This is a genomic window from Oscillospiraceae bacterium MB24-C1, assembly GCA_030913685.1.
Lineage (GTDB): Bacteria > Bacillota > Clostridia > Oscillospirales > Ruminococcaceae > Yanshouia.
In genome coordinates, this window is the sequence record CP133187.1 from 1,651,092 (window position 1) to 1,881,777 (window position 230,686).

Annotated in this window: 219 protein-coding genes, 5 tRNA genes, 1 riboswitch and 3 other annotated features (2 of these 228 only partly in view); of the genes, 80 read left to right on the forward strand and 144 right to left on the reverse strand. The window is 48.4% G+C overall.

Annotated features, from left to right (window positions below):
- From RBH76_07890 to RBH76_07910, 5 genes are all read right to left on the reverse strand, one after another.
- A protein-coding gene (locus RBH76_07890) for a transketolase (protein WMJ82661.1) crosses the window boundary here: on the reverse strand, window positions 1-153 show its start. The gene continues 690 nt to the left of window position 1, outside the view; 153 of the gene's 843 nt are visible here — the first part of the coding sequence; its start codon is at window positions 151-153; its stop codon lies beyond the left edge, outside the window.
- A gap of 129 nt (window positions 154-282) precedes the next feature.
- Window positions 283-420: a hypothetical protein gene (locus tag RBH76_07895; protein WMJ82662.1), complete on the reverse strand. Its 138-nt coding sequence runs from the start codon at window positions 418-420 to the stop codon at window positions 283-285.
- 16 nt (window positions 421-436) lie between these two features.
- On the reverse strand, window positions 437-1,936 hold the full coding sequence (locus RBH76_07900; GenBank protein WMJ82663.1) for a phosphomannomutase/phosphoglucomutase: 1,500 nt from the start codon (window positions 1,934-1,936) through the stop codon (window positions 437-439).
- 206 nt (window positions 1,937-2,142) lie between these two features.
- Window positions 2,143-3,315, reverse strand: coding sequence for an NADP-dependent malic enzyme (locus RBH76_07905; GenBank protein WMJ82664.1), 1,173 nt, complete (start codon window positions 3,313-3,315; stop codon window positions 2,143-2,145).
- Between the two features lie 146 nt (window positions 3,316-3,461).
- Window positions 3,462-4,979: a 4Fe-4S dicluster domain-containing protein gene (locus tag RBH76_07910; protein WMJ82665.1), complete on the reverse strand. Its 1,518-nt coding sequence runs from the start codon at window positions 4,977-4,979 to the stop codon at window positions 3,462-3,464.
- 787 nt (window positions 4,980-5,766) lie between these two features.
- On the opposite strand from RBH76_07910, the gene lepA reads away from it, so the two are divergent.
- From lepA to RBH76_07950, 8 genes are all read left to right on the forward strand, one after another.
- A complete protein-coding gene (gene lepA, locus RBH76_07915; GenBank protein WMJ82666.1) occupies window positions 5,767-7,575 on the forward strand; it encodes a translation elongation factor 4 in 1,809 nt (602 codons plus the stop codon).
- Window positions 7,572-8,654 (forward strand): radical SAM family heme chaperone HemW, encoded by a 1,083-nt coding sequence (gene hemW / locus RBH76_07920; protein ID WMJ82667.1) that lies wholly within the window; start codon window positions 7,572-7,574, stop codon window positions 8,652-8,654. Before lepA ends, hemW begins: the two co-directional genes overlap by 4 nt.
- A 32-nt stretch (window positions 8,655-8,686) precedes the next feature.
- Window positions 8,687-9,214: a hypothetical protein gene (locus RBH76_07925; GenBank protein WMJ82668.1), complete on the forward strand. Its 528-nt coding sequence runs from the start codon at window positions 8,687-8,689 to the stop codon at window positions 9,212-9,214.
- A gap of 11 nt (window positions 9,215-9,225) precedes the next feature.
- Window positions 9,226-9,564: a cupin domain-containing protein gene (locus tag RBH76_07930; GenBank protein ID WMJ82669.1), complete on the forward strand. Its 339-nt coding sequence runs from the start codon at window positions 9,226-9,228 to the stop codon at window positions 9,562-9,564.
- Window positions 9,561-10,448 carry a methylenetetrahydrofolate reductase [NAD(P)H] gene (metF, locus tag RBH76_07935; protein ID WMJ82670.1) on the forward strand — a complete coding sequence of 296 codons (888 nt, stop codon included), beginning with the start codon at window positions 9,561-9,563 and terminating at the stop codon, window positions 10,446-10,448. The genes RBH76_07930 and metF overlap by 4 nt, the downstream gene beginning before the upstream one ends.
- On the forward strand, window positions 10,445-11,140 hold the full coding sequence (locus tag RBH76_07940) for a hypothetical protein (protein ID WMJ82671.1): 696 nt from the start codon (window positions 10,445-10,447) through the stop codon (window positions 11,138-11,140). Before metF ends, RBH76_07940 begins: the two co-directional genes overlap by 4 nt.
- A 4-nt stretch (window positions 11,141-11,144) precedes the next feature.
- Window positions 11,145-13,511 carry a homocysteine S-methyltransferase family protein gene (locus RBH76_07945; GenBank protein ID WMJ82672.1) on the forward strand — a complete coding sequence of 789 codons (2,367 nt, stop codon included), beginning with the start codon at window positions 11,145-11,147 and terminating at the stop codon, window positions 13,509-13,511.
- 162 nt (window positions 13,512-13,673) lie between these two features.
- Window positions 13,674-13,762 (forward strand) — tRNA-Ser (locus RBH76_07950).
- Window positions 13,763-13,977: 215 nt separating this feature from the next.
- On the opposite strand, the gene RBH76_07955 is transcribed toward RBH76_07950, so the two are convergent.
- The 14 genes from RBH76_07955 to RBH76_08020 form a co-directional block, all read right to left on the reverse strand.
- Window positions 13,978-16,605 carry a M56 family metallopeptidase gene (locus RBH76_07955; protein ID WMJ85218.1) on the reverse strand — a complete coding sequence of 876 codons (2,628 nt, stop codon included), beginning with the start codon at window positions 16,603-16,605 and terminating at the stop codon, window positions 13,978-13,980.
- A gap of 35 nt (window positions 16,606-16,640) precedes the next feature.
- Entirely contained in the window at window positions 16,641-17,003 is a 363-nt protein-coding gene (locus tag RBH76_07960; GenBank protein WMJ82673.1) for a BlaI/MecI/CopY family transcriptional regulator, read from the reverse strand.
- A 91-nt stretch (window positions 17,004-17,094) separates the two neighbouring features.
- A complete protein-coding gene (locus RBH76_07965; GenBank protein ID WMJ82674.1) occupies window positions 17,095-18,480 on the reverse strand; it encodes an MATE family efflux transporter in 1,386 nt (461 codons plus the stop codon).
- On the reverse strand, window positions 18,458-19,327 hold the full coding sequence (locus tag RBH76_07970) for a GNAT family N-acetyltransferase (GenBank protein WMJ82675.1): 870 nt from the start codon (window positions 19,325-19,327) through the stop codon (window positions 18,458-18,460). Before RBH76_07970 ends, RBH76_07965 begins: the two co-directional genes overlap by 23 nt.
- 322 nt (window positions 19,328-19,649) lie before the next feature.
- Complete coding sequence (locus RBH76_07975) at window positions 19,650-20,600, reverse strand: membrane dipeptidase (GenBank protein ID WMJ82676.1); 951 nt, start codon at window positions 20,598-20,600, stop codon at window positions 19,650-19,652.
- A gap of 56 nt (window positions 20,601-20,656) precedes the next feature.
- Complete coding sequence (locus RBH76_07980) at window positions 20,657-22,036, reverse strand: transglutaminase-like domain-containing protein (GenBank protein WMJ82677.1); 1,380 nt, start codon at window positions 22,034-22,036, stop codon at window positions 20,657-20,659.
- Between the two features lie 39 nt (window positions 22,037-22,075).
- The gene (locus RBH76_07985) at window positions 22,076-23,233 is read right to left on the reverse strand and encodes a DUF819 family protein (protein ID WMJ82678.1); all 1,158 of its coding nucleotides are present in this window, start codon (window positions 23,231-23,233) and stop codon (window positions 22,076-22,078) included.
- A gap of 108 nt (window positions 23,234-23,341) precedes the next feature.
- Window positions 23,342-24,457, reverse strand: a complete 1,116-nt coding sequence (gene ald / locus RBH76_07990; GenBank protein ID WMJ82679.1) for an alanine dehydrogenase — start codon at window positions 24,455-24,457, stop codon at window positions 23,342-23,344.
- 326 nt (window positions 24,458-24,783) lie between these two features.
- Complete coding sequence (locus tag RBH76_07995) at window positions 24,784-25,110, reverse strand: DUF3870 domain-containing protein (GenBank protein WMJ82680.1); 327 nt, start codon at window positions 25,108-25,110, stop codon at window positions 24,784-24,786.
- 332 nt (window positions 25,111-25,442) lie between these two features.
- The gene (locus RBH76_08000) at window positions 25,443-26,135 is read right to left on the reverse strand and encodes a response regulator transcription factor (protein ID WMJ82681.1); all 693 of its coding nucleotides are present in this window, start codon (window positions 26,133-26,135) and stop codon (window positions 25,443-25,445) included.
- The gene (locus RBH76_08005; GenBank protein WMJ82682.1) at window positions 26,104-27,444 is read right to left on the reverse strand and encodes an ATP-binding protein; all 1,341 of its coding nucleotides are present in this window, start codon (window positions 27,442-27,444) and stop codon (window positions 26,104-26,106) included. Before RBH76_08005 ends, RBH76_08000 begins: the two co-directional genes overlap by 32 nt.
- 54 nt (window positions 27,445-27,498) lie before the next feature.
- The gene (locus RBH76_08010; GenBank protein ID WMJ82683.1) at window positions 27,499-28,149 is read right to left on the reverse strand and encodes a TrkA family potassium uptake protein; all 651 of its coding nucleotides are present in this window, start codon (window positions 28,147-28,149) and stop codon (window positions 27,499-27,501) included.
- A gap of 21 nt (window positions 28,150-28,170) precedes the next feature.
- Entirely contained in the window at window positions 28,171-29,502 is a 1,332-nt protein-coding gene (locus tag RBH76_08015; protein ID WMJ82684.1) for a TrkH family potassium uptake protein, read from the reverse strand.
- Entirely contained in the window at window positions 29,499-29,939 is a 441-nt protein-coding gene (locus RBH76_08020) for an NAD-binding protein (protein WMJ82685.1), read from the reverse strand. Before RBH76_08020 ends, RBH76_08015 begins: the two co-directional genes overlap by 4 nt.
- Window positions 29,940-30,250: 311 nt before the next feature.
- Here RBH76_08020 and RBH76_08025 point away from each other — a divergent pair, with 311 nt between their 5' ends.
- From RBH76_08025 to RBH76_08040, 4 genes are all read left to right on the forward strand, one after another.
- On the forward strand, window positions 30,251-30,997 hold the full coding sequence (locus RBH76_08025; GenBank protein WMJ82686.1) for an AAA family ATPase: 747 nt from the start codon (window positions 30,251-30,253) through the stop codon (window positions 30,995-30,997).
- Between the two features lie 154 nt (window positions 30,998-31,151).
- Window positions 31,152-31,793 (forward strand): GntR family transcriptional regulator, encoded by a 642-nt coding sequence (locus RBH76_08030; protein WMJ82687.1) that lies wholly within the window; start codon window positions 31,152-31,154, stop codon window positions 31,791-31,793.
- Between the two features lie 159 nt (window positions 31,794-31,952).
- Window positions 31,953-33,203 (forward strand): 3-isopropylmalate dehydratase large subunit, encoded by a 1,251-nt coding sequence (locus RBH76_08035; GenBank protein WMJ82688.1) that lies wholly within the window; start codon window positions 31,953-31,955, stop codon window positions 33,201-33,203.
- 17 nt (window positions 33,204-33,220) lie between these two features.
- Window positions 33,221-33,730 carry a 3-isopropylmalate dehydratase small subunit gene (locus RBH76_08040; protein WMJ82689.1) on the forward strand — a complete coding sequence of 170 codons (510 nt, stop codon included), beginning with the start codon at window positions 33,221-33,223 and terminating at the stop codon, window positions 33,728-33,730.
- Window positions 33,731-33,846: 116 nt separating this feature from the next.
- On the opposite strand, the gene RBH76_08045 is transcribed toward RBH76_08040, so the two are convergent.
- The 13 genes from RBH76_08045 to RBH76_08105 form a co-directional block, all read right to left on the reverse strand.
- The gene (locus RBH76_08045) at window positions 33,847-34,329 is read right to left on the reverse strand and encodes an N-acetyltransferase (GenBank protein WMJ82690.1); all 483 of its coding nucleotides are present in this window, start codon (window positions 34,327-34,329) and stop codon (window positions 33,847-33,849) included.
- Window positions 34,326-36,269 (reverse strand): DNA mismatch repair protein MutS, encoded by a 1,944-nt coding sequence (locus RBH76_08050; GenBank protein WMJ82691.1) that lies wholly within the window; start codon window positions 36,267-36,269, stop codon window positions 34,326-34,328. The genes RBH76_08045 and RBH76_08050 overlap by 4 nt, the downstream gene beginning before the upstream one ends.
- A gap of 470 nt (window positions 36,270-36,739) precedes the next feature.
- The gene (locus tag RBH76_08055) at window positions 36,740-37,357 is read right to left on the reverse strand and encodes a lactate utilization protein (protein ID WMJ82692.1); all 618 of its coding nucleotides are present in this window, start codon (window positions 37,355-37,357) and stop codon (window positions 36,740-36,742) included.
- 307 nt (window positions 37,358-37,664) lie between these two features.
- Window positions 37,665-38,519 carry an AraC family transcriptional regulator gene (locus RBH76_08060; protein ID WMJ82693.1) on the reverse strand — a complete coding sequence of 285 codons (855 nt, stop codon included), beginning with the start codon at window positions 38,517-38,519 and terminating at the stop codon, window positions 37,665-37,667.
- A gap of 91 nt (window positions 38,520-38,610) precedes the next feature.
- A complete protein-coding gene (locus RBH76_08065) occupies window positions 38,611-38,802 on the reverse strand; it encodes a YwbE family protein (protein ID WMJ82694.1) in 192 nt (63 codons plus the stop codon).
- Window positions 38,799-39,275 carry a VOC family protein gene (locus tag RBH76_08070; GenBank protein ID WMJ82695.1) on the reverse strand — a complete coding sequence of 159 codons (477 nt, stop codon included), beginning with the start codon at window positions 39,273-39,275 and terminating at the stop codon, window positions 38,799-38,801. Before RBH76_08070 ends, RBH76_08065 begins: the two co-directional genes overlap by 4 nt.
- Window positions 39,276-39,665 (reverse strand): flavodoxin, encoded by a 390-nt coding sequence (locus RBH76_08075; GenBank protein WMJ82696.1) that lies wholly within the window; start codon window positions 39,663-39,665, stop codon window positions 39,276-39,278.
- Between the two features lie 4 nt (window positions 39,666-39,669).
- Window positions 39,670-40,632, reverse strand: a complete 963-nt coding sequence (locus RBH76_08080) for a GNAT family N-acetyltransferase (GenBank protein ID WMJ82697.1) — start codon at window positions 40,630-40,632, stop codon at window positions 39,670-39,672.
- Window positions 40,622-41,161 (reverse strand): RNA 2',3'-cyclic phosphodiesterase, encoded by a 540-nt coding sequence (gene thpR, locus RBH76_08085; GenBank protein ID WMJ82698.1) that lies wholly within the window; start codon window positions 41,159-41,161, stop codon window positions 40,622-40,624. The genes RBH76_08080 and thpR overlap by 11 nt, the downstream gene beginning before the upstream one ends.
- 2 nt (window positions 41,162-41,163) lie before the next feature.
- On the reverse strand, window positions 41,164-41,604 hold the full coding sequence (locus RBH76_08090; GenBank protein WMJ82699.1) for a DUF188 domain-containing protein: 441 nt from the start codon (window positions 41,602-41,604) through the stop codon (window positions 41,164-41,166).
- A complete protein-coding gene (locus tag RBH76_08095) occupies window positions 41,601-41,990 on the reverse strand; it encodes an MmcQ/YjbR family DNA-binding protein (protein WMJ82700.1) in 390 nt (129 codons plus the stop codon). Before RBH76_08095 ends, RBH76_08090 begins: the two co-directional genes overlap by 4 nt.
- Before the next feature lie 158 nt (window positions 41,991-42,148).
- Window positions 42,149-42,622 (reverse strand): YbhB/YbcL family Raf kinase inhibitor-like protein, encoded by a 474-nt coding sequence (locus tag RBH76_08100; protein WMJ82701.1) that lies wholly within the window; start codon window positions 42,620-42,622, stop codon window positions 42,149-42,151.
- A gap of 103 nt (window positions 42,623-42,725) precedes the next feature.
- A tRNA-Arg gene (locus tag RBH76_08105) sits at window positions 42,726-42,802 on the reverse strand.
- 216 nt (window positions 42,803-43,018) lie between these two features.
- Here RBH76_08105 and RBH76_08110 point away from each other — a divergent pair.
- Window positions 43,019-43,444, forward strand: coding sequence for an NUDIX domain-containing protein (locus RBH76_08110; GenBank protein WMJ82702.1), 426 nt, complete (start codon window positions 43,019-43,021; stop codon window positions 43,442-43,444).
- Between the two features lie 105 nt (window positions 43,445-43,549).
- On the opposite strand, the gene RBH76_08115 is transcribed toward RBH76_08110, so the two are convergent.
- The gene (locus RBH76_08115; GenBank protein WMJ82703.1) at window positions 43,550-43,741 is read right to left on the reverse strand and encodes a hypothetical protein; all 192 of its coding nucleotides are present in this window, start codon (window positions 43,739-43,741) and stop codon (window positions 43,550-43,552) included.
- Between the two features lie 328 nt (window positions 43,742-44,069).
- Here RBH76_08115 and RBH76_08120 point away from each other — a divergent pair, with 328 nt between their 5' ends.
- Window positions 44,070-44,933 carry a pyridoxamine kinase gene (locus RBH76_08120; GenBank protein WMJ82704.1) on the forward strand — a complete coding sequence of 288 codons (864 nt, stop codon included), beginning with the start codon at window positions 44,070-44,072 and terminating at the stop codon, window positions 44,931-44,933.
- Window positions 44,934-44,981: 48 nt separating this feature from the next.
- Window positions 44,982-45,572, forward strand: coding sequence for an ECF transporter S component (locus RBH76_08125; protein WMJ82705.1), 591 nt, complete (start codon window positions 44,982-44,984; stop codon window positions 45,570-45,572).
- Window positions 45,573-45,782: 210 nt separating this feature from the next.
- Here RBH76_08125 and RBH76_08130 read toward each other — a convergent pair whose 3' ends face one another.
- On the reverse strand, window positions 45,783-48,473 hold the full coding sequence (locus RBH76_08130) for a fibronectin type III domain-containing protein (GenBank protein WMJ82706.1): 2,691 nt from the start codon (window positions 48,471-48,473) through the stop codon (window positions 45,783-45,785).
- A 280-nt stretch (window positions 48,474-48,753) separates the two neighbouring features.
- Here RBH76_08130 and RBH76_08135 point away from each other — a divergent pair, with 280 nt between their 5' ends.
- The 4 genes from RBH76_08135 (at window position 48,754) to RBH76_08150 (ending at window position 52,882) form a co-directional block, all read left to right on the forward strand.
- On the forward strand, window positions 48,754-49,812 hold the full coding sequence (locus tag RBH76_08135; protein ID WMJ82707.1) for a D-alanine--D-alanine ligase family protein: 1,059 nt from the start codon (window positions 48,754-48,756) through the stop codon (window positions 49,810-49,812).
- Window positions 49,813-49,825: 13 nt separating this feature from the next.
- A complete protein-coding gene (locus RBH76_08140) occupies window positions 49,826-50,269 on the forward strand; it encodes a DUF1934 domain-containing protein (GenBank protein ID WMJ82708.1) in 444 nt (147 codons plus the stop codon).
- Window positions 50,270-50,364: 95 nt separating this feature from the next.
- Complete coding sequence (argS, locus tag RBH76_08145) at window positions 50,365-52,116, forward strand: arginine--tRNA ligase (protein WMJ82709.1); 1,752 nt, start codon at window positions 50,365-50,367, stop codon at window positions 52,114-52,116.
- Between the two features lie 232 nt (window positions 52,117-52,348).
- Window positions 52,349-52,882: a QueT transporter family protein gene (locus RBH76_08150; GenBank protein ID WMJ82710.1), complete on the forward strand. Its 534-nt coding sequence runs from the start codon at window positions 52,349-52,351 to the stop codon at window positions 52,880-52,882.
- Window positions 52,883-52,996: 114 nt separating this feature from the next.
- Here RBH76_08150 and RBH76_08155 read toward each other — a convergent pair whose 3' ends face one another.
- From RBH76_08155 to RBH76_08175, 5 genes are all read right to left on the reverse strand, one after another.
- Window positions 52,997-54,058: an NAD(P)H-dependent oxidoreductase gene (locus tag RBH76_08155; GenBank protein ID WMJ82711.1), complete on the reverse strand. Its 1,062-nt coding sequence runs from the start codon at window positions 54,056-54,058 to the stop codon at window positions 52,997-52,999.
- A 12-nt stretch (window positions 54,059-54,070) separates the two neighbouring features.
- Window positions 54,071-55,315 carry a lactate dehydrogenase gene (locus tag RBH76_08160; protein WMJ82712.1) on the reverse strand — a complete coding sequence of 415 codons (1,245 nt, stop codon included), beginning with the start codon at window positions 55,313-55,315 and terminating at the stop codon, window positions 54,071-54,073.
- Between the two features lie 5 nt (window positions 55,316-55,320).
- A complete protein-coding gene (locus RBH76_08165) occupies window positions 55,321-60,144 on the reverse strand; it encodes a cytidyltransferase-related domain protein (protein ID WMJ82713.1) in 4,824 nt (1,607 codons plus the stop codon).
- A 279-nt stretch (window positions 60,145-60,423) separates the two neighbouring features.
- The gene (locus RBH76_08170; GenBank protein WMJ82714.1) at window positions 60,424-61,044 is read right to left on the reverse strand and encodes an ECF transporter S component; all 621 of its coding nucleotides are present in this window, start codon (window positions 61,042-61,044) and stop codon (window positions 60,424-60,426) included.
- A 222-nt stretch (window positions 61,045-61,266) separates the two neighbouring features.
- Complete coding sequence (locus tag RBH76_08175) at window positions 61,267-62,031, reverse strand: type III pantothenate kinase (GenBank protein ID WMJ82715.1); 765 nt, start codon at window positions 62,029-62,031, stop codon at window positions 61,267-61,269.
- A 227-nt stretch (window positions 62,032-62,258) separates the two neighbouring features.
- Between RBH76_08175 and RBH76_08180 the strand changes: the two genes are divergently transcribed.
- The 5 genes from RBH76_08180 to guaB all read left to right on the forward strand — a co-directional run bounded on the left by RBH76_08180 (window position 62,259) and on the right by guaB (window position 67,540).
- Complete coding sequence (locus tag RBH76_08180) at window positions 62,259-63,035, forward strand: AAA family ATPase (GenBank protein WMJ82716.1); 777 nt, start codon at window positions 62,259-62,261, stop codon at window positions 63,033-63,035.
- Window positions 63,036-63,051: 16 nt separating this feature from the next.
- Complete coding sequence (locus RBH76_08185; protein ID WMJ82717.1) at window positions 63,052-63,897, forward strand: ParB/RepB/Spo0J family partition protein; 846 nt, start codon at window positions 63,052-63,054, stop codon at window positions 63,895-63,897.
- Window positions 63,898-63,980: 83 nt separating this feature from the next.
- On the forward strand, window positions 63,981-65,255 hold the full coding sequence (gene serS / locus RBH76_08190) for a serine--tRNA ligase (GenBank protein ID WMJ82718.1): 1,275 nt from the start codon (window positions 63,981-63,983) through the stop codon (window positions 65,253-65,255).
- Window positions 65,255-66,004 carry a thioesterase gene (locus RBH76_08195; protein WMJ82719.1) on the forward strand — a complete coding sequence of 250 codons (750 nt, stop codon included), beginning with the start codon at window positions 65,255-65,257 and terminating at the stop codon, window positions 66,002-66,004. Before serS ends, RBH76_08195 begins: the two co-directional genes overlap by 1 nt.
- Window positions 66,005-66,064: 60 nt before the next feature.
- Window positions 66,065-67,540, forward strand: a complete 1,476-nt coding sequence (gene guaB / locus RBH76_08200; GenBank protein WMJ82720.1) for an IMP dehydrogenase — start codon at window positions 66,065-66,067, stop codon at window positions 67,538-67,540.
- A 48-nt stretch (window positions 67,541-67,588) separates the two neighbouring features.
- Here the strand turns inward: guaB and RBH76_08205 are convergent, their stop codons facing one another.
- The 19 genes from RBH76_08205 to RBH76_08295 form a co-directional block, all read right to left on the reverse strand.
- Entirely contained in the window at window positions 67,589-68,053 is a 465-nt protein-coding gene (locus RBH76_08205; protein ID WMJ82721.1) for a TspO/MBR family protein, read from the reverse strand.
- A gap of 247 nt (window positions 68,054-68,300) precedes the next feature.
- Window positions 68,301-69,113, reverse strand: coding sequence for a GH25 family lysozyme (locus RBH76_08210; protein WMJ82722.1), 813 nt, complete (start codon window positions 69,111-69,113; stop codon window positions 68,301-68,303).
- 2 nt (window positions 69,114-69,115) lie between these two features.
- The gene (locus RBH76_08215) at window positions 69,116-69,451 is read right to left on the reverse strand and encodes a hypothetical protein (protein ID WMJ82723.1); all 336 of its coding nucleotides are present in this window, start codon (window positions 69,449-69,451) and stop codon (window positions 69,116-69,118) included.
- Between the two features lie 2 nt (window positions 69,452-69,453).
- Window positions 69,454-69,867: a phage holin family protein gene (locus RBH76_08220; protein WMJ82724.1), complete on the reverse strand. Its 414-nt coding sequence runs from the start codon at window positions 69,865-69,867 to the stop codon at window positions 69,454-69,456.
- A gap of 76 nt (window positions 69,868-69,943) precedes the next feature.
- Entirely contained in the window at window positions 69,944-70,138 is a 195-nt protein-coding gene (locus RBH76_08225; protein ID WMJ82725.1) for a hypothetical protein, read from the reverse strand.
- Window positions 70,128-70,397, reverse strand: a complete 270-nt coding sequence (locus RBH76_08230; GenBank protein WMJ82726.1) for a hypothetical protein — start codon at window positions 70,395-70,397, stop codon at window positions 70,128-70,130. Before RBH76_08230 ends, RBH76_08225 begins: the two co-directional genes overlap by 11 nt.
- 2 nt (window positions 70,398-70,399) lie before the next feature.
- Window positions 70,400-70,702, reverse strand: a complete 303-nt coding sequence (locus RBH76_08235) for a PF13754 domain-containing protein (protein ID WMJ82727.1) — start codon at window positions 70,700-70,702, stop codon at window positions 70,400-70,402.
- Window positions 70,699-71,613, reverse strand: a complete 915-nt coding sequence (locus tag RBH76_08240; GenBank protein WMJ82728.1) for an Ig-like domain-containing protein — start codon at window positions 71,611-71,613, stop codon at window positions 70,699-70,701. Before RBH76_08240 ends, RBH76_08235 begins: the two co-directional genes overlap by 4 nt.
- A 14-nt stretch (window positions 71,614-71,627) precedes the next feature.
- Window positions 71,628-71,810: a hypothetical protein gene (locus RBH76_08245; GenBank protein WMJ82729.1), complete on the reverse strand. Its 183-nt coding sequence runs from the start codon at window positions 71,808-71,810 to the stop codon at window positions 71,628-71,630.
- Window positions 71,810-72,046, reverse strand: a complete 237-nt coding sequence (locus RBH76_08250; protein WMJ82730.1) for an XkdX family protein — start codon at window positions 72,044-72,046, stop codon at window positions 71,810-71,812. Before RBH76_08250 ends, RBH76_08245 begins: the two co-directional genes overlap by 1 nt.
- Before the next feature lie 12 nt (window positions 72,047-72,058).
- Window positions 72,059-72,412: a hypothetical protein gene (locus RBH76_08255; protein WMJ82731.1), complete on the reverse strand. Its 354-nt coding sequence runs from the start codon at window positions 72,410-72,412 to the stop codon at window positions 72,059-72,061.
- A gap of 12 nt (window positions 72,413-72,424) precedes the next feature.
- On the reverse strand, window positions 72,425-73,513 hold the full coding sequence (locus tag RBH76_08260; GenBank protein ID WMJ82732.1) for a hypothetical protein: 1,089 nt from the start codon (window positions 73,511-73,513) through the stop codon (window positions 72,425-72,427).
- Between the two features lie 11 nt (window positions 73,514-73,524).
- On the reverse strand, window positions 73,525-73,941 hold the full coding sequence (locus tag RBH76_08265; GenBank protein ID WMJ82733.1) for a hypothetical protein: 417 nt from the start codon (window positions 73,939-73,941) through the stop codon (window positions 73,525-73,527).
- Window positions 73,934-74,497 (reverse strand): DUF2313 domain-containing protein, encoded by a 564-nt coding sequence (locus tag RBH76_08270; protein ID WMJ82734.1) that lies wholly within the window; start codon window positions 74,495-74,497, stop codon window positions 73,934-73,936. Before RBH76_08270 ends, RBH76_08265 begins: the two co-directional genes overlap by 8 nt.
- Window positions 74,497-75,573, reverse strand: a complete 1,077-nt coding sequence (locus tag RBH76_08275) for a baseplate J/gp47 family protein (protein ID WMJ82735.1) — start codon at window positions 75,571-75,573, stop codon at window positions 74,497-74,499. Before RBH76_08275 ends, RBH76_08270 begins: the two co-directional genes overlap by 1 nt.
- On the reverse strand, window positions 75,566-75,955 hold the full coding sequence (locus RBH76_08280; protein WMJ82736.1) for a DUF2634 domain-containing protein: 390 nt from the start codon (window positions 75,953-75,955) through the stop codon (window positions 75,566-75,568). The genes RBH76_08275 and RBH76_08280 overlap by 8 nt, the downstream gene beginning before the upstream one ends.
- A 496-nt stretch (window positions 75,956-76,451) precedes the next feature.
- Window positions 76,452-76,527: transfer RNA gene (locus tag RBH76_08285), tRNA-Glu, on the reverse strand.
- A 40-nt stretch (window positions 76,528-76,567) separates the two neighbouring features.
- Window positions 76,568-76,644, reverse strand: a tRNA-Met gene (locus RBH76_08290).
- Window positions 76,645-76,772: 128 nt separating this feature from the next.
- Window positions 76,773-77,324: a DUF1638 domain-containing protein gene (locus tag RBH76_08295; GenBank protein WMJ82737.1), complete on the reverse strand. Its 552-nt coding sequence runs from the start codon at window positions 77,322-77,324 to the stop codon at window positions 76,773-76,775.
- A 241-nt stretch (window positions 77,325-77,565) separates the two neighbouring features.
- Here RBH76_08295 and hflX point away from each other — a divergent pair, with 241 nt between their 5' ends.
- The 4 genes from hflX (at window position 77,566) to RBH76_08315 (ending at window position 81,233) form a co-directional block, all read left to right on the forward strand.
- Entirely contained in the window at window positions 77,566-78,828 is a 1,263-nt protein-coding gene (gene hflX, locus RBH76_08300) for a GTPase HflX (protein ID WMJ82738.1), read from the forward strand.
- A gap of 155 nt (window positions 78,829-78,983) precedes the next feature.
- Window positions 78,984-80,420 carry a pyruvate carboxylase subunit B gene (locus RBH76_08305; GenBank protein WMJ82739.1) on the forward strand — a complete coding sequence of 479 codons (1,437 nt, stop codon included), beginning with the start codon at window positions 78,984-78,986 and terminating at the stop codon, window positions 80,418-80,420.
- 18 nt (window positions 80,421-80,438) lie between these two features.
- Window positions 80,439-80,804 carry a hypothetical protein gene (locus RBH76_08310; protein WMJ82740.1) on the forward strand — a complete coding sequence of 122 codons (366 nt, stop codon included), beginning with the start codon at window positions 80,439-80,441 and terminating at the stop codon, window positions 80,802-80,804.
- An 18-nt stretch (window positions 80,805-80,822) separates the two neighbouring features.
- Window positions 80,823-81,233 (forward strand): biotin/lipoyl-containing protein, encoded by a 411-nt coding sequence (locus tag RBH76_08315; GenBank protein WMJ82741.1) that lies wholly within the window; start codon window positions 80,823-80,825, stop codon window positions 81,231-81,233.
- A gap of 130 nt (window positions 81,234-81,363) precedes the next feature.
- Here RBH76_08315 and aspS read toward each other — a convergent pair whose 3' ends face one another.
- From aspS to rpmG, 19 genes are all read right to left on the reverse strand, one after another.
- Window positions 81,364-83,151: an aspartate--tRNA ligase gene (gene aspS, locus RBH76_08320; GenBank protein WMJ82742.1), complete on the reverse strand. Its 1,788-nt coding sequence runs from the start codon at window positions 83,149-83,151 to the stop codon at window positions 81,364-81,366.
- Window positions 83,152-83,189: 38 nt separating this feature from the next.
- Window positions 83,190-84,503 carry a histidine--tRNA ligase gene (gene hisS, locus RBH76_08325; protein ID WMJ82743.1) on the reverse strand — a complete coding sequence of 438 codons (1,314 nt, stop codon included), beginning with the start codon at window positions 84,501-84,503 and terminating at the stop codon, window positions 83,190-83,192.
- A 372-nt stretch (window positions 84,504-84,875) separates the two neighbouring features.
- On the reverse strand, window positions 84,876-85,280 hold the full coding sequence (mgsA, locus tag RBH76_08330; GenBank protein ID WMJ82744.1) for a methylglyoxal synthase: 405 nt from the start codon (window positions 85,278-85,280) through the stop codon (window positions 84,876-84,878).
- Between the two features lie 28 nt (window positions 85,281-85,308).
- Window positions 85,309-86,043, reverse strand: coding sequence for an AAA family ATPase (locus tag RBH76_08335; GenBank protein ID WMJ82745.1), 735 nt, complete (start codon window positions 86,041-86,043; stop codon window positions 85,309-85,311).
- A gap of 104 nt (window positions 86,044-86,147) precedes the next feature.
- A complete protein-coding gene (locus RBH76_08340; protein ID WMJ82746.1) occupies window positions 86,148-88,286 on the reverse strand; it encodes a penicillin-binding transpeptidase domain-containing protein in 2,139 nt (712 codons plus the stop codon).
- A 35-nt stretch (window positions 88,287-88,321) separates the two neighbouring features.
- Entirely contained in the window at window positions 88,322-88,846 is a 525-nt protein-coding gene (locus tag RBH76_08345; GenBank protein WMJ82747.1) for a hypothetical protein, read from the reverse strand.
- 10 nt (window positions 88,847-88,856) lie between these two features.
- A complete protein-coding gene (gene mreC, locus RBH76_08350) occupies window positions 88,857-89,708 on the reverse strand; it encodes a rod shape-determining protein MreC (protein ID WMJ82748.1) in 852 nt (283 codons plus the stop codon).
- A 120-nt stretch (window positions 89,709-89,828) separates the two neighbouring features.
- On the reverse strand, window positions 89,829-90,851 hold the full coding sequence (locus tag RBH76_08355) for a rod shape-determining protein (GenBank protein WMJ82749.1): 1,023 nt from the start codon (window positions 90,849-90,851) through the stop codon (window positions 89,829-89,831).
- Between the two features lie 56 nt (window positions 90,852-90,907).
- On the reverse strand, window positions 90,908-91,477 hold the full coding sequence (locus RBH76_08360; protein ID WMJ82750.1) for a Maf family protein: 570 nt from the start codon (window positions 91,475-91,477) through the stop codon (window positions 90,908-90,910).
- 21 nt (window positions 91,478-91,498) lie between these two features.
- Window positions 91,499-91,768 carry a DUF4321 domain-containing protein gene (locus RBH76_08365; protein WMJ82751.1) on the reverse strand — a complete coding sequence of 90 codons (270 nt, stop codon included), beginning with the start codon at window positions 91,766-91,768 and terminating at the stop codon, window positions 91,499-91,501.
- Window positions 91,769-91,775: 7 nt separating this feature from the next.
- Complete coding sequence (gene dut, locus RBH76_08370; protein WMJ82752.1) at window positions 91,776-92,213, reverse strand: dUTP diphosphatase; 438 nt, start codon at window positions 92,211-92,213, stop codon at window positions 91,776-91,778.
- Window positions 92,214-92,249: 36 nt separating this feature from the next.
- Window positions 92,250-92,582 (reverse strand): cell division protein ZapA, encoded by a 333-nt coding sequence (locus RBH76_08375; protein ID WMJ82753.1) that lies wholly within the window; start codon window positions 92,580-92,582, stop codon window positions 92,250-92,252.
- Window positions 92,583-92,915: 333 nt separating this feature from the next.
- The gene (rplL, locus tag RBH76_08380) at window positions 92,916-93,290 is read right to left on the reverse strand and encodes a 50S ribosomal protein L7/L12 (GenBank protein ID WMJ82754.1); all 375 of its coding nucleotides are present in this window, start codon (window positions 93,288-93,290) and stop codon (window positions 92,916-92,918) included.
- Between the two features lie 52 nt (window positions 93,291-93,342).
- Entirely contained in the window at window positions 93,343-93,885 is a 543-nt protein-coding gene (rplJ, locus tag RBH76_08385; GenBank protein ID WMJ82755.1) for a 50S ribosomal protein L10, read from the reverse strand.
- Window positions 93,886-93,925: 40 nt separating this feature from the next.
- Window positions 93,926-94,076: a sequence feature (ribosomal protein L10 leader region), on the reverse strand.
- A gap of 148 nt (window positions 94,077-94,224) precedes the next feature.
- Window positions 94,225-94,941: a 50S ribosomal protein L1 gene (gene rplA, locus RBH76_08390; protein ID WMJ82756.1), complete on the reverse strand. Its 717-nt coding sequence runs from the start codon at window positions 94,939-94,941 to the stop codon at window positions 94,225-94,227.
- Between the two features lie 15 nt (window positions 94,942-94,956).
- Window positions 94,957-95,382, reverse strand: coding sequence for a 50S ribosomal protein L11 (rplK, locus tag RBH76_08395; GenBank protein WMJ82757.1), 426 nt, complete (start codon window positions 95,380-95,382; stop codon window positions 94,957-94,959).
- A gap of 116 nt (window positions 95,383-95,498) precedes the next feature.
- Window positions 95,499-96,020, reverse strand: a complete 522-nt coding sequence (nusG, locus tag RBH76_08400; protein WMJ82758.1) for a transcription termination/antitermination protein NusG — start codon at window positions 96,018-96,020, stop codon at window positions 95,499-95,501.
- Window positions 96,021-96,037: 17 nt separating this feature from the next.
- The gene (secE, locus tag RBH76_08405; GenBank protein WMJ82759.1) at window positions 96,038-96,253 is read right to left on the reverse strand and encodes a preprotein translocase subunit SecE; all 216 of its coding nucleotides are present in this window, start codon (window positions 96,251-96,253) and stop codon (window positions 96,038-96,040) included.
- A 22-nt stretch (window positions 96,254-96,275) separates the two neighbouring features.
- Window positions 96,276-96,425, reverse strand: a complete 150-nt coding sequence (gene rpmG / locus RBH76_08410) for a 50S ribosomal protein L33 (protein ID WMJ82760.1) — start codon at window positions 96,423-96,425, stop codon at window positions 96,276-96,278.
- A gap of 483 nt (window positions 96,426-96,908) precedes the next feature.
- Between rpmG and RBH76_08415 the strand changes: the two genes are divergently transcribed.
- Entirely contained in the window at window positions 96,909-98,081 is a 1,173-nt protein-coding gene (locus RBH76_08415) for a DegT/DnrJ/EryC1/StrS family aminotransferase (protein ID WMJ82761.1), read from the forward strand.
- Here the strand turns inward: RBH76_08415 and dusB are convergent.
- A complete protein-coding gene (dusB, locus tag RBH76_08420; GenBank protein WMJ82762.1) occupies window positions 98,059-99,036 on the reverse strand; it encodes a tRNA dihydrouridine synthase DusB in 978 nt (325 codons plus the stop codon). The genes RBH76_08415 and dusB overlap by 23 nt on opposite strands.
- A gap of 277 nt (window positions 99,037-99,313) precedes the next feature.
- Between dusB and polA the strand changes: the two genes are divergently transcribed.
- From polA to RBH76_08460, 8 genes are all read left to right on the forward strand, one after another.
- Window positions 99,314-101,920: a DNA polymerase I gene (gene polA, locus RBH76_08425; protein ID WMJ82763.1), complete on the forward strand. Its 2,607-nt coding sequence runs from the start codon at window positions 99,314-99,316 to the stop codon at window positions 101,918-101,920.
- 3 nt (window positions 101,921-101,923) lie between these two features.
- Complete coding sequence (gene rimI / locus RBH76_08430; GenBank protein WMJ82764.1) at window positions 101,924-102,385, forward strand: ribosomal protein S18-alanine N-acetyltransferase; 462 nt, start codon at window positions 101,924-101,926, stop codon at window positions 102,383-102,385.
- A 54-nt stretch (window positions 102,386-102,439) separates the two neighbouring features.
- Complete coding sequence (gene tsaD / locus RBH76_08435) at window positions 102,440-103,471, forward strand: tRNA (adenosine(37)-N6)-threonylcarbamoyltransferase complex transferase subunit TsaD (GenBank protein WMJ82765.1); 1,032 nt, start codon at window positions 102,440-102,442, stop codon at window positions 103,469-103,471.
- Between the two features lie 135 nt (window positions 103,472-103,606).
- Window positions 103,607-105,367: a phosphoenolpyruvate carboxykinase (GTP) gene (locus RBH76_08440; protein ID WMJ82766.1), complete on the forward strand. Its 1,761-nt coding sequence runs from the start codon at window positions 103,607-103,609 to the stop codon at window positions 105,365-105,367.
- Window positions 105,368-105,861: 494 nt separating this feature from the next.
- Window positions 105,862-107,682: a translational GTPase TypA gene (gene typA / locus RBH76_08445; protein ID WMJ82767.1), complete on the forward strand. Its 1,821-nt coding sequence runs from the start codon at window positions 105,862-105,864 to the stop codon at window positions 107,680-107,682.
- A 115-nt stretch (window positions 107,683-107,797) separates the two neighbouring features.
- Window positions 107,798-108,049, forward strand: a binding site (T-box leader).
- 187 nt (window positions 108,050-108,236) lie between these two features.
- Window positions 108,237-109,232, forward strand: a complete 996-nt coding sequence (locus tag RBH76_08450) for an ABC transporter substrate-binding protein (GenBank protein ID WMJ82768.1) — start codon at window positions 108,237-108,239, stop codon at window positions 109,230-109,232.
- Between the two features lie 75 nt (window positions 109,233-109,307).
- A complete protein-coding gene (locus RBH76_08455; protein ID WMJ82769.1) occupies window positions 109,308-110,234 on the forward strand; it encodes an ABC transporter permease in 927 nt (308 codons plus the stop codon).
- The gene (locus RBH76_08460; GenBank protein WMJ82770.1) at window positions 110,221-111,015 is read left to right on the forward strand and encodes an ATP-binding cassette domain-containing protein; all 795 of its coding nucleotides are present in this window, start codon (window positions 110,221-110,223) and stop codon (window positions 111,013-111,015) included. The genes RBH76_08455 and RBH76_08460 overlap by 14 nt, the downstream gene beginning before the upstream one ends.
- A 222-nt stretch (window positions 111,016-111,237) precedes the next feature.
- On the opposite strand, the gene RBH76_08465 is transcribed toward RBH76_08460, so the two are convergent.
- The 8 genes from RBH76_08465 to RBH76_08500 form a co-directional block, all read right to left on the reverse strand.
- Window positions 111,238-111,885, reverse strand: coding sequence for an NERD domain-containing protein (locus RBH76_08465; GenBank protein ID WMJ82771.1), 648 nt, complete (start codon window positions 111,883-111,885; stop codon window positions 111,238-111,240).
- A 125-nt stretch (window positions 111,886-112,010) separates the two neighbouring features.
- Entirely contained in the window at window positions 112,011-113,150 is a 1,140-nt protein-coding gene (locus tag RBH76_08470) for a M20/M25/M40 family metallo-hydrolase (GenBank protein WMJ82772.1), read from the reverse strand.
- A gap of 109 nt (window positions 113,151-113,259) precedes the next feature.
- Entirely contained in the window at window positions 113,260-114,816 is a 1,557-nt protein-coding gene (locus tag RBH76_08475) for an AbgT family transporter (GenBank protein WMJ82773.1), read from the reverse strand.
- A gap of 93 nt (window positions 114,817-114,909) precedes the next feature.
- Window positions 114,910-116,358 (reverse strand): M20 family metallopeptidase, encoded by a 1,449-nt coding sequence (locus tag RBH76_08480; protein WMJ82774.1) that lies wholly within the window; start codon window positions 116,356-116,358, stop codon window positions 114,910-114,912.
- A 245-nt stretch (window positions 116,359-116,603) separates the two neighbouring features.
- On the reverse strand, window positions 116,604-117,719 hold the full coding sequence (locus tag RBH76_08485; protein WMJ82775.1) for a M20/M25/M40 family metallo-hydrolase: 1,116 nt from the start codon (window positions 117,717-117,719) through the stop codon (window positions 116,604-116,606).
- 218 nt (window positions 117,720-117,937) lie between these two features.
- Entirely contained in the window at window positions 117,938-118,651 is a 714-nt protein-coding gene (locus RBH76_08490) for a tRNA threonylcarbamoyladenosine dehydratase (protein ID WMJ82776.1), read from the reverse strand.
- Window positions 118,648-119,745 carry a tRNA 2-thiouridine(34) synthase MnmA gene (gene mnmA / locus RBH76_08495; GenBank protein WMJ82777.1) on the reverse strand — a complete coding sequence of 366 codons (1,098 nt, stop codon included), beginning with the start codon at window positions 119,743-119,745 and terminating at the stop codon, window positions 118,648-118,650. The genes RBH76_08490 and mnmA overlap by 4 nt, the downstream gene beginning before the upstream one ends.
- Entirely contained in the window at window positions 119,742-120,170 is a 429-nt protein-coding gene (locus RBH76_08500) for an Rrf2 family transcriptional regulator (protein ID WMJ82778.1), read from the reverse strand. Before RBH76_08500 ends, mnmA begins: the two co-directional genes overlap by 4 nt.
- A gap of 268 nt (window positions 120,171-120,438) precedes the next feature.
- Between RBH76_08500 and RBH76_08505 the strand changes: the two genes are divergently transcribed.
- The 4 genes from RBH76_08505 to RBH76_08520 are packed head-to-tail and all read left to right on the forward strand — an operon-like array spanning window position 120,439 to window position 123,682.
- Window positions 120,439-121,491, forward strand: coding sequence for a type II CAAX endopeptidase family protein (locus tag RBH76_08505; protein WMJ82779.1), 1,053 nt, complete (start codon window positions 120,439-120,441; stop codon window positions 121,489-121,491).
- Entirely contained in the window at window positions 121,488-121,946 is a 459-nt protein-coding gene (locus tag RBH76_08510; GenBank protein ID WMJ82780.1) for a nucleoside deaminase, read from the forward strand. Before RBH76_08505 ends, RBH76_08510 begins: the two co-directional genes overlap by 4 nt.
- 28 nt (window positions 121,947-121,974) lie before the next feature.
- Window positions 121,975-122,679, forward strand: coding sequence for a carbon-nitrogen hydrolase family protein (locus RBH76_08515; GenBank protein WMJ82781.1), 705 nt, complete (start codon window positions 121,975-121,977; stop codon window positions 122,677-122,679).
- A complete protein-coding gene (locus tag RBH76_08520) occupies window positions 122,672-123,682 on the forward strand; it encodes a nitrilase-related carbon-nitrogen hydrolase (GenBank protein ID WMJ82782.1) in 1,011 nt (336 codons plus the stop codon). The genes RBH76_08515 and RBH76_08520 overlap by 8 nt, the downstream gene beginning before the upstream one ends.
- Before the next feature lie 42 nt (window positions 123,683-123,724).
- Here the strand turns inward: RBH76_08520 and RBH76_08525 are convergent, their stop codons facing one another.
- From RBH76_08525 to spoVAC, 4 genes are all read right to left on the reverse strand, one after another.
- On the reverse strand, window positions 123,725-124,423 hold the full coding sequence (locus tag RBH76_08525) for a hypothetical protein (protein ID WMJ82783.1): 699 nt from the start codon (window positions 124,421-124,423) through the stop codon (window positions 123,725-123,727).
- A 161-nt stretch (window positions 124,424-124,584) separates the two neighbouring features.
- A complete protein-coding gene (gene spoVAE / locus RBH76_08530; GenBank protein ID WMJ85219.1) occupies window positions 124,585-124,941 on the reverse strand; it encodes a stage V sporulation protein AE in 357 nt (118 codons plus the stop codon).
- Between the two features lie 16 nt (window positions 124,942-124,957).
- Window positions 124,958-125,980, reverse strand: coding sequence for a stage V sporulation protein AD (gene spoVAD, locus RBH76_08535; GenBank protein ID WMJ82784.1), 1,023 nt, complete (start codon window positions 125,978-125,980; stop codon window positions 124,958-124,960).
- A 9-nt stretch (window positions 125,981-125,989) separates the two neighbouring features.
- Window positions 125,990-126,433, reverse strand: coding sequence for a stage V sporulation protein AC (spoVAC, locus tag RBH76_08540; GenBank protein ID WMJ82785.1), 444 nt, complete (start codon window positions 126,431-126,433; stop codon window positions 125,990-125,992).
- A gap of 163 nt (window positions 126,434-126,596) precedes the next feature.
- Here spoVAC and RBH76_08545 point away from each other — a divergent pair.
- Window positions 126,597-126,673 (forward strand) — tRNA-Met (locus RBH76_08545).
- 219 nt (window positions 126,674-126,892) lie between these two features.
- Here the strand turns inward: RBH76_08545 and ggt are convergent.
- The 13 genes from ggt to RBH76_08610 form a co-directional block, all read right to left on the reverse strand.
- Complete coding sequence (ggt, locus tag RBH76_08550) at window positions 126,893-128,614, reverse strand: gamma-glutamyltransferase (protein WMJ82786.1); 1,722 nt, start codon at window positions 128,612-128,614, stop codon at window positions 126,893-126,895.
- An 85-nt stretch (window positions 128,615-128,699) separates the two neighbouring features.
- The gene (locus RBH76_08555; protein ID WMJ82787.1) at window positions 128,700-129,992 is read right to left on the reverse strand and encodes a TRAP transporter large permease; all 1,293 of its coding nucleotides are present in this window, start codon (window positions 129,990-129,992) and stop codon (window positions 128,700-128,702) included.
- Window positions 129,993-129,994: 2 nt separating this feature from the next.
- A complete protein-coding gene (locus RBH76_08560) occupies window positions 129,995-130,477 on the reverse strand; it encodes a TRAP transporter small permease (GenBank protein WMJ82788.1) in 483 nt (160 codons plus the stop codon).
- 41 nt (window positions 130,478-130,518) lie between these two features.
- Window positions 130,519-131,592 (reverse strand): DctP family TRAP transporter solute-binding subunit, encoded by a 1,074-nt coding sequence (locus tag RBH76_08565; protein ID WMJ82789.1) that lies wholly within the window; start codon window positions 131,590-131,592, stop codon window positions 130,519-130,521.
- Between the two features lie 287 nt (window positions 131,593-131,879).
- A complete protein-coding gene (locus tag RBH76_08570; GenBank protein WMJ82790.1) occupies window positions 131,880-132,575 on the reverse strand; it encodes a GntR family transcriptional regulator in 696 nt (231 codons plus the stop codon).
- Window positions 132,576-133,097: 522 nt separating this feature from the next.
- On the reverse strand, window positions 133,098-134,387 hold the full coding sequence (locus RBH76_08575) for an acetyl-CoA hydrolase/transferase C-terminal domain-containing protein (protein ID WMJ82791.1): 1,290 nt from the start codon (window positions 134,385-134,387) through the stop codon (window positions 133,098-133,100).
- 6 nt (window positions 134,388-134,393) lie between these two features.
- On the reverse strand, window positions 134,394-134,651 hold the full coding sequence (locus tag RBH76_08580) for a hypothetical protein (protein ID WMJ82792.1): 258 nt from the start codon (window positions 134,649-134,651) through the stop codon (window positions 134,394-134,396).
- 3 nt (window positions 134,652-134,654) lie between these two features.
- Entirely contained in the window at window positions 134,655-134,948 is a 294-nt protein-coding gene (locus RBH76_08585; protein ID WMJ82793.1) for a NifU family protein, read from the reverse strand.
- A gap of 21 nt (window positions 134,949-134,969) precedes the next feature.
- Window positions 134,970-136,421, reverse strand: a complete 1,452-nt coding sequence (locus RBH76_08590) for a 4-hydroxyphenylacetate 3-hydroxylase family protein (GenBank protein ID WMJ82794.1) — start codon at window positions 136,419-136,421, stop codon at window positions 134,970-134,972.
- Window positions 136,422-136,438: 17 nt separating this feature from the next.
- Window positions 136,439-137,554, reverse strand: a complete 1,116-nt coding sequence (locus tag RBH76_08595; GenBank protein ID WMJ82795.1) for a 4-hydroxybutyrate dehydrogenase — start codon at window positions 137,552-137,554, stop codon at window positions 136,439-136,441.
- Window positions 137,555-137,694: 140 nt separating this feature from the next.
- Entirely contained in the window at window positions 137,695-139,176 is a 1,482-nt protein-coding gene (locus RBH76_08600; protein WMJ82796.1) for a hypothetical protein, read from the reverse strand.
- A 390-nt stretch (window positions 139,177-139,566) separates the two neighbouring features.
- The gene (locus RBH76_08605) at window positions 139,567-141,012 is read right to left on the reverse strand and encodes a sigma 54-interacting transcriptional regulator (protein ID WMJ82797.1); all 1,446 of its coding nucleotides are present in this window, start codon (window positions 141,010-141,012) and stop codon (window positions 139,567-139,569) included.
- Window positions 141,013-141,223: 211 nt separating this feature from the next.
- Window positions 141,224-142,012, reverse strand: a complete 789-nt coding sequence (locus tag RBH76_08610) for a hypothetical protein (protein WMJ82798.1) — start codon at window positions 142,010-142,012, stop codon at window positions 141,224-141,226.
- Between the two features lie 134 nt (window positions 142,013-142,146).
- On the opposite strand from RBH76_08610, the gene RBH76_08615 reads away from it, so the two are divergent.
- Window positions 142,147-142,755 (forward strand): hypothetical protein, encoded by a 609-nt coding sequence (locus tag RBH76_08615; GenBank protein WMJ82799.1) that lies wholly within the window; start codon window positions 142,147-142,149, stop codon window positions 142,753-142,755.
- A 12-nt stretch (window positions 142,756-142,767) separates the two neighbouring features.
- On the opposite strand, the gene RBH76_08620 is transcribed toward RBH76_08615, so the two are convergent.
- Entirely contained in the window at window positions 142,768-143,040 is a 273-nt protein-coding gene (locus tag RBH76_08620; protein WMJ82800.1) for a hypothetical protein, read from the reverse strand.
- 590 nt (window positions 143,041-143,630) lie between these two features.
- On the opposite strand from RBH76_08620, the gene glsA reads away from it, so the two are divergent.
- From glsA to RBH76_08635, 3 genes are all read left to right on the forward strand, one after another.
- Complete coding sequence (glsA, locus tag RBH76_08625; protein WMJ82801.1) at window positions 143,631-144,539, forward strand: glutaminase A; 909 nt, start codon at window positions 143,631-143,633, stop codon at window positions 144,537-144,539.
- A gap of 166 nt (window positions 144,540-144,705) precedes the next feature.
- Window positions 144,706-146,109, forward strand: coding sequence for an alanine/glycine:cation symporter family protein (locus tag RBH76_08630; protein WMJ82802.1), 1,404 nt, complete (start codon window positions 144,706-144,708; stop codon window positions 146,107-146,109).
- A 31-nt stretch (window positions 146,110-146,140) separates the two neighbouring features.
- Window positions 146,141-147,205 (forward strand): alanine/ornithine racemase family PLP-dependent enzyme, encoded by a 1,065-nt coding sequence (locus tag RBH76_08635; GenBank protein ID WMJ82803.1) that lies wholly within the window; start codon window positions 146,141-146,143, stop codon window positions 147,203-147,205.
- A gap of 402 nt (window positions 147,206-147,607) precedes the next feature.
- On the opposite strand, the gene hgdB is transcribed toward RBH76_08635, so the two are convergent.
- The 8 genes from hgdB to RBH76_08675 form a co-directional block, all read right to left on the reverse strand.
- Window positions 147,608-148,756 carry a (R)-2-hydroxyglutaryl-CoA dehydratase subunit beta gene (gene hgdB, locus RBH76_08640; GenBank protein WMJ82804.1) on the reverse strand — a complete coding sequence of 383 codons (1,149 nt, stop codon included), beginning with the start codon at window positions 148,754-148,756 and terminating at the stop codon, window positions 147,608-147,610.
- Window positions 148,756-150,027: a 2-hydroxyacyl-CoA dehydratase gene (locus RBH76_08645; GenBank protein WMJ82805.1), complete on the reverse strand. Its 1,272-nt coding sequence runs from the start codon at window positions 150,025-150,027 to the stop codon at window positions 148,756-148,758. The genes hgdB and RBH76_08645 overlap by 1 nt, the downstream gene beginning before the upstream one ends.
- 85 nt (window positions 150,028-150,112) lie before the next feature.
- A complete protein-coding gene (hgdC, locus tag RBH76_08650; GenBank protein ID WMJ82806.1) occupies window positions 150,113-150,895 on the reverse strand; it encodes a (R)-2-hydroxyglutaryl-CoA dehydratase activase HgdC in 783 nt (260 codons plus the stop codon).
- A 61-nt stretch (window positions 150,896-150,956) separates the two neighbouring features.
- Entirely contained in the window at window positions 150,957-152,720 is a 1,764-nt protein-coding gene (locus RBH76_08655; protein WMJ82807.1) for a carboxyl transferase domain-containing protein, read from the reverse strand.
- A gap of 22 nt (window positions 152,721-152,742) precedes the next feature.
- On the reverse strand, window positions 152,743-153,537 hold the full coding sequence (gene gctB, locus RBH76_08660; GenBank protein ID WMJ82808.1) for a glutaconate CoA-transferase subunit B: 795 nt from the start codon (window positions 153,535-153,537) through the stop codon (window positions 152,743-152,745).
- Between the two features lie 14 nt (window positions 153,538-153,551).
- A complete protein-coding gene (gene gctA, locus RBH76_08665) occupies window positions 153,552-154,508 on the reverse strand; it encodes a glutaconate CoA-transferase subunit A (GenBank protein ID WMJ82809.1) in 957 nt (318 codons plus the stop codon).
- A 97-nt stretch (window positions 154,509-154,605) separates the two neighbouring features.
- Window positions 154,606-155,070, reverse strand: coding sequence for a biotin/lipoyl-containing protein (locus RBH76_08670; GenBank protein WMJ82810.1), 465 nt, complete (start codon window positions 155,068-155,070; stop codon window positions 154,606-154,608).
- A 167-nt stretch (window positions 155,071-155,237) separates the two neighbouring features.
- A complete protein-coding gene (locus RBH76_08675) occupies window positions 155,238-155,411 on the reverse strand; it encodes a hypothetical protein (GenBank protein WMJ82811.1) in 174 nt (57 codons plus the stop codon).
- A gap of 273 nt (window positions 155,412-155,684) precedes the next feature.
- On the opposite strand from RBH76_08675, the gene RBH76_08680 reads away from it, so the two are divergent.
- From RBH76_08680 to RBH76_08695, 4 genes are all read left to right on the forward strand, one after another.
- On the forward strand, window positions 155,685-156,500 hold the full coding sequence (locus tag RBH76_08680; protein ID WMJ82812.1) for an AraC family transcriptional regulator: 816 nt from the start codon (window positions 155,685-155,687) through the stop codon (window positions 156,498-156,500).
- 278 nt (window positions 156,501-156,778) lie between these two features.
- Window positions 156,779-158,386, forward strand: a complete 1,608-nt coding sequence (locus tag RBH76_08685; protein ID WMJ82813.1) for a gamma-glutamyltransferase family protein — start codon at window positions 156,779-156,781, stop codon at window positions 158,384-158,386.
- Window positions 158,387-158,404: 18 nt separating this feature from the next.
- On the forward strand, window positions 158,405-158,578 hold the full coding sequence (locus tag RBH76_08690; protein WMJ82814.1) for a FeoB-associated Cys-rich membrane protein: 174 nt from the start codon (window positions 158,405-158,407) through the stop codon (window positions 158,576-158,578).
- Window positions 158,579-158,591: 13 nt separating this feature from the next.
- The gene (locus RBH76_08695) at window positions 158,592-159,074 is read left to right on the forward strand and encodes a GNAT family N-acetyltransferase (GenBank protein WMJ82815.1); all 483 of its coding nucleotides are present in this window, start codon (window positions 158,592-158,594) and stop codon (window positions 159,072-159,074) included.
- Between the two features lie 113 nt (window positions 159,075-159,187).
- Here the strand turns inward: RBH76_08695 and RBH76_08700 are convergent, their stop codons facing one another.
- Entirely contained in the window at window positions 159,188-159,433 is a 246-nt protein-coding gene (locus RBH76_08700; GenBank protein ID WMJ82816.1) for an AbrB/MazE/SpoVT family DNA-binding domain-containing protein, read from the reverse strand.
- Window positions 159,434-159,659: 226 nt separating this feature from the next.
- On the opposite strand from RBH76_08700, the gene RBH76_08705 reads away from it, so the two are divergent.
- Both RBH76_08705 and RBH76_08710 read left to right on the forward strand, forming a co-directional pair.
- Entirely contained in the window at window positions 159,660-160,244 is a 585-nt protein-coding gene (locus RBH76_08705; protein WMJ82817.1) for a spore maturation protein A, read from the forward strand.
- Window positions 160,241-160,765: a spore maturation protein gene (locus tag RBH76_08710; protein WMJ82818.1), complete on the forward strand. Its 525-nt coding sequence runs from the start codon at window positions 160,241-160,243 to the stop codon at window positions 160,763-160,765. Before RBH76_08705 ends, RBH76_08710 begins: the two co-directional genes overlap by 4 nt.
- Before the next feature lie 228 nt (window positions 160,766-160,993).
- On the opposite strand, the gene RBH76_08715 is transcribed toward RBH76_08710, so the two are convergent.
- Window positions 160,994-162,097 carry an ATP-binding protein gene (locus RBH76_08715; protein WMJ82819.1) on the reverse strand — a complete coding sequence of 368 codons (1,104 nt, stop codon included), beginning with the start codon at window positions 162,095-162,097 and terminating at the stop codon, window positions 160,994-160,996.
- A 298-nt stretch (window positions 162,098-162,395) separates the two neighbouring features.
- On the opposite strand from RBH76_08715, the gene RBH76_08720 reads away from it, so the two are divergent.
- From RBH76_08720 to RBH76_08735, 4 genes are all read left to right on the forward strand, one after another.
- A complete protein-coding gene (locus RBH76_08720) occupies window positions 162,396-163,262 on the forward strand; it encodes an amidohydrolase family protein (protein WMJ82820.1) in 867 nt (288 codons plus the stop codon).
- 132 nt (window positions 163,263-163,394) lie between these two features.
- Window positions 163,395-164,447 (forward strand): hypothetical protein, encoded by a 1,053-nt coding sequence (locus tag RBH76_08725; protein WMJ82821.1) that lies wholly within the window; start codon window positions 163,395-163,397, stop codon window positions 164,445-164,447.
- Window positions 164,448-164,618: 171 nt separating this feature from the next.
- Window positions 164,619-164,785: riboswitch (Lysine riboswitch) on the forward strand.
- Window positions 164,786-164,899: 114 nt separating this feature from the next.
- Entirely contained in the window at window positions 164,900-166,420 is a 1,521-nt protein-coding gene (locus RBH76_08730) for a Na+/H+ antiporter NhaC family protein (protein WMJ82822.1), read from the forward strand.
- Between the two features lie 123 nt (window positions 166,421-166,543).
- A complete protein-coding gene (locus RBH76_08735; GenBank protein WMJ82823.1) occupies window positions 166,544-167,395 on the forward strand; it encodes a VanW family protein in 852 nt (283 codons plus the stop codon).
- 131 nt (window positions 167,396-167,526) lie between these two features.
- Here the strand turns inward: RBH76_08735 and RBH76_08740 are convergent, their stop codons facing one another.
- From RBH76_08740 to leuC, 4 genes are all read right to left on the reverse strand, one after another.
- Window positions 167,527-168,495 carry a D-2-hydroxyacid dehydrogenase gene (locus tag RBH76_08740; protein WMJ82824.1) on the reverse strand — a complete coding sequence of 323 codons (969 nt, stop codon included), beginning with the start codon at window positions 168,493-168,495 and terminating at the stop codon, window positions 167,527-167,529.
- A gap of 93 nt (window positions 168,496-168,588) precedes the next feature.
- Window positions 168,589-169,668 carry a 3-isopropylmalate dehydrogenase gene (leuB, locus tag RBH76_08745; GenBank protein WMJ82825.1) on the reverse strand — a complete coding sequence of 360 codons (1,080 nt, stop codon included), beginning with the start codon at window positions 169,666-169,668 and terminating at the stop codon, window positions 168,589-168,591.
- Window positions 169,669-170,163: a 3-isopropylmalate dehydratase small subunit gene (gene leuD, locus RBH76_08750; GenBank protein ID WMJ82826.1), complete on the reverse strand. Its 495-nt coding sequence runs from the start codon at window positions 170,161-170,163 to the stop codon at window positions 169,669-169,671.
- 14 nt (window positions 170,164-170,177) lie between these two features.
- Window positions 170,178-171,437, reverse strand: a complete 1,260-nt coding sequence (leuC, locus tag RBH76_08755) for a 3-isopropylmalate dehydratase large subunit (GenBank protein ID WMJ82827.1) — start codon at window positions 171,435-171,437, stop codon at window positions 170,178-170,180.
- 740 nt (window positions 171,438-172,177) lie between these two features.
- Between leuC and rpoN the strand changes: the two genes are divergently transcribed.
- Window positions 172,178-173,545, forward strand: coding sequence for an RNA polymerase factor sigma-54 (gene rpoN, locus RBH76_08760; protein WMJ82828.1), 1,368 nt, complete (start codon window positions 172,178-172,180; stop codon window positions 173,543-173,545).
- Window positions 173,546-173,572: 27 nt separating this feature from the next.
- Window positions 173,573-174,442 (forward strand): radical SAM protein, encoded by an 870-nt coding sequence (locus RBH76_08765; GenBank protein WMJ82829.1) that lies wholly within the window; start codon window positions 173,573-173,575, stop codon window positions 174,440-174,442.
- 93 nt (window positions 174,443-174,535) lie between these two features.
- On the opposite strand, the gene RBH76_08770 is transcribed toward RBH76_08765, so the two are convergent.
- The gene (locus RBH76_08770; protein WMJ82830.1) at window positions 174,536-174,688 is read right to left on the reverse strand and encodes a sodium ion-translocating decarboxylase subunit beta; all 153 of its coding nucleotides are present in this window, start codon (window positions 174,686-174,688) and stop codon (window positions 174,536-174,538) included.
- Between the two features lie 113 nt (window positions 174,689-174,801).
- Window positions 174,802-175,611 carry a histidinol-phosphatase HisJ family protein gene (locus RBH76_08775; GenBank protein ID WMJ82831.1) on the reverse strand — a complete coding sequence of 270 codons (810 nt, stop codon included), beginning with the start codon at window positions 175,609-175,611 and terminating at the stop codon, window positions 174,802-174,804.
- A gap of 326 nt (window positions 175,612-175,937) precedes the next feature.
- Between RBH76_08775 and RBH76_08780 the strand changes: the two genes are divergently transcribed.
- The 4 genes from RBH76_08780 (at window position 175,938) to plsY (ending at window position 178,941) form a co-directional block, all read left to right on the forward strand.
- The gene (locus RBH76_08780) at window positions 175,938-176,525 is read left to right on the forward strand and encodes a lactate utilization protein (GenBank protein WMJ82832.1); all 588 of its coding nucleotides are present in this window, start codon (window positions 175,938-175,940) and stop codon (window positions 176,523-176,525) included.
- Between the two features lie 114 nt (window positions 176,526-176,639).
- Window positions 176,640-176,909 carry an ACT domain-containing protein gene (locus tag RBH76_08785; protein ID WMJ82833.1) on the forward strand — a complete coding sequence of 90 codons (270 nt, stop codon included), beginning with the start codon at window positions 176,640-176,642 and terminating at the stop codon, window positions 176,907-176,909.
- 15 nt (window positions 176,910-176,924) lie between these two features.
- Complete coding sequence (locus tag RBH76_08790) at window positions 176,925-178,283, forward strand: PFL family protein (GenBank protein WMJ82834.1); 1,359 nt, start codon at window positions 176,925-176,927, stop codon at window positions 178,281-178,283.
- A 16-nt stretch (window positions 178,284-178,299) separates the two neighbouring features.
- Window positions 178,300-178,941 carry a glycerol-3-phosphate 1-O-acyltransferase PlsY gene (plsY, locus tag RBH76_08795; protein ID WMJ82835.1) on the forward strand — a complete coding sequence of 214 codons (642 nt, stop codon included), beginning with the start codon at window positions 178,300-178,302 and terminating at the stop codon, window positions 178,939-178,941.
- A 356-nt stretch (window positions 178,942-179,297) separates the two neighbouring features.
- Here plsY and RBH76_08800 read toward each other — a convergent pair whose 3' ends face one another.
- The gene (locus RBH76_08800) at window positions 179,298-180,791 is read right to left on the reverse strand and encodes a flagellin (protein WMJ82836.1); all 1,494 of its coding nucleotides are present in this window, start codon (window positions 180,789-180,791) and stop codon (window positions 179,298-179,300) included.
- A gap of 620 nt (window positions 180,792-181,411) precedes the next feature.
- On the opposite strand from RBH76_08800, the gene RBH76_08805 reads away from it, so the two are divergent.
- Genes RBH76_08805 through RBH76_08815 form a run of 3 tightly spaced genes read left to right on the forward strand, consistent with a single transcriptional unit; the run spans window position 181,412 to window position 185,486 of the window.
- Entirely contained in the window at window positions 181,412-181,900 is a 489-nt protein-coding gene (locus RBH76_08805) for an NAD(P)H-dependent oxidoreductase subunit E (GenBank protein WMJ82837.1), read from the forward strand.
- On the forward strand, window positions 181,893-183,773 hold the full coding sequence (locus RBH76_08810; GenBank protein WMJ82838.1) for an NADH-quinone oxidoreductase subunit NuoF: 1,881 nt from the start codon (window positions 181,893-181,895) through the stop codon (window positions 183,771-183,773). The genes RBH76_08805 and RBH76_08810 overlap by 8 nt, the downstream gene beginning before the upstream one ends.
- A gap of 3 nt (window positions 183,774-183,776) precedes the next feature.
- A complete protein-coding gene (locus RBH76_08815; GenBank protein WMJ82839.1) occupies window positions 183,777-185,486 on the forward strand; it encodes a [FeFe] hydrogenase, group A in 1,710 nt (569 codons plus the stop codon).
- Window positions 185,487-185,603: 117 nt separating this feature from the next.
- Here the strand turns inward: RBH76_08815 and RBH76_08820 are convergent, their stop codons facing one another.
- From RBH76_08820 to iorA, 3 genes are all read right to left on the reverse strand, one after another.
- Window positions 185,604-186,191: a rhomboid family intramembrane serine protease gene (locus RBH76_08820; protein WMJ82840.1), complete on the reverse strand. Its 588-nt coding sequence runs from the start codon at window positions 186,189-186,191 to the stop codon at window positions 185,604-185,606.
- 119 nt (window positions 186,192-186,310) lie between these two features.
- Entirely contained in the window at window positions 186,311-186,895 is a 585-nt protein-coding gene (locus tag RBH76_08825) for an indolepyruvate oxidoreductase subunit beta (GenBank protein WMJ82841.1), read from the reverse strand.
- Between the two features lie 3 nt (window positions 186,896-186,898).
- Window positions 186,899-188,674 (reverse strand): indolepyruvate ferredoxin oxidoreductase subunit alpha, encoded by a 1,776-nt coding sequence (gene iorA, locus RBH76_08830; GenBank protein WMJ82842.1) that lies wholly within the window; start codon window positions 188,672-188,674, stop codon window positions 186,899-186,901.
- A gap of 209 nt (window positions 188,675-188,883) precedes the next feature.
- Between iorA and RBH76_08835 the strand changes: the two genes are divergently transcribed.
- The 3 genes from RBH76_08835 (at window position 188,884) to RBH76_08845 (ending at window position 191,979) form a co-directional block, all read left to right on the forward strand.
- On the forward strand, window positions 188,884-189,384 hold the full coding sequence (locus RBH76_08835; protein ID WMJ82843.1) for a tRNA (cytidine(34)-2'-O)-methyltransferase: 501 nt from the start codon (window positions 188,884-188,886) through the stop codon (window positions 189,382-189,384).
- A gap of 1 nt (window position 189,385) precedes the next feature.
- Window positions 189,386-190,258, forward strand: a complete 873-nt coding sequence (locus RBH76_08840) for a DegV family protein (GenBank protein ID WMJ82844.1) — start codon at window positions 189,386-189,388, stop codon at window positions 190,256-190,258.
- A gap of 311 nt (window positions 190,259-190,569) precedes the next feature.
- Window positions 190,570-191,979, forward strand: a complete 1,410-nt coding sequence (locus tag RBH76_08845; protein ID WMJ82845.1) for a Sapep family Mn(2+)-dependent dipeptidase — start codon at window positions 190,570-190,572, stop codon at window positions 191,977-191,979.
- A 199-nt stretch (window positions 191,980-192,178) separates the two neighbouring features.
- On the opposite strand, the gene abc-f is transcribed toward RBH76_08845, so the two are convergent.
- The 13 genes from abc-f to rpmH all read right to left on the reverse strand — a co-directional run bounded on the left by abc-f (window position 192,179) and on the right by rpmH (window position 204,870).
- Window positions 192,179-193,657 carry an ABC-F type ribosomal protection protein gene (gene abc-f, locus RBH76_08850; protein ID WMJ82846.1) on the reverse strand — a complete coding sequence of 493 codons (1,479 nt, stop codon included), beginning with the start codon at window positions 193,655-193,657 and terminating at the stop codon, window positions 192,179-192,181.
- A 395-nt stretch (window positions 193,658-194,052) separates the two neighbouring features.
- A complete protein-coding gene (locus RBH76_08855) occupies window positions 194,053-195,078 on the reverse strand; it encodes a branched-chain amino acid aminotransferase (protein ID WMJ82847.1) in 1,026 nt (341 codons plus the stop codon).
- A gap of 122 nt (window positions 195,079-195,200) precedes the next feature.
- Complete coding sequence (locus RBH76_08860; protein ID WMJ82848.1) at window positions 195,201-195,962, reverse strand: hypothetical protein; 762 nt, start codon at window positions 195,960-195,962, stop codon at window positions 195,201-195,203.
- Between the two features lie 292 nt (window positions 195,963-196,254).
- Entirely contained in the window at window positions 196,255-197,109 is an 855-nt protein-coding gene (locus tag RBH76_08865) for a ParB/RepB/Spo0J family partition protein (GenBank protein WMJ82849.1), read from the reverse strand.
- 298 nt (window positions 197,110-197,407) lie between these two features.
- Window positions 197,408-197,842, reverse strand: a complete 435-nt coding sequence (locus RBH76_08870) for an EamA family transporter (GenBank protein ID WMJ82850.1) — start codon at window positions 197,840-197,842, stop codon at window positions 197,408-197,410.
- A 17-nt stretch (window positions 197,843-197,859) separates the two neighbouring features.
- On the reverse strand, window positions 197,860-198,570 hold the full coding sequence (rsmG, locus tag RBH76_08875) for a 16S rRNA (guanine(527)-N(7))-methyltransferase RsmG (protein WMJ82851.1): 711 nt from the start codon (window positions 198,568-198,570) through the stop codon (window positions 197,860-197,862).
- Window positions 198,554-200,458: a tRNA uridine-5-carboxymethylaminomethyl(34) synthesis enzyme MnmG gene (mnmG, locus tag RBH76_08880; GenBank protein WMJ82852.1), complete on the reverse strand. Its 1,905-nt coding sequence runs from the start codon at window positions 200,456-200,458 to the stop codon at window positions 198,554-198,556. The genes rsmG and mnmG overlap by 17 nt, the downstream gene beginning before the upstream one ends.
- A gap of 58 nt (window positions 200,459-200,516) precedes the next feature.
- On the reverse strand, window positions 200,517-201,869 hold the full coding sequence (gene mnmE / locus RBH76_08885; GenBank protein ID WMJ82853.1) for a tRNA uridine-5-carboxymethylaminomethyl(34) synthesis GTPase MnmE: 1,353 nt from the start codon (window positions 201,867-201,869) through the stop codon (window positions 200,517-200,519).
- 62 nt (window positions 201,870-201,931) lie between these two features.
- Window positions 201,932-202,867 (reverse strand): RNA-binding cell elongation regulator Jag/EloR, encoded by a 936-nt coding sequence (jag, locus tag RBH76_08890; protein ID WMJ82854.1) that lies wholly within the window; start codon window positions 202,865-202,867, stop codon window positions 201,932-201,934.
- Window positions 202,868-202,881: 14 nt separating this feature from the next.
- A complete protein-coding gene (locus tag RBH76_08895; protein ID WMJ82855.1) occupies window positions 202,882-203,976 on the reverse strand; it encodes a YidC/Oxa1 family membrane protein insertase in 1,095 nt (364 codons plus the stop codon).
- Between the two features lie 59 nt (window positions 203,977-204,035).
- On the reverse strand, window positions 204,036-204,314 hold the full coding sequence (gene yidD, locus RBH76_08900) for a membrane protein insertion efficiency factor YidD (protein WMJ82856.1): 279 nt from the start codon (window positions 204,312-204,314) through the stop codon (window positions 204,036-204,038).
- A complete protein-coding gene (rnpA, locus tag RBH76_08905) occupies window positions 204,295-204,669 on the reverse strand; it encodes a ribonuclease P protein component (protein WMJ82857.1) in 375 nt (124 codons plus the stop codon). The genes yidD and rnpA overlap by 20 nt, the downstream gene beginning before the upstream one ends.
- A 66-nt stretch (window positions 204,670-204,735) precedes the next feature.
- Window positions 204,736-204,870, reverse strand: coding sequence for a 50S ribosomal protein L34 (gene rpmH / locus RBH76_08910; protein ID WMJ82858.1), 135 nt, complete (start codon window positions 204,868-204,870; stop codon window positions 204,736-204,738).
- A 319-nt stretch (window positions 204,871-205,189) separates the two neighbouring features.
- Here rpmH and dnaA point away from each other — a divergent pair, with 319 nt between their 5' ends.
- The 8 genes from dnaA (at window position 205,190) to RBH76_08950 (ending at window position 216,460) form a co-directional block, all read left to right on the forward strand.
- Complete coding sequence (gene dnaA / locus RBH76_08915; GenBank protein WMJ82859.1) at window positions 205,190-206,530, forward strand: chromosomal replication initiator protein DnaA; 1,341 nt, start codon at window positions 205,190-205,192, stop codon at window positions 206,528-206,530.
- A 270-nt stretch (window positions 206,531-206,800) separates the two neighbouring features.
- On the forward strand, window positions 206,801-207,910 hold the full coding sequence (gene dnaN, locus RBH76_08920; protein ID WMJ82860.1) for a DNA polymerase III subunit beta: 1,110 nt from the start codon (window positions 206,801-206,803) through the stop codon (window positions 207,908-207,910).
- A gap of 13 nt (window positions 207,911-207,923) precedes the next feature.
- Window positions 207,924-208,157: an RNA-binding S4 domain-containing protein gene (locus tag RBH76_08925; GenBank protein WMJ82861.1), complete on the forward strand. Its 234-nt coding sequence runs from the start codon at window positions 207,924-207,926 to the stop codon at window positions 208,155-208,157.
- Window positions 208,132-209,214 carry a DNA replication/repair protein RecF gene (gene recF / locus RBH76_08930; protein ID WMJ82862.1) on the forward strand — a complete coding sequence of 361 codons (1,083 nt, stop codon included), beginning with the start codon at window positions 208,132-208,134 and terminating at the stop codon, window positions 209,212-209,214. Before RBH76_08925 ends, recF begins: the two co-directional genes overlap by 26 nt.
- A 10-nt stretch (window positions 209,215-209,224) precedes the next feature.
- Window positions 209,225-209,485: a DUF370 domain-containing protein gene (locus tag RBH76_08935; GenBank protein ID WMJ82863.1), complete on the forward strand. Its 261-nt coding sequence runs from the start codon at window positions 209,225-209,227 to the stop codon at window positions 209,483-209,485.
- 47 nt (window positions 209,486-209,532) lie between these two features.
- Window positions 209,533-211,461 carry a DNA topoisomerase (ATP-hydrolyzing) subunit B gene (gene gyrB, locus RBH76_08940; GenBank protein WMJ82864.1) on the forward strand — a complete coding sequence of 643 codons (1,929 nt, stop codon included), beginning with the start codon at window positions 209,533-209,535 and terminating at the stop codon, window positions 211,459-211,461.
- Between the two features lie 81 nt (window positions 211,462-211,542).
- Entirely contained in the window at window positions 211,543-214,071 is a 2,529-nt protein-coding gene (gene gyrA / locus RBH76_08945; GenBank protein WMJ82865.1) for a DNA gyrase subunit A, read from the forward strand.
- A gap of 883 nt (window positions 214,072-214,954) precedes the next feature.
- A complete protein-coding gene (locus tag RBH76_08950; GenBank protein WMJ82866.1) occupies window positions 214,955-216,460 on the forward strand; it encodes a hypothetical protein in 1,506 nt (501 codons plus the stop codon).
- Window positions 216,461-216,562: 102 nt separating this feature from the next.
- On the opposite strand, the gene RBH76_08955 is transcribed toward RBH76_08950, so the two are convergent.
- The gene (locus RBH76_08955; GenBank protein WMJ82867.1) at window positions 216,563-217,291 is read right to left on the reverse strand and encodes an IclR family transcriptional regulator; all 729 of its coding nucleotides are present in this window, start codon (window positions 217,289-217,291) and stop codon (window positions 216,563-216,565) included.
- Between the two features lie 161 nt (window positions 217,292-217,452).
- On the opposite strand from RBH76_08955, the gene RBH76_08960 reads away from it, so the two are divergent.
- Both RBH76_08960 and RBH76_08965 read left to right on the forward strand, forming a co-directional pair.
- Entirely contained in the window at window positions 217,453-218,217 is a 765-nt protein-coding gene (locus RBH76_08960; GenBank protein ID WMJ82868.1) for a TSUP family transporter, read from the forward strand.
- Between the two features lie 10 nt (window positions 218,218-218,227).
- Complete coding sequence (locus tag RBH76_08965) at window positions 218,228-218,695, forward strand: PaaI family thioesterase (protein ID WMJ82869.1); 468 nt, start codon at window positions 218,228-218,230, stop codon at window positions 218,693-218,695.
- A gap of 157 nt (window positions 218,696-218,852) precedes the next feature.
- Here the strand turns inward: RBH76_08965 and RBH76_08970 are convergent, their stop codons facing one another.
- The 5 genes from RBH76_08970 to RBH76_08990 all read right to left on the reverse strand — a co-directional run bounded on the left by RBH76_08970 (window position 218,853) and on the right by RBH76_08990 (window position 224,117).
- Window positions 218,853-220,514, reverse strand: coding sequence for a 2-isopropylmalate synthase (locus tag RBH76_08970; GenBank protein WMJ82870.1), 1,662 nt, complete (start codon window positions 220,512-220,514; stop codon window positions 218,853-218,855).
- A 68-nt stretch (window positions 220,515-220,582) separates the two neighbouring features.
- Window positions 220,583-220,854 (reverse strand) — a binding site (T-box leader).
- Between the two features lie 80 nt (window positions 220,855-220,934).
- Entirely contained in the window at window positions 220,935-221,555 is a 621-nt protein-coding gene (locus tag RBH76_08975) for a hypothetical protein (protein WMJ82871.1), read from the reverse strand.
- Entirely contained in the window at window positions 221,548-222,255 is a 708-nt protein-coding gene (locus RBH76_08980; GenBank protein WMJ82872.1) for a DUF1700 domain-containing protein, read from the reverse strand. Before RBH76_08980 ends, RBH76_08975 begins: the two co-directional genes overlap by 8 nt.
- Complete coding sequence (locus tag RBH76_08985) at window positions 222,242-222,571, reverse strand: PadR family transcriptional regulator (protein ID WMJ82873.1); 330 nt, start codon at window positions 222,569-222,571, stop codon at window positions 222,242-222,244. The genes RBH76_08980 and RBH76_08985 overlap by 14 nt, the downstream gene beginning before the upstream one ends.
- Before the next feature lie 241 nt (window positions 222,572-222,812).
- On the reverse strand, window positions 222,813-224,117 hold the full coding sequence (locus tag RBH76_08990) for a hemolysin family protein (GenBank protein ID WMJ82874.1): 1,305 nt from the start codon (window positions 224,115-224,117) through the stop codon (window positions 222,813-222,815).
- Between the two features lie 502 nt (window positions 224,118-224,619).
- Between RBH76_08990 and nifJ the strand changes: the two genes are divergently transcribed.
- Both nifJ and putP read left to right on the forward strand, forming a co-directional pair.
- Window positions 224,620-228,141 carry a pyruvate:ferredoxin (flavodoxin) oxidoreductase gene (gene nifJ / locus RBH76_08995; protein ID WMJ82875.1) on the forward strand — a complete coding sequence of 1,174 codons (3,522 nt, stop codon included), beginning with the start codon at window positions 224,620-224,622 and terminating at the stop codon, window positions 228,139-228,141.
- Between the two features lie 351 nt (window positions 228,142-228,492).
- Window positions 228,493-229,980 (forward strand): sodium/proline symporter PutP, encoded by a 1,488-nt coding sequence (gene putP / locus RBH76_09000; protein WMJ82876.1) that lies wholly within the window; start codon window positions 228,493-228,495, stop codon window positions 229,978-229,980.
- A gap of 83 nt (window positions 229,981-230,063) precedes the next feature.
- Here the strand turns inward: putP and RBH76_09005 are convergent, their stop codons facing one another.
- Window positions 230,064-230,686 carry the 3' portion of a DegT/DnrJ/EryC1/StrS family aminotransferase gene (locus RBH76_09005; GenBank protein WMJ82877.1) on the reverse strand. The gene runs 511 nt beyond the window's last position, so the window shows 623 of its 1,134 coding nt (coding positions 512-1,134); its start codon lies beyond the right edge, outside the window; its stop codon occupies window positions 230,064-230,066.

Consider the following 230,686-nt stretch of genomic DNA (forward strand, 5'->3'; position numbering starts at 1 on the left):
CTTCATCGTTTCAAAATATAAGACCGTGAGCATATCCATGGCGGAAAGCGACCCGCCGATATGGCCCGAAGCGCAGGTATGCACAGCCTTTAGCGCGGCAAGACGCGCCTTTGTGGCTGTAATCGCCAACTCTCTGATGCGAGATTGTTCCATAACAAAGCTCCCTTTCAATACTTTATTTTAACTGCTCGACAGCGCCGCTGCCGGCTATTTTAACAAATTTTTCAGCACGGCGAATTTTGAAGGCTCAAGACCCGCCCACCAATACCGGAAAACTGTAGTTCACCGCCCAAACTTTTCAATCAATTGCCACATTTGGTCAACTACTTTTTTATTACCCTTTTTATTCTGGTGCGGAATATACTGCATACCTATAATAACGCCAATACCCATACCCAAAAACAAAAAGCCATATTCCATATCTGGCGCCCTCAGACTATTTTTCTAACACTGACAGATCAAGTGCATCAAAGCTCTGCAGCAGCCCGGCCACCCGGCGCAATAAAGTCTGGCAGTCGCCTTCGGCGTTGCCCTCAACGTTCAGCGGCAACAACGGATCATGCAGTGATAGGCGTAACAGCGCCCACCCTTCGGGAAAGGTCAGTCGTATGCCCTCATAAGAATTAGGCGCAACCGTATAACCTGCTTCTCGTGCCCGCTCTTCAAAAACTTTAAGAACCGTTTCACCGGTCTTGGCAAAATCAGCCCCTGCAATCGGGATGCGTACTTCTTTTTCTTCAAAGGCAGCGGGTAGCGTCTCAATCAGAGCGCCCAACCGCTTGCCCTGATTCTTTGCTCGCGCAGCGGCCACTAAAAGCTTGACCGCCATATAGGCACCGTCGTCAAGAAAATAATTTTCCGACAGTGCGCCATGGCCAGAGGTTTCGATCGCCAGCGGACAGACAACGCCTTCCTTGTTCAGGCGAATCGCCTCATTGATCACATTTTTATAACCGCGCTTAAAGCGGTGGTGCCGCATTCCCAGTTCGCTTTCCAAAAATGTTGTGAGCCTGTCCGACGTCACCGAATCGGTGACGACCGTCGCACCGGGATAATCGGGCGCTAAAACCGCTGCCATCATCGCAATAATAGCGTCGCGATTGACCTCTTCGCCATTGGGAAGCACCGCCGACATACGATCGACGTCTGTATCAAAGATAATGCCGAGATCGGCATTGTTTTTAACTGTTGCCGCGCGCACTGACGCCATAGCCGCCTTGTTCTCAGGATTCGGCATATGATTCGGGAAAGTGCCGTCAGGCTCTAAAAACTGGCTACCAGAAATGTCGGCCCCCAGCGGCAACAGCACCTTCTCGGCAAAAAAGCCACCCGCGCCGTTACCGGCATCCAGCACGACGTGCAGTCCGGCGAGCGGATGGTCATAGTCCGCCGCAGCAACGCCGCGTTTAATCTTTTGACAAAGGTCGGCTGAATAAAGTGAAATTAAATCAAGCGGCTGCGCCTGTTTGTCGCTATGTTGTTCGATAATCTGTTCCGCCGCTTTGAGCACCGCCTTAATGTCCGGCTTGTCAAACCCACCGTCGCGGTCAAAAAGCTTCATACCGTTGCGTTCCATCGGCAGGTGACTGGCCGTGATCATCACCGAGCCGTCAAAATCGGTCTCAGAATAAACCGTGGCGCAAAACATGGCCGGGGTTGAGGCCATTGCACAATCAAACGCCTGCGCTCCTGCGGCCAGAATTCCGGAAAGTATCGCTTCCTTTAATGCCGTTGCCGTCACGCGCGAGTCATGCCCCACACCAATTTTAAGGCTTTCACAATTTTTACCCGCCTTTTTAGCCACATATTGCACAAACGCAATGGCAATTCTGTTTGCAATGTCCGCCGTGAGACTGACCGGCGCGCCACCAGGAACGGCCAGCGCCACCCCGCGAATGTCGCTGCCGTTTTGCAGCGCTGAAAGGTTGGTGTTCATCAGTATCTCCCCCCGCTTTTCGTGTTGCTGCTTGCATCGCTCATACAGCATTATTATACACGACTTTGCCTTTAACACAACCTTGCAACATCTTTTTTCTCTTTGTATGACAGAAAGTACACCAAAAAGAGCACCGCTTTTGTAAGGAGTGCAGACGCAAGAAAATGCTGCGGACAGCCAACGCCATCCACAGCATAATAGATCGGTTAAATTCTGGCGACACCGCTCTTGCGTGCAGCCTCTGCCACCGCCTTCGCGACTGCGTCCTTAACGCGCGGGTCAAACGGCGCGGGAATGATATATTCCGCCGACAGCTCGGCCTCCGAGACAAGGCCGGCCAGTGCGTAAGCCGCAGCAATTTTCATCTCGTCATTGATGTCGCTGGCGCGAACGTCAAAGGCGCCACGAAAAATGCCCGGGAACGCCAGAACGTTATTAATCTGGTTAGCAAAGTCGGAACGACCGGTACCCACCACCGCAGCGCCCGCGGCAATGGCCTCATCGGGCATAATTTCGGGGATGGGGTTCGCCATCGGAAACAAAATAGCCTTATCGGCCATGGTGCGCACCATCTCGCCGGTGACAGTGCCGGGTGCCGAAACGCCAATGAATACATCCGCACCGCGCAAAACCTCTGCAAGCGTTCCTTTCTTGCCAAGCTTGTTCGAAATTTTCGACATCTCCTGTTTTTCGGTATTAAGATCGTCACGGCCCTCATAAATGGCACCGTTGCGATCGCACATCACAACGTCCTGAAGCCCCATCGCTTGAAGCAGCTTGATGATGGCAATACCCGCAGCACCCGCACCGCTGGTGACAACGCTGATATCTTTGATGTCTCTTCCGGTGAGCTTCAACGCGTTAATTAAAGCAGCCAGTACCACTACGGCCGTTCCGTGCTGATCGTCATGAAAGATCGGAATATCACAGCGCGCCTTTAATTGGCGCTCAATCTCAAAACAGCGCGGGGCGGCAATATCCTCAAGATTGATACCGCCAAAGCTGCCCGCCAGCAGCGCGACTGTATTGACGATATCCTCCACCTTTTGAGAGCGAATGCAAAGCGGTACGGCGTCTACGTCGCCAAAAGCCTTGAACAGCACGCATTTGCCCTCCATAACCGGCATGCCCGCCTCAGGGCCGATGTCACCAAGCCCCAGTACAGCAGAACCGTCGGTGACAACCGCGACGGTATTCCAGCGGCCGGTCAGCTCGTAGCTTTTGGCCGGATCCTTTTGTATCTCCAGACACGGGGTAGCAACGCCGGGGGTATAGGCAAGCGAAAGCTCATCCTTGCCGGTAACAGCCACCTTGGGAACTGTTTCGAGCTTGCCGCGCAGCGCATAGTGCAGCTTGAGCGATTCCTGTGCGTAATCCATAATGAATCCTCCTAAAATGCCAGATATAAATGTTATAAACTGTATTATATGGGACAACCCCGATTTTTGCAATCACTGGATATCGTTTTATAAAGCACATAAAAAGGAGGGATGCGAACCTTTGCCCGTATCCCTCCTAATATTAATTATTTTTCCAGCTCGTGCAACTGCGCCGCATAGGGCGAGTTCATCGAGTTGTGCTCCGATGCACCACTCTGGTAGCGCGAAACATTTGCCGCACTTTTATAAACTGGCTGAATGGTGCCGGCGCCCGCCACGCAGCCGCCAGGACAACCCATACCTTCGAGCAGGTATCCGTTGCGCTTACCTGCTTTGGCTAACGCCAGCATCTTGCGGCATTCACGCAGGCCGTCGGCATAATCCACCAGCACTTCGCGGTCAGGGTGCATGGTTTTAATGGCGTGTGCCACAGCGCCTGCCACACCGCCCGAAACCGCAAACCCACGACCCGCACCGGTTGATTCACCAAACACCTCTGTTTCAACTGGCTCAATGGTATTAAAATCAATGTTCTTAGCGTCAAACATGCCCTGAAGCTCTTCAAAAGTCAGCACAAAATCCACATCGCTGCGCACAGTTCGGCGCGAAGCTTCCAGCTTTTTCGCGGCGCAAGGGCCGATAAACACTACACGCGCATTAGGCCGCTTCTTTTTGACCATGCGTGCCGTCAGAACCATGGGTGTGAGTGCCATCGAAATATAGGGTTCAAATTCGGGGAATAATTTCTTGGCCATTACGCTCCACGACGGGCAGCAGCTCGTCGCCATAAAAGGCTGCTCAGCAGGCACCTTCTCAAGAAAATCATGCGCCTCTTCTATGGTGCACAGATCTGCACCGACCGAAACGTCAACCATGTCTGCAAAGCCTAGTGCCTTCATCGCCGCCATAAGCTTCTGCGGGGTCACCTTGTCTCCGAACTGGCCGACAAACGCCGGGGCCACCGCCGCAACGACCTCATCGCCCTCTTTGATGGCGTGAATCAACTGAAAAATCTGGCTCTTGTCCGCAATCGCCGAAAAGGGGCAGTTGACAAGACACATGCCACAGCTGACACATTTATCGTAGTTAATCTTGGCACGACCAAACTCATCACTTTCAATTGCGTCCATACCGCAAGCCGCAGCGCAGGGGCGTTCAATTTTTATGATAGCGTTATAGGCGCACTGTTCAATGCATTTGCCACATTTAATACACTTGCTCTGGTCAATCACACTTTTATTGCCCTTGACTGTTTTGATGGCGTCCTTTGGGCAGACCTCTCGACAAGGGTGGGCAATACAGCCCTGACAGGCGTCGGTCACCCGCACCTGCTTTGTAGGACAGGCATTGCACGCAAAAGAAATAATGTTAACCAGCGGCGGGTCATAATACTTTCTAGCAATGGCGCTCTCGATAATACCATCGCTGACCGGAGCGTGCTCCGCTACCGGGCGCAGCGGCAGGCCGATGGCTAAGCGCAAGCGTTCAGCAACAATGGCACGCTCTAAAAAAATATTCTCGCGGTTAGCCGCCACCTCACCCGGAATAATTTTAAAAGGCAGCGCAACAATACGGGAATAGTCACCGCCTTCATACGCCAGGCGGGCAATTTCGGTAAAAACACTTCTCCTGATGTCATTTACAAATGTGTGTACACCTCTCACAAATACTCCTCCTTCAATTTATGTGCATGACGCATAATTTCTAATCAATAATTTTGTTTAATTCCTCGATATTATAGCAAGTTACTCTGTCATTTACAATAGGTAAATGCAAGATTAACTGTCATTTTACACGTATTTAAGTGTAAATATTTTATTTGCCTTAAAATTACATTACTTTTATGCTTTTCGTTGCGTTTTATTTGCTTTTTATTGTATAATAACCCCAATACAGCTATTCTACAAAGAAATTTCCATCGACATTTGAGGGGGTTAAATTTGTCGCTGAGTCTATGCGATTTTAGTATAATAAAAAGCCTCAGATAGTATAGGCTGTCCCAAGACGTTCGGGACAAGCTTTTTTACATTTTTATCAACCACAACCATAGCGTACAGTGGTATAATAATTGCAAAGTATTTGCTATGGTCGGGCGGCTGTCAGCAGCCCGATTTGCAATCTGATTTTTTGCCTTTTTGTAAGCAAATTTGCCATGGCGCGCCTTTCTCTTTATAATAACTATAACGCAGCTATAATAATGCAATGATGCCCATGGCGCGCCGCTTAAAACGGCCCCCCTTTTACTGGGCAATTATGCAACTGCATATCTTGTTCTTGTGATATAATGGTTATAGCGGTTATTAAACCCACGTATCGCCCTTTTAATGGTACCCCCTTAGTTTACGCGCCTTGCTTTCGTTTTTTAGTTAAACCATACAGCATGGCTTTTCCATGAATTAAGAGTTCGTGGTATAATTAGTAAAGATATTATCAGTCGAAGGAGACTAAACCATGACCGAAGCCCAGAAGCTTATCCGAAACTTCTGCATCATCGCACATATCGACCACGGCAAAAGCACATTGGCCGACCGCATCCTGGAGAAAACCAATACGATCGCGCGGCGAGACATGTCCGAACAGCTACTCGACAATATGGATATCGAGCGTGAGCGCGGTATCACCATCAAATCGCGCGCGGTGCGTCTCAACTATAACGCCAAGGACGGTCAGACCTATGCCTTTAATCTGATCGACACACCTGGACACGTCGATTTTAACTACGAGGTGTCCCGCTCACTGGCCGCCTGTGAAGGTGCTCTTCTGGTCGTGGACGCCTCTCAGGGCATTGAGGCACAGACACTGGCCAACACTTATCTCGCCATAGAGCATGACCTTGAGGTCGTACCAATTGTCAATAAAATTGATCTGCCCGCCGCAGACCCCGACCGCGTATGCCAAGAGGTGGAGGACATCATCGGCATCCCCGCATTGGATGCCCCGCGCATATCAGCCAAGCAGGGCATCGGTATTGAAGAGGTGCTTGAGCGCGTGGTCTCAGACATCCCCGCGCCTCAGGGTGACAGCACAGCGCCGCTCAAGGCGTTAATTTTCGATTCCTGCTATGACAGTTACAAGGGTGTCATCGTCTATGTGCGGGTGAAAGAAGGCTGTCTTAAAACTGGCATGAAAATTAAGATGATGGCATCAAATGCGCAGTTCCAGATTGTCGAATGCGGTGTGATGGGTGCCGTCAACCTCGTCCCCACCGGTAGTCTATCGGCGGGTGAAGTGGGTTATTTTACCGCCTCGATCAAAACGGTGCAGGATACACATGTCGGCGACACCGTAACCAGCGTTGAACGCCCTGCCGATATTCCGCTGCCCGGCTACCGCAAAGTCAACCCAATGGTTTTCTGCGGCATCTACCCCGCCGACGGCGCTAAATATCCCGATCTGCGCGACGCGCTGGAAAAACTGAACCTCAACGACGCCTCGCTCTCGTTCGAGCCCGAAACGTCGATGGCTTTAGGGTTCGGTTTCCGCTGCGGTTTTTTGGGTCTCTTACACCTTGAAATCATCCAGGAGCGCCTAGAGCGTGAATATAACCTTGACCTCATCACCACCGCCCCATCGGTTGTCTATTATCTGAATCTGACCGACGGCACGCGGCTGCGTATAGACAACCCCACCAATTACCCCGATCCCTCGTTGATAGAAATGGCCGAGGAACCGTTTATCAAGGCGAGTATCTTCACCCCTGCCGCCTATATCGGCAGTATTATGGAGTTGTGCCAAAGCCGGCGTGGCATCTATCTTGACACTAAATATCTTGACGCTGACCGTGTCGAGCTGCATTACCGTTTACCGCTCAACGAGGTGGTATACGACTTTTTTGATGCGCTGAAATCACGCACAAAGGGCTATGCCTCTTTTGACTATGAGCTGACGGGATATGAGCCCTCGAAGCTTGTCAAGCTCGATATCCTGCTCAACGGAGAGGTAGTCGACGCGCTATCTTTCATCGTTCATGCCGACGGCGCCTACCCTCGTGCGCGGCGCATGTGCGAAAAGCTCAAGGATACCATTCCGCGCCAACTGTTTGAAATCCCTGTGCAGGGCGCGGTTGGCGGCAAGGTCATTGCGCGTGAGACGGTGAGAGCTATGCGTAAGGACGTGCTGGCCAAGTGCTACGGTGGCGACATCAGTCGAAAGAGAAAGCTGTTAGAAAAACAGAAGGAAGGCAAAAAACGCATGCGCCAGGTCGGCTCGGTCGAGGTACCGCAGGAGGCGTTTATGTCGGTCCTTAAACTTGACGAATGACCGGGGGCATCTATCTACACGTCCCATTCTGTACAGCCAAATGCCCTTATTGCGACTTCTATTCGCAACGCGGTACTGCCGAGGATTATGATCGATATCTCACCGCTATTCTCAGAGCGATAGATGGTTTTAATGGCACATTTGAAGCCGACACCATCTATTTTGGCGGCGGTACCCCTGTTTTATTAGGGGCCGAACGTTTGATTTCGCTGTTAAATGCGCTAAAGCACCGTTTCGGCGAAAGTCCGCTTGAAGTGACCATAGAAGCAAACCCCTGTGCTGTGGATGAGTCGTTTTTGCGTCAATTAACCGAAGGTGGATTTAACCGCATCTCGTTTGGCGTACAGTCGATGAATGACGAGACGCTGCATACACTCGGGCGCAGACATTCCGCCGGGCGCGCGGAAGAAATGATTCTGGCGGCTGACCGCGCGGGCTTTGAACACATTTCGGCCGACTTGATGCTGGCGGTGCCGGGGCAGCGTATCGAAGAAGTCGACGCGTCTATCAAGGCGCTGGCCGCGTTGCCGATCGACCATTTGTCGGCTTATCTCTTGAAAATTGAGCAGGGCACTTTTTTCGCCAAACACTACGCTGATCCGGATGAGGATTTTGCCGCCGACTGTTATCTTAAAATGGTGGAGAGCTGTCTACAGCACGGCTTTGCCCAATATGAAATCTCAAACTTTTCAAAGGGCGACAGTGCGCAAAGCTTGCACAATCTTAAATATTGGCGCTGCCAGCCCTATCTGGGCATCGGGCCCGCTGCACATTCTTTTTACAATGGTAGGCGCTTTTATTTCCCGCGGAATTTCGCCGCCTTCACCACCGCAGAAAGCCCATGGGATATCACCGTTTATGACGGTTCGGGCGGTGACGAAAATGAACGTCTGATGCTGGGGTTGCGACTGAGCGAGGGCATCCGCTTCGATTCTTTTTCTACTAATTTTGTTGATCAGATTAAGAAAAAGGCCTCACCGCTTGGTGATGCTGGACTGCTCACATTAGATGATATGGGCATTTCGCTGACTGCACAGGGATTTTTACTTTCTAATGCGGTAATTTCCGCTTTGCTATAGCATCATAAAACAATTTGGGGAGGGGAAACAGCATGCCGTCTGCCAAAACAGAATGGATTGCGCTTGTATATTCAGTTCCCGCCACCCCCACAAAAGCTCGCGTATTTGTCTGGCGTAAACTACGCGCACTGCGCGCGCAGACCTTACGCCCCGGTATGGCCCTTTTGCCCAACAACAAAGAGAGTTTGGCAGCGTTGGATATGTTGCGCAAAAAAATTCAGAGTTTTTCAGGCGACGCGGTGCTTCTTGAGATGAACTTTCTTAGCCCCGCTGAAAACGAGGCTATGCGCCGTCGCTTTATTCAGGCGGATGAGGACGATTTGCGCGCCGCCCTGAAGGAGTGTACCGAGCTGATGGAGCGCATGAAAAAAACTTCCGACCCTGATGTTCGCGCTGCCATCGAAAAAACACTGGACAAAAAGCTAAATATTATCCGAAAATCTTCGACCGATGCGATGAAACGTCAGGCTGATGAGTTTGAACAGGCCGTCGGCACGTTATTTGACACCTTGCGCAACCTTCCTGCGGAATTTGCAGCTATGCTGCACATTGATAAATAGAGGGCATGTTTATGAATCTGTTTTCGATTCCCGAAAGAACCCCGGAGGAATTTTGCCAGCTGCTGGCGTTATCCGATAGTTGTCGGATAGAGCGCACCGTATCACAGGGGCACCATTCTCCCAAGGACTTTTGGTACGACCAGGCCGAAGATGAGTTGGTCTGCCTGATTTCAGGCAGCGCCCTGCTGAGCTTTGAGCGCTGTCAGGTTTTCCTGACCGCTGGAGATATGCTGTTTATTCCCGCACATTTAAGGCACCGCGTTGAAGCCACCAGTCACGCCCCACCCTGCGTGTGGCTTTGCATATTCGGACGCTTTAATCAACCTACACCACAGGAGAACCGACCATGAAAATTTCTGAAATATGCCGCAAAAAACCGCTGACTTTTTCGCTGGAGATTTTTCCGCCCAAGCGCGACCGTCCTGTCGAAAGCCTTTATGCTACGATGGATCGCCTCTCTTCGCTAAAGCCTGATTACATCAGCGTCACCTACGGTGCCGGCGGTTCTCTGGCTCAGCAGAAGGTCACCTGTGCGCTCGTGTCCCACATACAAAACAACTGTGGCATCACCCCGTTAGCCCATTTAACCTGTATCAATTCCACCCGCAGCCAGGTTGATGCTATGTTGGACGCGCTGGAGAAGGAAAAGATAGAAAATATTCTGGCGCTACGCGGCGACAGAGTGGCCGAAGCCGAACCTTCGCCCCATTTTGCGTACGCAACCGATTTAATCGCGCACATCAGTGCGCGCGGCGGGTTTGATATTGCTGCGGCCTGCTACCCGGAGGGCCACCCCGATAGCGACAACGCTCAGCAAGATATCAAATATCTTAAAGAAAAGGTTGCTCTGGGCGCATCGCACCTTGTTTCGCAGCTTTTCTTTGACAATGAAGACTTTTTGCGCATGGCTGAGCTGTGTGATAAAGAAAATATCAAAGTGCCGATTCAGGCCGGTATTATGCCGGTAGTTAACGTCAAGCAAATTGAGCGCATGGTGTCGCTCTGTGGAGCTAAGCTGCCTCAAAAATTCGCTAAAATCATGGCGCGTTACGGGGACAATCCACAGGCGTTGTTTGACGCGGGGCTATGTTACGCGACCGAACAGATTGTCGATCTGATTGCCAGCGGTGTTTCAGGTGTACATCTTTACACCATGAATAATCCGATCATTGCAGAAACTATCCATAAAAGTATTGCGAACATTCTGGCTTCATCCAATGGGGAGACGCCGTGAGGTTACCTCTTTCCCGCCCGCTGGCCATCGACCAAAGCGAGGCGCTCCGATATTTGAGAAGCCGTGAAGACACATCCCTTTCCGATGACCTGACTGCGGCCGCCGATAAAATTCTGACGCTTGCTGCGCCTGCTGCGGCGGCGGTTGTGCTCCCGCTTTGTTGGCAGGAGGAAGAGCAGCCGGTTTGCGGCGGACTTACCCTACCTGGAGCTGCCATCGCGCGACATTTAAAGGGCTGTAACCGATGTATGCTTTTAGCGGTGACGCTCGGCTTTGCAGTGGATCGCCATATCTCAATCGCAGGACAGACCACCCCCTATCAGGCACTGCTGCTGGACGCCTGTGCCACTACTGCCATTGAAGATTTGGCCGACCATGCCACCGAACGCGGGCGAGAACTGTTACTAGCTGAGCCGAACGCTGCGACCTTCCGCTTTTCGCCGGGCTATGGTGATCTGCCCTTGGTGTTACAACCAAAGTTGCTTGAGTTACTTGATGCGCGCCGTCTGCTTGGCCTTACGGTCGGCAGTTCGCTGCTGCTTTCTCCGATAAAATCCGTCACCGCCATCATTGGAATTTCGGATATTTGCACGATCAGAGACACTTTCACCCCTTCTGTCACAAAACCGGGCTGCTCTGCCTGCAACATGGCGGGGCGCTGCTCTTACAGTAAATCCAAAACGAAAGGCTGATTCCATGAACCGTTTTTTAGAGGCGCTTAATAAACAGATTATCTTCATCGACGGTGCCATGGGTACGATGCTGCAGCGTTCAGGGCTCAATCCGGGTGAAAACCCGTCGCTGCTGTGCATAACCAACCCTAAGGTCATTGAAGATATTCATGCCGCTTACTTCAAGGCGGGCAGCCATATCGTTTACACCAACACTTTTTCGGCCAGTTCACCTAAGCTGGAGGGCACCGGCCACAGTGTTGACGACGTGATTTCAGCGGCCGTAGGTTGCGCCCGACGTGCGGCCGCCCCCTTTGACGGCATGGTTGCGCTGGATATCGGCCCATTAGGCGAACTTCTAGAACCGCTGGGCACTATGCCCTTTGAGCGCGCCGTTGAACTCTTTACCCAACAGATTAGGGCAGGCGTGAAAGCCGGCGTGGATCTGATTGCGATTGAGACGATGATGGATGTCTATGAAGCCAAGGCTGCGCTGCTGGCCGCCAAGGAATGTTGCAACCTGCCCGTGATAGTGACTATGACTTTTGAGGCGGGGGGCAGAACCTTTACCGGCTGTGATATTCCCGCTATGGCTCTGACGTTGGAAGGCCACGGCGCCGACGTTATTGGCGTCAATTGTTCGGTGGGTCCGCTACAATTGGGCGAGATCATCACCGAGTTACGCCGTTGGACACGGCTACCCATCGCTGCAAAGCCGAACGCCGGACTTCCCAATGCGGGCGGCGGCTACGATTTATCCGACGAGCAGTTTGCGGATGGCATGCGCACCCTGATTGCCTGTGGTGCGTCGGTTGTTGGCGGCTGCTGTGGCACCACACCGGAATATATCTTTGCGCTTACCCAAACAGCTAACGTCATGACGCCGATTCCCGCGCCAAAAACCGTTCCCTGTGCTGCATGCTCATCCACGGTTTCGGTTCTGCTGGATGCGCCGATCGTCGTTGGGGAGCGGCTGAATCCAACCGGCAAAAAGCTTCTTAAACAAGCACTGGCCGATTCTGACATGGGCTATATTCTGCGTCAGGCTGTCGCCCAACAGGAGGATGGCGCACAGATGCTCGATGTCAACGTCGGTCTACCTGGTATTGACGAGCCCGCCATGATGGCCAAAGTCGTTAAGGCCATTCAGTCGGTCTGCCCACTGCCGCTGCAGATTGATTCTTCCAATCCCGACGCAATTGAGGCCGGTTTAAGGGTTTATAACGGTCGCGCCGTCGTCAACTCGGTCAACGGAAAGGACGAGGTGTTAGATCGGTTGTTGCCGGTCGTAAAAAAATATGGTGCTGCGGTTGTCGGGCTCACGCTGGATCAAAGCGGCATACCGGAAACGGCCGAGGGGCGCGTGGAGATCGCCAAGAAAATTATCACGCGCTGTGAACACGCGGGCATTCCCCGTGAGCATGTTATTATCGACTGCCTGACTATGACAGTCGGCGCCGACCAGCGCAACGCCCAAATCACGCTCGAGGCAGTACGACAGGTGCATGCGTTGGGTGTCAAAACTGCGCTGGGCGTTTCTAATGTGTCTTTCGGCCTGCCCCGACGAGACCTTGTTAACCGAACGTTTTTCACCCTGGCATTGCAAGCGGGACTTAACCTGTCGATTATCAACCCTGCCGACGCCGGCATGATGGAGGCACTTTCTGTTTTTCGCATGCTGTTTGGCTATGATGCAAACGGTGAAGATTATATCCAACGGTTTGCGCAAACCACCGCACAGCCTGTCGCTGTTCCAGAAAAAAGTGCAAAGGGCGATGTCGCGTCGGCTATCCACGCCGGGTTAGAGCAGCAGGCAAAACAATCGGCGCGCAGTCTGTTGGAATCCACTACGCCCGAATCGCTCATTGCCGATATTCTAATTCCAACGCTTGATGATGTGGGCAAACGTTATGAGAAAAATGAAATCTTTTTGCCCCAGCTTATCCGTTCGGCGGGCGCAGCCAAGGCCGCTTTCGATGTGGTGCGCGAAAGAATCGCGGAATCTAAAAGCGAACAGGCCAACCGCGGCACAATCGTGCTGGCAACGGTTCAGGGCGATATTCATGACATCGGCAAAAATATTGTGCGGGCCGTTCTCGAAAATTACGGGTACCGCATTATAGACCTAGGGCGCGACGTGCCACCCACAACAGTTGTTGAAGCTGTCAAGTCAGCCCAAGCTACGCTTTGCGGCCTTTCCGCTCTGATGACCACCACGTTGCCCGCCATGGAGGAAACCATTAGATTGCTTGGCGCACAGTGCCCTGATTGCCGTGTGGTGGTTGGCGGTGCGGTACTCACCGCAGATTATGCCGCAGCCATAGGTGCGCATTATTATGCGAAGGATGCTTCTGCTACGGTTTCGGCTGCAAAAATTGTTTTTGACACATAATTGTTTGGTACTGCCGCCGCTGCTTTGTATGTTTTTGATTGACTTTTCATTTGTATTGAGATATAATGTTTAGGCGTTGATCAAGTATATCAGGGCATGCTTCATTATATTTTTGGTAAAAATGACATAGCAGCGGCGAATATATTTGCATCAATTTAATACGGAGCGGTATCGAAGTGGTCATAACGGGACTGACTCGAAATCAGTTGACGGGCAACCGTCCGTGGGTTCGAATCCCACCCGCTCCGCCAATAAAAACCCCACGTTTGATTTACGTGGGGTTTTCTTATATTCGTGGTACTCTTGCTGATAGTCGCTAAATGAGATGTTCTCATAAAGAATGGTATATCAAAATAGTAAGCCGAGGCAGTATTATCGTCATAAATGCCCACAATCACTTGAAAATGATTGTGGGCACTTTTATATCTATTTTAAGACAAGGTACATGGTGTTAGACGATTGCCTACTATGGGTGTGCTTTAAACACTTCATCAAGTAGTTCTTTGTATGTTTCCCAGCCTCCCTCATAAAGAAACCCAGACACTTCTACCATGTTTCTATCGTATCCAAGTGCAACGAGGTTATCAACGAGCTCGGTGTTTGGAAAAATAAAATCCATTTGCTCCGGCGTTAAAGAGACGATGGAATCATAATCATATCCAAGGCTTTGCAGGATGTATATATCATTTTCTGCAATACCGGAATCCACAAGCTTGTAAAATTCATCTTCACTCATCGTATCTCCCATAAAGGAGGAACCTGGCGCAAGGATTTTGGTGATTTCCCCGTCGGACAGTTGCAGCATTTCTTCAAAATTAAAGCCCGTGTTGGTCAGCGTATGAATCTGCCATTCCCTGAGTCCGCGCTGTGCCAGACGTTGGTACAGCGCTTCCTGATCTGTGGGGAGATTTCGAAAATACACCCTTTCCTCCTGCGTGGCAAATTCCTGCTCTCCACCGCCGGTTCCTATACTTACAATCTCAAAGTTGCTGTTACCTAAAGCCTTTACACATAGCTCGCGGAACAAGCCCTGAAACATTCCTTTGCCGGAGGCTCCGTCGCCGGGGGCAAAGTATTCCTCGGAAGCGGTTGTAATATCGTAATCCACACGCACCACATATTGATACGCCATATCTGACCAGCGTTGCCCTTCGTTGGGGTCTCCCGCAATCACCGTGACCGCATTGATTGTGTAGTCTGCAATCCGCTCTGTTGGGGAAACATTTTCTCCCATATAAGACTTTAGCCAGATGTTAGCCGCGGTTTCCCCGATGACCTGTGCAGGCTCATCAGGCTTGACAAAAAAGGTAATCTCAGTCTGTTGTTCAAGCCCCGCAGAGGATTGTGCTGCTGGTGTGGATTGTTCAGACGCTGCTGTGAAGCGGACGCTTGAAGCAATCTGCTCCGCTTGCTGCTGTGTCACGACATCACGGATAAATTGGATTCCCATATACACCTTCAGGTTTTTGTCATAGGCAAGGACGCCCGGAACTTCCGTCACTGGTACGTCGGGCATGGCGCCGGGATGCTTTTCAACTTCCGTTTCATTCAGGTAGCTGACCGTAGCAACTGCCGCCTCAAAGGTTTCCGTTGTGTTAACAGGGGTATAGGCGTCCCAAGTATACATGCTGCCAAGGCGAAGCACAGAATAGACGGTTTTATAGTAATCCTCCGCGGGGACTTCTCCTTCATAAGGCTCAAACCCGTTAAAACCAATCTGACCCACGAATAAATCATCATGATACAGGTGCATCTCGATAAGAAAATTGGAACTGAAATAGCCAACACCCTGATCGCTATTCGCATTCGGCTGTCTGACTTCCCAGCCATTTGGGAGAAGAAATTTTGCAGCAAACGGCTCGGTTTTACCGGCGAAGGATTCGTTTTCAGAATGTGCGGGAAATGAAACAGCTACCACAGTGCTACGCCATGCAGGAGGAGACTGCGCCTCAAATGCAATGAAAAACCCTTCAAAATCCTCCAGATAAATGATGTCGTCATCGGGACCGCTCTGAAATATGCGGTTTCCCGCATATTTTTCATCCAGCCCCGCGCCTTGAAAATTGTGTTCCGGCATACTGCTGGCGGTGTGCAGAATGCTGCCCAAAACTCCGATTTCGAAGGTGTTTAAGGGGAGCTCGCTGACGGTTTCACCGCTTTTTTCGTATAGAGTATCATTCACCATAATAATTTCTTTGCTGTGAGGATTTGCCATAAGGCCGACAATCAGAACGCCGCATAGTACGATGGCTTCGACTGCAATCCAGAAAGGCAGCTTTTTATAATTCAGCACATTTTGAATGCGGCTTTTTGTATCCCCCTCGCCAAAGGCCAAAGGAATACCGCCGATCATTCGCCGTCCTGTAGCAAGAGAGAGCAGTGAGGATGAGTATTCTTTCTTCACTTCACTGCCCAGTTTTTTGATAACCGTTTCATCGCAGGACATTTCCATATCCCGACCAGAGAGGAAAAACGCCACCCATGCCAATGGGTTGAACCAATGGATACAGAGCACAAGAAAGCTGACAAGCTTGATAAGATGATCAAACCTGCGGATATGCGTCTGCTCGTGAAGCATAATGTAATGCTTTTCCGTTTCGGAAAGCGACAGAGGAAGATAGATTCTGGGCCAGACCGCTCTCATGACAAAGGGGGTGGCCAAGTTGGCAGAAAGGTAGATATTCTCCGTGTCATGCACAGCTCCTTTGAGCTGTTTTTTCAATTTAAGCAGCATAACTACGCTGTATATCAGCAAAGCCGCTATCCCTATGAGCCAAATCAATGTGAAGATATTTTCAAAAAGAGGTTCTTTCGGCGCAGGAGAAACAGAGGATGGAATCATCCCTCCACCGTTAGTGTCCACATGGCTACGGACTGTTCCCAGCGTAACAAATTGCTCGGGAAAAGGCTGAAACTGCTCTGTAGTTCTCCCTCCTATCGATAGCAGGCTAAAAGCACTTTCAAATGACCATGGGCAGATGAGCCGAAATAAGACTACGCTCCACAGCGCGTAGGAAAAGCTCTTGGGCGCTTTTTTGAGCAAAAGCCTTACCAATATAACAGCAAGTATGACATAGCTGGCGGTATAGCTCATATTTAAGACCTTTAAAAAAACTGTATCCAGCACGGCTACCCCTCCTTATGTGTGTCAATCAAGCGTTGTATTTCCAGAATTTCTTTTTCGCTCAATTTATTTCTGCGGGTGAAAGCGGTAAGAAACTGCGGCAGAGATCCGCCAAACGTTTCCGTTAAAAACTGTTCGCCCTGCATGGCTAAAAAATCTTCATGAGGGATTAACGCCGCAACCGTTCCCTTTTGGTTATCAAATATTCCTCTATCACACAGCCGTTTGAGCATGGTGTACGTCGTGGATTTTTTCCAGCCAAACTCCGTATCGCAGAGCTTTACAAGCTCGCCGGAGGAAATCGGCTCGCGCTGCCAAATCAAATCTGCAAACCGCTGTTCCATTTCTCCGAGTTTATAAGTTGCCATATAGTAAACCTCCTGACAAAAAGTCTAATAGCGTTAGACTAATGTAAGTCTAACGCTATTAGACCAAATTGTCAATACATTTTTACTTTACCTATAAGAGTTTTAACCAATCCTGAGACTCCTGCAAATAATAGTATTTCTTCTTATTCTTTATAATAAGGCCGATTGATATAAAAACAGTTATAAATTCAGCGAGCGGAACTGCAATCCAAACGCCCATTACATGAAAGAGTTTTGGAAGTGTTAACAACGCTAAAGTAATAAAAACGAATGTCCGCGAGGTAGAAATGACTGCTGATGCTTTTCCATTTGATAAGGCTGTAAACATAGCCGAAGCAAAAATATTAAAACCACAAAATAAAAAACTTATAGGAAAAATCAAAAATCCCTGCCTTGCTATTTGATATACTGGTGTACCTTCTGGTGAGAAAATGCTCACTAAAGGAGAGCCCAGTAACATCGCAAAAATAAAGACTGCAATTGATACCATACAAATAAAAGTCACGCAAATTCGAAGTATTTTTTTTAAGCGGTCAAAGTCTTCGCTACCATAATTATAACTAATAATAGGAGCAACCCCCATTGAAAAGCCAATATATAAAGTCGTTAGCATAAACTGTGTATATATAATAATGGTTATTGCGGCAACACCGTTTTCGCCAAGTAACCTCATCATTGTAACGTTAAATAAGAATATGGTTACAGCTGTTGCAACTTGGCTTACCATTTCAGAAAAACCGTTTGAACTGGTTTCCCATAAAACTGCGAAATCAAGCACTGGTTTTTGAAATTTTAGAGTTCCTTTTGTATCCATAAAAAACGCAATTCCGATCACGGTTGGCATCAGGTATCCAATTCCCGTACCAAGGGCCGAACCGGCAATTCCCATTTTTAATGGAACTATAAAAATGTAATCAAGTAATACATTGATAGCGCCAGCACCCACTGCCAAGACCATTCCAAAACCAGGTTTTCCTGCCGTAACAATTAAGTTCTGAAATAGCACTTGCATCATACTTGCAGGCGCAAAAAGCAACAAAATAAACAAATAGTCTTTGCAATATGGGAATAAGACCGTACTTGCCCCAAGTCCCAAAATAATTTTATCAATAAAAACACTGCCTAAAAAAGCAATAGCAAGGCCTAGACTGGCACCGGTTAAAACGATGAGCGTAAAATCCTGAGACGCGCGCTTATTATCGCCCGCCCCCATCTTTCTGGCCACAATTGCGCTGCCGCCTGTTGCTAACATTGTACTAAGCCCTACAATAATATTAATTACTGGCGTAATGATGTTTATAGCGGACAATGCATCTGTATTTACAAACCGGGCTGTAATAATGGTATCCCCAATTGTATACAGTCCCATAAAAATCATCATGGCGATGGTAGGGAACGCAAAACGCAGCAATGACCGCATATTATAATTTTCAGCTAATGGATTTTTAAAGTTTTCAGATAGTGTGTCGTTCACCATTATTCACCTCTAAATCTTCTTTTTGCAGGGTGAACTTTTGGGTCGGATATCCAAATTCCACTAGCAATTCTGCTTCTGCAAATCCAAGTTTCTTAAATACATCCCGGTATCCTGGGTCGGCTTTATCGCCCTCACGAAATGTTGTAATGCTTATAGACGTATCTTTTAACAATTCGTTAAATGCTTTTTGAAGGAAAGCTTTTGCTATTCCATTCTTTCTATATTGTGGGTGGACTCCTAGAAAATCAATGCTCCCAGTATCAACATTAAGCACCATTGCGCCAATAACTATATCCTTATCTTTTAATAGCAATGCTTGTTTTTTTAGAATAGCTTTTTTTAACGATTCGATATATTCGTCTTCATTCAAGCATGGAAATCCGTCAATAACAAGATAGACGAAATCCATCCATTGCTGAACATCGTTGATTGTGGCAATAGTAATATCCGTTATCCAGTTGATTTCAGCCTTTATTTTTGTAGGTTCCTCATTCAAAATATACCGTAGCTGCAATGGGTAAAACTCTTCAGCTTCGCGATATTGATTGGGAGATTTTTTATACATTGCTTTGAAAATCGCAGTAAACGCCTGCTGACTTTCATATCCGGCTATAAGTGCAATCTCAATAATTGGTTTGTCCGAGAATACAAGTAGCTTTGCAGCTTCGGTTAATTGGCGGCGTTGTACATAGTCATGTATAGATAAACCAACCGTTTCTGAAAAAATGCGATGTATGTAATATTTCGAGTAATGAACAGCTTTAGAAACCATCTCTAAGTTTAATTTATCGGCAAGGTGTTCTTCAATGTAATTTATGACTTCTGTAACATTCACTATTTTCCGCATTGCAGCGCCCTCCTTTCTACGTAGTATTATAACAAGTGATTTTAAGGGCCTTTTAATTATTCTTGCTGTTTTTCTGGCGATTAGTTTAACAGATAAATTTATCAAGTAATATACATTATACAGGGATTGTCAAACCAAGTGAAAGTCTAAAACGGCGGGGCATTCTAGCCGCTTTTTCATGGTCTATTATGCAAATCCGGGTCACTAACAAGCTGATCACGCAAAAGGGCACGTTACCAAATTATTTGGTAACGTGCCCTTGGCTAGATTATTGGGCAGGTTAAGTCATCAACTAACATGACTTGACCTTCCTGAATGATGGTTATGGCAAGTTCTGCTTAAAGAAATCCCATGCATTTCGGTAGAGAATACCATCAGCAATCTTCTGGCTAAGCCCACGCGAAAGATAATATTCATAAATTCCGGCGGCTTTTGATGGGGTATTGAGACATTCCGGCAGAACGGCGCCGTCGAAATCTGAGCCAAGAGACAAGTTCTTTTCGGCCCCAAGCTCAAGAAAATGCATGGTGTGGCGGTAGATATCATCAAGGCTTTCCACTATTCCGTCTTCTCTCAGGAATTTGACAAAATAGTTTAGCCCGATGAGGCAATCACGACTTACCATCTCACGGATCATATCATCAGTGAGATTTCGCTTATGGCCACAGAGCGCGCGGGCGTTGGAGTGGGTCGCCAAGAACGGCTTTTTCGCTACCTCCAGCAGATCGCAAAATCCGAAGTCATTGAGGTGCGAAATATCGACTAGGATACCGTTCTTCTCAAGCTCAGGAATCACTGCTCGCCCAAAGTCGGAAAGTCCATGATTGGTAGTGTGCCCCGAACCGATCTCGTTTTCGCCATTCCAAACCAGCGTAATGGCTCTGACACCCGCCTCTGCCAGCTCTTTAACACGGCCAAGATCTCCCGCCAGCGCAGAGCCATTCTCAATGGTGAGAAATGCTGCGATTTTGTTCTGGGCAAAAGCCGCTTCCATGTCGGAAAAGGAGCGACAGGGTGCAACCCGGTCAGCGAACTGTTTCATCTGTCGTTCAAAGCTTTGGCGGTTAAATTCAAAGTAATCAATTGCCGCCTGTCCGCGCTCTTCGTCGGGTATAAATACCGCAAAGAACTGCGCCCAGTGTACGTCAGCCGGGATAGATGAAAGTGAAAGCACCCGTTTGGGGTCGTTAATGGTATCAGGATTACCGGTGTTGGTATATTTCCAGTCGGTAAGGGTATCGCAATGAAGATCAATCAGAGCATAAGGATTCATAATGGTGGTCCCTCTTATCATAGCGTGATGCGCCAAAAATTGGTGGCAAAATGGTGTTAAAGTTCCTCGTAGGCTACAACTTCCTTAGAGCGGTCATATTCAAAATAGCGCAAGCCTCGTTGAGAAGTTTCAATTTCACCTAGCTGGTTGTCATATGGGTCGGCACGCCAGTATTGTTTTTCAACGGTGAAATCGGACTGAAAACGGGTGTTTGCCACCATGCGGAAAGCGTCCAGATTTCCAAAATAGAATCCGCGGCGCTCTTGGTTGTGTTCTCTTTCCGCTCCGCACCCAAAAGATGGGTCGGCATAAAGCCAGCCACAGGGTGCCACATAGAACATAGCCCAGTCATGTGCGCCGCAAAAATCCGGACGTGTATAAAGCCCGCTTTGCCATCTGGCGGGAATGCCCGCACAACGGCAGAGTGTTATGAATAGTAGCGCCATCATGCCGCAGTCGCCCATAAGATTTCTTGCACAGGTTTCGGGAATGTTCTCCAGCGTAAAGTAAGAGCGAACAAAGGAATACTTTACATTCTGTGTTATAAAGTCATAGAAAGCTTTGGCCTTATCCAGCGGGTTATCGATACCCTCGGTCAGCGTCCGCGCCAACTCGCGAATATACGGTGTAAACACGATGTGCGGGAACTGCTCATCGGTATCAAAATCAGGCTGGTTTTGGTCGGGGATAACCGTTGAAAGATCGTGGTATCGGGCGGTATGGGTATAGGAATATTCCACCGTAAAGGCGTGATTTTCCGCCATACGCTCTTCCCAGCATACGGTGCGTTGCGGTGCGTTCTCCGGTGAGACAATCCCCCCTGGCGGTTCAATGCGCTCTATTTTAATTGCGCTTTGCTGCTCACAGGCACAAGGAATAGGTAAATGAACGCGAACAAATTCACCTATTTTGAAAGCCTCATCCTTTATCCGAACGCTGGCGCGTATTCGAATGCGATTGGAAAAGCTTCCTTTTTCTCGCATTATTCTAGCAACGCGATCTAGCGGTTCGGCCGCAAGTCCGCCGCCTCCGTCGGACAAGACGTTGGACTGCCCTGCCCGCGTAGCGAAGGCAGTATCCGTCTTGAGCAGTGTTTCAAAAAAGCGGTCGAAATAATGTGGTACCCCGCAAACATAGATCCAGTCGATTCTCCCATCCGCCTCAAGGGTGTCAAACTCCTCTTCGGTAAAGTCAGCAATATGTAACTGCACACGCTTGACTGCCTCTACCTTTGTAAAGGGATAGTTTTCTGGAAGCCTCAGCATGATTTCCCGTTCGGCGATTAGACAGTTGCGAAAAGCCTGCGGAAGATTTTGTGACGTGAGCCTTTTATCGATCAGCCGAATCGCACCATCAAAGTCTCCGTAAATCTTATGGCGAAGAATGTCGTCAGGCAGGCCAATGTTCAAATTTTTAAAATAATGGTTTTGATTCATAATACACTCCTATCGAACAAGCACACGTCTGATAAATATTCAGACAAGCAGTTGCATAATGCTGGCGCACGCCAAGCCCATAATGTTACCGACAGCTGCGCCTAGCACGCCCATGAGAACGCCGATACCGGCATAGGAGCCGTTATAGGCAGAAGCAACGATAGGTGCGGACGCCGAACCGCCGAGGTTTGCCAGAGAGGCCGTGGATACCATGCAGAGGTCCCAATGGAACAGCTTGGAAAGAATGAACATAACGACTACATGAATAATCAGAACCACTAAACCGGCAACCAGCCACAGGGGCGCGTCGAGCAGCTCACCCAAGCCGGCACGGGAAGCAAGCAGAGAAATAACGACATACAGATAGATATTGGACATTTCCTCAACGCCAGACATTTTGCCTAGAGGAGACATTGCAGCAATCAAGCCTATTGCAGTTACCAGAAGTACGGTAGCGGTGCCCTTATCTATCAAGCCGTAAGCGAGAACGCCGCCAAGTTTCTGGCAAACCGCAGAAACTATCAGAGACAAACCAAGCAGCGTAAACAGCGAGGTAAAGTCGACTGCTTCCTTTTTGTTTGTCAATTCCGCGTTTGCGGCGGCTGCAATAGCATCAAGCTTGGAAGTGTCAGCTTTCACCATCTTGTTCCACTTAGAGGCGAACGGAATAACTATGAGAAGCGTTGCAATCCACACGGAATAATAGATTGTATCCACAATCAGCGCAGCGGCGAAATCGGCTTCGGGGACAGCCAACGCGTCTTGAACAGCAGCCATATTGCCAGAGCCACCGATCCACGATGCGGCAAGCGCAGCCATTGCACGCCAGGAGTCTGCACCCAGCGAACCCTTAAAGAGGACAAATGCAACAACAAAGCCAAAAGCGATCGAGATGGCACCGCCCATAAAGATGGCGATCATGCGGCCGCCGAGCTTTGCAAGCTTGCGGAAATCGCAGCGTAGCAGCATGACAAATATCATGGCGTAGAGCAGGTTGTTCTTGGTTGCTGAATAAGCGACGGAGGTGGCCTTCATATCCCAAAGGTTGAAGGTGCAGAAAATCATATTGAACAAGTACACCATAACAATTGGCGGAACATAGTCAAAGATTTTCCACTTGGTTGCTTTTTTGACAGCAACCAACATTGATGAGAAAAATACCAGGAATGCGATGTAGGTGAAGCCGTTTGTAATCATAGTGGTCTCTCCCTTCATTTTTTAGGCAACTGCTTATCAATATGCGGGCTGCTTTGCTCCTCGCATATATCCAAAAAGTAAGGTGTGCTGGTACTACGACAATCTAAATTATTTCAGAAGTGTATCTGCTGCGGTATATTCCAAGCCCAGCGCCTCGGCTACGCCGGCAAAACAGCATTTTCCGTCGTAGCAGTTTAGACCAGACATCAACCCGTGGTCATCCTGACAAGCTTTTTCCACGCCCTTGGCAGCCAGTGCTAAACCATAAGGCAGGGTTGCATTGACCAATGCCTGTGTAGAGGTGCGTGACACCGCACCGGGCATATTGGCTACGCAGTAATGGACGACACCATCTACTGTAAATACGGGGTCATTGTGGGTGGTGGGGTGGCTCGTTTCAACACAACCACCCTGGTCGACCGCTACATCAACAATTACCGCGCCAGGCTTCATACGCTTGAGATCTTCACGAAGCACCAGCTTCGGGGCTGCGCGTCCTGGAAGCAACACGGCCCCAACTACGAGATCCGCATGTTCAAGACAACGGCAGATATTATCGCGACTGCTATACAAAGTGGTGATCTGGCGCGGGAAAATATCATCAAGATAAGCGAGGCGGCGGGCGCTCACGTCAAGAATTGTGACGTTGGCTCCCATGCCAACAGCAATTTTGCAGGCGTTGGTGCCAACATTGCCGCCTCCCAAAATCACAACATTACCGCGCTCCACGCCGGGCACTCCTGCCAACAGAACACCGCGTCCACCAAAGGTTTTTTCAAGATATTTTGCACCCTCCTGCACTGACATGCGTCCCGCGATCTCGCTCATCGGCGCAAGACAGGGCAGTCCACCCTCACGGCCAATAATCGTTTCATAGGCCACAGCCTTCACTTTTGCTTTAAGTAAAGCACTGGTTAAAGGTGCATCAGCTGCCAGGTGCAGATATGTATACAGTACGAGACCTTCGCGGAAGTATTTATACTCCGTCTCAATCGGTTCTTTGACCTTGATGATCATCTCTGAGCTATTCCATACAGACTCGGCTTGATCTTCAATCTGCGCGCCCGCAGCGAGGTACTCCTTGTCGGTAAAGCCGGATCCGAGTCCAGCCCCCTGCTCCACCAATACACGATTACCCGTCTCAACAAAAGCCGCAACCCCACCGGGAGTGAGTCCCACTCGGAACTCATTGTTCTTAATTTCCTTGACAATGCCAATGATCATGCGCACTCTTCCTCTCATTTATATAGAATTCTCAAGCTTTTCCAGTTATTTCAAAATAAAAAACCAACAAGAACAAAAGACATCAAAATAGCCTTTTTGGTCTTGCTGGTTTTCAAAAGCTGTGACATGACTGTGACCCGCAAAACGGAATCATATCTGGCAATCTGAAGCAGCGCATTATTCCAATATCAAAAGATAAGTCATTTCTTGCTGTTAGCATAACCCATACTTTGCAATATCGTCAAGTAGGCAGCCGAAAGTTTATATAAACTAATAACAAATCAAGAACAATTTAGTCATATTTTCATAAATTCGCAGGTATTTTGTCATTGTTGACCGCCGCGCATAGCATGATAACGCTTGACCGCATCACGGTAAGAAACGATAACCGCCTTGCGCGAAGAGCCGCCATAACGACGGTTAAGTTCTTCCTCAAGCCACTGTTCCACGCCGAGAAAGTCTTTTCCGACAAACATTTTGCGCAGAAAGTTTTCGGTTAGCTCAAGCGTGTGAGTACAGCTAAAGGCCAAAATACGCCCTGTCGCATCGTCAACCTCAAAGGCCATGTAAAACGAGTTGTAAATCTTGGTGATGGCGTTATCGGCGTTTGTACGCGACTCGCCAATTATAAAACACGAATTAAGCGGCACCATATAAACCTCCCTGATTATTAAATATTATGAAATAGTTCACAAAATAATAACTTTATATCTTTATTATAAGTACCAAACATTTTTCTTGTCAATATAATAGTCTTTTGAAAATCAAACCGGCATTGTTTATAAAAGGCATGTGAAGCCTTTTGGAGTTAAGAGTTGGTTGGGTTCCCTCGTTTTAATTAGCACTATTTCATATATCTAACGTTAATTATCTGTTGGAACGCACAAATACTAACCCCTTATATTGTTATGTATATTCACAGCGGCATGGAAATCTCCATGCCGCTGTTTGCCTTATTGTTAATTAATTTTTTATAAACATCACATTATTCATCAGCGAAACGATAACCCACACCTACTTCGGTGAGAATAAAACGTGGGTGGGTGGTGTCCTTCTCAAGCTTTCGGCGAAGGTTGGCCATAAAAACCCGCACACTTTTGCTGTCTCCGCCCTCGTAGCCCCAAATCTGCCTGATGATGTAGTTATGCGTTAGCACTTTACCCTTATTTGCAATTAAAAGCAGCAGCGTTTTATATTCTGTAGGGGTCAAATGAATTTCATTCCCCGATACAAAAACCTTGCGCTTCTCATAATCCACCATCAGCCAATCGCAGGAAAATTTTGTATCGCCTGCTTCTGCCTCGGCCTTTTGTAAGGAGCGCTCCACCACGCGGATCCGCGCCTTCAGCTCCCCCATATGGAAAGGCTTTGTAATATAATCGTTGGCGCCAAAATCAAGCGCCGCAATCTTCTCCTTCTCCTGCCCACGCGCCGAGACGATCAGAACCGGCGTATCGGAAAAAGTCCGCAATTCGCGCAAAAGATCAACGCCGTCCCTGTCCGGCAAACCGAGATCCAACAAGACAATATTGGGTCGGTGTGAGGAGAAAAGGAACATGCCTTCGGCGGCTGTTTCCGCTGTCAGAACATTGTAGTTTTCTTTGGATAGAGAGATATCAAGAAAATGTGAAATATACCTGTCATCTTCAATAACAAGTATCGTCCGCTGGTCGTTCATGGCTTTCCTCCATAGGCAGCGAGAAGGTAAATATAGACCCCGTCGGGGCATTATCTGCCACAAATATTTCTCCGCCGTGCGCCTCAACAATGGCCTTGCAGATGGCAAGGCCAAGACCCAAGCCCCGGCGCCCATCAACAATTTCGTCATCCTGTGTGACAAAGCGCTCAAACAGATGACCTCGGATGACCGCCGGAATTCCACCCCCGGTATCAGCAACCGAGACCATTAGCTTATCTTCAGCTTTCACGGTCAGCGTAATCGCGCTTTCCGATGGCGTATGGCGAACTGCATTTTCCAGAAGGTTTACAATCACCTGCGAAATCAGCTTGCCATCCATCGGCGCAGTCACCACCTCTTCGGGCAACTTAACCTGAAAACTTCGGTCGCGGAACAATCTTTCCGTGTGCTTGACGGCTTCGCCAATCACATCATCTATCACTTCATCCTGCTTGTGCAGGACGATTTTTTGCTCACTAATACGGGTCATATTGAGAATATTTTCAACGAGGTCGGTCAACCATACGATTTCCTCGCTAATATCGGAGGCTAGTTTCCTGCGTTCAGAATCCGAGAGCTCCTTGTAATTATCCGCGAGAAGGTTGCCTGCACCAGAAAGCGCTGTGAGCGGACTTCTTAGATCATGTGCCACTGAACGCAAAAGTGTACCGCGCTGCTGCTCACGAACCATCGCCAACCTGATTTTTTCACGGTCCGTAACAAGCGTTTCACGCTCCAACGCAATACCAAGCTGTGTACAGACAGCCTGAACAATCAAAAGCTGCTGCCCTTCCGGCTCCCTGTCAGAAAGCACCAGCTTGCCCAGCGTGCCGGAGCCGCTGTGAATATCAAACCCCTTAGCGGCATCCTGCCCCAAATAAACCGTACAATCCAGACCAGCATATTCTCGGACGAGATCCTCCGCTTTCTTAACCACGCTTTCCTTACCGCTCGCGGAAAGGAACCCGGAAGCAATTCGGTACATGATCTTGGCGGTGCGCTCGTTTTGGCTAGCCAGCTTCATCTCGCTCTGTAAACGGGAAGTAACGGTGCCGGAAACAATTCCTGTTACCAAAAAGAACATGATCAACATCAGGTCGTTTGTCCTGTATATAAAAAAGGAATAACGTGGTTCCGTAAACAAAAAGTTAAAAAGCATGCCGGAAAGAAGCGCTGCACCGATAGCCCAACCACGGCTACTGGTCAGCACCGCCGTAAACAGGACGCTGAGCAAAAACACCATGATGATGCTCTCATTACCCACGCCCAAAAAGCCAATAAGCAGCGCACAGGTTGTCGCTAAGCCCATGACAAAAACTGTTTTTGCCCCTTGCTTAACCGTAGCGAACACCCCACAATCCGATTACTTTTTACTGATCATTTTTAGAATATCCTTTTGCTCCCCCGCAACAATGATATGTTCCTGTTCGCTAAAAACGTGGTCGGCACTGATGAGCGGAAGAATATGTTTGCCAACCCTTACCCCAATAACATTGACACGATGCTTTGTGCGGACATCCAATTCACGGATATTTCGCCCGTTCCAATCGCTGGGGGGTTCTATTTCCATGATGGCATATTCCGGTGACAATTCAATATAATCAAAAGCACCTTTCGCCGAGTAACGCACAGCAGTACGCTGCGCCATATCGCGTTCAGGATATACCACATCATCGGCACCAATCTTTTTAAGCAGATCGGCATGTATTTCGCGGTCGGATTTTGCAACCACATAGGGTGCGCCCAGTTCTTTAAGCAGTGAGGTAATCTCCATCGAAGACTGAAAATTATCGCTTATACATACAAAACATACGTCAAAGTTGCGTACGCCCAATTCTTCTAGCACGTCCCGATCCATACAATCGCCAATCTGCACTCGTGTAACAAATGGCTCCAGCTTGTGTACAGCCTCCTCATCGACATCTACCAACATCACTTCATTATGAAGCTCCGCAAGTTTTACGGAGAGGTTTTTTCCAAAGCGTCCCGCGCCTATAACAAGCATTGATCTCATAATCCGCCCCATCCTTTCAAATTAACCGACAATAACCTTGCCGATGGGATTTCTTAATTTTCCGCCTTTGTTTGATCTTGCTACCGCCAGAAAAACTGTCAGGCTTCCGATACGACCTGCATACATCAGCAACATTATAACAATGCGTGATAAGGTCGGCAACGTCTGGGTAATACCAGTAGAAAGACCCACTGTACCAATGGCAGACAGACATTCAAAGGTAGCATTGGTAAGCAGCTGACCCTGTGCACAAAGCACCAGTATGCCGCAAACCGTCATGGCTAAATAAACCGACACGCCACAGAAAGCACGGCGCAATATTTCAGACTCCAAACGAAAATGCCATATTGAAACATCCTCGCGGTTGCGAAGAGAGGCGAAAACAGCTGAAGCCATGACAACCAGCGTGGTTACCTTAATTCCCCCGCCGGTGCCGCCGGGTGCAGCCCCAATGAACATCAAAAGCATGGTGATAAGCTTGCCTCCGTCTGAAAGCGCGGCTATATCCACGGTGTTAAAGCCGGCTGTCCTTGGCGTAGTCGATTGGAAAAACGCCGACAAAATCCGCTCTTGCGTGCTCATGTTAGCGAATACCCCGTCATTTTCAAGCAGCAAAAAGAGCAACATACCGCTCGCCAAAAGCACGAGGGTAGACACTAGCACCGCGCGGGTATGAAGTCTGAGCTTAAAAAAATAAAACCGACTTTCTACAAGATCGTTCCACACCACAAAGCCAATACCGCCCACAATGATCAACGCGGCGATGGTGAGAACCACCAGCGGATCGTTATAAAAATATGTCAGAGACGAAGACGGCGTACGAACACCCATCAAGTCGAAACCTGCGTTACAAAATGCTGATACCGAATGGAAAACGGAAAACCATAGCCCCCGCCCCAAACCAAATTTGGGAACAAACCGTACCGCTAACAACACCGCGCCCATCCCTTCAAAAATGGCCGTTCCAATCAGCATGCGTTTCACCAGACGGATAACGCCGCCAACCTGTGTGGCGCTGATGGCTTCTGCCAACAAGGAGCGTTCGCGCAGACCAATGCGCCTTCCAACCACCAGAGAAAATAAAATGGCGATGGCCATGAAGCCAAGCCCGCCGATTTGAATAAGCAATAAAATGATAGCCTGACCAAACACCGAAAACTGTGTCCATGTATCATATAAAACTAGCCCTGTGACACAGGTGGCAGACACCGAAGTAAACAGCGCGTTTAAAAATGGAATCGCCTCACCATTGCGACTGGCAATAGGTAAGCTTAAAAATACCCCGCCCGCCAGAATAATAAAGGCGAACCCAACCGCGATAATTCGCGTTGCGCTCCACTGTTTTATATTCATCTGCCTATCCCTCTCATTTCTCCCAGCAACGCATCGACCGATTCGCCTGCGTTAAGCAATCGTTCCGCGCCTGTGTCTTCAAAAATTTTGCACAAATCTGGCGCGTTGCAACGCGCTATAATATAAATACCGGGGTCCGCGCGCTTTGCGGCATGGCATATTGCCAAGTTTTTGCTATCATCACCTGAAAGCGCAAACAGCGCCGAATAAAAGTCATCCTCAGGAAAAGAGGATGTTAAAAGCGCTTTACACTTTATCCCGGATTTCTTCATTTTCTCTACGACGTCGGGCGCTCCGTAAACCAACACACCTTGATTAGCACGCCCTTTCGCACCATCAAGAAAGTTTTCATTTTCAAAAAACAAGTCCAGCCGATACATAATAAAATAGCCGAGTAGAAACGTTCCCAGAGCTGCAAAAACCAGCAGAGCCGTCATATTGTTCCATCCGCCTTTCTGTTGCTATAATAACAGAAAGGTTATAATGCCAGTGTCCTTGTTTGCGCCACCGTATTATTTTTTTATAAAGATGGTCGAATATACCGAGTCTCGTTCTCAGGACCTGGCCATAGCCACCCGTATAAAAATTTTTTAACGTTATACATCCAGCAATATGCCGCTTGTCTTATTTTAGTTTATCCACTATTTTACCATAACACTGTTGCAGGGTAAACCCCATTTGCATCCTTCACACAGATAAGGCTGTTTGCTATAATATAGCTGGTCTATTTAGGAAGGAGGTGGCTTGGATGCAGCGCAATTACATCGGTAGCGTGCGGTTAAAAACGCCGCTGGCAGAGGATTCCTATCTGCACAATATACCGGCGGTGCGCCATTTGGCGCAGCAAAAGGAACTAACCTTCACCCACGCGGTTACCTTTTTGGTGGGCGAAAACGGCACGGGCAAATCGACGCTGCTCGAGGGCATCGCTGTAGCCTATGGCTTCAACGCCGAGGGCGGTACCAGAAATTTCAGCTTTGAAACCAGCGCCACCCATTCAGAACTGCACCGACACCTCACGCTCTTAAAAAGCGCTTATCCCAAGGACGGTTTTTTTCTGCGAGCCGAAAGCTTTTATAACGCCACCAGCTACATCGATGCGGTATACGAAGATAAACTCAGAGCAAAGGTGCCCACCGCATACGGTGCGGGTGCGCTGCATGCGCAATCCCACGGCGAGAGCTTTCTCTCACTAGTGGAAAATCGTTTTAGCGGTAACGGTCTTTATCTGCTCGACGAACCGGAGTCCGCCCTTTCACCCAGTCGCCTTATGGCCTTGATGGTGCATCTCCACGCACTCGTGCAAAAGAATTCCCAGTTCATCATCGCCACCCACTCGCCCATCCTGATAACCTACCCCGGCGCACAGGTGTATGAGCTTTCAGAGGCGGGTGTCTGTTCGGTAGATTACCGCAAGACCGAACATTATCAGCTGACTCGTCGCTTTCTAGAAAGACCTGAGAAAATGCTACACTACCTTTTGGACGCGGAATAACTCTCTATAAATGAATTTTTAAAGAATTTTTGATTGCCACAATATCAGCGAACGAGCATACCTTTTTGTCACGCCAATTGACGGACATATGGCAAAATGATATATTGTATGCAGCATCATCAACAATATACACTATATAGAAACAGGTGGCAATATGGAGCAACTGGAATTGATGCCGGCGCGGATAAAGATTGCAGCCATTGTGCGTAAAGCTATTTTATCCGGCGAATTTACAGCCGGATCGGAATTGTCCTTAACTGAAACGGCAGCAAAAATTGGGGTGTCGCGCACGCCGGTTCGCGAGGCTTTCCAGACACTCGCGGCAGAAGGGCTTATAGAGTTGCGCATGAACAAGGGTGCCGTTGTCAAGTCGATTGACGAAAACTTTATTAAAGACCACTTTAGCATACGAATGCTTTTAGAGGGCGAAGCCGTCGCGCGTGCCATACAAAACGGCATGGATGCCAACGAGCTAATGGCGCTTCAAGCCACCGTATCAGACAATCTTCATTTTGTTGCCGACAACACTTATGAATTATATAATCAAAATTTTCACACTGCAATCTGGGCGGCAACCCAAAGCCAAAAGCTGTATCATTTTTGTGAGACGCTATGGAACGGCCCTTCTTTCAGCCGTGCAGTACCCGACGAAGAGCATAGAAGAAGATCTATTGCCGAGCATAGTCAGATTATCGGCTATATAGCCGAGGGTGATGCTGAGTCAGGCCGCCGGACTATGGCTGCACATATTGAGCGGAGCATGCACAATATTTTAAACGGTTTTAAGATGCGATAATATTATGTGATTTAAATAATAAATGGCGCAGAAAGTATACACCTGCAACAAATATGTGCGCAGTGTATATCTTTAGCGCCATTTTAATTGACTTTGCATATCAAAGCTCGTAATATTGTATACAATATACAATATTCGCAATTTAAAAGGAGTGGCGTTATGCATGCACTAGAAAAAATTCTTGCCAAGGCAAGCGAAAAATCGTCAGTGATGGCGGGGGAGATTGTCACCGCAAAGGTGAGCTTTGCAGAGATTAACGACCTGTATTTGCAAACCGTGTACTCTTTTAAAGAAATGGGCGGAACCAAGGTCTGGGATAAGGATCGGGTGGCTTTTGTATTTGACCATTATGCACCCTGTCCTACGATTGAGGCGGCAAGAAATCACGCTGAGATGCGCGCGTTCGCCCAAGAAAACAACCTGACCTACCACTTTGACGTCAACGCAGGTGTTTGTCATCAGGTCATGCCCGAGCGGGGGGTCGTTTATCCGGGTATGATTGTGGTCGCGACTGATTCGCATACCACTACACACGGCGCATTCGGCGCATTCGGCACCGGCGTCGGCGCAACCGATATGGCCACCATTCTGCTTAGTGGCGAGCTATGGATGCGTGTACCGGAAATTATCGAAATACGCATTGAAGGTACCGCGCCCAAGGGCGTTTATCCAAAGGATGTTATTCTACATATTCTTGGCAAAATAAAGGCGGACGGCGCGGTATATAAAGCGATAGATTTCACCGGCAGCTATGTTGAACAGCTTGACGTTGCCGGGCGAATGGTTCTCTGCAACATGGCCGTGGAGATGGGGGCTAAGACCGCCTATATGCAGCCCAATGATCTGGTGCTCGAATATGCAGGCAAAAGGGCGGTTCGCCCGTTTGTGGTAGAATACACCGACGCTGATTATGTCTATGCAGAAAGTCATGTGTTTGACATCAGCGAATTGACCCCGCAGCTTTCAGCTCCGCACAGCGTTGACAATGTCTACCCGCTGGAAGACGTGGGTAGAGTTAAAATTAATCAGGGTGTCATCGGCACCTGCACCGGCGGACGCGTGACGGATATTGCGGTTGCCGCACAAATTCTTCGCGGCAAAAAAATCCCCGAATATATCCGACTTATTATTGTCCCCGCTTCCGCACAGGTCATGAGAGAATGCATGGATAAAGGTTATATCCAGGATTTAATGGTCGCAGGCGCAACCATTACCTCCCCCGGCTGCGGGCCTTGTCTTGGCGCGCACGAGGGTGTCATTGCTCCCGGCGAAATATGCATCACAGCGTCTAACCGCAACTTCCCTGGGCGGATGGGCAGTACTCAGGCACAGCTGTATCTAGCGTCCCCCGCAACTGTCGCAGCTTCGGCGCTAAACGGCTACATCACCGATCCTAGAACCATTCTGTGAAGAAAGGAAGAGCCAATATGAACAACATTATTGAGAGCGCTGCCGTTGTACTGGGGAGCAACATTGACACCGATCAGATTTATCCCGGGCGGTTTCTCGCCTTGGTTGAACCAGATGAAATCGGCAAACATTGCCTGGAAGGCCTTGACGAACAAATCCGCCAGCTAGCGCCGGGCAGCATTGTGGTGGCAGGCACAAATTTTGGTTGCGGCTCAAGCCGTGAGCATGCGGTCATCACGCTGCAAAATGCGAAGGTTCAGGCGGTGGTGGCAGAATCTTTCGCTCGTATTTTTTTTAGAAACGCTATCAATTTGGGGTTGCCGCTGATTATATGTAAAGGAATCAGCCAAACGGTCAAAACCGGGCATTTGCTGCGCGTGGACTTAACCGCTGGCACGGTAGCGGTGCTGGAGACTGGTGTAGTGCTGCAAGCAGAAAAGCTGGGCGATCATATTTTGGGGATTATCCGTGCAGGCGGGATAAAGCCGCTGTTTAGAGCCAAATATGCAAAGTCTCCACAGGAATAGTGTGTATTGGAAAAAGAGAAGGCAATCTGCTTGACGCAGCTTATGCCTTCTCTTTTTCAGTGCGGTTTTAAAAATGCACCTTTCTATGAAATAAAAAAAGATGAATCCAAATAACATCAGCGAGCCAGCATACTGCCGATAATATCCCTACAGTTTGAGCTGCGTATCTGTAACATGCTTTTCGTGATAAGGAAAGGCTTTTTCAAATGATAATAGGCGGGGTTTCCAAAAATGATAACGGCCGGATATTCGGTTTTTTTGGCAATGGCTAGTGTGTGATGCACCAAAGCAGCGCCCACGCCCTGTCTCTGACAATCGGGCGAAACACTCAATGGGCCAAAGGTCAGCACCGGGTGCGCGCGACCATCGCTGTCGATTACCTGTGCCACCGAATACATGATATTGCCTACAACGCAATCATCCTGTACCGCCACATAATCCAGCTCCGGCAAAAACGCCTTGGAATAGCGCAGATTGTGCGCCAACAGATGTTCGTCACAGCCTGGCTTATAAACGTCCCAAAACGCGTCCCGTGTCAGATGCTCAACCACACGGTAATCCTGCTCAGCCTCAGGCCGGATAATAATATTTTTGCTCACACCTCTTGCTCCCCTTCCTTAATTACGATCATGTTGCCTTCTTGATGGCGTCTTTCTAAAACGCGCCGGGCCTTTCGGTTTTCCACCGTATCAAAAAGAATCGAAAAGTCATAGTTTTCCGGGTAAAGTTCACTGGCAGGCACCTGAAGCTTGATGCGCTTATGGTTAACCAGTTTTTTGATTCCCTTGACCTGTACGCCGATCTCCCCCCTGTCATTAGCCCGGGCAAAGACGATACCAGTTTCTTTGGTGGGATATACTAGCACGCTATCTCCAACCTGAAATGTATCACAGCGGGGCGTCTGATTCTGCTGTGTTTTTTGCCGGGTGATTTTTGGTGCCGTTGATTTGCCTAAACCATTAATCGCTTTGTTTTGCTGCAAAACTGGCAAGCTTTTAGCGTTTTGATCGGTGTAAGCAGCCTCTCGGGCGCGTTTTAGCATCGCTTCGGGCATGCCCAGTCGCTCGGCGATATACAGCGCGCAACTTTCACCTGCCTCACCAATTTCAAGGCGGTAAAGTGGACGCAAGCTTTCACGGTCAAAGGCCATGCGGGCATTGATAAGGCCGGGTGTATTATCTGCATAGGTTTTTATTTCAGGGTAGTGCGTCGTAGCAGCAAAGAGGCAGCCTTTTGCGCAGAGTACATCCAAAATAGCTACTGCAATACCCATGCCCTCGGCAGGGTCGGTGCCAGAGCCCAGCTCGTCAAGCAACACCAATGATTCACCCGTCGCCTGACGCAAAATGTCCAGCACATTTTTGATATGGGCGGAAAAAGTAGAGAGGTTTTCTGAAATGCTCTGTCCATCGCCGACATCACAAAGCACAAGATTTTGCATGCAAAGGCTACTGCCCGCCTCGGCGGGTAAATGCAATCCACTTTGCGCCATAAGCGAAAATAATCCGACCGTTTTAAGCGTGACGGTTTTGCCGCCAGTATTGGGTCCGGTGATGACAACGCCGGAAAGCTCGCCGCCCACCGCAAAATTCAACGGCACCGCCGTGGCCTTATCCAACAGCGGGTGTCGCGCACCCAACAGCCGAATGCACCGATTGGTAGTGATGCCAACTGGTCCAGCCTGCATGGAAAGGCTGAGCTTGCCCTTGGCAAAAAGAAAATCCAACACCTGCATTGTTTCGACGTTACGCTTTAATGTAGGCAGATTATCGCTGATCAGGGCAGTCAACACATATAAAATACGTCGGACTTCGCTGTCCTCCTCTACCTCTAACGCGTACAGTGCCGACTGAAAGCGCCCAACCGAGGCGGGCTCAATAAAGCAAGTTCCCCCGGTGTTGGAGACTTCGATCACCGTACCGGTGACATCTTTTTTGTGTTCGCGTTTAACCGGCAGTGTATAATGCCCGCCGCGCATGGAGATAAAGCTTTCGGAAAACCAGGCCTTGTTTTTTCGCAGGAGCGCATCCAGCTTCCCCTTTATCTGGTCGGTGGTGATCGTCATTTGACGGCGAATATCGTTGAGTCGGTCAGACGCACGATCATCCAACGCGCCGCTTCTGATACAGCGCTGAAGCTCGTTTTCCATATCACCGAGCGGGTCGATGCCACTGCCATACCACGCGATGGCCGAATCAGTTGCTTCGGCCCGTTTTAGGTACGCGCGCATTCTGCGGCATGAAGCCAAAAAAGATATGACATGCTCAATTTGTTCAGGTATCAGCATGGCGTCCGCCTGTATTAGCCCGATAACCTTTTGCAGCTCGGTCATGGGTGAAAGAGGCGGGGCTCCCGCTTGTTCCAAAATTCGCCGAGCCTGAGTGGTTTCGTTCATCCAGCGCTGGGCTTCTGCCTCGTTAAGGGTGGGAGTTAGCGCAAGACAACGTGCCTTAACCTCTTCTGATAATGCATTGTTAGCCAGAAGATTTAATATTTTATCAAATTCAAGTGTTTTATAATGCGAATTCAAGTTAATCACCTTCTTTAAAAATAAAAACCCGCAGAAAGATACACCACACCTGTCAGTGTAGCATGCTCCCTGCGGGCAAAAAATCAATATAAAAAGATGGCGTGACAAGCACACCTTGTCACGCTTCTATATTGAGGCGGTTGAAGCAGTCTGTCAGGTATGTTCTACAAAAGGGTAACCTAAACCAGAGGGGCATTCCCCTCGTTCGGCCGACCTTTTGCGTCTCTATTTAATTAGAGATCACCATAACAGACAATACGGACATCAACACGCCACCTTTTCTTTTTTCTTAAATATGACACAGTTTTTATTCTTTGTCAAGCGGCAATGTTCTGTTATCAGGAAATTGATACCGTTACTAGATTTTTTATGCAAATAAAATGCGCGTCACGTTCTATAAAACAATGAGTCACGGGAGGCGCTACATATTTTTACAAAACCGAATCCAATGTTCAAAATTTTCTAAGACGCTCAGATAGTTAAAATCCGTAGTCACCGTCAATAAATATGACCTTGATTCTGTCCTTGACAAACTGCCCCGCTATTAGAACAAAATCGTTGCAAATACGCTGAGGGTGGTTGCAGTCCACGCACCGGCCCAGCTTGGCGCAGGGTGTTTCTTTTTCTAGGCGTTTGGCATCCAGTGGGGCGGCTACCTGCCGCGCACGATCAATAGCGGCCTCCAGTGTGTCTGCTAGCTTGTTGGTTCCGGTCACGACGATGACCTGTCTGGGGCCGTAGAGCATAGGTGCGACACGGCTACCGTTGCCATCAATGTTAAATAGCCTCCCGTCCGTCGTAACGGCATTGACACCGGTAAAAAAGGTATCGACACAAAAATTCTGTAGATATATCTCACGCTTTTCTTCGGAGACCAGCCCCGGTCGGTGCTTATCTAAAAAACGGTAGGATCCGCTGCGTAGAAAATCAAACACTCCAGTCTGCGCCAGCGTCAGCGAATCGCCGCAACCGACGGTGTCCCCCTCTTTTAATAGAGTGGTAATAAGTGAAAGCAGCGCCTCAGGAGTGTCAACATAATAACCGCCCATATTATGCCGCTGCAAATTTTGAATTGTTTTTTTGATTCTTGTCTTCATATGGTTTTACCCTCCTTTACGCCGCACAGGGCGGTTCGCAAACAATTTTATCATTTCATTAGCGGTGTAGACTAGGCTACATTTATTGATGTGATTAACTCAGAGCGCATAGCCTTGGGCGGCGGTGTGGTACACCAGTGCTTTAACCATCGAATGGATATTGCGGCGCAATCGTCCCACTCGTGTAGTAAAGCGTTATAGATAACGCTGTTTAAGCTTTCATACATACTAAGCACCGACTATTATGTGAAGCTTTATTTTTCTTAAAGCAAGTACGCCGCCAGGTTTTATTCCAGCGGCGTTTTTATCAACCGTTTTGCTTAATGACCGGAACCCAGACCTCGTACCGTGTGTTTTCAGGTGTAGGATCGAAATAGACCTCCACATCGGGGCCGGTACTATACTCATAACCGGAGGTGGGTAGCCATTCGGTAATGATACGCTGCTCCAGTACCTGAATCGAGGTACCGGTGCCCTGCCCAGTAAAGATGGCCCAGGTAGCGGCGGGAACCAAATATTCCTCAAAACCGTCGGCAGGCAGAGTGCTCGCCACTGCGATATAATACCGCCACTGTTCTGCCGCCCCATTGCAGGCACTGATGCCCAGAACCCCTTTGGGCTGGCCGTTCATAAGGCCACACATTTTGGCGATGCTGCCATCTTGCGCCGCTTTGGCCCACATTTTGGGTACCGTCTCAAAATTCTTTTCCATATCTTTGTCCATTTCCATACCCAGTCCCACAATACGAAAAGCTTCTTTTTTCTCGATTCTATAATCCATCTGTACCGCTCCTTTAATTGTAATTTGGAAGCTGATGGGTGGAAAGGATGTAAGAACCCTGCCTTTTTCTCTGGCCTGAGACGGAGCAAAACCATGTACACTCTGAAAAGCACGGTTAAAAGCGGTGGGCGAATCATAGCCGTACTTTGCGGCGATATCAATAATTTTTTGGTCTCCGCTTTGTAAATCCGCTGCTGCCCGGCTCTTCCGCCTGCGACGAATGTACTCCGACAGCGAAACCCCCGCCATATAGCCGAACATGCGCTGAAAATGATAAGCCGAACAGCAAGCGATTCTGCCAAGCTGTTCATAATTCAGCTCGTCGGTGAGATGCTCTTCGATATAATTGATCGCAGCGTTGAGTCTTTTTATCCAATCCATCCGTATCGCACTCCCTTTAATCAAAGGATAACAGCTTTAGGCAAACCGTGTCCTCGCATTCTATGCACAAAAACGAGAGGCCTATACGCTATTACAAAATCTCTTGTACCCGACCGACTTGGCCGTCTTCTAGCATCACCTTGATTCCGTGGGGGTGAAAGCTGCTCTTGGTCAGTATTCTCCCCACAACCCCCTCAGTTAGTTTTCCGGTGCGCTGATCTGCTTTTAGCACGATGTTGACTCTGGCACCAATGTTGATATCCGTCCTGTTTTGTCCTTTCAAAATACATCCTCCCTATTTGCCAGAATAAAGGCTTCCGGCACCTCCATACGCCGGGCAGTCTCTGCCACCGTCATGCCACCCGCCAGAAAGCGGCGCACGACCACCGCCATATTTTCGCCCACCTCGACAATGTGCCCGTCGGGGTCGTAAAGCCGTACCACCCGCTGGCCCCAGCGGTGTTCCTTGAGCGGATGGACATAGTGAATGTTCGGCCAGTTCGCCAGCTTTTCGAGAAATACATCAAGGTCATCTTCTTCAAAATAAAGCTCGGCGGCGTTGTGGCCAAACCGAATCTCACCGGCAGGTTTGTTTACAAAACCTTGCCAACTTTCCAAAGTCTGCAAGGAAATTACATTAGAAAGCGTAATATTCGCACCAAAGTCAGCCGTAACCTCCATCCCCAGCAACTGACAATAAAATTGTTTTGCGCGCACCATGTCGGAGACAGCCAATAGTGTGCATTCATACTTCATTTAAAGCTCCTTTGGCGCAGAGATTTCTTTGCCGACCAGATCAATCACCTTAGCAAAGCCTGTCCTGTCCTTGATGGTGCTGCTAATAGAGGTTGGGATGGCGGTAATGCGCGTCTTGCCGACCGTGTCAATAAAGGTTTTAACAGCAGGGGGAAAGGTATCTGCCCAGACTGGAAACACCAGAATAATAGGCTGATTCACAGTCGGTTCAGGGTAATTTACAGAGACACCTTTTTTATTAATCGACATAAAACAGGCCTTAATAAAACCTATCGCGCCCGCCCAGTTTTTCCCGTCTTCAATTCGCTGAGCAGTTACGCCGTAGCGTTCGGCCAGTGCTTCGGCAATTTTTTTACTGCGGTTGGTACGGGTAAAGTAATAAACCTGCATAGTTTTACTCCTTATTATAGTCTATCGCGTAAACGAGATGCAGCATCTCTTTTCCGTTGACATTTTTGACATACTGCCCCACCACGCGCATACCCAGTCGTTTGGCAACCCTGCGCGAGGCGGTATTTTCCGGGCGGATGACCGCCACCACCCGAGTCGCACCCAATGCAGCAAAGGCATAGTCAAGCCAGCTTCTTACGCCTTCGTTGGCATAGCCTTTCCCCCAGTAGTTCCTTGCCAGAATGTAACCCACCCCCAATTGGATATCGCCGTCAATATCTTCGTTAAGCAGCCCCATCAAGCCAACCAACGCGCCGCTTTGTTTATCTATGGCGGCATAATAGGCATAGCCATCGTGGGCATATCGCATCTGACAGCGGTCAATCCATTGTGTAATTTGGGCGTCGTTAAAACCATACTCCCACGCATACATCGTTTCAGGATCGCCCAGAATAGGGCGCAAAGTATCATGGTCGGCATGAGATAGGCGCCGAAAACCCAAGCGCGGCGTTTCCAGCACCCATAGCGGGCGTTTTAACACCACTCTATCGACAATCTGAACCCCTGCCTCGACAATGGGGTGGTCATAGTAATCGGTAAAATAATTTTTAATGCGGTGACTTTCGGAAAACCCAGAGCAAAAATAAAACGGTAGCGTTCTAGGACTATCCCCCGTGCCTACAAGCATGGTATGGTGGCTTGCTCCATAACGGCGAGCCATATCTTCCACCATACGCCTGCCGATACCTTGCCGCTGCCGATCTGGTACCACGGCAAGATTTTGAAGCTCACAGACACCGTCCCCCTCATCGGTGACGACCGCTACTGCAACAGGGTTGCCCGATTCAAACAGCACAAACAGTGTACCTCGTTCAAGGTAGCGATCAACCATGTTCTCCTGTTCGTCGGCCAGCAGCAAAAGATCAAGATATTGCTTTTTATCTTGATCGACCTCTTTAATACTCACGGTATTTTACCCCCCCGCTAAATTGCTCGGTGTATATCAACTTTCCAGAAATACGCTCAGAGCGCATGAGGCTAACGACATTAATCTGCGTGGAAAAGGCTGGGCCTAACAGCGCGCCGCGGTCGGGCAGCGCAGTGAGTCGAACCTCGCGTGCCAGCGTAATGTGGGGCGCAAATCGGCGATCATCTAGGCGAAATCCCGCATCAGCCAAGCGATCGGACAGCTCTTTTTGCAACGACAGAAGCGGCCTGCTTTCCGCAAGACCAATCCACCAAAGATCACCGCCGTCTCGCTTAAAGCGCCCGACATGGTCAAAGGTTAGTGTCATTGGTTGGACGGCAGTCTTATTCATCGCGTCACAAATAGCATCCACTCGTTCAGATGCAACCTCTCCCAAAAAAGCCAGCGTCAAATGCAGATTTTCCGGCCTGGAAAAATTGCCCATCCCCAGTTCTCGTAGCCGCTGCTGCACAGCAAGAATGTTTTGATGCGCTTCTTCGTCAAAGTTGATGGCAATAAAAAGTCGCAAGGTCACGCCTCCTCCAAAAGTTTAGTCAACGCCCACACAAAGGCACCGTCCTGCTCCGGCGTCCGCTTTTTGGGACCTTTAAGTCGTCCGCCGCTGTTTCGAATCTTCTTTGCCGTGTGCCGGGCGAGCAATAACCCGTCTATGTTTTCAGGCGTATACGTCATGCCGTCTTGGTTAATTACCCGCGTATCCCGCGCCAGGCACATCGCCGCAAGGCCATAGTCCTGCGTCACCACAATATCGCCCGGCTGCACCAGATTGACCAGCGCAAAATCGACGCTATCTGCCCCTTTTGAAAAGACCAACGTCTGTGCGCCGGGCTTTTCAAAACGGTGGGCTGTGTCGCAGAGAATCAGGCAAGGTGCTTTAAATTGTTTAGCCAATGCCACCGTTTCGTCCACCACTGGGCATCCGTCCGCGTCGATGAGAATTCGGCAGTTCACTTTGAATCCTCCAAAATTTCCTTTTGCAGCTTTTTGGTCAGCTTCTCAAAGACCAGGCGATAGGAATCGTCGCACATTTGCCTGAGCTGTTCGTCAGAAAGACTGCCGCCCAAATCCACCGAATTCCAGCAGCGCTTATCGCTGTAAAAGCCGGGCAGCACTTCTTGATGCGTTTTGCGCAGCATATCGGCTAGCATCGGGTCACACTTAAGGTTTATAATATCTTTTTCGGCATAGGCGGGGTCGTATTTATCGGAGGGGTGCATTACGGCGGCAAAAAGCTTGCCACCCACCTGATAGCGAAGCCATTGCCACTCCTCTTTAAAATCCTTGGTTGTGCCGGGCTTTGATAGTAGATAGTCATCCAGCCATTCGTAGCGATTCATATTTTTCTTCCCTTTTCCTTATCTACACAGTTTAAGCTTTCTGCACCAATTTTATCACGACCTGGGGCATTTTTCCACTCGTTACTACCCTAACCACAAATAAAAACTTGCACAGGCGTTAACCGTTAAGGGCGTCTATGAGCTTAATGTGCAAATGTTCATTCTCTATGGCTTTGAAATTTTCCAGACAAAGTGGCCTGCTGCAATATATGTCCCTCAATTTTGTTTAAAAGGTCTCTTTTTTTACTACTGGCGGTTAAATTTATGTTGCTATCTAAAATATAAATAGTAAACACATATGTATGAATGCATTTAAGCGGTGGCTTTGGTCCTTTATATTTATTTCTTCCATAGCCAACACCTTGAGTTGCACCTAGGTAATCCACATATTTGCCATGGGGTATCCCCTCTGGAATAGACGACCGTATAGGTATATTCCATATTACCCAATGGTTATAGTTTGGAAAAATAGGATGCGATGCATCATCTAATGTAATTGCAATTGATTTTGCATTTGGCACGATATCATATATTTTAAAATCGGGAGATATATCTGCTCCACGAGCCGTATATCTTATAGGTATCCATCCACCTTGATCAAACGCTTTGCTCTTAACCTTTAATTGCCCCATGACATCATCCTCCAATAATTGGCTTTTCACCTTCAATCTAAATATAACATAAAAATCAGACTAAAGCAGATACAAAAATGCATCTATTTTAGTCTGATGACCTTGGTGTCCCCGGCGCGATTCGAACGCGCGGCCTTTCGCTTAGGAGGCGAACGCTCTATCCAGCTGAGCTACGGAGACAAAAATATTTATAAAAACCATAGCTGATTATATAATGTTCAGGCTGTTATTGTCAAGGAATCAACCACTGAAGCAACACGCTTTAATCCCCCATTTTTTTGTGAAAAAAATAAAAGCAATTCGCTTTTGCGTCTAAAAATACTTGAAGCTCTTTTCCAAACGGGTAAAAGGTGTTATATTAGACAAGATAAACGTGTAGTTTCACGGAGGCAAAACATGAAGAGAGAAAAATCTTGCGGAGCTTTGGTATATCGTTATGACAGCGGGCGGCTGCTGCTGTTACTGCTGCGCCATCGGCACGGCGGGCATTGGTCCTTTCCGAAAGGGCATGTAGAGGGCGCCGAGACAGAAGTTGAGACAGCGCTACGCGAAGTACGCGAAGAAACCGGCCTGCACGTTTCGCTTCAACAAGGCTTTCGGCATACTGTAGAATATTATCCAAAGCCTGGCGTAAAAAAACAGGTAGTTTATTTTTTAGGCAAAGCACTGCCGAACGAACCCGCGGTGCGTCAAGAGATTGAAATCAGCGAATTAAAATGGGTCGAATGGGACGAGGCTTTCCGCTGCGTGACATTTAAAAACGATAAAGACCTTCTAAATATGGCCAAAGCGCATTTAAAACCAGAAAATGCCGTCTGTTAAGTGGCAAACATAAATGTCATCGTCCACCCTTCGCGCCCGGCATGAAAAAAAGAGCAAGGGAAGACATAGATCGTCCTCCCTTGCTTTTACCCGGCGCGCCGTTATTTAATGCATGATCTGCGAAACGCTGTCAAGAATAATTCCGGCGTTTTTCACCGCTCTACCCGCTGTTCTTTTAAGCTTTTTGGTCTGGCGCTGCATGGTGGTGTCGCCGTTGCTCATCATGTAGGCGGCCGTGCCTGCGATTATGCCAACGGCGGCGGAGGTAATGGCGGACGTCATGTTGTTTCTGTTCATAACACTTTCTCCTTGACTTTAAAATTGTGGGCGATACTAGCTTGCGCCAAAATTGTCGCGGTAGCCGCGAAAGTTTCTCCCAAAACGATTCTATGTTATTTACAATTTGGCCGCTTGCATAAAAGCGTCTCTTGTGCAAGTTGCATTTTAGCTTTTTTTTATAATTGAGAGGCATAATTTTCTTTTGCATATAGCATAATTTTGATCTTTTACCGACGATTAAAATAGTTGTATTTTTACATATACAAGCTTAATATTCGGTTTGTTCAGCCAATTTGCACTGATCAATTGTTATGAGTAATATAAATTTAACGAGAGAAGGATTTTCATGAATCGACCTCAACGAATCGCAGCAATTCACGACCTTTCAGGCTTTGGACGCTGCTCACTTACCGTAATCATCCCTGTATTGTCCGCTATGGGCATGCAGGTATGCCCCGTTCCCACCGCTGTACTTTCCACCCATACGGGTGGCATGGGCGAAGTGGCGTTGCATGATCTGACCGATTATCTCTCTCCTACGCTTTCACATTATCAAAAGTTGGGGCTTGATTTTGAGTGTGTGTACAGCGGCTTTTTAAATTCGCCAGAGCAGATTGACCACTGCATGGAGTTTTTCAGGAGCTACCCCAACGCGCTGTCGGTGGTAGATCCGGTCATGGGTGACCACGGTAAGATTTACCGTACTATAACTTCCCTGATGCAACAGCGCATGCACGAGCTAGTCGCGGTGGCCGACGTCATCACCCCGAACCTGACCGAGGCGTGCGTGCTGCTTGGAGAAAGCTATCAAAGTGCCCCCTTGACCCGAAACGAAGCCAAAAGCAAGCTGGTGCGTCTTTCAAAGCTGGGGCCTGACCACGTGATCATCACCGGCGTGGGGCTGGCCTCGGGCGAAGCGATGGTGAACATTGGCTACGACCGCGTACGCGGTACATTCTGGTACATTCCCTGCGATTATGTCCCCGCCTCTTACCCTGGCACCGGCGACCTTTTTGCCGCCGTGCTCACCGGCGCACTGTTGCAAAATGACAGCCTGCCAATGGCGATGGCGCGCGCCACCCATTTTGCACAGGCCGCCATCAAAACTACTTATGGCTACGGCACTGATCCACGTTTTGGCGTCATGCTTGAACCACTACTTGGACAATTGGCCAGCCACGAGGTCTATTCCGACTATCAAACGTTATAAGGGCGTGCCGCTTTCTCAAGGGGCAACCGCCCGGAGAAAGGAGCCGCTATGAATCGTTCTTCTAACGCTATCTATCGCATCGCGGCGATAGGAGTACTGACCGCTATGGTTTTTGCAGCGAATTTTTTGTCTATCCCCATCGGGGATATCACCCGAATTCATTTTGGAAATGTATTTTGTGTGCTTTCAGGGTTGCTGCTAGGGCCAATTCCCGGCGGATTGTGCGCCGGATTGGGCGGATTTTTCTACGACCTGTTCAACCCGCTTTACGCAGCTGAGGCACCTATTACCTTCGCAATGAAATTCGTGCTGGGCGCTTTAGTCGGCGTCATTGCGCATAGCGGCAAAAGCTATGGGAAAAATCGCACAAAAAATATTGTCGGTGCCGTTGTCGGTAGCCTAGGCTATGTTGTCGTCTACCTTTTTAAAAATTTCATCTACGAATATTATTTGATTAGAAATCCGATTGAAACGGTAATGACCAAACTGGCGATTAAGGGCGCTTCGTCGATTGTCAATGGCATGACTGCTGTCATCGTTGCCTTAATTTTGCTGCCGGTTTTTTCAAAGGCCATGAAAGCCTCTGGCATTCACCAGAAGCTTTTTCCAGCCGGACCAGAGAACGCTGCTCAAGAATAATATAGGCCGTTCTTTTTAGGTTTTCCATATGCCATTTATTTAAAAAGCCTCAGGATACCGATGCATCCTGAGGCTTTTTTGTTCGTCTCTTGATGCGTAGCAACGCTGATTGTTTTTAATCATTCGGCAATCAAATAACGTCCCCGCAGACCTGTTAGGCCTGCGGGGAAATTGTTGTTCTTGTCGTGCGCAATGATCAAGCTCGCCCACTTAGGGCAAATAGTTTGCCGTTGAGTCCAAATAGACATGTGCGGCATCGGGCATGGCTTGAGCCGTAACAGTAAAGTTGCTCACCGTTTTGCCATCGGCTATTTTCGCTCGGGCGGCTGCAACTCCGCTACTGCTTACCGGATCCAAGCTTACCCAAGTGATACCATCCAGTGTGTAAGAAATGGTGTAACCGGTTGCACCTAAAACCTCGTCAAATGAAAACACAGCATAATATCCGCTGTCGGTTACATAGCTGACGCTAAGCCCGGCCGCCGGTTGAAGCTTCACCACCGAAAATTCAGGCGAATCTGCACGGTCAGAGTCAATCTGCAAGGCGTTGGCTGCTTTCGCCGTCACGCTGAATCTGACCTGCGTACTCGTGACCGGCGTCTCAACCGATTTTTGCGTAATACCGACCGGCAGTACATCAGACAAGAGATTCGTCCAGTCTGTACCATTGGTGGAAGTCTGTATGACAACATTGTGCGTGTTATGGCTGTTGTTGGTGTTAAAGCTGAACGTCAGATTATTCTGGTCACCGCTGATAGCGGGGCTGAGTGGCACCGGCAGCTTCGTCACCGTAACTGCATTTGCCGAGACAGGGGCACTATCGGTAAAGAACATGCCATCGCCCAGGGTTTTGACACTGAAGTTAAAGGTTTCGTGTTCGGCAGTGGACACCGCCGCGGTCAGGTTGGATGCCGTTATCCCCGGTATTGCAACCCCATTTTTCGTTGCTGAGACCACCTTATAGTTATAACCTGATATGCTATCAAAGGCAAATGTAATCAAGCCCAGCTCCGATGAAGTTATTCTGGGATTGCTCGGCTGTGTACGCTGCCCAACTGTGCGGGTCTCGGTCGCTGTCAGGCCACCCTGCGGCATAACCGAAGCGGTATATGTTTTGCCTGCTGAAATGGCATATGGGCATTCAAACAAATAGGTGTATTCATCCCCGTTTGCCCTATGGCTCACGACGGGAAGTATGCTGCCGTCATAGCGCAGCGTCACGGTGTAGTCACTGATGCCCGCTGCACCTGTAAAGATAACCGCTAAATCCCCGCCCTCGTTTGAAATGGCAAGGCCACTGGCCGACGATAGCGGTGGTACGTCATAAGTATCTGTGGTTGGTGCCGAAGTGAGGGCCAGATTTTCGTCGCCGGTGGCTCGCACTGTCACGGTGTGGGTTTTTCCTGACGCCAGGCCTGAAAATTCACCAAAGGTCACGCCCGACGCCAGCGTCAAACTTGCGATATCTGCACCATCAACCGAAAGCACCGCCTCGTGGCTGTAGGCCGTCGCGTTAGGGGCAGCAGTAAATGAAAACGCCAGCTTATTCCCATTCAGGTTTAGTTGGAGATTTGTAGGCGCGCCCAACACGGTCACCGTTTTTGAGCAAAAGTCAGAATAAGCGGATGCGGTATAGCGGCTTGAGCTGCTGACGGCACGCACTTTAAAAGTGATCACCGTACCCGCCTGCCCGATGAGCGCATTAGTGATGGTGCAGCTGTTGGTATCAACCGATAGCTGCTTATTAGTGATATTCGAAGTACTTGACCCGTTGGTCACCGAATAAATAACGGTATAGCTGGTGGCATTGCTGACACTATTAAAGGCTAGCACCGCGCTGCTTTCTTCCGCAGCTGTAATCGTCAGATTGCGTGGCGTCGACAGGGTCAGTACGCCCCCGCCCGAATGGTCTCCGCCATTTGCCGCCGTCTCGGTCTGACCGATCGCCCAGTTCTGCTCACTGGGCTTATCGTAGTCATCTTTAACTGTCACGTTGCGGGGCTCTCTTTCATATGAGACGTCGTCACTGCAAACAGTGAGGTTATTAACCAGTCCACTGCCTCCGATATGGGTGGGGGCATTGGCAATCACTGTCCCCACAGAACTACGCCCAGATAAGATCAGGTTGGTGGCATCGTTTGTGGTCACCTCATCAAGCGCGCCATCTGAGAGCGTCACTTGTTGCCACATTGGCGAACCTCGCTCGGTTGTCACTTTTTTGATACCTGCATAGTTGCCCGAAAGACTGCCTTCGTCAATAGTCAACTGGTTTTTAGCTGTCATCTGATGAATGGTAGAGGCGCCACCGACAATATAGTCCGTGGTGCCGCTGCCTCGTTGCGCAACAATCCGCACAGCCGTAACATCGTGCAGCGTCACCGTCTGCGCACCGTTGACCAGAACACGGCCTTTGACCACGATGTTTTCAAGCGTGACGGTCCCATTTGCCACAGATTCCGATATTACAAGGTCACCCTTGACCAACTTGTTTTTGAGCGTGACGCCGTCAGCATTAATGAACACATTATAGTAAGTCGCGTTTTCATCATGGGTCAGCGCAGCGTTAATGGTTAAATTCTGCACTTTTTGAGTGCCGGAACCAGTCGGTGTACCCTCGTTACTATGCTGTACGGGGCGGCTGCTCGGCACTGTACTACCCTGCGAAGGGGATGAACTGCTATCATTCTTTGATGAAGATTTAGGCTTACTACTTGAGGAAGCCCGGCTGGATGACACTTCAGACTCTGAGGTCAGCCCTTGAGAAATAGATGCGGGCAAACCGTTGGGCTCGCTCCAGACAAGCCACAACAGCACGCCAACACAAACCACTAAAACAAGCGAGAGCGTCAAAACCACCCATATCTGTTTTCTTCCACCGCGCGGATTTGCCATATCTCTCATAAGGACCCCCTCCGTCGTGATCAGGCCGCCTAATCCACCCTATTTTAAAATGACGTATTCTGAAAACCGACATTTATCAGATTGTTTACACCTAATTAGTGTAACATAAAAGGAAAATTTTTTCATCTAAAAAGAAAAAATCAACTCGCATTTTATCGTTTTTACAGTCATTTGCCCAAAATTGCATTGTTTGGCCACAAAACCTTTACAGAACCCGCTTTTTTATTGTGTAATCGCACCGGTTGTGCTAGAATAGAATACCATAATGAGGTGATAATTTATGAACAAGACAGTTGTTCTAATTTTATTCGGTGGCGTTTCCAATGAGCATGAAGTGTCGCTGCGAAGCGCGACATCCATCATCAACAATATCGACCGAAGCCGCTTTGAGCCGGTGTTGGTCGGCATCACCAAGGACGGGCGCTGGCTGCTCTATAATGGAGATACAGACGGCCTGGCAACAAACGAGTGGCAGCAAAATGCCACCCCTGCGATGCTTTCGGCTGATCGCGAAACGAATGGGTTGTTCGTGTTTGAACCCGACGGTGTGCGCACCGTAAAAATTGATGTGATTTTCCCCGCTGTTCACGGACAAAACTGCGAGGATGGCGCATTGCAGGGGTTGATGACCCTTTCGGGCATCCCCTTTATCGGATGCGGCGTAACCGCTTCGGCTCTTAGCTTTGACAAGGTCTACACCCACATCATCGCCGAACAGGCCGGTGTGCCGATGGCCAAATGGCAGTTGGTCTGCCGCGAAGAAGATCTCGCCGAGGTTGAACGTCGCGTGGCTAAAGCGTTGGGATATCCCTGCTTTGTTAAGCCCGCCAATTCCGGCTCGTCGGTAGGCTGTTCGCGGGCCAACGACGCTGAGGGGCTTTTTGCCGCATTGAAATTAGCTTTTGCCGAAGATCGCCGCGTTATCGTTGAAGAATTGGTGACCGCTCATGAAGTGGAGTGCGCTGTGATGGGCAACCTCGAACCCATCGCCCCCACCACCGGCGAAATTGTCAGCCCGGACGGCTTTTATGACTATGACACCAAATATAAAAACGACCATGCCAAGCTGTTCATTCCGGCCTGCATCCCTGAGACAAGCGCCGCACGCGTTCGCGAGTTGGCTCTCACGACTTATCGCGCGTTGAACTGCCGAGGCCTTTCGCGCGTCGATTTCTTTGTCAAGAAGGACGGTTCAGTTCTGCTCAACGAGATCAATACACTGCCGGGCTTTACCTCCATCAGTATGTACCCCAAAATGATGATTGCCTCCGGCATGACCTACGGCGAGGTGATTACTCGTCTGATCGAACTGGCGCTCATCGAAAAATCCGGCGCTTAAAGGAGACATTATCTTGAAAAAGGAAGCTATGATTACCATTAAGGGCATCTATAACGTCAACGGCGAAAGAGATGTTGTAGAGCTTTTAACCTGTGGTGATTTTTATAAAAAAAATGACGGTTATTGGCTGAGCTATGATGAAACCGAGACCACCGGCTTTGAGGGACACCGCACCACCCTGCATGTTGAACAGGGCCGCGTGACCATGCAGCGCACGGGGCTGACCAACTCACAGCTTGTCGTGGAAAAAGGCTGTCGTCACCAGTGCTCTTACGACACTGGCTACGGCGCCATTATGGTGGGCATCAATGGGCGGGACATCCGCTCAACACTGTCGGACGATGGCGGCGAAGTTGATTTTTCTTACGCGATGGATGTCAATACCGCGCTGGCTAGCGAAAACCGCGTAATTATTAAGGTTTTACCTCAAGGATGCAAACAGCCGGAGGCCAATTGAGTCTATTGGCACCTACCACGCGTTTTAGCAACTTTGAGCGGCGACGGATATGCGTAACATTGCGCATGCCATAAAAACACAGGAGAGTGTAACTTATGTTAGGACCGATTTCTCTCACGAGCGAGGCGCTGCGCGTCCTCGTCTCAAACGCGATAGAACAAGCTATCAATAAGGGTGACCTGCCCGCACCAGCTAATGGACTACCCTCGTTTTTGATCGAGCAGCCCGCAGACCCGACGCACGGTGACTTTGCTACAAACGCCGCCATGGCGGGCGCACGCAGCTTCGGCAAGCCCCCACGCGTCATTGCACAGACCATTATTGACAACCTTATGCTGGAGGGAACTCACTTTTCTCGTGCAGAGGTTGCGGGCCCCGGCTTTATTAACTTCTTTGTTTCCGACAGTTGGTTTGCCGACGTGGTGTCCAGAATCCAAGCCGAAGGCGACGCCTACGGCCGTACCGATTTTGGCGGCGACAAAAAGGTGATGGTGGAATTTGTCTCGGCTAATCCCACCGGCCCGATGCATATGGGCAATGCTCGTGGCGCCGCTATTGGCGACGGACTGGCCGCGGCGCTGGATGCCGCCGGGTATAATGTCTCACGCGAATTTTTGATCAACGACGCGGGCAACCAGATTGAGAAGTTCGCTAAGTCGTTGGAAGCGCGGTACCTTCAGTATTATCAGGGTGAAGAAAACGTACCGTTCCCTGAAGATGGCTACCATGGTGCGGACATCAAAATGCGCGCCGAACAGTATATTGAAGCAAACGGGGACAAGCTTTTAAACCTAGATTCCGCCTCGCGTAAGCAGGCGCTGGTTGAGTTTGCGCTGCCCAAAAATATAGAAAAAATGAAAACCGACCTTACGCGTTACCGAATCAGCTTTGATTGCTGGTTTTCTGAGACGTCGCTACACGAATCGGGGGCGGTTAAAAAGGCGGTCGAAACATTGACTGCACGCGGCTATACCTATGAGAAGGATGGCGCGATCTGGTATAAAAACGCCGAGGTGCAAACCAAGGCACTTTTGGCGCAGGGTAAGAGCCAGAAACAAATTGACCAACTTGAGCTAAAAGATGACGTATTGGTGCGCGCCAACGGTTTCCCAACCTACTTTGCTGCCGATATCGCTTACCACGCCAACAAGTTTGTAGACCGCGGCTATGAAAAGTGCATTAACGTTTGGGGAGCCGACCACCACGGTCATGTGGCGCGCTTAAAGTGCGCACTCGATGCGTTGGGCGTCGGTGGGGACAAGCTCGATATTGTGCTTATGCAGCTCGTGCGTCTGACCAGCGGCGGCGAACTGGTGCGTATGAGTAAGCGTACCGGTAACGCCATCACCCTCTCCGATCTGCTGGACGATGTTCCGATTGACGCCGCGCGGTTCTTCTTCAACATGCGCGAGCCTGGCTCCCAGCTTGACTTTGACCTTGATCTGGCAGTGGAGCAGTCAAATCAAAACCCGGTTTATTACGTTCAATACGCCCACGCGCGCATCTGTTCGATTGCTAAGAATCTGGCCGCCGAGGGCGTTGAGCCCCGGCAGTGTTGCACAAACGAACTATTACTGCTCAAAGAACCAGAGGAACGCGAGCTGATTCGTGCGTTGGCCGCTTTCCCCGAGGAAATTATCGCGGCGGCCAAAAACTATGACCCCGCGCGGCTAACTCACTTTGCCATTGAGACGGCTACCCGCTTCCACAAATTCTATAACTCCTGCCGCTGTAAGGTCAACGACGAATGCCTGATGCAGGCACGTTTAAACCTCTGTCTTGCAACTGGTCAGACAATTAAAAATGTACTGACTATGCTAAAAATTTATATCCCCGAAACGATGTAAGGGGTCGGAGAGGGGCGTGGCATTTGCCGCGCCTCTCTTTCTTCTACGTTCATTAAGCTTTACCAATTGACAAATCAACGCATTTGCGCTAGTATACTGCTCAGGCGTATATCGGGAATGGTGGCAGCTTTCCGTACGCCGTGTCGTTGTGCCATTTTTGCACAACGCGCGGATAAGCGTATGGTCTTGCCATAAAATTCACCGCTGTCCGCGTCATGTTTTGGAGGCACCCATGAAAAAAATCTCCTCACGTAATCTCGTTCGTTGTGCAATGATTGCAGCGCTTTACGCTGTTATTTCCATTGCCTTTCTTCCGCTGGCCTTTGGCGCAGTGCAGGCGCGCATATCTGAGGCGCTCACCCTCTTACCAGTACTAACTACGCTGGGCATTCCCGGTGTAACGCTGGGCTGCCTGATCACCAACATTTACGGTGTCGCAGCTGGTGCAAACATTCTCGGCGCTGCCGATATCCTGTTTGGCACCGCAGCCACACTGATTGCCGCACTGATGACTCGGGGTTTGCGCAAATACCGCATAAAGGGTTTGCCGGTACTGGCTTCGCTGCCGCCTGTGGTTGTCAACGCTATCGTAATTGGCGCAGAGCTGACCTTTGCCGAGACAAACACACTGAATTCTCCGCTGCTATGGTTCAATATTTTTCAGGTGGGGTTGGGGCAGCTTGTATCCTGTACCATATTGGGGCTAATGCTTATCTGGGCGCTGGAACGCGCTGGACTCGATAAAAAGCTGTTTGAAAAAGAATAATATGCGTCTATTTAAAACGCCGGTGCAATTGATTTGCATCGGCGTTAAATTATTTAGAATTTGAAAAATTGAATATAACTTTGAGAAAAAAACCCTGCATGTTTTGTCCTATGCCTATTGTTCTAATAGGTGGTTGAGCATTTTTTGTGTGAAGCGAGCCAGTCTCTCCTCAATACCCGGCAGCTTTAAAGCTGAACCGGGGTCGTTGGCGGTTTCCATCAGGCAAAAATCCGGCGGCAACCAGAACCCTTTATTCATGCATAGCGCCGAAACAAGCTGCGCCGCTACAATATCGCCGCCGGAGTAACCCGACACCACAACTCCAAACAAAGCCTTGCGGTCGAAGGATGCGGTGCGATATAACGCAGTGAGTCGGTTGATGCAGGCAGTAAGATTGGCGGACAGCGCATCATTATAATTCGGACACAGCATCACGAGGGCATCGGCCTCGCGGATGGCAGGATAAACCTCTTGCACCATCACGCCACCGTAAAAACACTCGCCCTTTTCGCCAAAGTGTAGGCACATGGTGTAGGGGCAACCGGAACAATCCTCCATCGTGCCATTGCGCAGGCCGATTTCGGTGATGTCGCAGTTCGGCGGTAGTGCTTGTTTCACTTGGCTCCAAAGTGCCATTGTATTGGAGGTTTTGTAGCTGGAGGCGTGTAGTACCAAAACTTTGGGATGCACCTGCCTCGGCGGCTCAAAGCTCAGAATGCGGTCGATGAGATCGCCAACCGCCAATCGATAAGCTGTTTCCAATGTGCATCCGGCGTTTTTAGCCTGAACTGCAAAGTTGTGTAGCGAACCGATGGCCTCTACCATCGGGCGACCGGGGAAAATACACCCGGCCCCATTGGCCGCCAATACCAAATCGCGCCCTACTGCCTTGGTGTAAAGTTCGCCTGCTCCATCGACCAAAACGCCTGCTACGCTATCCTGAAGATACGCTGGGCAGCCCCTAAGCAGCGACAACAATTGACACAGCGTCGGGTTGATACCGGCTTTATCCAGCGATACCGCGAACAAAATACACCGATTATGCAGTGGCAGGTCGGCATCCAATCGAGTAAGAATTTCAGTGCGGTGACCCTTTGCAGCCGCCTCCAGCGTCTCAATAAACCGCCCTGACGTGGTGTCTTCGGGGCAGATAACGGTCAGAATTCGCTCCGACATTAAACCATCTCCTTAAATGATTGCGGAGAGTGTCTGCTGTGTTTCCAACAGTCTTTTATACAGGACGTCCGGCAGCGCCAGACCTTCGATTTCAATTCCAGTTGTGGTAAAACGATTGCGGCAGCCAAACCATACGCCACCTAGACAGACCGAGCCACAGTGCCACTGCCCGCGCAGTGTCAGTAGCAACTGGAACGCACCCGAAGAAAGCGCCGGCGCCACATAGGGCTTGAAGCCTATTTCGCGAATACGAAGGTTGGCGGTTTTCACCATTTCGGTTAATTCCTGGGAAATTGTGTCGTCATAAGATTCAAGCGAGTTTGCGATCACCAATCCCTCGCCATGGGGGCCAAAGCTTCGCCCCTCGGTTAAAAAGCTACGGAATCTCTCTTCCTGTTTGGCCAGTGCGGCAGCTCTAGCATTCATCACCCCGAGGCCAAAACCTTGCACCTGCTCAGCCAGTAGACCCTGCCCGTCCCAAGCGCCGTCTTCTTCCTGATTGGAGGCGAGATACGCCGCTTTACATAACGGATCAACGGGATCGGAGAGTACGATAAATAGTCCTTTAAAATTTGCGCTGCGTGCCAATTTGGCGTAGTGTTCAACAATGGCGCGGTTAGCAGCAAACTGTGCCATCCGCACATCTTTAACGGCGCTCCCAACAGCGGGGATCGCTTTAGTAGCTGCAAAGATAAAAACGTCACAATCAAACAAATTTGCCATATCGACCGCTTCCACATTGGGCAGCGCGTCATAGTCCCATGGCCAGGCGATCTGGCTCATCTCCGCTGTCCAACGGGCTACCGTGTTGGAATTCAGGTCGCAGATGCCAATGGTTTCGATACAGTCACCCCCCAGCAGCTTTAAACCGGTAAGCAGGGTGCCGCCCACATCGCCCACCGCCAACAGATGGACGCGATTGCGCTTTGGTTTAAACGCCGTCATATCGATAGCCTCGCGCCAGCGCGGATGCCGGATATTGACCGCAGCCAGCGCGCGCTGTTCAATGCGGTTCAGAATATCTGCGGGTACTTTCGCCCCGTTGTCGGCGATGCGGGCGGGGTCGAGCCATGCGACCGACTCCGGCGCCATGAGTTGTTTGGAGTCGGTCACGCAAAACGTGGCCCGTCGATTTTCGGGCGGTGCATCAAACAAAAAGGCCAGCGGTTGCATCGCGTTCGGATTTGCCACCTTTTGTAACGGTAGGTCTGGCGACAATGCCGCGTAGGTTCGGTCATTTCCCTGATAATAATACATTTTTATCACTCCAATACATCGCGCATTCTTAACAGCATTTTAAGGTCATTTTCCAGATAGGTGGAAGCAGGCAGATTTGGGTCGTAATAAAGACAGCTGCCCTTGTCTGGCGAGAGCGGCAGAATGACCGCTTCGCTCAAGCGAGAAAGCGTCAGGTTACGCGCAAACCGACTGCGAAATTCGCTCTCCAACACTTTTATGATGTCCCGGGAATTTTCTATGCAGACTTGCGAAAATTTGAAAACTGCATCGCGTCTACATTCCTTATAAAACCGAGGGAACGCATAGGGCAGCACAAGATTAATGGCCGGTGTTAGACCGGGAACCGAAGGCTCGTCATGACCAACCGTGTCTCCGCCGATGAATGGATACATGGTCGATTCGACGAACCACGCCCGGAGGTTCGGCACAAAATAGACACAATCGGCCTTCATACCCTTGGTACGCATCAAATCGCGGCCCTCGCCGCTCATCACCCCCACCAGTACACGGTCGATGGCAATATTCTCATGCTCGAGCAGCGGAGATAGGGCATTGATGCGGTTACCGGAATGGAGCAGATCATCTACAAGAATCACCGGGCGGCAAAAAGATTTTATGGTGCGTATCTGGCTTTCGAGCGGTGCATAGCCCGGAAATGCTTCAATGTCAAATGAGCGTAAATCCTGCGCAAAAACCTTATCGGTGTGAATCGTTTTGGTTACAGTGTTCGGAATAGCATTACCGCGCAGAATTTTACCAAAGGGTACGCACATCTTTTCACCCAGCACCCGAGGAACAGTCGGCTCTGCTGGCACATGGTTTGCCTCAACAATCTTTTGCACGAGCCGATGATAGATAACCTCGGCGTTTAATGACAGCAATAAAGTGCCGGGATAAAGGCCTGTCAGCGCCTCTTGCATGCGGATGTGCGCCTGCCTAATGGCATCAAGGACGTTTGTGCTCGATGAAAAGGGCTCTTTGAGTGTGGTTGCCAAATTTTGAATCAGCACAACGGGTGAGCGCATATCCACCAGCAACAACGGCCTGTCACCGCCCACCTCCGCTTTGACAAAACCCTGACGTCGCAACAGATTGATAACGGCGCTGTCATTTTTGCGATTAGTTGGATAATACACGGCATAACCACAATCCTCGCCCATTGCGCGGGAAAGCGCCTCGGTCATCAACAGCTGACCGATGTTATAACTGGTGTTGGAATGGCGCACCAAATGCAGACCAGTCAGCAGCAAAATACGGCCTGCAGTGTGTTTCCGCACATAATTGGTGAGCCTGTCGTCCTGCAGCGCGTCGTATAAGTTGATGGCGCTGACAATCCGCATTGTCAGATAACCCAGAATACGCTCACCGTTTCCGGTATCGCGCAAAACGATGACATCATCGCGCAGGTCAAAGCACGGGGGACGTTTTTTCCCCGAAGTAACGGCAGCTAGTAATTCGGCGCGCTGAGCGTCGTCGGGGTGCTGGGTGGGCAAAAACTCGAGATGTCCGGCGCGATAAAGGCGCTTATACTGCGGTTCGCGCAGATATAGGCTATGGCGGTAGATATAGTCCTGGACGATGGGGTCGATCAAATTGGAGATGTCTCGTCCCAAGTCGATATTTTCGCGGATTCTGGTGGAGCTGATATCCTCCAAATAAGGAGGTAGCTGTAATTGCAGCACCTTGCCGCGAATACATCGTAGATCGGCCTCTGTCTCCGGCCCGTCAGCACTGCTAACACGGCGGAAAACAATATGGTTCATCTCCTGAACACAACCGGGAACGGCAGTGGCTCTGTAGGACGAAGCGTTGGCCACCACATCACTGCCTACCGCCAGATATAGATCACGTCCGGCAAAAACCTGTCGCAGACGGTCAAGATCGCTTGGGTTAGCCAAATTTACCGGCAGATCGTGCGGAAACAAATAAACGTCAAAGCTATCCGCCACCGACATGTTGACAATCTGGCGGCGAACAAGTGCGGGTTGCGCCTTTTTTGACCAGGAAAACTCGTCAACGGCGAGATAGACCTCGAATCCTAGGTCACGAATGCTTTGCACAATCCCCTTGTGGGAGATTGAAAAAGGATCAAAAGTACCCGGAAAAAAAGCGACACGCTCCGGTGGCGAAAAGCAAAACGGCCCATCCTCTATTTTATAAAGCACCAAAAAACGATAGACGTGGGACAGTGCGGCGGCAGTGTAAAAAAAGGTCAGCTCCCGTTCCCCGTTCTCACTGATGAGACAAAGCAGTTTTTTAGCCACCAAAACAAACAACGCAGACTTATCCGCATAGGTCATCACTTTGGAAGCAAACAGCTCCTCGCCCAGAATACGCAGCGTCTCCTGTCGCACCGGCTCACGATAAGAGGCCAGCCCTTTTAGGAGCAGCCCCGCCAACCGGTTGCGCCGGTTGGTCAGCGTAGCGGCGTCCTGTTGAAACCGACTGGCGTAAACCGCATAGCCTGCTAATATGGCCCCCACCGTATCCAGCGCGGCAGTAACCGCAACGCTGCTGGCTGCACAAAGCAGATTTTCCATCTGGTCGATCAGCTCGTCAAGCTCTCGAGGTGGCAGCCACAGCGAAAAGCGCCCCAGATAGTCCGGAATGTATTTGGAAAGCTCAGACTGCCCTGTTTCCAGCGCTTTTGAGAGTTCAACGGCGATTTCATTGCGACGCTCCGGCGTCAACTCGGGTGCCATGGCCAATAACGAAGTTCCAGCCATTCGGCGTACAACTACGTTTTCTCCCACCTTAATCAGGTTAGAAAAGTGTGTGGCAATGTGCAATATATTCGTATGATTGCCCTGCTCAATCAGATCGAGCAGGTACTCCACGCCCACAGCTTTCATAATCCAGGGAGTGGCGGTTTTAAGATTGTCCAAAAAAATGTTTGAAACAGCGGATTGTCGGCTTAAAAAGCCATCCGGCGCGGTGGTATCATACCCAAGCATCCGCCCCAAATATGCCTGTAAAAATAGTAGCGGAGTGCTGCCTTCACAGTCGGCCGTTTCAGCCGCGTGGGCAATCTCGTCGCGTAGCGGGTCATGCTGGGGTAAGATATAAAGCAGATGTCTAAACAGCCGCAATGCGGCCGCCTTTTGGGTCAGCTCCCCTTTTCTAAGCCACCACATAGCAAAGTTGGCCAGCTTGGCCGATTCCTCCGCGCCACAGAAGGCCGCAGGAATGTTGACAACAGAGTCAAGCAAAGCAAAGGCTGCGTCCGGTTCAACTGTGGCAGGGTTTTCGTAATGGTCGAACAGCTCATTGGCAAAGACAGCGGCATCGGTATCGGAACAGGAGTCCAGCAAGGCATCTATGGCAAGCTTGGCCGTATAGCGTATTTTGCTGATTTGCTGGGGTGTCAGCCGACTGTCAGGATAGATGAGCCGGTTAAAATAATCACACCACAGCTCATAGTGACGGGTGTCGCCCGGAGCCGGTTCACACCCGGTGGGCTGTTCTTTGCGATAACCGGAATGAAACCCTGCCAGAATGCGGCCAATCAAAGATGCCGCCTGTCGGCGGATGTCGCCGTCCGGGTACATGAGCAACTCATACAAGAAAGAAAGCATCTGTTCCTTTTGCGCAGTACTCCAATAGGTAAAATATTCTTCAAAGACCGAAACATAGGCTCTAAGCCGATCGGGAGATTTCTCACTGCGGGCGGCCTCAAGAATGTTACCAAACAACTGGTCATGTCCCAGCCGATGCATCAGGCGGATGTTGTGATCCACAGCACGGTATCGCAGCGCCGCCACCGCCTCATCCATGCTCATTAGCGCTGCATCCTTGACAGGCGCGGGCTGCACAGCTGGCAACGCAAGCGTCGTGTCCACCCCGAATGAGCGCATATATTCTTCAAAATCATGTAGCTTGGCATAAACGAACTGATATCGACGACGCTTGGCTGCGTCGACATGATCAAGTTTTTGCAAAATAACCTCAAAAGAATCGGCGAGAGAAAATATCTGAGAAATTTCGTGCCCATTTACATCGCGGGACTGCTTGACCCGAAAATCAGCATAAACCAGCAACAGCGATTCGGAGGACAAATTCTCTATCTCAAGATCCCACACCGAATGGTTGGCCGCAATACGGCCGATGTCACCCAGCCCACGCCGGGCGCACCAAATGTCGGTATAATGATAATGCAGGTAGGGTACCCGCTCGCCGGCCTTGCAGCCGAATTTGCCGATGTCGTGAACGGCAGCCGCTGCCGACAGCAACGGTAAATCGACCAGCCCGCCGCCGGCATGAAAAGCCCGCGCGCAAGTCATGGCCACATGGTGTACCCCCGCGATATGCTCCAGCGTTCGAAACGGGGTGGTTTCGTGCCCTAGCCGCAATAGTTCATAAACAAAAACTTCTTTGAACCATCCACAAAACCGGCGGTATTCATCGGCGCTATCATTGCCTTCCAATTCCTCTTTGGTGCAAAAAGCAAAATCAAATTGTGACGAAAAGGGCAACGATACCCGCTCTTCTTCAAACACCTGCTGCAAAACACGCAGATAGCACAGCGCACCGTCCCACTGCCGATCATCTTGCAACACCTCGGTCTGTGAGAACTGCAGTGCATTGGCAACCTGATAGGCGCAGTCGAGCCATCCTTCGCGCGGTTCGGGCGCAATGCTGTCCAAAAGAGGACGGACAACGGCCAGAACTTCGCCGCAGGTCATTCGTCGCTGAATGGGCAGCAGGGCAGACAGCGCCTGCACCCAGTCGACGCGCTCAAACAAAATCGTAGCCGATCGCGCCGACATGTTCAGCCTATTTAAAAAACTTTTATCAATCAGCGCTTGAAAAACGCGTGTGCCAACATGTCGGTCGAATTGATCTTCCATGGTATCCTCCAAACTGCCTGCACAGGCAAGCGGTTTAATTCTAGAACGCCGGGCACCAGAAACCGATGATAGACTAATACTATTATAACGCACCCACCGGCGCGAGAAAAGGGAAGTACACGAAAAATCTCAACGCAAAACGTTGATTTAAACCAAGCGTGCATTGAAAATATTGCAGATTAAGAAATGCGCCGGCCAATACCGTTTTTCAAACAGCATTGACCAGCGCATTTTTTATTTTATATTCAGTTGGGGTTTATGTCTACATCTTTTTCGCTATTAAAGCCGCTGTCGTACGGCGACAGTACACAGCGCCTTAGAAATGGCCCCCGCCAGCACGCAGCAGGCTACCGCCTCGATCAATCCGTTGATGCCGACAAAAGCCAGTGCAAATGAAAAGGCACTTCTCGTCCCCATTCCGGTGACAATTTTCTGTATGAAATCGGTTTTATAAAAGAACAAAACCAGAAAGGTCATAAAAAACAGGGTGTTAAACAGTGCGCCTAGAAAGCTGGTGGCCGCAAATGACAACAGTTTCTTTTTGTCCATCCGTGAAAGCGCTGCAAAAACAACACCGGTTAAAAAGCCCATGATTACACGGGGCACGAGACAGGTTAAAATCGTACCGACAGGATTGATCCCCATCAGTGCAGTACCAAAAGGCTCAAGCCCAAAGCATTGGATGAGCGATGTCACACCAAACGCCAGCCCCAGGACAGCCCCCGTCATCGGCCCCATAACAATTGCGCCGATAATCACTGGCACAGACAACAGCGTGATACTCAAACCTCCGGTTTTAAAATATCCCAGCGGTGTAAAGGCCATTACAAAAATGATTGCCGTCAGCAATGCCGTACGTACCATTTTGCTCGCGCCGTGCTTTTTCTTTAAGTTTGACATTGTTATTCTCCTCGCTGCCGCTCACCTTATACCGCCCCATTAAAAATTGAATAACTTAATAGACAGATTTTCGTCTAGCAAGGGCGAAGAGGAAAACGGGCTACCGCCTACCGCCGACGATGCAAAACCCAAAATCTGTCGCAAAGAAACCATTTTTTATTGGGCCCACAGTATCAATGGGATGCGACGCATTATTTATAATCCGCCCGCAGCGCAGGCTTGTTACACGTTTTTCTTGTAAATGGTTAAAAGGCCGTCTAACAGCAGATCGTTGTCAATGGTCACATTGCGCTTGCAGTGGGGAATAACGGCATTAGCCAGCCCGCCGCAAGCTACGACGGTTTTAACCTCGCCCAGTGCCTCGGAAAAGCGGTCGATCATGCCATCCACCATTGAGGCCGTGCCCAGAATACTGCCGGACATCATGGCATCCACCGTTTCGGTGCAGATAACCTTGAGCTCACTGCTAAGGCCCACTGCAGGTAGCAGCGCAGTGCTTTTAGTCAATGCGCCCAGGGATACCAGCACGCCAGGGGCAATCGCGCCGCCGATATAAGCCTTGTTTGCATCCACAACAGTAATCTTCGTCGCCGTGCCGAGGTCAATAATGATCGCGGGCAATGGATATTTGGTCATTGCGCCCACCGCTGTGCAGCAGAGGTCGGCTGCCAGCGTGCTCGGGTCATCTATGCGAATATTAAGCCCAGTCTTGACACCTGGGCCGACCGCCAGAACCGGAATATCGCAGATCACTTTGATGGCCTGCTTCATTACCGAGGTCAGGTTTGGTACCACCGAAGAAATCGCCGCGCCGGTCAGCGCTTTAGCGTCGATGTCATGCAACGCAAAAATATTAAAAAGCAGCACCGCGTGCTCGGTATCGGTGCGCAGTGGATCGGTTTTTATACGAGCAGAGAACACCAGTCCCTCCTGCTTGTGTACTCCAAAAACAATGTTGGAGTTGCCGATATCTATAGTTAGAATCATAAACGTGCCTCCGCAGTGGATTTTTGTGCATTCCAATAATACGCCCTGTACGTCGTTTTTGTCAAGAAATAGCCTTATTGGGCAAACGTGATTAAAATTTGCTAATTTTATGCCAAATCTGGCGTTATTATCAGATTTATGCTATAATAAACACTACTTATGAAATTGATATTTTAGCTGTTCTCCCCTTTGATGGGAGAATGGCATCAAGCAACGGAGGGATGCTAATGGGCCGTGTCATCGCTGTCACCAACCAAAAGGGCGGCGTGGGCAAAACCACCACCGCAGTTAATCTGGCCGCATCGCTCGGAGACATTGGAAAAAGGGTGCTTTTGGTGGACGCTGATCCGCAAGGCAATTCCACCAGCGGCTTCGGCGTGAACAAAAAGGATCTGAAAAAGTCCACCTATCATCTTTTGGTTGAAGGCGCACGGGCAGATGAAATCAGACTAACTACCCCATTTAAAAAGGTGGACATCCTGCCGGCCGGTATTGAACTTGCCGCCGCTGAAATAGAGCTTGTCGATTTGCCAGAGCGCGTTTATAGGCTGCGTTCAGCTATTCTGCCGATTAAAGAAAGCTATGACTATATTCTAATAGACTGTCCGCCCTCACTCGGGCTGGTCACGCTAAACGCGCTAACCGCTTCTGACACCATTTTGATCCCCATTCAGTGTGAGTATTATGCACTGGAGGGGCTTTCGCAGCTTATGGCGACGGTCCGTCAGGTCAAGCGGCTGTATAACGCGAGAATCGACATTGAGGGCGTGCTGCTCACTATGTATGACGGTCGGTTAAACCTGACACTACAGGTGGTGGATGAAGTCAAAAAATTCTTCCCCAAAAAAGTATTCAAAACGGTCATTCCCCGCAATGTCCGACTTTCAGAAGCGCCGGGATTCGGCATGCCGGTGCTTTATTACGACCGTGTTTCAAAAGGCACCGCCGCCTATTGTGAGCTGGCCCAAGAAATACTTAAAAATCACCCTGATGCATTAAAATAATGAGGATGTGAATGCTATGGCAAAACCTAAGCGCGGCCTTGGCAAGGGGTTAGAGGCGCTGTTCGCCGATAACGACACCGCCGATGTTTCGGTTTCTACCCTTGCCATCGGCGAGATAGAGCCGAATCAGGATCAGCCTCGAAAGGAGTTTTCTCCTGAGGCACTTTCGCAGCTTGCTGAATCTATTAAAGAACACGGCATTTTGCAACCGTTGGTTGTGCGCCCACGTCCAAACGGGCGCTATCAGATTGTTGCGGGCGAACGTCGCTGGCGTGCTTCGCGCATTGCGGGGCTATCAGAGCTGCCGGTAATCATCCGCGAGCTGACCGACGAACAGGCTTTTGAGGTGGCTCTGGTCGAAAACCTCGTACGCGCCGATTTAAACCCGATTGAAGAAGCACTAGGCTATCGCACACTGGTGGAAACCTTTTCGATGACACAGGAGCGCATTGCACAGCGGGTCGGTCGATCTCGATCGGCCGTCGCCAACGCGCTTCGTTTATTGAGTTTGCCCAAGGAAGTATTAGCCATGCTTGAAAAGGGCAACCTTTCTTCAGGGCACGCTCGTGCGCTGCTGCCACTGAATGAGAAAGATGCGTTGGAGGCGGCCAACCGCGTTGTTTCGCAGGCGTTATCAGTTCGCCAGACCGAACAGCTGGTCAAACAGATGTTAAAAGCACCCCCTGCGCCAAAGGCGCCCCCGCTCACCCCGTCATTTTATCGTGAGATGGAGCTGGCTTTAAAAGATACCCTCTCCCGTCGGGTCAAGGTTATCTCCAAAGGCAAGGGTAAGGGCGAGTTGGTGCTGGAGTTCTACTCGGACGAAGAGCTGCGCGAGCTGGGCGAAAAGCTGGGGAAATAACAAATTACTTTAAAAATGAATAATTCACGGCATTAGCCGCGTCAGTTAATATTAAACAAACAGAAATGGATTGGTGAAGCATCATGCTGGATATGAAGGTAATCAGACAGGATCCCGAGCAGGTCAAACAGGCCTGCCGCAACCGTAATAAGGATCTTGACGCTGTCGTGGACGAAATTTTGGAGATCGACGCAGAGCGCCGCACCATCACCTCCGAAGCCGAAGCGCTCAAGGCCAAACAGAATCAGGCCAGCCGCGAAATCCCCGCTATCAAGAAGGCGGGCGGCGATATTTCTGGCGTTATGGCCGAGATGAAGGAAATTTCCGCAAAGGTCGGCGAGCTGGATCAGCAGCTTTCTGAGCTTGAAGCCAAACAGCGCGATCTGGCGCTTTCGATACCCAATATACCGCACGCAAGCGTACCGGTAGGCAAAGACGACAGCGAAAATATTGAAATCCGCCGCTGGGGTACCCCCACCGAGTTTCCATTTGAGCCCAAGGCTCACTGGGATATTGGTGCCGACCTCAATATTCTTGATCCCGAGCGCGCCGCAAAGGTTACCGGCAAACGCTTTCACTTCTACCGCGACCTTGGCGCACGCTTAGAGCGCGCTATTGTCAATTATTTTCTCAATACCCACACCGCGAACGGCTATGTTGAGATTCAGCCCCCCTTCATGGCCAACCGCGCTTCGATGACCGGCACCGGCCAACTACCCAAGTTTGAAGAGGATATGTTTAAGCTCGATGGACTGGATTATTTCCTTATCCCCACGGCCGAGGTGCCGGTGACCAACCTACATCGCGATGAGATTTTGTCTGGCAGAGAGCTACCCATTAAATACTGCGCCTACTCCGCCTGCTTCAGAGCCGAGGCCGGCTCCGCAGGGCGTGATACCCGCGGCTTAATTCGTCAGCACCAGTTTAACAAGGTGGAGCTGGTCAAATTCGCCGACCCCACCACCAGCTATGACGAACTGGAAGAGTTGACTCACGAGGCAGAGCTAGTACTCCAGGGCCTGGGGCTGCCCTATCGCGTTGTCGCACTGTCCTCCGGCGATCTGGGCTTTTCTTCGGCCAAAACCTATGACATCGAAGTTTGGATGCCCTCTTACGGTCGTTATGTCGAAATTTCATCCTGCTCCAACTTTGAAGATTTCCAGGCGCGCCGCCTCGCATGCCGTTATAAGTATGAAAAAGGCGACAAGGCGCAGCTTGTACACACCCTAAACGGTTCCGGCGTTGCGGTCGGTAGAACGGTAGCCGCCATTCTCGAAAACTTCCAGAACGGCGACGGCTCGGTCACCATCCCCGAGGCGCTACGTCCGATGATGGGTGTTGATAAGATTACGAAGTAATGGCGCGTTATCAGTATAGCCGTGCGCATATTGTGCCCGTTTATGACTGTGACCTGTTTTGCCGCCTTCGGCCTTCAGCTATGCTGCGGTATATCCAGTCGGCGGCCGGAGAACATCTAGACTCACTCGGGTTAACCCACCAACGGCTTTACGACGAGGGTTTTGTTTTTGTTGTCGCTGGAACGGCGCTTAAAGTTTATCGTGCGCCGACCGTTGGCGAACATATTATGATTTCTACCGCGCCCTTTCCCGGGCGCGGTGCTAATATGTTGCGCGAAACGGTACTGCAAGACGAAAATGGCACTTTACTAGTCGAATGCCAAACAAACTGGGCGCTGATTGATTCGCGTACGAACCGTCTGCTGCGCGCTTCCTCTTTTCCTTACGCGCTGCCGATGCTCGGCGGAGAATGGACACCGTTTTTTGATCCCACACGCATCCGTATTCACCTGCAAGAAGAACCGGACGGCATCGTCGAGCGCATTGTCCGTCTGTCCGATCTCGACCAGAATCTGCATATGAACAACACGGTCTATGCCGACATTCTCACCGACTGTTTCGGTGACGCTTACATCAACAGCAGCGGATTGGACACACTGTTTTTGCGCTATCATTTACAGGCCAAGATGCACGATTGCCTGACGCTGGAATACGGCCGTGACAACCAACTGTTTGTGGTGCGCGCACGCCGCGGTGAAAAGAACTGCTTTGAGGGGGCTTTTTCTCTCAAACCCCTTGAAACCGTTTAGCACAGGTGCTAGAATAGACAAAATATTTGAAACAGCACCTATAATTGAAAGGAGAGAAATATGCTTAACATCGATTACAGCAGCAAATTTGTAAGCGAGGGGCTGACATTTGACGATGTACTGCTCATTCCGGCTTACTCCGATGTGATCCCACGCGATATCGACCTGCACACCGTGCTGGCCCGGGATATCGTATTGAATACGCCCATTATCACGGCAGCGATGGATACCGTCACCACCTCTGCAATGGCCATTGCTATTGCACGTGAGGGTGGAATTGGCGTCATACACAAAAATATGTCTATTGAAGAACAGGTCGGCGAGGTTGACAAAGTCAAGCGTTCTGAAAACGGCGTTATCGTCAATCCGTTTTACCTTTCCCCCGATCATTATGTCACCGACGCCGATCGGCTGATGGGGCGGTATAAAATTTCCGGCGTACCAATCTGTGATGAAAATATGCGTCTGGTTGGCATCATCACAAACCGCGACCTGCGCTTTTTAACCAACTTTGACGTGCCTATTAAGGATGTCATGACAAAGGACGGGCTGATTACCGCGCCGGTGGGAACAACGCTCGAGCAGGCACAATCTATCCTGTCTAAATACAAAATAGAAAAGTTACCCATCGTGGATAACAACTATAAGCTAAAGGGCCTTATCACCATTAAGGATATCGAAAAAGCTGTACGTTATCCCAATTCCGCGCGCGACAAGGGCGGCAGACTGCTCTGCGCCGCAGCCATCGGCGTCACCTCCAACGTGCTTGAGCGCGCCGAAGCGCTCGTGGATGTTCAGGTCGACGTGTTAGTGCTTGACTCAGCTCACGGCCACAGCAAAAATATTATTGACTGCGTTAAAAAGGTGCGAGACGCCTTCCCCGATATCGCGATTGTCGCGGGCAACATTGCCACCCCTGAGGGCGCTGACGCACTCATTGACGCCGGCGCCGACTGCATCAAGATCGGCATCGGACCCGGTTCTATCTGCACCACCCGTGTTGTTGCGGGTTGTGGCGTGCCGCAGATATCGGCCATCTATAATACCTGCCGCACGGCCGCAAAAAGAGGCATCCCGGCCATTGCCGACGGTGGCATAAAATATTCCGGTGATATAGTCAAAGCACTGGCCGCCGGTGCCAACGTCGTCATGCTCGGCAGCTTGTTGGCCGGCTGTGCCGAATCTCCCGGCGAAACGGAAATCTATCAGGGCAGAAACTTTAAGGTTTATCGCGGAATGGGCTCACTGGCTGCGATGGAGAAAGGTTCTAAGGACCGTTATTTCCAAGAGGATGCACGCAAGCTGGTCCCTGAAGGCGTAGAGGGTCGTGTTCCCTACAAGGGTCCGCTTTCGGACACAATTTACCAGTTGATCGGTGGTGTGCGCTCCGGTATGGGCTACACTGGTTGCAAAACCATCGCTGAGTTGCATGAAAAGGCGCAGTTTGTACGCATCACTGGCGCTGGTCTCAAAGAGAGCCATCCTCACGATATTTATATTACTAAAGAAGCCCCCAACTACTCGGCGGGTATGTAATTACAAAGAACCTCGGGAACCTGTTGTTACAGATTCCCGGGGGGTTTTTCATCGATTTAGAAGGTAGATACTTAAGTTTAGATAGCCCGCAAAGGTCAGCCACAGTATATATGGGATTTGAAGTAGCGCAGCCATTTTATCGATTTTATAAAAATTACGTATCATCTCAAAAACCAACAACCATAAAATAACGAGACAAATAAAGGCCAAGAGATATTGCTGTGCGAGAAAGAATATTAGTGGCCATATAAAATTGACGACTAGCTGAGCCGCATATAGCCCGAGTACCCGCTTCTTTTCGGCCGATTTTGAAACATATATCAAATATGCTGAGATTCCCATTAGAAAATATAATATAGCCCAAACCGTTGGAAAAATCGTGGATGGCGGCGCATATATCGGCTGAACCAACGACTGATAGGTCTGCATAGCATTACGTGTCAAAAATCCTGCCAGATTTCCCATACCAAGGCTGATTAACAAACTAAGGATAAGCGGCTTTAATCTAATCATAATGACACCCCGTTTATAGTATATGACGCTTGCTGTCCTATTAATGATTCGCTTGCTGGTTTTCCAATATTATGTTCACACGCTAAAAGCCTCTGCAATCATAAGATTGCAGAGGCTTTTCATAGTTTTAACAGAACTGTTTGGTATCCGCTTGATATAAATAGACATTTTTAGCCGTTTGCCAATGCTCTCCCGCGACAAATTTCACAACAGAAATTTCTTACCTCGGCTAGGATACTTGCCGCTATTATGCCTGCGCAATGGCCATCATTTGATCAAACTTATCGGCTTTTTGCTGTGCTTTTGCCAATTCGCTTTGCAGCCTCTCACATTCAGCTTTTTTAGCCTCATAAAGCCTTCGATAATTTGGCCCATTCGCCACCGTCAGCCCATTTAGTCCCGCAGCTGCGATCGTAGCGGGGTAATCCACATAGCAATAGTTGCGATCACAAGGGCCGGTGACACCAGTACAAGTTCCCTTGTCGCCAAGATACTGCCACATGCCATAGTTTCTACGGCCTATTTGGCTTTGCATTAGTCTCTCATTGCCGCGGTAATCGGCAATCCACAGATCATAGGCCGCTAGCCGCGCGCGGTCAAGGTATTGGATTGCAAAAGCGGTATAGGTATACCACACTGCATAATAGCCCATCCGCTCGCACTCTTCTAAGAATGCTATCACCGTATTGGTCAGACCAGCCTTACCCTGCTCAGTCAGACAGGGTAACACCGTCTCTTCCACATCAAACGCAATTGGCAGGTTTATGATGCCAGGGTAGCGTTTGGCAATTTTAACACATTCCGCGGCTGCTATCCGCGCTGCAGCGGGCGTTTTGGTGTAGGTGTAAACATACAGTCCTACATCTAAACCCGCGGCATGTGCCCCTTTTATGCTTGTATCAAGGCTCTGGTCAACGGCTTTATTAGCAGCAATACCACCCTCGTACCCCGCCCATCCAATACGGATCATGACGCCCGAAATACCAGCTGTCCTTACCTTATTCCAGTTGATAGTGCCGCGGCGCACATTGTGTTCGGAAATATCAATCATTTCAAGCATGGTTAATCCTCCGTGCGCTCAATGTCAGGCATTGTACTGTCCAACAGCTTATTAAGCTGTATCTTAGCGTATGCCGTCATTACATCAAAAGTGCTTTGCACTAAGCTTTCCACCATCTGCTTGGTAATAAATGCGTTTAGCGGTGCTGGAACCATGCTATACACTTTGCCGCAGACCCACTCAAATTTTATCCGGCCTGAATTGGTGTCGCCATATACCGCCTCTGCCTGGGCAATCAGGCTACCGATTTCGCTTTTCAATCTGCTGTTTGTCCGGTAATAAGCCATTGCCAACCCCATCAAAAAGAGTGTTAGCCATTTTGCCGCTTCAAAAAACATACTTATTCTTCCCCCTCCTTTTCTTTACGTTTTAATATTTCGATAGTGTTGATAATGATGGGCGGGATGGGGACCCCCATCAACCCAAGATTTTCAATAATGCTTACTGTTTCGTTTGTCACAAATGCGATAACGGCAGCATCTCTGATATAGGTCCCTCCGGTTAGTAAGTCCAGCCGGCAAGCTATATAAATCAGCATCAGCATACCGCCTTTTTTAAACAGCCCTCGTAACCCCGCTGCGCTAGATAAGGCTCCGCCTTCAGTCTTATTGCTTCTAGCAAACACCGCCGCAACCGTGACGCCAGTGATATAATCTACCGCCATAAAGCCTACAAGTGTCTGTAGCGCCGTATCCCAGCCGCCAAGCAGCGCCGTAATCGTCGCCCCTGCCAGTCCTATAACCGTATTCGCCATTATTTTTGTGCTTTCCGTTTTTAATCCCCCCTCGCTCAAAACCTTCGCAGCATTCCCACGGTGGCCACAAAGGCTTTTATTCAATCCACACACCCGACTCAAACCGGTTCCAAATCATCGTCTTCTGGTCAAGATGCGCAAAGGTTAGGCCCTCACTTTCTAGCGCCGTCCAGCTCAGAGGCCGATATTCTGCCCCAACCGACAAGATAAACGAAGCCCCCGCCATCACCGTGGCAGGGGCTATCGCCGCCGGCATGAATTTAATCGACATAGAGCATCAGCCGCTCCTTTCGAGTCTCAGGCGGCACCGTCACCGAAAGGTCCAGCTGATACATACCCTTGTTAGCAGGTGCGATCAGCGCGCGAACAATCTTGCCATCCACTTTACAGTTACCGGCTTCCACCGTCGCGCCATTTTGCTGCAATGACCAGGTTGCCTCGGTGATAACCACCGTGTCGTCCGTGCGGCGGGGGCGGACTTCAAACTCGAGGTAGCGCTGTTCCCCCAGTACAAATCGTAAACTGTTCACTCTCAAAACCTCCAATGCCGCACAAATCGGATTTGCCACCGCTCGGGAATCCGCTCAATCTCCAGATTATCCGGCAACAAAAGGAATGCCGGCGCCTCCTGCCGCATAGATAAATTGCAAATGCCGGCGCACAGATACAAAACACCGCGATAGTCGACGATATTGCCCGCCTCGTCGGCCGCTGACAGCGTCATCACATACTGGCCGTCGGCGAGATCGGGCGGCAGGGTTGCCCGCCACCCGTTACCGGTTGGCGTCAGTACCAGCTCATGCCCGTCGGCGCTGCCACGAACCGCCGTGATCATGACAGGCTCACCGATAGAACATAGGTCTGACCGGCATCTACCGGATTCGGGGTTAGTGTCACGCTGACAAACTCGGGCGGTACGGTGTCCACCGTCAAGGTACGGGTTACGCTCGTGGTCTTGCCCGCCGAATCGATCGCCGTAATAACTACGCTATTGCTGCCCTCAGCATAGGTCACCGCCTTGCCAAAGCTGCCATCCCCGTTGACCGTTACTGCACCGGTGTCCACGCCGTTGACCTTAATGGACAGTGTGACAGGGCTGCTGGTGGCGTCGCTCGTCGTGCCGGATACCATGCCGGCGGTCTTGTTGGTGATCAGCCCAGCCGCAGGCGAGATGACGTTGAGCGTTGGCGCCACCGTGTCGACGGTGAAGCTACGCGAGGCCGTAGTCGACATGTTGCCGTCGTTGTCAGCCACCGCTACGGTCAGAGTGTGCGCCCCATCGGGGAGTGCCGTCTGCGGCGTGTAGCTGATATTATACCCACCCGCTACCGGTGTGCAGGTCATACCAGCTGCGTTGTAGGCCATCGCCACGCCGTCGAGCTTGAACGAAAGTGTAGAAATCTTCACACCGCTGTCCGCGTCGCGCAACTGCGCGGTGATTGTCAGCATGTTGGTGGTGAGAAAAGCCGACGCGCCTGGCGAAACGATACTCACTGTTGGCTTTACCTTTTCCTTGACCACCAGACGCAAGCTTGTTCCAATTTCCATATCGGTGGCGTCTGCTGTCGAGATATTTCCCGCTTCATCCGCTGCCGACAGACTGACATTATAATACCCACCGCCCTGGTTAAAGGACGAGCCCGAGGGCGCGGTTAGCGTCGCTTCCCACTTGCCGGTAGAAGAATTGAAGTTTAAGGGATGGGTCACGCCATTGATTGTCGCCGTGATGGTTGCAATGCTGCTCATAACCGCGTCCCCCTTTAAGCTTCATAGGCCGCGCCGATAAAACCCGTGTAATCCTCGGCAGAGATCACACCGTTGACCACGTCGGTTTTGGCGAGGACCAGAACCGGCTCTTTCATTTCATAAGGAATGGATGCATAAGTACGGTTATTGCGCTTGATGCTGCGCCAGTACGATGCGGCAATATAGATATTGCCCATTACATGCCACCTCCCAGCGTTTGATGCAACGCGATGATTGCCTCATCCTGAGAGGCGAGCTGTGATTCGATGTCTGCGACCCTGTTCGACGGGATATAAGGCGTACCAGCGTAAGCCTCGCCGGTAATTTCGGCGTATTCCGTCTCGGTTAGCTTGCCTTTTTCAACAAGCTTGGCAACCATTTCTGTTGGCCATGTGCGCCCATAATTCTGCTTGCAAAGTTCTTTAGTTGTCATGATGTTTCCTCCCTACATTGTTAACAGGTTTTGATATTCCAACGCGGCTGCCGTGCGTTCCTCGGCGCTGATGGCACTTGCAACCTGTACCGCTCTCACATCTTCCCACGCCTCGATTTCGTCTAGAATGGTCTGCGCTGTGTCGACAGACAGCGTCAGTGCGGTAGTAAAGCCTGCCATTTCAGCGCGTAGCAGCATGTCCTCCATACAATCAGAGATATCGCCGTTGATACTGCCAGCGCAGACAATGGGGTACTCCGATTCGGCCTCAGGGTGGCGAAGCATCCACTCCTCGGGGGTTAGACGCTCACCGATTCTAGTTTTTACAATATCGCTCTTATTCCAAATTTTATAACGTTTTGACATGTTGTTTCCTCCTTACGATACTTGAAAAACGTCTACGACATTAGAGTAAGTGCTCCCAGTCCATCCGCCTCCAAACAAGGCATAATTGTTAATTGATGTCGAATACGTTACTCTTGCCACGCTTAATGCCGTGGTCGCTACTGCTCTAGTTAAAGAAGCATCATAAACGTCTACCACATTAAAATAGTCTTTTCCCGAGCGTCCACCGCCAAACAAAGCATAATCACTGACCGATGCAGCGCCCATTGCTGATTTTGCCACGCTTAAAGGCAGTAGCGTGGTGCGGGTAAGAGCTACGTCGTAGGCGTCCACTACTGTAAGTCTGCCCGTGGAATTCTCTCCACCTGCAAACAACGCAGTATTATTCACTGTAGCACCAGATGTGAAGCGTGCTTCACTTAGCAGCGCAGGAATTATACGGGTCAGCGAACTATTGTAGGCATCAACAACATCACTGTAACTGGAAGCAATACCTCCCGCAAACACTGCAATACCACCAATACGTGTCGCTGCTAAGCTCCGCCTGCCTACAGATAATGGGGTTGGGAGTACCCGTGTTAGTGATGCGCTATACGCATCTACCACATCGCTATAACCTGCAAAAATTCCATAGATTCCGTTGGAAACGGCTGACAGCTGGGTCCTTGCTACGCTTAGGCCTGTAGGATTCGTCTTTGAAAGGGACAGATTATAAGCATTAACAGTGCTAATTGGATTTCGGTTGTGCCCCCCGCCAAATAGCACATAGTCACCAATAGAGGTTGCAGCTAATTGCGCAGCCGCCGAGCTCAACGCCGCAGGGATAGTCCGAGTTAACGATGAATTGTAGGCATCCGTCGCCGCACTGTAATCGAACGCCGCACCTCCCGCAAAAATAGCGTACGCGGCATTTGAAGCAGAAGCTAGGCTGCCTCTAGCTGCACTCAACGCCGTAGCGACTCCGTAATAAGTGAGTTCCCCGCCACTAAAACACAACCTCGCCACGCCGCCCACGCCAATCCATGCCTTTTTAACCTTACGAGCCTTGCCACTTACACCGGTAAAGACCTTTTTCACTTTGCGGGCCTTACTCCCCACGCCGATAAACATTCCTTTAGCCATGCCGCCACCGCCTACTCATACTGCAAATAAATTGCGCCGGATGTCAGTGCCGTGCTGCCCGCCGTCATCGCACCGGTACCCGCATAGATGTTGCGCAGCTGCGCAGTGGTTACAGTAGACTGCGCGCTAGCGTTGGCCAGCACCTGCCCCGTCAGCGTTCCCGCCGTCACTTGGCTGGCCGCGTGCGTATGCGAAGCGTTCGCCTTGCCGTTGGCTGTGGTCTGCGCCGTCGCAGCCGCGGCTGCCGCATTATCCGCCGCCGCCTTAGCCGCTGCCGCATTGCTCTCGGCAGTATCTGCAATCACCTGTGCAGTCGAGGCCGCGCTCTGTATCGTCGTCAGCCCCGTGTTGGCCTCCGCAATCCTGTGGTTGAAGTTGTCGCGGCTAACGCCCTCATCAGCCGCAAACTGCGTAATAAAATCAGCCAATCCATTCCCCTCTTTCTAATGTAATCCAATCAAAGTCCTTTGTATCGAGCGCTGAGAAAGTCAGCCCCTGCGCATCCAGTTCGTTCCAAACTAGATACTTATACGCAATCTGAACTAGCAAAATGGCCGGAATCGTCTCGTAAAGTGTCGCGTACAGCGGTCTGAGGTCGGCAACCCTTGCTGTACCGCGGTACACCACCGACACAACCGAATCGGCAAGCCCGATCTCCACGGACACACCCATATAGGTCTCGATGATACCCCTCAGCGTTTCTAGATTGATCGGTGGTTTAGTTTTAAGCCGCGCCATCAGCGCCTCCCGACGGGACTTCAGCGTGCCGTTGAGCGGTGCCGAGACGCCCAAAATCGCCTCCCAGCGGGAAAGTCCCACCGCGTCAGCCGTCGAGATGGCGGCGTTTGCCACCATGACCGCAACAGCTGCGTTTGTCTCGTCCAGCTCCGGGTTTACCACTCCGGCCAGCGCCGCAAATTCGGTTACACTTTGCAACCGCTCCGGCAGATGGGATAAAAAATCGGCGGGTGTATTATAAAACATCACACCACCTCCGTCACGGTGATTGTTCCAACTGTCGATACCTGATAATTTGCAAACGTCTTCTCCAACACAATGTTCGCCGCTTTGCCATTCATCATCACGCCGCCTACATCTAAAATTGCATCGTGTGCGCCCAGAACTTCGGCCACCAGCTTAGCGTAGAACACCACGCCCGAATCAAACGCAATGTTCTCAATGTAATTTCTAATGGCTGTTTCAACCAACGGCTGGACCACCGCTATACTCGTACCGGATTTTAGCACCAGCAAAGCGGACACATTTACTGCCAGATCAACACAAGTCGCTACGGTGACTGTGTGGCCGATAGGAGCTAACCCGTCGCCCGCCGTACCATACAGCGCCTGTACTTCATCCACCAGCGTCTGCGAGGTGCGGTTCTGGTGTTCGTCTCCGATTATGAGTCCGACATTGCCCGCGCCCATACCGTCGACTGCCCCAAACACAACACATGCCCCGACGCCGTCAATTTCCATCGTCTTTTCGCGATAGTCCGCTTTGTTGCCACCGAATGGTGTCTGTCGTACCGAGAGATAGAACCGTGCCCGCAGAGCATCGTCGGTCTCCTCGTCCCGCGCTGGAATCAGTGGCTCTACGGCGAGTACCGCTGCCCCCAGCCCAAAGATGTTGTCCAGCGGCAGAATCGCTCCGGAATAGCAGTTACCCTGCGTTCCTAATTGTTCGCACACCGCTTTGTAGCTGCCCACTGTGATTTCGTCGGTGATTTTGAAGGTCAGCTCCTGAATAGCGAAGCGTGCTCCAATCGGAACCGCAAAAGCCGCCCCCGCGCTGTCTGCGCAGTTGATCTGTCGGACGGAATAGGTTGCCACCTCGCGCGTCAGGCCGAAGTCGCCGACAACGCGGTCGAGCCATTCTCCGGTGGCTGTGTTGCCAAACAGAAGGTCAGTGAGGTAGCCAAGCATGAAGTTTTGTCCTGCAAGCATGTAGGCTGTGGGTGCCAATGCGTCGTAGATGATACTACCCTCGCGCTTATCAATGTCGTCCGGCACCTGGGCAAGCATGCGGTTCAACATGGCGTTGTAGTCAATATTAGACAATCGAAACGCTCCTTTCCACTTGAACATCGCCAAAAGCGGTAATAACCGTGAACGATATATTGGCTTCGTCTCCTGAAAAGGTCATTTCAAAGCCTTCCATACCTTTAATACGATCGTCTTCAGCCATCGCTTCGGAAAAACGTCGTTCCATATCCGCCTCAAGATACCCGCGTGATTTACCGAAAAGTTCTTCCAATTCTACCCCATAGTCCCCCGAATAGATTAAATGGCGCCATCGTTCAGTCGAAAGCATTAGGTCAATCGCCTGGCTTATGGCATTTTTGCCGTCCGCTCTACCTTCTATGCGACCGTTAATCAAACGGTAGGTCACGCTCGGTTTTAAACCTGATACATTTTCTCCATAGGTTTTTAAAACCGACAAGTTCATCCCCCCTTTTACCGCCATCAGAAAAACGGCGGATTTTTGCAAGCAAAAACGGCTCAGACACACCCTTTCCCAGCCGGCTTGTGAAGGGAGGTGCCTTTGCCGCATTCTTACAACTACACATTACTACATTTGAGCAGTGGCTTTCTATGGCGATTTTCAGCCAGTGCCAATTTATTTGAGTCGCTGCTGTTTGTGTGCAAAAGTCGGTGCAGCCCATTAAAGGCCACACCGACATGTTTTAATTTATTTACAATTATAATTCATACGTCCACGTTAAATGTTAGATGTATCAAATAATAAAAAGACGCCTTACTAATGCCTCCTCTATTAGAGGCCTACATAAGCATCAGGGAAATCTATTTTGACGTATCATATCGTTGACGCCCTCACGCTGCCAAATCATCCTTGACCATCAACAGCAGATTGTTTTTATACGCAAAAAAGAAACCACAGAAATCGGCTTGTTTAAGCCAAATTCTGCGGTTTCTTCTGGTGACCCGTACGGGATTCGAACCCGTGTTACCGCCGTGAAAGGGCGGTGTCTTAGGCCACTTGACCAACGGGCCTGATTTATAAAAGCCCTTAGTAGCAAGGACTTTTATAAAATGGTAGCGGCTATAGGATTTGAACCTACGACACTTCGGGTATGAACCGAATGCTCTAGCCAACTGAGCTAAGCCGCCATGTGCAGCGTTATCAATTGTATCAGAGCCATCACGATCTGTCAAGGCAAAATCCGCAATTTACAAAGAATTTTTTACACAAAATTGCACATAAGCCCTTTTTCTGAATGCCGAGCCGTTTTTTAGCCTTAAACCGGCTCGATCGAAAGAATTTCTACCGGATCGGCTACAATGCGGCTATGGGGTGAAACTACTAAAGTATCGCCATCCCATTCAGCGTTGAGTAGCTTTTTAAGCAGCGTGAGATCCGCTACATATTCCCTAATACCAGACTGTAACGGAAGGCTTGCCGAACCGGTCAGCGTACTTGCCACCACACATGGCACACCGCGGTGAGGCATACATTTTTGGCACTGGGGCATCATCTGCCAACAGGGGGCGTCTTCATTTTCAGAAAAAGCTTTGTGAAAGCGCTCGGTGCTGCCCAGCAGCAGATGTGCACAATTATGTACCCGTGCAATAGCCAACGGCCGGTCGGAGGAGCAAAGTCCCTGTGCCGCACATTCTCCCATTGCCAACACGATAAGGTCAGCATGTCCCTCGTCGTTGATTTTTTGCTGAATCAACTCAATCGAGCTGCTAGATGAGATCAAATCAATCACCACTTCGTGCGACGAGATCACGGCAAGCATATAAAGTTCGCGGCGTAGCTGTTGGCATCCCAGTACCTTGATATTCATAGGAACACTCCTTTTTTGATAGAGAAGCGCAAACATGCTTACGCCCTCTTGTGATTTTGTCTTTAAAAAGTGTATAATATAGCATAAGCCAAATCAATGGAAGGTTACCCCTATTCAGGGGCTTTTGAACCCTTGGGAAAAGATACCTACCTGGGCTGGAAGCCGCATGTTTAAGCCATTGCCTGTTTTTCACATCAACGGAAAAGACTGCATAACGCAGACCTTTTGAATGGAGAAGTCTATGACCGAAAAAGTAAATGAATCGCCGCGCCAGCGCACGCTGCTTATCGCGCTTGACACCGGAGAATATGATGTCGAGGCCTCGCTCGATGAGCTTACCGAGTTGGCGGATACCGCGGGTGCCGATACAGTTGGAACTCTTATCCAAAAGCGAGAGGCCCCTGATGCAGCTACCTGCATCGGTTCCGGCAGACTGTCCGAGGCCGCGCTCTACATCCAAAATCAACAGGTTGACCTCGTCATATTCGACTGCGAACTGTCGGGCAGCCAGTTGTCAAACATTTCTGACGCGCTTGACTGCCGCGTCATAGATCGCACTATGTTGATTCTCGATATTTTTGCTCAACGCGCTCACTCTGCAGAAGGGCGCCTTCAAGTCGAACTAGCGCAGCAAAAATACCGTCTGCCTCGCCTGATGGGTCAAGGCAAGGGCCTTTCTCGGCTAGGCGGTGGTATCGGTACACGTGGCCCGGGTGAAACCAAGCTTGAGAGCGACCGCCGCCATATCCGCAGGCGCATCGCCACACTTGAAAAAGCGTTGGAAGATGTCAGCCGTCGCCGCGACCTACTGCGCGCACGCCGCCATAAAGATGAGGTCACCTCGGTTGCCATCGTGGGTTATACCAACGTTGGCAAATCCACACTGTTGAATGCGCTCACCGACGCAGGTGTTCTGGCTGAAAACATGTTATTTGCCACGCTGGATCCTACTTCGCGTGCTCTAACACTGCCAGACGGCCGTCAAGTCATGCTTATTGACACCGTCGGTTTAGTGCGCCGCCTACCACACATGTTGGTGGATGCTTTTCGCTCCACGCTTGAAGAGGCGGCCTTTGCCAACCTGATTTTAAATATTTGCGATATTTCGGCTCCCGATGCAGCCGAGCAAATCGCAGTCACTCAGTCACTACTTTCTGAAATTGGCGCGGAAGAAGTGCCTGTTTTAAACGTGTTGAATAAATGTGATTTAATCACACAAACGCCAATTTTGCTCAACGAAAGTACCTGTATCATCTCCGCTAAAACCGGTTTTGGGCTCGATGTGTTGCTTTCGCGTATTGGTCAGATGCTCACCCCCTCCCATACGCGCATGATGCTGTTGTTGCCTTATAGCGAAGGTAGCCTTTTGGGTGAGTTACGCGCACGAGGGACCGTGTTTTCAGAGCAGTATCAAAACGACGGCATTTTGCTTGATGTGATGGTCGAAATCAAGTCTCTACACCGCTTTAGAAATTATGTTGTTAAGGAGAGTGACCTTGATTAATTCCTTTAATTAACCCCTTTATTGTAAGCATAAATTATTGCGAAAGTCATTTCCATTTACTTGAATGCTAATGCTTGTTATGGTACAATGAGCAGGAAATATAAGCTGAGTCTTACACCAATAATTGCAAATGTCATCAGGAGGTAAAAGAAAGAATGAGAAAAATTGGAATCACTGAAACTGTTCTCAGAGACGCGCAGCAATCTCTGATTGCAACAAGAATGCCGTTTTCTGACTTTGAAGAAATCCTCTCAACCATCAATAAGGTAGGCTATTACTCTATTGAATGTTGGGGCGGCGCCACCTTCGACACCTGCCTCCGTTACCTCAACGAAGATCCGTGGGAGCGGCTGCGCAAAATTCGCAAAACTGTTCCGGACACCAAGCTGCAGATGCTGCTACGTGGCCAGAATCTTTTAGGTTATAAGCCTTATCCCGATGATGTGGTCGAAAAATTTGTCGAGCGCTCGGTTAAAAACGGCATCGACATTATCCGCATTTTCGACGCGCTCAACGATCCTCGCAATCTTGAGGTTGCTATTAAGTCCACAAAAAAATATGGTGCGATAGCATCTGGTACCATTTGCTTTACCATCAGCCCAGTTCACACTCTTGAAAAATATGTCGAGTTGGGCAATCAGTTGCGTGACATGGGCGCTGACACCATCTGCATTAAAGACATGTCCGGTATTATGGGCCCACAGGAAGCTTATGATCTGGTTAAGGCTCTGAAAGAAAATGTCAACCTCCCCATTGTTATACACACCCACAGCACCACCGGTATTGCACCGCTTACCCTCTTAAAGGCGGTCGAGGCTGGCGCAGATGTCATCGACACCGCTATCTCCAGTATGTCTGGCGGCACCAGTCAGTATGCCACCGAAAGTATGGCTTACGCGTTGCGCCAGCTCGGTTATCAGGTCGATATTGACGACATGGCCGCCAAGAAAGTTAACGACCACTTTATCCCCGTGCAAAAACGCGCGATCGAAACTGGTCTGCTCGATCCCTATGTCATGGGCACCAAGACCGACGCACTCATCTACCAGGTTCCCGGCGGCATGCTATCAAATCTGATCGCCCAGCTCAAACAGCAGAACGCGCTAGACAAGTTTGATGAAGCCCTCGCGGAAATTCCGCGCGTCAAGGCAGACCTTGGCCACCCACCGCTGGTCACCCCGACCAGCCAAATCACCGGTGTTCAGGCTGTTATGAACGTGTTGGCCGGCGAGCGCTATAAGATGGTTTCCAACGAGGTTCGCGCATATCTGCGCGGTGAATATGGCCGTGCGCCCGGCGAGGTCAACCCCGAGATTATTAAGAAGGTACTCGGTGACGTCAAGCCCTCTACTGCACGTTTTGCTGACAGCCTTGCGCCCGCTTTTGAATCTACCAAGAAAGAGCTTGGTGCTAAAGCCAAGTGTGACGAAGACGTTCTCTCCTATCTGGTGTTCCCACAGCTTGCCGAAAAATATTTTGAGCACCGCGATAACCCTGTCGAGGCCGCCGCTGTCGCAGCTGCCGTCACTGCCGCCATTGCCGCTGACAAGAAACCCGCTGCTGTCAAGTACAGTGTGCGGAGAATAGATTAATCAGGAGGCGGGTGTGTTATGAGTAGCTCTGCTATCTTTGGTATTCTAATTCTTTTTGGCGCTGTCGCATTATTAATTCTTTTTATGCTTTATAAGCGTGAAAAAGCGTATAAAATTGCGATGGAAAAGTATGAACGTGACATGGAAGCCTATAACAAGGCGGTCGCGTTGTATGGTGACCCCTCCTTTGTACCACCTTCCGCTGCAGCACCTGCTGTGTCGGTAACATCTGTTCCGACTGTTGCCATCCCCGCTGCTTCCAGCGGTGAGGTTTTACTCTCTGGCGTAGATGATTCCACCGCGGCTATGATTATCGCTATCCTCTGCGATGAGTTGGGCCAAAACCCCGCAGCATTGCGCTTTAAGTCGATTACCGCACTGTAAAAAGGAGGTTGAACATCAATGAAATATGTCGTTACCCTCAACGGAAAAGATTATGAGGTAGAAGTCTCTCAGGGATCTGCCGAGGTGTTATCAGTTTCAGCGGCAGGTACTGCTTCACTTGCTCCTGCAGCACCTGCTCCTGCGGTTACGCCCGTCGCAACACCTACACCTACACCTGTTGCGGCCCCCGCTCCTACCCCTGCCGCCTCGGCTGCTGGGAAAGCAGTAAGTGCCCCCATGCCCGGTACCGTTTTGAAGATGCTGGTCAAAAAGGGCGACAAGGTCACCGACGGTCAGGTATTGCTGGTGCTTGAGGCGATGAAGATGGAAAATGAAATCTTTGCTCCCTGCGACGGTACTGTAACTTCTGTCACCGTCAATGAGGGTTCTTCTGTCAACTCTGGTGACGCCATGGTCACCATCAGCTAATCCCCCTTCAATTTCTTTTATAATTATCTAAAGTTGTACGCACAAGATTGTGCGTACAACTTTTTTAATAAGCAAAAGGCGAGCAAAGCGATTTATTCAAACCGCTTTGCTCGCTCTCTATTTAATATTGTTATTCTTCCTCACACACCACAGCGATCGAAAGTTCATCGAGTGACTTGCCATCTACATTGGTGGGGCAGGCAGTCATCAGCTCGCTGGCGTTTTGGACCTTGGGGAAAGGGATAACATCACGAATGCTCTCCTTGTTCAAGAGCAACATCACAAGTCGGTCAAGGCCGTAGGCCATGCCACCGTGGGGCGGAACACCGTATTTAAAGGCCTCGAGTAGGAAGCCAAATTTGTCGTTGGCCTCCTCGTCGCTCATGCCAAGAGCCGTGAACATTTTCCGCTGAATCACCGGATCAGAGATACGAATCGAGCCGCCACCCAACTCGGTGCCATTGAGCACTAGGTCATAGGCGCGGGCGCGCACCGCCCCTAAATCAGATTCCATCTTGTTCAAATCCTCAAAGTTCGGGCAGGTAAAGGGGTGGTGCATCGCGTAGTAACGCCCCTCGTCAGGGTCATACTCAAACAACGGGAAATCGGTAACCCACAACAGATCATAGGTGTTTTCAGGAATAAGCGCCAATCTCTTGGCGAGATTCAGCCGCAACGCGCCGAGTGCCGCAAACACAACGCTGTCGTGCGGATCCGCCACCACCAGCAGCACGTCGCCAGTCTTAATATCCATACGCTCGTGAATCGCCTTAATCTCCGCCTCGGTGAGGAACTTCTCAAAAGAAGAGGATCGTGTGTCCTCGGTCACACGGGTAAACGCAAGGCCTTTAGCCTTATAAAGCTTGGCAACATCCACCAGTTTATCAATTTCCTTGCGTGAGAGGGTAGCCGCTGCACCCTTGACATTGATAGCGCGTACACTACCGCCAGCCTCCAAAGCACTCTTGAACACAGCAAATTCAGTATCCTTCAAAATATCCGAAAGATTTTGCAACTCCAGCCCAAACCGGGTGTCGGGCTTGTCCGAGCCAAAGCGCTCCATCGCCTCTTTATACGTGATACGACGCAATGGCAACTCAAGCTCCATCCCCATGATCTCTTTGAAGATATCCTTCATCAATCCCTCGTTGACGGTCTGCACATCCATTTCGTCTACAAAAGACATTTCAATATCGATCTGGGTAAACTCCGGCTGGCGATCGGCACGCAGATCCTCGTCGCGGAAGCAGCGGGCAATCTGCATATAGCGGTCAAAGCCCGCCAACATTGAAATCTGCTTATAAAGCTGCGGCGACTGCGGCAGCGCGTAGAATTTGCCGGGATGCACACGAGAAGGTACCAGATAGTCACGCGCACCTTCTGGCGTGGGTTTCATCAGAATCGGCGTCTCGATCTCGACAAAGCGGTTTTTGTCAAAATAGTCGCGCACCAACTTAACAATGCGGTGGCGCATGAGAATGGCCGATTGCAGCTCGTTACGGCGCAGGTCGAGATAACGATAGCGCAGACGCAATTCTTCGTTGGTCTTGATGCCATCCTTAATGTCAAAGGGCGGGGTCTCACTGACCGCCAGCACTCTCAGCTCGGATACATACAACTCCACCTCGCCGGTGGCAATATCCTTGTTCACCGACTCACGGCGGCGTAGTACGCCCTTGGCCAGCAGCACATACTCCGAACGTACCGAAGAAGCCTTCTCAAAGGTCTCTCGACTGGTGGAATCATCAAACGCCAGCTGCGCAATGCCAGTGCGGTCACGCAGGTCAATAAAAATAAGGTTGCCTAAATCACGCTGCTTGGCCGCCCAGCCCGCCAATATCAGCTCTTTGCCAATCATATCGGCAGAAACCTCACCGCAGTAGGCGGTGCGCTTCATACCGTTCATAAGGTCTGCCATTGCCATTACTCCTTTTATCCATCAATCTTCTATTGGATTTATAATTTAGCAGCTGCATCTGCCACATCGCCGATACAACGCTGCATTGAAAGCTTGATAAATTCGTTGGTAAACCCGTCTCCCAGCGTAATCTCACTAGTGGTTCCAGTCGCCATTTCTTTGATGGTCGCCTTCCCTGCAGCCAGTTCATTATCCCCCAGCACCATCGTGTAAATCGCACCCAGTTTGTCGGCATAACGCATCTGTGCCTTTAAGCTTCGACCCATCGTCTCACAGTCCGCGGAAATACCCTCAGCGCGCAGCTTTTGCACTAGCGTGCCGGCCGCGATCGAGGCTGCTTTACCCATCGGCGCGATAAACAACTCACAGATCAGGGCAGCAGGGGTCTCGGCATTTGACGCTGCCATAACAAGCTGAAGGCGTTCCAGCCCCATTGCAAAACCCACTCCAGGCAGCGTGGGGCCGCCCAGCTCCTCAATCAATCCGTCATACCGTCCGCCGCCGCAAACAGTTCCCTGCGCGCCAATGGCTTCGGTGACAAACTCAAAGACGGTGCGGCAGTAATAGTCAAGGCCTCGCACAATATCGGGGTCGATTTCATAGGCGATCCCCATTGCCTCCAGCCGTTCACGCAGCTCAGCAAAATGTTCCTCACACTCAGGGCACAGGTGATCGATCATTTTGGGCGCTTTGGCGGCAATTTCCTTGCACACTGAACTTTTGCAGTCGATGATGCGCAGGGGGTTGGTTTCAAGACGAGTCAAGCAGGTTTCACAAAGCTTTTCTTTATGTGCTGAGAAATATTCTTTAAGCTTCACCTGATAAGAAGGCCGGCACTGCTTGCAGCCAATGGAGTTGATAAATAACTTGATTTTATCCACACCCAGCGTCTGAAGCACCTGATTGCCCAGCGCAATAACCTCGGCATCGGCAGCGGGGAAGGGGGAACCCAGCGATTCGATGCCAAACTGGTGGAACTCGCGCAGACGGCCGGCCTGCGGCTTCTCATAGCGGAAGCAGCTGATGACATAACTGGCCTTGACCGGAAGCTGACCACCCAGCAGATTATGCTCTATCGCCGCTCTGACAACGCCCGCTGTCCCTTCAGGACGCAACGTAATCGAGCGATCTTTCTTATCATTGAAGGTGTACATCTCCTTTTGCACCACGTCGGTGGTGTCGCCCACGGCACGGTTAAACAGTTCGGTGTGTTCAAACGTAGGGGTGCGCATTTCAAAAAAGCCGTAGCGCTCGGCGATATCCAACGCCGTACGCTCAACATAGTGCCAGCGCGTAATGTCGCTGGGTAAAGCGTCCTGTGTCCCTTTTGGGGCAGAAGTGAGCGGTTTCATAAAAATCAATCTCCTTGTAGTATTGTTCTTTTTGTATTCTACACATAGTATCCAATTTTAAGACGGATGTAAATATAAAATACCCCGCCCCAATCAGCAAAAGGGGCGGGGAAAGTTCCACGCGGTGCCACCCTCGTTTGAACGACATAGCCTAAGCGGTTCGTCCATCTCAACAGGTGCTCCTTTAACGCAGAGCAGGCGAAAAGCGTTTTTCGCTTTCAACTCGGCGGATGTCCTTCTTCTGTCCTTCCGGCGGGGCTCTCAGCCGCAAACCCAGCGCATATGCTTGGGCGGCCCCTTCTCTGTAGGCGTCATTGACAGACTACTGCTTCCGCTTCAACGTTTTTGGTCTATTTAAAACACATGTTTAAATTAGCGCTTGGGGTTGACAATATCTCTCCAGTCAAGGTCGCCCTTCTCCAGTGCATGGATGAGCGCTTCGGCGGTGGCAATATTCGTTGCCATCGGAATAGAATGTACGTCGCAGAGGCGAATCAGATTAGCTTCGTCCGGCTCGCCCGGTTTCATAGTCAGCGGGTCTCTTAGGAACAGCAATAAGTCAATCTCGTTGCAAGCAATACGCGCAGCAATCTGCTGATCGCCGCCCTGTTCACCCGAAAGAAATCTGAAAATACGCAGGCCGGTTGCCTCGGCCACCAGTTTTCCGGTTGTACCGGTCGCACAGATATTGTGCTGACTGAGGATGCCGCTGTACGCAATGCAAAACTGTACCATTAGCTCTTTCTTCGAATCATGTGCTATTAATGCGATATTCATACTCATCCTCCATCTTTATGCAGTCGCTTTATTTCAAGCGCTCAACATTAAGTCTCACTCTTTCACCCAAAATTCGTCTGGTCATATCTTCAACCTCTCGCCAAGCCATACTGCTTTGCGGTAGTGATTCTCCCTTCGCCAGCAGCCGTTCCACCAGCGGATCCTCGGGGATGACCGCGACTAACTGCGCCCCGACACGGTCGATTACCGCATCCAAATCGGGCAGATCCTTAGATAGTATGTGCCGTAAAAACTTATTAATTACCAGTCTGGGCTTTTTTTCCTGTAGTAATTGCGCTGCCTTGGCGGCATCCCGGACTGAAACCGGGTCGCCGGTACAAACAATCAACGCATTGTTGCACACCGAACATGCGACATCAAAACCACGCCCTAGCCCTGCTGAGGTATCAAGTATCAAATAATCATAGCAGCCTGCCAATCCTTTGAGCAACGCCGTCAGACTCGCACGGTCGGGCAAAAAGTGTCTGTCCATCGGTGCCGCAATCAGATGAAGGTTGCCCCGGGGCACATCGCAGACCGTGATGGCCTTAATCGGCTTACACCGTCCCGACAAAACGTCGGACAGGTCATAGACGATCTTATCCGATACCCCCATTATCAAATCCAGCCCGCGAAGACCGCTATCAAGCTCCAGAAGCAACACATTTTTATGGCGGCGACAAAGCGCCCGCGCCAGCAAATACGAAACGGTGGTTTTTCCGGTTCCGCCCTTGCCCGATGTTACAACCAGAATATTTGACATTTCAATCCCCCTATTGTCCAATCTTATCACAAAAATAAGCTGCTGACCAGACATTGTTCAGGTAAAAAAGCAAAATTTCTAAGAATTTTTTATCTCTTTTCCGCTCAGGGCGCCTGTATTCCCGCATTGCCCTGTTCGCCAGTTACTTCACTGCTTTCCGGCGCGCTTTCAGCCGTTTGGGGCTTCGTCTCGTCAGCGATGTTCTCTGCCTTGTCTGGGAAAAAGAAGGAATCAAGCACGGCGCGTGCAACTGGCGCGCCGGTGTAACCATGCCAGCCCTTTTCGATGACTACCGCTATCGCAATCTGGGGGTCGTCGGCGGGTGCAAAGCAGATAAAGGTCGAGTTTGGAAATTCATTTGTCTGAGGGGTTCCCGTCTTTGAAGCCACCATAACCGGGTAATCACCCAAATAGCGGTAAGCAGTTCCGCGGACATCGTGGGAGGCCTGAACCATACCATCGATAACTGGGTCAAAAATTGATGGATCAGCTCCCAGTGTATCGGCTACCTCCGGCGTGTGGGTAGAAATCGTTTCCTCCCAATTATAATAAGATGATATCGATTTCACCAGAGACAGCTTCATGCGCACACCGCGCCGTGCAAGAGTCGCACAATAGTTGGCAAGCTGAACAGGCGTATAGCCGTTATCCAGCTGACCTATCGCCGCCTGTAAAACGTCGCCGGGATACACGGTGTTCGGGTCGCACTGAGTTCCCTTCGCCTCAGTTAGCTCAATGCCGGTGGGAACGCCCAGCCCCAACCCCTTCGCATATTGGTTGATGCGGGCTATGCCTAACTGCCTGCCGGTATCATAGAAAAAGATGTTGCATGAAGCACGCAGCGAGTCTGCGAGGGTAAAAGGCCCATGGTAGCCCAAACAAGTCGGCTGATAGGTCGGTAAAAATGTATAAACACGCTGACAGTTCACGGTTGTTCCGGGCGTGATAATACCCTCCGCCATCCCCGCGGTACCAACCACAGGCTTAAAACAAGAACCCGGTGCATAGATACCTGAAAATGCACGGTTTAAAAACGGATAAAGCTCATCCGAAGCATTCTTGGCATAATCCTCGGAATAGGTCTCAAGGTTATACGATGGGTAGGTGACCGCCGCCAGCACCTCAGAGTTTTTAACATCTATCGCTACAACCGCACCGGCATTGGCCTCTTTTCCCTGGCCCTCCGGTGCGTTTTCGTTGAGGTATTTAATCTCCTTAACCAGCGCGTCTCTGGCGGTGCGCTGAATATCCTTATCGATGGTCAGCACCAGCGTATTACCCGGCACCGCCGCCTGCTCCTCCGTGATATCCACCACATGGTAAGAGGCATCCAGATCAATTCTGCGCACACCATCAACACCGCGCAATGTCGATTCAAAGGCGCGTTCAATACCTTCCTTGCCCACAAGATCGTCACGGGTGTATCCCTTGTTCTGAGAGAGATAACCTTCCAGTTCATCAGCGAAAATCGCACCAATGCGCCCAATGATATGCGGGGCCAGATCGCCATCGATATAGCCGCGCCGGGCGGTTTCAGCTACCTCAACACCCGGAATAGCATTGCTCATCTGTCGTATCAGCACGGCCGTTTCCAGCGAAATGTTCTCAGCGAAGGTATATCGCACCGCTAGCGAATAGCCCTTGCGCTCCATTTCATAGCGCACACCGGCAATATCGCGCGCCTGTGCCTCTGTCAAGCCTTCAAGCCAACTCTTCGACTCAGGCGTTAGAGCGGTGAACCAAGTTACCTTAGGGTCTTCGGGCTCGGCTGTCAGATGATAGCGCTGCCGCAGCCAATAGAACACATCCTCCGCCTCAGTGTAGCTGTTAGTCCCAAGATGTTTGCGCAGCCGTGCAACCGCATCACTGTCCTCGGAAAAGGCCACACCTTCTTCGGTAATGATCAGCGGCAGGTTGTCAATCCACTGCTCATTAGCGCTCCTGAGCACATCAATCAGCTTCAAAATAGTTTCATTCTCGCTACCTTCGGGCGCCAGTGCACGATCAAACACCAAATTGTAGCAAGCTTCATTATAGGAAAACGGTCGGCCTTGCCTATCCACAATCTCGCCACGTGCCGCCTTAATAACCTGCGTCCGACTGCTACCCTGTTGCTGTTTGGCCAGATAGTCGGCACCTGAAACAATCTGCACCTGTGCGAGTCTGAATAAAAACAGGCTGAACACCAACCAAACGACAACACCAAGCGTTATCAGCCTAAGCTTTTCTTGAGAAATTTTCACACTCGCACACCCCCTTTTCTAAAGCAACGCATAAATTACTGTAAAACCTTCTCTTCAAACCACTCGTGTACCCATCTTACAAGCAAAAAGGCCGCCATCCCAAACACTGCCGTATATACTGCGCATGGCAGCGTTTTAGTCAGCAATAGCCGATTGGCTCCCGCATAGCCCCAGATGCCGTAAATAAGATAATGCGCAACCATACCATAAATCAGCGCAAATCCGCCGCAAAGTAAAAAGGCTGTTTTAACATTGGGCTGAATGAGATAGATTACCAACAGCCCGCATGCGCAGCCGAGTATGAGAAAAAATATTGGTGCCACACCAAATATATGAAAAGCGGCGGTGTCACACAAAACGCCGCCTAGCAAGCCAAAAAGCCCCCCTGCAAACTCACCCTCAATCATCGCAATCGCCGTGATGACCGAAATAACCAAAATCGGGCGCACATTCCCGATAGTCAGCAGCCGGGGGGTCTCCTGCAAAATATAGCAAACTAAAATAAAAACGGTATAAATCACGTTTTTAAAAATAAAGAGCCTAAGTGTCTTTTGTTCCAATATAATTCTCCTATTGGCCAGCAGAGGCCTGCCCTTCAAAGTGCTTTATCACTAAAACATCGCGAACGCCTCGAATATCGGCAGGCGGTGATACTACGGCGTAAAGCGACAAGCCCTTGCTATCCGGTAAGATTTCTTTAATGGTACCGATAACCAGCTCTCTGGGGAACAGCCCGCCGACACCGGTTGTTGCCACAAGATCGCCCACCTTTGCCACAGATTCCCGAGGTAGATAAGAAAGGCGCAGCATACCCTGCTCAGCAAGGGCAAGCTCACCGGTTGTCACGCCAATCTCCCTTGTGTTGGTATTGATCACACCAACCTCAACCATTACGTCGAGTATCGTAAGCACCTTGGAATGGGTGATGCCCACCTCTTGTACAATGCCCACCAATCCCTCTTGTGTGATCACAGGGTCGTTCTTGGTGATACCGTCACTACTGCCTTTGTCAATAGTAAAAGAATAAAATCGGTCGGCCGCATCGCGGCCGATAACCATCGCAGGTTCAAAGTCAAAATCTGGGTTCTTTTCTTTAATTTCGAGATAATTTTTCAGCTGGTCATTCTCAGCTTTAAGTCGATCATACTCCACAAGCTGACTGCGTAGGTCGGCGTTTTCAGTGCGAAGCTGGTCGTTTTCATCCGCAAGCCGCGGCCCCGAAAAATATTCGCTAACGGCGTCATCGACGCTATAGGTGAGCTGCGCGCTGGCACGCTGAAGCGGCGTCAGCACCCAGGCGGTCACCTGAGAAATCATCGGAATGGCTGTGCCTGTGTGCGCAGCGCGAAGCGTAAAAGCAAACACCAACGCCAAAACCAGCGCCAAAATTTTAAAATGCCGGCTCTTAAAAAAATCCTCCATGCAGTCACCTCCTTAAAATGCCATAAAACACAATGAAAACAGGCAGAAGCAAGGCCGCAAGCTACGCCCCTGCCCCTGCCTTGGGTCATCGTGTTTTAAGCGCGGGCGTGATACTCTTTGTCAGCGCTTGTCCTCGCCGCTAGAAAGCACGTCGCGCAGACGGTCAATGTCTTCCAGCACCCGCCCAGTGCCGATAGCGACGCAGTCCAGCGGGTCATCGGCAATTAATACGTTAATGCCGGTTTCCTTCGATATCAGTTTGTCCAACCCGCGCAGCATTGCACCACCGCCAGTTAACATAATGCCGTGGTCAATAATGTCGGCCGCCAACTCGGGCGGCGTGCGCTCAAGGGTGGTTTTAATCGCATCAAGCACCGATGAAATAGAATCGGCCAGCGCCTCGCGAATCTCTTTCGGCGTAATCTGAATATTTTTGGGTAGGCCATCCACTAGATTGCGGCCTTTAATATCCATAACAATCTCTTCCTCATAGGGGAAGGCTGATCCGATATCGATCTTGATCTGCTCGGCGGTACGCTCGCCGATGAGAAGATTGTGTTTGCGCTTGATGTATTGAATGATAGCAAAATCAAAAGAATCGCCGCCTACACGCACCGAGCGCGCCGTTACAATGCCGCCCAGTGAAATAACAGCTACTTCGCTCGTGCCGCCGCCGATATCCACCACCATGCTACCGGTTGCTTCCGCAACAGGTAACCCGGCGCCAATAGCAGCAGCCATAGGCTCTTCTATAATTGAAACACGTCTTCCACCCGCAGCCACAGCAGCCTCGCGTACGGCGCGGCGTTCAACCTCGGTCACGCCCGAGGGAATGCAAATGACAATATTCGGGCGCGCCAAGAAGGAGTTGCCACACACCTTCTTGATGAAGCGTTGGAGCATGTTTGCCGTAATATCAAAATCGGCAATAACGCCGTCCTTTAACGGACGCATCGCGACGATAGAACCCGGCGTTCTACCAATGACTTCCTTGGCCTCCTGTCCGACATAAAGCACCTCGTCCTTGCGAGTGTCCACCGCCACAACCGAGGGCTCACGCAGAATAATGCCTTTACCCTTCATAAACACAAGGGTGTTGGCGGTGCCAAGGTCAATGCCGATATCCTTGGAAAAAGAAAGCATGTTTTTTCCTCCTAGACTATAATCTAAAGACGTTTAATACAGCCTGATAATTTTATTTATAGAGACGTCAGCAAACCTTTTTGCCGCAGCGCCTGATATAACGCTTGAACCGGGAGCCCCATCACGGTGTAATAGTCCCCCTCAAGACGTGCAATAAACCGCGCGCCCAACCCTTGTATGCCATAAGCGCCAGCCTTATCGTCCGGTTCTTCGCTGGCCACATAGTCTGCGATTTCTTGCTTGTCCATCTTGGCGAAGGTGACCTTGGCTACCTGAGAAAAGCAGTCAGCGACACCTTTGTGCCAAATACAAACACCGGTGTACACTTCATGGGTTTTGCCAGAAAGAGTGCTCAGCATTTCAGCGGCCTCCTTGCGGTCGCACGGTTTACCAAAGATTTGATCATCCAATGCTACCACCGTGTCGGCCCCTATAACGACGTCGTCGGGACGATATTCCGCCACCGCTTCGGCCTTTCGCTGCGCTAACAGAATGACCGCCTGCTGTGGTAGTATGCCGGGAGAAAGCGACTCATCCGCCCGTGATGTCACAACTAAAAAATCCTCGGTGATAAGCTTTAACAATTCAAACCGCCTGGGAGAAGCCGAAGCCAGAATTAACGCCATAGGTTTAAAAGCTCCTTTGCGTCACAGCTTTTGTGAAACGCTTTTATAAATAAGTAACGAAATGGTTATCGTAATAATCTGTGCGACATTCACGCCGATCTCCAGACCAAACGCCATACGTAGCATTGATAAGTCTAAAATTAATGGATCTGAAACCGATATCCCCACCGTTTTGCCATAAGCTAACCAGCTTAAAAAAGCGGCCTGCTGCCCGAGAGACGCCAGCAACGCCCCTAGAATGATGCCAGCCAGTAGGAAAAATAAAAAAACAAGATTACGTTTAAGTTTCACGTTGATGTCATTCCTTCCCGGTAGAGCCAAATCCGCCTTCACCGCGTGCGGTATCTGAAAGATTAGTTACTTCTTCAATCGGTGGCGTTAGCACAGGCACAATAACTAGCTGTGCAATACGGTCGCCGGGAACGATGATGTATGGCTCCGCTGAGTGATTGGTCAACCCGACCTGGATTTCACCCCGATAGTCGGCGTCAATTACACCTACCGCATTGGCGGGTACAATGCCATGACGAATGCCCAGACCGCTTCGGCCAAATACTAACCCCACGCTTCCCTCCGGCAGTGCAACCGCCAGGCCAGTGGGTAGCAACGCGGTATCTCCGGGCATGATGCAGGTCTCATCGGTCGTACAGGCTCTAAGATCCAGCCCCGCCGAGCCTTGAGTTGCCCGCTCGGGCAGTACCGCTTGGGCACGTACCCGCTTTATTTGCAGTGTCATAAAATCCTCCTGATTACTGCGTCCAAATAAAAAAATCTATTTTCCGGCAGCAGAAAGCTGTCGACGCAGTTTTTCAATCTCGCGTCTGGCCTCGTCCAACTCAGCACGCGCCTTGGATGCATCCTCGAGATAGCCGGTCAGCTGAGAACGCATATGATCCGCCGACTGCTCGCTTTTATGAAAAGAGTCGGCATACCCCATAGCGCAAAGAATCAGCGCAGCATTGGGCGAAAGCTTTGCATCAACATCCATCAGAGCACGTGCCTGGGCGTCCAGCTCCGCCGCCAGTGCCTGGACATACTCTTCGCTTTCGGGAGACGCAATGGTATAGGCAGCTTCAAGAACTCTGATTTTTATGCGGTTAATCATAAAAGTGCGTTCCCTTCCTTTCTCAATTTATACCTTTATCCAATAAAAGTATCACAGATTATTATAGTACATTTTAAAGATACTGCAAAGCCTTTAAACTGCTTTTTCTATAATTTTCATACAAAACAGCAAACATTAAACATCTAATTCACATTTTCTTTGTATTTTTGGAAAAAATATCCTTTCGCTTTGTATTATTGGCTATTTTCAACTTTTTTACTCCAACACCACTACCAGTGCTTTGCTTACCCTCGCTTTAACCTTTGTTAGCATTTTGCATAACGAAAAAAAACGCCCCCATAACAGGAGGCGCTTTTTATAAGAAAAAACTTCTTACTTAACTTCGATCTTAGCGCCAGCGTCGGTAAACTGGGCAGCAAGAGCGTCGGCATCAGCCTTGGAAATGCCAGTCTTGAGGGGCTTGGGCGCGTTGTCAACGAGCTCCTTCGCCTCTTTAAGGCCAAGACCGCAAGCATCCTTAACGAGCTTGATGACGCCCATCTTGGAAGCGCCAGCCTCAACAAGGATAACGTCAAACTCAGTCTTTTCCTCAGCAGCAGCGGCTGCGGGCGCAGCGCCAGCCATCATAACGGGAGCAGCAGCGGAAACGCCGAACTCCTCTTCAATTGCCTTAACAAGCTCATTGAGCTCGAGAACGGTCAGGGTCTTAATTTCTTCAACAAATTTAGTGATCTTCTCAGAAGCCATGATCATTTACCTCCTGTTAATTACATATTTTCAAAAAATGGTTGCCGCTAAACTATTCAGCAGCGGGAGCCTCGGCAGCAGCCTCGGCGGGAGCGCCTTCAGCATTCTTTTCAGCGATGCTGTTAAGTGCGCAGGCAAGACCGCGGAGATTTCCAGTAAGGGCAGAAAGCAACATAGAAAGAAGACCTTCTCTGCTCGGTAGGTTGCCAAGCTCCGATACCTTAGCGGCATCAATAACACCGCCATCAACAAAGCCGGCCTTAACCGTGAACTTACCCTTGGAAGCATCAGCGTACTTGCTCAGGATCTTAGCGGCGACAACGGCGTCCTCTTTGCTGACTGCAAGGGCAGACGTGCCGGACAGATGATCCTTCAGATCGTGGAAGCCTACCTGATCAGCAGCGCGTTCGAGCAGCGTGTTCTTAACAACAAAGTAGTCTACACCTGCCTCGCGCAGCTCGCGGCGCAGCTTGGTATCGTCAGCAACGGTAATTCCCTTGTAATCAACGAGAACACCAGCAGCAGACCCCTGGAGCTTGGCCACAAGATCAGCAACAACTTCCTGCTTTTTAGCTAAAGTCTTTTCACTGGGCATTTGATTCACCTCCTGTGATGGGTTGTGTATCAAGTCCAAAGAAGAAAGCAAAAAAGCCCTCCCCACAATCTTGGGAAGGAGCTTCAACAAACACATCAAAATTTTTCATGGTTTGCACTCATTCCTCGGCAGGCGGAAAATCCTTACGCGCAAAACGCACCTGCTGTCTTTGGATCGTGACAACATTAAGACTATACCACAACAACATCCCTTTGTCAATAAATTTTAAAACAAAAAAATTTGAAATGGTTTTGTTTGGATGAAGACTTAAACTTTGTCAATCTTAAACGCCCCGCAGAAAACTGCGGGGCGTAAATACCTTATAACAACCTGTTCTGGTTACTTTTCAGCAGGCGCGTTGGTTCCCTGGAACTTAGAGGGGTTGATCTTCACGCCAGGGCCCATGGTGGTGGCAACGACGCAGCTCTTAACATACTGGCCCTTAGCCGCAGCAGGCTTGGCCTTCACAACAGCACCCATCAATGCGTCAAAGTTCTCCTGCAGCTTCTGTGCACCAAAAGACACCTTGCCGATGGGGCAGTGAATGATGTTGGTCTTATCAAGACGATACTCGATCTTACCGGCCTTGGCTTCTGTAACAGCCTTGGCAACATCGGGGGTAACGGTGCCGGCCTTGGGGTTAGGCATCAGGCCGCGTGGACCGAGAACCTTACCAAGGCGACCAATAACGCCCATCATGTCGGGAGTGGCGATCACAACGTCAAAGTCCAGCCAGCCTTCGGACTGAATCTTGGTGACATACTCGTCGGAACCGGCGAAATCAGCGCCTGCGTCCAGCGCTTTCTGAACATTGTCACCCTTGCAGAATGCAAGCACACGAACGGTTTTGCCAGTGCCGTTGGGCAGAACAACCGCGCCGCGGACCTGCTGGTCGGCATGGCGGGAGTCAACGCCTAGGCGGATGTGCAGTTCGACGGTCTCATCGAACTTGGCCTTTCCAGTTTTCAAGCACAGGTCCAATGCTTCTTCAGTTTCATAGAGCTTGAGCGCCTCAACAAGTTTGGCGCTTTCAGCGTATTTTTTTCCGCGCTTCATTGCAAATCCTCCTTCTTACTCAATCACTTCAACGCCCATAGAACGTGCGGTACCGGCGATCATGCTCATGGCCGTCTCGATATTCGCAGCGTTAAGGTCGGGCATTTTGGTGGTTGCGATCTGGCGAATCTGCTCGCGGGTAATTTTGCCAACCTTGTTCTTGTTGGGCACGCCCGAGCCGCTTTCAAGTCCGATCGCCTTCTTGATCAGAACTGCTGCGGGTGGGGTCTTGGTGATAAAGGAGAAGGAACGATCAGCATAAACGGTGATGACAACCGGAATGACCATTCCGATTTCACCCTTCGTGCGCTCGTTGAACTCCTTGGTGAATGCCATAATATTTACGCCATGCTGACCGAGAGCCGGGCCAACAGGCGGAGCCGGGGTTGCCTTTCCGGCGGGAATCTGCAGCTTTACATAGCCTACAACCTTTTGTGCCATTTTAACTTGCACCTCCAAAATTAGTGGTTAATTTGCGGGGCACATAGCCCCTCCCACAGGCTGCCGTATAATACAGCCTATACGCGATTTCAATCGCTTTTTGTTTGCTAAAAGTACTACGCGAGCGCGGACACCTGCTCGAGCGAAAGCTCAACAGGCACATCCTTGCCCATCATCGAAACGGTTACGCGCACAAGACCTTTATCCTTCTCAATGCTGTTGACCCTTCCGATAAATCCGCCAAAGTAGCCGTCGATGATCGAAACATTATCGCCAACCGAGAAGTTGATCTCGATTTCGTTTTTCTCCACGCCTAAACGCTGCACTTCTTCATCGGTCAGCGGAACAGGCTTTGAGCCCGGGCCCACAAAACCGGTGACGCCGCGAATGTTGCGCACAACATACCACGTTTCGTCGTTCATGACCATTTTAATCAGGACATAGCCGGGGAAGACCTTGCGCTCAACCTCACGCTTTTTGTTGTCCTTAATTTCGGTAACCATCTCGCTCGGAACTTTGACCTCGCAGATCAACTCCTGAAGCTTCCGGTTTTCCACAGCATTTTCAATGCTGCTGGCCACCTTATTCTCGTAACCCGAGTAGGTGTGAACCACATACCATCTGGCTAAATCAGACATCGTGTTCCTCCATGACTTTAAGCGCCGAGCACGGCTTTAACGATCATACCGAGAACCCAATCGAATCCTCCGGTCAAAATCGCAAAGAGTGCGACGGCAATCAGTACGACACCGGTGTTGTTGAGCACCTGCTTCTTTGAAGGCCAAACAATCTTTTTGACCTCGCTCTTCTGATCGCGGAAGAACTTGCTAAACCGAGCAAAGATAGACTTCTTCTCAGGCTTTTCTGCCATTTTGATCTCCTGCCTTTCTTTCCTACTTGGTTTCCTTGTGAACGGTGTGCTTCTTGCAGAATCTGCAATACTTGTTCATCTCAAGTCTGTCCGGGTCGTTCTTTTTGTTCTTCATCGTGTTGTAGTTGCGCTGTTTGCACTCTGTGCAGGCCAAAGTAATTTTTACTCGCATTTTTCGGCACCTCCTGTTAAACGGATTAATTTTTGCCTCCCTCAAGGGATTTCCTGTGTCCTCTTTTTTGGGCACAAAAAAATAGACCCTTTTCGAGGTATGAGTATCGTAGCATAATCAAAGGCAATTCGTCAAGCACTTTTTGCTTTTTTCATCGGCTTTTTTAGAAACGTTTGCGCTTTTTGGATGATTTAAAAATATCTGATATATCCTTCGCGTCATGTAACGTCCCCAAAAAGCATAAAGGTATAGCAGACGGATAACGCGTTTGACCGCCTGTACAAAGTCCGAATCAGGCTTAACATTAACAAAACACTTCCAATGCAGCGGCCTGTCATACCAACGCATAAAACTAGTATATAACCTCGCAGCCATCAAAACAAAGCTTGGACATAATTTAAAATCTTATGCCGTGTGATTATTCATTGCTTGTCAACTTGCTGCATAAGATTGGAGAACATAATTTTAAACAGGAGGCGCATTATGCCAAACATACCGTTCACCACACCCGATATCACCCAAAGTGAATGTGACGCCGTTCTCGCCGTTATGCGCTCAGGCTGGCTGACAACAGGCGCTATCACTGCACAATTTGAACAGGCACTTACCACTTTTGCCGGTGCAGATGGCACCGTCTGCGTCTCGAGCGCAACAACAGGGCTAGAAGCTGCACTGCGTCTGTGCGGTGTCGGGGCAGGGGACGAGGTCATCGTGCCGGCCTACACCTTTTCCGCCACAGCGGCAGCGGTCGTACACGTTGGGGCTACACCCGTTTTAGCCGACTGTGCGCCTGGCAGTTTTCTGCTCTCAGCCGATACCGTAGCCCGTCACTTGACCCCGCGCACCGCAGCGGTCATTCCGGTAGATATTGGCGGCACGCTCTGCGACTACTCAGCCATAAAGGCGGCATGTGGGTCGGTTTGTCGTCCGTATTCCGGCGGCCTTATCCCGCTTAGTCGCCCCGTTGTCATCGCCGACGCGGCACATTCGCTCGGTTCCTCTTGCTCGTTGGGCAATAGCGGCGCACTGGCAGATTTTAGCGTCTTTTCGTTCCACGCCACCAAAAACCTCACCACCGCCGAGGGCGGCGCACTGCTGTGGAAATTCCCCGGCGCAGATAGCGCCGCTATATATCGCGCACTTAATCACAGCATTCTGCATGGACAAAGCAAAAGTGCATGGCAGCGAAACCACGGCGCCACCACCTATGATATTGTCGATTTCGGACACAAAGCAAACCTGTCAGATTTGCAGTCCGCCATCGGACTGTCACAGCTAAAGCGTTATCCCGACATGCTCGCCCGCCGCAAAGCGGTCTGCGAGACTTACGACCGCCTACTGCCGGAAGACTGGTCGGCACTGCATCATGGCGACCACTCGTCTTATCACCTTTACTTGGCACTGCTACCCGAACAAAAGGCCAATCAGCGCAACTTTTTGCTCAATGCCCTACGCGAAGACGGCATCTGCTGCAATCTACATTTCCCACCCTTGCCGATGCTCTCCGCCTATAAAAAATTGGGCTTAAAAACCGAAGATTTCCCCAACGCCATGGCTCTGTTTGCTCGCGAGTTATCGCTGCCGCTTTCTAGCTTGATGACCTGCCAGCAAGCCGAAGCGGTCTGCGCCCAAATTAAAGTATATCTGGAAGGTTGAGCTGCTGCGCCATCTCGCAGATGACGGCAACACTCTCCCATCCACTGATTTCGCCGCATAGACGGCGCAGTTGGGCCGCGCCACGCAGTCCGGTCATATACCAAGCCACATGCTTTCTGGCTTCTCTAAAGCCCACACGCTCGCCTTTATCCGCTATTAAAAGCGCTATTTCCTGTTGCATGACCTCAAGGCGTGCTTTAAGCGCTGGTGTCTCAGGAACTGCCTCGCCGCGCATAAGCGCATTTACCTGCCCGAAAAGCCAAGGGTTGCCAAGTGCGCCACGACCGATCATTACCAGATCGCAGCCAGTGTATTCAAACATATGTTTTGCGTCCTGCGGCGTGAAAATATCGCCGTTGCCAATAACCGGCACAGATACCGCCGCCTTAACTGCCGCGATACAATCCAAATCGACCGGCGGGGAATACATCTGCGCGCGAGTTCTGCCATGCAGCGTAATCGCCGCCACACCCGCCTGCTCAAGCCTTTTAGCCGCCTCAACCGCCACATTATCACCCGCATCATACCCTCGGCGGATTTTAGCCGTCACCGGAATGTTGCCCGCGCCCGAAACAGCCGCGCGGGCAATTGCTTCTGCCAGCGGTAAATTTTTAAGCAATGCGCTGCCCGCTCCGCCGCCGGTGATTTTAGGCGCAGGGCAACCCATGTTCAGATCGATCAGGTCAGGGCGTCGTTCGGCCGCTGCTTGAGCTGCCTCGCGCATGCAGTCAGGATCAACCCCGAAAAGCTGTACCGCAAAGGGATGCGCATCGTCGACTTCAAGCAGTTCTGCGCTCTTTTTGCTACCCATGCTGATGCCTTTGGCACTTGTCATTTCACCCACGGTATAACACGCACCGTGCGCCCGGCTGATGGTGCGCACTGCGTGATCGGCCACACCCGCCATCGGTGCCAGCGCAGCAAAGCCATTTATTTCTATCGTCGAAATTTTCATCAAATATTACCCCTCTGTTAAGTCTTTCTATTTTAGCAAAAGACGTGCACCCCTTCAACCGATTTTCCTTTATTAATGCTGAAATTTTTGGTGCATCGACATTTTTTTGTGGTATAATAACCATAATGTGCCTATTATAAGCGAATTTGCGTTCTTCAGCTTACTTCTAGCGAAGCAACCGTGTGAATGTCGACAGGCAACATTAAATATATAATAGGGTGTTACTTCAACCCGCAAGCATTTGCGTCTTATAGCACAACCTTGAAGGGAGACCAAAATGAAACTCCTCGCAGTCGATTCCAACAGTATCCTTAATCGCGCTTATTATGGCGTGCGGCCGCTCACCACGCGCGAAGGGCTGTTCACCAACGGTATCTACGGCTTTTTAAATATTCTGTTCAAAATTTGTGAAGAGGTTAACCCGGATATTGTTGTCTTTGCATTTGACCTTAAAGCCCCCACCTTCCGCCACAAACTATATGACGGCTACAAGGCTCAGCGTAAGGGTATGCCCGAAGAACTGGCACAACAGCTTGACCCGCTCAAAGAACTGCTTGGCTATCTGGGCTATCCAATTTTGTCCGTTGAGGGATATGAGGCGGACGACATTCTCGGAACCCTCGCCGCCACCTGCCGCAACAACGGATGTGAATGCATCATCGCCACGGGTGACCGCGACAGCTTTCAGCTCATCGGCGGCGGCGTAACAGTACGGCTGGCCTTCACACGCGGCGGGCAATCAGGTGCCGAACTCGTCGATGAGGTCACCGTTCAAGAAAAATACGGCGTTTCACCCAAACAGATGATCGACGTAAAAGCACTGATGGGCGACCCCTCCGACAATATTCCCGGCGTGGCCGGAATAGGGGAGAAGACCGCCCTGTCGCTGATCTCTTCCTTTGATACGCTCGATGGTGTATACGAACACCTCGATGACCCTGCTATAAAAAAAGGTGTGCGGCAAAAGCTTATCGACGGCCGTGACAGCGCCTACCAGAGCCGCGTTCTGGCTGAGATTAACTGTGCGGTACCACTCGACAAAACGCTCAACGATCTTGTCCCTGCCCCGCAGGAAGCCGATAAACTCTTCAGTTTGCTTGATCGGCTGGAGCTGCGCTCAATCATTACTCGCCTAAATCTTTCCCCGCCCGCCTTTCCGGAAACATCCACGTCAGTCTCACAACCCGAAGCTGCGGTCATTCCCGTTTTGATTAACGATGTGGACAAGACCCGTGCCCTGTTTTCAGAGGACAGCCTCACCGTGTGCCTCCATTTTTCTGGCAATAAGCCCACCGCCGCCGCCATTCTGGGCAGCAGCCTTGCGCTGTTGGACGCCGATTGCGCTGAGCTGGAATCACTGCTGGCTGACCTGTCTCAAAGCGCTGCCGAGCTGACGCTGCCCAACAGCAAGGACTGGTACCGTTACCTTTATCTAAGTAACATTGAGGGCAGCGACATTAAATTTGACCCCATTCTGGCCGGTTACCTGCTTTCCCCGCTGGCCAGCAGCTATACAATTTCCACGCTCTGCAGCGGTCGAACCCTAGCCCGGCAGGTTTTTGACTTGCCAGATACCCTTTCTGAGGCTTTTGCCACCCTCGCGGACGACATGCAGGTACTGCCCGCTTTATGTGTGCAATTGCGTGACGAAATCCGCGAAAAAGAGATGGAAATGCTGCTTGTCGATATCGAGCAGCCACTTGCCCGCGTGCTAGCCTCGATGGAAACGCTCGGCTTTGCGCTGGATGCCGACGGTCTAAAATCTTTTGGTGACGACTTAGATACCGATATCGCCGAACTAACCCAGCGCATCTATTTCCTCGCGGGCGGTGAATTTAATATCAACTCCCCCAAACAGTTAGGCGAGGTTTTGTTTGATCGTCTGGGTTTGCCCGCAAAGCGCAAGACCAAGAGCGGTTATTCTACCGACGCTGACACCCTTGATTCTTTAAGAAACAAACATCCCATCATAGAAGATGTTTTGTCCTATCGCAAGCTGGCCAAGCTTAAATCCACCTACGTTGAAGGGTTGCTTGCACAGCTTGACGCCGATGGTCGAGTGCGTTCCATCTTTAGACAAACCGAAACGCGCACCGGACGCATCAGCTCAACCGAACCGAATTTACAGAACATCCCGGTGCGTACCGAGCGCGGCAGCCGCCTACGCCGATTTTTTGTTGCAGACAAGGGTTGTTTGCTGGTCGATGCCGACTACTCGCAGATTGAACTGCGGGTGCTGGCACATATTGCAAACGACACCGCCATGATTGACGCCTTTATGCACGATGAGGACATTCACACCAAAACCGCCGCCCAGGTGTTCGACATGCCCGAGGCATTTGTAACACCGCAGATGCGCTCCAGCGCAAAAGCAGTCAACTTCGGTATTGTTTACGGAATCGGAGCATTTTCGCTCTCTCAGGACATCGGCGTCTCGGTGGCGGAGGCCGACCGCTATATCAAAAGCTATCTTGCCACTTATCAGGGTGTGCACGACTATATGCAGGAAACCATCGCTTTCGGCAAGGCGCACGGCTATGTCAAAACGCTGTTTGGCCGTCGCCGCCCAATGCCGGAGCTTGCCGCCACCAATCGCATCACCAAAGCATTTGGTGAACGTGTGGCAATGAACACCCCCATTCAGGGTACCGCCGCGGATATCATTAAGTTGGCGATGGTCAAGGTGTTCAGCCGACTTAAAAAAGAAAAAATGCGCACCCGCTTAATCTTGCAGGTACATGACGAGCTGATCGTCGAGGCTCCTGCTGACGAGGCCGATCGCGCTGCAGCTATTCTGACGGAGGAGATGCAAAACGCCGTGTCGCTTAAAGTGGCTATGGTGGCCAAGGCGAGCATCGGTGAAAACTGGTTGGAGGCTAAGTAAATCATGAAATTCAAAGTGCTACCGGTAACATCAGAGCATATTCCAGGAATTGCTGAGGTTGAAAAGACCTGTTTTGCCCAGCCGTGGAGTGCGCAAAGCCTAACTGCCGAACTAGCCAAGGAGAACGCAGCTATGTTTGTTGCGCTTAAAAGTGACAGCGAAGTTATCGGCTGGGCCGGTTTAGAGCACATTTGTGGCGAAGGCAGTGTTACCAACGTCGCAGTGCAGCTACAGGAGCGTCGCCACGGCGTGGGTGAGGCGCTCACCCGCGCCCTCCTGTCTGAATCAATTAAACTTTCTCTCGACTGGTTAATGCTTGAGGTACGCACTTCCAACGTTACCGCTATCTCACTTTATCGAAAGCTGGGGTTTGAGCCAGTTGGCATCCGCCCCTATTTTTACGACTTCCCACGCGAAGACGCCTTACTCATGCGCCATACGCTGGATAATGGAGCAGACGTCTAAAATTTGTCCGCGTGAGCCACATCGCGCTCATTTTGTCAAGGAGTTTCTAACAATATGAAAATTCTCGCAATCGAATCCTCCTGCGACGAAACCGCCGCCGCCGTCGTCGAAAATGGCCGCAGCGTTTTATCGTCGGTTATTCATACACAAATCGCCGAGCACCGTCTCTACGGCGGCGTCGTACCTGAAATTGCCTCCCGCCGTCACATCGAAAAAATTGACGCTGTCGTTTCTCAAGCGTTTTCACAAGCAGGGCTGTCTGTCTGTGATGTGGACGCTATCGCCGTCACTGCCGGCCCGGGGCTGATCGGCGCGTTACTGGTTGGTGTCAACTTTGCCAAGGGTTTGGCTTTTGCTACGGGCAAGCCGCTAATTCCGGTACATCATATTCGCGGGCACATCGCGGCAAACTACATCGCCTCGCCCCAATTGAAACCGCCTTTTCTCTGTCTTGTGGCGTCAGGTGGGCATAGCGTGATTATAGACGTGCGGGACTATACCGATTTAAAAGTATTGGGCCGCTCGCGTGACGATGCCGCCGGCGAAGCTTTCGACAAAGCCGCCCGCTCGATGGGGCTGGGTTATCCAGGCGGCGTCGCACTGGATGCGCAGGCACGGCTAGGAGACGAGAATAAATATCGATTTCCAAAACCGCATGTCGAAGGTGCCCCGCTGGACATGAGCTTTTCAGGCGTCAAAACCTCCGTGGTAAACCTTTTGCACAACGCACAGCAAAAAGGAGAAATTCTTGATATGCCTTCGTTGTGCGCCAGCTTTGAAAAAACAGTATGTGACGCACTTTGTAGTCGTCTATTTCTCGCAGCTGAGCAGACAGGTGCCAAAAATATATCAGTAGCGGGCGGTGTTTCTGCCAACACCCGGCTGCGTGCCCAACTTATCAACACCGCCGCCGAGCGTGGGCTTAATCTTTATATGCCGCCGCTGTCTTTAACTGGTGATAATGCTGCTATGATCGGGGCACAGGCCTATTTCGAATTTCTTGCGGGCCATGTTGCCGGTGCTGCACTCAATGCGGTTGCAACGCTGTCGGTCGAAAATGGTTCTCCTGAGTCTTTTATGGTTTAAAATTTGTATGTTCTCTCTAGAAACATTCGTTTTTATTTATTGAAATTCACATGGAAATGGATTGCAATTATCACCGAGAGGTGTATAATAATATCATTGCCTTTAAGGTTCATCATTTTTTAGGGAGGATATGTTATGACAACCAATAAAACGGTGCTTGCTTGGGTCGATGAAGCAATTGCCCTATGCAAGCCGGACAAAGTCCTTTGGGTTGATGGTAGTGAGGAACAGGCCGATGCCATACGTCAAGAAGGGCTTAAGACAGGTGAGCTAATTACTTTAAACCAGGATAAGCTACCAGGGTGTGTGCTACACCGCTCCGACCCCAATGATGTTGCCCGCGTAGAGGACAGAACCTTCATCTGCTGCCGTAAAGAAGAAGACGCCGGCCCTACAAACAACTGGATGGATCCTAAAAAGGCATATCCAATGCTAACAAAACTTTATGATGGCTGCATGAAGGGCCGCACCATGTATGTCATTCCCTTCGTAATGGGGCCGCTTGGTTCACCGAGCGCCAAGGTTGGCGTTGAGGTTACCGATTCCATTTATGTCACCGTTTCCATGCTCATCATGACCCGCGGAGGCCAGTGCGCCCTTGACGAGCTGGGCGATTCCAATGATTGGGTTCGCTGCCTGCATTCCAAGGCTGAACTAGATCCTGCAAACCGCTACATATGCCACTTTCCCGAGGACAACGCCATTTGGTCGATCAATTCCGGCTACGGCGGCAACGCGCTGATGGGCAAAAAGTGCTTTGCCTTGCGCATCGCGTCTTATCAGGCCAAAACCGAGGGCTGGATGGCTGAACATATGATGATCCTCGGCATCGAAGACCCTAAGGGCAACGTTCGTTATGTCGCGGCCGCCTTCCCTTCGGCCTGCGGCAAGACCAACTTGGCCATGCTGATTCCTCCTGAAATTTATCAGAAGCAGGGCTATAAGGCATGGTGCGTCGGTGACGACATCGCCTGGATGCGCATCGGCGAGGATGGGCGTCTTTATGCCATCAATGCTGAAAAAGGTTTCTTTGGCGTAGCACCCGGTACAAACGCAAAATCCAACTTCAACGCCCTTGAAACCACCAAGCGCAACACCATCTTCACCAATGTAGCGCAAAATCTTGACGATAACACCGTCTGGTGGGAGGGGCTTGATAAAAATCCGCCCAAGAATGCGCTCGACTGGAAGGGTAACCCTTGGACGCCTGACAGCGGTGTCAAGGCGGCACATCCCAACTCCCGTTTTACCGCACCCGCTGAAAATTGCCCCGTTATCTCTTCCGAATTCAACGCTCCGCAGGGCGTTCCTATAGACGCCATTATCTTCGGTGGCCGACGTGCCAAGACCGCACCGCTGGTCTATGAAGCTTTCGACTGGAACCACGGCGTGTTTGTCGGCTCTATTATGGCTTCCGAAACCACTGCAGCCGCGGCTGGTGCGGTTGGTGTTGTTCGTCGCGACCCGATGGCCATGTTGCCTTTCTGCGGCTATAACATGGGTGACTACTGGCAGCACTGGCTCGAAATGGGCGAGAAGATGGGCGACAAGGCACCTAAGATTTTCAACGTCAACTGGTTCAGACTTGACGATGAGGGCAACTTTATCTGGCCGGGCTTTGGCGACAATATGCGTGTCATCATGTGGATTCTCGGCCGTGCAGACGGTTCCGCCCACGCGGTCAAATCCCAGATTGGCTACGAACCTTCCCCCGAAGATCTGAATCTTGAGGGGTTAGAGCTCACTGAGGAAACCGTTGCGTCCTTGCTGGCGGTAGACCCCGCGCTCTGGCGCGAGGACATCGCTTCTGTCAAGGCGTTTTATGCCCGTTTTGGCGACAAACTGCCCGAAGAGATGAAAAAGCAGCTTGCCGCGCTCGAAGCGCGTCTCGACTGATAATTTTGAAAGGGGTCGGCAATGCAAATGATTTCTGAAAAGACTATTTCTGCGAAAACTCTGTGGCGTTCGGTTCTGGGGATTGTAATGGTATGCGCTGGATGCGCGTGCTTTGTACTCAGTTGTGTTGCTGCCATGATTTTAGCTGGTCGGGAATAAAACAAAATCCTAACTAAACACAGGCCGCAGGACATACGTCCTGCGGCTGGGTTTTTATTGGTCAGGGCGCCAATTGCCTAGATGAAAAGCGTAGGGTAGTCATCTATACGGGGCTTAACTTCCAAACGGTTCAGCTAGACCGACGAATCGAGTTTTATTACTTAACAGAGTTTTTAATACACTTTTCGGCGCACAATAACCTTATTAAATAAAGTCTTTTTACATTTTATAGCATTTTCCTTGACGTAACGGTATTGTTGGCTGTATAATTTTAAGGTTAAAAAACAAATTATTAATGTGTGCCGTTAGGCGGCACGGAAAATAGGTGGGTCATTTTGAAAAGAACAGATTTACGCAACATCGCTATTATCGCGCACGTTGACCACGGAAAGACTACGCTGGTCGATGGCATGCTTTCTCAGAGTGGTACCTTTCGCGAAAACCAGCAGGTTGAGGAGTGTGTCATGGACTCCGGCGCTATCGAGCGCGAGCGCGGCATTACCATTCTTGCCAAAAACGCTTCGGTCAATTACAAAGGTACCAAAATCAATATTGTAGATACCCCCGGACACGCCGATTTTGGCGGCGAGGTCGAGCGTGTGCTCGGCATGGTTTCGGGCGTATTGTTGCTGGTTGACGCAGCAGAAGGCCCAATGCCTCAGACACGTTTTGTGCTGTCAAAGGCGTTGGAGTTGGGTTTAGCCGTCATTGCTGTGGTCAACAAGGTGGACAAGCCCGATGCACGCGTTCACGAGGTTGTCGACGAAGTGCTCGAGCTTATGCTCGATCTTGGTGCCTCCAACGAGCAGCTCGACACCCCCATGGTGTTCTGCTCCGGCCGCGCGGGCACTTCTTCTTATTCACCCGACGAGCAGGGCACGGACTTAACCGCGCTGTTTGAGACAATTCTAGAATATATTCCTTGCCCCGATTTAGACACCGACGGCCCGCTTTCTGTGCTGGTCTCCACCGTTGATTACAACGAATTTGTTGGTCGTACCGCCGTCGGTCGCATTGAGCGCGGTGAGATGAAAGTCAATCAGCCGGTGGCTGTCTGCGATTTCCACGACACTTCTGTCAATTTGCGCGGCAAAATTACCGCCATTTATCAGTTTGAGGGCATCGGTAGAACATCGGTGCAATCGGCAAAGGCCGGTGATATCGTCATGTTCTCCGGCATTGATAACATCACCATTGGCAACAGCCTCTGCGCACCCGAGAAGATAGAGCCGATTGAGTTCACTAAAATTTCTGAGCCGACGGTCGAAATGACCTTTTCGGTTAACGACAGCCCATTTGCCGGCAAAGAGGGCAAATTTGTCACCTCGCGCCAACTGCGTGATCGCCTATTCCGTGAGCTGTTAAAGGATGTCTCGCTGCGCGTTGAAGAAGGTTCCACCACCGATAGCTTCCGTGTTTTGGGTCGCGGTGAGATGCATCTCTCGGTTTTGATCGAAACAATGCGCCGTGAGGGCTTTGAATTTGCCGTCGGTGCGCCCCGCGCTTTGATGTATGAAGAGGACGGCGTTTTGATGGAGCCGTTTGAAACTGCAATCATCGACGTGCCGGCTGGTTCCGTGGGCAGTGTTATGGAAAAGCTTGGTTCGCGCAAAGCCGACCTTATCAGTATGAACCCCGTCGGCGAACGCATGAAGCTTGAGTTTTTAATCCCCTCACGTGGCTTGTTCGGCTACCGCAGTGAATTTCTGACCGATACGCGCGGTGAAGGCATTATCGCAACCCTTTTCAACGGATACGACGCCTTCCGCGGTGAGATTGTCAGCCGTCAGAGTGGATCGCTGATCGCGCACGAAACTGGCGAAGCCGTCACCTATGGCCTTTATAACGCACAGGAGCGCGGCGATCTGTTTATCGATCCCGGCACCCCTGTCTATGCCGGAATGATTGTCGGCGCATCTCCCAAGCTTGAGGATATTGTCGTCAATGTCTGCAAGCGCAAACATGTTTCCAATATGCGTGCATCCGGCTCAGACGACGCCCTGCGTCTCACGCCGCCCAGAAAGCTTTCTCTGGAAGCCTGCATTGAATTTATTGCCGACGATGAGTTACTTGAAGTCACACCCAAGAGCCTACGTATTAGAAAACGCGAACTCTCGCACGATCAGCGCATGAAAAAGCTAAAAGGTATCAAATAATCTTCCTAACCAAATTGTAGTGTCGGCTTTGTCGCAAAGCGCATAAGATATAGCATCTATCTGCTTATATTTTGATGCAAGTACTTGACAGCTTCGCCTGTCTGTGTTTTAATACAAGAAACCGATGATGCGGGGAGTAAACCGATGACGCGCTTACAGAGAGCCGGGGATGCTGAGATCTCGGCAGCAACACGAATCGGTATGGATGGGCCGCAGAGGGCGTAAGGAAAGGGCAGCAGCCCCAGTATTTTACGACGCAAACGCCGGCGTTACAGGGCAGGGGATGTGATGGCATCCCGTTTAAAGCGGTCGTTTTTAGGCGACAATCAAGGTGGCACCGCAGGAATCTTTCTTTCCTGTCCTTGAAACAATACTTATTGTTTCAAGGACAGGTTTTTTATTTGTGTAACTCTGTTTCTGCAACTTAAACCAAAATAGTGTAAGGAGTTGGCTGATGATGCGGCATACTTCCCGGTCAATGCGATGGCGATGGCGTAAACGCCCGCGCTTTAACCCACCCGAATTAACTATATGACGAAAGAGAGAGATTGTAGATGAAAAAGTTTTTAACAGTTATTCTAGTCATTACGTTAGCCTTTCTTACCGCCTGTGGCGGCAGCCCCTCTGCCACTTCTTCACCCGTTTCTTCGTCCGTCGACAGTTTGTCGACCGCTCCAGGAACGGAGAAAATTAAAATTGGCCTTGTCCAGATGATGGAGCATCCTTCGCTGGACGAGATTCGCGAAGCTATTTTTACCGAGCTGACCGCTCAAGGCTTTGACGCCTCCAAGGTAGATATCGATTACCAGAACGGTCAGGGCGACATGAACACGCTCAATTCCATCGCGCAGAAATTTGTCGGCGACGAAGTGGATATGATCATCGCCATCGCCACCCCAGCTGCGCAGGCCGCAGCAGCTGCCACCACCGATATCCCGATCATCTTTTCCGCTGTAACCGACCCAGTGGACGCCGGTCTGGTTGGCAGCCTTGAAAAGCCGGATCGCAACTGCACCGGCACCTCGGACGCTATCCCCACTGAGCAGATTTTCACCTTGGCTGACGAACTGACCCCCGGCATTGAAACTTACGGCTTCCTGTATAATCAGGGCGAATCAAACTCTGTTTCGGTCATCAATGACGCCAAAGCTACGCTGGATGCCAAAGGCGTTGCGTACATCGAGACTTGCGTCATCACCTCGGGTGAAGTAACTTCTGCCGCACAATCGCTCATTGGCAAAGTAGATGCCATCTTCTGCCCGATCGACAACACCGTCGCTTATGCCATGCCCAATCTTTCGCAGATTGCCATTGAAGCTAAACTACCGGTTTACGTCGCGGCCGACTCAATGGTGAATGACGGCGGCCTGGCTACCGTGGGCGTCAACTACACCCAACTGGGTGTACAAACGGCACAGATGGCAGCTAAGGTGCTTTCTGGCACCGCTGTTGCCGACGTACCGGTTGAGGTCCTGACACAATATAGTACCGTCGCCAACAAAGATACCGCCGCCGCACTGGGCATTGACGTATCAAATTACACGAAATAAATCAAGGTTATTTAATTGTTTAGAAGGTTCTGTGGTCATGCTATTGTCTGCAGCAATCTGCGGGAGGTTTTTTAAATGAGTATGGTTTTACTGCGCGGAGCAGCCGAGCAGGGCTTTATTTACAGTCTGGTGGCACTCGGACTTTATCTTTCTTTTAGAACACTAAATATTGCCGATCTGACGGTGGACGGTTCCTTCACTTTGGGCGCTGCTGCCGCAGCTACCCTGACGGTATTAGGCCACCCGATTCTCGGCTTGCTGGCCGCTATTTTTGCAGGTTCGTTGGCGGGCCTTGTCACCGCCGTACTGCAAACCAAGCTCAAAGTTCAGCCAATTTTGGCTGGTATCATCACTATGACCGCACTTTATTCCATTAACCTGCGCGTTATGGGCAACCGTTCCAACTTACCATTACTGCGCGAGGACACGGTTTTTACGCTGTTTTCAAATTTGCTGCCTGCAGCGCTCAGGGGCTATTCAAAGCTGGCGCTTTCACTGATTTTTGCTATACTAACTGCGCTGTTATTAATTGTCTTTTTGCGCACTCGTCTGGGCCTTTCAATCCGTGCCACGGGCGACAATCGCACCATGGTCAGCTCTTCGTCGATAAATCCCACCTATACCACCACAGTTGGGTTATGCCTCGCCAATGCACTGGTTTCGCTTTCTGGCGGCTTGCTGGCCCAATATCAAATGTTTTCTGAAATTACACTGGGGACTGGCATGGTAGTTATCGGCCTGGCGTCGTTGATCATCGGCGAGGTGCTCTGCGACATGTTGTTTCGCAGTCCATCGGTGGCGCGTGCCATTCTAGCGGCAGTTGTGGGCGCAGTTATTTACCGCATTATCATCGCCATGGCTCTTTCAGCGTCGGTTTCCACCTCCGATTTAAAGCTGGTCTCAGCCGTTATCGTTATGATTGCTATCTCTTACCCCGCGGTTCGTGACCAGTACCGGTTTTATCGCCTGAGAAAGGAGGCTCAGAAAAATGTTGACGCTTAAAAATGTTACAAAAACCTTTAACCCCAAAACGGTCAACGAAAAGAAGGCGCTCGACAATTTTAACCTCCATCTTGACAAAGGGGAGTTTTTAACCGTTATCGGCTCTAATGGCGCAGGAAAATCTACAGTCATGAACGCAATTGCTGGTATATTCCTAATCGACTCCGGCCACATTATCCTCGACGGTGAGGATATAACTTTTAAAAAAGACTATCGTCGTGCGCAGTCGATCGGCAGACTGTTTCAAGACCCGCTTTCGGGCACCGCCCCCAGTATGACCATTGAGGAAAATCTCTCGCTGGCCTATATGCGCACAGCGGCGCACACCTCTTCATTCGGGCTCACCTCAAAGGACCGGCGTTATTTACGTGAGCGTCTGGCGACGCTTGATTTAGGTCTTGAAGATCGGCTCTCTTCGCCGGTCGGGCTGCTATCCGGTGGCCAACGGCAGGCCTTGACGTTGCTGATGGCTACGCTGATTACGCCTAAACTTCTGTTGTTAGATGAACACACCGCCGCACTCGACCCCGCCACCGCCGAAAAGGTGTTGCAGCTCACCCGTAATATTGTAGCGGAAAACCAAATCACTTGTATGATGATCACGCATAACATGCGTTCGTCTCTGGAGCTTGGCAGCCGTACGATCATGATGGATGCTGGCAAGATCATTCTAGACATTGCCGGAGAAGAGCGTCAAAGCATGACAGTCAGTGGTCTTCTCGAACGCTTCCGTACGGCCGCGGCCAAGGATCTGGATAACGATCGCATGTTGCTGGATTAAGCGAATCTAGCCATTTTCGCCGATATACTAAACAAGATTTGCCCGACGAAAAGAAGAGCAGCCTATACCAACCTGGTAAGGGCTGCTCTTTTTTATCGGACCGCTGTAAGCTGCGGCCTTATAATGTAAGGTCGCCCGGCGGTTGTAAATAATATCGTTTCAATAGTACCTTTGTTAAAACGGGCACGAAGCAGATTTCATTATCTGCTTCGTGCCCGCCTGTTATTGTTCGATTTGCGGTGGAACAACGACTTTGTCAAGATAATCCGTCACCGCATTAACGTCAAGCTTATCGACTTTTCCGTTAGCCCGCATTTTTCTGTTTTTAACCCATGAACCTAACTGCTCAAGCACAATGCAGCCGGAATCGCGTCCTAAATATAGCTCCGGCAAGGCGAACGGGTCCGCAAATATCGTCAGTGCATCAATCGAAACACCATAAATGCCCCCCTGAGACAATCCTTTTCGCATTGGTTCAAAACATTGCTGCAAAACCCGAATAGGGTTCTCTATACGCACATTCTTGGTTTTATTGTCTTCCACTTTCCAAGTTTCGTCCTCAGAGGAACCATATACACGAATACCCCAACCAATCGAGCGCACAGCGACCATACCCGCTGCATCAACCAACAAATGGTCAAAATGAATCTGTTGACCTGCAAAATCGAAGGTAACGTCATGATAAACTTTACCATCCTTGACCTTTAACTTTTTCTTTACGCGCTTCAGAGCTGATGCGTCATTGCGCCGTTTCGTAATGGCTTTAGTTACGAAATATAATAAAGCGAAGCATGAAAACGCCATTAAAAAGAAATAGGTATAGTCCTGCCAAGTATGAAGCTTCCATGCCTGAAAGTTTTCAAAAAACATAGGCGCGTGTCCTTTCTGCGGTTATCTTCTCTTTTTAAAGAGAGGTAAAATTTGCGGTATTATTGGTCCTATAAAGGACGTAATAAATAGATGTCTGGTAATTAATGAGATCGACATTATTATACTTAAATGCAGCTAAGTACACAAGCCAGTAACATCGGAAAGCCCTTTTTAAGGCTTTCAAGTTCAATATATTCTTCACGGGTGTGTGCGCCGTGCCCTTGATATCCGCCAAAGCAAATAGCAGGAATCCCCATCGAAAAGGGGATATTACAATCGGTTGAAGATGGCAAAAACTCCGGCGTCGTACCACAGTATTCCGCCAATAGTCCCGTAAGCTTATCCTCCAGCTTCTTTTGGCGGACGGGGTCTACATCGCCCATGCAGGGGCGCAACCCGAGCACCTCTACATTGACCTCTGCAACCATCCTTCTGGTCGCCTCAACAGCACCATCAAAAATACGCTGCATGCCTTCCATATTTTCGCCAACATCGGATCGGTATTCAAACAGCATCTCTGCCTGTTGCGCAATCGTGTTCACCGAAGTTCCGCCGGAAATTTTGCCTACGTTAAAGCTGGTGCGCGATCCTGTACGGGGTAGAGGCGCATTATAAAGTGTTTGAATCAATGCCGAAAGATAAAAAATAGCATTTTGGTTCCCAAAATCGGCATAGGAATGTCCGCCTTCGGTCTTAACCTCAACACGATAACGCACTGAACCAACGGCAGCGTTACAGGCCATATCATAACCACCGTCAAATGAATACACCTCTTTGACGCGCCCCTCATAAGCTTCCATCAACGCGCGGCAGCCTTTTAAGTTTCCAAGGCCCTCCTCGCCACTATTCATCACAAACAGCATACCCTGGGTAGGCATCAGTTTTTTCTTAAAAACATACTTGGCACAGAGCATCAACATCGCCACATTGACAGTATCATCGCCAACACCCGGGCAAAACAACTTACCGTCCTCTTCTCGTATCGCCATTGGCTCGGTATCGGGGAACACAGTATCAATGTGTGCCATAAATACTGTGATATTATCACTATCCTCGCAGTTTAAAGGCCAAATGACATTGAGCGCTTCATCAATATAAACATCTTTGGCCCCCATCTTTAAAAACCAGTCTTTACAAAACGCTGCACGATTCTCTTCGTGGTTTGAAGGGGCGCATATGCCGCAAAGCGTACGCGTCAAATCAATTAATTCTTGATGATTCGCTTTTACATAGTCCCGAGCCTCGGCCGAAAGCGCATATCCCATGGTGATCTCTCCTCTTACAATAAATCCAAAACGGCCCAGGCCACAAGGCCCGGGCCGTTCTAAATCATTCGGATTATACAGGTTTAAGCATATTGATTAATTGCAATGCTTAAAGAACACCGGCGGGCAGAGCAGCGGTAACGCCCGGGCCAATCGGTAGACCGGTGAGGTACCAGATGACAAAGAAGATAATCCATACAATCTGAAGCATAATTGCAATCGGAATCAGGTTGGAAACCAGCGTACCGATCTTGATATCCTTGTCATACTTGGCCTGCGCCACGCTAAGAACCATCCAGATGTAGGGGCTCATGGGCGTAAAGCAGTTAGAGGGAGAGTCGCCCAGACGATACATCAGCTGAGTAAAGCCAGGGTGAATATCAAGCAGCATGAACATCGGAACAAAGATCGGCGCAAAGATTGCCCACTTTGCAGAACCGGAGGACACAAACAGGTTAACAAATGCGCAGAGCAAAATAAACAGAACAAACATAACAACAGCTGGCAGTTGAATTTTGCCTAAGAACTCAGCGCCCGAAATGGCCAGCATGGTGCCCAGCTGAGTCCATTTAAACAGCGAGTTAAACTGACCGCAGAAGAAGCAGAATGTGACATAGCCGCCCATAGCGCTCATCTGCTTAACCATCGCCTTGTTAACGTCAGTGGTGTTTTTGAACTTCTTGGTGGTGTAACCATAGACGATGCCAGGAATGCTAAAGAAGAAGAACAGAATCGGAATCAAGCCCTTGAGCAGGGGAGAGCCGACAAATGCACGGCTACCGTCCTCACCGATCTTGGCGAGCGATCCGAAGAAGAAACCAGCCAGAACCAGCGCGATATAAAGCAGCGCCGCGATACCAGCAGCATTAAGGCCCTTCTTTTCAAGTGGAGTGACTTCCTCAAGCTTGCCGCCGCCTTCGCCTTCGTACTTGCCAAAACGGGGTTCGATGAGCTTTTCGCAAGTCAGACCAATGACAATAGAGCAAAGGAATACCGATACAACCATAAAAAACCAGTTGCAGGTGACATCAACAACAAAGTTGGAATCGGGCATGAAGCCTTTGATTGCCTCGTTGGTCAAACCCTGAAGCAGCGAGTCGGTGCCGGCGATCATCAGGTTGGCGGTAAAGCCGGCCTGTGCACCAGCGTAACCAGCAAGCATACCGACGACAGGGTGCTTATGCACACCCAAATAAATAATTGCGGCCATCGGCGGGATGATGACCATCGCGGTATCGGAAGCAATGTTACCAACCGTGCCAACAAAAGCGATGGCATAAGGAACGATTGCAGCGGGAACGTTGCGCAAACTATTACGCAGCATAGCCAAAATCATGCCAGACTCTTCGCACATACCAATTGCTAGGGTCATGGTAATAACCAGACCGAGCGGTGCAAAGCCAGTGAAGTTCTTGATCAGGTTGTCAAGCAGCCACTGAACACCACCAGCAGAGAACAGGTTTTGCGATACAACCGCTTCTTTAGTCGAAGGGTTCACCAAGCTTACACCGGTAACCGTAAAAATAGCACCGATAACAGCAACGATCAAAAACAGGTAGACAAACAGGATCGCGGGTGGCGGCAACTTGTTGCATACTCTCTCGATACCATCGAGAAAGCGGTCAACCGCACTCTTTTTCTGGGCAGCAGGGGTAGATGCGCTCATAGAGAAATCCTCCTTATAAATAATTATGTTATGTCGCGGTTATCAGTGTTGCAGCACGTAAACAGCGACATAGAAACCATTTTGGGTCTTTACCTACTTTTTGGGGGCAATAGATCGCGGGCGGACATCCTTTGGAATCGCACAGCGATAACGTTGGCCGCCAAGTCGCTTTTGGTGCTCAGCCTTCGCCTCTTCAACCAGCGATGGTTGTTCAATTAATTTAATGGCCGTTGCAGCAATTACTTTGCCTGCATAAAGCATCCCCTTGTGCGCTATCGTACTCTTTCCCTGCGCCACCTGCTGCCAGGAATGCGCGGGGGTCAACGCTGCTTTAGCGGTCACAAATATCTGCGCCGTGGGGCAAACCCAACTGACGTCTCCGACGTCAGTAGACCCCCCCATAAATCCTTCTGTCACTGTTAATGGTGCAATAAAATCATAGATCGGCTTGTCCATTTGGCTGCGCAAAAAGGCCTGATCCTCTTTGCTATAGCGTTCCATCTGGTACTCATAAGGATTCGCCGAATTTTCAAAACTTTTAATAATTTGTTTAGCAAATGCTATTTCTTCATCGGTGTAATCGGGTGGCGCAATCTCTTCAAATGACTGCTGAAACACCTCAAGTAGAGCCCAATTCACAACCATATTGGAACACGCCTTGATAAAATCATATTCCATCGTTGTTTCAGTCATAAGCGCCGCACCTTGTGCAATTTTGTTGACGCGCCCAAAAAGCGCCTCTAATTGTTGGTTCTTGGGTGCACGGATTAAATAAAGCACCTCGGCTTCCGGCGGAACCACATTCGGAGAAAAGCCACCCGAATTGGTAATAGCATAATGAATCCGCGCTTTTTCAATCATGTGTTCGCGCAAAAACTGTACACCGACATTCATAAGCTCAACAGCATCCAGCGCACTGCGCCCCAGATGAGGCGTTGCTGCCGCATGGGAGCTAACCCCTTTAAACCGATAGGCAACTTGATAGTTTGCAAGCGATGTCTCGTTACTCACGGCATTGATATCCCAGGGATGCCAAGTCAATGCACAATCAAGTTCATCAAAAACACCGTCCCGCGCCATAAACGCTTTGCCGGAGCCACCTTCTTCACCGGGGCAACCGAAATAGACAACCGTGCCGGAGCAGTTATTCTCTTTAAGATACTCGCGGATGGCAACTGCAGCCGCCAACGAACCGGCTCCCAAAAGGTTATGTCCGCAGCCATGCCCCGGCTCACCAGGAGAAATCGCCTTCTTTTCGGCGGAATCTGCCTCCTGACTTAAACCGGACAGGGCATCAAACTCACCTAAAATGCCTATAACAGGCTTACCCGAGCCATAGCGTGCTGAAAACGCCGTGTCAATACCGCCAACCTTTTCGGTAACGGAAAAGCCAAACTCTTTTAGAGCGTCTATCAGCACCTTCGCCGAAGCATACTCTAAAAAGGCTGTCTCCGGGGTTTCCCAAATAGCATCACTCACCGCACAAAGCGCTCCCGCCTGTCGGTCAATGACATCTAACGCATCTTGGAAACTTGCCTTCATTTACACACCCCCGAATAAAAAGCATGACATGGAAACCCAAAGTCATTTAATGATATTATAACAGGCTAGAAACACTTTGTCTATAATTTAATTGTACCCACGGCCCTTTATTTATCACTTTATATAACATGCATATAGCCGATTGGCTTTTTTATATGAATAATATACAATAATAAAAATATAAAATTTGTTACATTTTATACCTATTAACAAATAATCTCTTGCGGATATCTATCCGCAAACCACTATTTTACATCGGTCATCAAGCGATACATCATCTCGGCGGTCAGCTCAAGTTGCCTGACCTCGATAAATTCATTGGTAGTGTGAACTTTGGACATACCTGTCGCCAAAACAACCGCATCGATTCCGTTGAGGTTGAAAATGTTCACATCGCTACCACCACCGGTACTGCCGACAATAGGCTCTATCCCCATGTCAGACAAAACAGACGACAACTCTTTGACTAGCACATGGTCATGAGGAATATTGTAGCTGACATAGGCGGTATCACAGCGGCACTCCAGATTAGCTCCAAATTCGTCGCACGCGCTCTGCAAACAGTCCACCATGTGTTTGGCCTGTGCCTGAAGCTTGTCGTAGTTGCGGCTTCTGGTCTCGGCAATAATCGAAACCTTATCCGGTACGATGTTGGTGGCATATTGCGCGTTGATCGTACCGATGTTCGCCGTCGTTTCTTCATCAAGGCGCAGCAGCTTCATCTTGGCAATGCCGTGTGCAGCAACCTGAATAGCCGAGATGCCCGTCTCAGGTGCAATACCGGCGTGCGCGGTCTTGCCAATGACGTCTGCATAAATTTTAATCTGTCCCGGTGCCTGCGCGATAATTTTTCCTACATTTCCGCTTGAATCAAGTGCAACGCCCTTCTTGGACTGAATACGTGAATAATCAAGCTGCTTGGCACCGCGTAGACCGCCTTCTTCGCAGATGGTGAAAATCACCTCAAAAGTGCGGTGCGGAATCTGCTTTTCTTTAATGCTGCGGATAGCTTCAATTATACCTGCAATGCCAGACTTGTCGTCACTGGCCAGAATCGTGTCACCGCTACTGCGGATAACACCGTCCACCACCACCGGCTTAATGCCGATACCGGGCTTAACGGTATCCATGTGGGCTGAAAAGAGAATCGGCTCACCGGGCAGCGTACCCTCAAATGTGCTGTAAATGTTATAACCGTTTGAGCTAAGCGCCTCACCGGCATTATCGGTTGTCACAACTCCGCCAAGCGATTTGAGCTCCTGCACCATGCGGTCTGCAAAAGCCTTTTCGTTGCCTGTTTCACTGTCAATCTGAACATATTCCAGAAAAGTTGCCAATAGTCGTTCGTTGTTAACCATCATTAAGCCCTCCTTGTGTAATGACTTTTTATGAATAAAGTGTGTTTAACTTGCTTTTAAATAATAACAAATTTTCCTCTACTGTCAATCACAAACTAATCCTTTATAAATTAGTGAAAAATACCTAAGCGCAAGCTAATAGTTGGGAGTGGCACTTAATCCGACAAATCAAGAGGTGCAATATTGCAGAGTTTTCTTGCAATATTGCGCCTCTTTGCATATCACTTTCCTTTGATCAAATCTCGAATAACTTCACCGGCAATCATCAGACCTGCCACCGACGGAACAAACGAAACGCTACCGGGGGTCTGTCGGCGCCCCGGTGCAGTCGGTTCAAAGCCCTTTGGTGTCAGGGCTGTCTCGGTGGAATAGAGCACCTTGAGCGCCCGAATCCCTTTGCGCCTCAGTTCATAACGCATCACTTTAGCTAAAGGGCATACACTGGTGCTGTAGATATCAGCAATGGTAAAGCGCGAAGGATCCAGCTTATTTCCGGTTCCCATACTACTGATAATTGGCACATCAAGCCGCGTGGCCCGCTCTATCAGTTCCAGTTTGGAGGACACCGTGTCAATGGCGTCGACAATATAGTCATAGCCCGAAAGATCAAATTTATCCGCATTTTCGGCGGTGTAGAATACTTGATGAATCCCTACCGACGCATCGGGATTGATATCTAGAATTCGTTCGCGCATTACTGCAGCCTTTGGTCGACCTACCGTACTGTGCAGCGCCATAATTTGTCGGTTAATATTGGAGACCGCCACCTCATCAGAATCAAACAATGTCAAGCCACCGATACCAACCCGAGCCAGTGCCTCAGTACAAAACGATCCCACTCCGCCGACACCAAACACAGCTACCCGCTTTTGGGCCAGCTGTTCTATTGCTTCTTCACCTAACAGCATAGCACTGCGGCAAAACTGCTCTTTCATAATCTTTCGTCCTCCAATATGCGGTCACGAATGGTACCGCCTCCCAGAACAATATCATCCGCATAAAACACCGCTGCTTGTCCTGGGGTCAGCGCACGCTGCGGTACATCAAATTCCACTGTCAATCGCCCATCTTCCTGCGGGTGCAGCCATGCCGGCTGAGCCGTCTGCCGGTACCGCGATTTTACCTGTGCCCTGATGCTACCCTGTGGCACGCCGATCGACACCCAGTTAAGCGCATCCACCGTCATCCATCGCTGCATTAACAGTACTTCATCTCCTAGTACAACAGTATTGCTTTTCATATCCTTCTCTATGACAAACAATCTGCGGTCAGCCGAAACACCTAGACCGCGGCGCTGCCCAAGTGTGTAGTGGAGCATGCCCTCATGCTGGCCCAACACTTCGCCCTGTGGACTAACAAAGTGCCCCGGCTCTGAGAAAATGCCTAACGTTTTAGTTAAAAACCCAGCATAGTCCCCGTCCGGAACAAAACAAATATCCTGACTTTCTGACTTTCTGGCGGTGACAAGGCCGTGCGCCTCGGCCATTTCGCGCACCTCTTGCTTATTCAGCCCACCGAGTGGAAATAGCGTACTGGCGAGCATTGGCTGGGTGAGCACATACAATACATAACTTTGATCCTTCGCCGGATCCTTTGCCTTTTTAAGCAGCCAGCGCCCAGCGGCAGCGTCATATTCACTCTGCACATAGTGGCCGGTAGCAATAGCGTCATATTCTAGCTGCTGCGCTCTTGTCAGCACACCGGAAAACTTAATTGAACGGTTACATTCAACGCACGGATTAGGCGTTTCTCCACGCCGATACCCCTCGGCAAACGGTTCAATGACGCCCTGCTTAAACTGTGCCTTCATATTAAAAACCAAGTGGTCAATCCCCAGCTTGGCACAAACTCGTCGCGCATCCTCCACATCATCAAGCGAGCAGCAAGTTTTGGTCTCGCCAAGCCCAATATCATTGTTTGAATAGAGCGACAGCGTTGCACCGCAGATGCTATAGCCCTGCCGCTGCAACAAAAGTGCTGCGACGGAGGAATCAACCCCGCCGCTCATGGCTACCATAACTTTTTTCATACGCGCTCACGCTTCTTCCGCTGAATCTCTACCAAGTCAGCAAGCGTCATGTTATCAACCACCTGAGAAATGGCCGTGTCTAACTTACGCCATAGCTCAACCGTTGCACAGCCTTCACAGCGCTCGCAATCAAACAAGTCGTTGTCTATACAGGCTACCGGTGCCAAACTGCCCTCAGTTAGCCGCAAAATCTCGCCAACCGTATAGTCCGACGCGCTTTTTGAAAGGCGATAACCTCCACGCGGCCCTCGTACACTGCTGACCAACCGTGCATTTTTGAGCAATGCAATAATCTGCTCCATATATTTGGCCGATATTTTTTGTCGCTCTGCAATGTCCTTAAGCGAAACAAATCCGTCAGTTTCAGCCATCGCCAAATCGACCATCAAGCGAAGCGAATAGCGGCCCTTTGTAGAAATTTTCATACCATTTCCCCCCTGCACTGCACATTTAATTAAACAGCACATCCACTCTGTGTTTTTGCACAAACGTTCAAATACTAGTATAATTGTAGGATACTGTGAAATCAAGTTTTTGTTTTGGTTTCTGGTTTTGTTACCAATATCTGCTATACACAAAAAAGATTATTTACAAAACCCTCGTTTCCTTCTTTTTTATTTTGTGCTATTATATTTATTATTACATTAAATTGCCTAGCGCAATAAATTTTAGTCGGCAGGGGGTGTCCAACTGATGTTTGATCCCAACACCAACAATACTAATCGCGGCTGTCAGGGCTGGTATCGCCCGATCAATCCAAACGAGCATATTTATATTGCCGGTTATGGTTTTTCGCCAAAGCCGCCTTTTTTAATTGAGCAAAAGCTCATTGCGCATTGTAGTGCAGCGACATCGTTGTGCCTTATCGGCTTTTTATTTCTTTCATCTTTTTTAACACAATTTTGCAATCAGCTGCTCAATCGCCTGACGCCCATAGCGCTTTATGCCATCGTTAATGAACCCATCAGACAATTTTCAATTCTGTTTGGATCAATAGGTGCTTTAACCATACCCTTTTTATTATATGGAATGCATACCCATATTCCTTTTCACAGCGCCTTACCACTGCGGCGGGTTCCCGCAAGACTAATTATAGTGGCTGTCATGCTGTCGCTCTCGGTATCTGTCATCGGTATTTATGCTTCAGAGGCATTCGCCAACTTTTTTTCATTTTTTCACATCTTTTTTTATCAACCAATTCTGGTGTTGCCAGAAGATATGATCAGCACGGTTCTTTATGTTCTGAACATCACCGTTGTGCCTGCGATTTTTGAAGAAATTGCTTTTAGAGGCGTTATTATGCAATCGCTGCGCCGTTTTGGCGATAGCTTTGCACTGTTGACCAGCGCCTGCTTATTTGCGTTGGTACATATCTCGCCCTTGTCCATGCCCCATGCTTTTTTGATGGGGCTTATCATCGGTTATTTTGTATTGTTCACCGGTTCTCTACATACCGGCATGATTATTCATTTGGTGCACAACGTATTTTCACTGCTGATTTCTCAGCTAGGAAATCTGGATCACAGCATCGCTAATATCATTTTTTTGTCCATTCAGCTTATTTATATGCTGCTTGGCACCGTTGCGGTGCTTTGGCTGTTACGCGGCTATGATAATATGTTTGCGCTAAAGCACAGCGATACAATCAATCGCTCTTCTCAAAAGCTGCGTTGCTTTTTCTGCACGTTGCCTTTTGCACTGTTTTTAGTCATGATTTTTTTACAGGCGGGAGCGTTTTTAACATGACAACCAATTTTGATCTGCAAATGATGTCGCTAGCCATAGACGAGGCTAAAAAGGCCGGGCGGATAGGGGAGGTTCCAATTGGTGCGGTCATCGCCCAAAACGGGCATGTGATTGCCACCGGACATAACATGCGCGAAACCGGACGCCATGCATTGGCCCATGCCGAAATAATTGCGCTTGATGCTGCCTGCAAGTCGCTTGGGGGTTGGCGGCTACCCGACTGTACGCTATATGTCACTCTAGAACCTTGTCCAATGTGCGCTGGAGCTATTATCAACGCCCGAATTGTACGTGTTGTTTTTGGCGCTTATGATTCTAAGGCCGGCTCCTTCGGATCGCTGGTCGATCTTTCAAAAATTGCGTACAACCACGCGCCCCAGCTTTGCGGCGGCATGATGGAGACTGAGTGCGCCACCCTGCTGCGCGATTTTTTCCGCAATTTGCGGCAGAGATAACGTTCTGAATATACAGGAGGGATTATTTTTGCAACAGCTTTCGGCAACCATCGTGCCCACGCTGACCCCGCCTCCGCCGGGTGCACAGCTTGTTATTTTCTCAGACCAACGCAACTATGTGGCTGAAATAGATTCTTCCATGATGCTGGCCGCTGCATCTCGCTATGCCGTACGTCATAATGTCTATCTTGTGCCGGAGCGTTTTATTGCGGCAAACTATCTTTGCCTATGCATGCTGTCTCCCACGGGAGAGGTTATCGGTGTGCAGCGCGCAACGCACCTCAATTTGGGGCTGCGTGAACATAATTTTTTCAGAGACGATAAAATTCAGGCGTTTGATACGCCTTTTGGTAAAATCGCCTTGCTGGTGGATGTGGATATCTATATGCCACAGGTCGTCCGTGCCGCTGTCATGGACGGCGCAACGTTACTTCTCTCTAGCCAGTTTATCCAGCTTTACGACTTTTTTGAAGATCGCATCCGTTATGGCGCCATAAACGCGGCGCTTTCAAACGGCGTACAGGTTGTGGCTGCCGCGGGGCTGGGCGGCGTTATTGTGGACGCTAACGGCCATGAAATCGCTGGCTTTTCTGAAGATCTGCCCGTTACGGCACAGATCGAAACCATCGACACGCCGTATAGTTCTGCTTTAATGCATACGGCTCAGGCGTTGCTTCGAGCGCACAAGGATCTGATTGAAGCCCCCAGGGGGGAGGACACGTCTCATGTATAAACTGCGTCTAAAAGCTTCGGCCTTTGCAATGAGCTATCTTTCAAACGAAGAGAAAGTACGTGCACAGGTGCGCAACCTTCATCCTCACACCGATAAACCCGCCCCTTTCCTTGGTGCTGGTGGCGTTAAGGTCAGCGCGGTGTGCTTTAAACCCAAGGTATATAAAAGCATTCGGGATTATATCACCCATATGAATAACTATGTCGCTGCAGCTGCCGCTTCAGGTAGTCAGCTCATCGCGTTCCCAGAGCTATGCGGCATGGCGGCGATGTCGATTATGCCAGGTTTTTCAACACTTAACGCCGACCTGAAAAAGCTCAACGAGGCCGATATTGAAGAACAAAAAGAGGCACTGTTCGCCGTATGCGAAACGGTGCAAGGCTTTGTAGGCGAAATATTTCACAACACTTTTTCACAACTGGCTCAAAGCCATCGGATAATCATTGCGGCGGGCGGACTTTTTCAGTTAGAGGACAAGCAACTTTATAATCGGCAGTTTTTATTTTCTGAAACCGGAGAGGTTGTAGGCATTCAGGATAAGCTTTTTCTGTCTTCCTGGGAAAAGCGAGTCGGTGTCACGGCTGGTACGCGTATCACCCCTGGGGACACCCATATCGGCCGGATCGCCATGCTTGATGGGCTTGCACTAAAGCACTATGAACCGTTTTGGATCGCTGCCAGTAGTGGCTGCTCTTTTGCCGTGGCTGGCGCTTCTCCTTTTTTTGTTACAGACTATGCCTTAGCACGCTTTAGAGCACAGGAACAGGGTCTATGCGTTCTCTCTCCGGGTATTTGCGGCGGACAAGAATGTGGCCCTTCATTTTCTTCACCCGCGGGTATCTATGCACCCCGTGCCGCTACTCGCAGCCGGGATGGTATTGCAGCCGAGGGGGGTGACCAGACTGTCATCACCGCACGCGTCGACCTTTCGCGCGCGTCTTCCCAGTTCGACCTTTACAGCGATGATAAAAACCCACGGTTTTTTCAACGATTGTTATTATAGCCATATCTGCATAAAAAGGCGCCTTTAAAGGTGCCTTTTCATTTAATCTTGTGATGACATATGCTTCCAAATAATATGATCCAATAATCGTACATTGAGATTATGGTAAGTTACACACAATGCTTTGACAACCTGCTCTAATAAAACTTGCGCCTCTTTTTTGTCGACACTTCGCCCCGTGCATTGACATAAAAACTTAATAATATGCCTATCAGGTTTAACTAAATTATTATTTCCCGCCAACATTCTCAAATAGGATATCGAAATGCCACTGCTTTGACCGGCAACTTTTTTAAGCATGTTTTCTAATTGTTCAGAATACTTTTGGTTAAAGTCCTGCAACGTTTCAATTTCGTATTGTCGGAATATTTCTGCCCATAGTAAAACTGCTTCGGATTTCAAAATACCATTTACTGAAGAGGTTCGCTGTTTGTTGCAAAGAATATTTTCGGTGAAATAAGGAATTTTGACACATTCAATATTATGTATTAATTCACTAATCGTGTGCTGCTGTCCCGGAGGAGAAAAGTTTTCTGTATCACGTAGTCGCTTTAGGTTATAGTAGTTGCAGTACCTTTTAACGGTATTTCTAGTTGTAGCATAACGCACGCCGATGGAAAAAACGGCGTCAATAACACAGAAAGGGAAACTATTGTAAAAATATTCGTTACTAAGCTTGCTTTCTTTCAATGGAAGCGTTTGCTCACAGCATGATGCAATTTTTATAACGTCGCTTTTCATCCATATCATTCCTTACTTGTAAATATTATATAAACCATATCATTTAGTAATTGCAACTTCAAGGCCTATCCCTGTTTGGTTGTTTCCAATATGTCTATTGTTGAAGCCAGCGCAGCATCTGCATTTCTTTGCAGATGCTGCGCTCTGAAAATTCATACAATTTAAGATTTATCACCCGGTTTAAAAACCAGAGAAATGGCTAGTCCTGATAGGACAGCGACGGTGATACCGGCTGAAGTTGCAGTCAGGCCACCCATAAATATACCCATAAAGCCATATTCGCGTACTGCCTCTTTGACACCCTTGGCCAGTAGTGATCCAAAACCCGTCAGTGGAACACTGGCACCTGCACCTGCGTATTCTATCAGTGGCTGGTACCAGCCCAGTCCACCTAAAATGACGCCGATCACCACAAAGGATACCAAAATGCGCGCGGGTGTGAGTTTTGTAAAATCGATAAGCAACTGTCCAATCAAACAGATCGCACCACCCACTAAAAATGCCCGTACATAAGACATAAGCATCTCACTCATATTAGTTACCCCCTTTCTCAGAAGAAAGCCATATTAAATGTGCAATGCCGGGTATTGATTCCTTCTGTTGAACCGTAGTGGGGGAGAGCAAAGCACCCGTTGCCATAAATAGTAGATTTTTTAGCTTGCCCTCACGCAGTCTCGGTAATAAAAACGAACAAAGCACCGATGCTGAACAACCGCAGCCTGACGCACCGGAGTGCACATCCTGCTTTTCACGGTCGTAAAGCAGAAGCCCACAGTCGTTATATTTAGACTTGACATCAATGCCTTCTTGCTTTAAAATCTGGGTCATTAAATCGGCTCCTATCGCGCCTAAATCGCCGCTGACAATCAGATCAAAATCCTGTGGTGCTTTTCCCGTATCAGAAAAAAATTGCTTTAGCGTCTGTGCGGCCGCCGGCGCCATCGCCGCCCCCATGTTGTTCTGATCTGTCACGCCCTTGTCTTCAATGGTGCCAATGGTAACTGCCCGCACAAAAGGGGGCTGTGTGCCCTGTTCCAGAATTACCGCGCCTGCCGCAGTTGCTGTCCATTGAGCCGACGTGGGGCGAACTGATCCGTACTCCAGCGGAAAGCGATATTGACGTTCCGCCGTACAAAAATGCGAGGATGTCACCGCCAATGTCCGGGCAGCCGTACCAGAATCGACTAGCAGCGTAGAAAGCAGCAGTCCTTCAGCCATTGTGGAACAAGCGCCGTAGATACCCAACAGCGGAATACCCATGTCACGTAGGCCAAAGGTAGAGCCGATACACTGGTTTAAAAGATCCCCGGCAAACACACAGTCTATGTCTGCGGGGGAGAGTGCGGCCTTTTGCAATGCCTTTTCCACTACTGTTGTCACCATTCGACTTTCAGCTTTCTCCCAAGAGGTTTGTCCAAAGGTAGCATCGGGCTCAAGAATATCAAAGCAGTCCGCCAGCGGACCCTCCGACTCTTTTTTGCTGCCTACTGCGGCAAAGGCCCGCACCGACGGCGGGCTTTGAGTAAAATAAGTCTGTTTTCCTTGTTTTTTTGCCATAACTTGCTCCTAATATAATTTAAACATCCAGATAATCAACCCATATATGACACTGGTACCAACACCATAAACAATAACCGGCCCTGCAATAATAAACATTTTAGCACCGACGCCCAACACCATGCCTTCAGATTTAAATTCCAGTGCCGGAGAAGAAACTGCGTTAGCAAACCCGGTTATCGGTACCAGCGTACCTGCCCCCGCATGCTTCGCGATATTATCAAACACCCCAAACCCCGTCAACAGTGCGGTTAAAACAACCAGCGTACAAGAAGCAGCCGACGAACAAAGCGCTTGCTTTAAGCCGAGCGCTGAATAGCCATCGGCAAGCATCTGGCCAATGACACAAATGAACCCGCCAATTACAAAGGCCGATGGCAGCGTAACAGCTATTTTTGAAGGCGGTGTCGCTTCTTTTACCAAAGCATCATAATCCTGATTGGATATCTTCATAAATGCACCTCTTTTCATTTGGTAGTGTTTCTTATACGGTTTAAAATATGTAAAAACAGCATCCATCTTAAACGTTGAAAATTTATTTGAGAAATTTTAATTTAGCTATTGCATTTATTTATACTCTGTGTTATTATAGATAAGCTGACTTGAGCATCCACATCGCGGAGTGGAGCAGTCCGGTAGCTCGTCGGGCTCATAACCCGAAGGTCGTAGGTTCAAATCCTGCCTCCGCAACCAAATTAAAACAAAACAGCCTAAATCGAAAGATTTAGGCTGTTTTGTTTTATATAGACACCAGATGGTAATTCGCTTTGCGGATAATTGGCTAAAGTCAACTAAATACCGTCTGACTCCATTTCCAAAACGAAGCCAGACGGCATAGTCCAAATATATTTTGTGATTTTACTTTTCTTTATTTAACGCGCGGTTAATAAAGACTGCTTCTTTATATTATGTTCAAAGCTGACAAATTCCATCTAATAGCATGCGGCCGCTGTGTAGCAGCGCACCACCACACCCATCAATGCGTTCAGTTGAACAAGGATAATATTGACCATCTATAACCATGACGCTATTGAGCATGCTGCTAAGTGCTTGATCCACAGGGAGGCAAACTGGCTTATGACCACGTGCTTCTAACATTTTAATGGTGTCTTGCGAAATACCATGTTCAAGCTCAAGCCCTTGTTCTAGTGTTAGGCACGTGATGTAAGGTGCCCTAACAAGCTGCTCCGGTAGCATTCCATAATCAACAGCATTGATAATTCCTTGTAATGTACCAGTGATAATACGCGGTCCGCCAGCTGCACCGATAGCGAGCCAAGGCGCCCCGTTTTTAAAAAGAATACATGGAGACATGCTAGAAAGAGGTGTTTTACCTCCTTCGATACAGTTGGCACTGCTGTATGTCAACCCTTGGCTTGTAAGAGCTCCAGGCTTAGCGCTAAAGTCGGACATGTTATTGTTCAGTACAAAACCTAACCCATCTACAACTATGCCGCTGCCGTACCAATCACGCACAGTCTGAGTGTGAGAAACCACGTTGCCATGGCAGTCCATTACTACAAAGTGGGAGGTGTTACCGGGGTATTCTGTAATGGCATTACCTTCGCTCTGTGTAGTATAGTCACCAGCCTTGGAATGATCAATCTGGGCATATCGCGCTGCTGCATGAGCTTTGCTAGTCAATTGTTTTGTGTCGACATCAACAAAATCCGGATCTGCCATTTCGATACTGCGATCAGCAAAACCTAACTTCATCGCTTCTGCTATTGCATGGATACTATCAGCTGTATTGTGGCCCATTGCAGCTAGGTCAAAGCTTTCTAATATATTAAGCATTTCAATTAACGCAGGACCGCCTCCCGGGAGAGGGAAAGCAACTACATCACAATCTCGATATGTACTACGGATAGGCTCTCTGAATTTTGGCTGATAGTTTTTCAAATCATCCAAGGTAAAGCATCCGCCTCTTTTATTGATGCTTTCTACCATTTTCTTAGCAACTTCGCCTGTGTAAAAAGCGTCTACACCTTCGTGGGCTATCTTTTCAATTAAATCGCCCAGCTCTGGGAAAGCAACTGTTTCACCTAGCTCATAGTAAGAACCGTCTGATTTTGTATATAGTCGTCGAAATTCTTCGGAAATGCGCATCTTTCTTTGGACTGAATCGTCTTGCATAGTAAGACTGCCTGTAAAACTCATGCCAAAGCCTGTGCGCGCATATCGGATCGCCGGCGCCGCAACTTGTTTAATGGTCATAGTACCATATCGATCAAGCATAACGTCTAAAGCGCGTAAAAGGCCGGGAATTGCTACGGATTGTCCACCTAAATCCTTCCATTCGTCCTGTACCTCTCCATCCTTCAAGAATAGATCCGATTTAGCATTTTGAGGTGCTATACCACGGGCATCCAAAGCAGTTACAGCCTTTTCTTTACAACTATACATAAGGCTAAAGCACCCACCACCAATACCTGAGTGGTGTGGCTCAACTACCGAAAGCGCAAGTGACACAGCGGCGGCGGCATCAAAGGCATTTCCGCCCTGTTGAAGTATTTCAAGCCCCGCACAGGTTGCATAGGCATTGTTACAACTAACAGCCCCTGCTTCTCCATGTACGCAAGGCTTAGACCAAGCCGACGGCCACATGTATAAAGTCTTTTGAACCGTACTCATTGTTTATCCTCTTATTTTTTATTATTAATAGACCATACTGTCATCAAAACAAATATGTTACGTGTATTAGAATTGTTAATTTTTTTTACTTTATTAAATTCGGAAGAAATGTGCTTAACGCCGGAATATATGTAATCACCATCAATGCAAGTAGTAGTACAAATATTAGCGGAAGGCTAGCTGACACAATTTCTTCAAATGAGATTTTACCGACATTTGTTCCAACCAAGAGATTTACACCCACTGGCGGCGTTACAAATCCAATAGCTAAATTGACTACCATAATAATACCAAAGTGTACTGGATCAATACCAACACTAGTAACCACTGGAAGTAATATTGGCGCAAGAATTAAAATAGATGATAGAGTATCAAGGAACATACCCACGAACAGCAAAAATAGATTGATAAGTAAGAGAATCACAATTCGGCTGTCAGTGAATGATGCTATACTCTTCGTAATCATATCTGGCAATTTCATCATGGTGAAAAGACGACCTAATGGCGTGGCAAAAGCAGCGATGAGCAAGATGCTGCCAACCATACGTGATGAATCAACTAATCCGGCAATCAGTTTTTTCATAGTCATTTCTTTATAAACAAAGGTACTCACTAAAAGCGCGTATACAACTGTTACTACGGCGGCTTCAGTTGGTGTGAAAATTCCACCGTAGATTCCGCCTAAAATTATAACCGGAACTAAGAGTGCCCAAATGGCTTCTCTTGTGGCGTTCAATACATCTTTAATGCTACCTTTTTTGCGTTGCTCTTTTTTAAAAACATTTTTATCTTTGCTTAAAACAAAGTAACTGCCAGCGGTAAGCGAGCCTGCCACGATAAGACCAGGTAACAGACCAGCCACAAATAAATCACCAACCGAGACACCTGTAGCAATACAGTAGACCACCATGGGGATGCTCGGTGGCACTATTACGCCTAAGCTGCCTGCATTAGCTGCTAGTGCCGCAGAAAACTTGCGTGGGTAACCCTCTTTGACCATTGACGGTATCATAATACCACCAATTGCTGCAACGGTTGCCGGTCCAGAGCCTGAAATTGCACCAAAGAAAAAACAAGACGTGATCATTACATAAGCAAGTCCACCGGGAACATTGCCAACAAGGCTTGAAGCAAAATTGATTAGTCTCTTGGATAATCCGCCCTGTTCCATTAGCGTACCGGCAAATATGAAAAATGGAACCGCCATAAGCGGGAAGCTATCCAAAGAAGTGAACATACCTTGGACAAGCCAGGAAGGAGACACCAAATCAAAAAAGAAAGTAATAAAAATCAGGAGGGACGCGCCCAAAGATATTGCCACGGGTACATTAAACAGTAAAAATATAAAAATAAGACCAAAAAGGATCATTGCATCCATTGTTAGCTTTCCTCCTGTGAACCTTTAAGGGTTTTAACAATTCTTTGAACTAGACGTATAGACATCAGCAAGGTTCCTAAAGGAAGAATAGAATACACAACTCCCATAGGAATACCCATTGTAGGGGTAAGTTGCTTTTTTACAAAAAGTATACTTTGAACCAGCTGCAGCCCTTGCCAAAAAACTACGAGCGAAAAGACTAGGAACAAGCTATAAGAGATAATTTTAATTGCCTTTGTGTACTTTGGGAATACCATGTAGATGATGTCGACCTTCAGATGGCTATCGTCACGAATCGACAGGCTGGCACCAAAAAAAATTTGCCAGATAAAGAGATAGCGTGTTAACTCTTCGCTCCAAATGAGCGAAGAGTTAAGCACATAACGAAAGAAAACCTGAAGTGAAACGAAGATGATCATCATGCTAAAAGCGCCTATCACAAAATACTCCTCGAAATGACGATCAAGTTTTTTTAAAATATTCATAGTTCCCCCCTGATGCTTTTAGGTGAAGACAGCCTTTTCTTTTATTTTTTTGCCTTTATTTCATCTATTGTCTCCATAATCCTATCATACAGATCAGGGCCTAGATCGGCTTTTACCATTTCATAAACAGGCTGCGCTTTTTCAAGAAGTTGCTGCTTAACGGAGTCTGGCAATACGGAATATTCTATTTTATCTGATTCTTGATATACTTTGTGAAGTCGCTCATCAGCTTCTCTGGACATTTGTCTTTGATAGTCGGTTGCAACCTTAGCTGAATCGTCGATAGCTTTCTGCAAATCTTCAGGCAGACCGTTGTAGAAATCTGCATTGATGTAAAGTCCGTCCGGATCATAGAAGTGATCGCTAATGGTAAGATACTTCTGAACTTCTTCAAATTTTTGGCTAGCAATGTTTGGGAGAGGATTTTCTTGTCCGTCTACTGTCTTTTGTTGAAGAGCGGTAAAAAGCTCACCAAATGCCATAGGTGTTGGATTTGCTCCCCAGCTTTTGAAGGTTTCAATATGGATTCTATTTTCCATTGTACGAATTTTTACGCCTTCCAAGTCTTCAGCAGTTTGAATTGAACGAACACTGTTGGTTATCTGGCGGTAACCATTTTCCCAGAACGCCAACATCTTAATGCCAGTTTTATCTTCAACACGCTGTCTAAGCTCTGCACTAATAGGATAGTTGTCCATAAAATCGTATACCTGCTCTCTTGTATAGAAGAGATAAGGTAAGTTGAAAACGGTGCAGGTCGTATCAAAGGTAGAAAGGGGGCCAATGGAACACTCAACCATTGTCAGATTCCCTTGTTGCAAGGATTCTAACATTTCACGACCGCCGCCCATTTGATTGTTTGGGAACACCTGAACTTCAATTTGTCCATTGGTTCGAGCTTCCAGATCCTCTTTAAATTTATACATACCCTGTGTCAAAGGATTTTCATCCGGTAAAGTTCCACCAAATGTGATTACAATTTTTTTATCGCTTGCGCTGTTTGTTACGTCAGATGCACCAGACTGTGTTGAGCTTGTTTGTTGGGAGCCGGAACAACCTGTTACTGCTACAACTATGAGGCCGATTACTAGTAGTGATGTAAGTAGTCTTTTCATGTTTTTTATCTCCTTATACATTTTCAAAGTATACACCTTAAAACATGCTTCCTTTGATAAATATTGCTTTCCTCCTTTTTTAAAAATTAAGTCGCATGTTCTATCAACATTTTATTAGGCCATTTTGATGCTACAATTAAGTTAATCGCGCAGTTTAATTGTAAAATATTACAGATTGATTTTTATCATATGTAATATGTAATATATCACATGATGCAATGTTTTCTTTTTAGCATGTTATATCCGATAAAAAGCTCAGGTGATATATCGGATAATCAACAAAAAAATTAATCATACCAAAATTTGTTGACAGTACGTCGGTAGGAATTGCTGAGATGCTTGTCTATGGCTTCTTCTGCCTGCTTTGAATCATGTTTAAGAATAGCATCACAAACTTCGATATGCTCGTCAAGTATCTTTTTTGCATTGTCTTTGTTAAGATAAATTGAAGTATCCTCAAAACGCAGATAATGGCTAAGAAGCATATCAAGAGTGCGTATAATCCAACTGTTATGCGTCATAGTTGCGATGGTGCGATGAAACTGATGATCGATGTGGTATAGAAGGCTCTGGTCGCCAGAATCTAAGTTTAATTTTGTATCGCTTACACAACGTTGAAGAACAACCAGCTCACCTGCACTAGCTCTTTGGGCTGCTAGTCCAGCTGACAATTTTTCAATATAGCTTCTCATTTCAAGAATATCATGTGCTTCGGTTTGTGTAATTGGCACAACTTGAATTCCCTTATTACGGCTATAAGTAACAAAACCTTCTTTTTGCAATTCCAAAAGAGCTTCCCGTACCGGTGTACGACTTATTCCCAGTTCTTTGCAGATGCTTTCCTGAGAATACATTACTCCAACTTGAAACCTTTGGAATAGAATAGCATCTTTTATCATCTGATAAGCCTGTTCTTTGTAGGTAGGGGTGACCAGCGACGGCTGATGTGCAAATATTCCTTTTGCCATCGTGTTTTCGGGCATGGTATTACTAACCAACTTTCTATAATCGTTATAAAATATTCTGCCTTATAAAGCCTAATGATAACTTGAATTACAGTTAGGCCATGATAAGACATAGAATATGCTGTCTTTACATCCAATAGCCTAAAGCATAGCACCGACGATTTGGGCTAATATCTCAGGTAGAGTGCTTTAAATATTTTGGCTCTTGATGGCGTTATTAACATAAAACAAAACAGCTTTTAGTTAATTTCCATATATTACAGTAATAAATAATATCTTTATATTATCATAAGTTAAAATTTTACTGTTGTCAATATATAATAATAGAGATTATATCGTAAAACTATGCCATCACACCTTATATTAGTACTCTTTAGCAATCAAAAACTGTCTGGCGCCTCATCGAACATGAACCAGCAAGCAATGAGAAATGATGATTTTAAAGAAAATTTGATGGGGTGGGCCGGTACCCGCTCGTATCATTAGGTATACAAATAGCCTAATAAAAGGCGGTAGGGTAATTGACCCCACCGTCTTTTATCATACAATGCCAAAACGTCTTTTAAACTCCTGAGTTAGCTCTTCCCGAAAGTCGGGGTGCGCGATACCAATTAGCGCCTGCGCTCTTTCGCGCAGGGTTTTTCCTTTAAGATGCGCAATACCATACTCAGTTATAATGTAGTCTACATCACAACGCGAGGTGGTTACCGGCGCACCGTCATCCAACTTTGCAACAATCTTTGAAATGCCTTTTGTCGAGGACGGCATGGCGATAATCGAGCGTCCGCCGCGACTCATAGCAGCGGCACGGACAAAGTCCACCTGCCCGCCCACACCGGATATTTGCAAGCTACCAATCGCTTCAGAGCATACCTGCCCCATGAGATCGACCTGTACACAGGAGTTTATTGAGACAAGATTATCATTTTTTGCGGCAATCCCCGGATGGTTGACATAATCAACTGGTAATATCAGCACATCGGGGTTATTATTCACAAAGCTGTACAGTTTTTGGGTTCCCATAAGAAAGGTTGCCACGTATTTACCGGTATGTATCGTCTTTTTTTTATTGGTGATTACCCCAGCCTCAGCCAATGCAACTACGCCGTCCGAAAACATCTCAGAGTGAATACCCAGATCCCTTTTTTCTTTCAGAAAACTTAATACTGCATCAGGAATAGCCCCAATCCCAAGCTGCAGTGTGTCGCCATCTTTGATTAGAGACGCACAATAGCTGCCGATTGTCTCTTCAATACTGCCAATTTGGGGCGGCTGCAAAGCGATCAGCGGCGCGTCATGCAAAACAAAACAGTCAATATCCTCAGCAAACACGAAGCTTTCACCCGCGGTGCGCGGCATATATGCATTCACCTGCGCAATCACAAGCTTGGCAGTTTTTACGGCTTCAAGCGTGTAATCGACCGAAACCCCAAGAGAACAAAAACCATTTTCGTCCGGTGGTGTAACCATAACCATGGCCACATCGGGTTTTAAGGTGCTGTGGAAAAGCTGAGGCACCTGATAAAAGAAGCAGGGAGTAAAGTCCGCTCTCCCCTGCGCTATAGCCGATTTACTGCCCGCGCCCGCAAAAATTGCGTTGTGTCGAAAGTTTTCTCGATATTGTGGCAGACAGTATTCACATTTGCCCATCGCCACCATATGAATAAGTTCAACGTTTTGATATGCCTGCGCGTCGGCCACCATAGCATCGATGATGTGCGAGGGTTCACCTACCGCGTGGGCAATAACGACCTTGTCGTTGTGTTTTATCTTTTTGACCGCCTGCTGTGCGGTTATTGTGTTCTTGTTAAAATGTGCTTTCCAGCTCATAATACGCTACCCCTTTTCTTTTAGGTAATGATACGCCTCTATGCTGCGGCTGCTGGAAACAAATATTATCTCACCTGCAGAATATGCATCGACATTCACACAGGCAGCACTGCACCCACAAACCACAATTAATAGGTCGTAACATTCTTCCATGGACGCGTATGTGAAGTCTACCTTTGCAAAGTCGCGCTTTAAGCTGTTAACAAATTCGACGCGGTCATACCGAGGGTTACACCCGCCGCAATAGACGATTCCGTTTTTCATAGCTTATAGATCGCTCTTGTTTAATATTTTTCTCGCCTGTGCGATAAGACTATCACTGACTCCTTGCACCAAAACCACTTCGGTGATCTCGGGTAGAGCATTTTTAACAGCCTGCGCCACAAGCTTTTCAGTAGTCAGCCCAGCAGAGGGGCAACCCGCGCATTGTCCTAAAAGACGGAACCGGAGAATGCCATTCGCAACTGACAAAACCTCTATATCGCCGCTGTGGGACAACAATTGCGGACGCACTGTATCATTTATTACCTTATCAAGTATGGGGTTGGTTTTAAGCATCATCCGGTTCCTCCTACAACCTTATTACTCTGAAATTTTTGCTAGTTTTTCGGCTAGCTTTTTCTTATGATCTAGGTTGCCTTGGCGCGCAATCATAATGCGCTGTGCCTGGGGCGAACCCGCGCCGTGCATACTTTCGGTACGATAACCAACCGCTGCTGTACCCAGCGCCAGATTTTCAATAAGCCGTAAAATTCTAAGCCGGCTTTCGGTGGAAACACCTGGTGTCGCCTTAAAATATTTTTCAATGTATGGTCCAAGCTTTTCGTCTCTGAAGTCAGCTTCGGAAGGGGCAGTTACCATTAGCCCACCTGCAATATCTTCGGCAAGGCGTACAATTTCGTATGGGAATCGTGTTATGTTCTGCTTGCAAACATTGGCCAGCAGCAAATCAATGATGTAGTTTCCACTTTCGGTCTGATATCCTTCTGCCGAACAGGCGATGCCGCAGCAATAAAGGGTTTCGTTAAGATGGGTCATTTCTATCAGCTTATCCTTGACGTGGGAGGCTTTTTGCGCACCGTTGTAGTCAGCTGCAACTGCGGCCGCGCCAATGAGCACATCACCCACGCCAACCTTGCAGCCGCCGTAGCTCTGGCGATGGTAACCCGCAAAACGTTCAACCAACATCCCGCTATACTCTGTCTCACCATTTAAGAAGATTCGCTCGTTGGGTACGAATACATCGTCAAAGATAACCAGCGCTTCAACGCCGCCAAATTCCGAGTTGCCCACATCCATCTCGCTGCCTTCAAGCTTTCTGGTATCGCAGGATTGCCGCCCGATAATCATAAAAATACCTTTTGCATCCATCGGCAACGCAAATGATACGGCAAAATCTTTGTCCTCCGGCCGCATGGACTGGGTGGGCATAATAATAATCTCGTGTGAATTAAGTGCGCCGGTCTGATGTGCCTTAGCGCCCCTTACCACAATTCCATCTTCTCTTCGCTCGACTACCCGTAGGAATAAATCGAGATCCTCTTGCTGGTGAGGCGCTTTAGAACGGTCGCCTTTCGGGTCGGTCATGGCGCCGTCCACCGTCAGATCTTTCTCCTGACAATAAGCCAAAAATTTTTTAAAATTATCATGATAGGTCGTTTTATACTTTTTATCAACTTCATAGGTGGTGGAATAGACGGCGTTGAACGCGTCCATACCTACGCAGCGCTGGAAACATGCGCCAGTCTGCTGACCGAGCAGGCGCTGCATTTTAACCTTTTTTATTAGGTCTTCGGTTGACCGATGGATGTGTGCAAAGCGATTAATACGTTCTCCTGTTTCGGGCGAAACGGCGGTCATCAGATCGCGGTATTCTGGCCTTTGTGCCAAATCATAGGTTGCCCGCACCGAATTGAGCGAAGGACGCAAAATTGGATCGTCAACAGGATTTTCAACCTTCTTGCCAAACATATACACTTGCGTTTTTAGGTTGCGTATCGACGTAATATATTGATCTCCGGTCATAAGTGACATAATAATTCCTCCTTTTGCTAATAAAGCAACCGATAAATATGTCTGACGTCCTCAGCCGTCAACGTTACAAAATTATTACCCATCAACCTTTGCTGCTTAGTCATGACGACTTCAGTAAAGTCGTCTATATCCTGTTGAGTTACGCCATATTCTCTAAGCGCCTTTTTAGGTAAAATTTGATTGAGCAGATTTTCAAGTTCGACATATACATCCTTTGTATCACAGTTTAAAAGCTTGGCAAGTTCACTATTTAAAACAGCAATCTCGCCATCGGTTTTAATAGCCATATAGCGGTTTAACACACCGATAAACATGGCGTAGTTACTTTCACCGTGCGCGACATGGTATTTTCCGCCAAGTGGATAGCTCATTGCGTGTACGGCAGCGCATCCGGCAGTACCAAAAGCTAGTCCAGCATAGGTTGACGCAACAAGAAAATCCTCCAGTAGACTTTCTCTGGCTTCGGGCCCCTTTTCCTGCATCTGCTTGTAACCATTAATAATCATTTCTATGGCCTTATATCCGAATAGTTTGCTAAAAGGCGTTGCCTTAGGAGAAAGCGATGACTCAACCGCATGCACCAGCGCATCAATTGAACTCGTAGCAAAAATATCCAGTGGCAGGTTAGCAACCAACTCAGGAATCAGCACCGCGTAGTTGGCATACAGCGCCTGACCAACCATGCCCATTTTAGTGTTAAGCCTTGTGCGGTTAAGAATGGATATGTTGGTTACTTCGGTTCCGGTGCCGCAAGTGGTAGGGACAATAACTAGCTCACAAGATTTCTTCAAGTTAGCCATATCGTTATACGACTCATCGACGCCCTTGCCGTTTGAAACTGCCAGCACCTTGGCAATGTCCAAAATAGAGCCTCCACCAACGGCTATTAGTCGCTTAAACTGTTTTTGCGATGCCGCCTCAATTATGGCATCAACCATGACATCGGTCGGTTCACCTTTGCCGTATTGCTCTCTGAACATGACATCCGCCGTCATATTTAATGCCTCAAAGTGCCTACCATAGGTACGCGCACTGGTAAAGAGCAAGTCGCCCTCGCCTAAGTTAAATTCCTTGGCAAATATTTCGCAGCTATCAAACTTAAATATTTGCGTTTCGAGGTTTAATTGCTTCATAACCGGCTCACTTCCTTTTTTATAAGATTAAATCCATAGTATAGAGACTTTCCGCAACAAAGGGCTGATTTGTGATCAATCAGCTCTTTGGGAGGGGCGTGATCAGTTTAATTATCACGCCCCTTATAATTATTTAATAATCAGCTATTGGCTTCGCTGGGGTGATTTTTCAGGTAATACACTTCGCTGGCTTCAATTAGCAGCCAGAGAATGACGCCGGTTAGCAGCGCCCATCCCGGGGTCTTGCAGGCGAGAACCGCCGCCATAACACAGGCGATACCACGCTCATTGGTAGTCGTAGCCATTCTCATGCCAATGTTGCCACAGGCAAAGCACTGCACTGCCATAGTGATACCGAAAAAGATGGCGAACGCCGGCCGAATCAGCGTAACGAGCGGCAGAATCAAAACCGCAATGACTGTCGCTGCTCTGAAGGTGCATACGCCGCCCCAGTAGGTGCGCATGGTCTTGTATCCTCTCTTATAGCGCTCGGTAATTGTCAGCAAGCCAGATGCCCACAGCGGACCGCACATTGGCACCCACGGTGCAAACAGCGCCATGATACCATTTCTTAAAAAGCTGACCAGGTTAGAACGTCCTGCGTCAAAGATAACGGTTTCATCAGAGCGGAAGGAGGTCGCCTCGGTGACAATTTCTTTAGCCAAAACGAAATCGGAGAAAGCGATAATGTAAACGGTTAGCGCCATAGGAATAGCGCTAATAAAGAAGCTGGCTTCAGGTAACCCCAGTCCGAATATAGTAAAATGCTCCAGTACAAAACCAAAGTTAAGGGGCGTAAATCCCCACTGAATCTGAGGCATGGGGATTTCTTTAAGCAGAATCGGTGCCAGAATAATAGCAAATAGCTGCGCAGGCACAACGCCCTGATTGCGGACAACGCGCCAGAAATCACTCTTTTTAGCCATACGCGCAAAAGAAGGATTAAACAGGAATAAATACGCAAGCAGGCATGCTATGATGACTGTCCAGGGCGCTTTAGGAATACGTGCGTTAATTACATTGATGCCCGCGGTTACACCCGCACCCAAAACGATTCCCGCCTTGATAGACATAGGTATCGACTCAACAAGTTTTCGACCTATGCCTGTAGCACCCATAAGCAAAAAGCTTAGTGCGACCATCATCTGTAATGCAATCATCGCTTTTATTCTGTCAACGTCTCCGGTGGCATAGTTGGGCACCTGCCACTGGCTGAGGTAAGCAATTGTCAGCGGTAGCGCCGGGGTAATCCACCCGGGCACAACCGGATCACCTAACAGAGAGGGAAGGTAATAACAAATTGCATTTAATACGCCAAAGGTCAGCGCCATGAGGAAAACGCTGTTTTCATTTAGCCCAAGTGCAGTAATATTCTCTGGCACATCAAGACCAAAGGTGGTCATGGTGGTAGTGACACCCGCGCCCAAACAGGCAACACCAAGGAACATAGCAGCGGCAAACTCGGTCCATTGCCACTCATGGTGGATTAACGGTAGTCGCAAAGTAAACGGCCCCAACTTGATCCCAGGTTGCTCTTCACCGTATTTGCGCTTTTTCAGGGGAAATCTTTCAGTCATGAAATTTTCCGGAATTTTCTGGACCTTGCTCTCGGTCGTACTCATGTACAAATCCTCCTCTTTAAAACTGTTCTGATTTCTTACCACCGGAACGCCCGTCATTGTTTGGTCGATATAACTGGTCGTCGTATCCATTTCGCCAATTAATGATAAATTTTACTTCCGCCCAAACTTTGTATAAATGTAACATATTATTTATAGATTATCAACTTAAAAAGTGAATATTGTATAAAAATCTACCTTCTAACCAAGGCAATATGACCAAAGGTATACGCTATCGACAATTTTTTTACAGGCTCGTATATTCTCTATTTACGACACTCAAATTTTATATTTGAGTCAAAAAAAGAGGCATATTTGTTGCAATATAGCAACAAATATGCCTCTTTTAGTTGTTTTGAGACCTATTAATCTGTTTTGATTTTACAACATGTTTCATTTTTGCATCGAAAAACGTTCTTTATGATGCCTCCTTTTGCGCACCAGTGTGGCCGCATCTATCCCCAAACTCTTTGCAGCATCTCGCACATTGCCATACCGCTCATAGGCTTTTTCAATATACGAAAGCTCTAGCTGGGCAACCAGCGCCTTTAAATTCGCAGATTCGAAAGATTTTTCCGGTGCGGAAGGAGCCTCGCTGCCAAGCGGAATTGAAAGGCTTCCCGTCTCTATGACACTGCCTTCAGACATTAGCATAGCACGTTCTACAACACTGCGAAGCTCTCTGACATTACCCAGCCACGCATAGCCTTTAAGCGCACTCATCGAAGCGCTACTAAACCGCTTCTTCATACGATATTTTCTGTTGACTTCCATTACAAAGCTTTGTACAAAGGGCATAATATCCTCCCTGCGCTCACGCAGTGGTGGAACATGTATGGTCACCACGTTTAACCGGTAATACAGCTCTTCTAAAAACTCCTTTTCCCGCACCATTTCGGCTATCTTATGGTTCGTACCCGCAATGACACGGACATCCACCGTAATAGGTTTTTCTGCACCGATACGTTCAATACGCTGCTCTTTTAGTAGCAATAGTAGCTTACCCTGAACATCCAACGGCAGGTCGGCAATTTCATCAATATGAATCGTACCACGGTCCGCCGCTTCTATCAATCCCATTCTGCCTTTGCCACTTCCAGCACCGTCATCATAGCCGAACAACTCGCCCTCCAACGCTTTTGGCGGTATTGATTTACAGCATACGCGAACAAATTTTTCTCCTTTTCGGTTGGAACGCTCGTGAATATATTGAGAAAGCTGCGCTTTTCCTACACCCTGCTCACCGCTTAATAGTACCGGAATATTCAGCGTAGCTATGCGCTTGGCCTGCTGTAAAACATCCCGCATGGCCTTATCCACCGCTATCATTTCTGCCGGTGTAGGCAAGGTGCGACGCATTGCCTCAATTTCTTTAAAATATTTACTTGTCATTTCACGGTTTTGCGCTAGTTCCTCTTTTAACGCGTGCAGTTCGGTAACATCGCGAACGTTTGTAACAACCATGACAATTTCCTGTTTGTCGTCAAAAACTGGTGTGCTTGTGATGATGGCGCGCTTCCCAGTCTTGAACACCTGTTCAATAGTTACTGGCTCCCGCGCTTTAAGCGCTTCCAACGTTCCTGAACGTGAGATAACCCCGCTTCCAACAAGAACATCCATCCGCGTACCTAACAACTCTCTTCGGTCAAGGCCGCTAATATCCTCGTAGCTTTTGTTGATCATCATAGTTATCGCATGGCCGTCGGTAATATAAATACCGTCATAGGAGGATTCTATAATCGTCTCAAACCGAGCACGGGCCTCTCTCAAATTCCGGAACATGGGCGGCTCTTCGGTTACCTGTGGGAAATAAAAGTACGCCGGATCTCGCTTTGCCAAAAATCACACCTCCACTATTTGCTTCATCTGGGCACATCATGGCCATCCCCCATGTTTTGTTCCACTTTGAACCTAAGTTACAATACAAGGGAGTTACTTGTCTAAAAATAATTCCTTGGGGCCAACCGCCTACGCATTTGAATCCATCAGCACATCTTATTATCTCGCATTTTACTCTTTGCAACAAAAAGTCATACGCAAATAGTTTTAGTTAGCCACAACCCCATCCGCGCCATTTTTCTCTAAGCGAAGATTCCGGCGGCGCATCGTCCTCCTGATCTTTCTGGCCAAGTAAAACCACATCGCCGTTTTGTGCATCCGGTGCAGTGAGCGCTTCCGCAGCCGGCTCAACTAAAGCTGTCTCTTCTACCTTTTTGGGTGTATCAATAACTTTCTTATCTTCTGGCGTACTTTTGTCTATGTCTTGAATATTATCGCTGGTATTAAGCTTGGAAAATTCTTCTGCGCCATCCCACGAAATGCGTTTATGCAGCTCTTTTCTATGGCTCAGTTGTTCACATAGAAAGCTATCAAAATCATCCGCCTTCTGCTGTGTGTCAATATTCTGCAGGTTTTCGCAGCCAACCAAAAACGTGCGCAAAATATTAAAAAGCCGTTGAACAGGGTCTCGATAATCCCTACACAACGCTTGGTTATTACCGCAGAGTCGGATAATATCTAACAACGCCTGTTGTGCTTCGTCATACCAGCTATCAACTTGCTCCTTTTTAATATCCCCAAGAATTTCCTTTAGCTGATTGCATTGCTGCTCAATCGGTTGTACTGATATTTCTCCGTTGGCTTTGTGCTTATATCGAATTTTGCACACGTTCCCCTGCGGCGCGACAAAATTTGAGATTTTTATAAAAGCAAAGGCGAATCTGTTGCAGGCCAGCCTGAGATCACGCTGACGCTTCCTTGTAAATAAATAGCTGAGCACCATGGCAGCCACCATAACCACAAATGCAATCTTTGCATATATGTTCATTGACGCGAACATAGACCCATCCCCCTATTATAATATATAATAAATAAACGAAGTTGGCCAATAATAACCAATACTATTCTTGCCAGTATAAACAGATTATGCTAATATGACAACAAAATAATAACTTACAAAGAGAGGCTACTAAAATGGGAAAGAAATATTCTGCTAAGCCTTCTACCACGCTGATTCTACTTAGCGGAACAGCGTTATTGGAATTTATCTTGTTGCTTGAAAATTTTGGTGCTGTCTTTTCTCCAGAACGCAATACTGCCTTTATAATAGAGATGATTTTTCTTGTCGCAGCCCTAGTAGGGGCCATTTTTAGCGCTTTCACATCCGACTGGGGCGGCAGACTTGGTTCTATCGCTGCTTATGGCGTTTTTACAGCATACGCCTTATGGAGCTTGTACTCATTTTCATTATTTTCTTCTAAGTTTGCCGAGTGTTTTTCTCCACAATATGGCCAGTATTACGGTATGGCTATACAGGCGGCCAAGCTTTTTGTGCTGTTTATCGGTATTGCCGCTAAGCGTACTGATAATTTACCTAATACTCGGACCTATGTATCTGCACTTGATAAAGTATCACAGCGCAAGCAGTTAGAATGGGCGGCAGCAGCGGAAAAAAGCTCTAAAAAGGAAGCTATTCGCACGGTAGAAAATCTGAAGGCGCAGCTTGGTGAAGTGGAGTTTGCCCGTTTAATCAGTCAGATAGAAGAATCAGAGGCCGAAAAAAGCGAAACTACCCCTGAATAAGTACGTTGCTGGTTATTCCTCGGCCTTGCCGTCACCTTTTTCCGTTCTAACCCACGCAATAATAATACTGGCTAATACGATAATATTTGCGGAGGCCATTGTGTAGCTGTCATTGAACATTCTAGCTGCGTTAAGTAGAACCATTACTATGCCCAGCAAATAGTTTGTTCTGACAAGCCACTTTGATGGCCTTTTTGTCTTATAGGTAATATAAAAATTTACAAACGTCAGCATTATCAACAGTCCGAGGCCAAACAGCAAATATCTTAGTAATAATTTTTCCAAAATTACCCCAACCTTTCAATTTGGTAAAATTATATCATAATTTTTCAACAAATCAAATGTTATTCGACAATTATGTCTTAAATACCTCAATTGATTGTCAAGGGCTTTAAGGCTTTTGACCCAGGTTTAAAATGGTTATTATGGTACTTTGTCCGCTCGGAAATAGATAAAACCACAAATTTCCTGATAACTTAAGGCTCCGCATTTTATGCGGAGCCTTAGTGTATGCCTACGATATAAGACAATAATTTCTGATTAAATTTTTAAAAAAAGCATTAAGCCAAAATATAAGGAATAATAGCTTTAGCAGGCAACAATATTAAAATTAAATTTTCACTATAATTTGAATTGATAATATGTTATCATATATATTTGTAATAGTGTATTTATTATTAAGACATATATAGTTTATAGTTTTGTGTATATTAAAAGAGGCGATTATGCATATTGCACAACAAGGTGTGGAATATATAGCAAGTATGATATATATAAATGATAATACTTGTTATTGCAAACTCGTATTACTCAATGTTGGCCCTGCATGCTATGATTAATAAGTAGACCTAAAACTAATTATGGGAGATTGTAGAATGCAGGAAATATTAGAGCAATCGATGATATATGCTAGAACCTTTATATCACAAGGTAAGGTCGCAACCTATATTCCGATGCTTGCTCAGGTTAATCCTACCCTGCTGGGTGTATGCATAAAGACAGTTGACGGCCAAAAATTTTATGCCGGAGACTGTAAGTATCCTTTTACGATCCAAAGTATTTCTAAAACTATTTTATTGATTTTAGCGCTTCAGGTCGTGGGATATGACAAAGTGTTTTCAAAAGTAGGGTTTGAGCCGACTGGCGACGCCTTTAACTCTATCGTAAAACTTGAAACTAAAACACCACATCCTTTAAACCCTATGATTAACGCTGGGGCAATTGCAGTGGCGAGCTGTTTAACTGGAGAAGACCGGTTTGAGCAGTTTTTGCAGCTGACTCAAAAGCTGTGCGGTCGGGATGACGTACACCTTAATGAGGCGGTGTATTGGTCTGAAAAAGGGGCTGGCATGCGTAATCGCTCAATGGCCTATTTTATGCAGAGCGAAAATCTTTTGGACGGTGATATCGAAAGCCTTCTGGACTTTTATTTTAAAATGTGTTCAGTAGAGGTAACCGCTCAAGACCTTGCAAATTATGGAATGATATTGGCTAACGGCGGTATTGATCCTCTTACAGGGGAACAACTGGTTGAAAACTGGATACTACGCATTGTTAAAACGTTGATGATAACCTGTGGACTGTACGATGGCTCTGGTGAGTTTGCTATTAAAGTCGGAATCCCCTCTAAAAGTGGGGTGGGCGGCGGCATTGTTTCAGCAGCGGAAAACCGCATGGGCATTGGCGTATTTTCACCTGCCTTGGACGCCAAAGGAAACAGCATTGGAAGCTATCGTGTGTTAGAGTATCTTTCCCATCAACTGGGTTTGCATTATTTTTCCTAAAACCAAGAAGAAAAGGTTCAAAATTGCATGAGAGGAGGAAGCTTGGGGGAGCGGAAACTAAAGCGCAAAGGAGGGGCGCAGAACAAGCAGAGACGATGTAGTACAGCAGACTAGAACGATGCAGCAGACTAGAAAACGTTAATAAAAAAACGAGGGAGTGTTTGACTTGTTCGCAGCTTTAATCGGAAACTTGAACAATTGGCTTTATACATATATTCTAATTGTTCTTCTTATCGGTGTCGGCCTTTATTTTACTTTTAAAACAAATTTTGTGCAGTTTCGTATGTTTAAAGAGTCAATAAAGGTGGTGACGGAGCCAAAAGAGGATGAAAGATCTATTTCTTCCTTCGAGGCATTGATGGTCTCCACTGCTTCCCGCGTTGGTGTTGGCAATATAGCGGGTGTTTCAACTGCTATCTGCCTAGGCGGTGCGGGCTCGGTATTCTGGATGTGGCTTATAGCGCTGGTGGGAAGTGCTTCGGCATTTATAGAAAGCACACTGGCTCAAATATATAAAGTGCGTGATACAGATGGCAGTTCCTTTGGTGGGCCAGCTTATTACATTCAAGCGGTGCTTAAAAATCGTGGTCTCGGCGTACTGTTCGCCGTTATGCTGATCCTTACCTACATGGGCGGCTTTAATATGGTCGCCGCTTTCAACATTGCCTCTGCGTTTGAAGGATACAGTTTTTATTCATCAAGTACTCCTGTGATTGTAGGAGCGTTGCTGGCGATTGTTACCGGCCTTTGCATCTTTGGTGGCGGCAAGCGGCTGAGCAAGATCACTGGTATTATCGTACCGGTCATGGCGCTGTCCTACATTCTTATCGCGCTGATTGTTGTGGTGCGTCACATTGATCTGGTCCCCGGCATGTTTATCACCATCTTTACAGAGGCGTTTGATGTCTCCGCTATTTTTGGTGGATTTATGGGCTCCTGTGTAATGTACGGCATAAAGCGCGGCCTTTATTCTAACGAGGCAGGCGTTGGTTCGGCACCAAACGCAGCTGCGGCGGCCAGTGTTTCTCATCCTGTTAAGCAGGGCCTTGTACAGATGCTGTCGGTGTTTATCGACACACTACTCATTTGTTCTGCCACCGCCTTTATGCTGTTGTGCTCTGGTGTGGCACCCGATCCATCGCTCAAGGGTGTACCCTATGTTCAGGCGGCAATTTCGAACACCTTTGGAAACTTTGGCGTCATGTTTATAACCTTTGCCTTGTTCTGTTTTGCGTTTACATCTATCCTCGGCAACTTCTATTATGCCGAAGCGAACCTGAAATATCTGAATAAGACCGCTCCCAGTAAGACCATGTTGACTATTTTCCGTGCCGTTGCAGTTGTGATTGTGTTCTTTGGCGCACAGTTGGAATTTTCGATTGCATGGGATACGGCTGATGTGCTTATGGGATGCATGGCGCTGATTAATCTGCCGATTATCGTTATTTTGGCGGGGCCGGCGGTTAAGTGCTTGCATGATTATATCGAGCAGAAGCAAGAGGGTAAAAATCCGGTGTTTATTGCATCGTCGATTGGACTTAAAGATAAAACTGATTTCTGGAACGAATAGTAGAACATAAAGTAACGGACAGGAGAAATATATGTATCCTCGGGTTGTTGTCAACCGAGCGCATCTGAAAGAAAACGTTCGGGTTGTCAGGGCATTGTGCGAAAAGCATGACATTGCGATTACGGGTGTCACAAAGGTGTTTGGGGGTGACCCCGAAATTGCGAGAGTTTTCACCGATAATGGTATTAGTATGTTGGGAGATTCGCGCATAGAGAATTTGAAAAATCTTGAATCGCTTGAAGCTGAAAAGTGGTTAATTCGTCCGCCAATGCTAAGTGAAGCGGCCCAGGTGGCTCAGTATGCGGATGTTTCACTTAACTCAGAGCTAAATACTATTTTGGCTTTAGACGCGGAGTGTCAGCATCTAAAGCGGCGGCACAAGGTTGTTTTGATGGCAGACTTGGGCGATATTCGGGAGGGCTTTGTCAATTATGATGAATTGGTAGAAGTCGCCCGACAAGTTGAGGCGCTGCAAAATATTACTCTTCTCGGTATTGGTGTTAATCTGACCTGCTTTTCATTTATTCAATCTGATGCTGATAAGATGCAGCAGTTGGTTTCTATTGCTAAACGTGTGGAAGAAGTCGTGGGGCACCCGCTGACAATAGTGAGTGGTGGTAATTCTGCTACCATTGACCTGATGCTACGCGGTGGCATCTGCGAGGGTGTCAATAACCTGCGGTTGGGCGAATCCCTGCTGTTTGGCAAGGAACGCGCAAAGTATCGCTTTTTGCCGGATACCTACCGCGATGTTTTTACACTTGAGTGCGAAATTGTGGAGCTAAAGCAGAAACCCTCAATGCCCTGGGGTGAGATAGGCGTAGATTCATATGGAAATAGACCCAGTTTTGTTGATATAGGGATACGCACTAAAGCCGTGTGCGCCCTGGGTAAACAAGATTTTGATGTGGAGACTTCGCGGCCTATTGATGCCGATATTCGAGTTTTGGGCGCAAGTTCTGATCATTTGATGCTTGATGTTACCGACAGCGAGCAGCAATATCGCGTTGGTGACGTGGTTACGCTAGAACTGGGATATTTCTCAACGATGCGCGCCTTTACCTCGCGTTATGTCAAAAAAGTTTATCTTGATTAAATAGTAGCTTCCCTTGATTGAGTGAACCTTGTAGTGAAGCGTATAACTTGCTTTATAACTGAAAGTGTCTTGAATTTTATGTTTAAGACACTTCAATCTATCAAAAAACGGCTTTAACACGCAAGTGTCAAAGCCGTTTTTGGTTACACTCGGGCGGCCTCTGTCTTTCTGTATAGGTGTTTTACTAATTTGTATACCTTTTTCAGTCCATGCTGGAGCTATTTTTGGTAGTAAGCAAAACTTCTTCTATCTATAACTTCTACATTTCTTTGCTAATCTGGCTATCTTTCTATCACCCTTATTTTAAAACTTGATATAATATAAAAGCCCGGCATATGCCGGGCTTTTTGACAAAACTAAGGCTCCGCATTTTATGCGGAGCCTTTTTAATAGGTTATAAATTTAGCTATTCATCGAAAGAACATCGGCAAATGCCTGAATTGCGGTCTTGGCCTGGCCGAAATCGCGCATCTGCTGGTCAACACCCAGTTTGATGTGCGGTACACCAGCGTCGTCAAGTGCTTTCTTCAGCGAAGGATATTCCATCTCTTCGGGATCGCAGAACTGCTGCATGAACAGAACCAGACCCTGTGCACCGCTGTCCTTAACCATATTGGCGACGAACTCACCGCGGCGGTTGAGGTTAGACTGCGGATCGTAGAGCAGAATATCATAATCCTGAGCGGCGAACTGCTCGGCCAGTGCCATCATGGGGTCACCGGTCTCGGGCGCGTCGACGCGGATAGGACGGCTCTCGTGCGCAACGTCGTCCGCTGCGATCGCAATGTTATTTTCTTCAAAGGCAGCCAGCAGCTTGGGATTGTCGCAGATGATACCAGAAGTAACAACTTTGACACCCTTCCACTGACATACCGGCAACTTCTCAAGCTCGGCGTTGAGTTTTTCCAGCTTTTCAGTGTAGACATCTTTCAGCATAAACCACGAAGCTTTGAGCACGTTGCTGCGCTTGGTGGGGGTTATGACGTCACAGTGATCATTTGCCAGCTTGACAAACTTGCGGCGGGCGGCGCGGCTCTTGTTGTAAACCTTAATAGCATCCGAGAGAGCAGCGTCGGTGATTGGTGCGCCAGAAATCTTCTCAAGCTCGTTCTTAATGTTGGTGTACTGGCTAACGGTGAACTTCTTGCCATAGTCGGGCATACGGTTCTGCGGATGCGCCAGGAAGATGACCGGCATCTTATGGCCCATCGCAACGCGGATGTTCTGAGACATCGGGCGCAGCGTATCACAAATGGTAGGGGTGATCACACCGTCAAGCTTATCCATCGTACCGTCGAGCAGCATCTCAAGGTCAAGCTGAGCAATCGTGCAATAGAAGGTTGCGCAATATTCCTTAGCCTTGGAGATAGTCTTATTGTTGCTGCCCCACATGCCAAAGGGAACCATGCCAGCCGCATGGACCAGCTCTTCCGGAACGAAATAAGGCATCACGCCGATAACCTTTTTCCCCTCAGCCTTGTAGCTGTCAAGCTGCTTGCCAGGATGGTAGGCAATCTCTTTAAATTCATTCAGCAAAGTTTCGATGCTCATTATGCACGGCCCTCCTTGGCTCTCTTGGTCTCTTCAATTGCTTCTACGAGACCCTGAACACGCGTCTCATACTGGGCAGCATTGAAGTTTCTGGGGTCGGCCTGGTCGCCATCAAAGCCGACACAGGGAATACCCAGGTCCGCGGTGAAGCGGCGCTGCATCTCAGCCATATAACCGCTCCAAGGCTTACAGCTGCGGTTGTAGTGAACCAGCACGCCATCAACCTTGTTGTCACGGCAAATGCCTTCGCGCCAGTCAACGCCCTGCTCGATACATACCGAGTTGGGTGCCTTGCAGTAAGCACGGATCATCTCATCAAAGTTGCTATAGGTGAAGCCAAACGCCGGCGCATAAACAACGGCGGTGACGTTGAGGCCATGGGTCTTCAAGGGCTTAAACAGTGCCCTGAGGTCGGGCCAACAGGGAATACCCTCGAACATGATGCGGTGCTGCTCGGGGAAGGGCAGGGTAGACTCGCCGTTCTTGACGTTCTCCTCAAGCTCCTTGGCCAGCATTTCAAAGGCCTCGGCAGCCGCGGGCTTAACACGGGCAGTCACGACGTCGGCCATGTGGTTAAACAGGTCAAAGCCGCTTAAGGGCGAGGGCTTGTATTGACAGTAGTCACAAACCTTCAGCCACGCCTGTGCACAGCGGTTAGCATTGTTGCAAACCTCTTCAAACTTCTTTTCATCCCACTTACGACCCGAGATTTTCTCGAGCTGCTTGATGGCGTCCATAAACTGACCCTTGATGTATTCCACATAGCTGTCATCAACCGTCACATGGTTGTTGTAGGGGACGTCGATCATGATCAGCGGGATATCGTTCATGCGGCAGATGTTCTCATACCACTTGGTCATGCAGTTGCAAATGTTGTTGCAGCACAACACAAAGTCAGGCAACGGCATACGGCGAGACTCGTTGGTCGTCTCAACGCCGTTAGCATAAGCGAGGCTGATGCGTGCATATCCGCAGATATCGGCATCAAAGCCCATTTCTTCCGCAGCCTTGCACATGCGCTCGCCATCTTTCTGCGCAGCAATACCAGCAGCCTGATTCTCAGGATATACAATTTTCAGCCCGAGTGTCTCGGCAATTTCTGCCGGGAACTTGGAAGAAGACCAGCCGATGGGCTCTCCATTGGCCTTCGCCACGCGTGCCGCCTCGTAAACATCGGTAACAACCTGACGCAGCGCCGCAGAAGCTGCGCTGACCTTCTTAGGAGGCTTAGCAGCAGCTGGAGCCGCAGCAGTGTTTACATTTTCAGCCATAATCGTTCATTACCTCCAGTTCTTTCATAAACCAATTGCTATATTTCCAAACCGAAACAAAGTGATCTTTGGTCGGTGTAGTTGGTTATTTACTGCACTTTTGATAAGCAAATATTGCAGCACCCAGTGCGCCAACATACTGAGTGAGAGGAGAGGTATGGATGGTGTGCCCCAGCTCTTCTTGAAGAGCCTTGACAACACCCGCATTCTGAGCGACGCCACCGGTCATAACCACCATGTCACGAACGCCCACGCGGTGTGCCAAACCAACAACGCGGCTGGCTACTGAATGATGTATACCGTTTATAATATCGCATTTATCCGTGCTCTGCGCTAACTGAGAAATAACCTCAGATTCGGCAAAAACGGTACAGGTTGAGCTGATTGCCACTCGCTTTGTGGAGTGAGACCCCAGCATGGCAAGATCGCTGACCTTGACCTCGAGTACGCGAGCCATGACATCCAGAAAACGACCTGTGCCGGCAGCACATTTATCGTTCATCTGAAAATTGACCATCGCACCGTTCTCAATCTGCATCACCTTGACGTCCTGACCGCCAATATCTATAACGGTACGAACCTCAGGGAAAAGAAAATGCGCGCCCTTGGCATGGCACGAAAGCTCACTCATCTGCTGGTTCGCAAATGTAATCGAGTTACGGCCATAACCTGTAGCCAGAATATAATTCATATCCTCAATCTTGATACCGGTGGTCTCAACAATTTCCTTGACCACCCGCTCGGGGCCACTGGTTCCAGCGCCAACCGGAATCAACGCTTTTCCCATGATTTCCTTGCCATTCTTGAGGACAATACATTTCGATGCGGTAGAACCCACATCGATTCCCATTGTAATGATATCGCTCATAATCCTATCTCTCCTGAGCCGCATTGCGCTGAATGCGCAATGCGGCATCAATTAACTCATTTTACTTCTTAGTGAAGGTTTCAAAATCCCGCATGGTTCTGGGGGTCAGCATCTGATGGAAGGGGCAGACGGCCTTGGGATTCTGATAGTATGCGTTAGCAAACGCCTTGATATAAGGACGCAGCATATTCATATCGACAATTTTGTCAACAAAACCATCCTTCTCGCAATAGAAGGGGCTGGATTTCTCAGCATATTCCTTGATAAGCTCGTTCATCTTCTCGATGATCGGGCCAATGTCCTTGCCGGCCTTGTGGTCCTTGACCAGTCTGCGCGAATACATAGCAGCAGCAGCAGTCTCACCATGCATGACGTAAATCTCGGTCGCAGCAGTGCCCAGCGAGAATACGTTGGTGTCGTTGCCCTGCGGGCCGCCCAGCACATAGTGCGCAGCAGCGGTACCCTTACGCAACGTAATCTCAAGCGAGGGCATATCGGATTTCTGAATCGAGTAGATCAGACCCTGGCCCAGGCCGAGCAGCTCAGCGCACTCTGCCTCGTCACCAACGTCGATGCCGGTGGTATCCTGAACCCAAACCAGCGGGATGCAGTCACGCGCACAAAGAGTGACGAACTCGTTCATCTTGATCAGGCCCTGACGGTACAACTTACCACCAATGCCCATCGCGCCTTCGCCCTTGTACTCGGGATAGTTCGTCAACAGACCCTGTGCGTTTGCAATAACGCCGACCAGCAGGCCGTCCATCTTGGCAAGACCGGTGATCATTTCGGGGCCATAGCCCTTCTTGTACTCAAAAAACTCAGAGTTATCGAAGATACGAGCCAGCACCTCATAGGTGTTGTAGGTCTTCTTCTGGTTGGTGGGGACGATGGTATAAAGCTCACTGGCATCAAACTGGGGCTCACGGGGCTCATCAACACGGAAGTACTCCAGGTTGTAAGCGGGCGCATATTCCATATACTTCTTGATGGCTTCGAGCACGCCCTGCTCCTCAGCATAAACCTCACGGAAGAAACCAGTCTGGTTGTGGTGTACACCAACCGAACCGGGAGGTGCAATCTCAGGACCATTTTCGGTCGCATCAATCAGCGCCATTGCGCTCTCCTCATCAACATAACCCTTGGGGTTCATGCCGCCGAGGATGCCTGCACCACCAACCGCCATATTGGCATTTGCATGGGCGATCAGGATGGTCGGGCTGATGGAGTGATAACCACCGCCTGCAGGGTTGGTGCCATAGATCGCGACAAGAACTGGAATGCCCATCTGAGCCAGCTCGGCGTTACGATAGAAGGGGGTGCCGCCGCCACGGCGGTTGGGATAAACTTTCTCCTGCTCGTCGAGCTTAACACCAGAGCAGTTGAGCACATAGATCAGCGGAATACGCAGACGCTTCGCAGTGTCAGAAGCACGCAACAGGTTATCCGCCTGTCCGGGAATCCAAGCACCGGCCAGCTTCTTGTTGTCAGAGGCAACGATAACAGCCCATTTACCGCCGATGCGGCCAAGGCCCTTGATGATAGCAGTGGAGCCGCCATCATTGTCCATCGGATTGTAAAGGGTGTTAAGGGGGCACCAGGTGCCCTGATCAATCAGCGAATAAACACGCTGCATAGCGGTCATCTGACCGGCTTTGTTCAAGCTCTCGGTGGAACGGCCATTGTCGAGAACAGCTTCAACCTTCTCAGTCATCGCTTGCTCTCTTGCCTTGATTTCCGCCTCGTTTTCGGGGTTGAGGTTGACCAGCGGCTTTCCTATCACCGGCATATTCTGAAAATAGCCGGGCATTGAGTAGTTGCTCATGGCTTTATCTCCCTTCTTATACTTAGTCCTTGGGAACCTGGATAAACGCTTGACCCGGGTCAATTTCCTCACGAATCATACGGATAACCTCAGGGTCGGGTGCATCGAGTGCAACCGCGCGTGATACATCAATTTCAAATCCAGTATGCTCGATGACGTCCTCGGGGGAGGATGTGGGGTAGTAACCAGCAAGGTACATGCGCTTGGTCTTTTCATCAAACTTCATGATGCCGCGGTCGGTAACAACCATCTGCGGGCCACGGTTGGTGGGCAGACCCATCTTTGCGCGGCCGTCGGGGCCGTCAATGTAGCCAGGGCTGGTGATATAGTCAATTTTGTCCATAAAGCGGCGCTTCTCGTGCTGCATCATGATAACGGTATTAGCAAAGGTCGCGATACCGTTTGCACCACCCGAACCGGTGAAACGGGTCTTGGGGTGATGGTAGTCACCGATCGAGGTGGAGTTAACGTTGCCATAGGGGTCAATCTGCGCACCGCCGATAAAGGCAATGAGACGATCGTTGTCATGCAGCCACTCATTGGCCTCAAAGCCGATGAAACGAACGTTGGGCCACTGTACGGCGCAGTGCGCCATGAAGCGGTTGTCGCCAACCGAACGAGGAACCTCGATAGGGGAACAGTCCATGAGACCACTCTCGACGATGAGCTGGCAGCCCGGTGCGAACACGCGCTTTGCAAGGGATGCACCGATCAGCGGAAGACCGGTGCCTACGATAACGATCTGACCGTTCTCGATCACCTTAGCGATGGTAACGGCCTGCATTTCTTTATTTGTATAATTTGTGTAATCAGCCATTGTATGCACCCTCCTTACTTCTTTAACTCTTTGGTGGCGTAGCCATAGCCGGGAACATTGTACAAACCGACGAGGCGGGAAGCACCGACAAGATCCAGGTAATCCTCATGGGTCTTGGGGCCGTAAACATACTTGTCAACAAACGCCTTAAAGTCCTCTTCGGTCTTAGAGGCTTCGCCGTATTCCTTGAGCATGGGGTTGTCATAGTCGTAGTAGTTGTAGCACTGCGAGGGATGCGCACCGAATGGGGCATGTACAACAGCGGATACACAGAAGGGCGGGATGCTGTTCTTAGTCGGATCAAGACGGATCTGCTCATTGGAAACCAGTTCTTCACAGGTGACGATCACGTTCTTTGCGGCAACCGCAATGTCAACGTCGTGGAATTCGTCGCCCTCAATCGAACAGGTGCCATCGGGAGCGGCCTTCTGAACGTGGATGATGGCGGTGTCAAGCTTCGGCACCGGGAGCGCAACGACCTTCTCACCGGGGTTGAAGGGGTTGTCGATATAGACAAACTTGTCTTCGGGCAGCTTCGGAATGGTCTTGCGAACCTCCTTGCTGATGCCCCACATATCGACGAGCGAAGAGCCCATCATCAGGCGCACAGGCAGGAAGGGCAGGCCCAGCGAAGCAGCGTGCAGCATCATCATAACGGCGTCCTGAGAGTAGTCCTCCATGATGAGCTTACCTTCTTCATAGGCTTTACGATAACGGCGCGAGACGTTGGTAACGCCCGAGTCGGCGGTGTAGCAGTTGATATAAGCCTTGACGCGACCCTCGCCGATCATCATATCCCAGTCGCCGCCGGCCGGTCCAGCATAGACGATAAAATCGGTAAGACCCTGACGCAAAATCTCACGAGCTGCGGCATAAGGCTTTCTGTTGGTGGTAAAGCCGCCAAAACAGATATTATCTCCACTATGCACGTACTTAGAAATTGCCTCGGACAAAGTTAATACTTTTTCCATAGTAAAACCTCCACTTTTACGTTTGTGTGTATAATTAGTACGCTATCTGCATCCTTTCGCAATCGGGCGAACGGCAGATCCGATTACTACACTCTTATCAGCCAATAACCACCAGCACATCGCCGGGGGAAACGGCCGCACCCTGAGCGACTCGTACTTCTTTGACAGTGCCGTCGCAGGGGGCAAAAATCTCGTTCTCCATCTTCATAGCTTCAAGCACAACAACAACTTGACCATTCTTGACAACATCGCCGACATTGACCAACATCTTAAAGATTGTGCCACTCATGGGGGCGGTGATGGATCCAGCACCAGCGGGTACGGGTGCAGCGGGTGCAGTAGGTGCAGCCGGTGCGGGCGCAGCGGGTGCAGTAGGTGCAGCCGGTGCGGGCGCAGCGGGCGCGGGAGCAGGAGCGGCAGGCGCGGGAGCAGGAGCCACAATCGGCGCACTAGTGGCAATCGCACCAGCGGCAATTTCTTCACGGGTCAGCGGGCGAAATACGTCCGTTCTCTCAATCTCTACATCGTAGGTTCTTCCGTTGAGGGTAGCAGTATACTTCATAACCATTCTCCTTACATCAAGTTTTTCAGATCTTCAAAATCCAAATTTAAACCTATAGTGCCAAAGCGCAAAATATTTAAAACCACAAACGGCAATTTGCGCCAGACAAAATAAAACCCCCTTACGTAAGCTTTTTCAGCCCCTTAAAAGCTGGATGTTTTTCAGCATTAAAGGCAACAGCTCATGTAAGCAGGCTCAAGGCGCGATGAAGGGGTACGTACCAGCATTCCACCGACAAGACTGTCGATAAAACTCAAAAGTTCCTTCCCCCCTTCTGCCTGCCCGCCGTTACAAGCGGTATGCGCTGCAAAAGCAATGACGCACAAACATTCTACACCCATTTTGTCCTCTAAGTATATCACACAATCAAGATTAATAATTATCGCTAATTGGTAAAAACCTTGCGGATGTTGTGTTTCGTGCGTATTCGTCATTTTTACGTCTGATTTTTTCGGTTTTTATCGCATAAATCCCCTGTTTAACGTCATTTCCAAAAATTTTCATTAGCGCAGCATTTTCAAAATATACATCAACTTTTACAAAATATTTGCATATCTTGCGTTTTAATGATATAATTAGTAAAATTCGTTTTCACGACGAAAGGATGGTGTGTCATGACCCCCGCAAAATACCAGATGCGCTTAAATTGGGACGATTCCTGGCACATGGATCGCCCCCATTTTCATGAGGATATCGAAATATTACTCTGTCTCTCGGACGGTGGCGATTTCTTTATCGAAAACGAGCTTTACCCCATGCACTGGGGCGCACTTTTTCTCATCGGTGAGGCCACACTACACAAGAGCACTGCAAGCGATTCTTACAAGCGCTATGTGTTGCATATATCATCGAGTACACTCCAGGAACTTTCAATGCCCAAAAGTGATTTTCTGGCCTGCACCCGCGAGTCGGGCCACTGCGTATTGTTGGAAAAGGAAAAGACTTTCGAGCTAATCAAGCTGTTCGAGCAGTTGGAAAAACCGCGTGCCGATGTGTTTGGCAGCGATATGCAGGACATGATTATATTATTGAGCCTTTTGCTTAAGGTTTTCTCATCCTTTGAAACAACCGACCGCAGCAAAGTGGTCTTAAACCCCGACTTTGCCCGCATTTCTCCCATACTTGAATTTATTCAAGTACATTTGGCTGAGCCGCTTACATTGGATATCATTGCTGCAAACTGCTTTATCAACAAATATCACCTGTGCCATTCCTTTAAGGCCGTCACCGGTTTTTCAGTCATGGAATACATCATACACTGCCGAGTACTCAAGGCGCGCGAACTACTGAGAAAGGGCATGCGCGTGCAGGAGGTAGGCGAGATGGTAGGTTTTCGCAACAACGAGCATTTTATTCGCACCTTTGGTACTCTCACTGGCACCTCACCCAAGCGCTACGCCAAGGAGTATCTCGCTGGAGATAAGTGTTAACACTTTCTAAAACGCCGATATGCGTCTGAACTGTCTGTTTTAAACTCGTAATTTGCAGACAGCGTTTTCAGGTTGCATGCCGGCGTTTTTTGGTGTACCCTTAAAGATATTCCTGTGCTAGGCGCACAGCTCCATTTATGATCAATAAAAAGCCTGAGGTTGTATTATTTATCCGCAACAATTTTGACTGTCGCGCCTTGTTATTCCATCCATTTAAATAACATTATACCATCTTTGACGCAGCATTGAAATACGACACGAAACAAGGGGGCCTTATTATGAATTTTCATGCCTATCCCTATCCTTCGCAGCGCCGGGTTACCTTTGGCGCACGAGGCATGGTCGCCACATCTCAGCAGCTTTGCGCACAAGTCGGGTTGGATATTTTAAAACAAGGCGGCAACGCTATAGATGCTGCCATTGCCACCGCAGCCTGTCTCACAGTCGTCGAACCCTGTTCCAACGGCATCGGCGGCGACGCCTTTGCGCAGGTTTGGACAAAGGACGGTTTGTTTGGCCTAAATTCTACTGGCTTTTGCCCAGAACTTCTAACTGCACAAAAGGTACGTGATGCAGGACATAAAATCATGCCAAAAGTTGGCTTTTTTTCACAGACCGTGCCGGGCGTTCCTGCTGCCTGGGCCGCGCTTTCAGAGCGATTTGGCCGACTACCGCTGATTGAAGTGCTTACTCCCGCCATCCGTTACGCCTCCGATGGCTTTACGGTTGGTCCCACCGTCGCGGAAAGGTGGCAAGTTGCCGCTGAACAAACTTATGCGCCCTATAGAGAACGCCCCGAATTCGCCGAGTGGTTCCGTGTGTTCACCAAGAACGGTAAAGCACCGCAAGCCGGGGAATGCTGGCGGCTACCGGATCATGCAAAAACGCTCGCCGAAATTGCCAACACTGGTGCCAAGTCCTTTTACAGCGGCGGTCTGGCAGAAGAAATTGACCGCTATATGCGTACAGCTGGCGGCTTTTTGCGTAAAAATGACCTAAACGCCTTTTCGCCTGAGTGGGTGACTCCGCTCACTACCGCCTATCGAGGCTATGACATTTGGGAGCTGCCGCCCAACGGACAAGGCATGATTGCGCTCATGGCGCTAAACATCCTTAATGACATGACGTTGCCTGCACTGGATGACCCCAAAAGTTGGCACCTGCAAATTGAGGCGCTTAAACTAGCCGCTACCGACGCTTACCACTACATTGCCGACCCACGCACCGGTATGGCAGCCACAGCGCAGCAGCTACTTAGCACCGCCTATGCCCAGCGACGTCGCGCGCTCATTACCGACGAAGCGCTGCTACCCACCGTAGGCAACCCGACCGATGGCGGCACCGTCTATCTCTGTACTGCAGATGCCGATGGCAATATGGTGTCCTACATTCAGTCGAATTATAACGGTTTTGGTTCAGGTATTGTTGTTCCCGGCACCGGTATCGCCCTGCACAACCGTGGTAGCGGCTTTTATCTCGACGAAAGCAGCCCCAATTGTCTTGCGCCCGGCAAACGACCTTATCACACAATTATTCCTGGTTTTATCTCGAAAGATGGTCAACCAGTTGCACCGTTTGGTGTTATGGGCGCCTTTATGCAACCACAAGGGCACCTTCAAGTCGTGCTCAGAATGCTCGAATATGGCCAGAATCCTCAATCGGCGCTAGACGCCCCACGCTGGTACTGGACTGGTGAGCGTTGTGTCAGTTTAGAGCATGGTGTTCCACTGTATATCGCGCGCGCACTCGAACAGATGGGGCACCACGTTAGCTATTCGGTCGACCGTGCGCCTTTCGGCCGGGGCCAGATCATCTGGCGTCAGCAAAACGGCGTATACGCCGGTGGCACTGACCCGCGCTGCGACGGCGCCGTCGTCGCTCAATAGAAAGGATTTGATCTTATTATGACACTGCAGTTTATCGTTATTATCGGCTTGATGGTCGCGTTACTTTGCGGTTTGTTTATCTTTGCCCTGATATCCAAAAATAAAGACCCGATGATGCAGGGGGGCTGCCACGGTGACTGTTCACATTGTACTGCGCACTGTGATGAAGAGGATAACAAAAACCGCAAATAAGGAGTCCATCAACATGCAAACACCCTTAAGCTTTAGACCCGCAACCTACGCCGATATTCCACAGATACTCCATTTTATCAAACTGTTAGCTGAATACGAAAAGCTTAGCAATGAGGTGACAGCCACCGAAGCACTGTTGAGGGAATGGCTGTTTGAAAAGAAAAAAGCCGAAGTTATTTTTGCCGAAATTAATCAGGAAGTTGTTGGCTTTGCACTGTTCTTTTATAATTTTTCTACCTTTTTAGGCCGTGCTGGTCTTTATCTTGAAGATCTTTACGTTAAAGAGTCCTACCGCGGTAAAGGTTACGGCAAGGCTATTTTACAGGAGCTTGCCAGACTGGCCGTTGAACGCGGCTGCGGCCGGCTTGAGTGGCAATGCCTAGATTGGAATAAGCCGAGTATCGATTTCTATCTTTCACTTAATGCCCGCCCGATGGACGATTGGACAGTATACCGCCTAACCGGGGACACTCTGCTTGCTATGGCCAAGAATTAAGATGCTACAAGCTAAGGCGACCGCGTTTAAAAACGCGGTCGCCTTAGCTTGACTTTTTCGACAGGGGGGGATATATAAAATCCCCGCCCTGTTTTTTTGCTGTCGGGTAGTGATTAGCCGTTAGCTCTAAGCTCAGCAAGACAGTGTCCACAGACATTTTTATCTTTGTACACCGTAATGTTATCGGCACTCCCACAAAAAATACAGGCGGGTTCATACTTTTTAAGTAGAATGTTGCTGTGGTCCACATAAATTTCTAAAGAATCTCTCTCAGAAATCCCCAATGTCCGCCTTAATTCGATTGGCAGCACGATCCTTCCCAAATCGTCAATTTTCCGTACAATACCTGTCGCTTTCATAAATTCACTCCTCCTCTTTGATAATAAAAACAGGGCGTGTGGAACGTTTTTTGTTTTAAACTCCCTATTTGTCATATCGCAGTTATTATACCGCATAGATAAACTAATGTAAAGATGAAAAATGTTAAATTTTGTAAAATAATCAAAATAATTCTTATTACTTATGTTTAAATTTGGTGCTCAAATTCATTTATGTTTCATACGCTTATTCATAGGGGTGACGCATATGATGACTGCTATTTTCTGCGTAATGCTGCTTGGTGGGATTGTTTTTGGCGCGCTCACCGGCAGAATGCCGCAGGTATCTGATGCACTACTTAAAGAAAGCGGCCGCGCCATCGAGCTGATATTGTCGCTGGCAGGGAATTTTTGCCTTTGGGGTGGCATTATGCGTATTGCAGAGGAATCCAAGCTAACCACCGCGCTGGCGCATTTGGCGTCGCCGGTAACCTGCCGACTATTCAAAGGGCTTCGCCCACAAGGTAAGGCCATGCGTGCAATTTCGATGAACATGGTCGCAAACCTGCTCGGACTGGGTAACGCCGCTACGCCACTGGGCATCACCGCCATGAAAGCCATGGAAGAAGAAGAACGCGCCAATGGTACAGCCACTGATAACATGGTGCTTTTTGTGGCTATGAATACGGCATCGCTTCAACTGCTGCCTACCACCACCGCCATGTTGCGGTCTGCTGCAGGTAGCAGAGCGCCGCTGGACATTTTGCCAGCCGTCTGGGTGGCGTCCGCTGTTTCGGTTCTATCTGGCATTATAGCCGCCAAACTGCTGTCCAACAGGAGAAATCGCTCATGACTGCGGTGAGCAGCTGGGCGATCCCGACTGTCATCGGGCTGATCGTAATGTGGGGTTGGGTCAGCGGTATCAATGTATTCGACTCGTTTTTAAATGGTGCGCGCACCGGTATCGGCGTTGCGTTTAAAATTATCCCTGCGCTGGTCGCACTGATAACTGCAGTGGGGGTTTTCAAGGCCTCCGGGGCGTTAGATCTCTTGACCCACTCGCTTGCTCCCTTAACCAAGTTGTTCGGCATTCCGGCCGAGGTGGTTCCGCTGGCGCTGTTGCGCCCCATTTCTGGCAGTGGCGCGATGGTCATCTTCAATGATCTGCTGACTCGATTTGGGCCTGATAGTTTAGTCGGCCGCATTGCCAGCGTAATGCAAGGCTCTACTGAAACAACCTTTTATACTATTGCCGTTTACTACGGAGCCACTTCCATTCGCCGCATCCGCCATACCGTATCCGCTTCGGTGACAGCGGATCTTACTGGATTTATAATGAGCGCAATTTGTGTCAGAATGTTTTTCTATATGTAAAATTTTGACAAACTTTAACCATACCCTTTACCACAACACTTTGTTGCTCTTGTTCTTTTACGCTGAGCCCAGCAAAACGCGCCATTTTCGGCGCGTTTTGCTTAGGTACAGAGCGCTTTTAACGCATAAAGCGGACACTGGCCGTAAAACCACTGTCCTTCATTTATATTTCAAAATTGCCATATCCTCAAAGGCTATTTAACCCAAATAATATGCATCCGTGTTTACTTATACCCGGTCGGCCAAAAGCGACTCGATAAACTGCTTGGCTACGCGTGGAGATCGTCCAGCCCGGCGCAGAGCATAAGCCTCGGCACTTGAAATGAGTGTTTCTTCCGGTAATATAATACCATTAATCTGCGCCAGGCAGAGTACAATATCAATGTATTGTCGCTTTCCCGGTCTTTCAAAGGTGACCGTAAGGCCAAATCTATCGGAAAGTGAAGTTAGTTCAGCGATGGTATCGCCAAGATGAACTTCATCTCCCTCGCGATCGGAAAAGCTCTCCTTGACCAAATGACGGCGATTGCTGGTGGCGTAAACTGCTACATTATCGTTTTTATAAGAAATTGAACCCTCTAAAATAGCTTTTAACGCCGCAAAATTGTCGTCATCCTTTGTAAATGACAGATCGTCGATAAATAGAATAAAGCGCAGTGGGTTGGCGGACAGACGGTCGAGCAGCGCAGGTATCTCGGTAAGCTGGTTCTTTTTAAGCTCTACAAGCCTGAGCCCACGGTGCGCATATTCGTTGACGATCGCTTTAACGGTTGAAGACTTTCCGGTACCGCTGTCGCCGTAAAGCAGTACATTAGCGGCCGGTCGTCCCTCGATGAGAGCCAGCGTGTTGTTCACCACCAGCTGACGCTCTCGCTGATAGCCAGGAAGACGATCAAGCGTGATGGGGTCGGGATGGCGAACGGGAACAAGCGTATGATTTCCAAGAATAAAAGCTCTATTATCTGCAAATATGCCGTAACCATAGCGGCTTATCTGTGACACACGCTCGGCATAGGCTGCTTTAAAATCGTGATTGGTGCAATAATAGGCGGGCAAAAAACCATCATACCCCAGCGCTTCGCGCAGCGTCTGCGACGAAAGACGGCTCATTTCTTCCAGAAGCGAAAGCTCCTGATCAAGACATTCCTTTATCAGTGGAGAAATCGGTTGTTGCTCTGCGGCGCGTAACATATACAGGTTTTCATCCCGCAACACCAAATTCAACAGGTAGTCCGACAGGTTATCACCTTTTTCATATAAAGCCGCTATAAACAGTGAATAATAGGAAATGCCATCATTTCCATCTGCTTCCAGCAGCTGCATCAGATTCATAAGCACTGCGTCCTCTAAAAGCTTGCGGAATATAACCATCCCACGCAGACGAACGCTTAAAGAGTAATATATCGGCATCGCGAACAGTCCTTTTTCTAGATAATATTACTATATTACCCCAGATGTATTTTTCTGTAAAGCATGTTTAGCTATTTTCTTTTTTAAACCCTCATGCTATGCTATAATAATTGTTATGCGCACACGCGCTTTTATTTTTGCCCTGCTTGCTCGCGTGGCCTAAAAGCGCAACCTCAGGGCATATTCGACATCTCTTATCAGCTTTATGGAGGCTCTTGGCATGAAAATAATAGATGCGCACCTGCATATGAAGAAGACTGAGGGCTTTGATGCCCTTTGCCGTGAATGCGGTCATAAAAACGATTTTTCACACTTGATGGCGTGTTTTAAACAGGAACAGATTTCCGGCTGTGTGGTGATGGGTACCGGCCTGTTGGAGGGTAACCCCTGCCGACCAGGGCTTTTTGACCTCACGGGCCCCGCGGATGTGAAAGCCTATCAATACCCGCCCTCGGTTGGTTTTTGTATTGGGGTGGATCCCGAAGGGCTGCGTAAAGGAAACTTAGAAAAAACGCTTACTTCTTACCGTGAGGCAATTGCTTGCCCAAGCTGTGTTGGATTTAAGATTTATTTGGGGTACCGTCCTTTTTATGCCGACGACAGCCTGTACCATCCGGTGTATGAGTTGGCGGCAGAGTACGATCTGTCCATAGCTTTTCACACCGGAGACACAGCCAACCCCACTGGCAGACTAAAATTTTCTCATCCACTGACGGTGGATGAGGTGGCGGTGCGCTATCCCGATCTCCGCCTGGTACTATGCCATTTTGGTAACCCGTGGATGCTTGACGCCGCTGAGGTGGCTAAGAAAAACTCGAATGTTTATGTCGAGCTTTCCGGCCTTGCAACGGGCATTCCAGATGCAACCGCGTTTAGAGAGCGCTACAAGGGTTATGTCGATCAACTTGAAACCTGGCTTCGCTATCTTGACCGGTGGGATCGCGTGCTTTATGGCTCGGACTGGCCGCTGGTTAATCTGCATGCCTACATTGCGCTCATTCAATCGTTTGTGCCACAGAGTGAATGGGAAAAAGTGTTTTACCAAAACGCATTGAACGCTTATCCGCGTCTTAAAACTTTGTTATAGCTTTGATTTTCAAGAATATTTTTAAATAAACTGACCTTCTCAAAAGCGTTTATGTGGATTTTTCGGCGATTTAGTATCAATTGTTTTGCCGGTAGAATACCATATAAAAGATAGCTGTGAGGAGGTCTTTTAGTGATAAAAACACATCTGACGCGCTTCTATTTGAGCGCAAACACGCCGCTGGGATTTGTTTCACGGTTAAATATGCTTTGCGACGCCGACAGATTTTCCCGCATTCTTTTACTCAAGGGCGGAACAAGAAAAAGGCGGGCCGAACTGATAAGCTTCGCGGCTAAAGCGGCCGATGCGGCGGGGCATTGCGTCCACCTTGTAGCTTCGGTCGATTCCGCAAGCGCGCCAGAAGCGGCCTATTGGGGTGATACCGCCCTTATAGACAGCGCACATCCTCATGTCATTGAGCCGCGCTATCCGGGTGTAGTGGAAGAAATTCTGTGGCTGGGTGACTGTTTTGACACCGAAAAATTGCGCCAAAACAAACCCACCATTATTGCGCTAACCGACAAGGAAGAACGTCTACGCGAGCAATCGCGTCGCTATTTGTGTGCGGCTGACGCCCTGTGTAACGATAACTATCGCATAGCACTGGAGGCTACCAATCTTGAAAAAATAGAGCGACAGGCAGACCGTATTGCCGATAAAGCTTTTAAAGGCCAAAAGTCGGTTGAAGAGGTTCGCATTTATTCAGATGGCTACCAACTGCTACCGGAGCTTTCGTCGATGGATAATATCAAGAATGTTGTACTCCTTGAAGATGAATATGGGCCATCGTCTGGCCTGTTGCTAAAGGCACTGCATAAGCGTGCCTTAAACTGCAATTGTCATGTCATCTGCGGCTATAGTCCCTTGGCGCCGTTTGAGCGGCTTGAGCAGCTGATTTTCCCTGAATTGTCGCTGGCATTTTTGACAGCTAATGAGCGGTTGATGGTAACCTGCGAGCCACAGCGCATCATCAACGCGCGGCGGTTTACCAATAAAGAAATTCTGGCAACTCATAAGAACCGAATCGCATTTAACCGCAAAGCAGCACGGCAGATGTTCCAACAATCCCACAGCCTGCTAAAGAGTGCGCAAAAGGTGCATGCCCAACTGGAACTTTTCTATGACGGTGCGCTGGATCAGGCACGTTTTAATCAGCTTTGCGAACGGGCTACCGCGGTAGTTTGATAGTCAACTCATACTTACTGCATAAAATCAAGAGCGCAAAAGTTTTGGCCTGCTTTTAGCATTTGTGCTCTGTTAGTAGACACGCCGAGCAATTGTATAAAATGTTAGTTGACATAGGATATAAAAATATGATATTTTTAAAAGCAGTATATTTTTTATGATCTTATATTGAATAATGGTAGAGGTGCGGTGTTTAAGAGTATCCCGGCGAAATTGGACGACAGGCCATCGGGAAAAAGGAACCACCGCCGAAGCAAAAAAAGCATTGTCGGGCTTTTGCGCTGGGGCGCCACAGAATATGGGGCGCACTGTCACGGGTGTGGAGGGCTATCATTTGCTAAACGGGGGTTTAATTTTCCCCCTTTTTGCAACGCAGCATGCCATCCGGTGTGCTGCGTTTTTATTTTGATGCAAATCATTTTAGCCAAAAAACAGAAAAGGAAGTGCATATTATGGAAGCAGTCTCGGTTGGTTGGTTATCAATTCTCCCGCCCATTATCGCAATTGGGCTTGCGCTTATCACAAAAGAGGTTATCTCCTCGCTCCTGATTGGTATTCTTTCGGGCACACTGATCTATACGGCCTCAATAGGCGGCAATCTGGTGGTGGACACCCTTAAAAATACCTTCACCCTGATGGGCAACCGCTTTGATCTGAATATTATTCTGTTTCTTGCGCTGGTCGGCGCATTGGTCACGCTGATTACCATGGCGGGCGGCTCTCGCTCTTACGGGGCGCTGATGAACAAAAAACTCAAGAGTAAGGGGAGCGCTATGCTGGCCACTGGCGGCCTTGGCGCGCTCATTTTCATCGACGACTACTGCAACTGCCTCACAGTGGGCACCGTCATGAGACCGGTTACTGACCGGTTTCAAATGTCACGCGCAAAGCTCGCATACATAATCGACGCGACCGCGGCACCAGTCTGCATTATCGCACCGATTTCAAGTTGGGGTGCCGCCGTTATATCTTCGCTCCCTGAAGAAAGCCATATCTTTGACAGTGGCATTCACGCGATGGTTTCGACCATTCCGTTTAACCTCTATGCTCTTTTGTCCATCTTGATGTTGATTGCACTTTCAATCACCAATCTCGATTTTGGCCCGATGGCAAAGGCAGAGGCCAGGGCAAAGAAGGGCGATCTTGGCGCAATAGACGTCTCCCTGGGCGAGGGTACCAAAATTTCGGAAAGGGGAAATATCTGGGATTTGATTCTCCCCGTTATCGTGTTAATCGTGGTTTCTGGCCTAGCCATGCTAGAAAACGGTGGTTATTTTGAGGGTGGCATGACGCTTGCCGAAGCATTCGGCAACTGCTCCTCCGGCCCCGCACTGGTACTCGGCTCCTTTGTGGCACTTGTCTGGGCGTTTGTTCAGTTTGTACCACGTAAACTGATGACCGCTCGAGAGTTTATGGGTGGCATCACCGAAGGCATTAAGTCCATGGTTCCAGCCGATATCATTCTTGTGCTTGCATGGACCATTTCTGGCGTCTGCCGCGACTTGCTGATGACCGGTGACTTTGTCGGGCTGGTCGTTCAAGAGAGCAATATTCCCATTGCTATTCTTCCTGCCATCACCTTCGCTATTGCTGCGGCACTCTCTTTCTCAATGGGCACTTCGTGGGGCACCTTCGGCATCCTGATTCCGATTGTATTTGCCATCTGCGAGGCGGTTGCGCCGTCGCTTATCATCCCCGTTCTGGCTGCTTCACTGGCAGGTTCGGTGTTTGGTGACCATTGCTCGCCAATTTCGGACACTACAATCATGGCGTCTGCGGGGGCCGGCTGCGATCATATCGAGCATGTCTCCACCCAGATTCCCTATTGTCTCTTAGTGGCGGCTTGTTGCTTTGTCGGATATCTGGTAGCTGGCTTTAGTAACGGCAATCTGTTGCTCACGCTGGGCGTTTCAATTTTGATGTTGTTTGGCCTGTTGGTGATATTACATTTCAAATTCGGTTCTGCTGAATAGAACATAGCTAAAAGCAGCGCGCTACGTTAGGTAGTGCGCTGTTTTTGAAGATTCTGCAATATTTTCCTGCCAATATGCTACCATATAAACAGTAAGTCTCAAGGTAGTAGGGGGTATGACAGCATGAGAAAAACAGATGATTTGAGAACCATCAAGCGCTCGGTACTGCGAAAGCGGCTTGGAGAATGTTATTATTCGTTTTTGCGCTACCTGCTATGGCTTTCACCAAAATATCGTTTTGCAAAAAAGCGGAAAACAGATTTATGGTTACCTTATGCGCATACTAAACACCAAACAATACTGTTACGCCAATTACAAGGGGTCGACATGCAGCTCCAACACAATAAGATTATAAATTTGCGGCTGGCTACAAAACTGCTTGACGGCGTTCTTGTGTATCCCGGAGAAACCTTTAGCTACTGGCGACTGATTGGTAAGCCGACGCGAGCCAAGGGATATGTAGACGGCATGGTTCTATCCTGCGGTAAGATCATGGCCGGGGTGGGGGGCGGACTATGCCAGCTCTCAAACCTGCTTTACTGGATTACGCTGCACACACCCCTTACCATTGTTGAACGGCACCGTCACGGGTATGACGTTTTTCCAGACGCCAACCGCACCCAACCGTTTGGCAGTGGCGCAACCTGTTTTTATCCCCACGGTGATTTGATGATAACCAATTACACCAGTGATATATTCCAGCTGTCGGTTACTGTCGATGAGGAGTTTTTACACGCAGCGTGGTACTCGAACGAGCGGCCGGTTTGTTGCTATGAAATTATTGAAAAAGACCCCCTCATGAAAAGCGAGTGGTGGGGCGGATTCAGCCGTCACAATGCACTTTACCGCCGCAGCTTTGATTTAAACGGTATTTTTCTGAGTGAAGAGTTCCTTGTTGAAAACCATGCTATGATGATGTATGAGCCGTTTCTGGCTGAAAACAGCACATCTGATGGAAAGCCATATATTAAATGACGCGACAAAGAGGGCGGAGGATATGCCTCCGCCCTCTTTATCATACAGCCATAAATAGCGGCTTTTTAAATTACAACCAAAGAAAGCCACCTCAACAGCCTCCAACAGTAGATCTCGGCAACAAACTGTTTTTAAAGCTTTCTGTAGCCGGTCTTGGCATCAACGAGGTTTTTCAAAGGTTTCTCCTGAATGAAAGCGGTGAGATTTTCCGCAAATAGTCCAATCAGCCTGTTGTGGGTCTCCGGCAATGAAAAGCCTCCCGAGACATGCGGCGTTATGATAAGATTTTCTGTCTGCCAAAGGCGACTTTCGGCAGGCAGCGGTTCAGGAACCGTCACGTCCAGCGCGGCGCCCGACAGCTTGCCGGCATCCAGTGCATCGCAAAGTGCGTCGGCATCCACTGCACTACCACGGCCAATGTTGATGAGTACTGCTCCGGGCTTCATTTTTGCGATGCGCTCAGCATTCATTAAGCCTTGTGTTTGCGCTGTCTGGGGCAAGCAGAGCGCCACCGTATCAGCTAAGGGCAACAGTTCGTCTATTTTGTCCGAGAGATAAAGCTCGTCCACAAAGTCAGGTTTATCAAGACCAGAGCGGCGTACACCGATCACTTTTGCGTTAAACGCCTTGACACGTTTGGCAAATTCGCTGCCGATATCGCCCAGGCCAATAACCAGCACGGTAGAATTCCAAATAGAGCGCACTTCGCCAAGATTTCCCCAAAGATTTTTGCGTTGTTGATCTCGGTAAAGATGTAGCTTTTTGTTAAGCGACAGTAGTACACTTACCATATATTCCGAAATGGCCAAGCCATAGGAGCCAGTGGCGTTGGCCAAAAATACCTCCTGAGACAGCACACCTTCAGCGGCGTAGCTATCCGAACCGGCAGAGCCTAGCTGCAATAACCGGAGAGACTGAGCATTTTTTAGACTATCAATGGGCGGGTTGCCTAAAATAACTTCGGCGGAGGCCAACTGCTGCTCACTGATCTCGCCAGGCTCACAGTAAACGAATTTCGCGCTTGGGGCACAGCGTTCAAGCAGTACTCGCTGTTTGGTATTTACAGAAACCAGGACTAAAATATTTGCAACGTTGCGCATGAGCTCATTCCTCCAAAATATATGTTAAAAGCGGGGAAGATGGTTGCGCAGACAACCTTCTTCCCCATAGTTTACCACTAAATTTTCTCTAAATCAAATTGCAATTTCAGCGGCAATATATTTACCCATCTCATTGCAGCCGATCTTTCTGCCGCCCTCAGACATAATATCCGCCGTGCGCAAGCCCTTATCGAGAACGCTTTCAACAGCAGCTTCAATGGCATCAGCCTCTTTATTCATGTCAAAGGAATATCGTAGCAACATCGCTGCCGAGAGAATTGTACCGATGGGGTTTGCAATATCCTTTCCCGCAATATCCGGGGCCGAACCGTGAATCGGCTCATAGACGCCAAACGAATCGGAACGCAGGCTGGCCGAGGGCATCATGCCGATAGAACCGACAATCTGACTGGCCTCATCCGAAAGAATATCTCCGAACATATTTTCGGTGACGATGACGTCAAACTGTGCCGGATCGCGCACCAGCTGCATGGCGGCGTTATCCACCAGAATATCGGAAAGCGCCACATCCTCATATTCCGCAGCAATGGCGTGCACACGTTCTTTCCAAAGGCGCGAGGAATCAAGCACGTTGGATTTTTCGACCGATGCCAGCTTTTTACCACGCTTTCTTGCCGCTTCAAATCCCACGCGCAGAATGCGGTCGATCTCCTGTTCGGAATAAACCAGCACATCGCGCGCGACGCGCTGTCCATTTTCAACTGTTGTCTCGTGTGCGCCGAAATAAATACCGCCTGTCAGCTCACGTACAATCATGATGTCGATACCCTGCGCGACAATCTCGGTTTTAAGCGGGCAGGCATACGCTAATTGCGCATGCAACTTGGCCGGTCGCAGATTGGCGAAAAGACCTAACGCCGCGCGCATCTGCAACAGTCCCCTCTCGGGGCGAATTTCCTTGGGGACGCCCTCCCATTTTGGGCCGCCAACAGATCCGAGCAGGATGGCATCAGCGCTTTCACAGCTTTCACGAGTTGCAGCCGGAAATGGCTCACCGTGGCGGTCTATGGCACAGCCACCAAAATCGGCAAAGGCGAATTCAAACGTATGTCCGAATTTTTTTGCAACGGCCTGCAGCGCCAGCACGCCCTGTGCCGTAATCTCAGGGCCGATGCCGTCGCCCTGTAAAACAGTGATCTTTTTCACAGCCATTCAGTTGCCCTCCTGTACCGCAATCGCGCTCATCAGGCCGTTTTGGTTGATAATATCCTTGATAAACTGGGGGAAGGGCTCAGCCTGATACTGTTCATTCCGGGTGATATTGGTGATGACGCCGGTGTCGAAGTCGATAGCAACCTCGTCTCCGGCCTGAATCTTGTCGGACGCCTCTTCACACTCGAGGATAGCGAGGCCGATGTTGATAGCGTTACGGTAAAAGATGCGGGCAAAGGTCTTGGCGATAACGCAGGAAATACCAGAGGCCTTAATCGCGATGGGTGCATGCTCACGCGAAGAACCGCAGCCAAAATTGTACCCACCAACTATAATATCGTTGGGCTTGACCTTTTTAATAAACTCAAGGTCAATGTCTTCCATGCAATGGGCAGCCAGCTCCTGATGATTAGGTGTATTGAGGTAACGGGCCGGAATGATGACGTCGGTATCGATGTTGTCGCCGTATTTATGTGCAAAACCTTTTGTATTCATGGCAATCTCTCCTTTTAAAGCTTGTTGGGGTCGGCAATTTTGCCCATAACAGCCGAAGCGGCTGCGACCTCGGGACTGGCGAGATAAACCTCGCTCTTCGGGTGACCCATGCGGCCGACGAAATTGCGGTTGGTGGTGGAAACACAGCGCTCACCCTCAGCAAGAATACCCATGTAACCCCCGAGGCAGGGTCCGCAAGTGGGGGTGGAAATGACACACCCTGCATCGAGGAAGATGTCGGAATAGCCCAGTTTCATGCACTCACGATAAATCTGCATGGTAGCGGGAATGATAATGGTTCGACAGTCCTTGGCAACATGGCGGCCTTTGAGAATTTTGGCGGCCGCGGCCATATCTGAGATACGACCATTTGTGCAGGAACCGATGACGACCTGATCAATTTTGACATCGCCGACCTCGCCGATGGTGCGAGTATTCTCGGGTAGGTGCGGAAAGGCGACCGTCGATTTGATGCTAGAGAGGTCGATGTCATAAACTGCGTCGTACTGCGCGTCGGGGTCGGGTGCATAAGTTTTAAAGGGACGGTTTACTCTTGCGTTGACATACTCAAGCGTCACGCCATCCACCTCGAAGATGCCGTTTTTTCCACCTGCTTCAATCGCCATGTTTGCAATACACAAACGGTCGTCGATGGTGAGGTTTTTAAGGCCTTCGCCGCCGAACTCCATCGACTTATACAGTGCGCCGTCCACACCGATCATTCCGATGATATGCAGAATCACGTCCTTGCCGCTGACGTTTTCCGAAAGCTTTCCGATCAGGTTAAAGCGTAGCGCCGAGGGCACCTTAAACCACGCTTCTCCAGTTGCCATACCCGCAGCCATATCGGTGGATCCTACGCCGGTGGAAAATGCGCCGAGCGCACCATAGGTGCAGGTATGCGAGTCGGCGCCGATGCAGGTCTCACCCGGGGCGATTAGACCCTTTTCGGGCAGTAGCGCATGTTCAACGCCCATATCGCCAACGTCGAAGAAATTTTTGACTTTATGCTGGCGGGCAAAACTCCGACAGGTTTTTGCCTGTTCTGCCGCTTTAATATCCTTGTTGGGAATAAAGTGATCGAGTACTATAGAGATTTTATTTACATCAAAAACCGAATTAAATCCTGCTTTATTAAATTCGTTGACTGCAACCGGAGTTGTAATGTCGTTGCCGAGCACCATATCCAGCTTGGCGCGTATTAGTTGTCCGGCCTTTACCGAGTCCAGCCCTGCGTGGGCGGCGAGAATCTTTTGCGTCATTGTCATGCCCATTGTGTGTTTCCTCCTAAATACGTGTTTCATGATGTTTAACTGAAGAGACGGACGTTTATGGGAGCATTTAAGCAGCGGCAGGGAAGAGGGGATTCATAAAATCAGCCGCCCCGGACTCTTTCTTTTGCTATGCGTGCATCGGATTTTCCTGCTCGTCTATTTTTAGATAAACAAAAAAGCCGCAATCATCCTTTGACTTTCAAAGGACGAAAGCAGCAAACCTTTCGCGGTACCACCCTTGTTGATGCGTTACGCACCCGCTCTGCCCAGCATCGGCTACACTCTATCAGAGCTTATGCAGCGAATCCGGTCCCATTGGTAACGGGCGGGAATCCCGTCCTTCCTTGCGGTGGAATTCCGCTCAGTCGGCCGCTCAGGGGTGAGATTGCAGAAGCACAGGCACCGCCTTTCACCAACCGGCGGCTCTCTGAAGCTTGTGTTGGGGTCTGCAAATTCCCCGTCAATGCGATTTTTAATATAACAGCATGATACCGATTTTATAATAGCTTGTCAAGACCCGAATAGAATTCTTTATAATCACCCAACAAATCTGCCTGTAAGGCCTATAATTCATAGCAAATCACTTGCTTTTTGTTTATTTTTATTATTTTATCTGTTGCAATGGTGCGCCAATGGCGTTGAACTGGAAGAGTTGTCAAATCATATTGCTTGCAAAACAGAAAAAAATACGTCATAATAAGACTAAAAACGAGCCTATTAATTCAGAAAGGAGAGGGAGCATGTCTGTTACAGGGTTTTTAGGGCAGTATCAGAAGCAGGAGCTGCGGCAAAATATATCGATGCAGCAGATACAGTATGTCACCCTTCTTCAGATGAATATTCAGGAGCTAAACGAGCGGCTAAATGAGCTTCAGGTTGAAAATCCGCTCATTGATGTGTTGACCCCCGATCGTAGCTCTACGCAGGAAGAAACAAATCTGTTGGCGACAGCGCAATGGCTTGTATCAAAGCCTGTATTGCGTCCGGATGAAGACCCCGCCGACTATAACGCCGATCATCGGCAAGAGCCGGCGCTTCAAAGTGATGACCCATATGATCTGCAGGCTTATCTGAGAAATCAGTTTGATTTTAGCCTGACGCGGGTAGAGCTGTCTATTCTGGAAAAGCTGATTTATTCTCTCGACGAAAACGGCTATCTTGCCATAACTGCCGAGCAGGCTGCGCAATCCTTCAATGTCGATCTGGTGTTAGCGCAAGAGGCGATCGCTTATCTCAAAACGCTTGATCCGCCTGGTATCGGCGCAAATAATCTGGCTGAAACGCTGACGATTCAGCTTGACCGGCTCGGCGTTGACGACCCGCTGGCTTATCGTTTGGTCGAGGACTATTTACAGGAGCTGCCGCGTGGGCATTTTCAGAAAATTGCCGGCGCGCTTGGCTGTTCGGCGCAAAAGGTGCGCGAACTCTACGAGCTGATCAAAACACTCCAGCCCCGCCCGGCCTACTGTTTTGGTGACCGTCCGGCGGTCTATATTCTGCCTGATGTCACCGTCACGGAAACGGACGGCGTACTTTCCTGCCAATATAATGATCGCTTCAGCGCCAACATCAATATCAACCGCAGCTATCTTTCGCTTTGTGACAAGGGTGACGAGGTTAAGGACTATGTCGAGCGCAAGCTTTCTCAGGCGATGTGGGTGGCAAAAGCGATCAAAACTCGGCGTGACACGATCGAACAGATTGCAAACGCCATTGTACGCCGACAAAAGGATTTCTTTTTGCGCGACGGCGATATTCTTCCGTTGCGCTTACAGGACATCGCGGGTGAATTGGGTGTGCATGAATCCACCGTCAGTCGATCAGTTAACGGCAAGTATATCGAATGTAAATATGGCGTTTTCCCCTTTAAGCATTTCTTTTCGCGTGCGCTGCCCGATGACGCGGGTGGTCAGGGTACGGGCAGCCGTTCGGTCAAGGATCAGATTAAAAGCCTAATAGAAGCCGAAGATCCACGCCGCCCCTTATCCGACAGCGCGTTGGTATCACTGCTTGAAAAGGATAGGACGGTCATTGCACGCCGAACGGTAGCAAAATACCGCGAAGAGCTTGGCATTCCATCGTCCTCGCTGCGCAGAAAAAACCCATAGATTAAGTATAAAAGGAGACTTTTTGATATGAGATACGAAGGTGATGTTTACCGTCCGCCAAGTGAAGCACACAGCCTGATTATTCAGCTTACCATCGGCTGCGCTCGTAACACCTGTACCTTTTGCACCATGTATAAGCGCAAGACCTTCCGTGTGAGACCACTGGCTGATGTTATAGCCGACCTAGAGGAGGTCAGCCAAAGCCACCGCCTGGACGTCGACCGAATTTTTCTTGCAGACGGCGATGCGCTCGTTGTCAAAACAGAGGATATTATCACAATTCTCGATAAGGCTTACGCGTTGTTTCCACGCCTTGAGCGCATCACAATGTACGGTGCCGCACAGGATGTGCTTCTTAAATCTCACGAGGAGCTGGTGTCCCTCAGAGAGCATGGGCTAGAGATGGTCTATATCGGCGCCGAATCGGGCAGTGACGAAATTTTGCAGGATGTCAAAAAAGGGGTCACTGCTGCCGAGATTACCGAGGCCTGTCTGCGGCTAAAGGCGGCGGGTCTGAAGGTTTCGATGACGCTGATCACCGGTCTCGGCGGACGGCCCAAAACGCGCGAGCATGCCATCATGTCGGCGAAGCTAGTTACGGCTACAAAGCCAGATTATCTCGGCCTATTGACGCTGCACCTCGAGGCAGGCACGCCACTGGCGCAGGATTATCTCGAGGGGCGGTTTGACATTCTCTCCCCACTGGAGTATCTGCAGGAGCAAAAACTGTTTTTGGAATCGGTGGATAGCGAGGGCACAGTGTTACGCTCGAACCACATTTCCAATTATGTGGCACTGGCCGGTGTCTTGAACCGTGACCGCCAGAAGATGATAAATCAACTCCAGCACGCGCTTGAAAACGGTAAAATACGCCCTGAGCGCTACAGAAGATTATAGACACTTAAAAAGCAGCGGCCGTTTGTTAATCTCCGGCCGCTGCTTTTATTAAGTTTTACCACACGGCACATCGGAAAAGTCCCGTCAGACATTTTATCTATGCTTTAAAAACAGCCATACCCCCAGCGCAATTAGCGCTACCGCGCCAAAACCAGCCATAACAATAATGGGCCATATCTTGCCCGCCACAAAAATGGCCGTAGGACCATCCGCACCGCCAATAATCCCGATAGAACTCGCGTCCATATATTAGTACCTCCGATTTTATTTTTAAATTTAGTTGTTAAGTGTTCCTCAATATTGTTGCGCTTATGAAGCCCCACCTACTACAACGTAGCCTTTGCTTAACTTTTCGCTTCTTAATCTAATTTATACAACATCGGCTTGCGTGCCTGATAAACAGTCTGATAAGAAAAGCCTGCAGCACGCAAAAGCGCCTGTCCTTCTACGATACCGCGTCCAATGTTGGTTGCGATGTGCGCATCTGAGCCCAGCACGACCATTTCGCCCCCACATTCCTTAAACAGCTTTAATTCCCACAGGTCGGGCATGGCGCGTGCCTTTGGATTGCGGTAAAGACCCGAGGTGTTTAATTCCAGAGCTTTACCATTTTTAGCCAGCGTGGTAAACAACTCGCGCAACTGCGGCTCAAAATTTTGCACTGGAGGAACCTCCTTGCCATATCCCATATATCGGTAGGCGTAAGTGATATGAGCCAACACATCGAAGGTATCCGTCTTGGCGAGTTGCAGCATCTCCGCAAAATATCGGCCAAGCAAGACCTTTTGATCATTAGTTTTTTTCTGTAAAAAATAAAAATCCTCTGTTTGATACAGGTTGTGGAGCGAACCGAGCACCACGTCATAGTCGAAAAGCGCCAAAACCTGCTGCGCCATTGTCATATCGTGAGTCGCCTGTCCCAGTTCTACCCCATGAAACAGCTTCAATCGGCCTTTAAAAAGCGCCCGCACCTGCTTAATCTCCGCCGCTGCCGCTGATAACCTCTCGCGCCAGTCGGATACTACATACGCACCAAGGTCGCAGTGATCGGTTACCGCAATACCACGTAGCCCCGCTTTAATAGCAGCCTCACACATGGTTTGAATCGTTTCGCTGCCATCGAAAGAATGATGGGAATGCGTATGCCCGTCATAAATTATTGCCGCCATTTATGTGCCTCCTTGCTAAATTGCCGTTTTTATGGGTAAGCGATATGCCCTTTCATGACGGCTTGTCCGCCTAAAGTGGCAGCTTTTCGTGATCAAACCGCTGGCATACCGGTATAATTGTCTTAAAGCAATTATACCACATAATCAGCTCATACAGTAGTACAACCCGCCTAAAAGCTAATAACAGCATCTAAGATTATAAACCTTGCTATTTTAACGCTATAAGCAAGTGAAATAACCCAATAATTACAATCAAATCTTCCATATTGATTTTATAACTTTACTATGCGAAAATAGAATAAAACAAAAAGAAAGGGAGATGTCCAATGGATTGCTCCAAGCTGCTTGACAATTTTAAGAACCATGGTTTTTCGGTTAAATACTTTGAAACCGCCGCCGAGGCAAGTTCCTATTTGGCAGGCGCCCTTAAAGGGGAGACTATCGGTTTTGGCGGATCGGTCACTCTGAAAGATATGGGCCTTTACGATCTACTCGCTAACGAAAACACCGTCTGCTGGCATTGGAAAACGCCTGGCGACAGAGAGCGCTATGCCGAATTTACAACGTATATCACCTCCGCCAATGCCGTGGCGGAAACCGGTGAGTTGGTCAATATCGACGGTACGGGCAACCGCGTTGCATCCACCCTTTATGGCCCCAAAAAGCTTTATTTTGTCTGCGGCATCAACAAGATTACACCCGATCTCACCACAGCGATCGACCGCGCGCGAAATGTAGCGGCGCCGGCAAATGCCAAGCGGCTCGGATATAAAACGCCCTGTGCTGTAACCGGAAAATGTCATGACTGCAACAGCCCGGAGCGAATCTGCCGGGGCATGGTGATCCACATGCGGCCTATAAACAATTTTGAATGCACCGAGGTAATAATTGTCGGTGAGATTTTAGGTTTTTAGAGCGAAAAAGCGGCGCGGGGAATTGTTTTGCCGCGCTGTTTTATGTTATGATATAAAGCGTTTAATATAAGGGGCAATTCGTACCCACGCCCTATTTTAAGGAGGAATCTGCTCATGAATGCTGTTATAACCGTAGTCGGGCATGACACCGTAGGCGTTCTTGCAAAAGCGGCCGGTATCTGCGCCACACATAATGCGAATATCATCGACGTTACCCAAACTGTTATGGGTGACTTTTTCTCAATGGTTATGCTCGCCGATATTTCTAAACTTTCCTGCGATTTTGCGCTGCTTTCTGAAGAGATGCAGGCATCGGTCAAGGAAATGGGCCTTATTGCGCATGTCATGCACGAGGATATTTTCAACGCCATGCATCGCATATAAGGAGAAGGGGAACCTATGCTGAACATCAACGACATTCTTGAAACAGTGCAGATGATTCAGGACGAATGCCTGGATATCCGCACAATAACAATGGGTATCTCGCTGCTAGACTGTGCAGACAACGACATCGACCGCTCCTGCCAAAAGGTTTATGACAAGATCACCCGTCTGGCCAAAGACCTTGTCAAAACTGGTCAGGATATCGAGCGTATGTACGGTATTCCGATTATCAACAAACGCGTTGCGGTAACCCCCATCGCGGTGCTGGCGGGTGTTTCGGGTGGAGACCCGGTCAAATATGCCCACGCGCTGCAAAAAGCGGCGAATACCATCGGCGTCAACTTTATCGGTGGCTATTCTGCACTGGTGCAGAAAGGATTTTCGGCGGGCGATTTAGAGCTGATCCGCTCGATTCCACGCGCCATGGCCGAAACCGACCTGTTGTGTTCGTCGATCAACGTCGGCTCCACCAAGGCGGGCATCAACATGGACGCGGTCGAGCTGATGGGCCGCATCGTCAAGGAAACTGCCGCGCTCACCGCAGAGCGCCAGTCCATCGGCTGCGCAAAGCTCGTGGTTCTGTGCAACGCACCGGAGGATAACCCCTTCATGGCAGGCGCTTTCCACGGCATCAGTGAACCGGACTGCATTATAAACGTCGGCGTTTCGGGCCCCGGCGTTGTTCGCGCGGCGCTTGCCCGCGCGAGTGCCGACCTACCTATTAACCAAATTGCCGACATCGTTAAGAAAACCGCTTTTAAGATCACCCGCATGGGTCAGCTTGTCGGAGCTGAAGCTTCTGAACGATTAGGCGTTCCATTTGGCATCATCGATCTCTCGCTTGCGCCCACCCCCGCGGTTGGCGATTCGGTGGCACATATTTTGGAGGAAATGGGCTTGGAACGTTGTGGCGCCCCCGGTACCACAGCCTGTCTGGCGCTTTTAAACGACGCGGTCAAAAAGGGTGGCGTCATGGCCTCCGGACGTGTTGGTGGCCTTTCAGGCGCGTTCATTCCAGTTTCGGAGGATGCAGGCATGATGGATGCCGCCAGAGTGGGCGCGCTTTCACTCGAAAAGCTCGAAGCTATGACTTCGGTCTGTTCGGTGGGCCTTGACATGATTATGCTGCCGGGCGACACCACTGCCGAGACTATCTCAGGAATCATCGCAGATGAAGCGGCCATTGGCATGGTCAACCAGAAAACCACCGCCGTTCGCGTCATTCCCGCAGCGGGTTATAAAGTTGGAGACGAACTCAACTTTGGCGGTCTCTTAGGCGGCGGGCCGGTCATGCCGGTCAATGGCTTCTCACCCGAGAAAATGATCCATCGCGGCGGCTACATCCCCGCGCCGATGCACAGCCTGAAAAACTAAAGGGGCGAAAACTTTTATGGAATGGATCTTAGCTTCCCTAATAGCGACCGTTACTGCCTATCTGATGGGCAGTATCAACTGTGCCGTGCTGTTTTCCACTTTGTTTTACGGCGACGATGTGCGCCGTCATGGCAGTGGCAACGCCGGAACAACCAATATGCTACGCACCTATGGCGCAAAGGCGGCAGCTTTGACTTTTGCAGGGGATATTTTGAAGGGTGTTTTTGCCGTCATGTTGGGGCGTTTGCTCTTCTCTCTTTTTGGGGCAACGGCTCAGCAGACCTATGGCGCCTATCTATCTGGCTATGTCGCTATTTTGGGGCATATGTATCCGCTGTATTTCCGCTTTAAAGGTGGTAAGGGCGTTGCGACCGGATTAGGTGCAGTGTGCGCCATCAACCCACCGGTATTTGGAGTGGTATTCACTGCAGGCATTATCATTGCGGGGGTCTCGGGCTTTGTTTCGTTGGCGTCACTTTCGGGTGCGGTGCTGTTTCCGTTGTTGCTGGCGGGCAGCATGCTTTTAAAAGACGGCACTGTTGCACCTATGGAATTATTACTAGCCTGCGGTATTGCACTGTTGGTTATCTATAATCATCGCGAGAATATCAAACGGTTGCTAAGCGGTACCGAAAATAAATTCTATAAGAAAAAGTAACTCTGATCCATTAAAACCAATAACCTTGTAATTTGCTTTTGAAGATTAAGGGCTGTAATCTATAATATTACACACAATCTAATAATTCAGAGCAGATTGATAGCCTTTAAGACGGTTGCCCCACAGTTAAAAACTGTGGGGCTTTTTAATGGGCTCGGGTTAGCTCTTCGATAAGTAAACCACCCTACCATCGTCAGTGCTTTAAAAGCGCTTATAGATGCAAAAACGCCCGGACATAAAGTCCGGGCGTTTTCTCTCGGGGTTTGCTCCCGCCGCAAAACCGAAAGCCACAAGGGCCTTAGGCGGCGATTGCACCAAAGGGCTACTGTTAAGCAGCAACCAAACGAGAAGGTAAATTACTGGAGCAGCTGCAGAACCTGCTGGGGCTGCTGGTTGGCCTGAGCAAGCATCGCCTGAGCGGCCTGAGAAAGAACGTTGTTCTTCGTGTAGGCCATCATTTCCTTCGCCATGTCGGTATCGCGGATACGCGCCTCGGCAGAGGTCAGGTTCTCAGTGGTGGTAGCCAGGTTGTTAACGGTGTACTCAAGGCGGTTCTGGATGGCACCGAGGTCAGCACGGGTGCTGGATACGGTGTTGATAGCCGCCTTAATCTTATCAATGGAGTTGGTGGCATTGCTTTCGGTGCTGATGTCGACATTTTCGAGACCCAGCGAAGTGGTGTTCATGTTGTCGACCTTGACGGTGAGACGCTGGGAAGCAGTATCGCCGATCTGCAGACCGAGACCGCCGCCGTTGGAGGTAACATTGAGGTTAGTGCCGTCATATGCAACTGAGACATTATCGACTCCGGCTGCATCAAGCGCAGCCTGAAGGTTCTTAGTGGTAGCGGCATAGCCGGTAGCATCAGCGGTGGCGCCGAGCTCTACACCTACAGTGCCTTTGGGTGCAGGTACGGTAGAACCATTAGCGATAAATGTAAAGGTTTTGCCATTAATGGAAATGCTATCGCCTGCCGCAATAGTTCCAGCAAAGGTCTTGCCATTGCCGGCACCTTCTACGCTCACTGCATCAGTTACAGGGTTGTCGCCCAATACATCTGCCGTAGTATCGGTGGTTGAAATGCCAGTGACAACCGGCGCATCAGCACCGGTCGCCTTACTGGTGAGAACCAGATTGCCACCAGAGGCCGAAACATCAAACAGATTCGAAACGGAGTCATCCTTGGCTAGCGCTTCCTTTATGGCATCCAGGTTAGCGGCGGCAGAGGTATCAGAAGTTGTATATGCTACATTAATATTCTTAGATGTACCATCGTTGTCCGTATAGGTGATGGTAAATGTAGCATCTGCTCCAGCGTCGCCAGCACCGATAGTGTCGCTGGTGAACGTGGAAGCAGCTGCCTTGATGTCGGTACCATCAGCAGCGCTGCCGGCAATAACAGCATCACTTACATTTACAGAGTCACCCAGAGAACCGTCGAGCAGGTTAATGCCGTTGAAGTTCGTCTCGTCGGCGATACGATTGATTTCATCCTTGAGCGAGTCGATCTCAGACTGCAGGTTCGCGCGGTCGGTGGTGTTATCGAAGGTGCCGTTAGAGGACTGGGTGGCCAGCTCGACCATACGGTTGAGCATGGAGTGCACCTCGGTCAGCGCGCCTTCAGCGGTCTGAACAAGCGAGATGCCGTCCTGTGCGTTGTCGCTTGCGCGCTCAAGGCCAGTGATCTGGGCTCTCATCTTCTCGGAGATTGCGAGGCCAGCAGCATCGTCGCCTGCGCGGTTGATCTTATAGCCAGAAGAAAGCTTCTCCAGGTTCTTAGAAACCGAGCTGTTGTTAGCAGACAGTCTGTTGTAGGCGTTTAACGCCATAATGTTATGTTGTACGATCATAGTTTTTTCCTCCATGATTAATTTTTGAGCAAGCAATCCATTGCTCGCCTTTTATGTTCTGCTGGTCAAGGATGCGGGCCCTGCATCCTAAACCTGCTTTGAGCGGTTTTACCCGTTCACTAAACTAATCGCACATTTCCAGATTTTCTTAACCCGGCATTATATACAACTATTTGTGCTTAATTTTGTTTTTTATTTATGCTTTTGTCACTTTCATGTTGTTGATACTTATAATTACTCAGATTGCAACGATTTTAATTAACTAAAGGTATGTACCTTTTTAAAATTCCGCAATTACGTAATCGCCGCTGACTAAAAACAATTAGCAAAAGTGTTTTAAGCTCATTTATATTTGGTGGTTAAATATGCTAAAAACACAGGCCTATGCACACTGCCTTTTCAAAAGACTTGACCAATTCTTCAATTTGGTGTATGGTGTGTAAATTAGTTTGAGTATTTTTTAACAAATTTCATATCTTCTCCCTAAAACCGCTTGACGCGGTAATCATTTTTATATAGAATAATATTTGCAATATTTGATTCATTTTGATCAACATTTAAGACGCAGTCCAATAAATCTGCAGTTTATAATGCAAAACAAAAGATCGGGAGGATCCGTAATGGAGCATGCATCACTTCGTACCGAGGTGGAAAAGATTCTGGAAGCCCACGAATACCGCGCATCGGCGCTTATCGCCATCATGCAGGACGTTCAGGCGCTATACAATTATCTGCCCGCTAAAGCACTGGAGCAAATTGCAAAGGGTTTAAAAATCAGCATTGCAAAAGCTTACAGCGTCGCAACCTTTTACGAAAATTTTTCTTTGCTACCAAAGGGCAAGAACATTATTAGAATTTGTGATGGCACAGCCTGTCATGTGCGCAAGTCTATCCCCATTTTAGAGGCTATCCGCGGTGACCTAGGACTTTCCGGTAAAAAACAGACAACCGACGACCTGATGTTCACTGTCGAGACGGTCTCATGTCTTGGTGCCTGCGGGCTCTCTCCGGTCATTACGATAAACGATGTAGTTTATCCCTCTATGACGCCCGAAAAGGCACTGGCTCTGCTGGCTGAATTGAAGAAGGAAGGTGTCACGAATGCCTAAGCTTAACACACTGGCCGAGTTGACCGCACTGCGGCGTCAGGCAAGTCATTCGCTGGAGATGCAAAAGAAACAGGTTTTGGTCTGCTGTGGCACAGGCTGCGTAGCGGGCGGTTCGTTGCTCATTTATGACCGTATCAAGTCGGCCTGCGAAAAGCGGGGCATTGACGTCTGCGTCGAGCTGCGACACGAGCCTCATGAACAAAACATTGGCTTAAAACGTTCGGGCTGCCATGGCTTTTGCGAGATGGGGCCATTACTTAAAATTGAACCGCTTGATGTTCTGTACATAAAAGTTACGTTGGAGGACTGTGACGAAATTATCGAGAAATCCATCCTTCACGACGAGGTCATTGACCGTCTGCTCTATAAAATGGATGGCAAAACCTATCAGGGTCAGTCAGAAATCCCATTTTATAAAAAGCAGACTCGAAATGTGCTCTCCAACTGCGGTCAGACCGACGCCGAAGATATTTTAGAATACATCGCTAAGGGCGGCTATGATGCCGTTTCAAAGGCGCTGTTTGACATGACCCCCGAAGCGGTATGTAAGATCATCTCCGCCTCGAACCTTCGGGGCCGTGGGGGCGGCGGCTTTCCCGCCGGGCGTAAGTGGGATCAGGTGCGCAGGCAAAAAGAACCGGTGCATTATGTGGTGTGTAACGGCGACGAGGGCGACCCTGGTGCCTTCATGGATCGCAGCGTTATGGAAGGTGACCCCCACAAAATGCTCGAAGGTATGATTATCGCGGGCTATGCTAGCGGTTCAAACGAGGGCTATATTTACGTCCGTGCTGAATATCCGATGGCGGTGGATCGCCTTCAAATTGCCATAGACAAGGCGCGCGCTTGGGGCCTTTTGGGCAAAAATATTCTGGGCAGCAGTTTTTCATTCGATATCCATATTAACCGGGGCGCGGGTGCTTTTGTCTGTGGTGAAGGCAGTGCGCTGACCGCCTCAATCGAAGGACATCGCGGTATGCCGCGTGTCAAGCCGCCGCGTACTGTCGAGCAAGGCCTGTTCGGCAAGCCCACCGTATTAAACAATGTTGAAACCTTCGCCAATGTGCCGCTTATTATCACGAACGGCGCGGACTGGTACCGCTCTATCGGCCCGGAAAGCAGCCCCGGCACCAAGGCTTTTGCACTGACCGGTAACGTTAATAACACGGGCTTGATTGAGGTGCCGATGGGTACCACCCTGCGCGAGATTATTATGGATATCGGTGGTGGTGTCAAAAATGGTAAAAAATTTAAAGCCGTGCAGATTGGTGGCCCCTCTGGTGGCTGTCTTATCACTGCCGACCTCGATATTGCGCTCGATTTTGACTCGCTCAAAAAACGTGGGGCGATGATCGGCTCTGGTGGGTTGGTTGTCATGGATGAAGATGCCTGCATGGTTGAAGTGGCACGTTTCTTCATGAACTTTACCCAGAATGAATCCTGTGGCAAATGTGTGCCCTGTCGTGAGGGTACTAAGCGCATGCTCGAAATTTTGGAACGTATCGTCGCCGGACAGGGCAAACTTTCGGATCTTGATCTTCTTGAGGAGCTAACCGAAACAATTTCAGAAACTGCTTTGTGTGGTTTGGGCAAAACCGCGCCCGCGCCGGTACACAGTACGCTAAAATTCTTCCGCGACGAATATCTGGCACACGTGGTTGATAAAAAATGCCCCGCCAAAAGCTGCATGGCGCTTAAAACCATCTTTATCGACCCCACGCTTTGCAAGGGCTGCAGCAAGTGCGCCCGCAACTGTCCGGTGGGGGCGATTAGCGGCAAAATCAAAGAGCCGTTTGTTATCGATAATCTTAAGTGCATCAAGTGCGGCGCCTGTATTTCAGCTTGCGCCTTTAGCGCCGTCAAGGAGGGATAACTCATGAGCAAGGGTTACATGTATATAGACGATCACCGCATCGGTTTTGACGATGAGAAAAACGTGCTGGCCGTTATGCGCAAGGCAGGCATTTCGATGCCAACCTTTTGTTATCACACCGAGCTTTCGACCTACGGCGCCTGCCGCATGTGCGTCGTCGAGCTGGAAAATGGCAGTATTGAAGCTTCCTGCTCGATGGAGCCAAAGGATGGGCTGCGGATTCGCACCAACACCTCCAGAACACTCAAACACCGTAAAATGATTTTGGAACTGCTGCTGGCCGCCCATTGTCGCGACTGCACCATCTGTGAAAAGAGCGGAGATTGCAAATTGCAAGATATGGCCAAACAGTTCGGAATCCGCCGGGTGCGCTTTGAGGATACTCGCGAACAGATGGAAACCGACACCAGCAGTCGCTCGATTGTCCGCGACCCAAACAAGTGCATCCTTTGCGGTGACTGTGTTCGCGTCTGCGACGAAATTCAGGGCATGGGCATATTGGATTTTGTTCACCGTGGTTCTCAGCTGCGCGTTATGCCCGCTTTTAACCGAAAAATGGCTGAGACAAAATGCGTCAACTGCGGACAATGCGCTGCGGTGTGTCCCACCGGCGCTATCACGGTTAAGAACCAGATCGGCAACATCTGGTCGTCGCTACAAAACCCGCATAAGCGGGTGGTGGCCCAGATTGCGCCGGCGGTGCGCGTCGCCATCGGCGAGGCGTTTGGCATTGCGCCAGGATCTAACAAAATGGGCAAGTTGGTCGCCGCGATGAAGCGCATGGGCTTTGACGAAGTCTATGATACGACCTTGGGCGCAGATTTGACGGTCATGGAAGAATCAGCGGAATTTTTGCGCCGACTTGAGAAGGGCGGCCCATTCCCAATGTTCACTTCTTGCTGCCCAGCGTGGGTCAGCTATGTTGAAAATTCCAACACCAAATATATTCCACATCTGTCGTCATGCAAGTCGCCACAGCAGATGTTCGGTTCGGTCATCAAGGCACAAGCCCGCTTAAACGATGACGACCCCCGCGATACGGTCGTTATTTCGATCATGCCCTGTGCAGCAAAAAAGGCAGAGGCTGCACGCGAGGAATTTTACGTCAACGGTATTCCCGACGTCGATTACGTGCTAACTACGCGCGGCGTTTCGACCATGATTAAAGAGGTTGGTATTCGCTTTGATGAAATAGATGACGAGGCCACCGACATGCCGTTTGGCATGGGCAGCGGTGCGGGTGTCATCTTTGGCACAACCGGCGGCGTTACCGAGGCGGTTATCCGTCGCGTCTCGGGTAAAAAGAACGTTAATACCCTGCGCGAAATTAAATATTCCGGCGTGCGTGGAATGGAAGACATGGTCAAAGAGGCCACCGTCAAGCTTGGAGATACCGAGCTGAAAATCGCGGTGGTACATGGGCTTAAAAATGCACAGCTGTTGCTGGAGAAAATAGAATCCGGCGAGGTGTTTTACCACTTTGTTGAGGTCATGGCCTGCCGCGGCGGCTGTATTGGTGGTGCGGGGCAACCGTTTGGCAGAGATCGCACCAAGCGCACCCGTGCCGACGGCCTTTACACCGTCGACAAACAGGCTCAAATCAAAAGCTCGGAAGAAAACCCGATGATTGCAGCACTCTACGACGGACTGCTCTCCGACCACCATCACATCCACAAGCTGTTGCACACACGCTATAGCAACTTAGAGGATTAAACCCTTTCTGTTGCAGCATCGCAGATTTGTATTAGAATTTATTGTACTAAGTAACAATCAAATTAAAACAGGGCGGACAGAAAAACTGTCCGCCCTGTTTTCATTAACATTATTTATCTATCGTACCTCTAATGCCCTTGCAGGTCTGCGCGGCTTAAAGATATAGCCAAATCCGCAGCCGATGACGCCGCCGATAATATGAGAAAGTTGCGAAATAGAGTCACTTTCAAAAAATCCGCTGAGCACCTCACCACCGAGGTAGATCACCGCCACCACAATTAGGGTGAGTGGTACCTGGCGCTCTCCACTGCCGGTGATCGAAGCTAGTAGAATGAAAGCAAAAACAATGCCACTGGCGCCCAAAACTGCCACATCGGGGAGCAACAATAAATGAATAATTCCAGTGGTAAGAGCTGTAAAAATAACCACCGTCAACAATTGTCGACTCCCGTACTTTTCCTCTAGCATTGGCCCAGTGAGTAAAAGCAGCATCATATTGCCGCTATAATGCTCCCAGTTGGCATGCCCCAGCACATAAGAAAACAACCGCAAATAAAGCAGTGGATCGCTGAAAGCGGTAAATTTAAGCATAAATAAATTCTCGGTGATCGCGCCCGCTGTTGCATCCCCCAATAACAGCACAACCAATGACAATAGTGAGAAAGTAAGTACTACAGGGGCATTATAAGTAATTTTTCTGGGCATAAAGCTATCGTCCTTTGCTTTCGATGTTTTGCCTTATTAGTTTACATGCTTTTAGAACAAAGGGCAACTGCTCAAACAAATTTTGTCGCAAAAAGGGGCCGAAATGGCGGCCCCTTTTTCTACCTTTTTTCTGCCAGCACTTTTCCCGTTTCAAATGCCTTCAGGTTTAGGTCTACGAACTGCGGCTTCACATTATCTTTGATGATGGCAGCCCAGTCGATATCCTCCAACCCCAACAGCCGGACGGCGGCACCCAGCAACACCACATTCATCGCTTTTGCGCTGCCTAGCTTTTCGGCCTCTTCGGCAGCATTGATCACGATGGTATTGGCCTTTGTGCAAAGCTCTTCCAGAATACGCTCGGGATATTCTGTTGCACCCGAGAGCACCGGCATAGAGGGTATTTCATAATCGTTGACGATGACCTCACCGCTTACCTTGAGATACTCCAGCCAGCGCAGTGCTTCCATCTTTTCAAACGACACCAGTATATCCGCGCCGCCGTGCTCTATGACAGGGGAGAGCACACGCTCACCATAACGTACCTGCGAAGACACGCTGCCCCCGCGTTGACTCATGCCGTGAATCTCGCTCATTTTAACATCGTACCCAGCCGCCATCAGGCCAAGGGTCAAAAGCTTGGCCGCAAGAATGGTTCCCTGCCCGCCGACACCGACCAACAGGACACTTTTTACTTCTCGCATGATTTATTCCCCCTCCTTGACGATGGCGTTCATCGGACAAACTTGTGCACAGACGGTGCAGCCCACACACATATCCCGATCAATAATCGCTTTTTTCTCGTGAGATCTAAACGAAAGAGCAGGGCAACCGCATTTTAAACAGGCTTTGCAGCCGATGCACTTTTCGGTGACAACCATCTTTTCTTTAAAGGCATCGGAAAATTCCCGCTTATCCTCAGCTGAGAAGCGCTTTAACACACAGGGCCAACGGGTGATGATGACCGAAGGCGCGTCGAGCGACAGCCCCCATTCCAGCGCCTCGCGCACCTCTTTGAGTATATTTGGATTAATTACGCGAACATGCTTAATACCAATGGTGCACACGAGCTGCTCAATAGAAATCGCATCAGAAGGCTCACCCTTGATCGTCAATCCACTACCCGGATTCTCCTGATGGCCGGTCATACCGGTGATACGGTTATCAAGAATAATGTTGACGGTATTAGAGCCGTTATAAGCCACGTCGATGAGTGAATTGATTCCGGTATGGAAAAATGTCGAATCACCCATGACTGATACCACACGGGTAGAAACGCCCTTTTTGTCAAACATCTTCTGCGCGCCATGGCCGGAGGAAAAGGCCGCACCCATACAAATGTCCCAATCCATTGCATCATAGGGCTTTGAAAAAGCGAGGGTATAACACCCAATGTCGCCCGACACGAGAACATCCTTCTTTTTGCCCAACTCATAAAACAGCCCACGGTGGGGACATCCAGCGCAAAGCATAGGCGGGCGGGGGAGCACCATTGAGCGGTCATAGTCCAGTGTGGGTTGTGTTCGCCCGTGCAATGACCGCCGCAGAACGTCGGGCATCAGCTCACCACAAAACGGGAAGATATCTCGTCCATGTGGTAAAAACCCGAGCCGGCGAACCTCGTCCTCAATATAAGGGTCGTTTTCTTCTATGATATAAATCGTCTCGACTGAGCGGCAAAAGTCCGCCATTAAACCACTCGGCAGCGGCCAGCTCATGCCCAGCTTTAAGTAAGAGGCGGTTTCTCCAAACACTTCTTTGGCATAATAGTAGCAAACGCCAGAGGAAATTACGCCAATTTTGCCGTTACCTTTTTCTATGCGGTTTAACGCGCTGTGCTCCGAAATCTCCAACGCTTTGGCTACACGTTTTTCAAGTGTTAGCCGCAACCCGCGCGCTATCGCCGGCACCGTGATGGTCTTGGTGATATCCTTTTTATAGCTGCGGATGTCCACTTCCTCGCGCTGATTTAGTGATACAATGCTTTTAGAGTGGCATATGCGCGTGGTCAGACGAATCAGCACCGGTAGATCCAGCGCTTCTGACAGTTCAAATGCCGTCTTGACCATATCGAGGCATTCCTGGCTGTCCGAGGGCTCAAGCATCGGCAGCCGTGCCGCCTTGGCATAGTTGCGGTTATCCTGTTCGCTCTGCGAGGAGTGCTGCCCCGGTTCATCGGCCGAAATCACCACGAACCCACCGTTGACGCCCATATATGCGCTGGCGAACAGCGGGTCAGCCGCCACATTTATACCGACATGCTTCATTGAAGCCATGGCTCGCCCACCAGCGAGCGATGCGCCATAGGCAGCCTCATAGGCAACTTTTTCGTTTGGCGACCATTCACAGGTGATTTCATCATAGGTCGAGATATTCTCCATGATCTCGGTGCTGGGGGTTCCGGGATAAGCTGCGGCAAAATGTACACCCGCTTCCCACGCGCCGCGGGCGACAGCTTCATTGCCGGTCATCAACTGTCTCATGTGCATGCTCCTTTGCTTTTAAATAGAAAGGGATTCACCAGTTTAACTATAAACATTATAGCACCAGCTATAGTGAAGTCAAAGAAAATGGCCAGCTTTAGTTGTGAACCTTAAAATTCCCCCATAAAAATGTAACAGGCGATACTTGTTATTTTGCTTTAAGAATGGTATAGTTTAATATATCCTTTTTCTTTTGGAGAGTTTTGATTTTGCGAACGCTTAATATTGTTTTAATTGAACCTCAAATTCCGCAAAATACTGGCAATATCGCTCGCACCTGTGCGGCAACCGGCGCACGACTACATCTGGTTGGCCCCATGGGTTTTGTTCTGGATGATAAAAAGCTAAAACGCGCCGGGCTGGATTACTGGCACCTGCTGGACATTACCGAGTACGCCGACAGCGCAGATTTTTTTGCCAGAAATTGCGGGCCTTTTTATTTTTTTACCACCAAGGCGCGCCAATCCCATAGTGACGCGTGCTATCCCGATGGGGCTTATCTCGTGTTCGGACGCGAGGACGCCGGGCTGCCCGAGACGTTACTTTATGAAAACCCCGAAAGCTGTGTGCGAATTCCTATGCTTGAGGAAGCCCGCAGCCTGAATCTTTCAAATACTGTTGCGGTCGCCGTGTTTGAAACGCTGCGGCAATGGGGCTATCCCGGCCTTTCAGGCGAGGGAAGACTGCGCAACTACCGCTGGGAGGAATAAGATGAGAAAAACTCTGATGCTTTGCGATTCCTGCTGTGATCTATCTCTGGAGCAGGAAAGAAAATACGGCGTACGCATTGTTAACTGCGGTGTCGAAATGAACGGCATTCCTTATGAGGACCGCGTAGAAATAAATTGCGAGACTATTTATGCCGAGGTTGAAAGAACCAATACCTTACCGCATACCTCACAGGTGACGGTTATTCAGTTCATGGAGGAGTTTTTGCGTGCCGCTAAAGAAGGCTACACTGACGTAATCTGCGTCACTATGAATGCCAAGGGCTCAGGTACCTATTCAGCGGCAAAGCACGCTGTTGAGCTTTTGCCGAGTGAATATCCTGCGCTTGAGGGCAAGCTACACATCCGCGTTATCGACTCCACAACCTATTCTTATGTCATTGCGATGCCAATCCTGCTCGGGTTAGAGCGTCTTAAAAAGGGTGACGATCCCGATGCCGTCGCCAACGACATGCAGGACTGGTATAATAATTCGATCACGCTTGTTGGTCTATACAACCTACAATATGCCAAGCGCTCCGGTCGTTTAAACGCCTGCGCTGCTTTTGTGGGTGATATACTGGGGGTAAAGCCCATCATGTCAATCTCCGGCGAAAACAAAGTGCTTGAGAAAACCCGTGGTGACAAAACACTGGTACCTAAAATGGCCCAGCTGTACGTAAACATGGCTGAAGACATTAAAGGGGACTATATTATCGCTTACGGCAATAATCCCGAACAAGCCAAAGAGCTGGCTGCTGCCATCAAAAAACTGGGCGGTAAGGCACCGTATCTTATGGGTCCCATTGGTCCCTGCGTAGCCATCAATGCTGGCCCCAAAATGCTGGGGCTTGGCTTTAGAAAAAAAGCGGAATAATAATTGTGAGCGGCGGATAAAAATCCGCTGCTTCGTTTTTGTTAAATAAAACTAAGAAATCTTAATTCTAAGATTGTATATATGCGTAAATTTTGATTAACATCGGAAGACATCTTTCATAATTTACATTGCAAAATTCAATTCATGAATGTTTTTCAATACATTTTGTATATATTTATTTAATTTATACAATTACTTTTATTTCTAGCGGGATTCTCTTTGTATATTTTATGACTAAATTTACAAATTTACTTGTCTTTTTTCCCCCTGTTCGCTATAATAATACGCATAACAAAAAAGGGGGAATCTTTGTGGCTATTTCCGCTGCACTATTGCAGGGGGTCGACCGTTATCTTGCCGCACATGAAAAAGAAATGGTTTCAGATCTCTGCCGTTTAATAGAAATTAAAAGCATCACCCAACCTAACAGCTCCAAGGAAACTCCCTATGGCAGGGGGTGCCTTGAATCACTTCAGGCCATGGGCAACATCTGCGCTAAAAAAGGTTTGACGCTGCAAAACCACGAAAACCAGTGCGCCAGTCTGCGTTGGGGCGAGGGGAGTGAGGAGCTGGGCATTTTTACCCACCTTGATGTAGTACCCGCGGGTAACGGTTGGACTACCGACGCCTTCATACCAGTGGTCGAAAACGGCTTTGTCCGTGGACGCGGCTCCATTGATAACAAAGGCTCCGCTATTGTGGGCCTGTACGCACTCGACTGTATCCGCAGTTTAAAGCTACCTATGAAGCACGCCGTGCGTCTGTTTTACGGCTGCAACGAAGAAGATATGATGACCGATGTTGAGTATTATGGCAAGACGGTCGGCTGGCCTAAATTTTCTTTGGTACCGGACAGCATGTTCCCTGCCGCCTTTGCTGAAAAGGGCATCTTTGCGGGCAGCGTCATCTCAGAACCAATCGCTGATGAAATTCTTTTGCTTCAGGCGGGTACCGCCACTAATACCGTTGCTTCCGAGTGTGAAATTCTGGTGGCAAAAAAACATTTTGAAGTACTTAAAGCTCAGGCAAATGACCAAGTTACAATTACCTGCGAGGGGGAATACACTAAGCTTCATGCCATTGGACTTTCGGCCCATGCCTCAATGCCCGAGCAATCTCTAAACGCTATCGGCCTTGGCCTTGATGCACTGCTACGCGCTGGTATTTTGCACGGCGAAGAGAAATCTCTCATAGCTTTCTGGCGTGATGTCCTTTTAGATGTAACTGGCAAAACACTGGGCATTGCGCAGGATATGGGGGAATACGGTCTACTGACTATTATTGGGGGACTTGCCCGCCGTACTGAAGACGGGCGTTTTGTGTTCGGTTTCAATTGCCGTTACCCCGCTAAAGACAGCTGTAAGCGTATCGAACCACTCATGCGTGCCGCCTGCACCGCGCACGGGCTTGATTTGACGGTAGAGGAGGGGGTTGACGGCTTTTGTATGCCAAGCGATCACCCCGTTGTCACCGCCATGACCGCTATTGCAAACGAATTGACTGGCGAATCGCGTACCCCATTTTTGATGAAGGGTGCTACCTATTGCCGCGTAATTCCAAATGCCATCCCCTTTGGGCCAGAAATGGACAGCTGCGCACCAGCCTTCCCGGTGGGGCGTGGCGGTATCCACCAACCCGATGAATCCTTCTCAATCAAAGAGATGCTCAACGCAACCAAAATATATGTCGCGGCACTACTTGAGTTGGATGCAATGCTCTAAAGTGCGCTCAGCACCGTTTAGCCATAAGAGAAATTGACCGGTTTTAAGACGTCAAATGTTTTAAAATAACTATTGAAAGCGAAAGCCCCTGACCAGATAATGCCTTTCGGGTCGGGGGCTTATTTGTGTCTAAAAACTTCCGCGACCATTTTCAACATTTGCTTATTATCGCTGTTGAAAAAGTTTTACCAAGATTCCTCTAAAGCTGCACCGTCTTAGTTGCGATCTCCTGGCCAAAAGCACGGTCGTGCTCGACGAATAAAACGGTCGGCTGATAAGTTTTTAGCAACGTCTCTATCTGAATACGGGAATAGACGTCAATAAAGTTTAGCGGCTCATCCCAGATATATAGGTGCGCTTGCTCGCAGAGGCTGCGGGCGATCAGCACTTTCTTTTTCTGCCCAGCGCTGAAATCGCACATATCTTTTTCGAACTGAATACGGGAAAAATCCAGTTTGCGCAAAATTGCTTTAAACAGACTTTCATCAATCTTCTGCTCCCGGGCATACTCCGACAGATTTCCGGAGAGCCACGAAGCGTCCTGCCTGACGTAAGAGATTTTTAGCCCGCTGCCTCGCAAAATATTGCCTGAATAGGGAATATCCTCATTTAGAATCAGTTTCAACAGGCTGGATTTTCCAGATCCATTTGCCCCACACAGCGCAATTCTATCTCCACACTTAACTGAAAAGCTGATATTTGGACATACTATGCGCCCACTATAATGGATGGTTACCTTTTCAAGCCCAATCAACGTTGCCGCTCGATATTCAAGCGGTTGAATTTTGAGTATTTGGGTGAATTCAATATTTTTTAAAAGCTTTGACTTTTCTTCAATAGCTGACTGCTGGCGATTTTCTAATGATTTTGCGCGTTTCATCATTTTTTGAGCCTTATGCCCGACATAACCTCTGTCGGGGTGCAGTCCAGAATTTTTAGTGGCATATTTGGTTTTTTCAACCTTATCTGACCACGACGCTTTTTGTTTGGCCGTCTGCTCAAGCCTCTTGATATGCTTTTTTAACTTGTCATTTGTCACTTGCTCAAAGCTATCCTGTCGTTCCTTATTCTGCCACCATGACGAGAAATTCCCCTTCTGAATATCAATATCACTTTTATTAACTGACATGATATGGTTGATACAACCATCTAAGAGTGCCCGGTCGTGCGAGACAAGAATAAACCCGCTTTTTTGCCGCAAATAGTTGCCAACTACCGCTCTTGCCTCCATATCCAGATGGTTGGTGGGTTCGTCTATCAATAAAAAGCGGTTGTGTTTCAAAAATAGTGCTGCCAGCAAAACTTTGGTCTGTTCGCCATTTGAAAGGGTCTCAAAAGAGCGATAAAGTAAATCATCGGCAGTTTTAAGCAAATTGAGTTCGCGAACGATTTCCCATTCCTGAATATCGGGCAACATGGCAGTGATAATTTCCAGCGTTAATCGTTGTTTTTCCGCTACTTCATAGGGGAAATATTCAAATTCAACATCAGCTGAGATGCTGCCTGAAAACGGATACTTACCCATCAGCAGCTTTAAAAAAGTAGTTTTCCCCCGACCATTCCGGCCGGTAAGCCCTAGTCGCCAGTCGGTATCCAACATAAAACTGACATTCTCAAAAATATTATCGTGACTTCCATCATACGCAAAGGTGAGGTTTTTAACATTGATTAAAGACATAGTACAAATCCTCCCGTGTAAAAATTTTAAGCTGCAAGAAAGTTCATTTCCTGCAGCTTAAAATAACACGAGAAACCCAAACCGCGCATTGCGGCTTAGATCATAATATTTTAGGCGTTAAAGATGCTAAACTTTCTTGCATTGGCACAACAAAACAGGCGGCTCTTAGTACCGCTATTCCTGTTTTATAATGCTTTATATAATTAGCAAGAAAATTTGCGCATCTTTTCACCTCAAATCTCTATTTTCTGGTGCCTATTATATCAGCACTTCAACCATTTATCAATAGCGTTTTTATTTTAAAATAAAATAGCAACAGCGGCCGCATAGTTTGCGACCGCTGCAGTTTAAACAATATACTTAGTTGTTTGTTGAAACATTGCTTTAATCAAAACTCACAGTACCTTGTGAATCCAGCCTTCAGGTGCTTCGATAGTACCCATCTGGATACCAGTGAGTGTCTCATACAACTTCTTGGTAATGGGACCCATTTCTTCCATGCCGGAAGGGAAGCAGATTTCTTCACCAAAGTTGTTGATGCTTCCGACAGGAGAGATGACCGCGGCGGTACCACACAGGCCACACTCGGCAAAATCACGTACTTCGTCAAACATGACTTCGCGCTCTTCGCACTCAAGTCCAAGATAATCCTTGGCAACAATCATCAGTGAGCGGCGGGTAATGGACGGTAAAATAGAAGGAGACTTCGGCGTAACAACCTTTCCGTCCTTGGTGACAAACAAGAAGTTTGCACCGCCGGTTTCTTCAACCTTTGTGCGGGTGGCCGCATCAAGGAACATATTCTCGGCAAAACCGGCATGCTTGGCTTCATAACCAGCATACAAACTCATAGCATAGTTTAGTCCTGCCTTAATATGGCCGGTGCCGTGGGGGGCTGCACGGTCATAGGGACTGACGGTCAGCTTAATCGGCTTAGCACCACCCTTAAAGTAAGGGCCGACGGGGGTACAGAACATCCGGAAGGTATATTCCGGAGCAGGGGCCACGCCGATAACCGGACCGGAACCGTACATAAACGGACGGATATAAAGCGTTGCACCTGAACCGAACGGCGGAACATAGGCGGCGTTATCCTTGACCAGCATATCAAGCGCCTCAATAAAACGCTCTTCGGGGAAGACCGGCATCATCAAACGGTTACAAGTATCTTTCATTCTAGCTGCATTTAATTCAGGGCGGAAAGTGACAATGCTGCCGTCCTTGGTTGTGTAAGCTTTGAGCCCCTCAAAACAGGTCTGCGCATACTGAAGCACACCGGCAGATTCATTCATAGTAACGTTCGAGTCAGAGACCAACTGTCCTGCATCCCATTTTCCGTCTGAATAAATCGATACATATCGGCTATCGGTGGGAATATAGCTAAATCCCAGTGAGCCCCAGTCTATATTTTTTTTCTCCATCTTAACAAATCCCCTTTCATCGCTAAACTTAAATTAAGTTACTGATTATTATAGTACGCTACCACAATGATGTCAAAACAAAAACACCAATAATATCCACTTTTTACAATTTAGGTCCAGCTTTAGAGTGAAACGGAAATCCGTACTACACCACCAATATCCTGAGGGGCAGCAAAGGCGGCAATCAGCTTTGAACCGTCGAGATAGAACGACGCGTCCAAAAGTCGTTCAAGCGACACAACACCGTCGGGATAAGTCAGACGATCCTTGAGCGTTTCAAGGCCCTGTTCATTCAGGTATGCCCGTTGTTTAGCTAACAGTGACTCTTCTTTTTCAAGAATTTTTGATGATTGCTCATCAAGTAGCAGCACAACAAGCGCATTGACATCGATAATAGAACCTATATCCACCAGGTCACCTGTCGCTGAATCAAAAGTCAGACCGAATTTATAGATCTCCTTTGCAGCGTCTTTTGCCTGTAAATATTCGATGTCATAAATGGTGCTATAATAAACACCGTCGTTTCTTGTAAGTGCATCATATACTGTTAGCTGATGCACGCCTTTGTCACCAGCAATTTCATCACGCAGCGAGAATAACGCCGTATGTATTTTTTCTGAAATATGATCGGCTGCTTCCTCGGCCGCCGGATCAAGAGCCCGCGGAAGTGCATAATAGAGATAGACGCCGTCTTCACTCATTTCACCGACATCCATATCGAACACCAGCGCTTCACTACTCTGGCTGCTAGAAATATTTTCAGCACCACTATTTCCTTGAGAGGATAAATCGCGATTGAGCGAATCTTTAAACGCCTCCCGCGAACACCCCATCATCAACATGGACGCTAATATCAATGCCATTCCCTTTTTGCTTAAACGCATCGTCACCATCCTCCTGTATATAAGACAGTTTTAAAACCCGATGTTACAATAAACCATTAATGTGGCGGATATCAAAGCTTATTTTATAAGCTACTATGCAGCTATTATAACATAGGTTTTAGGTTTTTAGGTCGTTATGCCGCAATCTTTGTATTTTCTTAACAAAAACCTATCTTCTTAACAAGGCATTCCGCTATTTGCTTTAAGCTTTCACTTTCATCTGCAACGAAAAAGAGCCGCCAACTAAATGTGGCAGCTCTTTTTCGTGTCAATCAGCCGGGGAGATCTATCATCAAAGCACCGACCTTAATGGTGGTGTCTGACTTCGTTGAGAAATATTTTTACCTTGGCTTGCCTTGGGAATAATAATAGTGTAAATAATATTTTTTTCATCTTCAATTTTTTCTGTTTTAGCTTCTATGCCAGCCTGCTTCATCACCTCGACAGCATGTCTAATAGTTGAAGTGAAAAGGCGTAAATCTTTTAAAATTAAAATGCGACCGCCTTGCTTCAATTTTTGCTGTTTTTGCAATCCTTCAATCAACTTTTCGGTCTGTGTAACAGTAGGACGTTCTTTAGTAAGTCGTGTCACCACTTCTTCAAGCCGTGCATCACCACATAGTGGTAACAACGCTCTGGCGTGTCGTTCAGTCAATCCAGCCAAAATAAGCCTATCCACTTGGCGTTTAGGCAAACGAAGCAAACGAAGTTTATTAGCTATCGCAGATTGAGAAAGCCCCAACCTCTCTGCAGCCTGTTGTTGCGTTAGCTCCTGGGTTTTTATCAGCAGCTCTATGGCCTGCGCTTCTTCAAAAAAAGTCAAATCCTTTCGCTGCATATTTTCGATAATGGCAAGAGCCGCGCTACGTCGATCGTCCGCTTCCTCCAACAGCGCAGGAATGCTTGTTTCTCCTAACATTTTAAAAGCTTTTAGCCGACGCTCACCGGCTATAAGCTGGAAGCGATCGCCTTTTTTTCTAATCAAAATCGGTGAAATTAAGCCATTTTCTTTTATAGACAGCGCCAACTCCTCCAGCGCTTTTTGTTCAAAAATTTGCCGGGGCTGTGCCGGATTAGTATCTATGCTGTCAAGCGGCACTAGCCTGACCCGTGTAAAGCTGTTACCTAATAACGGCAGAAACCCCATTTCGCACACCCCCAAAAATAAAACAGTATATTCCTCCATTAAGTGGAATATACCATTTATTGGTATTTATAGCAAGGATTTTCGGTCGCGTTTCCTGACAGAAAGCCCAATTGCAACCGGACTTTCAACAAAATTGTTGCTCTTGCCGTTATAAACGTCAAAATTAGAACAGCTATACAAAAATAAAAATACTAATATGCGTCAGTAAATTTCATTTAATAATAAGAAAGTTAATAAAAAAACTGGATATTAAAAAGCCATCACCTTTTTAAAAGCTAAACCCTGTTATAATAACATCTTACTTTAAGTTTATCAGTAGTAACCCGCCCAGACAGAGCACCATTCCGCCAACTTGCTTGGGGCTGATGCTTTCATGGTAAATCAAAACGCCGACAATTACCAGTAACACAGCAAGCGTAATATTGGCAATCAGTGAGCATACGCTAATATTCCAGCCCGCCCGGTAGGCCAAAATGTACCCAATTTCAAGGGCTGTGATACTGGCTGCGAGCAAAATGGCTGTCCAGTTGACGCCTTTAAAGTTTTGAATCGAAAAACTCCCGGTCTGAAAACGCATCATCAGCAGCGCACATATGGCCGCCACTACATATGTTATTACCAGTGATGCAAAAGCGTTAGCACCCGACGGTGTCGCTTTTGCCGCAATATTATAAAACAAGTTTGAACACACAATCAGCGCTATAGGAAGAAATGCCCCAACCTCATTTGCCATATAAATTTCCCCTTTGCTTATAATGGTTTTTCGTTGAGTTTTATACGCTGACGCGGATATTTTTTCGGGGTTGGCTTCTCTTTTTTTATTACAATCAGCGTTCTTTCTCCTTGATTTTCCAGCGCATATTCCTGAACGGAGACAATATTTCCCCCCAGCAATCCGATAGCCTTTTTTGCTGCTTCAATCTCCGCTCCACAATCCGGTCCTTTTAACGCCAGCATTTTCCCTCCAACTTTTAAAAGCGGCAGGCAATATTCACAGAGTACCGCCAGTTGTGCCACCGCGCGTGAGGTAGCATAATCAAATTGCCCTCGCAGCTTTTCGTCGGCCCCGGCTATCTCGGCACGGGCATGAATAAATGTATTCTCTTGCCCGAGCAAAGTCGATAGTTGTTTTAAAAACATCAACCTTTTATTTAGACTGTCAAGCAATGTCAGCCTAATATCCGGACGCATAATCTTTATCGGCACACCTGGAAATCCCGCCCCTGTCCCTACATCAATCAGCGAGGCCCCTTGTGTAAACTCAGTAAGCGCTAGGGGAAAAATGCTGTCAGCAAAATGCTTAATTGCGATTTCAGCCGGATCGGTGATAGCGGTAAGATTCACTTTTTCGTTATATTCCAATAAAAATTTACCATAAGTATTGAAAAAATTGCATTGTTGCGTATCCAACGCCAACCCGAAGGAAGCCGCACAGGCAGAAAGTTTATCTGTCGGAATCATTTTTTTCCTCTCCCTTTCTCCGACGCCGAGAAAGCTCCAGCATCAGCACTGAAATGTCCGCAGGGGAGACCCCTGAGATATTCATGGCCGCACCCAAGCTTTCTGGTGCAACCTTTTTAAGCTTTTCGCGCGCCTCGATACGCAAACCCTTTATTTCGTAAAAGTCAATACCGCTAAGATCTATGCCCCGCAGACGCTGCATTTCGGCGGCCTGGGCCCGCTGCTTTTGAATATAGCCTGCATATTTGATCTCAATTTCAACCTGATCTGTCACAGCACGGGGAAGCTGCGGCCGCTTTTGATCAAACGGCTCGAGCATGGCGTAGGTAATCTGCGGTCGACGCAGCAAATCCCCCATCTTAACACCACTGACGAGCCGTGCCGTACCTTGTAATTCCAGCAATCGGTTTAGCTCCTCAGTGGGGGAGAGTGTTGTATTCTGCAAACGGGCAATTTCATCTCGCCGCTGCTGCTCACGCAGCAAAAACTGCTGCCAGCGTGCGTCGCTGATTAGCCCAATCTCCCGACCCTTGGGCGTCAAACGAGCTTCGGCATTATCCTGCCGCAACAAAAGGCGATACTCCGAGCGAGAGGTCATCATGCGGTAAGGCTCAGTAACACCTTTGGTTGTCAAATCATCTATTAAGGTACCAATGTAACTTTCATCACGTGCCATAACAAAGGGGTTCAATCCGTCCAGTGACCGTACGGCGTTTATACCTGCGACAAGCCCCTGGGCCGCGGCTTCTTCATAGCCGGAGGTACCGTTAAACTGTCCCGCCCCGAAAAGGTTTTCAACCTTTTTACACATCAGAGAAGGGGAGAGCGCCAGCGGATCAATACAATCGTATTCTATCGCATAGGCGGGACGCATAACCTTAACCTGCTCCAGCCCCGTAATCGAGTGGTAAAATGCGAGCTGCACCTCAAAGGGAAGTGAACTACTCACGCCTTGCAGATACATCTCCTCGGTATCTTCTCCCATTGGCTCGACAAAAAGTTGATGCCGTAGTTTATCAGAAAATCGTACCACTTTGTCCTCTATTGAGGGACAATATCGTGGGCCAACACCTTCAATTACTCCCGCAAACATGGGAGAACGGTGCAAATTGGCGCGGATAATCTCGTGGGTATTGGAATTGGTGTAACCGATATGACACACCATTTTATTGGTAAGCGTACCCTCGTCGGTATCGACCGAAAACGGTATAATCTCTTCGTCACCGGGCTGAACCTCCAGCTTCGAGAAATCGATGGAGTTGCGGTTGACACGTGCGGGCGTACCGGTTTTAAACCGTCGCATAGGCAACCCTAACTCACACAAACAAGTCCCGAGCGCATTGGCGGGGTGGCATCCGTCTGGGCCAGACTCCTGAGAAAATTCGCCGATGAAAATTTTTCCTTTTAGATAAGTTCCGGTGGCAATAATCACCGCCCGCACCGGATAAATTGCGCCAAGCATGGTCACCACCGCTGAAACAGCACCATTTTCTGTTTCAATTTTTACAACCTCTGCCTGAATCAGGTCAAGATTTGGCGTACTTTCCACAACCTGTTTCATCACCTGATGGTAACGCAATCGGTCACTTTGCACACGCAGCGAATGCACGGCTGGCCCTTTTCCGCGGTTGAGCATACGGCTTTGTAACATCGTCTTATCCGCTATACGGCCCATCTCACCACCAAGTGCATCAATTTCGCGTACAATATGACCCTTGGCGGTTCCGCCAATTGATGGATTGCAGGGCATGTTGGCGACGGCATCAAGAGATATTGTAAATAACGCCGTCTTTTTACCGAGACGAGCAGCCGCCAAGGCCGCTTCACAACCAGCATGTCCCGCCCCAATAACGGCAATATCATAGCTTTGCGCAATAAATTCGGTCATCCGAAAATTCCCCCAAGTAGAAGTTTAAACAAAAATAAATAGTTTTCAACATGTTTCACTATTTCCCAACACAGAACTTTGTGAAGACTTGTTCTATAACAGATTGTGACGCAGTGCGCCCCGTCAGCTCAGCAAGAGGCGCAATCGCTTCCTCAATCATAATTCCCACCACATCAAGTGTCACACCCGAATCAAGATGAAAAATGGCTTCAGAAAGCGCTTTTTCAGAACGCAGAACGCAGTCAAATTGACGCTGAGAAGCGATAAGACAGCTGTCCTGCGTAAGGGTTATGCCCAATGCTTTCTTAATAGATTTTTTTAAATTTTCTATACCTTCGCCAGTCAGAGCAGAAATCTTAACATCCGCATCCGCCAAATGTTGAAAACTGTCGTTTTCTAGGTCTGTTTTATTTAAAACGACGAGATTTGGTCGTAATTTTACCTGTTCTAACAGCGTTCTATCTTGATTTGTGACCGTTTTTGATTGATCTAAAAGATATAAAACCAAGTCACTTGTTTCGATGGCATCCATAGCGCGCTTTATGCCAATACGCTCGATTTCGTCGCCGGTTTCACGAATTCCCGCTGTGTCCAAAAGGTGAATAGTGATACCGTCCAATTCAGCGGGTGCTTCGATAATATCCCGCGTAGTACCAGCGATGTCGGTGACAATAGCGCGATCGCTCCCACTTAAATAATTAATCAAAGTTGATTTTCCAACATTAGGACTACCGGCAATTGCTACTTTTATTCCTTTTTGTATAAGTCTCCCGGTATTATACTGACATGCAAGCTCTTTCAACTGTGCTAGTACCGCTTCAAAGGTTTCGCGTAGTTCTTCGCGGGTGATGGCAGGCGCGTCCTCTTCCTCGGGGTAATCACTCCAAACTGCAAGCTGTGCTGCTGCAAAGCTAAGTTTATCACATAAAGATTGCACACGTTTACCCAGTTCGCCGGTTCTACGCTGTTGCGCTGCATTAGTGGCAAGTTCGCTTTCAGCTTCAATTAATTCGGCTACTGCCTCAGCTTGGGATAAATCTAATTTCCCGTTTTCAAAAGCTCTTTTAGTAAATTCTCCAGCACCCGCAGGTGCAGCCCCTGCGGCAATACAAGCTGATACTAGTCTAGCGGCAATCAGCGGGTTACCATGGCAGGAAAGCTCAACCATATTTTCTCCGGTATAACTTTTTGGTGCGCGGTACACAAGAGCCACCACTTCGTCAACCAGTCCACTGTCGGAAAACACCTCGCCATAAGCGGCATGATATCCCGGCAGGTTATTTAGGCTTTCGGCATAAAAAGGACGAAAAATTTTATCGGCAATTGTTATGGCATCAACGCCAGAAAGACGCACAACCGCAATAGCACTGTGTGCGGGGGGAGTACTCAGAGCAACAATGGTTCGATTCATGACTTTTTCTCCAAAGATTCTTTAAAAGGGGATGTTGCGCTGCAACATCCCCTTTTTCTATTTTACAGGTCAATCTTGCCGTAAAGAGGTTTATTGGCTGCTTCTGCCGGAGCAACCTCGCGCTTGCTGCTCTCTTTATAGGGCGCTGGCTTTTCACGGCGCGGTCCTCGGCTACGATTGCCGTCCCGGTTATCACGATTCCCGCCGCGGTTACCACGAAAACTGCCATCCCGGCGTCCATCAGACGCACCTCCGGTATGAGATCCGCGGTTTGATTTACCTCTGGACCGGTTTTCATACCGGTCACCCGATTGTTGTTGAGGGCGCGGATTTGTGCTGGAAATAATAACACAGCGATTAGGCTCTTCACCAATAGAACTGGATGTAACGCCTTCAATCTCCGAAATAGTAGCATGAATAATCCGGCGCTCATAAGGGTTCATCGGCTCTAATGTGGTATTTCGCCCTGTTTTGATCACCGCAGCTGCCAGCTTTTTTGCCAACTGCTCAAGTGTGTTGCGACGTCTTTCGCGATAGTTGCCCGAATCAATGACCACACGCAGATAATCACCTTCAACGCGGTTAGCTGCTAACCCGGTCAAATACTGAATAGCATCAAGCGTTTCTCCGCGACGGCCAATCGCCACACCGGAAACATCGCCATTAATTTTAAGAGTAACATTATTTTCTTCCTGCGAAGTGGTAACAGTAATTTGGTCTAGGCCCATTGCTTTGACAATGTCGAGAACATACTGTTGGGCAACCTCGATTTTGCCATCAAGATTAGGCGTTTCTAGCACGATCTCGGGTGTTTCTACATCCGGTTCCTCTTTAAAAACCCTCACCTTGGCAGGCGTTTGGCTAAAACCCAAAAAACCCTTATGTGGCATATCAATAATTTCAAAATCGATTTCATCCCGGCCCAAGCCCAATTGCTCACAGCCAGCGTCAATCGCGGCATCCACGGTTCTGCCAGTAGCAATAATTTCTTTGATCACGTTACTTCACTCCTTTACTTCACGTCTTCGTCGGTTACCTCTACAAACTCTTCACCGTAGCGTTCAGCGTCACGCTTTCTTGCGGCAGCTAACTTGCGGCGCGTAATCTCTTTTTGGGATAGACTTCCTTCGTTTGGATTTTTGATGTTTTCTTCTTTAGCTTTTTTCTTCTGATCAATACGCTCCTGACGCTCACGCTCACGCAACTCGGCTTCAGCAGCCTTTGCTTTTTCAATTTCTTCCGCCGGATTCATAATTTTGTTCAAAATGATGCTCTGAACCGTCGACAGCATATTCGATATAAGCCAGTAGATACCCACACCGGCCGGAACGACAAATGAAATCCAGACGCTCATCATCGGCATCATAAACAACATGCTGTTGGTCATGCCGGCCATCTGACCGTCGGTGCTAGAAGCGGTGGACTGCTTGGTCACCATGCTCATCATCAGCGAAGTCACACCAGAAAGAATCGGAATCAATAAAAGGACAATATAAAGGCCGATCGGTTTATCTCCGGGTGTAAGAGAAGGCTGCTCACCCAAAAACAGACCAAAAAGCGAAAAATCAAAATTAGAAAGCTTATCGGTAACATCTGCACCAAGGCCTTCTACAAAAGGCGTGGGATTAATCTTAACCGCATTTAATACGCTTATTTCCTTAGAATAATTACTCACCCCGCCGGCACCCAATACACTAGTGGCAATTTCAATTGCCTTGCTGATCGTCTCGCTGGGAAGTCTGAGCATATGTTTAATGGGGCTGTAGATGACATCCAGCATACCGAAAAGAATCGGAAACTGAATGAACATCGGTAAACAGGAAGACATGGGGGAGAAGCCCTCTTCGTTGTACAGCTTTTGGAGCTCTTCAGAATACTTTTGCTTGTTGTTGCCGTAGGCCTTTTGAAGCGCCTTCATCTTTGGCTGCATTCTGGCGTTAGAGATCATACCCTTTTGCTGCTTGATTCCAAGCGGAATCATTATAATCTTGACGAGTACCGAAAACAGGATAAGTGTGATGCCATAATTGTGTGTGAGTTGGTTGATGTAGTACATGATAAACCCGAGAACCCAGCCCACCGGCGCAAACAAATTTACAATGCTCATTTAGTTTCCTCCAATATCATCTTTAAAAAGACGCACCGAATAAGGCGATAAGAGGGGGTTTAGCGGCGCTTGTCCTTTTTATTCTTTTTGCAATAAACAAGATATTCTCTGCGGAAGGTAAAATGCTCCGGTACGGGATCATATCCACCCTTTGCAAAGGGATTACAGCGCAAAATGCGCCAAACCGAAATTAACCCGCCCCTTATCGCGCCAAAGCGATCGATCGCCTCTAAGGCATAGCTGGAGCAGGTTGGAATATAAATACAGCGCGGCTGCGTATAGCGCGATATACCTTCTCTATAAAGATAAATCAATGCTTTAATTATGCGCTTCATCATTTGAAATTAAATAAGGAGATAGATGTTTTTTCATGACTTTATAGACCTCCTGCATGGTGCAGTTGGTGGTTCTGGCCCGGGCAACAAATACAATATCATAGCCATTGTCTTGAGAAAAACGAGGCAGAAGGAGGCGGTACGCCTCCCTAATTATTCTACGTGCCCGGTTGCGGTCATGCGCTTTACCGATCTTTTTACTCGTAGTGATACCAATGCGGTTAAAACCTAAACGGTTTTTGGCCACATAGGTTACTAAAGAGGCGCCAACTGCACCCTTTTTTCGGTAAAGCCTTCTGAAATCATGGTTCTGGTTTAACGAGACTGTCTTTTGCAACTCCAGAATACCCTTTCGCATGCCTTCGTCTCTCGAACGAAAAACAGAAATAAAGGTCACACAGACAAACGGTGTGACCTTAACACATTAGTACGTGAGCCTTGCTCTGCCCTTTGCACGACGGCGGGCGAGTACCTTGCGACCGTTTCTCGTTTTCATTCTCTTACGAAAACCATGTTCTTTCTTACGCTGAAGCTTCTTCGGCTGATAGGTTCTTACCACAGAAAACCCCTCCTTTCAGGGAAACCTTGCAGTTAACTAGTATAGACTAAAAAGCCCTGTAAAGTCAAGAACCTTTTTATTAAAAACATTGTATTTATCAGCATTTTTCAGGAATATGTCCGCTTAAATATATTGACATCTTTCTTTTGAAAAATTTAATTCCTTTTTTACGCAATTTTGTTCTTTTTGAAGCTAATTTCTTTTCCTATTCCTATTATATATATTATCCTGTATCACGGTTGAAAGATTGACTTTTTTATGCTATTATAAACTAGAATATTTGTATGCGGCCGAATGGCCGTTTTTTGGAGGTTAGTTCATGGATTCTACCATGGAAATGTTTGAGCTGATTAAGGATTATTGCCGTCAGCAAATGCCGGCAGGGCCTTATTCGCTCTGGATTAAAGACATTGTTTGTGAAAAATTTGATCATACCGGTGCTGTTTTAGCTGTTCCTACCGATTTTCGCAAGCAAATTATAGAGGCAAAGTACTTTGAGTTTTTATCTACTGCTTTTAAAGAAGTATTGGGCTTTTCAGTAGATTTAACAATTGTCAGCGAAGAAGATACTAAAACCGAAGCGCCTAAACTTGAACCGACACCCGCCAAAAAAGAATCGCTGGATATGAATTTTTCTTCTGTCGGCGAATATGATTACACTTTTTCAACCTTTATTGTCGGCGCTTCAAATAAATTTGCTCATGCGGCCAGTTTGGCAGTGGCCACCAATCCGGCCTCATCGTATAACCCGTTGTTTATCTACGGCGGTTCAGGACTTGGTAAAACGCATTTGCTCAATGCAATCTGTGCCGAAATTTCACAAAGCCAACCTGATTTCAAAATAATATATGTCAAAGGCGAAGATTTTACCAACGAGCTAATTACCGCAATCAAAACAGAGCGAACAAAATATTTTCATGATAAATACCGGCAGGCGGATGTTCTGTTGGTGGACGATATTCAATTTATAAGTGGTAAAGAAATGACGCAGGAAGAATTCTTCCACACCTTTAACACGCTTTATGAAGCCAACAAACAAATTGTCTTAACCTCCGACCGGCCACCCAAAGAAATAAAAACGTTAGAGGACAGGCTTCGTACCCGTTTTGAATCGGGCCTTATTGCTGACGTTCAACCTCCAGACTATGAGACCAGAGTTGCCATTTTGCGCAGAAAAGCCGAGCTTTTAGATATCAGCTTGCCGGATGACGTCACAGAATATATCGCCAACCGGTTAAAAACCAATATTCGTCAGCTTGAAGGCACTGTCAAAAAAATTAAAGCTTTTAAGCTTTTAGCCAACAGCCCGCCCTCCATTTCAATCGCTCAAAACGCAATACGCGATATTTTAAATGATAGTCAGCCCATTTCAGTAACGGTTGACCGCATTATCAATGAGGTCTCTCGTTCATTTGAAGTGTCGGTTCAGAATATTCGCTCCATGGACAGAACTGCTCCGGTTTCTGCAGCGAGACAAGCTGCAATGTATATTATCCGAGAGGTTGCACATCTTTCAATGTCCGCCATTGGCGAAGAATTTTCAGGACGTGACCATTCAACGGTTGTTTATACCATTAATCAAACTAAGAAACTTATGAAGAATAATCCGCACTTTAAAAACACCATTGAGGACATCATTAAAAATGTTCGCGATAGCTGATTCAACTTTTTTTAAGTGTTTAAATGTTTATAAATTCGACTAATTTTTAAAGTTCTTCTTAACATTTAACCACATGCTTCTAACGGTTTTAAACATGCCATTTTAAGGCAGTGTTATTTTTATTTTTTTTCAAAAGATCTTTCAAGAGTTTTTTTCATCGATTTTCTCCTGTCTGATCGTTGTTTTTGAATGTTTTAACATAATTAACGGCCCCTACTGCTACTACTAGATATTATTTTCTTTCTGTCTTTTTTAGAAAAGGAGATCATTATGAGAATTAAATGTGAAAAAACGATTCTTTGCGATGCCGCATCGGTTGTCAGCAGAGCGGTATCGTCTCGCTCGCCACTGCCAACTCTTGAAGGAATTCTAATTAGAACTGCGGATAATGCCATTGAGCTATTTGGCTACGATCTTGATATTGGCATCTCCACTAAAATTGACGCCCAAATTGAGGCCGCGGGGGAGATTGTACTTCCAGCCAAAGTTCTGCTTGACATTGTCAAAAAGTTACCCGGTGAATTTGTAACCATAACAGTTGGAGAAAAATGTCTGACCGAGATTAAAAGCGGGTTTTCAGAATTTACAATTTTGGGTATGCCAGCTGATGAATTCCCAGAATTTCCGTCGATTGGCGAGGTCACCGATTTTAGTGTGACCGAAGATGTTTTAAAATCTATGATTGATCAGACTATATTTGCTATTAGTCAGTCCGATGCAAAGCCGATTCATACCGGTTCTTTATTTGAAATTAAGAGCGGTTCATTTTCAGTCGTATCAATAGACGGTTACCGGCTGGCACTGAGAAATGAAAAAGTTTCTTTTGATAGTGATATTAGTTTTGTCATACCTGGGCGGGCATTAAACGAAGTTTCTAGAATATTGAGCGAAAGTTCAGACGAGCTTGTGGGTATGCAAATTTCCAAAAAGCATATTGTTTTTCATATCGGTGACTTTCAGGTGTTTTCGCGTCTGTTAGAAGGCGATTTCCTTGATTATAATGCTGCTATACCAAAAACGAGCAGCACAACGGTTAAAATTAATACGAGAGAATTTATTGAGGCCGTTGAACGTGTTAGTCTTTTAATTTCTGACCGGATCAAAAGTCCACTGCGTATTAAATTTGTAGAGGATGAAATTATTTTAAATTGTTCGACTGCGCTAGGGCGCGCAGTCGATACAGTTGCAGCTTCAATTGAGGGTGGTACACTCGAAATGGGTTTTAATAACCGCTATTTACTCGATGCATTACGTGCGGCGCAATGTGACGAGGTTTGCTTAGAAATATCTGGGCCACTCTCACCAATGAAAGTAGTTCCAATTAATTCAACCGCATTTGTTTTTCTTGTGCTTCCGGTTCGCTTAAAATCTGAAATGTAAAGGGCTATAAAATATGAAAAAAATTACTATTAACACAGAATTTATCAAGCTTGATGCACTGTTAAAGTTTGCAGGTGAAGCGATGACTGGCGGCGAAGCAAAAGAAATAATTCAGGCGGGGCTTGTATCGGTTAACGGCGAAATTTGCACCATGCGGGGTAAAAAAATACGCCAAGGTGATATCGTTTCTGTGAATGGCAACGAACTGGAGGTCGTGTTGGGTGAAGGTAACCCGCCTCTCTATTAACCGCTTTAGAAATTTATCCGATATTTCTTTAGAGCCTTCGGCCGGTGTTAATGTAATTTATGGAGAAAATGGACAGGGAAAAACAAATCTTCTTGAAGCAATCTGGCTTTTTACTGGAGCTAGAAGCTTCAGAGGTGCATCTCCCTCCGATTTTATTCCATTTGGGAGCTCCAGAAGTGTGTTTTCAATGGCTTATAGCGATTTGAATAGGGAAAATCTGACAAACATAACACTGGGTGATAAAAAAGAGGTGTTACAAAATGGCGTTGGATTAGATTCCTTATCAGCTCTTTCTGGTAGTTTTTGTTCGGTTGTTTTTTCTCCGGCGCATCTCAATTTGATAAAAGGAGGCCCTTCTGAGCGGAGAAAAACGCTTGATTCTGTAATAGGGCAGATAAAGCCGCGTTATATCGCGGTCTGCCAAGATTATCAAAAGCAGTTATTTCAGCGCAATACGCTTTTGAAGGATATTCCTTTTGCATCGTCTCTTTTGGATACGTTAGATATTTGGGATCAAAGTCTGGCTAAAACAGGTGCTCTGATAACAAAAACACGCAAAAGTTTTTTAGAAAGGCTTAAGCCTTTTTCAGACGATTTTTATAATGGCATTTCTTCCGGACGAGAGTCACTTTCTTTGTCTTATTCTTCGACAATTGACATTGACGGTGCCATCTCGGAAGAGACGATGCTGTTGCTTTTAAAAAAGAACCGTGCAGAGGATATCCGAATCGGATCAACTTCAGTCGGCCCACATCGTGATGACCTATTGATCGATATAAATGCTATGTCGGCTAAAAGTTTTGGATCACAGGGACAGCAGCGCAGCGCTGTTTTAGCGTTAAAGCTGGGCGAATGTGCACTCATAGAGCAGGTAACTGGCCAAAAGCCGGTTGTGCTTTTAGACGATGTCATGAGTGAACTTGACGATCTGCGCCGGGATTTTTTGCTACATCGCTTGCTTGAGCGACAAATATTTATTACTTGTTGTGATCCCAAGCAGGTTATAGACGTAGCTGCCGCTTTTAAAATTGAGGCTGGTAGACTTGTAGCACAGTAAAGGAGCGCTTATGTATTTGCATTTAGGGCAAGAAACGGTGGTCAGGCTTGAAGATATTATTGGTATTTTTGATATAGAAACCTCCTCTGTTGGCAAAGAGACACGATGGTTTTTATCCCGTGCTGAGAAAAACATGATGGTGACGAATGTTTCAAACGATTTGCCAAAGAGCTTTGTTATATGCAATGACAATGGTGCCACCCGTGTTTATATTTCTCAGATATCGACGGCGACTTTAAAAAGACGAACCGGATTTGTAGAAAGCCTTTAAATAAGGGATAAGTCAGCAGCTTAGGCTAGAATAAGGAGCGAATATTTGTGAGCAATACTCAACAGCAGAACAATTATGACGAAAATCAGATTCAGGTGCTTGAAGGGCTTGAAGCGGTACGAAAACGACCCGGTATGTATATCGGATCCACTGGACCGCGTGGACTTCATCACTTGGTGTACGAAATAGTCGATAACTCAATCGACGAAGCGCTCGCAGGATTTTGCACCGATATCGAGGTGGATATTCTGCCTGATGATGTTATCCGCGTTACCGATAATGGGCGCGGTATTCCGGTTGGTATTCAGCCAAAAATGGGAATTCCAGCTGTTACCGTTGTCTTTACGGTTTTACATGCTGGCGGTAAATTTGGTGGTGGTGGCTATAAGGTTTCTGGTGGTTTGCATGGTGTCGGTTCGTCAGTTGTCAATGCATTGTCCGAATGGCTGGAGGTTGAAGTTTGTGATGGTAAACACCACTATCGTCAACGTTTTGAGCGCGGGCGTATTGTAACCGATTTAGAAATTATTAGTGAAACTGAAAAAACAGGAACTATTGTTACATTTAAGGCGGATCCAAAAATCTTTGAAGAGCTTGCCTATGATAAAGAAGTTCTTTTGACCAGGTTGCGTGAACAGGCATTTTTAAATGCCGGCATTCGCATAGTGTTACGGGATAAGCGTGGTGAAGAACCCTATGTAGCCGATCTTTGTTACGAGGGTGGAATATGCAGTTTTGTAGAATATATTCATGTTAAACGTGCGCTTGAGCCGCTGCACTCCGAAGTGATTTACGTCACCGGACGGGATGGTGACTCGATTGCTGAAGTTGCTATGCAGTATAATGACAGTTATAATGAGCTGATTTTATCTTTTGCTAATAATATCCATACTGGAGAAGGAGGCACCCATGAAATCGGTTTTAAATCGGGTCTAACCCGTGTTATGAACGATTTTGCGCGTCGTTATAATCTTCTCAAGGAGACGGATAAAAACTTAACTGGTGAGGATGTTCGTGAAGGCCTGACCGCTATCATCTCAGTCAAGTTGACTGACGCACAATTTGAAGGACAGACCAAAGCTAAGCTGGGCAACACGGTTGTACGCTCATTGGTGGATTCAATCATCTCCGAAAAACTTACCCAATATTTTGAAGAAAATCCGACTATTTGTCGAACAATTTTAGAAAAAGCACTCGGGGCTGCCCGTGCCAGAGAAGCAGCGCGAAAGGCCAGAGAACTTACGCGAAGAAAATCGGCGCTTGAAACAGCATCGCTGCCGGGCAAATTGGCGGATTGCTCCGAGAAGGGAACGGACCGCACCGAAATATACATCGTCGAGGGTGACTCGGCGGGTGGCTCTGCAAAATCCGGTCGAGACCGTCGTTTTCAGGCAATCCTACCGCTGTGGGGCAAGATGCTAAACGTAGAAAAGGTTCGTGAAGAAAAGGTTTACGGCAATGATAAGCTTACGCCGATTATTACAGCACTTGGCTGCGGAATTCGTGATGAGTTTGATATTACAAAACTGCGTTATGACAAAGTAATCATAATGGCCGACGCTGATGTTGACGGTTCTCATATCAGAACACTGCTTTTAACCTTTTTCTTTCGCTATATGCGCCCGCTTATCGAAACTGGGCATATTTATCTGGCACAGCCTCCGTTATATAAAGTCAGCCGCGGCAAGCAGGTACGGTACGCTTATTCAGACAATGAGTTGGATAAGGAAATAAAGGAACTGGCGCCAAATGGTGAAAAAGTTGATATTCAGCGTTATAAAGGTCTCGGTGAGATGAATCCTGATCAGCTTTGGGAGACGACGATGGATCCAATGCGCAGAACCATTCTCAAGGTAGAGATGGAAGATGCTGTCACCGCAGATGCAATTTTTTCGGTGTTGATGGGTGACAAGGTACAGCCACGACGTGAATTTATCGAACAGAACGCACAGTATGTCAAAAATCTTGATATATAATTTATTGTTTCACGTGAAACAATTCTGGTTTAAGCTTTTAGGCGTTTATAGTCCGCCTGCTGAAATGAAAGGTGAATATTGATGGACGAAATCATACATGGCAGATTGATACCGGTCGATATTGAAAGTGAGATGAAAAAGAGTTATCTCGATTATTCAATGTCGGTCATCGTCGGGCGAGCGCTGCCTGATGTACGCGACGGCCTAAAACCGGTTCATCGCCGTATTCTCTATACACTGTTTGAAAACGGTATATATTCCGACAAGCCCTACCGCAAATGTGCTGATACTGTTGGTTCGGTTCTGGGTCGTTATCATCCACATGGTGACGGTAGCGTTTATGATGCAATGGTACGTTTGGCTCAGGATTTTTCAATGCGTTATCCGCTAATTGACGGTCATGGAAATTTTGGTTCGATTGACGGTGACCCTGCAGCGGCCTACCGTTATACAGAGTCACGTATGAGCAAAGTTTCGATGTCAATGCTCACTGATATTGATAAAGAAACAGTGGACTTTACTCCAAACTTTGATGATCGTTTAAAGGAACCAAGCGTTCTGCCGTCTCGTTTTCCAAATCTTCTGGTGAACGGATCAACTGGCATTGCTGTTGGTATGGCGACCAATATTCCTCCACATAACATGGGTGAGGTTATTGAGGCTGTTTGCGCTTTGATTGATAATCCAGAGTCGACACTAGAAGAATTAATGCAGCTCATACCGGGGCCTGATTTTCCGACAGGTGGCACTATAATGGGGCGCAGTGGCATCCGCGCAGCTTATGGTACTGGGCGGGGCAGGATAATAATGCGCGCAAAAACCCATGTTGAAGAGATGCAAAATGGGCGTGAGCGTATTGTTGTCACTGAAATCCCTTATGGTGTCAATAAAGCACGACTAATCGAAGCTATTGCTGATTTGGTTAAGGATAAGCGCGTTGAGCAAATTTCTGATCTTCGCGACGAGTCTGATCGCGATGGTATGCGTATTGTAATAGAGCTAAAGCGAGACGCCAATAGCGCACTTGTACTTAACCAGCTCTATTCCTATAGCCAAATGCAAGAGACTTTTGGTGTTATTATGTTGGCGCTCGTTGGCGGCGTTCCCAAGGTTATGGCATTAAAAGAAATTTTACAGCATTATATCGAATTTCAAAAAGAAATTGTTGTGCGTAGGACGCGCTATGACCTGCGTAAGGCGGAAGAACGCGCACACATTCTCGATGGTCTAAAACGCGCAATCGATATCGTTGATGAAATTATTGCAGTTATTCGTGCTACCAAGGGCTCTCAGGCTGAAGCTAAAGCCGCTGTTATGGAGCATTTTGGCTTTGATGAACCGCAGGCAGCAGCAATTGTAGCTTTTAGACTTGGTCAGTTAGCAGGGCTTGAAATTGAAAAAATAATTAATGAGTTGGGAGAGCTTCAAACCAAAATTGCAGAATGGCAAGCTGTTTTGGCTGATGAACAAAAAGTTCTTGATATTGTTAAGCAAGAAGTTATGGCAATAGGTGCTAAGTATAGCGATATTCGCCGTACCGATATTCAAGCCGTTTCGGGTGAAGTGGATATTGAAGATCTTATTCCGGAGGAAGAGTGTGTCATTACGCTCACCTATTACGGCTATATTAAGCGTCAGCCTACTGATACCTATAAGACGCAACGACGTGGTGGTCGTGGCGTCACTGGTATGACTCGGCGAGAAGAGGATTTTGCTACTGAACTGTTTATTTGTTCAACGCATGATTATATTATGTTCTTTACAAGTCGGGGAAGGGTATACCGCTTAAAGGGATACGAAATAAATGAAAGCTCAAGAACTGGCAAGGGTACAAACATTGTGAATCTTCTCCCTCTTGAGCAAGGCGAAAAAGTGACGTCTACCATCAAAGTAAGTTCGGTTGAGACTGATAAGTATCTTTGTATGGTTACTAAAAATGGTGTTATCAAGCGCACAGCACTTTCAGCTTTTAAGAATATTCGAAAAGTTGGCCTGATTGCCATTAATTTAGATGAAAATGACGAACTGGCATGGGTGCGTATGACGGATGGAGAAGATGACCTAATTATAGCAACCCGCAATGGTCGTGCTATTCGCTTTACCGAGACAGAGGCACGCGGTATGGGCCGAAGTGCTCGTGGTGTTCGCGCTATTTCACTAGGTGATGGGGATAGTGTCGTAGGTATGGCGCGAGTGCGCGATAATAGTACGCTTCTAACAGTCTCTGAAAATGGTTCGGGTAGAAGAACGCTCATTTCTGAATATCCGCTTCGCTCCCGTGGTGGTAAGGGCGTCATAAACTACTATACAAGTAAAAACGGCCCTGTTGCTGGAATCCGATCCATAGATGAAACTGATGATATTTTCCTCATTTCCGACGATGGCATTATTATACGTATTGGTGCTGCTGAAATTACCATGCAGTCACGCTATGGCGGCGGAGTACGTGTTATGCGCTTGGCTGAGGGTAGTAAATTAGTTACGCTGGCTCGAGCTCCCTCTGAGGAAGAAAATGATGAGGAAGATAACGATGATCAGGCAGAGGAAATGGAAGAAAACACTGAAGAAGTATTAGAATCCGTAACCGAAGAAATATCTTCTGAAGAATAAATCAATAACATTAGTCACTATCAGTATGTCAAGAGACACTAAATAACAATGGACAACTTTTAAGATTTATCACATTACTTGACGTGATGATTGATAAAGCAGTTGTGCCAGCCTATAAATTTCTACAAAATGAGCCGTCGGACAATTTCCGGCGGCTCAGAGTATTATAAAGCAAATTTTCAAAGTATTACAGCGATAAAAAGCTTGAAGGGGAAGGAGGTGGTGTAAAGGCTATACTAGTTTCTTCTTAAGTATTATAGCGCTGAGCCGGACTCTTATAAATTCAAATGCAGAAATTTTACTGAATCGTGTAATCGTAGGCTAAAGATCAATAGTTTATTTCAAAGTGTAGCTTAAAGGAATATATCAAGCAAGATTTAGAAGATTATCTACACTGCCAGAATTTCTTATAATAATTGTTTCACGTGAAACAATCATTTAAAATAAAACGGCGAATGCTCTTTAACTAATTTGTACTAAATTTAAAACCCTCTAAGAATAACAGATTACTTGTTTTAAAACACTACAAAGCATCAATGGAAACTTATCGACAGTGTATTCAGTTTATCAATATATATAAAACAAAAGACTATTAAAATAATAAAAATTATGTTCGAGTAGAAAAAAAACAAAAAAAAATAAATTGAAAAGGTAAAATATACTCTTACCAGCGATTTTTCGGCTCAAAAATAAATTATATATTGGCCCCTAGCATAGAATTCTGCTTTAAGCTTGTCAGCTTAGATATATTGAATCCCGTGCCTTATTCTGTGTTAATTATACTTTCGAGTGTGATTGTTATACGATATGAACATAAAATAGATTTTTTTTGGAAAATGTAGTATGCTTAGCAAAGAAACTTAGATAGACAAGAGGAAAGAACATGTTTAACAAGGTATTAACAGTTATTTTAATACTGTCCTGCATGCTTCTACCTGCCTGCTCAGGCAGAAGCAGATCTGAAAGTAGTGATTCATCTGTATATATTGCCTCAAGCGAAGCGCAATTGCCAGAAAGCAACTTACTAAATACAATTCTTTTCGCAGAGCTAACTGATGTTCAAGGATTTTCCTACAATGGCAATGCGGCTTATTACTTTGGCGGGGAACACGGGCTTTGGTCAAAAGGTGGGTATAGCGCTATTGAGTTTTCTTGTCCTAATAATTACCGGAAAGAAAAGCGATATCTAAATCAGGAATACGCGATAGTTAGACAATTTGCTGAGTCATTGAGCCGTTTTCCCATCGTCGATGATTTCGTCAAAGATATGACTGAGAATACTGTGCTTCCGGAAAGCGATTATATTAGCTTTGGTCTTACACTGTGTGACTATAAAAATCCAGATATCACTATTTTTGAGACCGGTGATATTTATCTGACGCAAAATAGTAGCAGTCCGCCATCTGCCAGGCACTATAAAGCAGCTGATAAAAAAGCTTATAGCAAACTTAAAAACGAAATAGTAAATATCCGCGCTACGTTAGATGCGCTTCCGCTGGATTATCAAATCGAGATGGGTGTTTTTACCAACTTATTCAAACCGGAATCTACAGCACTTCGCCTAACATTTGAAAACATCGGGAAGATACAGATTTTGTATTCCAGAGAGTTTATAGTAGAAAAAAAGGAAAACGGCATATGGCACCAGCTCTCAGAAAAAGAGCCAACAATGGCAACAGCCGAGATGCAGGCTATTGAACCGCGCAGCACAGGCAATTATACTGTTGATTTGACAAATCTGGAGGGCGGACAAGAACCTGGCCAATACCGTGTTAGCAATAAGTTTTACGCTGGGGAGGAGGAGGTAACGCTCACGACAACATATGAGATACGTGCAGATGCAATAGAAATAAGTTTACCCTATAAGCCACAAATGACACCTGAAAATCAGTCATATTATGACAAATATTTAAGTGCATGGGGTTTTTACCGTCCATTTGAAATAAATTACGATGAGGAAACGTTCGCGCAGGATTTTCAGCCTTATCTACTTTACTATTCCAGTGCGGCTCAGGAGGGGAGACGGGATGAAAACGATAAGTTTGGGGTGGATATTCCTGCTCAAATAGTAGAAAAGACGATAATACGTCATTTTCTGGTGACAATTGAGCAGTATCGCGCCAGCCTGCCAAAATCTCGTAACTCCATGGAATATTACGATTCTGAAAAAGGCATCTATCACTTTGAGGGTGGTTATGGCGGCGTAGGCTTCGACGGGGTTGTAACCGAAGCAAAAAAGGAAGGGAATTTGTTGATGCTATCCTGCGATTGGTATGATGTAACAGATTGCTTTCAATACAGCCACACAGTTACAATACAACTTGGGCAGCAGCCGGACGAATTTTACTATATTAAAAATATAGTAACAGAAAAGACTAAAGCAGAATAGAAAACATGTAAAGTGATTAAAGTAAAAAGACCGCGGGATATAAATGTATATCCCGCGGTTACTCAATAATTTTAGAAGTTCAATAAATATTTTGTGGGCTTATCAATATCCCATTTCCGAAGAAATACGTAAAGAAAACTCTTTAGCTTTAAGTGCCATCTCGCTCATCTGTTCAATGTCGATTCTCGCAGCAGGGCCTGAGATGTTAAGTGCTGCTACAACCTTATGGTGCGAATCAAAAATGGGGGCAGCCACTGAGACCACGCCTTCTTCGCGCTCGCTGCGACTAGTAGAATAGCCCAGCGTGCGAATTTCGGCTAATCTCTCGTTGGTAGTGTAAGGGTCAGCCAACAACAGTTCGTCGATTATTGCCTGTGGCTGATAAGCCAATAGCAGCCTACCAGAAGCACCGCGGGTCAATGGCAGTCGATCACCAATATTTAAAATACGCTTTAAGGGATGGGTGCTTTCAATGCGTTCAATACATACGCGGTGGCTGTTATTCGGCACATAAAGACCCACGCTTTCATTATAAATTTCGCGCAGCTGAATCATATAGGGAACAGCAATGCGCCGAAAATCCATGTGAGAGTAACATAGCGTGCCCAAGCGTGCAATGCTCGGGCCCAGATAATAACGCTGGGTTTCATCATCACGATAAAGATAATTATATTTCTCAAGCGTCGCAAGAATACGAGAAGTGGTACTTGGCGGAAGATCTATCTCCCTTGCTATTTCGACAAGAGATAAGCTTAGCTTTTCCTTGGTAAAACAATTAAGCATTCTAAGTGCGCGTTCAATGACCTTTACGCTGGCGTCCGCACTGGCCATAATTCATTTCCCTCCAGTGTAAAATTGATTTTCACGTATAATGATTGTAACATCTTTACGCACACCGGTCAAGCAGTGGGGCATAAATTGAGTTGACAAAAGAACCTGCGTGGGGTAAAGTAATACTGTTTTATATTGTTATAATAAAAGAGGAAATTTGTATGCCATTAACGATTGAGACCTACTCCATCCTGCTTCCATTGGTGTTTTTTGCAGGATTTGTTGATGCAGTGGCAGGTGGCGGCGGGTTGATTAGCCTGCCTGCTTATCTTTTTGCGGGTTTGCCGGTTCATGTTGCCTATGGAACCAACAAGATGGCAGCGTCATTTGGTACTGCAATTGCAGTGAGACAATTTGCCAAAAACGGGAGTATTCGGTTGAGGCCAGCGTTGATCTCAGCGGTTGGCGCCATCATAGGTGGTTGGTTTGGCGCACATTTGGTAATGATGTTGTCTGCTGAGACGGTACAGATCATGATGATGATCTGTTTACCGATTGTTGCAGTCTTTATGCTAACCCGAAAGCAGTTAGGCAGCGATGAAAACCATTTTCTTGAACCTAAAAAAGAAAATATAATCTGTGCTGTCATCGGGATTGTGATAGGCATGTACGATGGGCTTTTTGGCCCAGGAACGGGAACATTTTTGCTGATGAGTTTTACAACATTTTTAGGATACTCAATGGTAACTGCAACCGCAAACGCAAAGGTGGTCAATCTCGCTTCAAATGTCGGCGCGCTGATTACCTATATGATAGGCGGTAAAGTACTGTATGCCATCGGTATTCCATGCATTATAAGTGCGGCACTGGGGAATTTTATAGGGTCAAGGATGGCCATCAAAAAGGGAAGCCGGTTTATCCGCCCCGTTATGACCTTTGTTGTTGCAGGACTGTTTGTTAAGATTTTATTGGATTTTTTTAAGTAAGGAGAACACTATGAAATCACCCGAGACCCTTTTAATGGAGCGGAGGGCCAACTGGTATCTCGATTTTGTCAAAAATGGCGAGGAGGACTGCATCAACCGTCGCCTATCCTACGAGATTCTCGAATGCAGCTATGAAACGCAGGAACTCACGTTGAGCTTTGAGACAACTGACTGGATGATGAATCCAGGTGGTGTGGTTCACGGTGGTATGATATGTACCATGTTCGACATCACGATGGGTATTACGTCGTTGGCACTCAGCGGGACATTTACGCCGACAGTAAATCTTTCTGTGAGCTATTTAAGTCCGGCACCTCTCCACGATCATCTTATAATAACGGCGCGTGCCACACGAGTTGGCAAGACCTTTGTACAGCTTACAGCTGAAGCAACCTCTGAAAATACGCGTACTCTTTGTGCGACAGCGACAGCAATTTTTTATTGCGCTGGCCAAGAGAAACTGATATTTAATGATTAATTTAACCCCTCATATTATATTTTAAGAAATATAAGAACCCGGGAATGCAAAGCCAAATGCATTCCCGGGTTTTATCTCTGGCCTGAGTGCGAAAAGGGAGCCCAAGCCAAAGGCGAAGATATTAAATTAATAGAAATAAGTGAAAATTCTACAATTCTTAAGTTCTGTTACGACGATTTACTGCAGAGACCAAAGCATTGATCGAAGCGGTAATGATATCGTTGTGGGTACCCGCGCCCCACACAATTTTGCCCGCACCATTAATGATACCCACATAGGCCATTGCGTCGGAACTAGAACCCTTTGTCATGGCGTGCTCACTATAAGAAACCAGCGTATAGTGAATATCGGTGGCCTTCTTAATTGCGTTAGAAACAGCATCAAGACGGCCGGTTCCAGTATCAGTTTCTGTAATGGTCCTTCCGTTAAAAACCATGCTCACGGTAGCGCAAGCGCCTTTTTTACCGGTAAATTCAACATCGATAACCTCTAATGGTGAGGATATGTTGACATATTCGGCCTTGAAAAGGTCGTGAATCTCTTTTGACATCAGTTCACAATGGCGGTGATCTGAGATACCCTTAATAAAATAGCCGAAGGCCTCGCGCATTTTTGGCGGCATATCGATGCCAAACTGCTGCTCAAGCAGATACCCGATACCGCCCTTGCCTGACTGGCTGTTGATTCGGATGACATCTGCCTCGTACATTCTGCCCACGTCCGCGGGATCGACCGGCAAATAGGGAACGTTCCAGCGCTCGGGGTCGTTTTCTTCGCGAAAGCGCATGCCCTTGGCAATGGCGTCTTGGTGTGAGCCTGAAAAAGCGGCAAACACCAGTGCGCCTGCATAGGGCTGGCGCTCATAAACACGCATGCGGGTCACACGCTCATAAACCTCCTGAAGATGGGGCATATCGGAAAAATCAATATTCGGATCGACACCATGGACAAACATGTTCATGCCGAGCGTGATGATATCGACGTTGCCAGTGCGCTCGCCGTTACCAAATAGGGTACCTTCAATTCGATCGGCGCCTGCCAATAGGCCTAATTCGGCGTCGGCGACACCGGTACCGCGGTCATTGTGTGGGTGCAGCGAAAGAATCACGTTTTTGCGATTTTTGAACCGCTCGCTCATGTATTCAATCTGCGAGGCGTAAACATGGGGCAGGCTCATCTCAACCGTAGCGGGCAGGTTTATAATGACAGGACGCTCTGCAGTAGGTTCCCAAACGTCAATGACGGCATTGCAGACATCCAATGCAAATTCTACTTCGGTGCCGGTAAAGCTCTCGGGTGAATATTCAAAACGGAAATTACCGGGGGTTTTCTCGGCCAAATCCTTAACTATTTTAGCACCTTCAACGGCAATACCCTTGATTTCTTCCATGCTTTTTCTGAAAACCTGATCGCGCTGGGCTTGCGAGGTGGAGTTGTAGAGGTGAACGATGGCATTTTTGCAGCCAGCGAGCGCGTCAAAGGTTTTTTCTATAATATGCTGACGAGACTGAGTTAACACCTGGATTGTTACGTCGTCAGGAATCATGTTGTTATCAATGAGGTATCGCAAAAACTCATACTCGGTCTCAGAGGCAGCTGGGAAGCCCACCTCTATTTCCTTAAAGCCGATTTTCACCAGAAGTTCGAAAAACTCTAGCTTTTCTTCCAGATTCATCGGGATGATAAGCGCCTGATTGCCGTCGCGCAAATCTACGCTGCACCAGATCGGTGCGCGGTCGATGTATTCCTTCTGGGCCCACTTCATGGTGTTGACAGGGGGCATAAAATAGCCTCTTTGATACTTCTGATGGTTTTTCATGCTGCTGTTCTCCTTCTCCAACGGGTTGTAATTTTGCGATCAGACGAAAAAAATCCTACATCTTTCATTTGAAAGACGTAGGATTAATTACTCCTGCGCGGTACCACTCTCATTCATATCACAAAGGATATGCTCCTCATCGGGTACGGATCGGTTTTACGATCTTATACCCTACCATTGTAACGGGCGGATACCGTCTGCATCTACTTTGAGCATCGTGTGCTTCATTTCGGGCAGCTGCTTGGAGGCGAGTTCAGATAGTATGCTGCACCGTCTCACATCAACCGACGGTTTTCTGTAGTCAGCAAAAGATCTTACTGTTCCTCTTCATCGCATTTTAAATATTGACACTATCATAATAAACCCCTAAAGATTTGTCAAGGGGAAAATATAATTTTTTAATAGGATTACAGCATGGCCTTAAAGCTCGGGCGTGACATCGGAGAAGATCGTTTTATTAGACTCAACTATTTCATCACCATCTACATTATTAGCCTTATCCTCTTGGGCGAGTTTTTCATCTGGCTGAAAAACCGTAACACGCTCGTCAATAAAAATATTGTAATAGTAATGGTTATCATATTCTCCAACTTTAAAAGCAACCGAGGCAGGCAATTCCAGAACGATTCTATTTAGAGATTTGTTGTTAAGGGAAGCAACAATAAGGCGCTGAATATTTTCGCGGGTCAAGAGTGTAATAGGGGAGGGGGTTGTAAAAATGCAATATACCTCCAGCGTACCATCGTCGGAAGATCGGGGCCTAAAAACAGGGGGAGAAACACTGTAATTATCGGTTAATATACGAATTTTGTTGTCGGCAGAAGGACGAACCTCTAGTGAATTACCCCAGTAGCCCGTCAGCGTCACAGCCTCAATATCTTCAGCTGAATATTGTGACAGTTCAGACATTACCGCATAAGAAGGCGCCATCTGCTGTGCTAACGCTACCGAGTCAGAGATAGCAAGTGGAGAAAGCGCAAAAAAGGCGATAAGGCAAAAGGCCAGAACAATTGCGGAAATAGCAGCAGCTTTTTTAAGCATGTTCGGTTTCTCCCTCCTGATTATTTAAGTTCAGCTTCACATCTATGGGAGGTGTGCTAGTTTTTGTGGTTAAATACGTTTTTAAGCAACGGCACAACTGCAAGACAAGCTTTAATCCCCAGTTAAAAGCAATTATCAACAGAGAAAGGCCCAGTACTCCGCCGGCTATCAAACCCACCGAAAAGATTAGAAGCAACAAAATCACGCTAAAGGGAAACGTAGTGATAAGAAGACTGGTAGTGACAGCAGCGGTAATGCCAAACAGTACAGCAGTGGCGCAAAGTATTGCTAGGCTTGCCAACCCAACAAAAAAGGCCAGTAGCGCGCCTAAAAAGACGCCACAAGCACCAACCCATAGCGGTGCGAAAAGCAACACAAGCAAAACGAGTGTAATTTTACCGCCAGTGGTTTTAACAAAGTTACTAACAGTCCCTGTCACGTTTTTTGCTGTATCAGCTATACGCGAAAAAATATGTGCTATCGTTTTTTTGTTTTCACCCTTGTGAGATTCAGAGATAATCTGTTGTGCAACTTCCTTGGGATCACCAAGCTTTGCGATAATTTCCCACTCACTTTTTCCCTGATTTTCACCCTCGGTAAAATATTCGCCGTAGTCGCGCAGGATATCATTAATTTCGCTTCTCGAAAGCGAGAGCTTAAGGTGGCTCTCCAACGTTTTTAAGTATTCATATCGGCTCATCGGATTTTGTCCCCCCTAAAATTTTCTCTACAATATCGGTCATTTTACGCCATTCGCCCATGGAACGCATGAGATATTCCTTGCCGACCGGTGTAATACGATAGTATTTTCGCGCGGGGCCGCCTCGACTTTCTACCAGATATGTGGAGAAGTAAGATTCCATAGTCAGGCGGCGAAGAATCGGGTAGACCGTTCCTTCGTTAATGTTAATATGGCATGCAATCGATTGTACAATTTCATATCCGTACATATCCTGATGGTCTATAAGTGCAAGAATACACATCTCGATAACGCCTTTGCGCAACTGAGTATTCATGGCTCACCTCCTAATAGATGCATTCTGATTATAGCACAGTACTATGCAATGCACAATACTGTTTCTTATAAGAATGCAATGAAAATAAGTTAAAATTAGTATATAAGATGAATTAAATACTAATTGTATTTAATATAAAGACAACAAAAATAAATATTAGTATATTTAAGAATAAAATAAACTATAGGTAATATTGGTAAATATAAAAAAGGGCCGCAGATTACTGCGGTCCTTTAATATTTTATTCAGCGTCAGAGTGAATAACCGCCTTAATTTTTTCTATACGTCGTTCGTCCGAACGCAATACAGAAAAAGTCACGCCGCCAAAAATGACAGCCCTGGGGTCTTCGCCCTGATGGGGAACACCACCTAGCAGTTCAATCATAAAGCCACCGAGCGTGTCTGCTTCAGAATCATCCGGTACATGAAAATTAAAAAGCTGTTCGGCGTCTGAAATACCAATTGAGCCATCAAGAACATAGGTACCGTCCTCTTCCTGCGTCACCAGGACCTCTTCGTTGTCATACTCGTCTTGAATATTGCCGACAATACTTTCGAGCAAATCTTCCATTGTAACGATGCCATAGGTTCCGCCATACTCATCCACAACAATGGCAATCTGTACCTTCTCGCGGTTAAACAGCGCAAAAACATCGGAGCAGCTGCTCGACTCGGGCACGTAGATGGGTCTACGCATTTCTTCAGAAAGATGAAATGCCTCGGGCCGATGAATGTACTTAATCAAATCCTTGGCGTATATAATACCACAGATTGAGTCAATATCTTCATCATAGACCGGAAGACGGGAATAACCACTTTCGATGGCGATTCGCGCAACTTCTTCAAGTGTGGCGTGTAGCTCTACGGCCGAAAGTTCGGTCCGATGGGTCATTACCTGAGATACATCGCGGCTGTCAAACTCGAAGATGTTGTTAATCATATTTTTTTCTGACTCTTCAATTGCACCGCGCTCGTTACCCTCATCCACCAGCATGCGAATTTCTTCTTCGGTGACCGAATCGGGATCGCTATTAGGGTCATAGCCTGATAAACGTACTAAGATGTTCGAAATTAGTTCGATCAAAAAGGTAAGAGGCGCAAATAATAAAAGTGTTAGCGAAAGGAGCCACGAAAGAGCCAACGCTGAAGATGGTAGAAAACCAGCAATTCGCCGTGGTGCAATTACTGCTACAGCAAAAAATATAAGGGCAAAAAAAACAGCACACACCCAAAAAAAGAGGATGGCGGCATTAAACCCCAACGCGTAAACCTCTGAAAAATAGCCGACTGTCCACAGGCAGACATGCACAACTGCCAAAACAAGACATAAAAGAGCAATAAACTGAACCGAAAGGCGAAACGACCGGTGCTTATGGAGAAGTGAATCCAAGCGAAGAGCTTTCTTATCAGCACTGCTAACAAGCTGCTTGAGCTTGGTATCGTTGAGATAAACGGCACCAGCTTCAGCCAAATTCAAGAGAAAGCTTAACAATAGCGGCAGCACGACACAAAAGGTGACGGCTGCCCAGCTAGTTTTGGGGATCATGTTATTTCTCCTTGCTGCATGATGTCAATACTTTTTCTCCCACTAAAACAGACATTTTTACGGTATACCCCATCTGGTGACCTCATTCATCCTTATGGTAAAAACCTAGTAAAAACGTCTTACCTTTATAACAGGAGAACCTTTAAAAAACAATTTGTTGGTATAGCGAAATAAAGCAAGACAAACTATACCAACACTATACAATTTATAGGCCGAGCTGTCAAATGTTCAAGAAAATGGAAAATACGAGTCAAAGACAAAATAGAAATATGTGTCTCGTCAACGTGGAATTAATTATACAAAATGGTCAAAAAATAGGCGGTGACAGAGTATTCATTTCAACGCTTTTAAACAACTTCCGTCACTTTAGAAAAAAGCTGCCCATTCCTGCAAATGCTCTTTACAATGCCAAAAATTCATGTTACGATGAAACAGGAAAGAGTATGCGGAAATGAATTTTTCGTTATTTCCGCTTTTCAATTCAAAGGAGGAATAAAATACTATGGCAAGACAAATGAAAACCATGGACGGCAATAATGCTGCTGCACATGTTTCCTATGCCTTTACCGAAGTCGCGGCGATCTTCCCGATCACCCCTTCATCGGTTATGGCTGAGGTTACCGATGTGTGGAGCGCAAACGGTCGTACCAACGTGTTTGGAGAGAAAGTAAAGGTTGCGGAGATGCAGTCCGAGGGCGGTGCCGCTGGCGCTGTACACGGCTCTTTGTCCGCCGGCGCTCTGACCACCACCTATACGGCTTCGCAGGGCTTGCTGCTGATGATTCCGAACATGTATAAGATTGCGGGCGAGTTGCTGCCCTGTGTCATCAATGTTTCGGCGAGAGCTTTGGCTTCGCACGCCCTTTCTATTTTTGGAGACCACTCCGATATTTATGCTTGCCGTCAAACCGGCTTTGCATTCCTCTGTTCAGGTAACGTTCAGGAGACGATGGACCTCGGCGCGGTCGCGCACCTTTCGGCCATTAAGGGCCGCGTGCCTTTCTGCCATTTCTTCGACGGCTTTAGAACCTCGCACGAAATTCAGAAGATTGAGGCATGGGACTATAAAGATCTTTCTGAGATGCTCGACTGGGATGCCGTCAAGGCTTTCCGTGAGCGTGCACTCAACCCTGAGCACCCCGTGCTGCGCGGTTCTGCTCAGAACCCCGACATCTTCTTCCAGGCAAGAGAAGCTTGCAACAGCTACTATGACGCCCTGCCTGCCATTGTAGAGGATTACATGGATCAGGTCAACAAGAAAATCGGTACCAACTATCAGTTGTTCAACTACTATGGTGCGCCCGATGCTGAGCATGTCATCATCGCGATGGGCTCGGTTTGCGACACCATCTGTGAGACCATAGACTACCTCAACGCTAAGGGCGGCAAGTACGGCCTTGTCACCGTACGCCTCTATCGTCCCTTTGTCGCTGAGAAGCTGATTGCCACCATTCCCGACACGGCTAAGACCCTGACCGTTCTCGATCGCACCAAGGAGCCCGGCTCCATTGGCGAGCCGCTTTATCTCGACGTTGTGCTCGGCATCCGCGAGTCGAAGTTTGGCCAGCTACCCGTTTTCTCCGGTCGTTATGGCCTTGGCTCCAAGGACACCACCCCTGCGCAGATTATCGCAGTCTTCAAGAACGCCGAAGCCAGTGCCAAGAAGCGCTTCACAGTGGGTATTGAGGATGACGTCACGCATCTGTCGCTGCCCATCGCTGAGAACCCTGATACCTCGCCCGCTGGTACGACCTCTTGTAAGTTCTGGGGTCTGGGTTCGGACGGCACCGTCGGTGCGAACAAGAACTCCATCAAGATCATCGGCGACCACACCAAGATGTATGCCCAGGCGTACTTCGCTTACGACTCCAAAAAGTCGGGTGGCGTCACTGTTTCGCACCTGCGCTTCGGCAAGTCGCCCATCCGTTCCACCTACCTGATCAATAAGGCCGATTTTGTCGCTTGCCATAACTCTGCTTATATGTCTAAGTACGATATGGTTTCCGACTTAAAGCCCGGCGGTGCTTTCCTGCTAGCTTGCAGCTGGAATGACGAGGAGCTCGAGCAGCATCTGCCCGGCGACGTTAAGAAATATATCGCTGACAACAACATCAACTTCTACACCATTGACGCGGTTAAGATCGCCAAGGAAATTGGCCTGGGCAATCGCCTGAACACTATTTTGCAGGCCGCCTTCTTTAACCTTGCCAAGATTATTCCAATTGAGGAAGCCGTCAAGTATATGAAGGATGCCGCCACCAAGTCCTACGGAAAGCGTGGCGAGGAAGTTGTAAAGATGAACCACGACGCGATTGACGCAGGCGTCAACGGCGCGGTCAAGGTCAACGTTCCTGAATCCTGGAAGTCTGCTAAGGGCGGATTTGATTATCCCAAGGCCGAGGGCGATAACAAAGCGCTCGTAGACTTTGTCAACACCGTTATGATTCCCGCTAACGCACAGAAGGGCGACAGCCTGCCTGTTTCGGCATTGCTCTCCAGCGTGGATGGCACCCTGCCTCAGGGTACCTCTGCATTTGAGAAGCGTGGCGTTGCGGTTGATGTTCCCCAGTGGATGCCCGAAAACTGCATCCAGTGCGGTTTCTGCTCCTATGTATGTCCGCATGCGGTCATTCGTCCCATCGCACTTAACGCTGAGCAGGCTGCCAAGGCACCGGCAGAGCAGAAGCTCGTCGATATGACCGGTATGCCTGGCTATAAGTTTGGTATCACCGTATCTGCGCTTGACTGCATGGGTTGTGGCTCCTGCGCATCCATCTGCCCCGGCAAGAAGGGCGAAAAGGCACTTGTCATGCAGCCCATCGAAAGCCAGCTTGATGCTCAGAAGGGATTTGCTTACGGCACTTCAATCGATTTCGACGCGGCTGTTCTCGAGAAGTTCAAGGCCGAATCGGTCAAGGGCAGCCAGTTCCGTCAGCCGCTGCTCGAATTCTCGGGTGCCTGTGCTGGCTGTGGCGAGACCCCTTACGCCAAGCTAGTCACCCAGATGTTTGGCGACAGAATGTATATTGCCAATGCGACCGGATGCTCCTCCATTTGGGGCGGCTCAGCACCTTCCACCCCCTACACCACCAATAAAAAGGGCAAGGGCCCGGCTTGGGGTAACTCACTGTTTGAGGATAACGCCGAATATGGCTATGGTATGTTCTTAGGCCAGAAAGCAATCCGTGACAAGCTTGTCGCCAAGGTAGAAGCACTGGCCGAGACTGCTACTGGTGAGGTTAAGGCAGCTGCCGATGAATATCTCGCTACCAAGAGCGATGCCTCCGCAAACGGTGCCGCTACCGACAAGCTGGTCGCAGCGCTTGAGAAAAACAAGGTTGGTGAAGATATCCTCAAGGAGAAGGCTTATCTCTCCAAAAAGTCGATCTTTATCTTCGGCGGTGATGGCTGGGCCTATGACATTGGTTACGGTGGCTTGGACCACGTTCTGGCACAGGGCGAAGATGTCAACATCGTCGTCTTCGATACCGAAGTTTACTCCAACACCGGCGGACAGTCCTCTAAGGCAACCCCCACCGGCGCAGTTGCACAGTTTGCCGCTGCCGGTAAGGAAGTCAAGAAGAAGGACCTCGCAGCGATTGCTATGAGCTACGGTTATATCTATGTTGCACAGTGTGCAATGGGTGCCGACTATACGCAGACTGCAAAGGCTATTGCCGAAGCAGAGTCCTATGACGGCCCGTCGCTGGTCATCTGCTATTCGCCCTGCATCAACCATGGTATCAAGGGTGGCATGAGCGGTGCCCAGACTGAAATTAAAAATGCGGTTGCGGCTGGCTACTGGAATAATTTCCGGTATGATCCCAGACGTGCACTTGAGGGTAAGAATCCCTTTATGCTTGATTCCAAGGCGCCTACTGCGGATTACGAAGCATTCCTCAGAAATGAGGTTCGTTATTCCTCGCTTGAGCGCGTCTTCCCGGATAGAGCGAAGGAGTTGTTCAGAAAGGCCGCTGAGAACGCTCAGGCCAAGTACGAAGCTCTCGCAGAAAAAGCGAAGTAAGGTTATACGGTTTTCACTTAAAAGGCGCCGCAGCTGCGGCGCCTTTACTTTATCCCCAAGCATTATGCAATTAGAAAAGTTTTGCATGTTGCTATTTACACAAAAACGCAAGCCCATTCTAAATCATTGCAAATATTTTAATATGTATAATGCTTGGAGATTCATAATAACAGCAAAACCAACAATTTTTAACGATATTATTTAAAAAACCAAAAATGAATTGCATATTTTTATTGAACAAAATGCATTTTTGGCGTATAATACAAAATATATATTGTTTTTTGGCACAGGTGTGCATAAATAAAAAATTGCGGACGAGCCGCATTGCCATAAGTCAGGAAGGGGTATTTTATGACTGAAACAACAGTGATTCTATTAATTTTTTTTCTTTACGTTTTAGCAATGGTAGGTGTTGGCCTTTTCTTCATGAAAAAGAACAACTCCATTGGTGACTATATTCTGGGTGGCAGAGGGTTAAACCCTTGGGTGGCAGCTATGAGTGCACAGGCTTCCGATATGAGCGGATGGCTGCTAACTGGATTACCGGGTCTGGCATTTTTATCATCCGCAGGGACAAAAGAAGCGGTTTGGACAGCGATCGGTCTAGCTATTGGTACATACCTTAACTGGCTTTTTGTTGCAAAGCGACTGCGCGCTTATTCTGAAGTAGCGGAAGACGCTTTAACTATTCCAGAATATTTTGAGAAACGTTTTCATGATCCCAAAGGTATTCTCAAAGTAATTTGCGCTTTATTTATTCTATTTTTCTTTTTAATTTATACAGCTTCTATGTTTGTTGCGGGTGCAAAGCTGTTTTCCACTATATTTGGAATTCCCTATATCACTGCGCTGGTAATTGGCGGCGTTGTAATTGTCACTTATACGGTCATGGGCGGATTTATGGCGGTTTCATGGACCGATTTGGTTCAGGGTGTTTTAATGTTCTGTGCGCTTATTATTGTTCCTATCATGTTGATGTTCGGCGATTTTGTTGATCCCACCGTTGCAATAGATAATGTAGTGACCGGCTTTACCCAGCTTGGTGTATCCGAAGATTTTAGCGGTATTGTAATTGCTTCTGCACTGGCGTGGGGGCTGGGTTATTTTGGTCAGCCACATATTCTTGCGCGTTTTATGGGTATTAAAAAAGCGTCTTTTGTTCGACCGGCCCGCCTTATTGCCATGGTTTGGGTAATAATTTCGATGATTGGCGCACTAGCAGTCGGCATGGCCGGAAAGGCTTATTATATCGATGGTCTGGCCGATCACGAAACAATATTTATGATGCTGGTCCGCGCTATGTTCCATCCGGTTCTGGCGGGTGTATTGCTTTCAGCCATTCTGGCCGCTATTATGTCCACAGCAGACAGCCAGCTTTTGGTGACCTCATCTGCATTTGCCAATGATATTTTTTATCAGTTTAACAAAGAAGCACCACAGCAGAGGCTATTATGGGTTTCGCGCATTACGGTTCTTTTTGTTTCAGCTGTTGCGTTGATGCTGGCAGCCAATCCCGACAGCAGCGTGTTTGGTTTGGTCAGCTACGCCTGGGCGGGCTTCGGCGCAGCTTTTGGTCCGGCTATTCTGCTTTCACTGTTCTGGCGCAGAATGAATCTTAAGGCTGCATATGCTGGCATTGTTTCAGGTGGTATGGGAACCATTGTATTCAAATATCTCAAAGAGCTCTCTGGTGGGCAGGGTGTCTTTGCCGTGTACGAGCTTTTGCCGGCATTCATACTTTCGGTTATCGTAATTATTGTTGTAACGCTGACCACAGAACAGCCAGATGCTGATATTCTGGCTCAGTTTGACCTTGTAAAACAGCGGCAAAACGATTAAGAAAAAGTATTCAAACTATCATCAGTACAAATATGGTTTAATCAAAAGTTGTAAAAAGGAGCCGAGAACGGCTCCTTTTTGTACTATATTTTTTTCTCCATAAACTCTGTGATTGAATCAATAATCAGCGCTACATCTTCGTCTTTGAGATAGGCGTGAACCGGTATGCTCAGAACCTGCTCACATGTTGTCTCAGAGACGGGAAGCATGCCTTTTTTGCCGCCGAGATAGGCAAAAGCGGCCTGCAAATGCAGTGGGGCAGGGTAGTACACCATACTGGGAATACCGCAGGTGCTTAACTCCAACTTTAGACGGTCTCGGGTAACCCTGTCAGGGAGACGAAGGGTATATTGTGACCACACCGAAACCGTATCGGGTGGGATGACAGGAGTAATACCAAATTTAGATAGCGCCGCCGTATACTTCTTTGCGTTTTTGTTCCGGCTGGCAAGCTCCTCGTCAAAAATTAAAAGTTTTTGTAACAAAACAGCCGCCTGAAGGGTGTCGAGCCTTGAATTAATGCCGATGATACGGTGGTCATATTTTGAGCCCCCTTTGCCGTGCAGACGTAAGGAATTTATGGTCTCGGCATGTGGGCGACTGTCGGTAAAAATAGCCCCACCATCGCCGTAGCAGCCTAGGGGTTTTACTGGGAAGAAGCTGGTTGTCGCTATTTCACCAAAAGTGCAAGCAGCACGGCCAAAGC

Bases quoted from the DNA above. Each gene is read 5' to 3' on its own strand.
- RBH76_08800 (WMJ82836.1), bottom strand. From the start codon at position 180,791: ATGATCGTACAACATAACATTATGGCGTTAAACGCCTACAACAGACTG.
- RBH76_08130 (WMJ82706.1), bottom strand. From the start codon at position 48,473: ATGAGAGATATGGCAAATCCGCGCGGTGGAAGAAAACAGATATGGGTG.
- RBH76_08175 (WMJ82715.1), bottom strand. From the start codon at position 62,031: ATGATTCTAACTATAGATATCGGCAACTCCAACATTGTTTTTGGAGTA.
- RBH76_08500 (WMJ82778.1), bottom strand. From the start codon at position 120,170: ATGAAAATTTCTACAAAGGGCCGCTATTCGCTTCGCTTGATGGTCGAT.
- mgsA (WMJ82744.1), bottom strand. From the start codon at position 85,280: ATGAATATCGCATTAATAGCACATGATTCGAAGAAAGAGCTAATGGTA.
- RBH76_08730 (WMJ82822.1), top strand. From the start codon at position 164,900: ATGGAAGCAGTCTCGGTTGGTTGGTTATCAATTCTCCCGCCCATTATC.
- RBH76_08715 (WMJ82819.1), bottom strand. From the start codon at position 162,097: ATGAATCTGATGCAGCTGCTGGAAGCAGATGGAAATGATGGCATTTCC.
- RBH76_08680 (WMJ82812.1), top strand. From the start codon at position 155,685: ATGACCCCCGCAAAATACCAGATGCGCTTAAATTGGGACGATTCCTGG.
- RBH76_08075 (WMJ82696.1), bottom strand. From the start codon at position 39,665: ATGCAGGTTTATTACTTTACCCGTACCAACCGCAGTAAAAAAATTGCC.
- mreC (WMJ82748.1), bottom strand. From the start codon at position 89,708: ATGGAGGATTTTTTTAAGAGCCGGCATTTTAAAATTTTGGCGCTGGTT.
- RBH76_08185 (WMJ82717.1), top strand. From the start codon at position 63,052: ATGGCAAAACCTAAGCGCGGCCTTGGCAAGGGGTTAGAGGCGCTGTTC.
- glsA (WMJ82801.1), top strand. From the start codon at position 143,631: ATGCAGGAAATATTAGAGCAATCGATGATATATGCTAGAACCTTTATA.
- RBH76_08985 (WMJ82873.1), bottom strand. From the start codon at position 222,571: ATGAATACTCAGTTGCGCAAAGGCGTTATCGAGATGTGTATTCTTGCA.
- abc-f (WMJ82846.1), bottom strand. From the start codon at position 193,657: ATGTCTTTAATCAATGTTAAAAACCTCACCTTTGCGTATGATGGAAGT.
- RBH76_08455 (WMJ82769.1), top strand. From the start codon at position 109,308: ATGAGTATGGTTTTACTGCGCGGAGCAGCCGAGCAGGGCTTTATTTAC.
- leuC (WMJ82827.1), bottom strand. From the start codon at position 171,437: ATGGGCATGACAATGACGCAAAAGATTCTCGCCGCCCACGCAGGGCTG.
- RBH76_08810 (WMJ82838.1), top strand. From the start codon at position 181,893: ATGCCTAAGCTTAACACACTGGCCGAGTTGACCGCACTGCGGCGTCAG.
- RBH76_08600 (WMJ82796.1), bottom strand. From the start codon at position 139,176: ATGAGTACGACCGAGAGCAAGGTCCAGAAAATTCCGGAAAATTTCATG.
- RBH76_08955 (WMJ82867.1), bottom strand. From the start codon at position 217,291: ATGGCCAGTGCGGACGCCAGCGTAAAGGTCATTGAACGCGCACTTAGA.
- RBH76_08580 (WMJ82792.1), bottom strand. From the start codon at position 134,651: ATGAAAAACGGAATCGTCTATTGCGGCGGGTGTAACCCTCGGTATGAC.
- spoVAC (WMJ82785.1), bottom strand. From the start codon at position 126,433: ATGAAGATATCCAATCAGGATTATGATGCTTTGGTAAAAGAAGCGACA.
- spoVAE (WMJ85219.1), bottom strand. From the start codon at position 124,941: ATGTCTTATGTACGGGCATTTTTAGTGGGTGGTGCGATCTGTTTGATT.
- RBH76_08815 (WMJ82839.1), top strand. From the start codon at position 183,777: ATGAGCAAGGGTTACATGTATATAGACGATCACCGCATCGGTTTTGAC.
- guaB (WMJ82720.1), top strand. From the start codon at position 66,065: ATGCTTAACATCGATTACAGCAGCAAATTTGTAAGCGAGGGGCTGACA.
- RBH76_08990 (WMJ82874.1), bottom strand. From the start codon at position 224,117: ATGATCCCCAAAACTAGCTGGGCAGCCGTCACCTTTTGTGTCGTGCTG.
- RBH76_08160 (WMJ82712.1), bottom strand. From the start codon at position 55,315: ATGTATTATTATCAGGGAAATGACCGAACCTACGCGGCATTGTCGCCA.
- RBH76_08055 (WMJ82692.1), bottom strand. From the start codon at position 37,357: ATGAAGACAAGAATCAAAAAAACAATTCAAAATTTGCAGCGGCATAAT.
- argS (WMJ82709.1), top strand. From the start codon at position 50,365: ATGTTAGGACCGATTTCTCTCACGAGCGAGGCGCTGCGCGTCCTCGTC.
- RBH76_08520 (WMJ82782.1), top strand. From the start codon at position 122,672: ATGTATAAACTGCGTCTAAAAGCTTCGGCCTTTGCAATGAGCTATCTT.
- dnaA (WMJ82859.1), top strand. From the start codon at position 205,190: ATGGATTCTACCATGGAAATGTTTGAGCTGATTAAGGATTATTGCCGT.
- gctA (WMJ82809.1), bottom strand. From the start codon at position 154,508: ATGGAAAAAGTATTAACTTTGTCCGAGGCAATTTCTAAGTACGTGCAT.
- rplJ (WMJ82755.1), bottom strand. From the start codon at position 93,885: ATGCCCAGTGAAAAGACTTTAGCTAAAAAGCAGGAAGTTGTTGCTGAT.
- RBH76_08820 (WMJ82840.1), bottom strand. From the start codon at position 186,191: ATGCCCAGAAAAATTACTTATAATGCCCCTGTAGTACTTACTTTCTCA.
- RBH76_08585 (WMJ82793.1), bottom strand. From the start codon at position 134,948: ATGATGCTTAAAACCAACCCCATACTTGATAAGGTAATAAATGATACA.
- polA (WMJ82763.1), top strand. From the start codon at position 99,314: ATGAAACTCCTCGCAGTCGATTCCAACAGTATCCTTAATCGCGCTTAT.
- RBH76_08305 (WMJ82739.1), top strand. From the start codon at position 78,984: ATGAGAAAAATTGGAATCACTGAAACTGTTCTCAGAGACGCGCAGCAA.
- RBH76_07895 (WMJ82662.1), bottom strand. From the start codon at position 420: ATGGAATATGGCTTTTTGTTTTTGGGTATGGGTATTGGCGTTATTATA.
- RBH76_08735 (WMJ82823.1), top strand. From the start codon at position 166,544: ATGAGAAAAACAGATGATTTGAGAACCATCAAGCGCTCGGTACTGCGA.
- RBH76_08120 (WMJ82704.1), top strand. From the start codon at position 44,070: ATGAATCGACCTCAACGAATCGCAGCAATTCACGACCTTTCAGGCTTT.
- RBH76_08360 (WMJ82750.1), bottom strand. From the start codon at position 91,477: ATGGCGTTAATTCTGGCTTCGGCTTCTCCCAGGCGGTTTGAATTGTTA.
- RBH76_08240 (WMJ82728.1), bottom strand. From the start codon at position 71,613: ATGAGCAGCATTGCAACCATCACGGCGACAATCAATGGCGTGACCCAT.
- RBH76_08070 (WMJ82695.1), bottom strand. From the start codon at position 39,275: ATGAAGTATGAATGCACACTATTGGCTGTCTCCGACATGGTGCGCGCA.
- dut (WMJ82752.1), bottom strand. From the start codon at position 92,213: ATGACACTGCAAATAAAGCGGGTACGTGCCCAAGCGGTACTGCCCGAG.
- rnpA (WMJ82857.1), bottom strand. From the start codon at position 204,669: ATGCGAAAGGGTATTCTGGAGTTGCAAAAGACAGTCTCGTTAAACCAG.
- RBH76_08170 (WMJ82714.1), bottom strand. From the start codon at position 61,044: ATGTCAAACTTAAAGAAAAAGCACGGCGCGAGCAAAATGGTACGTACG.
- RBH76_08315 (WMJ82741.1), top strand. From the start codon at position 80,823: ATGAAATATGTCGTTACCCTCAACGGAAAAGATTATGAGGTAGAAGTC.
- RBH76_08195 (WMJ82719.1), top strand. From the start codon at position 65,255: ATGGCGCGTTATCAGTATAGCCGTGCGCATATTGTGCCCGTTTATGAC.
- RBH76_08785 (WMJ82833.1), top strand. From the start codon at position 176,640: ATGAATGCTGTTATAACCGTAGTCGGGCATGACACCGTAGGCGTTCTT.
- RBH76_08270 (WMJ82734.1), bottom strand. From the start codon at position 74,497: ATGTTTTATAATACACCCGCCGATTTTTTATCCCATCTGCCGGAGCGG.
- RBH76_08510 (WMJ82780.1), top strand. From the start codon at position 121,488: ATGACAACCAATTTTGATCTGCAAATGATGTCGCTAGCCATAGACGAG.
- RBH76_08020 (WMJ82685.1), bottom strand. From the start codon at position 29,939: ATGACGGCTCTGCTGGTTTTTGCAGCTCTGGGAACGTTTCTACTCGGC.
- RBH76_08135 (WMJ82707.1), top strand. From the start codon at position 48,754: ATGAACAAGACAGTTGTTCTAATTTTATTCGGTGGCGTTTCCAATGAG.
- RBH76_08485 (WMJ82775.1), bottom strand. From the start codon at position 117,719: ATGATGGTTAACAACGAACGACTATTGGCAACTTTTCTGGAATATGTT.
- RBH76_08560 (WMJ82788.1), bottom strand. From the start codon at position 130,477: ATGAATATTTTAAAAAAACTTGATCGTCATTTCGAGGAGTATTTTGTG.
- RBH76_08465 (WMJ82771.1), bottom strand. From the start codon at position 111,885: ATGTTTTTTGAAAACTTTCAGGCATGGAAGCTTCATACTTGGCAGGAC.
- mnmG (WMJ82852.1), bottom strand. From the start codon at position 200,458: ATGACCGAATTTATTGCGCAAAGCTATGATATTGCCGTTATTGGGGCG.
- RBH76_08970 (WMJ82870.1), bottom strand. From the start codon at position 220,514: ATGAAAAACCATCAGAAGTATCAAAGAGGCTATTTTATGCCCCCTGTC.
- RBH76_07970 (WMJ82675.1), bottom strand. From the start codon at position 19,327: ATGCGGAAAATAGTGAATGTTACAGAAGTCATAAATTACATTGAAGAA.
- rplK (WMJ82757.1), bottom strand. From the start codon at position 95,382: ATGGCACAAAAGGTTGTAGGCTATGTAAAGCTGCAGATTCCCGCCGGA.
- dusB (WMJ82762.1), bottom strand. From the start codon at position 99,036: ATGAAAATTTCGACGATAGAAATAAATGGCTTTGCTGCGCTGGCACCG.
- RBH76_08220 (WMJ82724.1), bottom strand. From the start codon at position 69,867: ATGGCGAATACGGTTATAGGACTGGCAGGGGCGACGATTACGGCGCTG.
- RBH76_08060 (WMJ82693.1), bottom strand. From the start codon at position 38,519: ATGGATTGGATAAAAAGACTCAACGCTGCGATCAATTATATCGAAGAG.
- rimI (WMJ82764.1), top strand. From the start codon at position 101,924: ATGAAATTCAAAGTGCTACCGGTAACATCAGAGCATATTCCAGGAATT.
- RBH76_08690 (WMJ82814.1), top strand. From the start codon at position 158,405: ATGACACTGCAGTTTATCGTTATTATCGGCTTGATGGTCGCGTTACTT.
- rplL (WMJ82754.1), bottom strand. From the start codon at position 93,290: ATGGCTTCTGAGAAGATCACTAAATTTGTTGAAGAAATTAAGACCCTG.
- RBH76_08975 (WMJ82871.1), bottom strand. From the start codon at position 221,555: ATGCTTAAAAAAGCTGCTGCTATTTCCGCAATTGTTCTGGCCTTTTGC.
- RBH76_08000 (WMJ82681.1), bottom strand. From the start codon at position 26,135: ATGAACGACCAGCGGACGATACTTGTTATTGAAGATGACAGGTATATT.
- lepA (WMJ82666.1), top strand. From the start codon at position 5,767: ATGACCGAAGCCCAGAAGCTTATCCGAAACTTCTGCATCATCGCACAT.
- RBH76_08840 (WMJ82844.1), top strand. From the start codon at position 189,386: ATGAGAAAAACTCTGATGCTTTGCGATTCCTGCTGTGATCTATCTCTG.
- RBH76_08770 (WMJ82830.1), bottom strand. From the start codon at position 174,688: ATGGACGCGAGTTCTATCGGGATTATTGGCGGTGCGGATGGTCCTACG.
- RBH76_08110 (WMJ82702.1), top strand. From the start codon at position 43,019: ATGAAGAGAGAAAAATCTTGCGGAGCTTTGGTATATCGTTATGACAGC.
- RBH76_08595 (WMJ82795.1), bottom strand. From the start codon at position 137,554: ATGAAGCAATTAAACCTCGAAACGCAAATATTTAAGTTTGATAGCTGC.
- RBH76_08475 (WMJ82773.1), bottom strand. From the start codon at position 114,816: ATGAGCGCATCTACCCCTGCTGCCCAGAAAAAGAGTGCGGTTGACCGC.
- RBH76_08415 (WMJ82761.1), top strand. From the start codon at position 96,909: ATGCCAAACATACCGTTCACCACACCCGATATCACCCAAAGTGAATGT.
- RBH76_08150 (WMJ82710.1), top strand. From the start codon at position 52,349: ATGAAAAAAATCTCCTCACGTAATCTCGTTCGTTGTGCAATGATTGCA.
- RBH76_08965 (WMJ82869.1), top strand. From the start codon at position 218,228: ATGAAATCACCCGAGACCCTTTTAATGGAGCGGAGGGCCAACTGGTAT.
- hgdC (WMJ82806.1), bottom strand. From the start codon at position 150,895: ATGAGCGATATCATTACAATGGGAATCGATGTGGGTTCTACCGCATCG.
- RBH76_08695 (WMJ82815.1), top strand. From the start codon at position 158,592: ATGCAAACACCCTTAAGCTTTAGACCCGCAACCTACGCCGATATTCCA.
- RBH76_08590 (WMJ82794.1), bottom strand. From the start codon at position 136,421: ATGTCACTTATGACCGGAGATCAATATATTACGTCGATACGCAACCTA.
- RBH76_08825 (WMJ82841.1), bottom strand. From the start codon at position 186,895: ATGCGAGAAGTAAAAAGTGTCCTGTTGGTCGGTGTCGGCGGGCAGGGA.
- RBH76_08295 (WMJ82737.1), bottom strand. From the start codon at position 77,324: ATGAATATCAAGGTACTGGGATGCCAACAGCTACGCCGCGAACTTTAT.
- dnaN (WMJ82860.1), top strand. From the start codon at position 206,801: ATGAGAATTAAATGTGAAAAAACGATTCTTTGCGATGCCGCATCGGTT.
- RBH76_08700 (WMJ82816.1), bottom strand. From the start codon at position 159,433: ATGAAAGCGACAGGTATTGTACGGAAAATTGACGATTTGGGAAGGATC.
- hisS (WMJ82743.1), bottom strand. From the start codon at position 84,503: ATGAAACCGCTCACTTCTGCCCCAAAAGGGACACAGGACGCTTTACCC.
- RBH76_08125 (WMJ82705.1), top strand. From the start codon at position 44,982: ATGAATCGTTCTTCTAACGCTATCTATCGCATCGCGGCGATAGGAGTA.
- RBH76_08115 (WMJ82703.1), bottom strand. From the start codon at position 43,741: ATGAACAGAAACAACATGACGTCCGCCATTACCTCCGCCGCCGTTGGC.
- RBH76_08710 (WMJ82818.1), top strand. From the start codon at position 160,241: ATGACTGCGGTGAGCAGCTGGGCGATCCCGACTGTCATCGGGCTGATC.
- RBH76_08215 (WMJ82723.1), bottom strand. From the start codon at position 69,451: ATGTTTTTTGAAGCGGCAAAATGGCTAACACTCTTTTTGATGGGGTTG.
- mnmA (WMJ82777.1), bottom strand. From the start codon at position 119,745: ATGAAAAAAGTTATGGTAGCCATGAGCGGCGGGGTTGATTCCTCCGTC.
- RBH76_08235 (WMJ82727.1), bottom strand. From the start codon at position 70,702: ATGATCACGGCGGTTCGTGGCAGCGCCGACGGGCATGAGCTGGTACTG.
- gyrA (WMJ82865.1), top strand. From the start codon at position 211,543: ATGGACGAAATCATACATGGCAGATTGATACCGGTCGATATTGAAAGT.
- RBH76_08165 (WMJ82713.1), bottom strand. From the start codon at position 60,144: ATGGAAGATCAATTCGACCGACATGTTGGCACACGCGTTTTTCAAGCG.
- RBH76_08490 (WMJ82776.1), bottom strand. From the start codon at position 118,651: ATGAAAGAGCAGTTTTGCCGCAGTGCTATGCTGTTAGGTGAAGAAGCA.
- yidD (WMJ82856.1), bottom strand. From the start codon at position 204,314: ATGATGAAGCGCATAATTAAAGCATTGATTTATCTTTATAGAGAAGGT.
- RBH76_08565 (WMJ82789.1), bottom strand. From the start codon at position 131,592: ATGAAAAGACTACTTACATCACTACTAGTAATCGGCCTCATAGTTGTA.
- RBH76_08035 (WMJ82688.1), top strand. From the start codon at position 31,953: ATGCATGCACTAGAAAAAATTCTTGCCAAGGCAAGCGAAAAATCGTCA.
- RBH76_08980 (WMJ82872.1), bottom strand. From the start codon at position 222,255: ATGAGCCGATATGAATACTTAAAAACGTTGGAGAGCCACCTTAAGCTC.
- RBH76_08015 (WMJ82684.1), bottom strand. From the start codon at position 29,502: ATGAATATAAAACAGTGGAGCGCAACGCGAATTATCGCGGTTGGGTTC.
- putP (WMJ82876.1), top strand. From the start codon at position 228,493: ATGACTGAAACAACAGTGATTCTATTAATTTTTTTTCTTTACGTTTTA.
- RBH76_08205 (WMJ82721.1), bottom strand. From the start codon at position 68,053: ATGATTAGATTAAAGCCGCTTATCCTTAGTTTGTTAATCAGCCTTGGT.
- RBH76_07925 (WMJ82668.1), top strand. From the start codon at position 8,687: ATGCCGTCTGCCAAAACAGAATGGATTGCGCTTGTATATTCAGTTCCC.
- RBH76_08180 (WMJ82716.1), top strand. From the start codon at position 62,259: ATGGGCCGTGTCATCGCTGTCACCAACCAAAAGGGCGGCGTGGGCAAA.
- rplA (WMJ82756.1), bottom strand. From the start codon at position 94,941: ATGAAGCGCGGAAAAAAATACGCTGAAAGCGCCAAACTTGTTGAGGCG.
- RBH76_08375 (WMJ82753.1), bottom strand. From the start codon at position 92,582: ATGATTAACCGCATAAAAATCAGAGTTCTTGAAGCTGCCTATACCATT.
- RBH76_08575 (WMJ82791.1), bottom strand. From the start codon at position 134,387: ATGAGCTGGAAAGCACATTTTAACAAGAACACAATAACCGCACAGCAG.
- RBH76_08635 (WMJ82803.1), top strand. From the start codon at position 146,141: ATGTATCCTCGGGTTGTTGTCAACCGAGCGCATCTGAAAGAAAACGTT.
- serS (WMJ82718.1), top strand. From the start codon at position 63,981: ATGCTGGATATGAAGGTAATCAGACAGGATCCCGAGCAGGTCAAACAG.
- secE (WMJ82759.1), bottom strand. From the start codon at position 96,253: ATGGCAGAAAAGCCTGAGAAGAAGTCTATCTTTGCTCGGTTTAGCAAG.
- RBH76_08960 (WMJ82868.1), top strand. From the start codon at position 217,453: ATGCCATTAACGATTGAGACCTACTCCATCCTGCTTCCATTGGTGTTT.
- nusG (WMJ82758.1), bottom strand. From the start codon at position 96,020: ATGTCTGATTTAGCCAGATGGTATGTGGTTCACACCTACTCGGGTTAC.
- RBH76_08610 (WMJ82798.1), bottom strand. From the start codon at position 142,012: ATGTTCGCGTCAATGAACATATATGCAAAGATTGCATTTGTGGTTATG.
- ggt (WMJ82786.1), bottom strand. From the start codon at position 128,614: ATGAGTACGGTTCAAAAGACTTTATACATGTGGCCGTCGGCTTGGTCT.
- RBH76_08895 (WMJ82855.1), bottom strand. From the start codon at position 203,976: ATGAGCATTGTAAATTTGTTTGCGCCGGTGGGCTGGGTTCTCGGGTTT.
- RBH76_08470 (WMJ82772.1), bottom strand. From the start codon at position 113,150: ATGGGATATGCGCTTTCGGCCGAGGCTCGGGACTATGTAAAAGCGAAT.
- nifJ (WMJ82875.1), top strand. From the start codon at position 224,620: ATGGCAAGACAAATGAAAACCATGGACGGCAATAATGCTGCTGCACAT.
- RBH76_08355 (WMJ82749.1), bottom strand. From the start codon at position 90,851: ATGCTTTCTTTTTCCAAGGATATCGGCATTGACCTTGGCACCGCCAAC.
- RBH76_08925 (WMJ82861.1), top strand. From the start codon at position 207,924: ATGAAAAAAATTACTATTAACACAGAATTTATCAAGCTTGATGCACTG.
- RBH76_08765 (WMJ82829.1), top strand. From the start codon at position 173,573: ATGAGATACGAAGGTGATGTTTACCGTCCGCCAAGTGAAGCACACAGC.
- spoVAD (WMJ82784.1), bottom strand. From the start codon at position 125,980: ATGGCAAAAAAACAAGGAAAACAGACTTATTTTACTCAAAGCCCGCCG.
- RBH76_07945 (WMJ82672.1), top strand. From the start codon at position 11,145: ATGAACCGTTTTTTAGAGGCGCTTAATAAACAGATTATCTTCATCGAC.
- RBH76_08030 (WMJ82687.1), top strand. From the start codon at position 31,152: ATGGAGCAACTGGAATTGATGCCGGCGCGGATAAAGATTGCAGCCATT.
- RBH76_08645 (WMJ82805.1), bottom strand. From the start codon at position 150,027: ATGGCTGAAAATGTAAACACTGCTGCGGCTCCAGCTGCTGCTAAGCCT.
- hflX (WMJ82738.1), top strand. From the start codon at position 77,566: ATGACCGAAAAAGTAAATGAATCGCCGCGCCAGCGCACGCTGCTTATC.
- RBH76_08655 (WMJ82807.1), bottom strand. From the start codon at position 152,720: ATGAGCAACTACTCAATGCCCGGCTATTTTCAGAATATGCCGGTGATA.
- RBH76_08775 (WMJ82831.1), bottom strand. From the start codon at position 175,611: ATGGCGGCAATAATTTATGACGGGCATACGCATTCCCATCATTCTTTC.
- RBH76_08040 (WMJ82689.1), top strand. From the start codon at position 33,221: ATGAACAACATTATTGAGAGCGCTGCCGTTGTACTGGGGAGCAACATT.
- RBH76_08950 (WMJ82866.1), top strand. From the start codon at position 214,955: ATGTTTAACAAGGTATTAACAGTTATTTTAATACTGTCCTGCATGCTT.
- RBH76_08310 (WMJ82740.1), top strand. From the start codon at position 80,439: ATGAGTAGCTCTGCTATCTTTGGTATTCTAATTCTTTTTGGCGCTGTC.
- RBH76_08095 (WMJ82700.1), bottom strand. From the start codon at position 41,990: ATGAATCGCTACGAATGGCTGGATGACTATCTACTATCAAAGCCCGGC.
- RBH76_08245 (WMJ82729.1), bottom strand. From the start codon at position 71,810: ATGGGCAATATCTATATTGCCGCATCGTACTGGCGCAGCATCAAGCGC.
- RBH76_08225 (WMJ82725.1), bottom strand. From the start codon at position 70,138: ATGTCGATTAAATTCATGCCGGCGGCGATAGCCCCTGCCACGGTGATG.
- RBH76_08790 (WMJ82834.1), top strand. From the start codon at position 176,925: ATGCTGAACATCAACGACATTCTTGAAACAGTGCAGATGATTCAGGAC.
- RBH76_08335 (WMJ82745.1), bottom strand. From the start codon at position 86,043: ATGTCAAATATTCTGGTTGTAACATCGGGCAAGGGCGGAACCGGAAAA.
- RBH76_07965 (WMJ82674.1), bottom strand. From the start codon at position 18,480: ATGGTGAACGACACACTATCTGAAAACTTTAAAAATCCATTAGCTGAA.
- mnmE (WMJ82853.1), bottom strand. From the start codon at position 201,869: ATGAATCGAACCATTGTTGCTCTGAGTACTCCCCCCGCACACAGTGCT.
- aspS (WMJ82742.1), bottom strand. From the start codon at position 83,151: ATGGCAGACCTTATGAACGGTATGAAGCGCACCGCCTACTGCGGTGAG.
- RBH76_08870 (WMJ82850.1), bottom strand. From the start codon at position 197,842: ATGGCAAATGAGGTTGGGGCATTTCTTCCTATAGCGCTGATTGTGTGT.
- RBH76_07995 (WMJ82680.1), bottom strand. From the start codon at position 25,110: ATGGTGCCGCTTAATTCGTGTTTTATAATTGGCGAGTCGCGTACAAAC.
- RBH76_08010 (WMJ82683.1), bottom strand. From the start codon at position 28,149: ATGAGATCAATGCTTGTTATAGGCGCGGGACGCTTTGGAAAAAACCTC.
- rpmG (WMJ82760.1), bottom strand. From the start codon at position 96,425: ATGCGAGTAAAAATTACTTTGGCCTGCACAGAGTGCAAACAGCGCAAC.
- plsY (WMJ82835.1), top strand. From the start codon at position 178,300: ATGGAATGGATCTTAGCTTCCCTAATAGCGACCGTTACTGCCTATCTG.
- RBH76_07905 (WMJ82664.1), bottom strand. From the start codon at position 3,315: ATGGATTACGCACAGGAATCGCTCAAGCTGCACTATGCGCTGCGCGGC.
- RBH76_08460 (WMJ82770.1), top strand. From the start codon at position 110,221: ATGTTGACGCTTAAAAATGTTACAAAAACCTTTAACCCCAAAACGGTC.
- RBH76_07975 (WMJ82676.1), bottom strand. From the start codon at position 20,600: ATGAATCCTTATGCTCTGATTGATCTTCATTGCGATACCCTTACCGAC.
- RBH76_08670 (WMJ82810.1), bottom strand. From the start codon at position 155,070: ATGAAGTATACTGCTACCCTCAACGGAAGAACCTACGATGTAGAGATT.
- RBH76_08780 (WMJ82832.1), top strand. From the start codon at position 175,938: ATGGATTGCTCCAAGCTGCTTGACAATTTTAAGAACCATGGTTTTTCG.
- RBH76_07960 (WMJ82673.1), bottom strand. From the start codon at position 17,003: ATGGCAACTTATAAACTCGGAGAAATGGAACAGCGGTTTGCAGATTTG.
- RBH76_08025 (WMJ82686.1), top strand. From the start codon at position 30,251: ATGCAGCGCAATTACATCGGTAGCGTGCGGTTAAAAACGCCGCTGGCA.
- RBH76_08005 (WMJ82682.1), bottom strand. From the start codon at position 27,444: ATGGGCTTAGCGACAACCTGTGCGCTGCTTATTGGCTTTTTGGGCGTG.
- RBH76_07980 (WMJ82677.1), bottom strand. From the start codon at position 22,036: ATGAATCAAAACCATTATTTTAAAAATTTGAACATTGGCCTGCCTGAC.
- RBH76_08555 (WMJ82787.1), bottom strand. From the start codon at position 129,992: ATGGATGCAATGATCCTTTTTGGTCTTATTTTTATATTTTTACTGTTT.
- iorA (WMJ82842.1), bottom strand. From the start codon at position 188,674: ATGAGACAGTTGATGACCGGCAATGAAGCTGTCGCCCGCGGCGCGTGG.
- RBH76_08855 (WMJ82847.1), bottom strand. From the start codon at position 195,078: ATGGAGAAAAAAAATATAGACTGGGGCTCACTGGGATTTAGCTATATT.
- RBH76_08480 (WMJ82774.1), bottom strand. From the start codon at position 116,358: ATGAAGGCAAGTTTCCAAGATGCGTTAGATGTCATTGACCGACAGGCG.
- RBH76_08860 (WMJ82848.1), bottom strand. From the start codon at position 195,962: ATGCGTTTAAGCAAAAAGGGAATGGCATTGATATTAGCGTCCATGTTG.
- RBH76_08740 (WMJ82824.1), bottom strand. From the start codon at position 168,495: ATGCGCAACGTTGCAAATATTTTAGTCCTGGTTTCTGTAAATACCAAA.
- hgdB (WMJ82804.1), bottom strand. From the start codon at position 148,756: ATGAGCATCGAAACTTTGCTGAATGAATTTAAAGAGATTGCCTACCAT.
- metF (WMJ82670.1), top strand. From the start codon at position 9,561: ATGAAAATTTCTGAAATATGCCGCAAAAAACCGCTGACTTTTTCGCTG.
- RBH76_07955 (WMJ85218.1), bottom strand. From the start codon at position 16,605: ATGAGCTATACCGCCAGCTATGTCATACTTGCTGTTATATTGGTAAGG.
- RBH76_08720 (WMJ82820.1), top strand. From the start codon at position 162,396: ATGAAAATAATAGATGCGCACCTGCATATGAAGAAGACTGAGGGCTTT.
- RBH76_08210 (WMJ82722.1), bottom strand. From the start codon at position 69,113: ATGCTTGAAATGATTGATATTTCCGAACACAATGTGCGCCGCGGCACT.
- hemW (WMJ82667.1), top strand. From the start codon at position 7,572: ATGACCGGGGGCATCTATCTACACGTCCCATTCTGTACAGCCAAATGC.
- RBH76_08705 (WMJ82817.1), top strand. From the start codon at position 159,660: ATGATGACTGCTATTTTCTGCGTAATGCTGCTTGGTGGGATTGTTTTT.
- rpoN (WMJ82828.1), top strand. From the start codon at position 172,178: ATGTCTGTTACAGGGTTTTTAGGGCAGTATCAGAAGCAGGAGCTGCGG.
- tsaD (WMJ82765.1), top strand. From the start codon at position 102,440: ATGAAAATTCTCGCAATCGAATCCTCCTGCGACGAAACCGCCGCCGCC.
- RBH76_07930 (WMJ82669.1), top strand. From the start codon at position 9,226: ATGAATCTGTTTTCGATTCCCGAAAGAACCCCGGAGGAATTTTGCCAG.
- RBH76_08675 (WMJ82811.1), bottom strand. From the start codon at position 155,411: ATGGGTGTAGAATGTTTGTGCGTCATTGCTTTTGCAGCGCATACCGCT.
- RBH76_08255 (WMJ82731.1), bottom strand. From the start codon at position 72,412: ATGTCAAAACGTTATAAAATTTGGAATAAGAGCGATATTGTAAAAACT.
- RBH76_08570 (WMJ82790.1), bottom strand. From the start codon at position 132,575: ATGCCCGAAAACACGATGGCAAAAGGAATATTTGCACATCAGCCGTCG.
- RBH76_08525 (WMJ82783.1), bottom strand. From the start codon at position 124,423: ATGAAAAGCGACGTTATAAAAATTGCATCATGCTGTGAGCAAACGCTT.
- gctB (WMJ82808.1), bottom strand. From the start codon at position 153,537: ATGGCTGATTACACAAATTATACAAATAAAGAAATGCAGGCCGTTACC.
- leuB (WMJ82825.1), bottom strand. From the start codon at position 169,668: ATGGCTGTGAAAAAGATCACTGTTTTACAGGGCGACGGCATCGGCCCT.
- RBH76_07985 (WMJ82678.1), bottom strand. From the start codon at position 23,233: ATGATTACAAACGGCTTCACCTACATCGCATTCCTGGTATTTTTCTCA.
- RBH76_08935 (WMJ82863.1), top strand. From the start codon at position 209,225: ATGTATTTGCATTTAGGGCAAGAAACGGTGGTCAGGCTTGAAGATATT.
- RBH76_08100 (WMJ82701.1), bottom strand. From the start codon at position 42,622: ATGGGGCAATTAAAGGTTAAGAGCAAAGCGTTTGATCAAGGTGGATGG.
- ald (WMJ82679.1), bottom strand. From the start codon at position 24,457: ATGATCATTGGCATTGTCAAGGAAATTAAGAACAATGAGTTCCGAGTG.
- leuD (WMJ82826.1), bottom strand. From the start codon at position 170,163: ATGAATACAAAAGGTTTTGCACATAAATACGGCGACAACATCGATACC.
- RBH76_08450 (WMJ82768.1), top strand. From the start codon at position 108,237: ATGAAAAAGTTTTTAACAGTTATTCTAGTCATTACGTTAGCCTTTCTT.
- RBH76_07900 (WMJ82663.1), bottom strand. From the start codon at position 1,936: ATGAACACCAACCTTTCAGCGCTGCAAAACGGCAGCGACATTCGCGGG.
- RBH76_08155 (WMJ82711.1), bottom strand. From the start codon at position 54,058: ATGTCGGAGCGAATTCTGACCGTTATCTGCCCCGAAGACACCACGTCA.
- RBH76_08250 (WMJ82730.1), bottom strand. From the start codon at position 72,046: ATGACAACTAAAGAACTTTGCAAGCAGAATTATGGGCGCACATGGCCA.
- RBH76_08440 (WMJ82766.1), top strand. From the start codon at position 103,607: ATGACAACCAATAAAACGGTGCTTGCTTGGGTCGATGAAGCAATTGCC.
- RBH76_08805 (WMJ82837.1), top strand. From the start codon at position 181,412: ATGGAGCATGCATCACTTCGTACCGAGGTGGAAAAGATTCTGGAAGCC.
- rsmG (WMJ82851.1), bottom strand. From the start codon at position 198,570: ATGATTCCGACAGATAAACTTTCTGCCTGTGCGGCTTCCTTCGGGTTG.
- RBH76_08505 (WMJ82779.1), top strand. From the start codon at position 120,439: ATGTTTGATCCCAACACCAACAATACTAATCGCGGCTGTCAGGGCTGG.
- RBH76_08615 (WMJ82799.1), top strand. From the start codon at position 142,147: ATGGGAAAGAAATATTCTGCTAAGCCTTCTACCACGCTGATTCTACTT.
- RBH76_08260 (WMJ82732.1), bottom strand. From the start codon at position 73,513: ATGGCTAAAGGAATGTTTATCGGCGTGGGGAGTAAGGCCCGCAAAGTG.
- RBH76_08865 (WMJ82849.1), bottom strand. From the start codon at position 197,109: ATGGGGTTTCTGCCGTTATTAGGTAACAGCTTTACACGGGTCAGGCTA.
- RBH76_08685 (WMJ82813.1), top strand. From the start codon at position 156,779: ATGAATTTTCATGCCTATCCCTATCCTTCGCAGCGCCGGGTTACCTTT.